We start from the raw sequence: 230,686 nt of genomic DNA, 5'->3' as shown, positions 1-230,686 counted from the left end.
AGTTTTGGGTAGAGCTGCCTTTATCAAACGAATACTGTGCGGATGCTTTTTCGCGGATCAGCGCCTTATTCTCACGGTTTGCCGCCAGTGTAACCAGCGCGCCGGTGCCGCGGGCGATCCCATCCTGCTGATGGGTAAGCACCGCGCCAAAACCTGCCTGCCGTAAGGCTTTAGCTTTGGGCTCATCCGCATTAAATACGGAGGCTGCCTGTACTTCGCTCTTAATGGCCTGGTTCCAGCCAAAAGCGCCTTTGGTATTGGATAGGAACTGGGGTGGGGCGCGGAAACCCTGGACGGTCTTTTTCACCGGCTGGGTGCCATAGTCGCTGTACAGATCCACAAAGGACGGGTAGATGTATTTGCCTTTACAATCTATTACCACAGCGTCCTTTGGAATAGCGGCGCCAGCGCCGGCGCTGATAATGCGCCCGTCACGGATCACCAGGGTAGCGTCCTCCAGGGTAGCGCCTGCGTCTTTTACCAGGGTGGCATGGGTAAAGGCAAAACAGCCTTCGCGCGGGTCTGCCACCCCGTTAACCGGGAAAGTTTCCTGGGCTTTGGCATAGCCGGCGGTTAACAGGCCGCCCAATAATAAGTAAATGAATGTTTTACGCCGACTACGTACCCGGGTAGGCACGCATACCGGACGACTTAATTTTCCGGTATCGGAAATAATAGTTGAGGGATGCTCCATACGATAGATTTTATTTGCGGTTTAGATGATGGTTCGGGTTTCAGGATCCGGCTGGCACAAGGGAAAAAGAAAAACTTAAATTTAATATAGCTATATTTATTTTATAGGATTTTTTATGAATGGTAGTTTCTGTACCTTAGTCCGGAACCGAATTCCATCGAAGACACAATTCTTTTTTACTATGAATAAGATCATGATGCTCACCGGTGCTTTCCTACTTTGCCTGCTGGCTTTTAATGCCCACAGTACGGCACAGGTAAAGGACACCAGCGCACTTAAGCAGGGCCGGTGGAGCGCAGCAGGAAGGGCCGATAAGATGAGTGATAAGCTCTATCGTGAATTGGGTCTTTCCCATGCCCAGGAAAAACAGATCTACACCATCAACGAAGATATCATCCGCCGCCGCGACGCTATTAAAGCCAATAAAAGCCTTGCTGCCAAGGACCGCATGCAACAGCTGAAATCCCTGAATGAAGAACGCAGCCAACGCTTCAAAACGGTATTAACCCCCAACCAGTTCAAGAAGTGGAATGACTGGGAGATGAAGAAACGGGAGCAGCTGGAAGCAAAAATGGATAAGAAGCAGGAACGAAAACTAGCCCGTAAAACAACATGAGCAGCCCGGAAATAGCCATCGCTATTTTCAGGGAGGCCGTAGCTGCAGTACAGCCCCAATATTTAATTCCCAACCAGGTACAGGTACAGCCTAATGGCTTGCTGATAGCAGGCCGGCATTTCCCGTTACAGCCAGATAGCCGCATATTTGTTGCAGGCGCCGGTAAAGCTGCCGCCGCTATGGCACAGGCAGTGGAAGCCATCGGTATCCCTCACCCGCTGCGGGGAATGGTGATCACTAAATACGAACATGCCCTTCCTCTTCAACAGATAAAACTAGCCGAAGCGGGCCATCCCGTGCCGGATGACAATGGCGTACGCGCCACCAGGGAGATGATGGACCTGCTGGCAGACGTACGGCCACAGGATCTGGTATTATTCCTGCTGTCCGGCGGCGCCTCTGCCCTTATGGCGGACATGCCCCCCGGCGCCAGCCTGGCGGATGTACAAGCCGTGTTTGACCTGCTTTTAAAAAGCGGCGCCACTATCCATGAAATGAATACGGTGCGTAAACATATCTCCGCTATCAAAGGCGGGCAACTGGCCCTTACAGTATACCCGGCCACGTTATGTACCCTGATCCTCAGTGATGTGGTAGGCGATGACCTGGATGTAATAGGCTCCGGCCCCACTGTACCGGACCGCTCCAGCTTTGCGGACACGCAGGCCATACTGGAGAAATATCAGCTGCAGACACGTATTCCGGCGGTTATCCGTCAACATATACAAGCGGGACTGGAGGGGAAGATAGCAGAGACGCCCAAACCCGGCCATACCGGCTTCAGTACTACCTATAATTGCCTGGCAGGCACTAACCGTATTGCGTTGGAAGCAGCCGCCAAAGCAGCGGAAGCACAAGGTTACCAAACCACATTGTTAAGCAGCAGCGTTACCGGTAATGCGCATACACTGGCCCAGGCATTGGCGCAACAGGCCATCCGCTGGGCGGGGCCACGCCCGGCCTGCCTGCTCATGGGCGGGGAAAGCACCGTGGTAGTAACCGGTAACGGACTGGGAGGCCGTAACCAGCAACTGGCGCTCGCGGCCGGGATCCCGCTGCAATCGCACCCGCATATCACTATCCTGAGCGCAGGTACAGATGGCACAGACGGCCCCACAGACGCCGCCGGCGCTGTAGTAAATGCCGCTATTATGCAGCATGCGGCAGACCTGGCATTAAACCCCACTGACTACCTGGAGAACAATGACGCGTATCACTTCTTTGAAAAAGCCGGCGGTCTGATAAAGACCGGGCCTACCCAAACCAATGTAATGGATGTAATGCTGGCGCTGATCGACTAACAGCGACTTTATGTTAACACGGCTTTATTATAATGAAACCTCCGCATAACGTGTATCATTAATTATTAATTATTCATTATTAATTATCAATTATCTTCTATTTTTGAGCCTTGTACATAAAACCTATATGTAGTTATGCTGAGAATGGAACAGACATGGCGATGGTTTGGCCCCAATGATCCCGTTAGCCTGCAGGATATTAAACAAGCTGGTGCAACCGGGATCGTTACCGCCTTACACCATATTCCCAACGGAGCAGTTTGGACAAAGGAAGACATATTACAACGTAAAGCTATTATAGAGGCAGCCGGTCTTACCTGGTCTGTAGTTGAAAGCGTGCCGGTGCACGAGGATATTAAAACCCAGAGCGGGCGTTTTAAGGAATATATCCGCAACTACCAGCAAAGCCTGCGGAACCTGGCGGCATGCGGCATTTATATAGTTACCTATAATTTTATGCCGGTGCTGGACTGGACCCGTACCGACCTGGCCTATACCGTAGCGGACGGCTCCAAAGCGCTGCGCTTTGAGAAGGCCGCTTTTATGGCTTTTGACCTGTTTATGCTGCAAAGGCCGGGCGCGGAGAATGATTATGATGAGGCAGATATATCCCGCGCAAAAGAACATTTTGACAGCATGACGGCGGCAGAGCGGACCTCCCTGCAACGTAATATCATTGCCGGCCTGCCAGGCTCTGAAGAAAGCTTTACCCTGCAACAGTTCCAGGAAGCGCTGGATAAATACCATGGTATTGATGCTACCCAGCTAAAGCTGCATCTTTTCTATTTCCTGCAGCAGATTGCCCCGGTGGCAGAAGAGGCAGGCGTTAAGCTGGCCATCCACCCGGATGATCCCCCCTTTCCCATACTGGGCCTGCCCCGCGTAGTAAGTACGGAGCAGGATGCCCGCGAACTGCTGGCCGCGGCGCCCTACGCTTCCAATGGCCTGTGTTTCTGCACCGGCTCCTATGGCGTGCGGGCGGACAATGACCTGCCCGGCATGGTAGAGCGCCTGGGCGATCATATCCACTTCATACATCTGCGCAGCACACAGCGTGACAGCCAGGGTAATTTCCATGAGGCTAACCACCTGGAAGGCGATGTAGATATGTATGGCGTAGTGAAAAGTATCCTGACGGTGATGAACAAACGCAATGTTTCCATCCCCATGCGCCCGGATCATGGGCACCAGATGCTGGACGATCTTCATAAAAAGACCAATCCCGGTTATAGCGCCATTGGCCGTTTGCGCGGCCTGGCTGAGCTTCGCGGTTTGGAGCTGGGTATAGCAAAGTCAATGAAATAATGTGCTAATATGCTAATGTGCTGATGAAAAGGATCATGTTTCCTGATTCATCAGCACATTGCTATTTTGGAACATCCAGCTTGCATTTAATTATGTAATGCCCCAAACATTAGCACATTAGCATATTAGCACATCTGCACATTAAATCCCCGCTCCCCCGTCCACCGTTATCACCTGCCCGGAAACAAAGGTATTTGCTATCAGCATCCCTATGGCCTTTGCAATATCTTCCGGCGCGCCAATCCTGCCCACGGGCGTAGTTTGTGCAAACTGAGCGAAGGCTGCCTTCCTGGTATCTTCCGGCATAAAGCTCCACCAGGGGGTATCCACTACCCCGGGCGATACCGCATTCACCCGTAATGGCTGCAGTTCCTTAGCCAGTATAGGCACCATTATCTCCAGCCCACCGTTGATGGCGCCCAACCCCGCCGTACCCGGCATGTTGGCCTGCGCGCTTACCGCTGTGATAAATGTAACGCTGCCGCCGGCAGTGAGATAAGGCAGGGCCGACTGCAAGGTTTGCAGTTGGGGGAAGAATTTTTCCGCAAACCCTTCCCGTAGCTGGGTAAGGTCCAGATCTTTGAACAGGCCTGCGCCTTTGGCGCCGCTCAGGGCCAATACCAGGTGATCAATAGGGCCGGTGGCCGCCATGAATGTCTTTAGCTGGTTCACATCCGCAGCATCTACACATGCTCCCTGCGCGGTATCCGGCAGCGTGGCCAGCGCTTGTTCCAGTTTCTGCGGGTTACGGCCGGTGATGGTCACAGCAGCCCCTTCTTTTGCCAGTAACGCGGCGGTAGCCAATCCTATACCAGACGTGCCGCCTGCAATAACTACTTTCATTTTGTGATCGTTTTGATTTGATGCACCGAAGGTAGTACGGCGCCTGGCGGGGCTTTTTCCAGTTCTTGCTATCCGTTTTGCATTTCTTGCTATTTGGGCTGTATACCTACGCAGATGGTGCGGTAGTGCTGTTGATAGGGGATACTGAAATCTATACCGGAAAAATGTTCGTAACCGGGCACACCCTGCACCAGGGCATACCCGCTGTCCAGCATCCAGCGTTGTTTAACAAACAGGGCATAATCCATTATTACATCAAACCCGCCCATTACCGGTATACGGGCTATCGTCATACCCTTGATGGTATAAGATTCCCTGCCGGTAAAACTGCCTTGTATGCGGATGCCTGCCAGATAGCGGCATTGGGCCGGCGCGGTGGTATGCGGGGTATCGAGGAAAACCCCGTAATATTCCGGGGTACCGGATAACAAACCATGGGCGGCCGCCCATTGGTGCAATTGATGGAATGTTTGCATAATGGCCCCTTCATCCATTCCGGTTATTTCGCAGGCCAGCGTTGCTTTCTCTGTACGGGCAACGGAAATGGGGAATTGCTGCACATCCACGGTCATCCCCTCCGTATGTTCCCGGATGGCTTGCAAGGCCTGCAGGCGGTATTGCTCCGCCGTAAGCCTGTATTTACCCTTAAATGCCCTGGCAAATACGGATTGGGAACTAAAACCACAGTCTATGGCTATAGCGTAAATTGTTTTCTGCGGATAAAAGAGCAGTTCTTTGCGGGCTTTTTCCAAGCGCAGGCGCTGCAGGTATTGTTTAGGGGCCTCCCCTACCTGCTGCCGGAAAAGGCGGTGGAAGTGATAGGGGGAGTAATGCGCCTGCTCTGCCAGGGTGTGTAAGGACAAATCCTCATTAAAATGCTGCTGTATGTAATGCAATATATTGTCAATCACTTCCATGCCATAACAAGATAATAAATATATATTTGACGAAAATACGGCGTTATGAACAGTTTGCTGGACGATAAATTGCAGCATTGCCTGGCACAAAGGCCCCGCCTGCTCATCCGGATGGTCAATTTTATGAAGAAGGATATGGACGGCCGCCTGATGGAAAAATTGCAGCAAAAGGGCTATACCGATTTTAAGATGGGGGATATGGTGCTTATTGCCAATATTGCCCCGGAAGGTATTATCAATAATGAGCTGGCCAAGAAAGCCCTTATTACCAAACAGGCCATGAGCAAGGTGGTAAAGAACCTGGAGGCTGCCGGTTACATTGTTACCCGTAAGCATGAAACGGACAACCGCGCTATGGTGATCTTTTTAAGTGATAAGGGGAAAGAGCTGGTAATAGCCGCCACAGAAAGCGTGCTGGAAATTGAAGAGCATTATGCCAGCCTCATTGGCGGAACGGACGCCGCTACCCTCAAAGACCTATTAAAAAAATTAGTGGGTAATATCTACCCTGCCCTCTAAGATCCTGCATATCTGGCACGTAAACTGTATACAACTACGGGTTGTTGAGAATTTTGTGCATTGAGGAAGGTTTAATACTTTTATAGGAGAGCAGCCCAAAATTATGAAACAACCGGCGAACGTATGACCTCTACCCGGCTTCTATATAACGACGACGAATACATTGACGGCTTGCTGGATAGTTCCCCAGCCATTATTGATGCCATATACCGGCATTTTGCCAAAAAAGTCAGTTCCTTCATCCTCCAACGCGGTGGTAACAAGAAAGATGCAGCACATATCTTCGAGGTAGCGCTGAATGATATCTATGACTATGCCCGCAGGCATAACATAGAGCTTACGACCCGTTTTGAGCCTTTTTTTATGCTGATCTGCAAAATTGAGTGGCGCAAGGAGCTACAGAAAAGAGGGATGGACGTAGCAGCAGAATCAGAGCCTGAACGGGCGGCGCTGGACAATACCCATCTGCGCTATGTACAGGAGCTCGTCAATAACGGCGAAAGGAAGCGGCACTGGCTGCATCTTTTCCTGCAGCTTACCACTACTTGTCAAACTACCATCCAGAACGCCGTTATCACACCTCCGGCAGACGGCGCCGGCACCAATCCACAACCCACCGCCGGATTGTTACCGGACACATTTAGCTCCTGCATGAGCACCCTGTTAAAGCATAACGGGCTGCCAGGCGGCAGGGAAGTGTTTCCGGGCGATTATGAGCAGGTGGCGCTGTATGTAATGCAGGGGTTACCGGAAACGCAGAAACAATCCTTCGAAACACGGCTGCAGGAAAACTATAATTTGCGGGAAGCTGTTCAGACAGGCAGGGACGCCGTGGAATGGCTACGCAGGGCCTTAACGGCAGATAATACCCGCCGGGAGCTGACACAGGTGCTGGTAGATATGCGGCAACGCTGGTTCTACAGTCAAAATAAGGATATGAACCGCATGGGATTGTATGTAAGCGGTATTACTGTTTTGGCTGTTATCATGGCCGGGCTTCTGTTCATCAGCCCCTTCCGCAAGGATGTATACCGCCAGTTTGCGCCTACAGAGATGGCACATCATCACCTGCCGGACAATGATACCTCCAAGCTGCTGCACGAAGCTGCGCAGCATTTTAACAAACGTCGCTTTACCAGCGCGGTGGAGGTGCTGAACCGGGTATTGCAGATGGACCCCTCCAATACCTACGCCCGTTATTACCGCGGCGTATGCCTGGTGGATATTAACCAAATGGTCCCCGCCCGTACTGATCTGAAGCAGGTATACGAAAGCAATTCCCCCTACCGCTATGATGCGGCATTTTACCTGGCGCTGAGTTATTTACGGGAAAGGGATAAACAGCAAAGCCTGGAGTGGCTGCTGAAAATACCACAAGACGCGCCCAATTACTGGAAAGCAAAAAAACTGATAGAAGAGATCCGGTAATCAGTTCAAGCGGCTGTATTGGATAATATTCTCCACTTCGCCTTTGATCACTTCATAGATCTGTACCTTGTCTTTCTTGATCATTACCAATTGCTGCAATACCAGGTAATATACCTCTCCCCCATTGCACCCAGTCAATTGTGCTTTTACTATTTCTTTTTTAACCTCTTCAAAGCCGGTAGCACCCAGCTTCTGATAAATGGCGTATAAATCGTTCATCCACTTCATAGGAATAGTTGTTTTTCATAGACATATAAAAATATTCATAATGTTTATGAAAAGCAACTATTCGTGCGTAAATTTTTTGTTAACAGATTGGATATCACCCCTTAGTTGTATAACCATATTACCGGGTTACGTACCGGCAGGTTCCGTAAAACTTCTTCTACCTGGGGATCATGTTCCAGCTTTAACCACAGGCGATAATAATCCTGGTTATTATAGGCCACTGCCCCAAATAACAGGAAGGGCTGGGCTACGGGCCAATTATCCCAGTACATTACATCCTTTGCAAACGGCCAGCGGCCTTTATTCTGTACAAAGGGATACATATAGGCCATGCCTTTCCCCATGTTTTTCCCGTCTGCCGTGGTAAACTGCCACAGATGCTGTTTGCCGTCACTTAAGATCTGGCAAACCATGGTCATGGCATCCAGGTTAAACAGTGAGTAGCCATATGGCTTGGTACGTTTTAATTCCAGCGGGAAACTGCCGTCTGCGGCCATTTGTTTGGGCAGTAGCACCTCCTGGTAGCGTTGGGTACAAAAGTCCATCCAGTGTTTATTACCCACCCATTTTGCAAAAGCAGCCACCTGCATTACCCAGCAGGTACCGTGATTATTGGCGGCCTTCATTTCATCCAGCCCATAGGGGTGAGTGGTCATCCATTGCAGATAATCGGAGAACCATGCTTTAATGGCCTGCAGGTCCTGCGGCGGCAATGCACCTGCTTTTTCCATGATGTGTAATGCCTGTACTACTTCCAGGAAATGGATGGTGTCAATAATTCCAATGCCCCTGCCGGTGGCGCGGCCTTTAATGGCTTGCGCATACTGCAGGTTGGGATTCATGCGTGTAGCTTCGTCTACAAACCAGGCGCGGGCATGTAACAGCGCTTTATCGAGATAGGTCTTGTCTTTACTTACTACATAAGCAGCTGCCAGGGCGCCCATTATGCGGCTAAAACGCACCATAGCCCGGCGGTGCTCCACAAAATTATCCGGGTTGGTTTGCCCATCCTTCTGGATATAGGGGCTATCTGCACTGGCAGGATTGGGCCACCAGTAATCCCCTTCTGAATAAAAATCATGTTTGCCCCCGGCACTGCGGGCACAGGTAGCTGCTGTTACGGTAACAGGGGTTTGCTGCATAGCCCATGCGCCGTGGGTTAAGATCTCTTTCCGTTGACCCTTTATCACCCGTTGCAACCAAGCTTGCTCATTGGCCGGGCCCTGTGCAAACACAGCGGCGCTAAATAAGAGGTAGTAAAGGCTCAATAATGGTATACGCATATTCATACTACTGATTCATGAATGAATGTTATTGCAATTGTATCACTGTCCCATCATGCCCCTGCAACTCCAGGGTATATGTGCCGCTAAATTTCCCTAATCGTTTTCCTGTCCAGTGATCCACTAGCTCGTATGGCTTATCCAGTTTTACGGTTAACTTTTTAGGTTGGTCTTCCCAGTTCAGGAGTACCAGGTAGTTGCTATTGCCGGTATGCAGTTTTCCTGTTTCAAATTTTGTATCCGGGAAAGCAGCAGCCTGCCCGGCTGGCGGGATGGATCTTTTCAGCATATTCAGGCGTTCCGGCGAGATAGTGGTCAAATCATCCCCGCTTAACAGCATGCCACCGGTAGCATACAGTAAAGCGGCGTGAAAACGGAATTCATTATCCGGCATATTGCCGGTCAGCAAAAGGCAGTCGGGATCATTCCACCACAGGCGGCCATTCTGCCAGGAGCGGTACAGGTTTTCCCGGCCGGAACGCTCAAAAGTGCTCCACTGTCTTTTAATATCCATAGAGCTGCGCGAGCCGTGTATCAGGCCGAGCGAAGGCCATAACGGATGATTACACCCCAGGATGAATGCATTGCCGGTACCTTTTAATATGGCTTCCATACCACGGCGGTATGCCTCAATACGGGTAGCCTGTTTATCATAAAAATAGCCGCTGTGTATAGCACCCCAAAAGTTAGCATCCAGCTTAAAATAGGTGCAGCCCCACTGGTTGCGCATGGTACGGAACATCTCTTCCAGGTGTTTTTGTACGGCAGGATGGGTACCATCCAATACATACCATGGTTTTAAACGCCAGCCGCCAAAAGAAACGAGATCGCTGCGCAGCGGTTTGCCAGTGGCGTCCTTTACCAGCCAATCCGGGTGTTCTTTAAACACAGTGGAATTACTATCGCAGATAAACGGCGCTACCCAGATAGCCGGCTCAAAACCTTTATCGCGGATAGCCTGCAATACGGGCTGCACGTTGCCGCCAAATGATTTGCCCACGGAGAGCCAGTCGCCCATATGGGGTTGATAACCGTCGTCTATCTGTATGTATCGCAATGCGGGCACATTAGCCTTTATATAGTCCAGGTTATCATAGATATTCTGTGCGGTTACCCGGGGACCAAAACAATACCAGCTGCACCAGCCTGTAGGCGGTTGTTTAAAGGTCAACGGCGGGTGCTGGTAGTTGATACGTTTTGCAAAGCCGTCCAGTAATGCGTTGCCATCATTCCCATCTTTCAGCATCCATTCTTCCAATGTAAAGGAAGCTCCGGGCGCCAGGGAAAGGTTTTCCAGGTCCTGCACCACTTTGATGGTATCTGCGTTCAGGTAAAACTTTCCGGCAAAACGGCGGCAGCTGGTAAAGCCCAGTAACAGCTGGGGTCCGGCTTCGGGGTACAGGCGCAGCAGGTTATATACAGCCAGGTAGCCATCTGGCTTGGGGATTTTATAATGTCCTTCGTCTGTGTAGTTCCCCAAGGTTTGCGGCTTTTCCAGGGTACCGGCTGTTTGTGTCAGCATCTGGAAACCTTCTGCATAAAAGGGGGTAGCCGGCGCTAAGATCTTTCCTGCCTGCGCCAGGATCACTTCTTTGATGTGTACCGGAGTGCTGCCGGTGTTGGCAATGCGTGTATTACAATAGTCCCCATTCCAGCTGCGGGTGATCTGTACGCTGGGTGGAGCAGCTGTTCCTTTGTCTGTTATCACAACTGCCTTGCTCTGTTTCAATGCCTGCAGGAACTGGTCTGCCGGCCCAGCCTGTACGGCAAGCGCAGGTAATAGCGCTGCCGTTAAACAGCTTAATTTCCTGATCGGTGTTATACTCATATTGCTAGTTTCTTTGGGTGATCATAATTTCCTTTCCCGCTGTGGTCATCACATCATAGTCATACAGTTTTGACAGCGGCAGGTCTGGCAGCTTCGTTTTATCCTTTACCACTACCTGTGGCGGCAAAGGCCGGTAATAGAACGGATTAGGATTGTTCCCGGCGGCTGGTTTTGCAACTGCTCCCCCTACCTGTACCGCCACTTTGGTACGGATACGGCAATTGCCTCCCAGGGCGCTGCGTATTACTGCTTTGGTCAATTTCCCCGCTTTCCATTCCAAATCTACCGTAAAACCGCCCCGTGCCTGCAGACCAGTAACGTGGCCATTTGGCCAGGCGGCGGGCAAGGCCGGCAGCAGGTATATTACGCCATCCTGGCTTTGCAACAGCATTTCAGTGATGCCGGAGGTAACGCCAAAATTGCCATCTATCTGGAAAGGCGGGTGCGCATCAAACAGGTTGGGATAAGAGCCACCGGCGTTATCCCCGGTGCTGATACTGTCTGCGCTGGCCAGGAAGAGCTGTTTATTCAGCATGGTATAGGCATGGTCGCCATCTTCTAGCCTGGCCCACCAGTTTATCTTCCAGGCTTTGGACCAGCCAGTGCCGCCATCGCCACGCAAGAGCAGGCTGCGTTTAGCAGCGGCCGCCAGTACAGGGTTGGTACGCGGACCTATAAAATAACCGGGAAACAGCCCATACAGGTGTGAGAGATGGCGGTGATGATCTTCCGGATCGTCCCAATCCTTATACCATTCCTGCAGCTGTCCATATTGCCCCACATGAAAGGGATAGATCTGCTGCAAAACAGTTGTCAGCTGGCCGGAAAAACCATCCTCCTGCTGTAAGACTTTTGCGGCCTGTATGGTATTGTTAAACAGATCACGGATTATGGAGAGGTCCATGGTGGTGGCGATGCTTACTGAGCCTTCCCGTTTACCATTCACCAGGAAGTTATTTTCCGGCGAGGTGGCCGGACTGGTAATCCATTGCCCGCTTTTATTCCTGATGAGCCAATCCAGCATAAACATGGCGGCAGACCGCATGATAGGGTAAGCCGTATCCGCCAGGAAACGCCGGTTGCCGGTAAACAGGTAATGCTCCCACAGGTGGCGGGTAAGCCAGGCGCCACCCATAGGCCAGATAGCCCAGCGTGCATTGCCTTTGGGATCATTAAAATCAATACCGCCGGCTGGGTTGGTCATGGCCCAGATATCCGCATTATGGTGTGCTGTCCAACCCCTGGCGCCGTAATTAACGGCGGCAGTAGTGCTTCCTTTTTTTGCCAGCTGGCTAATGAAGTTAAATAAGGGTAAACCGCATTCGGAAAGGTTAGTTGTTTCCGAAGGCCAGTAGTTCATTTCCGTATTGATGTTGATGGTATAGTTGGATCCCCAGGGCGGCTGCATGGCATCATTCCATAAACCTTGCAGGGTCATAGCGGGGCCGCCCTTGCGGGAGCCGGCTATCATCAGGTAACGCCCATATTGATACAGGAGTGTAGTGAGCTGCGGGTCGCAATGACCACCGGCACGTGTGTAGGATTGCAAACGCTCGTCGGTGGGGTGGTTGGCTAAGGCATCATGCCCCAGTTCCAGCGTTACCTTATTGAACAGGCGTTGATAATCCGCGGTATGCTCCTGTAACAGCTGGTCTGCTGTTTTCTGCCGGGCATTCTCCAGGTATAGCCGCGCAGCCGCTGCCGGGTCTCTCCCCTCGCGAGCGGGCGATTTATCAGGTCCGTTATAGCTGGTGCCAACAGATAATAACAGCGTTACGGAGGAAGCCCCTTGTACCTGCAGCCCGCTGGTATCTGCTTTTACTGTACCGCCCTGTGTCCGTGCCTGCAGGTGCGCTTCGTAACGCATACCCTCATCCTCCCTGTAAACGATCTGCTGCGGCTCTGCGGGGCGGTTGGCTACATAAGCCGGCGCCTTTCCCTTCAATACTACATACTGGTCATTCACCGCCTGCACCTGATAAGGCATAGAATTCCGGAACTTTGTATGGAAGCTGATGCTACCTGGTTTGCTGGCGCTGAAGCGTACTACCAGTAACTGGGCCGGGTAACTGCAGAATACCTCCCGGGTATAGGTAATCCCGTTTGCTGTAAAGGTGGTAACGGCTACTGCATTATTCAAATTAAGCGTTCTGCGGTAGGCAGTAACGGCGCCCTTAATCTCGTTGTTGATGAGCAAACTGCCCAATGTGAGATAGCGGGCGCTGTAAAGGCCAAACATCTTACGGGCCTCCTGGTCCGCCTCCATATATTGCTCCTGCCCTAACAGCCGGCGTATATGCGGCAGTACTGCTTTTGCGTTTGGATTATTACCATCCCGGGGGCCGCCGGACCAAACATAGCCTTCGTTGAACTGCAGCTGCTCCTGCTCTACACCGCCAAATACCATGGCCCCTATGCGACCATTGCCTACCGGCAGCGCTTCTACCCAAAGTTTGGCCGGCTGCCGGTACCAAAGCTGCAGCAAAGAGTCTTGGGGCGATGCGGCTTGTGTCGTATTGGCTGTTAGTAATAATCCCAGTATAATGGCGTAATATTTCATGCAAGCATTTTTATAACGTAATAAACCCATCCGGCACGCCCTGTACGGTAGCGCCTACTACACTTTGCCCTTTATTAAGCCGTATGCTTATGCGGGCCTGTCCGTTCATTAGCTGTACCCTGCGCGATCCGTTTGATGTGCCCAGGTCATCTATCAATGTGCCGCTGCCGGCTGCGGAAAAGCTCACATAATCCTTTGCATCCAGGCATAATACGTTCTGGGCATCGGCCAGTTTTATGTTTACGACTACGGTATCATTACCGGCCGCTGTTTTCTCCAGTATCAGTTTGGCGGGTTTACCCCAGCTGGCGGTTTGATAGGTGAAAGAAACGGCGTCTGTTGCGGTTTCCTTTCCTTTGCGCGCCACCACTTTTACATCATAGTTACCCTTATGCATTGGCAGGTTCCAGCGTAGGCCTGCTGCGGGAAAATCCTGGCTGTTACGTTTTTTAACGCCATAACTTTTGCCGTTTACAAACAACTCCACTTCAGGGCAGTTGGAATATACCCATATCATTTTCTCTTCTCCATCTTTACCCCAGCGTATTGGCCAGGTATGGCCATAGATATGCGCCATAGGTTTGGCCGCCCAGTAAGACTGGAATACATAATACGCCTCCTTGGGTGTAAGATCCCGCCCTACTACGCCTTTCTGGTTTACATAAGGCACCGGGTTTTCCGGGCGTAGCGGGGTGGAGAAGTCTTTGAAGATCCAATACGCGCTGCCGGTCAGTTGTGGGATGGTTTCCTGCTCTTTGAGATGCCAGTCTATCAGGTTGCAGGCATAGGTCTCTGACCAGTCGCCGTCTTTAGAGGCGCGGGCCATACCGCCCGTGAGGGCAAAATCGCCGGTACGTTCGTCGGCCCCTTTGCCGGTGGCTATCTGTTTCACAAATTGCTCCGGTAACTCAGCATGACGGCCCTGGTGACTATCTGCGCCCCATTCCGCATGAAAGAAATGGGGTACGTCTGCAATAGCTTTCAGCGTTTCTTCCTTGTACTCTGTATAGCGGCCCCGGTACCAACCGGCCCAAATGGACGGGGAATATACGTCCACTATATCCTTACAGAAATCGCAACGGCGGATGGTGGTTTTACGGGTACTATCCAGCTGATGCGCCAGGGCGTTCAGCTCGCTCATAAAAGCGTGGATCTTTTGTTTATCAAACTCCGGGAAATCGCCGGGCCAGTCGTTCTCATTGCCTAAGCCCCATAATATCACGGCGGGATGATTGTAGTGCTGGCCTATCATATTGCGCAGCATGCGGCGGGCTTGGTCCTTGTATACATCGCCTCCCAGGCCGCCCCGGCACCAGGGGATCTCTTCCCATACCAGGATACCCAGGCTATCACACAGGTGCAGCACTGTACGTGATTGCTGGTAATGGCCCAGCCGGATAAAGTTGGCGCCCATATTCTTTATAAGCAGCATCTCCTGCCGTATCATATCTTCCGTAAGGGCAGCGGCCACGCCGGCGCCGTCTTCGTGACGGTGGGTACCCTGTAATAACAGGCGCTGGCCATTTAGTTTAAAAGGCCCATGGTCTACAAACTCAAAATGCCGGAAACCAAATTCTCCGCTCCAGGTGGCTGTACCGGTGGCTGTTTTAAGCCGGGCCTGCACGCTATAGAGCTGTGGCCGGGCAGGCGACCATAAGGCAGGTTTCTTGACCATAAAACGGTGGAAGATTTGTTCAGCATCCGTAATATTGATCTGTTGCGACCATTGCTGTATGGTTTGTTGTTGCGGATCCTGTACAAGTATCTCGAGTGTGGCCTGTGTGGTATGTAAGGGATTACGGAATACGGCGCTGAACGCTACTGACCCCTGCTTACCCTGTTCATCCACCTGGGCCTGTATATGTAATTGATCTATAGATAAGGCCGGCGTGTATACCAGGTTCACATACCGATACAAGCCGCCGTACACATTAAAATCTGACATATCAGAGGGGATCTTTTCCACATCGCGGGCGTTGCTGCAACGGATCTCTACCGGTACTTTGCCTTTGTAACGTTTGGCATCCGGGCTTTGGAGGAATTGTTGCACCGCCTCTGTGAGATCTGCGGTCCATTCATCATAACCGCCTGTATGGCTGGCCACTTTAGTGGTGTATACATATACATCGGTCTTTTGACCGGCGCCTTCAAAGTGCAGTAATGTACGGCCCTGTTCATAAGGGTTGCTGATGTCCAGCGTTGTGCGGTACCAGCCGGGGCCTTCATAATAGTTGATATCCGGGTCTACGGCATCGCGGGCGTTGAAGCAATGTGGCAGGGTCACGTTCTCCCATAAGGGTACGGATTCCGGACTACCTTCTGTAGCCGGGCGTACGGCTTCCCATACGCTGCCCAGGTCTTCCCGCAGGAACTGCCAGGATTGTGTTAGTCTGGTGTGTTGCTGTGCCTGTGCTGATGGTATTAAACAAGCGATGAATCCAAATAATAGCAGGTTCCGGATCATTTTCAATTACGAATTACTAATTACAAATTACAGATTGTAGCGGCGGTAAAGTATATAATTACTCACTCATGCGGCCCTCTCCTTTCCATGCTTCGATCAGTTGCCATATATGGCCTTTTCGTTGGGCGGTTGTGGTAACATTTGCTACCGCTGTTGCGCCCAGCCGCTCCTGCAGCTGCTGCAAATACAGGCTGCGGGGTATTTCATGGATACCCCAGCTTTCCCAATAGCCGCTGCCATTCTGCTGTTTGCCTACGCAGCCAATACCCCAGTTACGGGCGCCGCGCGGGCTTTCTACTTTCATATCACTCTGGTAAGAAAAACAGTTCCAGAACAGGGTTTGCGCCCCGGCCCATCCATGACCGGTGCCCATGGCCTTGCGGTTCTGTACGCGTATTTGTCCGCCGTAGATGTTATCAAATAATAACCCGGTTGCCCAACGGTGGTGCGGGCCAATATCTGCGTGGGTATCTGTGGCATAACAGTCCAGGAATACGTTAGGGCCCGGCACTTTGGAAGCGGTGACATAATCATGCCGGCCGCCCCGGGTGTAACAGCGCTGCACCAGGTTAAAGGCCGCGCCGCCAGCCAGGTTGAATGAGTATTTGCGACCACCGGTGGTAATGGATTTAGGATCCAGCATAGCGCATTCTTCCACCGTGTTGTATACGGATGCATCTTCGAGTGACACGCAGGCATATCCAAAAAATCGGGCCGTTACCCGCCTTACCCAGCAGTATTGCGCGCGTTGTAATACAATGCCTTTCCAGCCATGGTCCTCTGCCGTATCGTTACGATAGGCAGATTCCAGGCGCAGGTCTTCCACGCCGCATTGCTGTATACGGCCGTTTATCTTTGAGGGGCTAAGGTAGCCTCCTCCATATCGATCCTGTAAAACATCCACTATGGGCTCATTGAGCGTGACGGTATTACCCTGCAGGGTTTTAATGGTACGTTCAAATTCTACCTGGTAGGCTTCTGCTTTCCAGCCATATTGCGCCATCGCCAGGTCGTCTATCCAAGTTTGATTGGGCGTGCGGGTCACTACTACCGCCTGTCCAGGCTTAAGACCTGCCGCATCTGCTATGGTAAACGAGGTAGCGCCTACCGGTACATAGGCACTGGTAATCTTTTTACGGTTGCTATCATCCACCCCATATCCTTTACCACTACCCTTTATCTCAATTAATGTATGCTGGATCATAGCGGTTGCTTTCAATATGGCACCGCGGGCTCCCTGGCCTTCTCCACGCAGTACTACCCCGCTTTGTTTTATATACAGGGTACCATTCACCTCATAAAGGCCGGCCTTTAACAGCAAGGCGCCGCGGAAGCCATGGCTATCCGGCGGTAGCCGCTCCACGGAGTCAATAGCCTGCTGAATGCGTGCGCGGTTATCCCCCGGTACTGGGTATAAACTGCTTTTTACCGGCGCCTGGGGCAGGCTTACGCCCCCACCCCGGTACCCGGCAAATGAAAAATCAGGAATGGTATTTACGCTGTTATCCTCGCCTTCATTAGCATAGGTATTATAGACCAGCCGCCCTTTATCACCGGTATGCACCAATGGCTGGTGCTGGCCATATACGGCGCCGGCACCAGCCATTAAAAAAATTAAGGTGTTTATATATCGCATAATATCATGGTTTCACGCCAAATTCCACCACCCGGTCCACTACATGCGCGGGGCCATTGGTATTTAGCAGGCCGCCCGTACGCACGGTGGTGACCCTTACGGAGTTTAAAAAATCATTGAGCTTCATTTTGGAATCCCGGTCATTCACTACTTTCATTACCATAATGCTTTCCGGGTTTGCCGTATCCGCGCCCAGCGGCAGCAGCGTTTTTACGGTGTCGTTCTCTACGCTGATAGAGCCAAAATTGTGCTCACCCTCTATAATCAGGTATAACAGAAAGTTCTTCACAGTGGCTTTGGGGTATTCCTCCCAGCTTCTGGCGGGACGCATCACACCTGGGATGGGGTTACCCTGCGCATCGCGATCCGGCACCAGGTAACGGCCAAAATAGCAGTCGTTGGTTACAACACCGCTGTTATCCAAACGTAATATGGCATCCCGGTGCAACAGGATAAAGGTCCTGCTGGTTTTGGTGTACTCTGACTGGTCTATACCGGCATAGGCGATGCCTTTCAGCATCAGGTCAAAGATAGAGTCCTGACCGGGCTGGTTACGGTCCAGCATAAAATCCCAGCATGTTTTATTGGTATGCGGATCTGCCGTATGGGGCTTAAAATCCCAGTTTTCCTGCATATCCAGCCCTGCCAGGGTACAGGATGTAAAGGCAGTCAGCAGCAGCAACCATAAACCGTTTTTATATAGAAAAGATTGTATTGTTTGCATATACGGGTTTTTAATTATTCAGAATATGGCGGGTTCTGTTTCAGTAGCGGGTTACTGTTCAGGTTATTCCTGTTAACAGGGAACAGGATGAGGCGGGGATCGCCAAAACCCGGACCGCCGGGTACCCGTTTCTTTAATATGGGATCCATGGTGGAGATCACCTTACCGGTACGCACCAGGTCAAACCAGCGCCGGCCTTCCAGGAAAAGCTCCAGTTGCCTTTCCCGCAGGATGGCGTTTTCCAGGGCATCCGGGCTGGCAAAATCGGTATCTAAGAAGCCAGTCAGCCCAGCCCGTGTATGGATCTGGTTGAGGGCTGCTAAGGCGCTGGTTTTGTTGCCTGTTTTATTAAAGGCCTCTGCCCGCAGCAGTATAATGTCTGCCAGACGGTACAGCGTAAAACGGATATTGGCCTCAGAGTTCTTGGGGAAGATCTGGTGCCCGTCCTTATCTTTCTGTAATGCATAATACTTGTGCATTTTATCACGATTGGTTACCGTAAGGTCTACGGATAAGGGGCCCCTTACATCTGCCGGGGTCCGTACCCAGTAATTCCATAAAGTATCCTCTACCCGGAACTGGCCGTTTGTATTGTTGGAACCTATCTGCCCGGAAATATCCGCGCCGCCATCTACCAGGTAATCCCAGTTCAGGCTCCAGATATTTTCCGCGGTAGTGGTAGGGTCGATAAACATCTTTTTCCAGTCTGCCGTAGCTGTGAGGGAGTACCATTTTAAGGCCAGCAGCTTGTCTGACCAGGCCAGCGCATTTGGGTAATCTTTCCGCCACATATATACTTCCGTAAGCATGGCCGCTACGGCGCCCTTGTTTACGTTGTATACGGAAGAGTGATCTGTGTTCAGCATTTCAAATGCCTTCTGCAGATCGGGGATGATTATGCCGGTGAAGATGCTATCCACGGCTGTACGCGGCTTGTAGGGGCTTTTGGTAAGATCAGCGTAAGCCTCCAGCCATACCGGCGCATCGCCCCATACGCGGGCCAGCCAGAAGTAGCAATAAGCCCTGATGGCCAAACATTGCCCCATGTACTGGTCCAGGCTGGCAGCAGTTACATTCTTTACGGTGGGCGCGTATTGCATTAATGTATTTATACGCAGTATGGTCACATAAAAAGGCGACCAGTCCGTGCCGTTGGTAGTAGCGCTTAAGCCATTCTGGGCATATTGTTTATTACCGTACTGGGTTACGTTAAAGTTATCTGTACGGGCATCTCCCCAGTAAATGAAGTTGGCGTCGAAACAGCTTTGCACGCCATCATATACGCCGGCCATGGCCGTTTTTATATCATCCTCCGTTTGCCAGAATTGATCCGGCGTTAGCTCGCTTTTAGGCTTTTCGTCCAGGAAGCCGTTACATCCCTGGGCCAGCAGGCCTGCCGCTATTATTATAATGAGCAATATCTTTTGCATGGTGGTCGTAATTAAAGGTTAATGTTGATACCTAAGCCCAGCTCCCGGCGGCGGGGATAGCGGCCATTGTCCTGCCCCAGCTGCAATGCGTTGGAAGAGGAGAACTCCGGATCAAACCAGCTGTAGTTGGTCCAGGTGATCAGGTTACTGCCATATACATATAAACCCGCGCCCTTTATCCTGATCTTGCTCAGCCAGGCAGGGTTAAAGCCATACATCAGCTTCACATAGCTCAGGCGGATAAACGATGCGTCTTCTACATAGCGGGTACTGATACGGTGGTTCCAGGCGCTGTTGGCCTGCACACGGGGCACATCGGTTTCATCACCCTGCGCTTTCCAGGCATTGTAGATCACGTAAGGTTGCGGAATAATGTGGGTAGTGTTATAGTTATTCAATGTAGCGGCCGCATTGTTATAGACATCCCCACCCCAGGTTACGTTGAATGTAAAGGAAAGGGTGAGGTTCTTATAAGTAAGGTTATTGATCCAGCCAGCATAGAATTTAGGCTGGGCATTGCCGATAACGGTACGGTCCGCATCATCAATTACGCTATCCCGGCTGATGTTCTCATATTCCACGTCGCCGCCTTTCAGCAGCTGACCGTTGCCATACATATGGTGCACGGCGCCGTTATATTTTTCCCCGTTATGATTATAGCCCACAAATGCGTTGTTTTCGTCAAATACAGGCGTGAGGCGCTCCCAGTTATCTGTATAGGCATTGGATTGGTCATAGGCATATACGCCTACGTATTTGTGGCCATAGAAGTCGCCCAGGCGGCCACCTTCCCGTACCAGCCATTTATCGCCCGCTATGAATTCTTCCCCGCCATAGAGCTGCAGGATGGTGCTGCGCTCAAAGGAGATATTGAAGATGGTATTCCAGGTGAAATTACGGGAGCGGTAAGGCGTTCCATTCACCGCGAATTCCAGGCCTTTGTTGCGGATAGCGCCCAGGTTGATCCTCACATCCTCATAGCCTGTTTCTGACGGCAGCGGGCGCTGATACAACAGGTTACGGGTGGTTTTCACGTAATAGTCCGCGGTAAATAACAGGCGGTCATTGAAGAAGCTGAGGTCAAGACCAGCATCGAACTGCCGGGTGCTTTCCCAGCTAAGGTTGGGGTTACCAATACTGGATGTAGGCACGGCTCCTGTTACGCCATTATAGTATGAGCTGCCAAAGGTAATACGCTGCATGGCGTCATAATCGCCTACCCGTTCGTTACCGGTTTGGCCATAACTTACCCTTAGCTTAGCGTCTGACAGGTATCTCCTCGTCCACCGCATAAAGCTTTCATCGCTTACACGCCAGGCGGCGGATACGGAGGGGAAATCGCCCCAGAGGTTTGATTTACCAAAACGGGAGGAACCATCATGGCGCAGCGTGGCGTTTAACAGGTAGCGGCTCTTATAGCTATAACCCACCCGGCCAAAGAACGAGGCCATGCTATGAGCAGAAGCGCCCGTACGGGTGCCGCTGTTTACCAGCGTGCCGGCTGCATTGGAGGTGTAGATATTTTCGCTTACATAGTCTGTACCCGCAATATCGAAGGAATTATTCCTGGCCCTTTCCGCACTGAAACCCACCATTGCGTTGAAATTATGATCCTTGTTAACGGTTTTTGTATAGTTAAGGTAGGCCTGGTACTGCCAGCCTATATTCAGATCAAAGGCTTCGCTACCATCATTGCGGGTAGGATTGGCAGAGCTGATGATCTTGGGATTGAAGGATACGTTATGCGGCACGGAAAGATCTACGTTAAAGTTGGTCGTGAACTTCAGATCCTTTAGCAGGCTTACTTCTATATAATTAAAGATGCTGCCGCCATAGGTTTCCGTTTCGTCCATCTCATACAGGGCATTGGCAAGCGGATTACGGCGACCGCCTACATAACCGGCCAGCGAGCCATCCGGATAATACACCGTGAAATTCGTAGGCCGCTGGAACAGCTGGTTAAAAGTATTGCCTTCGTTGATGTTATTCCTTTTCTGATAGGAGAACTGCATACGGTTGCCATACTTAAAGCGCGTGGAAGGGCTGTAATCTATATTGATCCTGGCCCTGGCCATTTTATTCCAGCTGTTTACAATAAGCCCCTTATCATCCAGGTATTGCAGGCTGGTGTAGTAGTTCATGTTCTTACTGGCGCCGCTCACGCTCAGGTCTACCTGGTGGCGGATGGCCTGCTGCGATACCATATCCTGGTAGTCATTATCCGCATTAAAGCCGGGATTCAGCGAGTCTGCGCTGGTGCCGCTGCTGCCCTGCAGCTTACGGTATGCGCGTACATCATCCGCGTTGGCCTGGCGCAGCTTATGCGCCAGCTGGCCTAATATGCTGGAGTACCTTACATCTACACGCGGTTTGCCTTCCTGGCCTTTTTTGGTGGTGATGATGATCACCCCGTTTGCGGAGCGGGAGCCATAAATAGCCGCGGATGCCGCATCCTTGAGCACTTCTATGGATTCTATGTCATTGGGGTTGATGTTGCCGGCGCTTTCGCTCAGCACCCCATCTATCACATAGAGCGGATTGTTGCCGGCGCTGGAGAAGGTAGAGAATCCGCGGATGCGGATAGAACCTTCTGCCCCCGGCTCGCCGGCATCATTCATTACCAGCACACCTGCGGCCTGACTTTGCAGGGCGTCTATCAGGTTTACCGGCTGCCGTTTTTCGATGGCATCGCGGCTAATGGAAGTAATAGCCCCTGTAACATCCCGTTTAGCCACATTACCATAACCAATAGCCACTACTTCATCCAGCTGGCGCTGATCTGGCTGCATAGTTATGGTAAGTGTTTTACCACGTTCTGCAGGTACCGGTATCTCCTGGGGTACCTGGCCGATGGCAGAAAATACCAGCACTCCGTTGGCCGGGACATTTCCCATGCTGAATTCCCCACTCCCACTGGAAGTAGCGCCAACGGAAGTGCCTTTTACCCGCACTGTTACGCCCGGGAAAGGCTGGTTATCCGGCGTACGCACGAAACCGCGGATCTTAACGTTCTGGCCGTAAGCGGTGGTGACAACCAATAAAAGCAATGGAAGTAATAGAAAAAGGGATAACCTCTTAAGGCATCGTAAAGAATAAACCATAAGAAAAAATTGATGACGTGAAATAATAAATGCGGGCCCCGGAGCCCATTGTTTGTAAAAGCAAGCGTTTGGCTTACCGGGCTTAAGGATGCATGTTTGGTTGATTTATGTCCCTTTTTTGCATATTCCCTTGATTGTGACGTGGCATAATTTACATAGGGTAATAGTTTATTCCGTATGCTCTTAAGTTACGCAAACGATTGCATTAATAGTGCTGATTAGTTACATGGTCGCATATGATTTTTGGTAGTAAAGAAAAATGTAAACTTTCTCCAATCCTTAGGCTGGGTATGGGCAATAACCCGCTATTAGATGCTCTTTTTTCATAACCGGAATCTGGATCGAAAATAAGCAATCGATTGCAAATACATACACTTTATTTTCACAAATTCAGATAGGATTTTACCGAAAAGGGGAATTTGACAAGTTTATATGGTTGAGGGGCAATGGTTAGGGGATTGGGGAAAAGGAAGGCTGACCATTGTTTTGGTCAGCCTTGCGGAGTCTATAGTTATCTACTGCCTGGAAATAGCCGGGCTGGTGAACTCCAGCTTGCGTAATGCCTCCTGGATCTCCGGGCATGACATGAACAGCTTCCAGAGTAAACCACTGCGGTAATTCTCTATCATTACTACAATGGGGCCCTGGTCAATGGCCAGGTATTGGTTATCGAACCAGTTCCGGCTTTCGCCAAAAGCGTCATAAAAGCCATATTCTCCCCAGAGCCGGTCGCCTAGTTTATAATAGAAGTGCTTTAGCGCCTGCATGGAGTATTCCGGCGTATAAGGGAAAGATGACAGGGCCGCCGTAGGGGTGATCACGCCATGATCATTGGTGGGCGAGTGTGCATCGTAGGCGTCATAGCTGTCGCTGGCGGTAAGGCCCCAGCAATCCGCCCCATACCCTTTGAACTTTTTAGGGTTCTCTATGCAATACTGCCGGTTAATGAGGGTATGGTTGCGGTTCAGTTCCCAGTAATCCGCATAGCGGTCCTTCAGGCCGCGAGGATCCAGCCCCAGGAAGGAGTAATGGGTAAAGAACAGCGGACCGCCGTATTCGAAGCCTAAAGGCAGTTTAATGCCATAGTACTCCCGCCCGTTGAGGAAATGGTTACTCTCTGTCCAGCCCTGATTATATACTTTCGGGGATACACCATAATTGGGGGATGCCACCGCGAGTATATAAGTGATCAGGCATTCGTTCCAGCCACGGATCTGGTGGTTCATGGCCCAGCCATTGTTGGGCGACCAGTGCCAGTACAGGACATTTTGCCCGCCCTGGGTATACCAGTTCCATTCTGCCTCGTTCCATAACCAGCCTATTTTATTGCGCAGCTCCGTTTCTTTGGGGCTATTGCCGGTAAAATACTGGCGCACGCATAAAAGTCCCTGGAACATAAAGGAGGATTCCACCAGGTCGCCGCCATCGTCTTTGCGGCTAAAGGGGATGGTTTGGCCGGTGGCCCCATTCATCCAGTGCGGCCAGATGCCATGGTAATTATTGGCCCTTACAAGGAAGTTCACGATCTTCAGCAGGCGGTCGAGCCCTTGCTCGCGGGTAATGAAATGCCGTTCAATACCTACCAAGATGCTCATCACGCCAAATCCGGAGCCGCCTATGGTAACGGTGTCCGGCGTAACGGTACGCTCTGGCGCCAGGCCGGATACCGGGTGTGCAAACTTCCAGAAATAATCAAATGTTCGCTGTTGCACCAGCGTAAGCAATGCCGAATCGCTTATTTCTTTAGGCGCTTTGGCCCGCTGCTGCGCCATTACCGGTAGGAAACCGGCAAGCAGCAGCCATCCTGTCACAATTAATCGCATGTTCTCTTATTTAGTCTAAAAATAATAAAGAGTGAAAAGGGCGGCGTGTCATGTAAGTATAACAAGTTACTTATTTCACGCCGCCCCTTTCACTCTGCTGTCCGTTTATCCTTTAATAAATCAGTATCCGGTATTCTGTGTCAGTTTTCCCTGACTAAACTGTATTTGTGTAGCGGGTATGGGGAATACCTGGTTCCTGGCGGCAAATGTTTTGCCGTGTGCAGCAAATGCAGCTGCAGCTGTGCCGGGTACCAGGGCGTCCTGCCTGATGAGGTCAAAGAAGCGGTCGTGCTCCATGGCCATTTCTACCCTTCTTTCGTGCCATACATCCGCACGGGTGACCGTGCCTTTAGGGGTGAGGCCAGCACGCGCACGCAGCTGGTTGATGTCTGATACGGCGGGGCCGCTATTACCCAGGGCCAGGGCGGCTTCTGCATGGATCAGCAGCATTTCGCCCAGGCGCAAAATGCGCAGGTTCTTGGGCAGACGGTCATTATTGCCGCAATTCTGTTCCCGGGTGCGGCTGTGATAGGCCTTATAGTTGTACCGGTCGTTCTGTACGCTATCGCGGCCGGGTACACGGAAACCATCCCATAGTACGGTACCGCCCGGATTTATGAATATTACCGTGGCATCCCGGCGTTTATCGCCTTGCTCATAGGCATCCAGCAGGGTTTGGGAAGGGTTATTGAAACCGAAGCCCAGATCTGCCCAACCGCCTTTACCGCCGGCGCGGGGCCCCTGGCAAACGGTGTAGATATCAATAGCGGCATCACAGGAGGCGTTGATACCAGTCTGTACTTCGAAGATGGATTCCGGACCATTTTCACCGGTTTCGCGCCAGATATCCGCATAGTTGGGCAACAGTGAATAGGCGCCCACTTTACCGGTGATGATCGAATCTGTAAGGCTGAATGCGCGCTGCCAGTTCTGCTGGTAGAGGCTCACTTTTGCCAGTAAGGCTGCGGCGGCCCCTTTGTTCGCTTTGCCTGTTTTAGTATTGGAATCTCCCTTAATGGGCAGATTGGCCAGGGCAAACTCCAGGTCGGCCAGGATGAATTGATAAATGGCCTCTTTACTGGCTTTTACCTGGTATTTATCGGTGGCCGCTTCCTGCGGCGTAAGGATCTTATCTATCAAAGGCACTCCGCCAAACATACGCACCAGGTTAAAGTAAAAGTAGGCACGCAGGAAACGGCTTTCTCCCTGTAAACGGCTTTTCAGGCCTGCATCAATAGTAGCGGGCTCCAGCACCTGCAGGGCTTTATTGGCCCTGGCAATGGCCTGGTAATAGCCAGACCATACATCATTGAGCAGCGTAAGATCAGCCGTCATGGTCAGGTTATCCAGCAAGCCATAGGTTTGTGCACCATCATCAGCGTAACTGCCCTTATCTGCATCATCAGAGGTAATGCTGCTGATGCCTACATAGGGGAAGCCATGGATATTTCCCAGCCACATATCGTTGTAGATACCGGTTACCAGGTTCTGCGCCGCTTCCGGATCGCTGGTGGCAGCGTCTTCGTCTATCTGGCCCTGCGGTTTTACATCCAGGTAATTATTACAGGCGATCAGCACGGCAGACAGGATAAGTCCCGTGCAAACAGCCTTTATCAACATGCTTTTATGTATATTCTTCATGACGATTTTTTTAGAATGAAACATTTACGCCAAAGGCAAACGTACGGGTGGTAGGATAGGCATTCAGCTCAATACCCGCATCCAGAATACCGCTGGTATTATTGGTATTGTTTGCGGCGGTACCACTGGAAGGGTGGGTAGTCCTGTTATTGATGCTGTTGTCAAAATCGATAGTGCCACCCGGCAGCTCAGGCGTAAAGCCGCTGAACTTTTTGAGGGTAAACAGGTTCTGCGAAGTAAGGTATACGCGGAAGCGAGTGATGCCAATGGCTTTCATCTTTTCCGGAGAGAAGGAATACCCCAGCGTAAGGTTATTACAACGCAGGAACGCGCCGGATTCCAGGAAATAGGTGGATGCCGGCAAAGCGGAAGTCAGCAACCGGGGATCTGTTGTAGAAGGCCTGTCTGCTTTCCAGCGATGATCCGCAAAATCTGCTTCTATATTATCTGTGGTCTCAAAGCGGAATGCCTTTTTACCATTATAAATTTTATTACCGCCATTGCCATAAAAGTCCGCCGTGAGGTCAAAGCCTTTGTAGTTCAAGCCCAGGTTAAAGCCATAAAAGTATTTAGGCTGATAGGATCCGAAGTATTGTTTGTCGTTTGCATCGATCACGCCATCCGGCTTACCGGTAGGCCCGCTGACATCTCTATACTTTAGGTCGCCGGGTTTGATCTTGCGGTTGGGATCATTGGTAGTCCTGTTCGGGTCGTTGGTTATGTTAGGATCGCTATCTATTTCCGCCTGGCTCTGGAAAACGCCCAGCGATTCCAGCACATAGAAGCTGGCTACGGGCTGACCATTATCCGTGCGCGTTACAAAACTTTGCTGGCCCACGCCACCACCTAACAGGGCCTGGCCACCGGCCAGGTTGGTGATCTCGTTCTTATTAAAGGTAATGTTGCCGCCTATGCTGTAACTCAGGTCTTTGGTGATGTTATCCTTCCAGTTCAGGGAGATCTCGTAACCTGTGTTCTTGAAGGAGGCTGCGTTGGTGATGTAGGTGTTATTAGGATCACCCAGGATACTGGGTATATTCACTACTACCAGCGCATCTTTGGTTTTCTTGTTGTAGTAATCCACTTCGCCGCTTAAGCGGTTATCGAGCAGTGTGAATTCCACGCCAAAATCAAACTGGTTGGTGGACTCCCATTTCAGGTTAGCATCTTTGGTATCCTGCAGGGCACTACCCAGGGTAATAACGTTATCATAAAAATAGGGCAGATTGGGCGTAGCGGTGTTGATATAGGCATTGGTGGGAATATTATCGTTCCCCAGGATGCCCCAGCTGCCCCTGAGTTTCAGGAAATTGAACACCTTGGAGTCTTTCAGGAAATCTTCCTGTGAGATCACCCAGCCCAGGCCTACGGTGGGGAAGTAACCCCAGCGCTGGCGGAACTTGGAGCTACCATCTGCACGGATGGAGGCGCTTAACAGGTAACGGCTGTCATATCCATAGTTCAAACGGCCTACAAAGGATTGGCGGGCATATTTATCGCCGCCGTTATTCAGGCGGGACTGTACATCCGGATTACCCAGGTCCAGGTACCAGAGGTCTTCGCTTTCCGGCACATTAATACGGGTACCGGTGAGGTAAGTGCTATAGAAACCTTCTGTTACGGAACCTGCCAGTAAGGTAAAGGAGTGTTTGCCAAAGGTTTGATCGTATGTTGCCGTGTTATCCCATACCCATCCCTGCTGGCGGGAGTTGTCCTGTACCAGGGTAGCGTTATCCACGCGCTGGTTACCGCCAGCCGTCAGGAAGGTCTTATCATCGTTCACGTACTTATAGCTGTAGATGCGGTCATTGCCCCAGCGCAGGTCTGCATTAAAGGCGGAACGGAACTTCAGGGCTTTGATGGGTGTAAACTCCAGGGCCAGGTTGCCTTGCAGGCGGCTATCCTGCTGGCGGTAGTTCCTTTTATCGAGTGATAATAAAGGGTTGGCTACGTTGCCCCATGCGGAGGTGTTGCCGTAGCGGCCATTCTCTTCCGGGTCGATAATGGGCGCTGCACGGTAGATATTACCATACACGCCATTGAGGTCTACGTTACGGCCATCCCCACGGGAATAGGACAGCTGGGTGCTGAACTTCCATTGATCAGAGATGTTTACGTCATTATTGGCGCGCAGCGTAAAGCGGCGGAAAGTATTGGTCTTGATGATACCATCATCCTGTATAAAACCTCCGCTAAAGAAGTAGGTATGTTTATCTGAACCGCCGGATACGGACAGGTTGTGATTCATCTGGAAGGCTTTCCTTAACGTGGCATCATACCAGTTAGTAGAGCCGGGATATACATTGGGATCATTGATGGGGTCCTTGGTGGGCGCCGCATCCTTAATGTAGTCTATATACTGGTTCCTGTCTGCCATCTTTACGAGGCTGGCGGCCTCGCGGAAACCGGCATTGGCGTCATAGCGTACTTCTGTTTTGCCTGCGCGGCCTTTGCGGGTGGTGATGATCACCACGCCGTTGGCGGCACGTACGCCGTAAATAGCGGCAGACGCATCTTTCAGCACGTCCATATTTACGATATCTGCGCTGTTGATGTTGCGGATATCATCTGTCAACACCCCATCCACTACATACAGCGGGTTGGCGCCGGCCATTACGGAACCGGTACCGCGTACCCTGATCTGCGGCTGGCTGTTAGGCTGTCCGGAGGTAATGATCTGCACCCCGGCAATCTTACCCTGTGCGGCCTGGGTAGCGGTGAGCACCGGTTGTTTGGCCAGCTCCTCCCCTTTTACGCTGGCAATGGAGCCGGTAAGGTCCCGCTTACGCTGGGTGCCATATCCTATTACTACTACTTGTTCCAGCTGGCTTTCTCCTGACTGCAGCACGATATTCACCGTAGCCCTGCCAGCCACTGCTATTTCCTGGGATTGATAGCCCAGATAGGAGATTTGGAGGGTATCTTTCCCTTCCGGGAGATTAACGGTAAAGCTGCCGTCCGGTCCGGTGGTAGCCCCCGTATTTGTGCCTTTTACCCGTACGGTAACGCCAATGAGCGGCGTACCTGCCTTATCGGTCACCGTACCTTTTACCGGCGCGGCCTGTATGTCTGTGATGGTTTCTGCCGGGGTAGCCAACTGGGTGTTTTCCTGGCTGCCGCGGGCTTTTATAACATATACGGTAGGATCGATCTGTGTGTATTGCAGTTCCAGCGGCGATAGTAATGCCTGTAACACATCCGGCAGGGGGGTATTGCGGCCATCATTCACCGCGGTGGCCGGCACTTGTTTGTCTGCCACGAGGCGGGCATTATAAGCAAAATTGATGCGGTATGTTTTTTCGAGCTTGTGCAGGGCCGACCGCAGCGGGATGGTACCTGTTCTGGATGAGGGAAGCGGCGTATCCGAATTGGCGGATTGAGGGCGCCTGAAGGCCAGATCCTGAGCCTGCATATTAAATGAGGCGAGCAGGGCCAGCACCAGGAAGGTATTACCCTTGTGAGTACCTTTTACTTTCATAACGATCTTTTTTTGTTTACGAGTAGATTTCTTGAAGCTGTTAACTATTAGCGCTGCCTTGTATACAGCGGTGGCTAATGGTTAGCCGTTGGTTTTAACGGCTGAGTAAAAATGTGTGATCATCCTGCTGGGTAAGCTGTATGCCGAAAGCTTCTTTTATGGCTTTCAGCACTACTGTATGATCTGCCTGCTCTAAGGTGGCGCTGAATTGTTCCCGGGGCAGGGTGCTGTCTGCAAACAACACCTGGATACCATATTTATTCTGCAGTTGCGCAGCTACCTCTTCCAGGCTGGCGTTATCAAATACCAATGTGTGATTTACCCAGGCCAGATATTTTTCTGTTGTAACTTTTTTGCGTGTGTAGTGGTTTCCTGTACTGTATTCTATCAGTTCTCCCGGCTCCATGACAATACGTTCCTTTTTCCTGGATGAATTGTCCCGTAGCGCTACCCGTCCGCTGTGCAGTACCACCTGCGGGCGTCCGTTGTAATTATTCACATTAAATTCCGTGCCCAGTACTTCGATATCCAGTTTTCCTGCATGCACCATGAAAGGTTGGGCATTATGCGGGTCTGGTTTTATCATAAAGTAGGCTTCACCATCCAGCCATACTTCCCGGGCGCCGGCCTTGCGTGAGAAGGCCGTTGCTTTGAGGGCGGAATGGGGGCCCAGTATCACGATAGAGCTATCCGGCAGCAACAGGCGGCGGTTCTCGCCAAACTGGCTGGTGTATACCGCCCGTTTATCCTGTTGTTTGAAGAGCCAGAAGGCGCCCAGGGCCAGCATACCACACACGCCGGAAAAGATGGCGGCTTTACGCCATCTCCGGCGGTGGTGGCTCCGATCATAATGCATGGTTTCCGGCATGGCATTACCCATCTTATCATGAAGGGCATGCCATATACGATCGTAACTTTCTGCAGGCATGTTATGCCTGTTATATTCCAGCGATAACAGCATGGCCTTTGCCTCTGTTATTATCGCCTGTTTTTCCGGGTAATGTTGTTGCCAGTCCTGCCAGAAAACCTGGTTTTCATCATTAGGACGCAGTACCCATTCCATGAAGAAATCATCTGCCAGGAAATCGGCTACTGTAAAGTCTGCATAATCCTTCCATTCCATAGCAACAGCGCAGGTTGGGTTTAGGTTTATTATATAGAGGAGCGTCTGCCGGGTTTTATCCCTTCCGGGAGCAATTTTTTTTTCTGTTGCGGGGCAAGGCTTCCATCCACTACAACAAAAAAGTGTACGCAAAGTTTATAAGCGGAGCAGGGAGCGTTAACCGGGTAACCTGACCAGCAGGGCCAGTAATGTCCACAGGGGGAAATCTGCCAGCTGCTGACGCAGCTTATCAAAGGCTTTATAGATCATTTTGTAGACTGATCTCTGATCAATATCCATAATGGCCGCGATATCGTCAAAGGAAAGATTTTCATAAAAGCGGAGAAACAGGGCTTCTTTCATACGGGGAGGCAGTTCCCTGAGGGCATGCTTTACTTTTTCCCGGCGGTGCAGGTTAGATTGCCGGGCTATTAAAGCGCTTTCGGGGGAAATGACAGCCTCGAAGCAGGCATCGTCCGGTAAGGCGGCGGGTATATTTTTGCGCACATTGCTTATTTTCCGCAACAGCGCGCGCCGGTATGCCTTTAATAAGTAAGCTCTTACATTATCAACAGGAGAAAGCCGGGTACGATGATCCAGCAGGTATTCGAATACATCCTGTATACAGTCCTCGACCAGACGCGGATCTGCACACTGCTTACAGCCGTAATTATATAATAACGGCGCAAAGCTGGCATATAAGGTTGCAAAGGCGTCCCTGTTACCTTCCAGAAAAAGCTGCCATGTTGCGGAGTCCCCTTCCCAAGATCGTAAGGCCATGATGCGGCAAGTTAAGGAAAAAAGAGTTATCCCCTCATTGCCTTCACGATAGCAGCGCTGCGGGAGTTGACCTCCAGCTTGCGATAGATGTTCATGATATGGGAACGTACAGTGCCTACGCTGATATGACAAAGCTCCGCTATCTTTTTGTAAGTGTGTCCATCTACCAGACGGTCCAGTACTTCCTGCTCACGGGGAGAAAGACCGTACTGTGTAATATCGTGCTGTGCCCGGCGGTTGATAAAGGCGAGCACTTTTTGCACAGCGGCAATGTTATGCTCCACTGCTGCATCATAGACCTGACTGATGAATGCTGATAGCGATGCGGGCGAGGGCCCTTGTTCTTCATAGACGATGGAACGCGGCGATACGCTGGTAACGGAATGGCTATCCTTATTTACGGCCAATAGCAATACATTCATTTCCGGGTAGGCGGCCTTTACAATGCTGGCCGCTTCAACTGCTGTTACACCAGGAATATCAACATCCATAAAAAAAATGTTGCATATGTCCTTTGCAAGCTGTTGAACAAATAATTGGGTATCGCTATGCGTGCCGGCAACTTCCAGGATATTAGTTCCATTCAAGTGGCCTGCGGTATCACGCCGCACTTTTTTCATAATGTTTCTTTTGGGTTTAATATTTTGTGAAATCTTCTCACAGTACTGCAAGTTCTCAATGACGTAAGGCCCTTAAATCTTAAATTAATGAGGACACAATCTCTACAACGAAACAAATTTGAAACAAATACCCTCAGCAGTCAATCGGATAGTCATATGGTTTTTAAAAAAATATTAATAAGCAATTTAATCTATATTAATTATAATAACAATACGTGGATAGTGGGAAGGCCAAATAGCTAAAAGGGACAACTAATTTACATTCAATCGCTTATTTTGGGTCAATTACACATCCTACTCCGGAAATCCATAGTACTAAAATAAGCATCTTAAACTATTGTTGCAACTCATATTATTTAGAAGATTTATGATCAAAGCAGGCATGTGCATGCATGTTTGTCGTTGATGCGTTGAGGCATTAACAATGCTGTGTTGTTAGTTTTGTGAGGTAAGGCTGTGAGACTTTTGGACGCGTGTTGCATTGGACCTGTTGGTGTTTATTGCAGCATTATGATGATTGCTGATCGTACTATACTAAATAGGGCTGGCCCGGACATTCTGCAATAAAAGAATGTTCCGGGCCAGCGTTGTTATTAACTATATTTTAGTTCAATATCAGTTCAATTACGGGTATTTCCGCATCGGGCTTTTTAACCGGTAAGCTTAAGTTCACATCCCCTTCGCCTATACTTTTACCTACTGCATGATGTTGCGACGGCGCGCTCATTTTTATTTCAGAGGCATCGTGCAGGAATTGCGCATATTTTATCTTTCCCTGGTAACCGGGCAACGTGAAATTCTGCAGCGGATAGTCCAGCAGATGCACATAAAGGCGTTTGGTAGTGGGGTTATAGGTAAGCAGGCAGTTATCGGGTTTTTTAAACTCCGGCGGGGCCTGGGTACAACCATAAATGGAACGGCTGTTTACCTGCATCCACTCACCCATAGCCTTCAGGGCATCCTGGGCGCGATGATCGAATGTACCGCGGGCGGTGGGGCCTACATTCAGTAAGAGGTTGCCACCTTTACTTACAGATTCTATCAGCAGCACGAGCAGTTGTTTGGTATCCTTCCAGGAGGTTTCATCGCGGTAATACCCCCAGGAGCCGGAGAATGTCTGGCAGGTTTCCCAAGGCACCTGTTTGCCGTTCCGGGTGGGCCATTCTGATACTTTATACTGCTCTGGCGTTACAAAGTCGCCCCCGTCTTCATACTCTCCCAGATCCAGGCGGTCGTTGATAATAATGCCGGGTTGCAGCTGACGGATCATTTTGATGAGCTCCAGGGAGTTCCAGTCGTTATGATCTTTGCCATAGGCGCCGGGGAAGGAAAAGTCTGCCCAAAGGATATCTATCTTACCATAGTTGGTGAGTATTTCGCGTAACTGGTTACGCAGGTATTCGCGATACTTGGCCATATCGCGGCCCTGGTTCAGTTTTTTATAGTCAGCGGTATCGGCGGGCCGTTGCGGATGTACGCGGTCGATAGTGTAATCCGGATGGTGCCAGTCAATGAGCGAGTAATAAAATCCTACTTTCAGTCCTTCTGCCCGGAAAGCGTCTATCCATTCCCGGATGAGGTCTTTACCATAGGGCGTTTTTGTGGCTTTATAGTCTGTGTATTTGGAGTCAAAAAGGCAAAAGCCTTCATGATGTTTGCTGGTGATGACAGCATACTTCATACCTGCCGCTTTGGCCATACGCGCCCACTCGCGGGGATTGTACAGGTCAGGGTTAAACTGGTCAAAGTATTTCTGGTAATCGGCATCGCTGATCTGTTCGCGGCTCTTTACCCATTCGTGACGGGCGGGCATTGCGTACAGTCCCCAATGGATGAACATACCGAAGCGGTCATGTTGCCACCAGGCGAGGCGTTTTTCTTTTTGTTCGGGTGTTTCGTTAAAGATCTTTTTTTCCTGTGCGTGGAGATAGGAGAACAAGCAGATGCACAGTAAGACGAAAGTACATTTCTTCATAAGTGGCTATTTATTGAATGGTAACAAGTTCGCGGAATTAATCATCTTTTTATGATAGTGATTTACCGAATGCTGGTACTGGAATATCCAGCACTGGTGTTGAGAGGGAACGCTATTAACTGTTAACATGCTGATTTTCAACATAGGATATTCCTGTCATTAACGAGAGATTAACAAAAAAGCGGTTAAATAGTCCTAACGTTGTGAACTGTTATGGCGCACTTATATCCCGTTATGAGCTATTTATCTGTCAATGATTTAGTCCCTGTGCATCGGCGTGCGTTATAGGTCTTTTTCCCTGATCATTAAATGAAGTAATTATAAAAATGTTCGCGTCCTGGATGTAAAAAATTACACCGGGGTTTAACCCTGAAAATTTCCATTATGGTTGGTTTTAATCTTACGTAAGTTTTAGGTGGATGCTGGTGCTGTCCCATATCGCGCAGTGGGGTAACAGTATTGGGCAAACTAACAAGACTTCGCTCCTCCGCAGTGTGTACTGTGGAGGATTTTTTTTGGCGCCGGCTTAGTGGATATTAACTGCGGATTAACGAGTGATGGTAAATACTGTTGTAACATTGCGGTGTCAGCTAGTGTAACGTATTCTTTTTCCTATCGTTATATAATGAACATCGCCTGAGTGTCTACTCCGGCGGTTTATATGGTGCTGGTGGGCGAGTTGATTTCGTGGGGTTGTGTATGATGGGTGTTGGTTGGATTACGGAGTACGCTTTTAGTGTTTGGTTGATGTAATGATTTGAATTGTTTGCTACGCTTTTACTACCCTGAATGTTAGTTAGGGGTACGCTTTTACTGTCCGGAGTTTGTAATGGTTTTGATGCTTTTGTACTTTTGGTTGCATATTGTTAGCTGATGTCCTATCTCTCTGTTTTCTCCTTTCTTCATTTTGATTTGTACGCTTTTACCCCGACGTTCTACGCTTTTACCCCGGGGGGTGAACGCTTTTACTACGAGTTGCATATGGATGTACATAGAGTTGCGAGTGAGCTGGCTACGTATTAATGGTCATTGCGGGGCGGCATGCATCGAAGTTTGTTGAAGTCTTAGTTAATAGTCCATGCCGGTAGATGTTAAAAATCGGCTGCGCCTGCCGCGGGGTGTTCGCATTGGAGGTTGGCTGGAGGAGCCGCGCCAGCCAAGGCCGATTTTTAACATCTACCGGCAAGGCCGAGTGGCTGTACTATAGGTGAAGGGATGCTGTGATTTAAGGGTACGATAAATGTGGTAGTCTTAGTTAGTGCTATTACTGTTGGTGCTATTATGGCGCTACTATTAATGCTATTGTTACTGTTGCTTGCAGGAAGGCGGCAGTTGTATAGGAACAGTCACAGGGAAGGTATTGATTGTGCGGATTGTTGTAGTTATGATCACAATGGCCGCAATTACTTTTGGTAGCGAGGCCTTTAGGAGGCCTTTGGCAGACAATATTTTCAACCATAAAACTCCAGTGAAATTTGAAGGGGCCTAAAAAACCAGCAGGTAACTAGACAGAGACCTGCGTTGCTAGTTTGTAATCTAAACCGTCTTTTATATTCAGTGTGAGAATTGAATATCCGTTAAATATTCATGGCGTGAAATTCTGCTATTAAACGCTTTTAATAGTTAATATGCCGTTAAAGAGAATGTTAATGCAGCATTAACTATCCTTGCAATGGAATGCAAAAGCTACAGCAGTACGGATATGGGGAAGGAAGAAGAAAGAGATAGCGCGTATGGTTATACGATGCTGAACGATGCTAGACGATATTGAACGGTACTGGACGGAACCTAACGGAACTGAACAATGTTGAACGATGCTGGTTCTGTTGTTCCGTTTTAGCTGTTACCAGAAATCCAGGAAAATGGAGAACAATAGAGCGCTGGTAGCGGCCAGGTTCTTTACAAAGCGGATATTGAAGCCGCCTTTTTCCGAGTAGTAATAACTCTCCTTATACCGGTCATATTCGATGGGAGCGCCCAGATCCTTCATCATTTTCAGGAACTCATAAAGGGTACGCTCGGATATACGAAGCCTTTTGGCTAACTGGGCGGGTTTGCCGGTACCTTTGATGCGGATGAGATAATCGATCGTTTGTAACCTTTCAAAATAACGCTTCGGCATGTGGCATAGGGGGTTTAACGAGTAATGGAATTTACTGTATACGCAGCATTATACCAAAATAAATTGTATATATTTTTTTTGCTACGTATTAGACTCTTTAATACCAGTTGAATCATTTTTTTCACCTTAACTACTTACGATTGAACTGGTTATTAAAAAAGTTTGTAAATGCTACTCCCGCAATAACCCCTAATGTTGGCATTTGCAACTGGTTGATAGTAAACGGATTTACTTGATACATATACATGGGTTTTTCTGAGGGTAATAATAAAGTTTCCTTTACCGGTCAGGCATTACATAACTGCAAGATAGCAAGGGCCACTGCAATAGGACCGCAGTTAATACAGTCGATAGAGAATTAGTATTAAGGCCCCGAAATGGCGCTTAATACCTGGCGTGGAGGTGATTAGTAAGCGATTATGGGGTTGTTCCTAACATTGAAGCCCCCGGTAAAGACCGGGCGCGCAGAGATCAATTACAGTTTCCCGCTGCTATGGAGCTGCGGCGACTGATGTACGTGACCTCCCTTCGTGTAACAAATAGTAATTTTTAACACTCATTAAATCAGCTAACAATGTTAAGGCAATATTTAGTTATAACGGTTAATAGTACGTTAATGCATAAACAAAAAAACCTTGCCGGCCATAAAAGACCAGCAAGGTTCAGAACCATCAGAGGTTTGGTATGATACTGATAGTATAAAAGCAGGAAAGAACTACCACATCACCTTGCCTCTGCGCGGACTCCGGTCCTGGACGGGACCTCGTCCCTGACCGGTACACGCAGTACAATGATACGCTGGTTTAAATTGCGAGCGGTTAATTGCAAGTTAATCCGCTGAAATCTATTGTGGTTGCGCAGCTTGAGCAGCCGGCGCCGCCGGATGTGACAATATGGTTTGCACGACATTACCGGCATTATCATCATAATGATGGCCACCGGGTAATACTAGTTTTTGGTAGTTGGTGATCTTCAGTTTTTTCAGGTCAAAATCGTCCTCCCCTTCTCCGAACATCAGCAATAAGGGAGTGGTAGTGATCTTGTTAAGAGCGCCGGGAACACTAAGGCCCGTTTTTGTATTTTTGCCCAGCATTTCTGATACATGTACTTCGAGGTCCGTAAAGTTTGAGGGCGATATGAGCACCATTTGCTGTACCTGGGCCTGTACATCGGCCGGCATGTTCTTAAACATGAAGGGCAGCACATCTGCACCCAGGGAATAACCCACCAGCATAAACGTATTGTGGCCCCAGCGCCTGCCGTAATAACGGAGTACCAGGGTAAGATCCCAGCCAGCTTCTTTGGGCGTTTTCTTTTTCCAGAAATACTTTTGACTGTTTACTGCCACAACGGGGTATCCAGCGTTGGTGAAGGCGTCTACCATGTCCTGGTTAAATTTCTTTAATCCGCCATCCCCACTGAGGAATACCAGCAAAGGATATTTTTCACTACCCGGAGGGGCCAGGGTGGTTACCGGCATTTGCGGAACGGTGGTAGTATTTGTCTGGGCTATGGCCAGACCTACGATTAACTGGAGAGCAACTGCCAATAATAGTTTACGCGACATCATTATCAATTATGGATTATGAAGTACAAATTACGAATTTCAATGATTGTTCAAGGCGCTGTTTTGGAGGCGGGCGAAGGGCGTGGGAGATGGGCTATGCCGGCAGTGTTCTTCTGTGAGCTGCGCCTGCCGCGGGGTGTTCGCAGGGAAAGGTGGCTGCGGGAACCCGCGCCAGCCAAGGCTCACATCCGAACCTGCCGGCAACGCAGTATGCACGTCAGGCTGGAGCGGGAGGCTGAGCTGCAGGAAGCGAGGTGGGGAAGGAGCGACAGGAAGCGAGGTGGAGGATGGCGTGGCGCTGAGAAACGTGGCGCTGGGAAGCGTGGCTGGGTTAAGGCTGCATGACCTTAGTTAAGGCGGCGGGCAGCTGTATCAGGTCAAAATCATGTTCATAGACCAGATATTTATTGGTCCAGGTGGTGGCATATTTTTCCTTGAACTCGCGCAGACCGTGGTAGTGACGGAAAGCGCGGATCTTTTCATAGGCGAATTTTACTACCTGCTCTGCCGTATTCTGTGGCTGGGCAATGCCGGACATAGGCACCAGTCCCAGGTTCAGGAAGGAGGCGTTGCGCTGCTGGGCATCCTGGATGAGGGCAATAATAAGAGCGTCCATACAGCCACCGGGGGCATCTGCCCGTTTGCGGATCATATCGTAGGTGCATTCGCCGGGAGCGTAGTCCGGTATTACGTTCAGGAAGGCGGCTACCTGGCCGGCGCTGTCGCTGACGGTGATAACGTCCTGCTGTTGTATGGCGGCGGCGTCGAACAGGCCCTGGGAAAAGGTCATTTCCTTTACTTCGTATTGCGCCAGCCATTCGTCGGACACGGCTTTTAGCTGCGGTATGAGTGCGGAGGGCAACGGCGCATGGTGTACCGTGGTTGTATATCCTTTGGCGTTAAGGCTGTTGAGGGCGTTACGTAGGGACTTTTTATCCTTTCCGCTGAGGGTAAAATTGCGGATATCCATGATGGCCTCCTGCCCTATCAACAGCTTCTTCTTCTTGAGGCGGTTAAAGTAGTAGACGCTTTCTTCATCTACTCTGTAAAACGCCGGGCGCAGGCCCATTATACGGCATTGGTGGTCGAACTCCTCCAGCAGGGATAGTTTGAGGTCTTCCCGGCAAACCGGTTCTTCGAGCACGATAGCGAAACCGTTGGCTACCCGGTAGGCGATAAATCCTTCGTAGGTATCGGAGATATACAACAGCTTATCCTCCCCTATCTTGAAATAATCCATAGCGGAGCTGCCATACTGATTAAGGTAAAACCTGGCTTTTTCCGATGCCGAGGTGCTTTGCTGGATGGATAAGTAGGGACGGATGACGGTATAGAACAGAAAGGCCCAGGCCCCTACTGCCAGCACCCGGATAGCGCTCAGGAACTCACGGCCAAAACGGGTTACGGCGTGCAGGTTATCCTCTTCCAGCAGCATAAAGCCATGAAAAGCCGCGCGCATAGATTGGCTCCAGGTAAAATCGATGCCGAAGTGCCGCGCTTTCAGAAAGTAGAAGCCCACAGCGCCAAAGATCATCACCACCCCAAAAGTGGCCAATGCGGTCAATACGCCTATGTTCATGAGCTGGCGGTTGCTGCGGGCGCGGTACTGGCCGGCAGTAACCAGGAGTATCACGGCGGTAATGACAGCCAGGGACGCTTCTTCATAATCCAGGGCCTTGGTCATGTGGCCTATGGCGCTTAACATGGATACTACCAGCGCCACTATCCAGGCACTGCGGAGACCCCGGAATAAAAAGGTGGCGGTTACCAGCAGCACCAGCCCCAGGAAAACTACCGCCAGATTAGAGGCATGTATAGAATCACCCGGGATATAATCCCGCAGCAGGCGTAAACGGCCAGCCAATGGCGGCGTAAGTACGGAAAAGATGTTCACCATTCCCAGCAGGAAGATGAGCACCGGCGGCAAGAGCCGCAGCACCAGGTCGCGGCCACGGAGGGCAAAAGCCATGAGGCCACCCGCCAGGGGCAACCAGAATTCAAACAGCCGGTATAAGAGCGTTATTTCCAGGGCCTGCAGGGAGGTATAGCCATAACTGCTGAGTAACCAGGCCAGGGACAGTTCTATGGCGCCCAGCCCACGTAAAAATGGCGATATTATGAGGAAGATGGTGGCTACAATGTATCCCACACAGGCGGCCTCCAGGGATGGCGTGGCGCCGGTGGCCAGCATGGCCAGATAGAGATGGGCAATGCCGGCCAGCTCTATCGCTACAGAAGCCAGTACGGTCTGTACAAATGCGGGGCGCTGCAGCTGGAACTGGAACATCTCGTCCAGCTGATGCATGGCGCCGGGGAAGGACTTTAGCAATAAAGCATATACTGCTCCTTTCTGTTGTATGGAGCGTACCACCCATACGGCAGCTATCAGCAGCAGACAGATAGCTGCCAAACCGGGGACCGCTTTTTTCATATCCGGATTGCGCAATATGGCAATGGCCACCACGGGTATGCCTACCAGGAATACGGATAATATGCCTACATAACCATAGATGGCTGAAGCCTGATGCACCTGTTGTTTACGCATAGCCGCCTCCCGCAGGCGGCGGGGCATATAGGCCAGGGAGCTTACGCCGCCGGCCGGCAGGAATACGGATAACAGGTTACGTTTCAGGAACAGTTCTGCGCCCATGCCTACAGACAGCTTTCCATCCACCGACTTAAAACTATAATAATACATGAGCGCCTGAATTAAGACGTACAGTATGGTCACCAATATACCCATAGCTACCCATATGCGATTAGCCCCTTCGATGGCAGGTACTAACGCCCGCAGCTCATGCCGCTCCTGCCGGAAGAAATAGATAGCCAATAAAAGGAATAAAACCGCCAGCAGTTCCCTGACATGCAGTTTTCTTAATAAGGGCGCTATGCGTAGTGTAAATTTTACAGGCATAATGGATCATTACAGGGGACAAAGGATGTAACTGTTAACACACAAAACTACATTTAAGTTGCACCTGCACATTGCAGCCGGGGTAAGTTTAAGGGTATTTTAAGGCGGTATGCGGCTGTGCAAGTTTTTCCGCAGTGTGAAGATGCACCTACTCATTAAACAGCAGAAAAACAGCCAATTATGAGATATTCAAAAACGGCATAATTATTTGGCCCTTTGTTCCCGGAACAAACACCGGGATATGCAGTATACACAATGGGGCAGGCTTATATATGACAAGATCCATGGATGGCTGGAAATAGCTGTTAAGATGCTGCCAAATGCGGTGGTGGCTGCGGTAGTGTTGTTCCTTTTTGTAATGCTGGCCCGCCTGTTTAAGAAATTGGTGTATAAGCTGGTCTTCAAACTATCTGATACGCCGGCCATCAGCGGGCTGAGCGCCAGTGTGGCCTATCTGTTCATGTGTTTTGTAGGGCTATTTATAGCCCTGGATGTATTGCAACTGGACAAAACCGTATCTTCACTGCTAGCCGGGGCCGGTATTATTGGACTGGCCCTTGGCTTTGCATTCCAGGATCTTACCGCTAATTTTATTTCCGGCATCTTTATCACTTTCCGCAAACCTTTTGAGGTAGGGCATCAGATAGAAACCAACGGTTTTACCGGCGATGTGGAGAACATACAATTGCGCTCCACTACCCTGCGTACGCTGGATGGGCTGCATGTTATCATCCCCAATAAAGATATTTTCCAGAAACCTATCATCAACCATTCCCTGACCCCGGAACGCCGTGTTACCCTAACTTTTAACGCTCCTATTACTAATGAACAAACCGGCCAGCTGCAGGATAACCTGCAAGGTTCTCTGAAAAACCTGGAACATATTGCCGGCCACCGGCCAATAGAAGTGTTGTACTCCGGTATAGACGGCGCCAATATCAAAATAACCGTTACCTGCTGGGTGAACAATGATGATGTAAATAATTATGATCTGGCCCTGCATGGGATTATTACCCAGGTAACCAATACCTTAAAGGAGCGCAAATTGATCTGATCCCTAAAAAAAACCGTCCTTCCTGAAATATTTTCTGGATTTTTGTCCTGCACGTAATTTCCCATCCGTCATTACCCTGTTATTCGTTTTTATAACCTACAAAACAAGTATCATGAAAGACTTCATGTTCATTTTCAGCAACGGCAGCAGCGCCGGTAATTTATCCCCAGACGAAATGCAGGACAACATGCAGCAATGGTTTGCCTGGATAGAAAAGTTAAAAGCGAAAAACATCTATGTAGCCGGCGAGGCGTTGATCCCCGGCGGTAAAACCGTGAGCGGCCCCAAGGCATTAGTGACTGACGGTCCTTTTGCAGAAAGCAAAGAGGTAGTAGGCGGTTTCTTTATCATTAAAGCGGACTCTATGGAGGAAGCTACTGAAATTGCCAAGGATTGTCCGGACCTGCCTATTAACGGCACGGTAGAAGTAAGGGAAGTAATGAAATTTGATGGGATGTAACCCAACCGTTATGGCATCGGCCCCCTCCTCTCCGCAGCAGATCGTTGATCATCTTTTCCGGCATGAGTCGGGAAAGATGATCGCTGTATTAACCCGCATTTTTGGGATGCATAATCTTAGCCTGGCGGAGGATGTGGTACAGGAAGCATTTTTGAAGGCGGTACAGAGCTGGAGCTTCCACAAGATACCAGATAACCCGGCGGCCTGGTTAATGACGGTAGCCCGGAACAAGGCGCTGGACATCATCCGCCGGCAACAGCATTTTCAGGATCTTTCCGGCGAGCTGGCCTATCATCTGCAGCATACCACGGAAAGCACGGTGCGGCAGCTGTTCCTGGATACGGAGATCACGGACAGTCAGCTGCGGATGATCTTTGCCTGTTGCCATCCTTCCCTGAAGGAAGAAGACCAGGTAGCCCTGACCCTTAAGACGGTTTCCGGTTTTGGCCCCGCAGAAATTGCCCGGGCGCTGGTTACCAATGAGGCCGTGATACAGAAACGCCTGTACCGCGCCAAACAGTTCCTGAAAGACCATACCATTCAGCTGGAGATACCCAGCGGACAGGAATTGATCCCCCGCCTGGAAACGGTGTATACCGTGTTATACCTGTTGTTTAATGAAGGGTATAATTCCCTGAAAACGGATGAGCTGATACGCCGCGACCTTTGTATGGAGGCCATGCGGCTTTGTTTACTACTGTCAGAGCATAAGGTAGGTAAACAGCCGGCTACGTATGCATTGCTGTCTTTAATGTGTTTACAGGCCTCCCGGTTTGACAGCCGTATTGATAATAACAATGCTATTGTGCTGTTGCAGCACCAGGACCGCAGCGCCTGGAATAAGGACCTGATCAACATGGGGTATCATTACCTGAGCCAATCCTCCAACGGGGAACAGATCACCGTATATCATATAGAGTCCGCCATAGCTGCGGAACATTGCCTGGCCCCGGCTTTTGCGGATACCAACTGGGAGCGTATGCTGCTGTTGTATAACCTGCTGCTGGAGCGGAAACCGATGCCTGTGGTATGGCTAAACCGGGCCATTGTGCGCGCCCAACTGGGAGAAACCACTGCCGCCATCCGGGACATTCTGCAGCTACCGGATATCGAAAAGCTGTTAGCCACCCATTATATCTACAGCGCCGTATTAGGCGATCTATACCTGCAGGCCAGCGATAGCCTGCATGCCCGGAAATACCTTATGCAGGCCCATACCCTCACCCCCTCACAGGCAGAAAGACAACTGATCCAGGACAAGCTACGCAGCCTGGATAACTGAGGTTGATACATTATTATTAATTATTCTCTAACTTTCCTCCTGTTTAAATAAGGAAGTAATTATGGCTAAACGATTTCTGATCCTGTCTGCAGTAAGCCTGCTGCTGATAGGCGTAGCGGGGTATTTTTTAAACTGGGTATTGTGGCTGTTAGTACTGGCGGTCCCCCTAATTGTTATGGGTATTGTGGATATGCTACAAACCAAACACGCCATTATGCGCAATTACCCGGTAGTAGGCCGTATGCGTTACTGGATGGAGGACCTGCGCCCCAAGGTGTACCAATACTTTGTGGAAAGCGATACAGACGGTGCGCCCATCAACAGGATAGACCGCTCCACTATCTACCAGCGCGCCAAACGCGAGCTGGATACGCAGCCTTTTGGCACCCAGTTTAACGTATATGCGGAGGGATATGAATGGATGGCGCATTCCATTCAACCTAAAGATTTTAAAACAATGGATCATGATCCACGTGTGATGATAGGCAGTACAGAATGCGGTCAGCCGTATGCTGCCAGCATCCTTAATGTATCTGCCATGAGTTATGGCTCCCTTAGCGCCAATGCTGTGGAGGCGCTGAATGGCGGGGCTTTCCTGGGCAAGTTTGCCCATAATACGGGCGAAGGCGGTATCAGCGAACATCACCTGAACCAGGGCGGCGATATCATCTGGCAGATAGGCACCGGTTATTTTGGCTGCCGGAATGATGAGGGCAATTTTGATGATGCGTTGTTTGCAGAAAAGAGCGCGCTGCCACAGATCAAGATGATAGAGCTGAAACTATCTCAGGGTGCAAAACCGGGCCATGGCGGTATATTACCGGCGGCCAAGAACACGCCGGAGATAGCGGCCATCCGCCATGTGAAACCTTACACTACGGTATTTTCCCCACCTTATCATACTGCTTTTAATACGCCTAAGGAAATGATGCAGTTCGTGGCGCGTTTACGCAGCCTGAGCAAGGGGAAGCCGGTGGGCTTTAAATTATGTATTGGTCAGCCCAGGGAGTTCTATGCCATCTGTAAGGCAATGATCGCCACAAACTGCTATCCTGATTTTATTACTATTGATGGCGGCGAAGGCGGTACTGGCGCGGCGCCCCCGGAATTCTCCAATTCTGTAGGCATGCCTTTGATGGACGCCCTGGCCTTTGTGCAGGATACCCTTACTGGTTTTAATATACGGCATAAGGTAAAACTTATTGCTTCCGGCAAGATACTTACCGGCTATCATGTACTGCGTGCAATGGCCCTGGGGGCGGATGCCTGCAACAGCGCCCGTGCCATGATGATGGCCATTGGCTGTATACAGGCATTGCAGTGTAATACCAATAAATGCCCCACCGGTGTAGCTACACAGGATAAATGGCTGATGGGCGGCCTGGATATCAATGATAAAAAACACCGTGTAGCCAACTATCACCGCGATACGATAGAAAGCGCTATGGAACTGACCGCGGCCGCAGGTTTAAGCAGTCCGCACGAGATCACCCGGGCGCATATTTTCCGGCGGGTATTCATGAACCAGGTACGTACTTTTGAAGAGATCTATCCCAGTGTACCGGCGGGTTTATACCTGGATGGGCAATTGATGGAGCAGATGCGGAAGGAGCTGGATAATGTGCATGAAGACAGGTGGAATTAGTTATTGATAGAAGGATTTAGCATTCTTATACAGGATGCGGTTGGCGATATCCGGGTGAAAATGGTCTTTGATCAGCTGTACATCTTCATCCTCAAAAGGCCGTGGGGCACGGGTGGAGGGCAGATCGCTGCCAAACATCAATGCGCTGGCATCAATATCTACGATCTGCTGCATGACTTCTTTTACATCAAAATTACAGCGGCTAAAACCTGAGGCCTTCACCTTAGCGCCATAAGCTACGAGCTCCAGCAGGTAAGGCACGCCTTCTTTTTCAAGGCCCAGGTGATCTATACTTACGCGGGGCAGGCGTTTTAATACGGCCATCCTATCCTTGAGCTCTACTGAGTTAATGTATAGTTCCGTATGCCAGCCGCACAGGTCATACACCCGCATGGATAGCGGTTCCAGGTGCTCTATACCAGCAGAACCGCCCCGCTGCACATTAAAGCGCACTGCCCTTACACCGGCATGGTGTAAATGACGTATATCTTTATCCGTTACATAGTCCGGCACCTGTGTAACCCCTACAAAACCTGCGCCCAGCTCCTTTAGAGCGGCCGTGAGGCATTGCTGGTCAAAGGCCTGGAAAGAACCAGACACCACGGCGCCGGCTGTTATGTGCAGGTCCTTTACCCGCTGCAGGTAATCCGCTACCGTAAAATAAGGCGGCAGGTAACCCTGATTACGTTCTAACGGGAAATGGGGATCGATAATATGGAAGTGCGCGTCAAAGATCATGATGCGGTGATTTTTATAACAAATAGCGGATGGCTGATATCGCCGGGATGCAGGGCGGAGAGATCGAGCAGGCAATCTTTTCCCTGCTGTTTGAGGCGAATATTGGCTTTACTGCCCAGCAGCACCACCTTTGCCCCTGCGGGGGCCGTATAATCCTTTATGATCAGTTGTGAATGATAAGCTGGCACTATACAATACAGATTGTTATCCTTTTTGGTAAAGAACATCTCGATATTGGCATGCTCTTTTGAAGGCTGTACCATTTTAACAACGTCATAATCTGCCATAAATGCGGCCTGTTTAACTGTAGGCTGCTTACCGGTGCTCCACTGGCGGGTGCGCTGCCAGGCGCTCGTTTCGTAGATGGCCTCTCCGTTCACTTTAAGCCAATCTCCCATATCTACCAGGCGTTGCTGCATGATAACGGGAATGCGCCCATCTGCTGTGGGGCCTATATCCAGCAGGAGGTTACCGCCGCGGGATACTATATCCACCAATGCCAGCAGCAGGTCATGACTGCTTTTATAGTCGTTTACATTCTCCATACGGTTGTAGCCATATGATTGGCCAATGCCCCTGCTCTCTTCCCATACTACATCCGGGGCCATGCCGCTGCCGTATTCTGAGGTAAGATAGGTGCTGGCGGCGTTATGGCCGCGGGTATTGCTGCCCCAGCGGTCGTTCACCACTACATCTCCCTTTACGGGTGATTGGTTATAGAGCCAGGCCAGTAAAGCCGGGGAGTTCCAGGCGGTATCTGATAGCTCCCATTCGCCATCAGAGAAGATAACAGCAGGTTTATAGCGGGTCACCAGGTCTTTGAACTCCGGCTCCATCACTTCTTTGATATATTGTTGTTTATTGGACAACCATAAGGGATTAAACCATTCGTACAAGGAATAATAGTAGCCCATACGCAGGCCGGCATTCCGCACGGCATTGGTAAGGTCGCCCAGCAGGTCGCGTTTGGGTGTGCCTGTTACCGCATTCCAGGGACGGCCCCAGGCCTTATCTGCCCAGGGACTGTTCCACAGGCAATAACCTTCATGGTGTTTGGAAGTGAGGACCACATATTTTGCGCCGGAACGGCGGAAGATATCTGCCCATTGTGCCGGATCAAACAGGGCGGCCGTGAACTGCGGCTCAAATTTCGCATAGGGGAAATCCTTGCCAAAGTTCTTATCGTGGAAGGCCTGTACCTGCGGGTGCGTTTGTGCGCCGGGCGTCATGAGGTTATACCAGTACCATTCTGAGTAACCACCCGGGCTTACGACTGCATAGGAGGGCACGGCGTATACGCCCCAATGTATGAAGATGCCGAATTTAGACTGATGGAACCAGGCCGGTATCTCACGGGTGTTCAGCGAGGCCCAGTTGGGCTCGTATTGCTGGGCAAATAATGATGGCAGTGTAAATAATACCAGGAAACATACAAGCGTGATTCTTTTCATGACAAGCGTAGTTGAAGCCAACAGTAAAATAGTAAATATTCCCGCTACTGCCAAAGGAAAGCGGCAGCCGTTTGGAGGGGGATGCTATCCATTGTTTAAGGGAAGGCTGTTTGGAGCGGCGGAAGTATTACCATAAAAAATCCCGGCAGCGGGCAGCTACCGGGACCTTTATTATACGTTCTTTAAAAAGTGCTTATTCCAGCGCGCCGGCGGCAGCTTCGTCCACAAACCAATGCAGTTCGCCATCCTGCGGACGTATCAGCTGGGAAGGGAATTGCTCTGCATTGAAGGTACCTTCGATCACATTCTTAAGCGTAATAGCCTTTCCAGCGCCTGTAGCCATAAATACCACGCAGGCCGCACGGTTCACTACCGGGGCGGTGAGGGTAATACGGTACATATGCTGTGCACTAAGGAAAAAGGCTTTAGCCCAGGCTTTCTGCTCCAGTACAATTGGCAGGCCGGGGAACAGTGACAGGGTATGCCCATCATCCCCCATACCCAGCAGCACCAGGTCAAAAGTTACCTCGCTGTTGTTGAAATATTCTTTCAGCAACGCCTCATATTCAGCAGCCGCATCTTCCGGTAAAATATCAGTACGCATTACATGGATATTCTCTTCCGGTATACCCAGGGGCGTGAGCAGGGTCTCGTACGCCATTTTTGCATTATTGCGGTCATCCTCAAAAGGCACGGCCCTTTCATCACCCCAGAAGAAATGGATCTTTTCCCAGGGGATCATTTGCCGGTAAGGTTCCTTAGCCAGCAACTGATACAGCTGTTTAGGCGTATTGCCGCCGGAGAGCACAAAGGTAAAGCGCTCCTGATCCTGCAATACTTCCTGTATATAATTGCTGATCCAGGCGGCCAGGTTCTCACTGAGTTGTTGCGGATCTTTGGCGATATGAAGCTCCATAGTTAATTATTTGATGTGCGAATACGCTGATGTGCGTGTTACACATCAGCGTATTCGCACATTATCATATTATTTAGATAAGTTGATCCAGCTGTGGCCATCCTGTGCTATCAGCGCATCCGCATCATTTGGTCCCCAGGAGTCCGGCGCATAGTTGGGGAAGTCCTGCGGTACGCGGTTCTCCCATGCTTCCAGTATGGGCATGATCACTTTCCAGGCAGCTTCTACCTGGTCTGCGCGCATGAAGAGGGTAGCATCTCCTTCCATTACATCCAGCAGCAGGGTCTCGTATGCTTCCGGCGCGTGCTCGCCATAAGCGGTATCGTAGTTGAACACCATCTCTACCGGATCCAGCGTCATTGTCTGGCCAGGGCGTTTGGCCTGGAAGCGGATGCGGATATCCATTTCCGGCTGTATGCTGATGGTCATACGGTTAGGCCTCCAGGTTTCTGCAGACTCAGAGGGGAATGCATAGTGCGGGGCCTGGCGGAACTGCAGGTTGATCTGCGTGGTCTTCTGGTTCAGGAACTTGCCGGTGCGCACATAGATGGGCACACCCTGCCAGCGCCAGTTATCGATATAGAATTTTACGGCAGCATAGGTTTCCGTGTTGGAGCCGGGCGTAACGCCTTTTTCTTCACGGTAGCCCAGTACGCGCTCTCCTTTTTTCCAACCGCCGGCGTACTGACCACGCACTGCGTAATCGTGTACTTTATCACGGCTGATGGGACGGATGGCGTTGAGTACATCCACCTTTTTATTACGGATCTCGTTAGCGTCGAAAGATACAGGCGCTTCCATGGCCACCATACATAATAACTGCAGGATGTGGTTCTGCACCATATCCCTGAGGGCGCCGGAGCGCTCATAGTAGCCACCGCGGCCTTCCAGGCCTACGCTTTCCGCAGCGGTGATCTGTATATATTCAATGAAGTTGCGGTTCCATACCGGTTCAAACAGGGCATTGGCAAAACGCAATGCCAGCAGGTTCTGTACGGTTTCTTTACCCAGGTAGTGATCAATACGGAAGATCTGCTCTTCGGAGAACATGCGGCCCAGCAGCGCATTGAGCTCATGCGCGCTTTGCAGGTCATGACCAAAGGGTTTTTCTATCACAATGCGGGTGCTGTGCGTATCGCTGCACAGGTTCAGTTTTCCCAGTTTGGTGGCAATAGCGGGCACCAGCTGCGGCGCTACGGCCAGGTAGAAGATCACGTTGGGGTGCTTGCCCCACTCCTGCTCCCTGCCTTTCACGATATCCGCGATGGCCTCGTAGGAGTCCACATTCTCTGCATCCATCTGCAGGAAGCTTACGTGCTGGGAAAAGTCTGTCCAGTGGCCATTCTGCTCCCCTTTACGGCGGGAGAACTTCTTGATACCGTCCAGCAGGTGTTCACTGTATGCCTCGTTGGTATATGGGCTGCGCCCGATGCCTACGATCGCAAATTGCTCCGGCATCCAATCGTCCAGGAAAAGATTATATAATGCGGGTGATAGTTTCCGGTAATTCAGGTCTCCGCTGCCACCAAAGATAAACAGCACGGAGGCTGGCGGACGTTTATGGTCTTGCATAAAATTGTGTTTATAATTGCTTTTAGCACTTGACCATTAGCTTTTAGAGGCAGGCATTGCGCCAGCTGCTAAAAGCTAATGGCCAATGGCTTTATCTTAGTGTTGTTCCCAAACCGTATGGAAAGTACCAGCGATATCTGTACGCTGGTAGGTATGGGCGCCAAAATAATCGCGCTGTGCCTGTACCAGGTTGGTAGGCATCCTTTCTGTGCGGTACGCATCAAAATAAGAAAGCGCGGACATGATAGCGGCTACCGGTATACCTGCCTGTGCCGCCTGGGCGATCACGGTGCGGGCATTGGTGGCGATACCCTGTACCAGGCCAGCCACCTCTTTATCCAGGAGGATGTTGGTCAGGTCAGGAGACTGCTGGTAAGCGTTGAAGAATGTTTCCAGCAGTACGGAGCGGATGATACAACCACCTCTCCATACTTTCACTACCTGCGGCAGTGGTATTTCCATCTTCAGCTCTTCAGAAGCCTTGTATAACATAGCCAGACCCTGTGCATAGCTGATCAGTACGCCAAAATACAGGGCGTCATGCACCTGCTGGATCCAGGTATCTATGGGTGTGTTGATGGTGGTTGCCGGCTTTTCATATAAAGCGGCGGCCTGTACCCTTTCTTCTTTATAACCGCTGAGCGTACGCAGGGCCACGGCGGTATCGATCACTGGTATAGCAACCGGCAGGTCCATAGCATCCTGAGAGGTCCATTTACCGGTACCTTTGGAGCCAGCCTTATCGGAGATCATATCTACCAGGCGGTTATCTGTTTTATCGTCTTTCTGGAGGAAGATATCCGCGGTGATCTCTACGAGGAAAGATTGCAGCTGGTCTTTATTCCAGTCCGCAAACACTTTATGCAGCTGATCGTTGTCCAGCCCTACTGCTTTGAGCAGGCTGTATGCTTCGCTAATAAGCTGCATAATGCCATATTCGATGCCGTTATGCACCATTTTTACATAGTGGCCGGCGCCTTCTTTACCTAAATAGGCTACACAGGGCTCACCTTTTACTTTGGCGGCAATAGCTTCCAGCATGGGGCGTACCTTTTCATAGGCGTCTACATCGCCGCCCGGCATGATGGCCGGCCCGGTGCGGGCGCCCATTTCACCACCGGAAACACCGATGCCCATAAAATGGAGTTGTTTTTCGCGGAGGTACTTTACCCTTCTGAGGGTATCTGTGTAGTGGGAGTTACCGCCGTCTATCACCACATCACCCGGCTCCAGGAGGGGCAACAGGGATTCTATCACATCGTCTACCGGTTTGCCGGCGGGCACCAGCATCATTACACGGCGGGGCTTTTGCAACAGTTGCACCATAGTGGCCAGCTCGGGCACGCCTTTTACCGTAGTACCAGGGGTAGCGCTTGCTTCGAGCGCATTGTTCTTGGTAGTATCCTTATCAAATCCGATAACGGAGAAGCCATGGTCGGCCATATTCAGCAACAGGTTCCTGCCCATTACGCCGAGGCCGATCATTCCAAAGTCATATAAACTGTTTGACATAAGCAAAAGTAAAGGTGAAAGTAGACGTAAAATTAGAACAAATAGTATTACGATTTACCAAATTTATGATGTATAAAACACGGAATCATGTGTCATTATTGCGCCCTTATGGACAATATGCCGACCATTCATTGCTCACAAAAAGATTCCCGTATCATTCAAAAATGAACAAAAAATAATAAATACAGTTGTAAATGCAGGCATGAAGTTATTGAACGACGTTCAAGAACTCAACTGAAAAGGTATTATGAAGTTATTAAATAATTCTGACAACTGCAATCAGGCTGAATTTCTGCCGGCGTTAATGATCCCAAAAGAACAGCGTACTACCAGCTTTTCAAACACCGCTTTATGACCATTAGCGTTTTCCTCCTGTTCCAGCTCGCGGATACGGCCAAGCGCATACTGTTGTATGGTAGCCAGGGGCAGTACTATACGTTCCCGCATCTGGATGGACAGCTGGTCTACCGGGCTATCCGCCATCAGGGAGGTAGCCCCGGAGAGGCGCAGCAGGTATTTCTTAGTCAGCTCAAACTCTTCGTAGATCATCTTCCATACCGGCCCATATACCGGGTCTTTAGCCAGGTGGGCCGTTAAGGGGAAGTAGCTTTTGATCATGGCCATTTCACAGTTATCGAGCAGCGTCTTAAAGAAGAGGGAATTGCCATAAAGGCGTTCCAGGGCTTCCCATTTACCGGCTTTGTCCAGCTGCTGCAAGGCGGCCCCTACCCCATAAAAACCAGGCACGTTCTGCTTAAGCTGGCTCCATGCCCCTACATAGGGCACGGCCCGCAGGTCGTTCAGGTTGAGCCTGGCCGCCGCGTTGCGTTTAGAGGGGCGGCTGCCTATGTTAGCCTCTGCGTAGTAGCGCAGGGGGCTGGTATGTTCCAGGTAGTCCAGGAAATTGGGATGTTGCTTTAGCTGGTTAAAGGAGCGATAGCCCTCATCTGCCAGGGCCTGGAGCAGGGCTTCGTCTTCCGCGCTCAGGGTCACCTCACGGGAGGAGAACAGTTCATTGGAGATACCGGCGTGTACCAGCTGCTCCAGGTTAAACTGCGCAGAATCCACTGTACCGAAGTTGGAGCTTACGGTTTGGCCCTGTATGGTGAGCTGAATCTCTTTATTGGCAATATTACGCCCCATGGAGGCGTAGAACTGGTGGGTTTTTCCGCCACCACGGCCGGGAGGGCCGCCACGACCGTCAAAGAAGACCACATTGATGCCCGCCTCGCGGGACAATGTTGTGAGCTCTTCCTTGGCCTTGTAGATGCTCCAGTTAGCCATGAGGTAACCGCCATCCTTGGTGCCGTCGGAGAAGCCCAGCATGATGGTCTGTTTATTATTACGGCGTTGCAGGTGCTGACGGTAGCCTTCATTCTCATAAAGGCTCCGCATTACGTTACCGGCTGCACGCAGGTCATCGATGGTTTCAAACAAGGGTACAATATCCACCGTTAATGCCTCTTTTTTCCAGCCGCCCAGCAGTAACAGGGCATATACCTCTATTACATTCAGTGCGCTGGTGCTGTGGCTGATGATGTAACGGTTACAGCCTTCTTCTCCATTGGCCTGCTGGATAGTTTGCACGGCCTTGATGGTTTCCAGCGTATCCTTATGCAGAGGGTCTTTTAATACATTGGTGTTGGCCGGTTTGCTGATCTGCATGAGGGCCTTTATCTTTTCCTCTTCAGAAAGGGAAGTGTAGTTCTTTGGCAATACTTCGCCTGCTTCTGCCAGGGCATCCAGCAGCGGGCTATGCACAGAACTGTCCTGCCTCACATCCAGGGAGGCGAAGAATAACCCAAACAGCTCTACGCGGCTGATGAGGGTTTCTACCAGGTTTATAAAAAGACCGTTGTGTTGTTGTTGTATCGTATCGCGTATGCGCAGCAGTGTATCCAGGATCTCGCTACGGCTAAGGTCTGTACGGTGGCCGGGAATAAAGAGGTTGCTGTACAGTTTCTGCTCCAGGGAGGCCAGCTCGTTCTCGATGCCTTTGAAAGTAAGGCGGCGGCGCAGTTTGCGCACATCCTGGTAATAACATTTGATGATGGCGCCGCGTAATGCCTCTGCCACCTGAAGGGTGGTAGGCGCTTTTACGAAGGGATTGCCATCGCGGTCGCCGCCGGGCCAAAAGCCCATACGGATCAGGGAATTCTCTGTGCTTACGGCTTCCGGGAAATGTGATCTGAGATAGGTGACCGTACGGCCTGCTGCCTGGTAAAAGATGTTTTCCAGGAACCAGACCAGGCTGATGGCCTCGTCATAGGGCGTGGGCTTTTCCTTTTTAAAGAAGGGCGTTCTGCCCAGCTGCTGCAGGTAACTATTTACGTGAGCGGTATTATCATTGATGAGGGCCCTGGACAGGTCATTGATGATGCCCAGCACCTCACCGGGGTAGAATTGTGTTGGGTGGGCGGTAAGCACCAGCCGTACGGAGAAATCCTTTAGCTTTTCTGCCAGCTGGTCTTCCTTGCGGCTTTGCGTTACTTCTGACTGCAGGTGGCGTAAGGTGCCGGCGCCCTGCATATCGTGGATCTCGCGGAAGGCCGCGTCTTCCAGCGCATCAAACAGCACCACCTGTCGTTCTGAATACTGAACGAACCGGAATAAGAGGTCCAGCTGCTGCTGTTCATCCCTATAGGTGGTGTATTGTTCAAAGAAGGAGTTGAGTATTTCCTGGGGACTTTGTTCCTTTTGATAACCCTCCTCACAATGCAGCAGGAACAGGGACAGGAAGATGCCTGTTTTCTCCACCCGGTGGAAGGGTAACGAAGTAAAGAGGCTGTTATAGAGCTGAAACTTAGTTCCTACCAGGTTCCTGAATAACTGCAGTGTATTGTTAACCGGTGCTTCCATGCTGAATGATTTGCTGATTCCCGGTCGAAAAGTACGAATAAAAGCAGAAAGGTTATAGCAAAAAAAGAAAGTCTGGTAAAGGGGGAGTAAGATGAACGTGAAAGGCCCATGCACACCATGGGCCATAAGAACACTGCCTTTCACGTTTTTGTCCCCGCAAATAAGAAGATAAGATTAGTTGTCGAGATGGAAGACGATGGGGAGGTTGAATTGTACAGATACGTAGCGGCCGTTCTGCTTGCCAGGTTTCCATTTGGGCATTGCCTTTACCACCCGCATAGCTTCTTCTTCGAGCCCGGCGCCCACATGATTACCTACTGTCTTTACATCTTTTATATTTCCCTCATAATCGATCACGAATTGTACAAATATCCTCCCAGATACGCCGTTTTCAGCCGCCAGATTAGGGTAGCGGACAGTCTTGCGGAGGTATTGGGCCAAGGCTTCATTCCCACCAGGAAAAGTGGGCGGGATTTCTACGAAAATAAACACTTCTTCCGGTCTGGGTTCTTTTGCGGGCTCTGTAAGGGTTACCACGCCAGAGCCACCGGCCTTGCCAAAATCAGGCACTTCATCTGCATCTACACCGGCGGAAGTCGTGACGCCAATCGCAGCATGCTGCAATTCATCCATAGGCGGCGGCACATCCTCATCAGCTACATTCCTTGCTATAACGGGCACCACAAACCGCTCTGTATGTACCTGCGGCGCAGGAGCGGCCGGAGGAGGGGGCGGAGGAGGAGGCGTTACCGGCTGTTCAATGTTGGGATCCATCAGCTTCACTGTTTCGATTGGCGGCGGGGCCGGCCTGTTTAAATTATTGGAAGCCATCAAACGGTTATTAAGCGCATACCCGCCAACGATCACCAAAGCTACTGAGGCGGTGCCTATAATTGCATTGCGTACCCGCTGATCATATTTCCGGCGTAATATGTAAGCGCCGTACTCTTTGTTGCGCTCATTAAAGAGGATATCAAGAAAATCGTTCCCGGAGTTTGTGGTTGAGGTCATCATGGTATAAGCGTTTTATAATTAGATGCTGCATAAAAAACTTTCCATACGATGATGAAAGAAAATTACAAACAACAAGGCCACTTCTCTATGAAAGCAGCCTTGTATCGGGGTTTTGCGGGCATACAATAATTACTACGGGTAACAATAAAGATTGGTTACGGTCCTATATAAACTGATATTTATAAAACGGATATTTTTTTATGGAAAAGCAACAACAATTGCATCTAAGGTCTAAAATACCATCCCGGATTGAGATCCGGATCGGGCTCACCTATCTTGCTAAAGGAAGTATTTGTAATGTTAAATATTTAAGATCATGCAGGGAAAGATAATGCCACGGGGCGCGGGAGGCACATTACACAAAATTTACCACCAATAAATTTGCAACATGCCATTCCCGCAAGCCTTACCGGGCATATATTTACAGCAAACAACGCTTAGCTACAACAACGGCCATTGCTGGCACTATCTTTATAAGAAGAACAATGATTGGTTACCACCTCACCCATTACATGCAGATACCGTTGCATAAAACAATAATTTATTGTTAGTCATTTACCGGCGGACAGTGTTTTGCTGGTGGGACAACACTGCCGGAGCACTAAGCCGGACAAGTACTCCAGGGTGGTGGTAATTTTGTTATTCCAATACTCTACTGAATTGGTAGACAAATATACGTAGCTAAATTATATTTCCAAAGAAGTGAAATAGAATTTTTTAAAATGTTGATAGCGGAGATGGTAAAGGGCCGTGTATGGCTGCACCAGCCGCTGCTTACATAAGCTGCAAAATATTTTCTACATTAGCCAGGTAATAACAAATTACCGCTGGTCTTATTTGATCTGTTGTAGTTAATTATCTATCCATTATGAAACTAAGTATACTATTGCTTACGGCATTGTTACCCGTAACCGGCCTTACCGCACAGACCATTGACACAACACATCAGCTCCACGAAATCGTGGTAGAAGCCTATTTGCATAAACAGAACCTGCTGCAGGTGCCTACTTCTACCAGTGTGATCAGCAACAAACAATTTCAACTACAGCCTGGCGCTACCCTTGTGCCTGCCATGAATACGGTACCAGGCGTACGGATGGAAGAACGTTCCCCTGGCAGCTACCGCCTTTCTGTACGCGGCAGCCTGCTGCGCTCTCCTTTTGGCATCCGTAATGTAAAGATCTATATGGATGAAATGCCGCTCACAGACGCCGGCGGCAACACTTACCTGAACCTGGCCGATCCTGGCGCCATACAAAGCGCAGAGATCCTGAAGGGACCTGATGGCAGCCTGTTTGGGGCTAACTCCGGCGGTGTCATATTATTACATCCCTTAGGCACAGCAGCGGATACTACCCATCTGAGGGCCGGTGTGCAGGGCGGCTCCTATGGCCTGTTCCATGAAAAGGCCGGCTATCAGCAGCAATGGGGACCTTACCAGTTAAGCCTTTACCAGGCCTACCAACAGTCTGACGGATACCGCGCTAACAGCGCACTGAAAAGATATTATGTACAAACTGCGCAGCAGTGGCAGTATAATGCCCATAACCAGTTAAAACTGCTGGCTTTTTACAGTGATCTCCGTTACCGCACGCCCGGTGGTCTTACCCTGGCCCAATCCCTGGCTAACCCGCGGGCCGCAAGACCGGCGACTGCCACTTTACCAGGCGCGGAAACACAGCAGGCAGCCATCTATAACCGTACCTTCCAGGGAGGACTGGTGCATGAAGCCAATATCAGCTCTGCCTGGAAACATGTGATCACTGTGTTTGGCGCTACTACGCATTTTGAGAACCCTTTCATCACCAATTATGAAGCAAGGGATGAGAACACCGCCGGCGTGCGTACCTATATCTCTTTACATGACCAGCGTATTGGCCAGAGCGATCTGCATCTTACCTGGAATACTGGACTGGAATGGCAGGTCACCAGCTCTGATATTGTCAACTATGGCAACCGGGCAGGTAAACGGGATACCGTACAGGCAGCCGATAAGCTGAGGGCACAGCAACATTTTTATTTTACCAGCGTAAGCCTGCGACTGCATGAGCGCTGGATATGGGAGGCCGCTGTTAGTCTGAACTACTTCCGTTATAATTTTAATGAGGTCGCCACTAAAGGTGACAGCACCCGCAACTTCAGCGCGCAGCTGATGCCGCGTTTGTCCCTCTCCTACCTCATCACGCCGGAACTGGCCGCCCGTGTAACAGTTAGCCGCGGCTACTCTACCCCCGCTATTGCAGAAGTAAGGGCTTCTGATAACATCATTAACAACACCCTGCAGGCAGAGAACGGCTGGAACCATGAAGCAGGCCTGCGGATGAGCGGGCGCCACAATCGTTTCTGGATAGACGCCTCTGTATATTATTACCGTCTGCAGCACGCGATCGTAAGAAAATTGCATGACGATGGCACGGAATTTTTCACCAATGCTGGGGGTACTCGTCAAACGGGCGTAGAGGCGCAGGGTATGCTGTGGATAGTGACGCCGCGGCATCAAGGCCTGCTGCGGGGATTACAATGGCAAAGCAGCTATACCTATAGTCATTTCCGGTTCAGCGATTACAATAGCGCAGGCCAGGATTTTTCCGGCAACCAGCTGACCGGGGTTCCCAAACAGGTGATCGTGAACAGCCTGTTGATACAGCTACCAGCGAATGTATACCTGTTTGGACAGCATAACTATACGGACCGTCTTCCACTGGACGACGCTAATACCGCTTTTGCCCGTTCCTATCACCTGGTGCAATGTAAAGTGGGATGGCAGCTGCCGATGCATGGCAAATGCAAAGTGGCTGTGTTTGCGGGATCTGATAATATGCTGAATCAATCCTACAGCCTAGGGAATGATCTGAATGCGGTAGGCGCACGTTACTACAATCCGGCGCCGGAGCGGAGTTATTTTGGCGGCGTGGATGTGTTGTTTTGAGTTATATCGTTCTACATCCATCTTCAATATTGGTAACATATGCGTTTAATGGCACATTGAATTGTTGCTGATATCCGTAGCTGGCCCGTGCAATAAATTCCGGCACCGCATCTTTATTTACGATGTTGATGGTACAACCGCCAAAACCGCCGCCCATCATACGGGCGCCCAGTAAGCCCTCCTGTGATGCTGCCATTTCTACCAGCCAGTTCAGCTCTTCACAACTAACATTATATAATTTATCCAGGCCCTCATGCGTGGCGAACATACGGCGGCCAAATGCGGCCAGGTCGTTTTTCAGCAGATCGTTACAGGCATCGTGCAGCCGCTGGATCTCTTCCACTACATAACGGCAGCGGTTATAAGTAAGGGCATGGCCCGGTTTTACATATTCATCCAGCATGGCCAGACTTACATCCCTTAAACTGTTTACTTCCGGGTGATGGGCCTTCACCAACGCAACACCCTGCTCACACTCTGCACGGCGGGTATTATATTCAGAAGAAGCCAGTGAATGTTTTACCTGGGTGTCCAGCAGCACCAGGCGTACATCATCAAAGCGGAAGGGGATATATTCATACTGCATTAAGCCGCAGTCCAGCTTAATAAGGTGCTGGCGTTTGCCAAAGATACTCGCAAACTGATCCATGATGCCACAGCGTACGCCTACAAAGTTATTCTCTGCCGCCTGTGCCAGGAGGGCCTTATCCAGGTCAGAGATCTTCAGATCGAACAGCTCGTTAAGGGCAAACACCACGGCGCATTCCAGTGCCGCGGATGATGAAAGGCCGGCGCCCTGAGGAATGTTGCCGCCAAAAGCACATTCGAAGCCGGCTATGGGGTAGCCGCGCTGCTGCAGCTGTTGTACTACGCCCAGCAGGTAGTCTGGCCAGTGGCGGGGGGACGGCTGCAGGTCATCCAGGCTACCGCTGTAATGATCGTCCATATCCAGCGCATGGAAACGTAGCTGACGGTCGTTACGTTTGATAATGCCGAGGTAAATGGCTTTATCGATGGCTGCAGGGAGTACAAAACCGTTATTATAGTCCGTGTGCTCGCCAATGAGGTTAATACGGCCGGCGGCGCGTACGATCAGGGGAGCGGCGTCAAAATTCGCTTCACAAAATGCCTGGAGGGCCGCTGCCGGGCTGGAAGACTCGTGGATGGCAGGCTGTATGTCTGGTGATTGCATGTGGAACTGATTAGTTTACGGTAATCGATTACGTTAATAGTACCAATAGTTTTAAAGTAAACGGAATGGGAATAAAAGTAATCGATTACTTTGGTATTGCAAAGGGAATTTTTGGGCGGAGGCGGCGGCAGCGGAAGAAGGGCGCGGGGGGAAGCGGGAGCAGCAGCGGCGCATGGCGGCTGGCCGGAGGCGATGCCGGGCTGTAGATGGGCCACAGTGGAAGAAGGCGGTGGCGAGCATGTTGGAAGGAAGCGCCGGAAACCGGTATGGTAGATGACGTGAGGGCGGTCTGACAGCAGCCCCTACCCCCTGCGCTGGCTGGATTGCCGGAATACCGGTACCGGTTCCAGGATGATCTTAGACTTGGTATTATATTTCACAGCTCCTTTTCCCTCCTCTATCAGCTCCAGCAGGAGCTTAAAAGCTTCTTTTCCCATCTGTACCGTTTGCTGGTCAATACTGCTGAGGCTGGGGGTAATATGCTCGCCAAAGGCTTCATTAGCAAAACCCACCACGCCAAAGTCGGCGGGAATGATGATCTGCCGGTCCTTCAGCTCCTTAATGGCCCCCAGGGCGGAGAAATCCTCTACGGCAAATACCGCATCAGGCGGGTTGGATAATTCCAGGAAATGGCGGATGGCCTGGCGGCCGGCCTCAATAGATACATTTCCATTATAGATAAGGTCATCCTCTATGGACATATTGTTGGCGCTGAGCGCGGCCTTGTACCCTTCCAGGCGGTCGCGGAATATTTTGAGGTGCTGTTGTCCGGCAATGTGGGCTATCCGCTGGTAGCCCTGGTGTATCAGGTGCTCCGTGGCGTAATAAGCGCCTTTATAGTCATCTACCACCACGGAGGGTATATTGAGGCTGTCGTTAGCGCGGTCAAAGAAAACGAGGGGCAGACCGCGCTCCTTTATCTCCAGGTAGTGCCGGAAATTGGTGGTTTCCTTGGCTACGGAGGCCAGTATGCCATCTACCCTGGAACCCAGGAAAGTGGAAATGCCTTTTTGTTCAAACTCCGGCAGCTCATTGGATTGATAGATGAGCACATTATAGCCATGGTTATTGGCCATGTTCTCGATGCCGTGTATCACAGAGCCAAAGAAGTTGATCTCTGCGCTGGGGATGATCACGCCTATGATATTGGTACGGCCGGCGCGTAGTGAATAAGCGATACGGTCACGGTGATAATTCATTCGCTCCGCGGCCGCCTGCACGAGCTTACGCGTATCCTCGCTGGTACCTTTACGGTTGTTCAGCGCCCTGGATACGGTAGCCCCTGTAAGGTTTAACTCCCTGGCAATATCAGCTATGGTTACTTTATGACTCACCCCTTTTTTCAACTAAAGTAGGAAAAAGTGGCGGTTAGTAATTTTTTTGCGTAATATTCGGAATTAATTCCATCTCCTATGTCGTCAGCACCACAACGTTTCCTACCACTGGATGTATTCCGGGGCATGACTGTTTGCTTTATGATCATTGTAAATACACCGGGCACGGAAGATATCTTTGCGCCGTTACGGCATGCCCACTGGCATGGCTGTACGCCTACTGACCTGGTGTTCCCCTCCTTCCTGTTTGCGGTAGGTAATGCCATGAGCTTTAGCATGCGTAAGTATGAAGCGCTGGGTACGGCTGCGGTATTGAGCAAAATACTCCGCCGGACCTTTCTCATTTTCCTATTGGGTTTTCTGATGTACTGGCTGCCCTTTGTGCGGCATAGCGCAGATGGTGGCTGGGAGTTTATTCCTGCCGGTGATACCCGTATCCTGGGCGTATTACAACGTATTGCGCTTTGTTATGGACTGGCCTCCCTGATGATCTATTTTCTGCCTAAAAAGGGCGTATGGGCACTGTCCATTATCCTGCTCTTAGGCTATTGGTTTATCCTTTGGCAGTTTGGTCAACCCGGCGATCCTTACAGCCTGCATGGCAACGCCGTGCTTCGTTTTGACCGCTGGATCATGGGCGACCGCCACCTGTATAAAGGCGAAGGCTTCCCGTTTGACCCCGAGGGTTTTCTGAGTACGCTGCCCGCTATTGTGAATGTGGTAGCCGGTTATTACACCGGCCTGTTTGTGCAGCAGCAGGGTAAGACCATGGATGGTTTAAAAAAGCTGATCTTAGCCGGCGTGGCGCTGATCATAGTGGCCCAGTTGTGGAACCTGGCCCTGCCTATCAACAAAAAGATCTGGACCAGCTCTTATGTGCTGTATACTGTCGGTATAGACCTGTTATTATTGTCTTTACTCATTTTCATAATAGATTTCAAACAACAAACGGGCTGGACCGGCTTTTTCACTGTGTTTGGCAAAAACCCGCTGTTCCTGTACCTGTTGTCAGAAGTGCTGGTCATCTTCCTGTACTTTATACAGGCTGGCAGCAACGGCTCCCTGTATGCCTGGATCAATAACCACGTGTTCCAGCCCATTGCGCCCGGTAAAGTAGGCTCCCTGCTGTTTGCTTTGGCGTATATGTTATTGTGCTGGAGCGTAGGTAAAATACTGGACAGCAAGCGCATCTATGTGCGTGTATAAATATTGTTACCCAATAATCAGCAGCGCTAACAACTAATTAACGAATATCAATTTGAAAACACTGATATTCAATAGTTAGGAGGACTTTCGATCTCTGATTATTCACTAAATTGCGGATCCATGGAAATCTCATTAAAAGGAAAAACAGCCCTTGTGTGCGGGAGCTCACAGGGTTTAGGATTAGCTGCAGCCAGAGAGCTGGCAGCATCCGGCGCAGAATGTATCCTGATGGCCAAGACAGAAGCCAAGTTACAGAAGGCGGTAGCCTCACTGGATACCAGCGCACAGCAGCAACATCATTATGTAATAGCCGATTTCCGTGACCCCTCCTGGGTGGAGCAGATGGTGAACTCCCTTACGGAGAGCCGGACCATCCACATCCTGGTGAACAACACCGGCGGACCAACGCCGGGACCTATCCTGGAAGCCAAGGTACATGCGTTTACGGACGCCTATAACCAGCACCTGATATGCAATCATATCCTGTCGCAGGCTGTGATCCCAGGTATGACGGCAGCAGGTTATGGCCGGATCATCAACATCATTTCCACCTCCGTAAAAACCCCGTTAAAGAACCTGGGGGTATCCAATACCACCCGCTGGGCCGTGGCAGCCTGGGCCAAAACAATGGCCAATGAGCTGGCGCCATATGGTATTACGGTCAATAACGTACTGCCGGGCGCAATGGCCACGGGCCGCCTGCGCGCCGTGCTAAAGTCACAGGCGGAAACCAAGAGTATGAGCGAGGAAGACGTAGAACGGGAATGGCTGGCGGAAATTCCTATGAAACGCTTTGGACAACCGCAGGAGCTGGGTAACCTGGTCGCCTTCCTGGCCTCTCCCGCCGCCAGTTACATTACAGGCACCAATATTGCAGTAGATGGGGGCAGAACGCCGGCGCCGTGATCCGGTGGAGGAATTCATCTACAGAACAGATTTTGCTTATGAACACTATCACTTTAAGACGGATGGTCTTATTAGCCGGCGTGGTATTAGCCGCCGCCTGTGGCCAGCCATCCTCCAACAAAACAAACAATGATGCTTCCGCAACGGATACAGATACCACTGCGAAGCCTATTACCGCGGTGCCGGACCTGGGCACTCCCCCAGCCGTGCCGGACACCCAGTTCGTTATCGTGGACTCTATGGTGAACATCCAGGTAAATAATGTTGCAGTAGCCCGGCGGCCTGGCGCGTTTGACAGCACTTTGGCTGATTATTGGCTGCAGTGTTATAACGGCACGCAAAAGCTGCCTAAGTTCCTGCGATTTAAATACCAGGGCACGGTCATGATGGGCGCGCGTGGTAATTTAATGGATGCGGTGGTGCATGTACAGGATTCTGTGAAGGACTATATATCTAAAGAAAAATTCCAGCAGGAGTTTCACCGGATCGATCCCAGTCATCAGAAAGAGCTGGAGGAGATGTACCCGGTGTTGTTTCAGAAAAGGTTGTAGTCAAACGGATAGCTTATAAAGCACAAAGCTGAAAGTCGCGATGCTTTCAGCTTTGTGCTTTTTTATTGATGTACATATGTGCTTAGTACCTGTCAAACCATACTTTGGTCGTCAGCAGGTCCGGGCCTTGCACGTTCACTGCGTCCCTGTAGTTAATACGGTTTACCGCCTGCTCTGTGGAGGGGTATGTTAACCGTACGGGCATAGCGCCATTCAACACGCCAGCATAGGCGGGCGTAAGTTGCGGGTAATCCAGGCGGCGCCATTCTGCAAAGGCTTCCAGGCCATCGCCAAATAAGGCTAGCCATTTCTGGTCACCTATGGATTGTTTGAAATTAGCGGCATTATACGCCAGGGCGGGCTGCTGGAGATAGGCATTGACGTCGTTGTCTGTAACGCCGTACTGCTTCAACGAAGCCGTTATCGCCTGGCCATAATAGGTGGCAGCGCTGCCGGTGAGCCAGCCTCTTTGTGCTGCCTCCGCTTTTATAAAGAGCAGTTCTGCATAGCTGAACAGCACTGCCGGCGCCGCGGTAGCGGTGAAAACAGCTCCGGCATCGGAGGTGCGGTCAAAGCCCAGGTGTGCGGCAGAATCTGTGGACAAGCCATTGGTCACGCCAATGATCAGGTGCACGCTGGTATCCTTGGGAAATGCGGCGTAGATGGTGAGGCGCGGATCATTGAGCGCTTTCAGCTTGTCTACGATGGCTTTACTGATACGGTAGTCATTCCGGGTTTCGCGGTTGCGGCCTACCGGGTTCTGGTTAGGAGATGCGCCGTATATCAGCTGTACGTTCTCCAGGTTACTGGAGATCAGCTGGCTATCATCCGCCCCTATCTCTGTAAATACAGCCTTGGCCGCGTCTGGCAGGCGGTCTGCGATGCGGATGGCGATGCGCAGGCGTAAGGAATTGGCGAACTTCTTCCATCCCAACATGCTGCCATCCAGCAGCACATCGCCCTGTATGGGATTACCGGTAACATCTATCAGCGATACGGCAGTCTTTAACTCTGCCAGCAGGCCGGTATAGATATCTTCCTGTTTATCATACACAGGCGTAAGGTATTTTTCAATACTGGCGGCCTGTTTGTAAGGTACATTGCCATACAGGTCTGTTACCACCTGGAACAGCCAGGAGCGCATGATGAGGCCCACCGCTTTATAATTGGGATTGGGCAGGCTATCCCCTAACTGTATGAGGGTGGTGAAGTCCTGGATCCCTTGTGCGTAAAAGTTACTCCATATGGTTTGGATGCCGGCGGCGGCAGGTATGTAACGGTCAGGATCTGTATACTGGATCTTGGACCAATACTGCACGTAGAGCAGAGAGGCTTCCATGGCGGCATCATTGCCCCAGTAGGTATCTACATTGGCTTTGATGCCATTGCTCAGCAGGTAGTCCGGCTGTACGATGTTGGATTCATTCGGGTTCTGGTTGATGCGCTCCAGCTGTTTCTGGCAACTACCCAGCAGCACGATCAATGCCAATGCTAACCCTGAGGTATATATTAGATGTAGTTTTTTCATGTTTTATCAGTTTCGCGTTCACAATTAGAAGGAGGCCCTCAGGTTAATACCAAAGCTACGGGCAGTAGGGATCTGCAATGTTTCCAGACCCTGGCCGTTGCCGGTGTTGAAAGCTGTTTCCGGATCAATGTTGGGCACTTTCTTATCAATATACCAGAGGTTGCGGCCAGTGAGCGTTATGGTCAGGTCCTGCATTTTCAGATGGCTGATAAGGGCGTTAGGGAAGGTATAACCGACCCTAACCTCCCGCAGTTTGATAAAGGAAGCGTCGTATACGCTGCTTTCATTGAGAGAGCTATTGTATACTGCCTTGTAGTAAGACTGCGCGGGCAGTATGGTAGTATTCTTTTTGCCGTCTTTTGTAACGCCATCAAAAATGATCCCGTCATCGTATACGATGGCGCCACCAGGTGCAGCTGCATCATAGCTGGCCAGCTGTACGGGTATGGCCTTCTTGTCATTGCCAGGGTAATAGTAAGGTAGGCCGCCATGATCCCTGTCGCGGCCGGGCAGGCTTTGTTTCAGCACACCGGTGTAGATACCGGTGTAGTTAGTACCGGACCAGATGGAACCACCTTGTTTGGTATCGATCAGGAAGCTAACGCTTACGCCTTTGAAAGAGAAGGCGTTGTTTATGCTGCCTATCCATTTGGGGGTATAATAGCCCAGGATCTTTTTATTGGGATCGATGGAAGGAGCGCCGGACGCGTCTACCAGGATCTGCCCCTGTTCATTACGCAGGTATGCTTTGCCAAACAGGGCGCCATAACGCTGGCCCTTGCTGGCCAGTACCTGTATGTTGCCGCTGCTGCCCAGTACATAATCATTCAGGAAACCTTCTTTATCCAGTTCAACTACTTTGCTGATATTTTTAGAGTAGTTCACATTCACATCCCAGCGGAAACCGGAGGCAGTGCTTACAGGCGTGAGGCCTAAGGTTACTTCCACACCGTGGTTGTTGATCTCGCCGGCATTGAGCAGCTTTTTCAGGTAGCCGGTGGTAGGGCTTACATCTGCCAGCAGGATCTGGTTACGGCTGCTGGAGTTGTAATAGGTTACATCCAGGCGAACGATATCTTTGAACAGGGCTATCTCCGCGCCCAGTTCCGTAGCGGTGGTGATCTCCGGTTTCAGGTCTTCTTTCAGGAATTTATCAGACACCGTTAATAACGGGTTGTTATCAAAGGGCTGATTGAAGGGATAAGTATTGATCAGCTGATAAGGATCGGTATCCTTACCTACCTGCGCCCAACCGCCGCGGATCTTTAACATGGAGATCACGTTGCTCTGCAGGTGCAGCGCTTCGCTCAACACCAGGCTGGCGTTCACGGACGGATAGAAATAGGAGTTATTACCCCTGGGCAGTGTGGATGACCAGTCATTACGCGCTGTCAGGTTCAGGAACGCATACTCCTTATAACCCAGTTGTGCAGAGGAGAAAAGGCTGTATACCCGCAGTTTGGAGAAATAGTTGGTGGAGATCACCGGGTCGCGGGAGTTATTGAGCGTATACAGGTCTTTTACGGCCAATCTGGGCGCCTGCTGGTAGTTGTTCTCGATCTGGTTAGTGCGTATGTTACCACCAGCGAGTACATCCAGGTTCAGGTCTTTAGTAAGCCTGCGGGTGGCATTCAATGTAAATTCACCATTGGTCTCATTTACATTATAAGCGTCTTCTGTGTAGGAACCATAAGGGGTGCCATTGGTGCCATAAGCCACTTTGTATTTACGACGATCGTTGTAAGTATCTGTACCAATACGCAGGTTAGCTGTTAACCAATTTAATACCTGGTATGAGAGGCGGGCGTTACCAAAGAAGCGGTTACGCTGCTGGGCCACGGTATTTTCGTACTGCAGCCAGTAAGGATTGCTGTAGTAGCTATGGTTCCAGTTATAGTCATTACCCTTGGCGTCTTTATAGTTGCGCAGCAGGCGGGTATCTACCTGGCGGCCAAACCATATAAACTGGAGCGGCACGCTGTTGGCCCTTTTACCATCTACGCCCGGCAGGTTATCTGCTCCGCCGCGGATATAGCTGCCGTAAGTGCTTAAGGTAAGCTGAGGCGCAATGCGGTAAGTGCTGTTTACGGTAAAAGTGTTGCGGGTGATGCCGGTATTGGGTAGCAGGCCGGTTTGTTTGGTGTTGTTATAGGAAAAGCGGTAGTCCAGCTTTTCGTTGCTGCCGGACAGCGCCAGGCCGTTATTCAATGAATAGCCGGTCTCGTAAAAATCGCGCACATTATTAGGATGGGATTCCCAGGGGGCAGGCTCGCCGTTGGAAAAGAACTGGGGTATTTCCAGCCCCTGGTCCAGCTTAGGACCCCAGCTTTCGTCCACGCCATCATTAATACCGCCACCTTTACCATCTACATACTCAAACTCTCCGCCGGAGCCCTGGCCGTAGGAATTCTGGTATTCCGGCAGTACCAGCAATTTAGACATAGTAGCGCTGGAGTTAACGGTGATACCCAGGCCTTTGGTACCGCGGCCGGTCTTTGTTTTAAGCACCAGTACGCCATTGGCTGCGCGGGAACCGTACAGCGCCGCGGCGTTGGGCCCTTTTAACACGCTCAGGGACTCAATATCATCTGGGTTCAGATCAGAAATAGCATTGGGGAAGTCGCGGGCAGTGGCAATGCCTACGCCCAGCTGGCTGTTATCCACCGGGATACCGTCCAGCACAAATAAGGGCTGGTTGTTGCCGGCAATAGAGGTCTCGCCCCTTATAACAATACGGGAGGAGCCCAGATCACCCTGGCTACTGGTGATATTCACGCCGGCTATTTTACCGGACAGGGCATTTACCAGGTTGGTTTCCCTGGCCTCTGTAATGTCCCTTGATTTGAGTTCCTGTACGGAATAACCCAGGGATCTTTTCTCGCGGGAGATACCCAGGGCCGTTACCACTACTTCCTGCAGTTTACTTTCTGCGCTTTCGAGCGCTACGTTAATAACTTTTGAATTGTTCACTGGTACATCTACGCCGGTATAGCCGATGTAGGAAAAATGCAGGGTGTCTGTGGCGCCGGCAGCGATGGAGAATTTTCCATCTGCATCCGTAGAGGCGCCTTTGCTGGTGCCCTTTACTGTGACAATAGCGCCTGGCACGCGCTGGGCGTCTGCCTTAAAGGTGACCACGCCCGAGATTTTTGTATCCTGGGCATAGCCTGCCTGTAGCCAAAGCAGCAGCGCCAGCAGAGATACCATTGTTCGTAAAAATTTCATGATAGAACTGGTTTTAGTTTTTGGACAAAAGAAGGACAGCTTGCGGCATAGTACGCAAGTGAGGGCGGCTGCGCCCTTTATAATAAATGCTCAATTAAATAATAAGAATGCTGTTAACATGCGCCCCAACAGGGCATACAATGAGTGAAAGATGTTCCGGTAGACTGTTTGCTACAGTGATGTACAGCCGATATTACCCAGGTGATATGATCTGTATCAGTTATCATTCTTTTACAGCATGGATTTATGTTACAGGGGCAAAAGTATAACATAATCTATAAATCTACAAACTTTATGGACTAACTGGATATAATTATCCACAAAAAAGGCCGGCGGCCCATTACTGACTCTGCTCCATCACGCTAAACAGGATCTTTTTCTCTCCATCACTAAGCAGGGTACCTGTGGTAGAATCCGCCGGTACAAAATGCCTTTTAAAGGCAGCTATAGCGGCGCTGCTGTCTGCTTTTACATTATAGCCCACAATACGTAATGCCTGCAGGGCATTAAAGGGCTCTGGCACCATCACGGTAGTAGTATCAGCATACCAGAGGCCAAAACCTTTTTCTGCCAGCTGTTGCCAGGGGAAGTACGCATTGGGGTCTACTTTGCGGCCGGGGGCAATATCGCCGTGCCCTATGAAATTGGCTGCGGGGATGGCATAACGGTGTTTGAGGGTATCCAGCAGCACCAGCAGGCTGCGGATCTGGGGCGGGGAAAACGGCTCATAGCCATTGTTGTCCAGCTCAATGCCAATAGATGAGGAGTTAACATCGGTAAGGTTGCCCCATTTGGCTATGCCGCCATGCCAGGCGCGCAGGTAATCATTAAGCATCTGGTGCACTACGCCGTCTTTACAGATCACGTAGTGCGCGCTTACCTGTGTACGGGGCATGGTAAAGGTTTGCAGGGTTTGATCGCAACTGTTCTGCGCCGTATGGTGGATAATGACATAATTAGGCTTACGCATGCTAAAATTAGTAGTGCCGGCCCACCAGGTAACTGCCGGCACAGAGTCCATATATACCGGGGCAGGTTGCTGGCGCAGGGTTTTGGCAAACGCCTTTGTCTGCTGTTTATATAGCTTATTGGTAGTAGCGTAGGGGGATTGCGCGCAGCTATACAGCAATACGCTCCATACTATATAGTGTATCCGGTTGAAAGCACGGTTTATCATTGGTTGCATTTATGAGTGATAGTTGTTATTTGAGTGGTTTTCCGGGCTGATAACTATATCAAAACCAACAGTTATGCCAAAAAGTTCGGTTATTGGTAATGTTTGCCCAGGGTATCCCTCTGGTGCTTCCAAAGTTCCTGAAAAACAGGGCTGTTATCCCGCAGGTGCTCAAAAGTCCCTTCGTCTATGATATGCCCCTGCTGCATAATATATACGTAATCAAACTGTCCCAGCAGGTGCAGGCGGTGCATGGAGGAAATGATGGCTTTATCTGCAAATGCCTTGAATAATTTATCATAGATCATGGCCTCTGTCTTTGGGTCTACGCTGCTGGTGGGCTCGTCCAGCAGTACTACCTCGCTTTCCCGGGCGGCCAGTATGCCGCGGGACAGGGCCAGGCGCTGTTTTTGTCCGCCGGAGAGGTTAACGCCTTTTTCCCGGATATCAGATTCCAGGCCTTGCGGCAAATGTTTGATCACATCTGTAAAATGGGCGCTTTCGCAAACCTCCAGGATATCTGCCTCCGTAAAGGGCAGGCCCAGGGTCACATTGTAGGCGATGGTGTTCTCAAATATTTCCGGCTCCTGCGGGAACAGGGTAACGGTCTCGTTCAGGGTGGCCAGCTCATAGGGCAAACCATCCACCGTGAGCGCCATACCCGGCTGGGGGTTGTATAGTCCCCTTAATAGGGATAGCAGGGTACTTTTACCACTGCCGCTCTCCCCTATCAGGGCAATACGTTTGCCACGCGGAATGGTGATATTGAGCCTGTGCAGGCTTTGCGGGGCATGTGCCGCGTCGTACAACTCGCGGTGGGAGAAGCTGAGATCCTTTATATGGATGGCCTGCCATTGGGCCGGCAGGTCTGTGGGCGCATCGGGACGATGTTGTTTTTTGAAGGCTTCGTCTATATTGGCGGCGGTTTGCACGTAGGTGTTATACTGGGTAATGTCTGTATACTGCCAGGCAAAATCGTAGAAGACGGTGGTAAACTGGTTTACATATCCCAACAGCGTTACCAGGCCTGCCACATAAAACACCTGGCCCGGCTTCCAGTACTGTGAAACATATCCTACTGCCACCACGCAATAGATCACCGCTACCATTATATCCGCTACAAACCATTTCCATTCGTTGATGCGCACATTCTTTTTAAAGGGAGGCAGGATCTGCTGTACTTTAGCCAGCAGGCCGATTTCCATGCTTTTCTCCAGCCGCAGGGTGATCACCGTCATGATATTGGAAAGACTGTCAAACAATGTAGAAGATACTACGTGCTCCTTTTCGTTCACATCTTCCAGCGTTTTGATGAAGGGTTTATCAAACTTAAAGATCAGCCAGATGTTCAGCGCGCCCAGCACCACGCCGATAGTGCCGAACAAGGGAGAGAAATATACCATGGCCACCACTGAAAATATAAGCTTGGCCAGGGCCCGCAGGTACATAAACCCATGATCAAAAAAGTTCTTCAGGGCTTCGTATGCTTTGCGGATACGGTTGATGGTAGCCCCGCTATGGTGATCCTGGTGCCATTTTACCGGCAGGTGCAATACCTGGTGATAACGTTCCTGCAGGAAATTGCGGCTAAGGTTAAAAGCCAACTCCCGTTCCATTACGCGGGCGGGACCATGAAAGCACCATTCCAGCACTTTTAACCCAAAATAGCTGGCCGCGTACAGGAATGCATAATGCAGTACCTGCTGCGTATCCCGCTGAATCTTGTTAATGAACCAGCCCAACAGCACCGGGTACAAAGCGTAAATAACGCTGGAGCAAATGAACATGGCGTATACCAGCACATATTTTTTACGTTCCTGCCGCGCATAACGCCAGGCGGTACGCAACAGGGATATATATGGGTTTGCCATAACGGTGTTAGATTAGATAAGCTACAAAGATACAAGAAGCGGGGAAAGAAGGTAGCGGAGGGGAGGGATAAAGTATGAGGCAAGCAATGCTTACCTCATACTTTGTTATAAAGCTTATTTTGACTTTTCATCGCGGGAGAAAGAGTACGGCGCAGCGGCGGGAGCTGTGCCACGGCTCTTATTGGGGGTAGCGCTCATGGTAAAGTTGAGCGTGCCGCCCTGTTGGAGCAGGCTATGATCCAGCCAGTTCTTTGTATAGGCCTGGCCATTCACTTTCAGGTCCTGTACGTAGCGGTTGTCCGCATTATTTTCCGGCGCGGAGATCACCAGCTTTTTACCGCTTTCCATAGTAACGGTGGCCTTCTTAAAGAGGGGCGCGCCTATTACGTATTGCTGGGTGCCGGGACAAACCGGGTAAAAGCCCAGCGCGGTGAATACATACCAGGCGGAGGTTTGACCGTTATCTTCATCGCCGCAGTAGCCATCCGGCGTGGGCAGGTAAAGGCGGTTCATTACTTCGCGCAACCAGTACTGGCTCTTCCAGGGCTGACCAGCGTAGTTATACAGGTAGATCATGTGCTGGATGGGCTGGTTACCATGTGCATACTGGCCCATGTTCATGATCTGCATTTCGCGGATCTCGTGGATCACGGCGTTATAATAGCTTTCGTCGAACACAGGGCGCATCTTGAATACGGAATCCAGCATGGAGGCGTATACATCGCGGCCGCCCATCAGGTCCATATGACCCTGAACATCATGGAATACGGACCAGCTGTAATGCCAGGCGTTACCTTCTGTATAAGCATCACCCCATTTGAAAGGATTGAAAGGCGTTATGAATTTGCCGTCCTTCGTCTTGCCGCGCATCAGCTTTGTTTCCGGGTCAAATACATTGCGGTAGTTCTGACAGCGTTTGGCAAAACGGGCAATTTCGTCTGCCGGGCGTTTCAGCGCTTTAGCCAGCTGGTAGATGGTGAAATCGTCATATCCATACTCCAGGGTACGGGCTATATTCTCATTCACTTTTACATCATAAGGTACATATCCCAGCTCGTTATAATATTTAACACCCAGGCGGCCTACGGAAGACAGCGGGCCTTCGTTCTCGGTATTTTTCAGGATGGCTTCGTAAGCAGTATTGATATCAAAGCCTTTGATGCCTTTCAGGTAGGCGTCTGCAATGATGGAGGCAGAGTTGGAGCCGATCATACAGTCACGGTGACCGGGGCTGGCCCATTCCGGCAACCAGCCGCTCTCTTTATAAGCGTTCACCAGTCCTTCCATGATGTGCCCGTCCATAGTGGGGTACAGCAGGGTAAAGAAGGGGAACTCAGAGCGGAAGGTATCCCAGAAACCGTTGTCCGTGAACATATAACCCGGCAGCACCTGGCCATTATAGGGGCTGTAGTGCACTACCTGGCCCTTGCTGTCCATTTCATAGAACTTGCGGGGGAAGAGCATGGCCCTGTAGAGGCAGGAGTAGAAAGTGCGGGTCTGGTCAACCGTACCGCCTTCTACCGCAATGCGGCCCAGCTCCTTATTCCAGGCAGCTTTGGCTTTCTGCTCTATAGCAGCAAAATCGCTGTTGCCTATCTCCTGCTGGAGGTTCAGCTCTGCCTGTTCCGGGCTGATAAAGGAGGATGCTACTTTTACATTCACCTTTTCCCCTTGTTTAGTAGCAAAGCCTACTACGGCGCCTACATGGTTATCTTTTGCCTCCAGCTGGCCGTTTGACAGCGTTTTGTTGGCAAAAGTACCCTGATAGGTGAAGGGTTTATCAAAATAAAGCACAAAATAGTTCTTGAAATTGGCCGGTACGCCGCCGCTGTTTTTGGTGGTGTAGCCAATGATCTTACCCTCGCCGGGGATCACCTTGATGTAGGAGCCTTTATCCAAGGCGTCTATCACCACAAAAGCGCTATCTGTAGCCGGGAAGGTAAAACGCAGGCGGGCCGCCCTTTCTGTAGGCGTAATTTCCGTGGTTACGTCATGGTCTGCCAGGTATACACTGTAATAGTAAGGTTTGGATATTTCCGCTTTATGGGAGAACCAGCTGGCCCTTTCATCTTCGTTAAAGCGGATCTTACCCGTAATAGGCATGATGGCAAACTGGCCATAGTCATTGATCCAGGGGCTGGGCTGGTGCGTTTGTTTAAAACCGCGCAGCTTTTCTGCATCATAGGTGTAAGCCCAGCCATCCCCCATTTTGCCGGTCTGGGGCATCCAGAAGTTCATTCCCCACGGGCAGGCAATAGCCGGGTAGGTATTACCATTGGATAAGCGGTGGCTGGAGGCGGTGCCCATCAGCGGGTTTACCCAGTCCGCCGGATCTGTGATCCTGTCCACTGTTTGTGCCTGTGCCCAGCAGGAAGCCAGCATCAGCGCAGATACGATCAATTTCCTCATAGTACGATAAACGTGTTTATTAGCGATAAAGGTTGTAAAAATAATCGTTCAGGGGAATGTTGGGCGTAATTTTTATAAATACGGGCCAGGCCCTGCTTTGAATTATTTACGTTATATTTGTTATAAGCATTATATAACCCCAATAATCACTTTTATCATGAACACGAATACCCCAAAGACCCTCGCCTTTGTTATCATTGGTATACTGGTCGTTAATCTTGGAATGAACCTATTTGGCTCCAACAAAGGGCTGAAAGAAGCGGTGCGTAACCTGGAAACGGCGCGTAAACGACTGGATACCGCACTGGTGCAGCTACAGACCACCGGCAGCATGCTGGACTCCATACAGGCCAACCTGGAACAGCAACGCACCCTGATCAATGACATCCGTTTCAGGACAGAGCTGATGGACCTGGAAAAAAGAGTTAGGGACGAACGCAGTAAAGTCAAAATAGACAGCATCAAGGACCGGATAAAGGTATTAAGCACCTATCAGCCCACAGATGATATCATTACTGAAGAACTGAAATAAATACACCCCATGAGAACGAATATCAAATGCTGCCTGCTGTTGCTGGCGGGCTTGTTGCCCATGCTGCCTGTATGCGGGCAGGGCAAGCTGAAATTCTTCAATACCTGTGCCGGCAGCAGCAATTACCGGCTTACCCGCGGAGATACCGTTATTATACAATGTGACAGCAGCCTGCTGATGAACAGCCGTAATTTCCGGATCTATGAAGCCGCCTACAAGCAGAGTAAAAAGGGCAACAGCGGGGAGCTGCTGCGCTCTTACGAGGCGTTGGTACAGCAGCAGGATACCATGATCAATAACGGCACGCGGGATTATGCCGCCCTGCGGCTCAGGTTCGATTCCCTGGCCAATAGCTCCATTGCCGCCCTGGACCGCACCAGCAAGGATATTGGCGTGGTAAAGGACAGCATCAACAATGTATCCATGCAGCTGAACCAAACGCAGGTGATCATTGGCGACGCTATTAAAACGGTGAATGATGAGCGCAGGAAAAGTTTCCTTAACAAATTGTACTGGGGTATAGGCGGCCTGGGCATAGGCGTGGCAGTGGCCGGCATCATTGGGCTGGCAAACTGAGACTACCCATCCGCCTATATCAAATTTTGTTTAATTAACCCGGGCAACGCTTTGCCACGGGACCCCGTATTAAAAGAAATTCGTATTATTATAAACGGATAGCGGAGGGCTTTACCGACTATTTTGAGCTTTTCGTCGACCCATTTGCACAAATACACTTTTTTAGCGTTTATATATAAAACTGATCACTACCATTGTGCCAGTGGTATGTGGAAAGCCAACGTCTCAATTTTAAAGCAAAAATGCAAGAGCAATGAGAAAACGTTTTACTCCGGCCGGTATACCTATGCTATTAGTGGGGCTGGTTCTCAGCAGTGTATTCTTTTCCTGCAAGAAAGACAACCCAGGGCCAGGCGATAATGGCGGCAACGGCACAGCCCGTTCTGATGAGGATTCTCTTAAGTACCTGATGTACAATATCATGCAGGTGACTTATGCCGACGGCGGCCGCAACAGCAAACAGGGCCTGCCTACCTATTACTGGTATACACAGGTGCCAACGCTGGACCCCTTCAGCAGTAATTACCCCAAGGCGGAGGACCTGCTGACCACCATGATCAGCTATCCTAAACAGGATGGGAAGAACCTGGACCGCTACAGTTTCCTGGACCGTACGGGCGATCTGGCCAACAAGCTGCAGAATGGTATTATAGAAAAAGTGGCTGGGGATGGAACGGGTGATCTGGGAATGGAAGTGACCTATGCCCTGGACAACGCTAACAGAACCCACCTGGTGGTATTGTATGCGGATAAGAACAGTCCCGCCGGACAAGCCGGCGTACAAAGAGGCTGGGAGATCACCGCCATTAACGGTAATACGAATATATCTTATGACGGCGCAAACGGGCCTAATACCCAACGGGTAAATGCTGCGCTGACTGCCTCTTCCGCTTCTTTTACCTTCAGCACCCCAGGCGGCGCTACGTCTAAAGATCTGAGTGCCGGGTCCTACAATGTAAACCCGGTGTTGTTTGATACGGTGTATAATGTGGGCGGCAAACAGGTCGGCTACTTTGTGCTCTACACTTTTTCCAGTGTTACCAATACCAGCGGCGCGGCCACGCCTACCAAAACAGTATTGGACCAGGTGTTCAATAATTTCCGCTCCCGGGGTATTACGGAGCTGATCGCAGATTTCCGGTATAATACCGGCGGCGCGGTAACAACGGCACAATACCTGGATAATATCATTGCCCCGGCCACAGCAAGGGGTAAGGTCATGTATAACTACATCTACAACGATAAAATAAGCCAGAACCTGGCCGCTACCGGCCTGCCTGCTTCCATTAAGTTTGACAATACGCCAGGCGGTCTGGGGCTGAATCATGTATTTTTTGTTACCGGCGGCGAAACAGCTTCCGCCAGCGAGCTAACTTTAAATAACCTGAAGCCTTACATGAACGTAAAACTGGTAGGCGATACCACTTACGGCAAACCGGTGGGCTTCTTTAACTACACGATCTCTGATTATCCCAATGGTAAGGAGAATTACCTGGGCGACCTGTACGCTATAAACTTTGAAACCAAGAACGCGAACCAGCAGGGAGGTTATTACAATGGTATAGCGCCTGACGCCACTGCGCGGGATGTTGTAAGCTATCCCTGGGGCGACCAGCGGGATGAGCACCTTAGCAAGATATTCGCCTATATTAACGGCGGTAGCTTCCGCGAGGCGGGTACAGAGTTGCGGACAAGCACTAATCCCAGCCTGCGTGTGAATATACCGGGTTCTATCCCCAGCCGTCAGTTCAATGGAATGATAGACTTTAGATGATGCCAGTGTGCAGTATATTTACTGCATGAAGCGTATTATCCTAATGATATTAATTTGCTGCGCATGTGTAACGATCACACATGCGCAGTCTGTTTTTAAGGTGGTTCCACTAGGCGTAAAGGGTGGTATCGATGAAAGTGATCTTTCTGCCTACCTGGCCGCTCCAGCGGGATCTGATGATTACATCTGCCTGGATGCAGGTACCCTGCATGCGGGTATACAAAAGGCAATTGACCGCGGCACTTTTCATCAGCCAGCAGGTGCATTCTTAAAACAGCATGTAAAGGCTTATTTTATCTCCCATCCTCATCTGGATCATGTGGCAGGGCTGATCATCAACTCACCGGAGGATACCGCTAAAAACATTTACGGGCTGCCTTTTTGCCTGGATGTTATCCTTGATAAATACTTCAGCTGGCAAAGCTGGGCCAATTTTGGGGACGAGGGCGAAACACCTCAGCTAAAGAAATACCATTATGCTCCTATGACCGCCGGAGCGGTTACGCCGATAGACCATACGCAAATGCAGGTGACCGCTTATCCGCTAAGCCACTCCTCCCCTTACCAAAGCACGGCTTTCCTGGTGAATTATAAGGATAATTATCTCCTGTACCTGGGTGATACCGGCGCGGATGCCGTAGAAAAGTCTGACAAACTGCAACAGCTTTGGCAAACGGTAGCCCCCTTGGTAAAGGCCAAACGGCTAAAAGCCATCTTTATAGAAGTTTCCTTTCCGGAGGAACAGCCCCGCCAACAGCTGTTTGGGCACCTGACACCCAGCCTGCTGATGCAGGAGATGCAGGTATTATCTGGGCTGAGCGGGGCAGATGCTATGGACGGCCTGCCCGTGGTGATCACACATATTAAACCCTCCGGGAATAATGAGGCGCTCATCCGGCAGCAGGTTACCCGGTTGAATAATTTGCATTTGCGGGTGATCTTCCCGGAGCAGGGGAAGCCATTACAGTTTTAACCGGCAAGGCTGCCACTACCTGTGTTGCTCATAACAGTTAGCCGGTACCGCTGCCCGCAGCGTATTTATCTCCTGGGAGGTAAGCATGGGCGCCGCGGAAGCTTTTTCCGCATCTTCCAGCTGGGCAGGCGTACGGATGCCTATTACGGCGGCGCTGATGGCGGGGTGCTGTAATACAAACCGCACCGCAGTCTGGGAAGCGCCACGCTGTGGGTTGGAGACTGCCGCTACGGCATTGGCCGCGCGTTTTACTTCATCCGCCGTATAGTTCAGGAAAGGAGCGGCAGGTTTATCTACCAGCAAGCCTTTGGCTACGCAGCCACGGGCCAGTACCCCGATATTATGTTGTAATAGCAGCTCCAGGCAGCTTTCTTCCGGCCGCCTGTCCAACAGGCAATACTGCATCATTACGCTCACTATATTGGACCGTTTTACATATTCCCGGATCACATTAGGACGTATAGAGGATATGCCATAATACCGGATCTTTCCCTGCTGCTGCAGTAATTCGAAGGCTTCAATGGTCTCATCGATGGGGTCTTCGAGGGTGCCGCCATGCAGCTGGTACAGGTCTATATAGTCCGTTTGCAGGCGTTGCAGGCTATCTTCCACCGTTTTGAGGATATAGTCCTTCCGGGGGTTCCAATCCCAGCCGCTGCCATCCGGCCGCCATTGGTTACCCACTTTGGAGGCAATGATCACCTCCTGGCGTTTGCCCTGTAAGGCTTTGCCCAGCGTGCGCTCATTCTCTCCCCGGTCATAGAGGTCTGCGGTATCAAAATAGTTAATACCGGCGCCTATAGCCTGATGGATGAGGGCAGCGTTCTCTTCGTCTGATCCCTGTAATGACATTCCTCCAAAAGCAATTTCGCTGATGCGCAACGCGGAGTGTCCTAACAAATGGTAGTTCATGGCGCAAATCTAGGAAATAACCGATGCTTGCAGGTGTAAATTCCACATCGTATATTGTTAGGATAAACGACCAAGCTGGCCGACACTAAGAAAAACAAATATTAAACGGATGAAAAAACTGATTGTCACCGGCCTGCTCATCAGCGCTGGTATTGCAGGTCTGTCATTGAACGCCCATGCGCAGCATAAACCCACGGCATTAAACCATATAGCCGTTTCCGTATATGACCTGCAAAAAAGTACGGCCTTTTACAGGGATGTATTACAGATCGATACCATGCCGGAACCTTTCCACGACGGCAAACATACCTGGCTAAAAGTGGGGCCGCATGCCCAGCTGCACCTGATCAAAGGCGCTCCGGAAATCACCCAGCATGATATTGCTTCGCACCTGTGCTTTACCGTACCTTCTGTGGATGATTTTATCACTAAACTCAATAAGCTCAAGATCCCCTATCGTAACTGGCAGGGCCAGCAACAGCAGATCACCCTGCGGGTAGATGGCGTAAAACAGCTGTACCTGCAGGATCCTGACAATTATTGGATAGAGATCAATGATGATAAATACTAGGCCTATTTGGCGCCTTCCAGTTCCGCCCGTGTGGAGCGATCATTATACGGGCGGTACTGCACCTTCTCTATTTTCAGCACTACAGGGTTAGGCCATTGGTTATTGGTATAAAAACGCTGGCCGTTCACAGCACTGATCACCAGCCCAATGGGTGTGCTCTTTACATAGATGTGCGCATCAAAACCCTTTTTGTACTCCACCAGTTCGCTGCCATAACCCAATACGGATACTTTTGTCTGATGGCTGCCCTGCAGTGTTTTCAGCACCAGGTCCTTCCGCTCTCCATATTTCCAGGCTTTGCCGGCAGGCACAAAGGCATATACCGTAGTGCTATCATCCTTAGCGCGGGTAAACCAGATATCTCCTTCGCGGATAATATGCCAGGGCCGTATACCGGCCACCGCTTCTTCATTGGCCATATTCCACAGCGCCAGTTCACGCAGCAGCGCATCCTGCTCCACCTGTATCTCGCCATTGGGTTTGGGGCCTACGTTCATTAACAGGTTGCCGCCTTTAGCGCGTGTCTCGATCAACATATTAATGATCTCTGTGCCGGATTTCTGCGGGTCGTTGGTGGGTTTATACTGCCAGTCTGTGCCCATGGTAAAACAGGCCTCCCAGGGGCCAGGTACCGGCTGGTCCGGCAGTTCCTGTTCCGGGGTACGCATTTGTCCCCTGGTAACAACAATATCCGGCTGCAGCTGCCAGGCGTATTCCTTTAAGCCTTCTGCCGGGCCATCAAAGAAAATGAGGTCTATTTTGCCGTATTGTGTAAGCAATTCCTTTATCTGCGCTTTATCATAGGCCATCAGCTCCGGGTTATTGGCCGGGAAATGCTGCGGTACCTGCATTCTGCCCAGGGGGATCTTATGCTGGTAGAAATAGTAAAAATCTTCCGGGGAGAAGTACAGCCCAATGGCGATGCCCTGCTTACGGAAGGCGGTTATGATCTCGCGTAGCGCATCCCGTTTAAAAGGCGTGTGCATTACGTTGAAGTCTGTGGTCTTTGTATCCCACATACAAAAGCCTGCATGGTGTTTGGTGGTGAAGACCACGTATTTCATACCGGCCAGCCTGGCGAGCACGGCCCATTCTTCCGGATCAAATTGCTTAGGATTGAAGGTCTGCGGCAGCTGTGTAGTGAATTTTTTAAGATAGTCTTCAGAGGCGCCGGCCATAGAGTGGCTGATCACCGCGCCAATCTGCACATCCACGCTCCAGTGAATGAACATACCCAGCCCCATGTCCATGAACCACTGCTCCCTTTGGGGCTTGTTCTGCGAAAAACCGGTGATGCTGGCCAGCAGCAAACCTACAAACAGGCAATACCTACGCATAGTTGTTAAACTTGTTGTGTGTACAAAATACAATCAAAATCAATTGGCTGTAATGCCTGCCTGTGTGCGCCCGTTTCTTGCGCTTATTTGTGGTCACGAATTAAAAGTTCGCTCATTATGATAAAATTTTTATTTTCGTGTATATGGAACAGGTACAAAACGGACATTCAGTGTACGTTATTAAAACCGGGAAGAACCTCTATAAGATCGGCAAAACGCAGGATCTCCAGGCGAGGTTATCTTCTTACCGTACCCATATGCCCTTCCTGTTCCGCCTGGTAAGACAGTATATCACCCCTGATATGGGCGAACTGGAAGAAAGCCTGCACATGGCCTTTCAGCACAAGCGTGTAAAAGGCGAATGGTTTGAGCTGGCAGCAGACGACCTGGTGATCTGTGATAATATTGCCCGCAGCTTTGAGCGCCTGCGCCGCAAAACCTCCCGCAAACAAATAGCCGCCATCCGGTACAGCAGCGATCCCTTGCTGCAGGTGATGGAAGCCAACGAAAAATACCTGCAGGATTATTCCCACGTAGCCAGGGACCTGGAACTAGGCCTGAGCATAGATGAAGTATTTGCCCTGCATGACGGCGACGTTAGCATGGCGGTGATCACTACTGTAGACAGGCTGCTGCAATACCGCACCCCTAATTCCGCATTGCTGGGGCAGTGGTGGTATATTGTAAATGACCTGGGCACCGGTATGAGCGAAACTAAGGTGTTGCAGAAATACAAAGGACAAACCAGCCGCACTACGGTACGCATGATCAAACGGATCCTGGAAAACCAGTTGTATTGAAGCCCTTTCCGCCATCCTGATACTTATTCAAATAGATCTCAGCGTACCAGGTTACATTCATCGCCCCTATCCTCATCTGTATTCCCGTAGTTATTCAAACAAATCCCGGAACACCGTCCAATCGTTGTGTGGATATGTTTTTCTCATGTGGATAAAAAGCTGGATAGCAGTTTCACCACAATGTCATAGCAGTTTCACTGCAATATCACCACCATATCCACTTATCTAAATTTTTTTTTGCATCCATCCGTATTAAAAACTTTCATCATTTTTTGTACTTTATACGAATGAAACGTATTCTTCTGATCACGCTGTTGATTGGCAGCACATTCCTCACCTTTGCCCAATCCAAACAGGCTAAGACCGCGGCATACTTCCCTCCGCGGGGCGCCTGGGAGCACCGCTCCGCCGCCATGCTGGGATTGGATTCCGTTAAGTTGCAGGCCGCCATTCAATTTGCCAGGGAGAACGAATCCAGGTACCCCCGCAACCAGGAGCTTACCCAGGCCATGCAGTTTGGCAAAGAACCTTACAGCGCCGGCATTGGCCCTTTCTCTGACCGGGGAGAACCAACCGGCGTGATCGTATACAAAGGATATATAGTAGCAGAGTGGGGAGAGCCGTTACGGGTAGATATTACAAACAGCGTTACAAAAAGTTTTCTTTCCAGCGTAGTGGGTATAGCGGTAGATCGTGGTCTTATACACAGCGTATACGATACCGTGGCGCCTTATATACCGCCCATCGAGGTATTTAACCCGCTGGCAGCAGCGGGCGGCGCACCAGCGCCGGGGCAGACTTCCCTGTTATATCCTTTTGCCAGTGAGCATAACCGCACCCTTACCTGGGATGTGATGCTGCGGCAAACCAGTGATTGGGAAGGTACGCTCTGGGGTAAACCAGATTGGGCAGACCGGCCTGTGGGCAATGACCCTGAGCAGTGGCAACACCGCAAACGGAATGCGCCCGGCACGGTATATAAATATAATGATGTACGGGTAAACGCGCTGGCCCTGGCAGCCACTTGTGTATGGCGGCAGCCCTTACCACAGGTACTGAAAAATACCATTATGGATCCCATTGGGGCTTCCAATACCTGGCGCTGGTATGGTTACCGTAATGCGTGGATCGTGCTGGATGGCTCGCCGGTGCAGTCTGTAAGCGGCGGCGGCCACTGGGGCGGCGGTATGTTCATCAGCGCATATGATATGGCGCGATTTGGATTGCTGACTTTACACCGGGGCAATTGGGCAGGCCAGCAATTGCTGTCAGAACAGTGGGTAAAACAGGCGTTAACGCCCACGCAGGCACAGCCTACCTACGGTTATATGAACTGGTTCCTGAATACGGACCGTAAGCTGGCGCCCAGCGCGCCTGCAACAGCGTTCATCCATATAGGCAACGGCACCAACATGATCTATGTAGATCCGGAACATGAGCTGGTGGCGGTGGTGAGATGGCTTGACAATAAAGCGATGGATGGCGTGATCAATAAAATACTGTCCGCAGTAAAATAGTTTGCAATGCCATAATAATATTACTAAATTGTTATAACATGCGGATGTAGCGAAGGATGCAGCCGACGCGCCGTAATTTTACGAAACCTACAACTGTTACTATGAAAAGGCAAACTTTCATTGTTACCACCTCGTGCCTGGTGGCAATGGTATCTTTGTTTGGCTGTAAAAGTGAGCTTCAAATAACCAGGGGGGCCACTACCGAAACACCTGCGCCAACAACACTTGCGGCAGCCAGCTCCGTATCTCTTGATAACTGGATGGCTGCCATTCCCAACAACTACCGGCTTACTCAGCTTTCATTGCCGGGTACCCACAATGCCTGTGCGCGTTACGAGCCGTTACGCGGCACGGCTAAATGCCAGCGGCTAACGGTGGATGAACAGCTGAATGCCGGTATCCGTTTCCTGGACATTCGTTGCCGGCACATTGACAACACCTTCTCCATCTATCACGGCGCTATTTACCAGAAGCAGGACCTGGACGCGGTACTGGCCGCCTGCTCTACCTTCCTGGACAAACATCCCAGCGAGTGTATTATCGTGAGCATCAAGGAGGAATACCATCCGGCCAACAACACGCGCAGTTTTGAAGCCACTTTTGGCGATTATGCGCAACGTTATGCCGGCAAATGGTACCTGGGCACTACGGTGCCGCCGCTAGAACAGGTAAGAGGCAAGATCGTACTGCTACGCCGTTTTGAAGCGCGCCGCCCTATTGGTATTGACGCTTCCGGCTGGAGCCGTAACAGTACCTTTACCATTAACAATGGCGACACGCCACTACGTGTGCAGGACGAATTTGTGGTGCCCAGCAACCGGGCCAAGTGGCATACCAGCACTGCATTACTTACAGAGGCCCGTTCGCAGGCCGACGAGGCGTCACTATATATCAACTTCACCAGCGGTTACCGCCCCCGGCCCGCCCTGTTCCATATTCCTAACATTAAAAAGGTGGCTTACGCCATGGGGAACCGCATTACCCGTTTCTTCAGCGATAACCCGCAGGGCCGGTTTGGCATTATTGTAATGGATTTTGTGGACGAGCAAAAGGCAGCGCTGGTGATCACCACTAATTTCCATCCCGCATCGCCCGCTCAGAAGGAGACCAAGTCCACTTTTGTGCTAAATCAGGCAAAATAATATCGGTTAAACCATATGGTAAATTCATATTTTTGACCGTGGGTGACTAATACGTTATCAGAACACGACATGTAGATTACCCTTTGGGCCGCGATGCGACCAACATAACGGTCCTGGAGGCTGTATCCAACGATGCAGCCTCTTTTTATTGGGGCAGGCATATAAAAATATAGCCCCCCGTGAGACGGGGGGCCACTTGCTTATGGGGGAAGCCCTTTGCCTGGCTTCCGGTCTTTGCCTAAGTGCAGTTCGAAAACTGTTTACCTATTATCTTGGACGCTTGTACGTTAGCTTTTCTTTAAATGTGGTCCTTAAAACGCCGTTCTGCGTCATGGTATAAGACACCTCTATCGATACCACCTTACCTTCCTGGTCAAACGTTACTTTATTTACCCCGGTAGGATCCAGTTCCGCGGAACGTTTAAGACTGCCCGCCAGCTGCCCGAAATAGTTGGTAACGCTTGTTACGGTACCATTATCATCCATGACAAACAGGGGGCTGTAAGTGCCGTAATAAGAGCCGGAGGCGCCGCTTTTGATGGGATGCCCGTAGCCGCTCGCCACGTTGTGGTCATACATGGCCACGCCGTTACGGGATTGCGTGATCAGGTCCACCTCGCCCGGGTAGAAGACAATGCTGGCAGTGGTATTATCCACCAGGGAGCCTGTCATCTCATACACGCCATCATAGATATTACGCGCGGCAAATGAATAAAGGGCTATACCAAAATTGCCGCTTACTATGCCGGATGACACGGCAGAGATCTTTAGCGGTAATGCATAACTAACATCAAAGCTAAAATCGGCCGTGCGGATGATCGTGACCTTTAGCTGTACGCGGCGTTCCCCTGCTTTGATCACGCCTGTAGCTGGGAGGCGGAAGATGCTGGCCGGCGGGGTGGTGTAGTGCCCGTCCTGGTCTGCGTTGAAAGCAGCCAGTGCGTCTTCATCTATCGCCAATGATACCGTTATATCCTGTGGCGCTACGTCTGCGCCGGCATAGTTGAGGTTTACATTAAAGGTAGTAGAATCATTGAGCCCCAGGTTGCCCAGGTCAATGGCAAAACGCGGGTGAATGGCCCCTGCGGCGGATGCGATAGTGCCGGTATTGGCAAATTCCACTACGTTATTGGACTGTGCAGGATCTACCGACAGGTGGTCCTTTATGCAGGAGGTGAATGCCAGCGCCATGATGGCGGGCATTACCCTATATATGATCTGTTTTACGAGCATATGCGTGCTATTTATACTTTATTGTAAAGCCCAGAAAATAAGGGAAGAAAATGCGCTGATCCCTTTAGGCATATTGACAGAATTATTGGATGCTTCCGTATTGGGATACAGTATCCTGGTAGGCAATCTATCCGGCCGGGGGCTAATGGATTGCGTGGATGCAAACGTAAGCGTTGCATTACTGGAGCCATTCACAATAGCGGGGTAATGCGTTCTGCGGTATTCATTCCATGCCTCGTGGCCATGGATAAAGTTGAGCGCTATGTACTTCTGCGTAATGATGGCTTCTATCTGCTGGTTAAGACCCGCAGCCTTGTCAAAATGCACCAGGTAGCTATCGGGGTTATCTGCCATATAGCTGGAGTAGTCCAGTTCCGGGTTCCAGTCATCGTCATAGGTACCATCCGGTTTCTGGTACAGGTAATTAAAGGATGCCTGTACGCCGGCGTCAAACAGGGTGTTGGCGTTTTGGCCGGTCAGGATACCCCGCACCGCGGCTTCTGCCTGCAGCAGATAACTTTCTGCGGCCAGCAGGATAGGCTCGCCCCAGGATGGCGCTTTAAAAATGCCAATGCTGTTGCCTGCGGAACCGCTGCTCCTGTCTGCCTCCGCATTAGCGCCGGACAACCAGGCCCCGCCAGTGGGCGCCGCCGGTACGCTGTTGCTTTCAAAACCCAACTGGTTCACCGTGGTGCCGGGAAAGCCGTAGTAAATGGCATAACCGCGGTAATCACTGAGTTTTTGCCCGTTGTAGAAAGAAAGTATAAAGCGGCTGGGGATCCAGGCCCGGTTGGCATTGGCGCCGGTGTAAGTGTATACCCATCCGTTCCAGGCGGGGTTCTGTTTGCCGTTATCCCTTGTATAACCGGGGTTTACAATCGCGTCTGTTTCCAGGAATCCGGCTTCATCAAACGTAGTATTGGCAAAGGTCACCTTACCGCTGCCGCGTACTATCAGGCGTAATTTGATGGTATTGGCCAGTTGTTTCCAGCGGGTCATATTGCCCTTGAACATAGGATCGGCAGCGCCCAGGTCTTTTACGTTGCTGGTGGAGCTGCCCTCCTGGCGGGCCTCTGTGGCTTTGATGATCCCGATGGCAGAATCCAGCTGTACGGCCAGGGCTGCATAGACATCGGTTGCCTTGTCATAAGCCGGCGTTAACTCCCCTACCCCATTCAGTGCCTCTTTATAAGGCACATCGTTATAGGCATCCACCAATAGCTGAAAATTCATTGCTTTCATTACCCTGGCTGCGCCGTTGAAGTAGCCATAATCCGGCAGGGTAGCCGTTTGGTTGATCACATACTGGAAATCATTTAACACGTCATAAGTAGTGCTCCACAGACCCGCCGCGGTGGCGTTACTGAAATCATACGTAACGGCGGAGCCAAAGCCGCCATAACCGCCCGCATTGGCCATATACCCTACCAGCTGGGAACCGTAGTTGTTATAACTGCTGATGTTGGAAGCGGTAAATACAAGCGCCTGGGGCAATACCACTTCCGGCGTTCCGGAAGTAGCGGTGTTTGGATTCTGATTAATATCCAGGTACTTTTTGCAGGAGCTGCTTAATGCAAGCATCCCTATGGATATATAAAGTGCTAATTTCTTCATTGTGCTGAGTTTTAAGATGCAGTTAGAATGTCAGGGACACAGTAGCGCCATAAAAGCGGGAAGGAGGCGTTTGCCCCAGGCCCGTAAGCCCAATACCGTTGCTATCATTACCTGCATCGCTATATTCAGGATCCGTATAATAATTTGATTTGGCCAGCCATATAAACAGGTTCCTGGCCTGCAGGCTGATGGTAGCCGCCTTGATGATCTTTAAACGCCGCAGCGCTGCCGCCGGCACGTCGTAAGAAACGGCAATCTCACGCAGCTTCCAGAAGTCGCCGGAGGTGATATAGTTAGAGGCCACCGTACGGTTTTCATCATTACTCCAGAAACCGGAATTACCATTGGCTTCTGTGAGGGTGATATTGGTGTTCTTAATGTAAGTACCCGGACGGTTAGGATCTTCGTATACGGAGTTGGGGAATACAAAGCGGTCGCGGTTAAAGGTGGTGGTACGGATACCGGTGCCAGCCCAATCCAGCTCAGAGCCCATGTTGTTGTACACCATATAGCCGGCGCGGTATTCAAACAGCGCAGAGAAACGGAACTGCCGGAAGCGGATGTTCAGGTCCAGGCTCAGGCGGTTCCTGGGAACGGCATTGCCCAGGATCTTAATGGTATCATCTACATAAGGAGCGCCGGTTACGCGGTCTACCACTACATGGCCTTCCGGATCGCGGCGGTAATCCTTACCCATGATCACAGGAAAGAACTGGCCTGTTACCGCATAGGAACCGGTGCCGGTTGTATAGGACGACAAGGACAAACGGGGCAGATCGGCGCTGATGTTATTTACCTTATTATCCAGGTAAGTATAATTGCCGCCTACCACCAGTTCAAAATCACCGGTTTTAATGGGGGTGAAATGCGCGGTCAGCTCCAGGCCTTTGCTGGTGGTTTGCCCGCTGTTTACGCGATAGGATGAAAAGCCGGTGGCATTGGAAACGGCGGTATTCACCGTTTGATTATCTGTTTTGGTATTGTACCAGGTAACGGAGGTAACGATACGGTCGTTCAGCAGGTTCATATCAAAACCTACTTCATAACCTTTAGTGATCTCCGGTTTAAGGCTGGCGGATACCAGCGTGTTGTTCAAGGTATAACCAGCTACACCGTTATAGGGATAACCGTTTGACTGGCTAAAGGTCTGCTGCAGATAGTAAGCGCCAAAATCGTCCCGGGTGCCCAGGTTCACCTGACCTACTTTAGACCAGCCGCCCCTGATCTTCAGGAAGGTGATGGCCCTGCTTTCCTTTAACGCGCGGAAGGCATCGCTGGCCACAAAGGACAGGTCTACTGATGGATAGAAGAATGAGCGGTTTTCCGGAGCAAGGTTAGAAACCCAGTCGTTACGGCCCGTACCGTGCAGGAACAGCATGTTCTTATAGCCGATGCGGAAATCGCCATAGAGCCCCATCTGACGGCTTTTATAGTTGGCTTCCGTGGCCGTGGGATTGGAGGTACTGTTGCTTACGTTATACAGATCAGGGATGGTTAAGCCGCTTGCGCCCACTGTTACCAGTTTTGACTCATCCTGGCGCCACTGTCCGCCGGTGATCAGCTTGAAGCTGAAATCACCATATTCTTTTTGGAACTGCGCAAAGGCATCTGTCAGCAGTTCTGTGGTATAACCGCTTTCATCTGCCACCGTGGCGGGAATATCCGATTTGGAACCGCTGGTAGTTTCTGCATAGCTGGTATAATCAAACGCGCCCACGCTGGATTTGTAGGAGCGGTTCTTTGTGGAGATACCCTGGCGGGCAATCAGGTCTACCCAGCCGGCGGGTGAGTATTTCAACTCTACGTTACCGGTGAGGTAGTCATTCCTTTCCTTGCTGCGGTAGTTATCCACAGAAAAATATGGGTTCAGGTACCAGGGGTTATAGAATCCGTTAGGATTCGCAAACTTATCCGTACGCCAGTATTTATACTTGGTAATATCCACGTTCTGCGGCATGTTCAGCAGGTTGCCATACATGGTGGATGTTTGCGTGGTAAGGTCATTACGGGTCTGGGTGTAGGAAATGCTGTACGTAGCATTTACATAATTGCCGATCTTACGTGTACCATTAGCCCTTAAGTTAGTACGGTTATATTTATCCTTTGGCGTGGTGCCCTTTATAGTGGCATACTGGCCGGATAAATAAAAAGTTGATTTGTCATCCCCATTGGTTACGGAAAAATCTGTTTGGTTCGTAAGCCCACGTTCCCAGAAATTGTTATGCTCTTTATTACCCAGGTACAAAGCGGAATCCTGGCTGCCATCTTCCAGCGGTTGTCCTAACTCCCGTATAGAGCCATCAAAGGCAGGGCCATAAGACTGGTTCTCCAGGTTGGAGAAGATGGGATTGCCGTTTGCATCAAATCCATAGGCGCTGCCGCCGGCGCCATATTTATACTGCAGTTTAGGAAAATAGGCAACAGATTCTACGGTAGTAGTATTGGATACCCTTACCTGTGAAATGCCTTGTTTACCTTTTTTAGTAGTAACGATGATAGCGCCGTTGGAGGCCTGGGAGCCATACAGGGCCGCAGCGCCTGCGCCGTTCAATACCACCAGCTCTTCCACATCTTCCGGGTTCAGGTTACCCAGGATGGTATTGGGCACTATAACGTTATCCAGCACGATCAATGCCTGGTTATTACCGGTAAGGGAACGTTGCCCGCGCAGTATAAGGCGGTAGTTAGGATTTACGCCGCCATTGGTGGCATTGATCTGTAAACCTGCCACCTTACCCTGCAGGCCGCCGGCTATGTTCACGGCCTTGCCTGTTACCAGGGCCTCCGTTTTTATAAAGGTATTGGCGGTGCCTACTTCCCGGCGTTTAGAGCGGATACCGCCGGCTGTAACTATCACCTCTTCCAGCACCGCCGTGCTGGTCTTTAATACAATGCGCAATGGCCCGGCAGACTCCACTTTTATTTCCTGTGACTCAAATCCAACGGACCTGAAAACAAGGGTGCTGCCCAGCGGCACGTTGATCTCAAACTGGCCTGCGCCATCGGTAACGGTGCCTGTGTTCTTTCCTTTCAGCTGTACCACGGTACCTGGTATGGGGCCACCGTCAGAGCTGATCACCACCCCTTTAACGGGTGGCAACGCATCCGGCCCCGCACTAAAATCAGTATGCGGGGCAGCCATGGGTTTTCTTTTGATGATCACCACCTTGTCTACAATTGTGTAGGTAAGCGGTTGTTCCTGGAAGCACAGCTTTAATACGGCCTCCAGGTTTTCGCTTTTAACAGTAAGGTTTACATGTTGCGTTTGCTCGAGGTCTTCCCGGGAGTATACGAACGAGTAGCCTGTTTGCTTCTGGATCTCCTTAAAGGCGGTAGCCAGCGGAGTGTTCTTTAAGGAGAGGGTGATGGTTTGCGTATTACCGGCATTCGCGGCGCCCGCAGGCAGAAAAGTGGCAAAGAGTAGTACGGGTAATACGAATAGCGTAGCTAGCCTGTTTTTACACCAGACGAGGATCATAGATTCGATTTTGGTTGATTAATAAATATTCAGAAACACGACGGTTTAGATTACCCTCAGGGCAGGCAATGCGACCAACATTCCTATTCCCTTACTACGGGTATGGCGCTTTGGTTTTTTCTACATTAACAGCTCGTATTTAAAGGTGAATAATCATTTGTGTCTTTTATCTCATCAATTTAATGGCTGCGTAACGGTTATTTTACGACCTTCTATCTTAAAGCGCAGGCGCCCCGTGAGCTCCAGCATGGTCAATAATTTAGATACAGGCACATCCCGGGGGATAGTGCCTACAAAATGCTGCGGCGCCCTGTTCTCATAAACCACCTCCGCATCATACCAGCGCTGCACCTGGCGCATAATGGCGCTTATATCATCATCGTTGAAGGAGAATTGGCCATCTTTCCAGGCGATAACAGCAGCGGTGTCTATATCCATGGCCAGCTGAAAATCGTTATCCTGCCTCAGCTGCATCTGCTGGCCAGGCTGCAGCACCCAGCTATCTGTACCGCGCCGCACCCGTATTCTGCCATCCAGCAAGGTGGTGCGCATTATATCCTCATCCTGGTAGGCATTGATATTAAAACGCGTACCCAGCACCGTGATCTCTATACCATTTACGGTTACTTTAAAGGGCCGTGCCGCATCTTTTGCTATCTCCATGTATACCTCTCCGCTAACAGCCACCTTACGCTCACTGCCGGTAAAAGCAAGAGGATAGGTGATGGATGACGCCGCATTGAGCCAGATCCGGCTGCCATCCGGCAATACCAGGCGAAATTGCCCGCCGCGTGGCGTAGACAGGGTATGGTAGCCTGCTGCCCGGGTTTTAGCGCTATATGCCAGCTCACCACTATCCAACTTAAACATATGTATGTACTCCGTCTGCGCCTGTGAATAGTTGCTATTGTACAGCGGCAGCGCTGCGCCGTTCGCCAGGGTAAGCACGGCTTTGCTGCCACCGGGCGGTATATCATTCTTATACCTGCTGTTATTGCCGGTTATTTTATCGTTTGGTTGACGGTAGAACACCAGCAATACGGTACTGCTAATGACCACCAGGATGGCGGCAGCGGCAGCGATCCTATACCAGCGGGAGAACAGCCGTTTTACTACGCCTGGGTTTTGAGCGGGCGCCGGCTGCACGATCCTGTTGTACATATAATCCCAGTCGATAGCTGACTGGAGGGTTCCGGGCCGGATGTTTTCCAGGTGTTTATCGGCCAGCTCCTGCAGCGTTTCCTGCATACCAGGCTCGCTTACCAGCTCGAAAAACTCCTGTAATTCAGTTTCAGTACATAATCCATTGATATATTGCGTATACAAATAGGTTAAGCGGTCGGCTTTTCCACTCCTCATCCGGCGGTGATTTAGGTCTTATAATAAAGTACAGACTGTTTTCAGGGGAAGAAGTACCGGAAAAAAATAAAAAAAATTTTCAGCCATTCATTAACAGGCAGATAGCTACGGTCAGCAACTCCGAATGCCCGGAGAGGTAGATCCTCACATATTTTAATATATCCGTCAGGTTATTCTTCACGGTTTGAACGGAAATACCCAGCTGCTGGGCTATCTCCTGGTGGCTTAACCCATCCCGCCGGCTTAGCCAGAAAATGGCCTGTTTCTTTTCCGGCAGCTGCGCAATGGCCTTATAGATGAGCTGCTGGCTTTCCTGGGCCTGCAAGAGCTCCTCTGTGAGGTTATTGGAGGCGGATATATTGGCCCAGATCATCTGTACGGCTTTTTTATTGCGGGCAATGCTGGTCAGCAGGTCAAGGGCGCGGTTACGCGCCATGGTATAGATGTATTTTTTAGGATAGCTGATTTCCGACAGGTGGGCCCTGTTCTCCCATAATTTCAGGAAGATGTCCTGCACTACTTCTTCTGCTTCTACGGTAGAATGCGACAGCTGACGGGCAAAAATAAAGAGCCGTTCCCGGTACATTTCAAACAATTCGCGGAAAGCAGACTCATTTCCTGCCGCAATACTGTTGAAAAGCTGGGTTTCTTTATAGGCATTTTCCTGTATTTCATCCGTTAACATCTGATCGTTTTTGGCCGGACGGATCCTCTCATTAACGTTATCAACAAACATGTGCTTCTTTTCAATGGGCTTTCATTCCAGGGCGCCAACAGGGGACAGCCCCCATGTGCGGAAGGTTTTGATGCCGGGTTTTCAATAACCAGTCTGTGTCTCTGAAGTTGTTGTTTAAATTTACTCGAAAAATTATTTCTATTTTGTCAAATTCTGATCTTTAATAAATTTTCTATTCGTATGTGCATGGTTTATTTGCAGGTTAAGTTATTTGCTAAATAAGCTAAAATAACATCGATTTCTTTTAGCAGGAGGCATTATCTTAGGAATCTTCTAATACGAACCACGATATGAAAAAGCAAACCCTTTTTTATCTGCTGGCATCAGCTTGTCTGTTTACAGCACCTGTTCATGTAACCCATGCACAATCCAAAAAAGCATCGGCAGACCTGAGCCATTTTCCCAAAGGCAGCACCCCGGAAGAGATTGGCAACCGGGTAGCTAACCGCTTTATCAGCAGCCCGCATGCCCGTAAGAATATTATTATTTACCCGGAAACCTGCGCCTGGTATGGCGCACTGGCATTTGCCAAAGAAACCGGCAACAAGGCAATGGTGGAGCAGCTGGCGCAGCGCTTTACCCCCCTGTTTGGCGCAGAGGCTTCCCTGGTCCCCAAACCGGACCATGTGGATTATACCGTGTTTGGCGCAGTACCGCTGGAATTATATATGCAGACCAAAGACCAGCAATACCTGACCTTAGGGCAACAGATGGCGGATAAACAATGGGGGCCACCGGAAGGACCCCGCGCTAATGCAGAATCCCAGGTGTGGTACGATAAGGGGTATACCTGGCAAACCCGTTTGTGGATAGACGATATGTTCATGATCACCGCCGTACAGGCACAGGCCTACCGCGCTACCGGCGATCGTAAGTATATAGACCGCGCCGCCAAAGAGATGGTGATGTACCTGGACTCCCTGCAGCAGCCTAACGGCCTTTTTTACCATGCGCCGGATGTACCTTATTTCTGGGGCCGTGGCGATGGCTGGATGGCAGCCGGTATGAGCGAACTGCTGCGCTCCTTACCTAAAGACCATCCTGACCGCGCGCGTATTATGAAGGGTTACCAGACCATGATGGCCTCCCTGCTTAAATACCAGGCGCCGGACGGCATGTGGCGGCAGCTGATAGACGATCCTACTGCCTGGCCGGAAACTTCCTGCACCGGTATGTTCACTTTTGCCATGATCACCGGGGTAAAAAATGGCTGGCTGAATGCCGCCACCTACGGCCCCGCCGCCCGTAAGGGATGGCTGGCGCTGATCACTTACCTGAATGACAACAATGATATCCGCGAAGTGTGTGAGGGTACCAATAAAAAGAACGACCATCAATACTACCTGGACCGTGGCCGTATTACCGGCGACCTGCACGGACAAGCGCCTGTGCTGTGGTGCGCTGCGGCATTATTGCGGAAATAGATAATATCTTCATCAAAATAAAAAAGTCCATAGNNCTATGGACTTTTTTATTTTGATCTGAGTACTCAGTTATAACAATTTTCCATCTTTATGATCAAAGGCTGCTTTCATCTTCTGCAGCTGCGGAATAATATATTCCGCGGCCCGCTGGTAATCCTGCTGCATATCGCCGCTTAGCTGCGAAGGCGACAGGGATTGATAGTAGGCTATCTGCTGCTCACAATCTTTGATGATCTTTTGTGAGATCTCATTGCCTTTTTCCGGGTTGCCGGCCAGGTAATAGGCGTAAGCTACCTGCATAGCGTTCATGTTATGGATATTACCCTGGGAGGTCATGCCGTAAGGGATATTATCTTCCCGTATGTTACGGTTCATCGTATCCAGCACATGCAGCGCACGGGTCTTATCTCCTTTGGCAGCCAGGTCAATGGCCAGGCTGGCATATGCGTTGCGCAGCTGTATGAGCATGCTGCGGTTAGGTTCGTCAAAGTATACGCCTTTCACATCTGCGCTGCAGAAAGCGAACTTATTCATCATGTTATCATAAGCCTTATCCGTCCTTACCGGTATACCGTCTGTTACTGCCACATTAGAGTCCTTATCTGAAATGGGTACCAGGCGATAGGTAAGCCCTTCGCGCTGCAGGTAGTCACCCATACCCAAACCGGCGGGAATAGCGGGGTTGGCAAAATAAACCGGGCGATCCCAATGGTTGGCGGCGATGATATCCAGCAGGGCTATATCGTTCTTAAACAGGGAATTTTTGTTCAGGCGGAAAGTAAGCTGTGACATAATACGCGCACTGTCTGCCGCGGCTACCGTACCATTGGCCAATACCTTTGACTTATTCACCGGCAGGAACAGCTGCTGGGAGGGCAGATAGTTCATATATTCTCCGCTGGTCATCAGTAGTTGCGCACGCTGATCATCGCTACCCATAAACCGCAATACTTCTTCCAGGTTATAGAATTTATCCTGCGGGAAGATACCGGCATCGTGGTACATCACATAATTATGCTTATCCCCGGTATACTGGTCCATAGACCAGGTCATACTGATAGGCAGCCCTTTGTTCAGTTGCCGCCGTTGCTGCTGGATATACCATTCAGCGCCCAGCAGGCTGGTATGCACCAGGCGTACATCCGTGCGTATACCTTCCACTTCCTGCGCATACCATAGCGGATAGGTCTCATTATCCCCGGCGGTGAACAGGATGGCGTTAGGCGCGCAGGACTCCAGGTAATCGCGGGCAATATCCCGGGCCAGCACTTTATGTGAACGGTCATGATCATCCCATTCCTGGAAAGCCATTAATGCCGGTACGGCCAGCAGGCAGGTAATAATAGAGAGCTGCGATACATAGGCAAAACGTGTACGGCTTTTTAACCAGGTATGTACGGCCAGCACGCCTAGCCCTATCCAGATAGCAAAGGCATAAAAAGAGCCTACATAGGCATAATCCCGTTCCCTTGGCTGACTACCAGGCTGGTTAATGTACAAGACGATCGCCAGCCCTGTAAAGAAGAAGAGCAGGCCAACCACGAGGCTGTCCTTCCGCCGTTTTTTATAATGGAAAAGGAATCCCATAATACCCAGGATCAGCGGCAGGAAGAACAGGGTGTTATGTGCTTTGCTTTCGCGGATGCTATCCGGCAGCTTGCTCTGATCGCCATACAGCAGGTTATCTATGATGGGGATACCGGATACCCAGTTACTATCCCGTACATTGCCAAAGCCCTGTATATCATTCTGCTTGCCTACAAAATTCCACATGAAATAACGCAGGTACATAAAGTTCACCTGGTAGCCCATAAAGAATTTAATGTTATCCTTAAAAGTAGGCGGCTCGCCCTGGGCTAATCCCAGCCACTGGCGGTAGGCGTCTACATGTCCCTGGTCGTTGCTGTTATCCCATACACGGGGGAACAGCATCATATCTTTACTATCGTATACCGGCTCATAACGCTTACCACTGATCTCATAACGTTTTTCGCCTTTGGAGTAAATATTACCGATCTCTTTATAGTCCGTAGGTTTTGCGGTGAACACCTGTCCGTACAGCAGCGGAAAATCGCCATACTGCTCACGGCCCAGGTAACCTTTTAGCGTAACAGGGTTATCTACATTGAACATATCAATGCCCGGGTTAGCATTGGAACGGATAAGGGTCGTGATATAAGTAGCGTATCCGATGAACAGGAAGGTAGTGCACAGCAATGCCAGTCTTATAAAATAACGGCCTTTGCGCTGCGCCCAGCGGATCCCCCAGATCAGGGCGGCCGCCATCAAGGCTATAAAGAACAGCGCGCCGGAATTAAAGGGCATACCCAGAGAGTTTACAAACCATACATCCATACTGCCGGCAGCTTTGGCCGGGTAGATGATAAACCCTATCTGCACTACCCCGGTAATGGCGCAACCTGTTATAAAGGCCAGCAGCGACCCTTTAACTGTAGGTTTGTAACGGCGGAAATAATATACCATTACAATGGCCGGTATGGTGAGCAGGTTTAGCAGGTGGATACCGATGGACAGGCCGATAATGTAAGCAATAAGGATAAGCCAGCGATCCGCATGCGGCTGATCTGCCTCCCGCTCCCACCGGAGAATGGCCCAGAAAGCCATGGCGGTAAACAGGGATGACATGGCGTACACCTCTCCCTCTACAGCGGAGAACCAGAAGGAGTCTGAGAATGTATAAGCCAGCGCGCCAACGGCGCCTGCGCCCATTATGAGCCATACCTGTTCGCGGGTCATGGCCTCATCCTTTACCAGCAGTTTGCGGGCAAAATAGGTGATGGTCCAGAAAAGGAACAGGATGGTAAAACCGCTGGCCAGGGCGCTCATGACGTTAATGCCCAGGGCAGCCTGCGCGGGCGGCAGCCACATGGAGAACAGGCGGCCTAATAGTACAAATAGCGGCGCGCCGGGCGGATGAGGAATCTGGAGCTTGTAAGAGGCGGCTACAAATTCACCGCAATCCCATAGGCTACCGGTAGCTTCCATGGTAAGCAGGTAAACCGCACACGCCATCAAACACACGATCCAGCCAGAGATGTTGTTGATCTTGTTGAAGTTCATTTTATAAGGGTTTAATTTGAGCAAGGGGGTGCTCCAAAAGGTAGAAAATCTATTCTTAAGGCTATGTTAAAGTGGGATGGAAAAAGGGGAGCCGGCCGGCAGATACCGGCCAGCCCCCCGGGCTGACTGATAGGGGTTTTTCATTATTCTGTATAGATCATCTTAATCGTTTGACCGCCATCATCCGTATCCAGCCGTAGCAGGTACATGCCAGCTGGCAGATGGCCTGGCCGCCATGGAACAAGATGCCTGCCGGCGGTGAGCCGGGTGTTCAGCAATTGCGTTACGATCCGGCCATGCTGGTCAAATACCGTTAAGCGTACTTTCGTATCCTCCGGCAGTTCAAAGATGATATTGGTGTACTGACGGAAGGGGTTCGGGTAGTTCCCGAACTGCCGCACACCGTTCCCAGTACCCTCCAGTACCAGCTCCGGCTTTCTGCCATTATCCATCACCGGTGATGCCGGCGGTATGGCAGCCCGTATGGCGGCAATGATCTTTTCCGCACTGCGGGTCAGTTCCCTGCCTTTTGCCCTTGACAAGCGGTGGAAGTTGGGGAAATTGCGGATACGCGTAAATACGTTCACCACGCCAATAAACACCTGCAGGGTACCAATGGCTGCCCGTGGATTGCCATCCCTGTAAAACCTCAGCGCAGCGCCCAGTAATGCATTCAGGATATCGCCCTGCTGGCGGGTAAGATCTCCGCTGGCTACCAGCGCGTTCACCTGTACGCCCAATTGTACTATCTGTGCTTCTATGCTGTTTTGCTGTTGTACGGTGACGGTGGCGCTATCCTGGTCGTCTTCCGTAATAATGCCATTGTCCGGTTTTGAGTCCGGATCCGGCAGGCCGCTGGCTGTTACTTCCGCTGTATTAGTGATCGTACCTATTTGTGTGACCGTGCCCGTAATTGTTAAGGCAGCCTGTGCACCATTGTTAACAGTGCCTACCAGCCATTGACCGGTAGCATTATTATAAGTGCCGGTGGAAGGGCTAGCCTGAGTAAAGCTGATACCCGCCGGCAACAGGTCCCTTACCACTACGCCGCTGGCATTGGACGGTCCTTTATTAACCAGCTGCAAGGTAAAGCTAACCGGCGCTCCCAAGTTTAGCGTGGTGTTATTAGCGGCCTTTGTCAGTTCCAAATCTGCCAGTTGCACATTACCACCTGATAAGCAGGCGCTGAATTCGCTGGTATTATTAGCAGGGTCAGTGGCCGTTGCGGTCACCACCGCCCCGGGGGACAGCGCTACGCCTGTAAGCACCACCGAAAAAGGGGCATCGCCACTGGCATTGGTTGTTACGGTCTCACTGCCCAGGAAGGTCTGTCCTTCACCAAAACCTGCGGGGTTACAGGCAGCATTAGAGAAGAACTCCAGCTTATAAGCGGTATTGGGCATGCTGTTAAGTGTGCCCTGGATAGTGGTGTTCCCTCCGCTTGTATTAACAGCTGTCAGCACCGGGAAATTCTGCAGGTTATTAGGCCCGGTATCAGCATCACCCGCATCGTTTGGGGTAACGCCATCATTACCCAGGTCAATACCCAACCCCGTATTACTAAAGATGCTATTGGCGCTTATGGGAGAACCGGTACCTGTGCCTGCCAGCATAATGCCCTTAGCGTTGCCGGAAATGGTGTTCCGGCCCATAGTAGCGGTGGCCAAGTCCCTTAGCTGTATAGCGCCGCCGTTATTGGTAATGGTGTTGCTGTCTATCCTGGCCTCACTGCTGCCGTCCAGCACAATGGCGGTACCAACATTATCCGTGATGGTATTGCGGACAAAACTGTTGCCCAGCTTGATGTCAAATAAGTAGAATACCACATCCCGGTCCTTATTGCCGTGTGCATCCAGGTCTTCTATAGATACCTTAAACAGGTCAATGCTTGATTTTTCTCCCTGCAGGCGAAGGGCTGCGCCCAGGTTAAAGGAAAGATCCGTGCCGCCCCCCAGCAACACATCCCCCCTGGCGCCGCCGGTAGCTGCCAGGCCCAGGGTCATACCATCCTTGCCATTTTCACTGCCACTCAGTTTTAACAGCCTGAAAGTAAGCGTGGCCTGTGTTTGCAATTGTACTTTACCAGAGAACCCTTCTGCCCCGTTCTTTGCGTATACATCCCCATTGATAGTAATGGCGGCGGTTACGCCCTGCGCAAAATCGCAGAGGTATTTAAATCCTATGCTGGCATTGGCTTCCCAGTGGTTATTGCTCAACTGTTTGGTACCTGCCGCGCGGAACACCAGGTTAGCTCCGGTTTGCCCGTTCATAGCGGTATCCCCTACCAGCTGCCAGTTAATGGTACCGTTCAGCGATTCATTGATGTCTAATCCCACATCATTACCAAAGCTCAGGTTATTTGAATAGTTCACCTGTATCACCCGGCCCGGCCCAAATGTAAATTTGGCGCCTACTTTAGCTTTGCCGGTGATCTTGTTTTTCAGGATATTGTAATTACCATTGGCATCCAGGAAAATATCTATGCCTACGGAATCAATGTTTGTGAGGATATTTCCCTGAACGCTTAGCTGTTCACCTGCCCGGGTACGGATACCCGCGGTGAATTTGGCCACCGTTCCGTCTTTCCCTACAAAATTGCCCAGTACCAGCACCCCCTTCGACAAACTGCCCTCTACCCATATGCCGGTCTTAGTACCCATTACGGTGTTGCCTTGTCCGGGTGTGGCGCCACCTATCGTATTAACAGGCGCATTCTGGTTCAGTATGCCGCCTTGCTCATTGGCGAGCTCTGTATTACCGGTAAAGTCCTGCCCGATCTTGTTACCAAAGATCCTGTTATCATGGGCGCCATTGGGTTGCCCCGTCTCTGACTGATCCCTGCCCAGGATACGGATCCCATATCCTTTATTGGCGGCAATCACATTGCCCAGCACCCCTACCCCGCCAATGGTATTGCCGGGGGTATTGTCTATAAATATACCATCGCCGCCATTGCCTTTATCGTTAGCGCCCGCCTGGTCTGTACCAATGTATAGGGATTGCAGCAGATGCCCGCCTTCGCCAGGCGGCGGGGTACCGGCGATAAAGACGCCATGGGAAGAAAACTTTGTGATCACCAGGAAGGTAATCTCATCTTTGCCGCCCAGTAATTGTAGCCCAATGGCCGTAGCGCCGGCCATGGAACCGTCTATCTCTATCCGGGATGAATTGGGGGATGCATGGTTGATACCATCTATGGTCACGGACCCTAATACGGAAGGCAAAGCGCCCAATCCCGTGGCGCCTATCGTGATGATGTTATTACCCGTTCCGGGGGCTTCCGGCGCATTGGGGATCTCAAAGAAGATGAAATTGTGATCAAGGTTGCGGTTGCCATTGTGGTTCTGGATGGCAGCGCGGAAAGTGCACTGATCACCGGGCGTGTTTGGATCTACATCACAATGGCCGTCATCGCCGATCTCGCCGGCATCCGGGTCTTCTTCATCACCTAACGTATTTACGGTGAAGGAGACGCCGGTTTGCGCCCTGGCAGCGGCGTAAGGGATCAGCATTAGTAGCAGCAATAATAACAGCAGTTTTAGAAAGTTGTTTTGGGAATGAACAACTGCGCGTATAGCATGTTTCATGGGATGTGTTTTTGGGGTGGGTAATAGAGGCGTTTACTTGTGAGCCATGCTAAATGGTTACAGGTATTTGTTGTTGTAACAGCACCATGATATGAAGGGCCTTTTTACAGGCGATATGTGTTCATTGGAGTAGTAGTTGGTATGTAATGAAAGGATTACATGCGCTTGGGAGATGCTCAATTATTGGTGAAACCAGTGGTGGTCAAAAGAAGTGAAGGGAAGTTACGAAAAATGGGGGAGATGGGCAAATGAAGGTTAGAGTACAACCTCTTTCATCCCCTGATTAGCCTCCTCCAGCCAGCTGATGTAGTCGATTTCTTTTCTGGGTAAGAAAAAGCCTTTAATGCAGTTCAGGTTGCGGATGCATATCTGGATATGTGTTTTTTCAAAGATGCCCGCACCTTCAAATGCAGGGCCTCCTTCTATAAAAGCACCTCTGGTGGAGTCGAAGATCTTGTTCTCTGAGAACCCTCTTTTGTTAACCTCTTTTTTTACCTCATTTAATATTTCCGCGTGCATAAACTCTATAGTTGCACAATCCAGCAATCTTAGAATTCTATCATTATGCCGGTCATGAGGTAAATCTCTATTCTCTGGCATTCTCACATCTAAAGCTTGATACTGCGATGCCATCATTTTATGATAGCTGGTAAGCACCTCAATAAATTTAGTTTCCAAAAAATCACAGCAATAACCAGGCTGTAAAACAGCGCCAATCACATCAGGCTGTTTAATTGCACCTCGCTTCTTTTTTTCCATAGCCCATTGTAAGGCTCTGTCATAATTATTTTCCCAGAAATACATTCCGTAGCCGAGCTAATCATAAGGCTTTCTACTGATTTTAATACTATTCGGATTATTCAGGAGGGCGTTACAAACATCTGCATCACAGCCGTGGAAACCGATGATGAGATTGGGCTTAACATCATACATTCAATGACAATATTTTTTGGAATCAAATATTAACGATGGAACTTAAACACTTTTGCCAACTCCTTATATGGCTCCGTGAAGTTTCCATTTTTATCAAGGATGCCGGCTCTCATAAACGAACTCAATGCTTCCTCTTTTGTCACTTTTTTCTTTAACGCGTTCTGTGCTGATTCCAGTGCTCGCTTATAGGCAATATCATTCTCATTCATTATCAATACATTTATACAAATATACCCCAATTCCAATATCTCACCCAATTCTTCAAACAGCAATTTTGTTATCTCCAACGCTAACCTCTGCCGCAACCGGTACCACCTTCCTCTTCAACACCTTATCCCGCCACCGCAAGAACGGTTTTTCCACTATCCAATGCAGCACTGCACCTGCCAATACCACCGTGATCATACAAATAACAAACATCACCACCCCATCAGGCGCAATATCCATCCCCCACTGTGCTACCCATTGCTGCGTTAAATTAACCACCGCTTTATGACTTAAATAAATGGGGTAAGATAATGTAGCAATCACACCCGTTACCCTTGCGTTGATCTTATACAATATACAGGAAGGGCTCACCGCTGCTACCACCATCACCCCATAGGCAATAGACAGCAATGGAAAACCAATAATGGAAGTTTCTATAGAGATCATATTGCCATTGCACATAAAATAACACACGGTGATAAGCGCCAGGCCGGCCAGCAATACCGCATTACCATGCCGGGTCATACGCTCCTTCACGACCGGCCGGAACTGGAAGATACCAGCGATGATAATACCTGTTAACAATCCATCCAGGCGGCCATAGGTGGGATAATACACCCATTTAAACCATAACTGGCCCACACCATCCTGCCCCTGCATAGGCGCTACAAAATGGAACCAGCTGTAGGTGCGGATAGCCAGGCCGCCTAAAATAAGCGCCAGCACCAAATAAAAGCCCCACTTGGGTTGTTTTAAGCGGGTAAAGAACAAAATGATCAGGGGAAAGAAGAGGTAAAACTGCTCTTCTATACAAAGCGACCAGGCATGCGTAAACGCATGTATCTGGCGCAGATCCAGCCCAAAGTTCTGGGTAAACGTGAGGTATTTCCATAAGGCGGAAAGCCCCTCCCTTTCCTTAAACGCAGGAATCGAAAAATACAATGTAAGCACCACCAGATACGCCGGAAGAATACGGAAGAAACGTTTCAGGTAAAACTCCTTCAACGATACACCTTTACCCTGACGGATACCGTTAAACAGTTGCCCTGCTATGAGATAACCGCTTAGCACAAAGAACAGGTCCACGCCGGTCCATCCGAAACCGCCAATGTCATTGATCCAGTTTGGATGCCCAAACATGCGGTAATGGCACAGGAAGACAAGTATAATGGCCAGGGCCCGTAAATGATCCAGTCCGGCGAGTTTCTTATGCGTGGTTTCCGGCAGCGTGCCGTTGGATAGGTGCATATGTAATTTTGAATAGCGGTCAGCGAAGACGTTAAAGATAATATTATTTTTTTCGCCTTCCTTCCAATATCCGGTAAAAAGAACGGCTCCGTATTTCCTCTAATGTTAAGCCTGTTGCCAGCGCCTCTTCTTCCGCAATGGCGCCGCAGTTCATAGCTTTCAGGAAAAAATTCAGCAGGCCCTGACCGGTAGCGGCGTCATCAAAAATATCTTTTGTGAGGGTAGAAATAGCGGCCCGTTCTACAAAGGTCTTCAGGCGGAATACGGCATCGTCATAACTGCCCAGGAAAAAATTATAGGTAGCGGCATAGCGCATGGGCAGCTGGGCGGGGTTCAGGTCCCAGCCCTGGTAAAAGCCGTTGATGAGGGAGTGCATGGTATGGTGGAAACCCATACGCCAGGCATGGTGTACGGCTGCCCGGTTCTCTGCCTGCTGTTCAAAGCTAAGGTCTTCGCCCCGGTGCGGGCCTATGGGCATTACATTGGTAGCGCCGTCTGACAGGAAAATGCCCGTACCGGCCAGCGCCACTTTGGTCATATGATGGGCAAAATCGCAAACCGGGTGGTCCATGGTCTGGTACCTGGCGGTAATACCACAGGAGGCGGTATAATCATAGGTGCCAAAATGCGCGGCTATACAACGGCCTTCGCTGGCTTTGATGATACGGAGCAGCGGGTTGCGGCCTTCTTCATCCATAATGATCTGTGTGGCCTCTACCATGGTTTCCATTTGCAACGTACCGGCCGGCAGCTGGTGGGCCTTTTCCAGCAGCTCAAATAATCGTACCAGCGTAGTTACCTGTTCCGGTATAGTGACTTTTGGCAGCATCACTACAAAATTGGCCGGCAGTACGCCATTGGTAGCTTCCAGCAGGGCGGTGAGGAACAGGTCCAGGGTACGGACGCCACGATGTTTCAGGTCTTCTGTAAAGGGTTTGATACGTATCCCAATAAAAGGCGATACGGTTCCCTGCTGCATTCCCTTAGCCAGTTCCTGCGCGGCGGTAATGGCGGTGACGTCTTCCTCCACATTGGGACGGTTGCCAAAACCGTCTTCAAAATCTATACGGAAATCCTCTACCGGTTCTGTCTGCAGCTTGCGCACAATTTTGTTATACACGGTATAGGCCAGCCAGGCAGGCTCCTGTTTGCGGGCTGCTGCCGGCATATTATCCAGTTTGTGCGTGAGGGTAAAGATCTCATTTTCCAGGTGGGGCAAATGTTCATGCCCCGCCAGCTCCAGCACTTTTGCCAGTACTACAAAATTGGGGGAATAGGTTTGCAGGTTCCTGAGGGCGATCTCCCCCATTTTCAGGCAGGTATCTGCCTTAAACAGGTTGGCGCCGCCATATACGGTATGCACCGGCTGACGGTCTGTCCTGTCGCCGGGATAGGTTTGCTGGAACCGGCGGTTAGCTTCGCCCAGGGTAGTTAACAGGCGGGCCTGTTCGTTTTCGTTGATGGATAGTTGCATGGGATTGTTTTCCGGATGACCGATCAGGAGCCCCTGTAGGTAGAATACCCGTATGGGCTTAACAGTAAGGGTATATGATAATTTTCGCCGGGCATGAGGTAAAACACTACCTCCACGAAGGGGAAGAAGGTATTGATGCCCAGGCCTTCGTAATACTCTTCGGTGGCAAATTTCAGCTTATAGGTACCTTCCTGCAGGGATACATCGTCGCCCACCATATCCGGCAACCGGCCATCTTCGTTAGTGGCGCCCCCGCCAATGGCTTCCCATTCATTATTCTGATACTGGTACAGGAAGATAGTGACGTCCACCGCGGGCTCTCCCCGGCTGGTGTCTAAAATGTGCGTAGTTATCTGGCTCATATGCTCAATAATTTTTCTAAACGTATACGGGTGATCTTCGCCTGCTCCTGCATGGCGATGAAAATCTCTTCTTCGGGGTTATGCGGCAGTCTGGCTGTTAATAACTGCAGCATTTCTTCTGCGGATCTGCCGCTGGCACAAACAATGAATATATACCCGAACTTTTGCAGGTATGCCTGGTTGCCTGCTGCCAGGGCCTGCAATATACCGGTATGCGCCTGGCTTACCCCTGCCTGTTCCCCTGCGGCCCATTGGGCGGTATCTGCAAACCGCTGTTGCAGGGCGGCCAGATCGCCTATCTGCGGGTGATGGGTAAATGCCTCTTTCCAGTCTGCTTCCGTACAATTGCGCCAAATGATGTCTGCAACATCTAACAGCTCATCTGTATCCTTTAGCGGAAAACGGGCGCACATTTTTTCTACCCAGGCGGTAGCGCCACAGCAACGGCGCAGCGTTTCCTGTAGTTCCGGTAATGGCAGCTGGTTAAGTACAGTTAAGGTCATATGCCCATTATTATACCGTGGTAGGGAACCGGTTAATGTTCTTGTAATAGATGTACACGGCCGGCTCCTTACCCATGGCTGTAAACCATTGCTGACAATAAGGCGCCATCCAGATGGCATCTCCTTTTTTGATGGGGTACCATTCCTGGTCCAGCATATATACCCCTTGCCCCTGCAGGTACAGCAGGCCATGCTCCATGATATGCGTTTCCACAAAAGGCAGATGGCCGCCGGGATCGTAGGTGAAAATATTCACTGCCATATCAAAAGTGAGATTGTCTGGCAATAGCACCTGTAACCTGAGTGCGGGATCGCCCAGAAAAGGATCACCGCTTATCTCTGCGGCATCGCCAAATATGACGGATGGTATCCCATAACCTTCCAGTTTCTCATACACTTTATGGAACGTAAGCACCTGTGTACCGGCGGTGCGGCATTCCAGCCGGTAGGTCTTACCCACCGGTATGTATACAAAACGGCCGGCTGTCAGCTCCTCCCCTTCCCCGCTTACCGTTACTTTACAACCACCGCTGATGATATACAGGAAAAGCTGCGACTCCCGCGTGCTACCGGTTAAACGGCCGCCGGATTGCAGGGTCACCAGGTTTTGGCAAAGCCGGGCGCCCATCTGTTCATTGATAAGCACATTCACGGTGCAATTGGTCCAGCCGGGCACTACGCTGTTTACATAACCATCCGGAGAAATAACGGCATGGCTTCTTTTTACGACCGATCTTGTTAATGCGGAGATTTCCATAAAACGTGCTGATTAATATGGGTGATGACTTGCTGCATAAAATTACCTGCTACTTCCACGGCAGCCGTGATATCCGCTAACTCCACATTCTCTTGCGGGTGATGGCTGATGCCATCAAAACACCTTACGAATAACATACATACCGGCGCTACCGCGGCAATAGCCACTGCATCATGACCGGCGCCGCTTACCAGCTGCAGGGCCTCATAGCCGGCGGTGGTGATGGACTGCTCCAACAATGTATTCAGGAAGCCATCCGTAAGCACCGGCCGGGTTTCCTGCACGGGCGTCCATTCATAATCGATATGCCGTTGCTGGCAGATCTCAGCGAGGGAGCGTTGCAAACTGGCCGCCAGGGCAGTCAGCTCGTTTTCGTCTGCGCTGCGGAGGTCCAGGGTACAGGATACCTCTCCCGGTATTACATTGCTGGCGGCGTTAACTACATCCAGCTTGCCTACCGTGGCCATGATCCTATCCTTATTGGCCAGGGCTATCTTTTCTACGGCTAGTGTAAACTCCGCCGCACAGCCCAGGGCATCCCGGCGCATATCCATTGGTACGGTGCCGGCATGGCCCGCCATACCCCGGAAGGTAATGGCTATTCTTTGCTGTCCGGCAATAGCTTTTACCACGGCTACGGGTATATTCCTTTTATACAGTACGGGGCCTTGTTCAATATGTATTTCAAAATAGCCTAACCAGTCTTCTGGCAGTATGGCATCTGCCGGCAATCCCGTTTCATTGCCGCCATTGGTATGTATGGCCTGCATGAGGGTAATGCCTGCGGCGTCTTTTTGCAAGAGTAAGCCGGGTTCAAAGCCACCTGCCACTACTTTACTGCCCAGGAAAGTAGTATGGAAGCGGCAGCCTTCTTCATCACTAAAGGCAATAAGCTCTATATGAAAAGGCAGTGGTGTATGCGTGTGAGTGAATTGGGCTACCAGGTCCAGGCCCATAATAATACCCAGTGGGCCATCAAAACGGCCGGCATTTACCACGGTATCCATATGGGAGGCAATCACAAAGGTCCTGGCGCCGGGCGCGGGGCTATTTAACCGGGCACGTACATTACCGATATTGTCTATCCAGGTATGCAGCCCGGCCTCCTGCATCCAGCCTTGTATGGTAAGCGCGGCTTCCCGCCAGGCCGGCGAGCCAAAGGTGCGGGTAAGCCCCTGCTCCGTTTGGCTAATGGCCGCCAGCTCCTGTATGCGGTCCATGATCTTTTGCGCGCGTTGTAAATAGGTTTGCATCTGCTAGCGTGTTATGATCTTTCCAAGATGCGGCGCGGTAAAAGCGCCGTTGTCATATACCTTTTCTCCGCCCAGGTAGGTTTGCTGCACCACCCCGTATAATGTTTCCAGTAAATAAGGGGTGGTCTTATGCTTATGATACAGGTCTGCTGCCGTAACCGGGAAGAAGGCTTCCGGGTCCCAGACCACCAGGTCCGCATCATACCCTTTGGCTATTTTACCTTTCTGCTGCGCCAGTCCCGGCAAGCGGGCGGGGGCTTCACACAGCCAACGGGCTATTTGCGTTAACGGTATGCTTCTTGCACGGGCGGCCGTCCACAGCACGGGCAATGCCAATTGCAGGGAACTGATACCGCCCCAGGCTTTGCTAAGATCACCGCTTTCTATTTGTTTTAACGCCGGCGTGGCAGGCGAATGATCGGTGGCTACAAAATCTATCAGCCCTTCCTGTAAGGCGCTCCATAGTTGGTCATTATTGTGGCCATTGCGGATAGGCGGCGCGCATTTAAACAGCGTTTGCCCATCCGGGATGGTATCGGCCTGAAAATACAGGTAATGCTGTGCCGTTTCCACAGTGAGGGGCAGGCCTTTTTCTTTTGCCTGCCTGATCTGCGCAAGGGCGCAGGCAGATGACAGGTGCACAATATGTACCCGGCAATTGAATTGTCCGCATAAACGGATCATAAGCGCAATGGCCTCGTTTTCCCAACGTTCCGGGCGGGAGGCCAGGTATTGCTGATAAGAGCGGGCATCTGTTACAGCCGGCACATCGCTATCTGTGAGCTCACAATGCACCAATAAAGGCAAGCCCTGCGCGGCTATCAGCGGCATTACCTTTTCCAGGTCTGCTGCGCTTACATTGGGAAAATCATCAATACCGGAATGTGTAAGAAAGGCTTTAAAGCCTAAGACCCCGGCGGCCATCAAACCAGGCGCCTCTTTTTCATTACCGGGCACTATACCACCCCAAAAGCCGCAGTGGGTATGCAGCTGAGGCGCTGCTGCCGCCAACTTTTTTTTGAAGGCGGATACCGTAGTAGTTACCGGGCTTGCATTAAGCGGCATATCCACCAATGTGGTAATACCGCCCGCGATAGCAGCTTTTGTGGCCGTCTCAAAACCCTCCCATTCCGTTCTGCCCGGCTCATTGATATGCACATGCGGGTCTGTGATACCCGGCATTACTATACTGTCGCCTGTTTCTATGGTACTGGTGGCAGACCAGCTGTCATTCCGCATTGTTAGCACATCTGCTATCCGGCCATCTTTGATCAATACCACCGCCTGCTGTAAACCTGCAGGCGTTATGATATTTTTACCACGGATGGCCAGATCAAACATATACTGGAATTAATTGATTAAATTAGGTTACTCTAAAGTTAAGTAAAACAAGGGCTATGAAGATCAAACTGGGTGAGAACTCATATGGGAAGCATGCCATACAGCTGTCAAAGATCATCCGGCATGCAGACTATCACGAATTCCGGCAGATAGCTGTAAATACCACACTGGAAGGCGCGTTTGAAACAGCCTATACCATGGGCGATAATACCCGGATCCTGCCTACAGATACCCAGAAAAATACGGTATATGCCCTGGCTAAAGAGCATTTTAAGACCTCCATTGAAGCATTTGGGCTATACCTGGCTAACTATCTTACGGAGCATAACCCGCAGATAAACCGCGTACAGGTAGATATTACGGAACATTTATGGAGCCGCATACCGGTTGATGGGCAACCGCACCCACACGCCTATACCGGCAACGGTCCGGAAAAACGTACCACACAGATCATACAGGCAGGGGATCATATTGCAGTAAGCGCCGGTATCCAGGACCTGCTGATCCTGAAAACGACCGACTCCGCCTTTGAACATTATATCAGGGATACCTACACTACCCTTAAAGAAACCAGCGACCGCATACTGGCCACGCAATGTACGGCCACCTGGTCATATAATAACCCCCAACAGGACTTCAATGCGCTGTTTAATGAGATCCGTACCACCCTGCTGCGCAGCTTTGCACAACATAAAAGCCTTTCTGTACAGCAAACCCTGTACGATATGGGTAAAGCCGTGCTGGAGGCTTTTGAGCGGGTACAGGAGATCAGCCTGGTGATGCCTAACATCCACCATATCCCCTTCAACCTGGAGCAGTTTGGCATGCAGAACAATAACGAGATATTTATGGCTACCAGCGCGCCATACGGGTATATTACCGGCACCATCACACGGGATTGAGGTTTTACATCATGGGAACGGGGCGCCTGTAGTAATAGATCTTTGGCGCTACCTGGATAAACAGATAATTGCCAATGTCTGAAAAATCATCCGGGTAGGTTCGTGGTTGTTTTGAAAAATCAAGGATCAGCATTCTATCGCCCAATAATACGCCCGTCTGTTCAAAAGTAACAATGCTATCCACCGGTTGCCTGGCAATGCTATCTCCAGAACCAAACTGGCTTGTATATTCCACGTGTACACTGTAGCCCAGCCTGGAAAGATCCTTTTTCAGTTTGCCATCGGCAAGGGTGTCGAAATCTATCTGCTTTCCTTTGGGGCCTGCCAGGGCAATAGCGCTATCTGACAGCGAACGGATAAAAGCCTGGTGCCTGGTGATCCATTTAATATCCTGTTTGTCTTTCCGGAACTTAAGTGAATAACAGGAGGTAAGGCTGCAGGCCAGCAAGAGTACATAAGGTATAGGATGTTTCATCTCAATGAGGGGATATTCCCCCGCAAAATATGCATATTTCCCTATTCATCCTGATTCTTTACCTGGATGATCTCTGCCGCTATGCTGATGGCTATCTCCTCCGGCGTATGGCTGTTGATAGCCAGACCCACCGGTGCATAGATGTTATATAGTTGCGCAGCGGGAATGCCTTCTTCCATATAGGCATTGAACATTTGCTCAATCTTGCTTTTGCTGCCTAATACGCCAAAGTATTTAAACTTCCTGTCCAGCAATGCCCGGATGGCAATATCATCTGTACGGTAACCAAAGGTCATGACCACTACATAGTGCTGGTTGCCGGCTGGGATGGCCTCTCTAAGCCCACTGTAATCCGGCAGGGTATGTTTCTCATGCGCATACTCATTCTGCAGCACGGTATGCAGCTCTGGCCGGTCATCAAATACATGTATGTAAAAGCCCATGCTGTTCATGAGGCGGGAAAGGGCCAGGGCGCAATGCCCGCCGCCAACGATGAAGAGATGCACGGTATAGCCTATATTTTCCTGGTAAACCCAATCCTCTTCCGATACCATATCAAAATAAGGCAGTTTGCCCGCGGCAAAACTATCGCCAAAATGCAGTCCTTCCGGCGAAAGCTGCAGGCCACCCTGGCGGAGCTGTTGGAGGCAGGCGATTATGTTTTGTATGGCGGGCGCATCTTCCGGCAATACCCGGTGCAGGAGAATGGTTTGCTCGCCGGAGCAGATCATACCGCTCTGGTCCTTTACGGCGTTTTTGTTATGCACCTGTTTACGGATCGTGTCTTCTTCCGCGGCATGTTGCAGGCGCTCTTTGGCCATCTCTACAAACTTATGCTCCATCATGCCGCCGCCAATAGAGCCTTCCATGCCGCCCGCAGCATTTACAGCCATAAAAAAGCCCGGCCGGCCGGGACTGCTGCCATGGCTTTGCAGCACATACAGGAGCATTACAGGCAGATCCCGTTCTAATGCCTCATTTATCAACTGCCAGGTGCGTAACTGTTTGTTCATGTGGTGAGGGGGTTCCAGTCATCGTTTTGGAATATAAAGCCATCAGCACTTTTTCCGGGGTCATGGGCGCCGTAAAGGGTATAGACGCATGGGGATTAAAGGCATAGATGGCATTACGCAAAGCAAACCAGGCGCCTATACCGTACATAAGTGGCGGCTCCCCTACCGCTTTGGAGCGGAAGATGGCCAGGTTATCCTGCTGTGTTTCCAGGAAAGCGATCTCTATATCTTTAGGTACCGCATAGATATCCGGTACTTTATAGGTGGAGAGCGCATTGGAGCGCAGCCGGCCATCGGCATCGTAGATCACCTCTTCCATGGTCATCCAGCCAATGCCCTGCACAATGCCGCCTTCTATCTGGCCTATATCAATAGCAGGGTTCATACTGGCGCCAAAATCGTGCACTACTTTTACCGCGTCTATCACATAGGTACCGCGCAAACAATCTACCGTTACTTCTACAATGGCGGTACCATACACATGGTAGGCAAAAGGATGTCCTTTTTCTTTAGCCGCATCAAAATGGATCTCCGGCGTGGCATAGTGCGCATGTTCCGACAGGCTCACGCGTTTTGTGTACGCCTCCATCAGCAGCTTTTTCCAGTCCCAGTTTGTACGGTCGCCTTGTACATATACATAGCCATCCCGCAGGGTAATATCCGCTGCGTTTACCTGCAGGCCGGCGGCTGCTACTTCTTTTAAACGCTCCGCGATGGCGGTACAGGCCATCAGCGTGGCCTTCCCATTCAGATCTGTCGTGGCGCTGGCGGCGGAGGGCGATGTATTGGCAATACGCCAGGTACTGGTAGGCTGGATCCTTACCTGCTCCGGCGGAATGGAGAATACCTGCGCCGCCACCTGCAGTATTTTGGTATTTACGCCCTGCCCCATCTCTACCGCGCCGGTGGTAACGCTCACGCTGCCATCCGTATATACATGCACCAAAGCGCGGGCCTGGTTCATGAGTGTTTTGGTAAAGGAAATACCAAAACACACCGGCATAAAAGCCATGCCTTTTTTATACAGTTGGTTGGTTTTATTAAATGCGTTGATGGACCGCCGGATAGCGGGGGCGTCATACAGATCATCCGCCCTTTCCCAGCAGGCATGGGCTTCGCTCTGCGCCCGCTGTCCATACGGGAATTCATCACCGGTATGGTGCAGGTTCTTTTGCTGTATCACCGCGGCAGGTACCCCCATCACACCTGCTGCTTTTGCAATGGCGGCTTCTATGACAAACATACCCTGCGGCCCGCCAAAACCACGGAAGGCGGTATTGGGCGGCAAATGCGTACGGCAGCTATAGGCAGTTGCCATTACGTTGGGAATGAAATAACTATTGGTGCAATGGAACAGGGTACGTTCCAGTACAGCTGGTGACAGGTCTGCCGCAGCGCCGGCATTCTGATAGAATGTTACTTCGTAAGCCAGTATCCTCCCTTCCGCATCCAGCCCTATTTTAAAGTCTGATGAGTAGGGATGCCGTTTGCCCGTCATGGCCATATCTTCCATGCGGTGCAGGGCATATTTTACAGGTTTCTTTAAATGGTGGGCAGCCAGCGCGCAAAGGGCAGCCCAGGTATTGGCCTGGTCTTCTTTACCGCCAAAGCCGCCGCCCAGGCGGGTCACTTCTACCTCCAGCATATGCATGGGCAGGCCCAGCGCTTTGGATACCGCCCGCTGTACAGCGGTAGGGCCCTGTGTAGAGGAATAGATCCTGAGCGCGTTATTTTCCTGCGGGATCACATACGCGCCCTGGGTCTCTATGTACAGGTGCTCTTGTCCGTTGGTATCTGCGGTACCGGTTACTATATGGGTACATTGATTCCAGGCGGCATTCGTATCTCCCAGGCGAAAGCTGCGGGGCGGTATGATCAGCTGGCCCTGGGCCTGCGCTTCCCGGGGGTCTGTGATCACCGGCAAGGGGCTGATATCCAGCTTTATCTTTTTCACCGCCGCCCTGGCGGCTTCTGTGCTGGTAGCCACGACAAAAGCCACTGGCATACCGCAGAAATGCGTTTCCTGCTCTGCAAACAGCGGCTCATCCGGTATAATGCCGCCTATCTGATTTTCGCCGGTAATATCTTTGCTGGTAAAGATGCGCACTACGCCAGGCATTTGCGCCGCATCGGTTAGATCCAGGCTATTGATATGCCCGTGCGCTACCGGCGAGCCAAATGCCGCGCCAAACAGGGTTCCGTTCAGCAACGGCATATCGTCCAGGTAAACGGACTCTCCTCTTAGGTGCGTGCGGGCATCTACGTTCTTCATGCGTAATTGTTTAACACAGCCGCTACCTGCAGTTGCGGGAACAGGGTGATAAAATGCGCTTTGACCAACTGGCCTAGCAATAATCTTTTATATTCCGCCGCGCCCCTGGCATCGCTGATGGGCGTTATCTCTGTTTGCGCCATGGCGATAGTTTCGTGCACCAGTTTCTCCGTTACCGGTTTACCGGTTATATAGGCCGCTGTTTTCTGCAGCAGCATGGGCACCGGGGCTACGCCGCCGGCAGCCAGCAACGCGGCAGTTATGACATTACCTGCCAGCTGCAGATGAATGGCGGTATTTACACTGGCAATATCCAGGTTGGTACGTTTACTTACTTTTTCGAAATTGAACCGGCTTTGTGCAGTGGGCAGCCTGAACCAGATTTTTGTCAGGTACTCGCCGGGCGCCCGGTTAAGCTGTTTGTAGCCTTTGTAGAGTTGCCGTAAAGGCAGTTCCCGGCCGCTATTGAACACCAGCATGGCGTCCAGCGCCAGGAAAAAGATGGTAAAATCGCCAATGGGCGATGCATTAATGAAGTTACCGCCAATGGTGGCCATATTACGGATAGGCGTGGAGGATACCAGGCGTATGTATTTATCCAGCCGTGGGAAATATGACCGCATCACCGGCGACTCCTGCAGGTCTGTGACCGTAACCGCCGGCCCTAATACACAGCGGCCATCTTCCTCGACAATACCATTCAGCAGGGACTGGTCAAAAAGAAAACGGATGGCTTTCTGTTTCATCTCCTCCGGCTTTTGCACGTATACATCCGTACCCCCGCCCATATAATGGGCCGTTACATCATCCGCCGGCTCAAACTCCCCGTTCATGGATAACTGTAATGCCAATAACCGTTCCTGTATGCCGGCAAAATAGGCCGGCAGCAGCTGTTGTTCCGCGGCAAATACTGCCGGCGGCTCCCCATCCCGTTGTTGCAAGAGCCGGGCTACCCTGGCGGCCGCCCGTTCTATGGATTTATAACCGGTGCAACGGCAAATATTGCCATCTACCGCTGTAATGGCGTTTTGTACGGTGGGCGGCTGCTGCCCCAGGCAAAACCCGGCCAGGGACATCACAAAACCCGGCGTACAGAACCCGCATTGGGTGGCGGACTCGTCGTACATGGCCTGCTGAATAGGATTCAGCCCCTCCCCGTTTATCCCTTCGATGGTAACCACATGTTTACCGTGGGCATTACCCAGGGGCGTAAGACAGGAGGTAAAGGAGCGGTACCGCAGCCGGCCTTCCTGCAGGGAGCCTATCAGTACCGTGCAGGCCCCGCAATCGCCTTCGTTACAGCCGATCTTGGTACCGGTCAGGTGCTGATGATAACGGATAAAATCCAGCAGTAACATGCCGGGCGGCATATCCGTATGAATGGAGTTACTATTGAGGATAAAGCTGATCACTATACATGGCTACTGGTCTATCTAAATTTACCACAATTCGCGGAATTGCAGCGCAGCACAAATACATGGTAAAATATATTAACATTTACCCGTTAATATTATGAATATTAATAATTAATATATAGATTTACCGCTTAACAATTGACATTACACCGTGTCCCTGTTCCTATACTACCTGGCGCTACCCTGGATTTACCTGGTATCGTTACTACCCTTCCCTGTCCTGTACCTGTTATCAGACGGTGTATACCTGCTGTTGTACCGGATCATCGGTTACCGGAAAAAGGTAGTATTGGAAAACCTGCGGCGTTCCTTTCCTGAAAAAAGCGAAGCGGAGATCCGGAAAACAGCCAGGGAATTTTATCATTACCTCTGCGACCTGTTCCTCGAAACATTTAAAACGCTTACTATCAGCCGGAGCTCTATGGTAAAACACTGCAGTTTTCACCCGGATACGGTGGCGCTGTTCCAACAGCTGGCGGCGGAAGAAAAAAGCGTGGTGCTGGTAATGGGGCATAAAGGCAACTGGGAATGGGCGGGCAATACCTTCAGCATCCTTTGTCCGCAGCAACTGTATGTGATCTATCACCCCCTGGCCAACCCGCATTTTAATGGGCTGATCTACCGGATGCGTACCCGTTTTGGCACCAAATTGATTGCCATGCAGGATACCTTCCGCGATATGGTAGCCAACCGTAAAGAGATAAATGCCACCGCTTTTATAGCCGACCAAACGCCGCCGCCGCAAAATGCCCACTGGATGAATTTCCTGCAGCAGGATACGCCTGTATTCAAAGGCACGGAGAAAATAGCCCAGAAACTGAACTACCCGGTGGTATATGTTTCTGTACAACGCACCAAACGAGGTTACTATACTGTACTGGCAGACCTCCTGGTACCCACGCCCGCCGCTACCGGCGATGGAGAGATCACCGGATTGCACACACAAAAACTGGAAGCAGATATCATTTCACAGCCGGCCACGTGGTTATGGTCCCACCGCCGCTGGAAACATACACGTACTCAAAGCACCGTATTAATACCATGATGTTAGAAGGTAAAGAACTGATCCTGGCCACCAAGCCCTATGCCCATGAGATAAGGTCTAAAAGCTGGATATTCACTTTATCCACTTTGTTGCTGTTGTTATTATCATTATCCGGCACCCTGCTGGCGCCTTACCTGTTGTTAAAACTGGCCTGCAGCATACTATCCGGGTTACTGATCGTGCGGATGTTTGTGATCTACCATGATCACCAGCACCACACTATCCTGCACCGCTCCGTTGCCGCTAATGCCATCATGACGTTGTTTGGCATTTACGTGCTGGCGCCTACCAGCATCTGGAAGCGCTCGCATGATTATCATCACCAGAACAATTCAAAATTATTCAGTGCCGCCATCGGCTCCTATCCTATCTACACCCGTAAAAAATTCATGTCGTTACCTGCGGCCCAGCAACGGGCTTACCTGGCTACACGGCATCCGTTAACCATTAGTTTTGGCTATATCTCTATATTCCTGGTAGGCATGTGCTGCGGTTCGTTCCTGTCCTGCCCGCGCAGGCATATGGATTCCCTGGTGGCTATCCTGCTGCATATAGCCATGGCGGTGGTAACGGTGTTACTGGCGGGCTGGCAGGGTTGGCTGTTCTTTATATTTATTCCTTTCTTTATTGCCTGCGGCATGGGGTCTTACCTGTTTTATGCACAGCATAATTTTCCCGGCGTTAGCTTTAATGCCAATGAAGACTGGTGTTATCATGAGGCGGCATTGCTGTCATCCAGCTATATACAAATGCACCCCGTAATGGCGTGGTTTACGGGGAATATTGGCTACCATCATATCCATCACCTGAATGCGCGGATCCCTTTTTACCGGCTTCCGGAAGTGATGCGGGATATTCCGGAACTGCAGCATCCTAAGACTACGTCGCTGCGGTTCAGGGATGTACGGGCCTGTTTCCGGTTAAAGATTTGGGATGCGGAAAAGCGGCAGATGATGGGGGTGGCTTAGGCCAGCAAATGCTGATCTATCGCACATTTCACCAGCATTGCAGAATTCCTGGCCTTCAATTTCGCCAGTAAATTCTTCCGGTGACTATCCACGGTAGTAGCACTGATAAACAGCTTCTCCGCTATCTCCGGATTCGTATATCCATCTGCTATCAATAACAAGATCTCTTTTTCCCTTTTGGTAAGGCGGGTATGCCGCCTGCCATTGCTATTACCATAATCTGGCTTCACTGCCTGTGCGGCATCAAAGGAGAGATAGGTCTTGCCGGCATGCACCATATGAATAGCGTGCACCAGTTCTTCTTTCTCAGCGTTCTTGAGCACATAGCCGCTGGCGCCGCTTTCCAGCATACCGGTCACGGATTTACGCTCTTTACAGGCGCTGAGGCCCAGCACGCATACGCCGGGGTATTTTGCCTTGATGGCGGCGCAGAGGTCTGTACCGCTAATGTCTGGCAGCGCGCTATCCATCAGCACAACATCTGCGGGATGGTCAGAAAGGAAATGGAGGCAGGCGTGCCCGTTGCGGGTATGTCCTACCAGTTCGAGGTCTGTTTCATAACGTAGCAGGGAGTGCAATCCCTCCAATACTAATGGGTGGTCATCTACGAAATACACGCGGATCATGGTCTTTCCAATTTAGGTAAAGCTAACTGGCACTATTTACCGGGTTAAATGCAAGAATACAGGTTTAGATTACTATAGTAATATAGTCAATTTCCGGCATCGTATTACAGAAAAGATATCAGTGCATCAGGATAGCAGTAAACAGCGGTCCCAGGCGGGCGGGGTGTCCTCGTCCAGGGCTGCGATCAGGGCCAGGCCAATACCGGTAATACCTTCCAGCAGGTTATGGCTGTTCTCAAAGTTGGGATGCGTATAGAATTTGAAGCCTGCATAACCATCTTCCCAGGTTTTCATTTCCAGGGTTTGTTGCAGCCAGTGGTTGGCGCCTTCCAGTAAGCGGGCATCCTTACTGTCACGGTAGGCACGGCGGTACATATGCGAAATACCCGCGGCCCCATGGCACAGGCAGGCGTCGTATACGCTGCCGTTCTTATTATCACGGTGTTGCAGCGAGTAATCAAAGATATCGTACCCGGCCTGTTGCCACGCAGGGTTACCGGTGCGTATACCCGTGCCCCAGAGGGTAGCGGCAATACCCAGATCGCCATAACACCAGCCCAGGCGGCTATGCCGGCTGCTTACGGTGGTGTTGTGGTTGCCTACCGCAGAAGGATAGAGGGAAATATGCCCCTCGCCGGGGTCATTGCGCATGGTTAACAGGAACTGCATGCTGCCGTCCAGCAGGCGGGAGGTAGCCTCCATGGCAATGCCTTTTTCCTTGATCATGCCCAGGATAGTGACGATGGCGGGCATTCCATGCGCCAGGCCCAGGTTAAAGCAGTCCTGGTCCATTTCTGTGGCGGTCTTTGAAAAATGGTCTTTCCAGCGCACGCCATCCGCGTCTATAACGGCGGAGCGTTCCAGCTCCTGTACCAGGTTGGTCAGATAGGCAGCGGCGGAGGGTTGGGGTAGTCTGTCCAGGAAATAGAGGGCGGGGCCCAATCCCTGGTGCAGGAAATCATATTTATCCGTACGCAGCTCTTCTGTCATAAACTTACCCAGTATGTCGTCCACTTCTCCAAACACCTCTTCCATATCTTCTGCTTCTGCAAAACCACCCTGTATCAGGTGGTGTATGCCCCAGGCAATGCCGGATACGCCGGAGCAGTGGGATAACAGCAGCTCTTGTTCTGACAGCGCCTGTACGCTTTTCAGCAAGATCTTATGTACCTGCTCCAGGTGTTTCTTTTTACCGGTAAGGTGGTAATAATATGCGTAGAATAATGCGCAACCACTGTACCCACCCAGTAAGCCGGGCATGCTTTCCTGTTCGATGAATTTATCCAATATAGGGCTGATCTCCTGTAAAACCTTATTGATCTTTTTCTTATGATCCATATATATATTTAAACGGTCCGCAGCGGTTGCCTGCTGCCGGCGCCAATCGTACCTGTTAAACGGCCGCCTGCTGCCGGGTTTGCGCTACGGACCTTTTTAAGTTTAATTAGAAACGGCAGGAGTCTTCACTGCATACTTCAGCACCCTGGCTGATGTTGTCAGTGCATATACGGCGGGTGCAAAGCACGCTGCAGGTACCTGCGGTGAGCGCCATGCCGCCGTGCAGCATTTCCTGTTTTGATCTGCTTAAGCTGGCCACTCTGATCTTGCCCAGGCTCAGCTTTTTCTCTGCTCGCTTTTTCATGTGGATACAGTTTTGAGGTGAAAAATAAACCGGGTTAATACCTGCATACATCTTCGCTGCACAGGGTATTACCCTGGCTAAGGCAGGTAATGGGTCTGGAGATGCAGGCAGCGCTCCGTTGTGCGCCACCTTTAATATCTGCCTGTATCGTATTGCTTAGGCTGGCGATCCTGATCTTTCCTAGCGTGAGTTTCTTAGCGTTTGCTTTTTTCATGGAATGCAGGGTTTAAATGAAGTGATACTTAAAAGTGAAAGCCCACCACTGGCTGGGCGGACTTTCTATTCAATACATAGAGAACCGTTTACTGTTGTCCGGCCGGGGGCGGAGGACATTTGTAAAAGCTGCAACCAGTATAAGTAGGTCTGGCTGCGCCGCCTTGCAATGCTGCCTGGGATTCATGGCTTAATTTGGCGATCTTAAGCTTGCCCAGGGTCAGTTTTTTTTCCATTCTTTTTTTCATGATGGCTTACAGTTTAGATTTAAGAAATAAAAAGTATCTACAGGTACGTTTTGTTGCGTGTTAACTTATTGAGGGCGCGTTTTTCTCATGGTTCCTTAATGGCATTACAGGATCATTAAAAGTAAGTAAGAATCTGCACAAAAAATATCCCTGTTTAAGGGGATATCCGTCTTTCCGTAAATGCGGTAATTTTCGTATTTTATCTTTCCAATTTTGTACGCCTCATGATAGCTGCTAAAGATTTTTACCTGATCAGAACACCCCTGTTACCCCTGCAGTTCCTCCAGCAATTCAATGGTATTTCCTGGCCGCAGTTAAGGGAGCGGTTGCAAACGTTATTTAAGGACCCTTACCTGCTGGAAGCCATTTATATTGCCTCCCCGGAATTATTCCAGGAGCTGCGCAAATGGCAGGATGGCGAGTTAAAGGCAGAAAAGGAAGTGAACAAACTCACCGCTTCCCTGTACCGTTACCTGCTGCGGATGTGCACCCGCTGCACCCCGTACGGGCTGTTTGCAGGCTGCGCCACCGGACAGTTAGGACCAACAACCCAGGTAACGCTTGGGCCCATGGAACAGCATAAAAAACATTGCCGGCTGGATATGAACTATGTAGCGGAGCTGGCCGCTATGATCACCCGCATACCGGCCATACAGGAACAGCTGGTCTATTATCCCAATAATTCACTATACCGTATAGGCGATAGCTATCGCTACGCCGCCTATTCTATTCAGAATAAATTCCGGTATTATGATCTTACCTCCGTAGACTGTACGGAGTACCTCCAAAAGATCATCCATACCGCCACACCTGGCGCTACCCTGCAGCAGTTATGTGATTGTATCACGGATGATGATATATCAATGGAGGAAGCCCGTGAATTTATACAGGAATTAAGCGATAGCCAGCTACTGGTAAGCGAGCTGGAACCTACCGTTACGGGAGATGAGTTCTTTGACCGGCTTATAAACCGGCTGCAAGGGCTGCAGCATACAGCAGCGCTGACAACCAGTCTGCAACGGATCCGGACCCTGTTGCAGGACCCAACCGCCACTACGGAAAAATACCTGCAAACCCATGCGCTGGTAAAGGAATTACTGCCGGATACCAACAGTAAGGACCTGGTGCAAGCGGACCTGTTCCTGGCCACCACACAGAACACCCTTAGCCATACATTGGTAGATACATTGCAGGCGGAGCTTACGCCTTTATGGAAACTGTCCAAACGGATGAATAATCCGGACATCCAGCAATTCTGCCAGGCTTTCCGGGAGCGCTACGAGGAACAGGAAGTACCCCTTACCATTGTCCTGGACGCCGAAGCCGGTATTGGCTATGCCGGCCATAGCGGCGGGCAGGCAGACCATACGCCCCTGGTAGACGATATCTACATAGCACCGGAAAGCAGCAACAATACCATTTCCTGGAGCAAACTGCATGATTTCCGGTTGAAACAACTGCGGGAATGCCTGCAGCATAATAAAACAGAGATCGTATTAACGGATAAGGACCTGGAAGAGCTCAAAGAAACAGATACGCCAGACCTGCCGGACAGTATGTACCTGATGGGCAGCCTGCTGGGCAAAAGCGCGGCGGATGTAGACGCCGGCGATTTCCTGTTTGACCTGAGCACCTGTAACGGCCCTTCCGCCGCCAACCTGCTGGGCAGGTTCTGCCATGGCGATGCCGGCCTGACAGAGAAGGTAAGGGCCTGTTTAGATGAAGAAGCGCAACAGCACCCGGATTACCTCTACGCGGAGATCATACACCTGCCGGAGGCCCGCGTAGGCAATATACTGCTGCGGCCACAGCTACGCGACTACGAAATTGTGTACCTGGGTAATGGCAGTGTGCCTGCCAGCCATCAGTTACCTTTAACAGACCTGATGGTGAGCGTGCAAAATAACACCGTTATACTGCGCTCCCGGCGTTTTAATAAGCGGGTGATACCCCGCCTAAGCACAGCGCATAATTACCGGGGTGGATTACCGGCGTATAAATTCCTGTGCGATCTGCAGTATCATCAGTTACATACGGGTATGTACTGGAGCTGGGACCATTTATCCAAAGAGCCGTTTTTACCCCGCGTGCGTTACGGGCGGATCGTTCTGAGCAAATGCTCCTGGGTACTGCATAAAAATGATTGTCCGGGCCTGGAAACGCCCGATAAAAAAGGCGGCGCCCTGCCGGATTACATGGCTTTATTTACCGGCATCCGCGCGCAACGGCAGCTGCCCCGTTACCTGGTGATCGCGGAAGGTGATAATGAGCTGTTCATTGATATGGAGAATATAGCCTGCCTGCATATCCTGGCCCAGACCCTCATCAAAAAAGAAGCAGTCATGCTGCATGAATTCCTGGGCGCGGATAACTGCTGGGTAACCGGCGACCAGGGGAGTTATACCAATGAAGTGATCCTGCCGCTGCACCGTACGGCTGATAAAGACAGGCCCTCCGTTCCCATAGCACAGGACAAGGAAAAGCCGTTACCCGCCCGCCGTTTTGTTACCGGCAGCGAGTGGCTGTACGTAAAAATATACTGCGGCACCAGCAGCGCGGAAAAGATCCTGAAAACTGCCCTGCGGCCGCTGATCGCGGAGCTTACCGAAGAAGGTGTGATTGACAAATGGTTCTTTTTGCGTTATACGGACCCGGGCCATCATATCCGCCTGCGGTTCCACCATGCCACCCATACAGATTTCTGGAAAACGGTACTGGAAAAGCTCTATAACGCCCTGCAGCCCTTCCTTGACAGCGGGCTGGCCTATAAGCTGCAAACAGATACCTATGAGCGGGAGATAGAACGTTATGGCGCTGCCACTATGGAGCTGAGCGAGGATATTTTCCACTACGACAGTCAGGCGGTGCTGGATTGTATAGACCTGCTGGAAGGGGAAGAAGGCGAAACTTACCGCTGGTTGCTGGGCGCGCGGGGCATTGATATGCTGCTGCAGGATCTGGGGTATGATCTGGCTGGTAAAGCGGCGATGTTGAAAAATATGCAGCAGGCCTTTTTCCGGGAGTTTGGCGGCAACAAAGCGCTGCAAACCAAGCTGAATGATAAACACCGGGGCCATATGCGGCGCCTGGGCAGCATACTGGACCCGGAGCAGGATGCGGAGAACGGGCTGGAAGAAGCCATCGCCATCTTTACCCTGCGCTCCATGAGGATCAGTGAGCGGGTAGCGCAAAGCGGCCTTGCTGTGCATGACCAGCTGACCAGCTATATCCATATGTTCCTGAACCGGCTGCTGCTCTCCAACCACCGTAAACATGAGCTGGTGATCTATCATTTCCTGAGCCGGCATTATGACTCGCAGCTGGCCATCCGGAAGAAACAATTACAGCAAGTACCAAAGTAAACTATGGCCTTTACTATCTATAAACAGTCGGAACCAATGGATTGCGGGCCTACCTGCCTGCGGATGGTAGCCAAACATTACGGCAAGCGCTATACGCCCAAAGCGCTAAAGGAGCTTACCCGGCTCACGGATTATGGCACCTCGGTACTGCACCTGCGGGAAGCGGCGGAAAAGATAGGATTTAATACCCTGGCCGCCTCTGTGACCTTTGAGGAGCTGGACAATGAAACGCCCCTGCCCTGTATTGTGCTTTGGAATAAGAACCATTTTGTAGTGATCCCGCCCCAGGATTACTCCCCCGACAAACCGGGCAGCAAGATCCAGATCGCCGATCCGGAGCGCGGGCTGATGCGGGTAGATAAGGCCACTTTCCTGAGAAGCTGGACGGAAGACGGGGAAAAAGGGGTGGTGCTGATGCTGGAGCCAATTTCTGAGGAATGATCTACATCGGGAAATATTACATAATTTAGTAAGCACGGAAACGTTTATAGAAATTAGACAGCAGCGGGCTGTTGCTGATCAGGCCGGGTAAATGCCCATATGCTGTCAGTAATGGCCGTTAACTGAGGACAAACAACAGACAACTAACGATTCAATCCATCTCACATGAAAAGGATTTTAGTATTGGCCGCGCTTTTTTTCCCGTTGATAGTAAGTGCCCAGACCAAGCTGGCCGACGCCATTGCAGACGATTTTTCCACCAGGGCCGCGGAGCGGTTCAACCAGAAGAATGATCCGATAATGGTGTTTGTAACAGATCAGATGTCGCGCAGCGGCGCCGGCGGCCTGGAGATAGACAAGACGATGGTGGAGCTGAAAAAAGACCCTGCCGCACTGGACGCCGCACTCAAATACCTGTACCAATACAGTGATTGCAACCGTCAAACGTTGATTGCCAACCTGCGCAGCATGAACCTGCAAAGCAACAACGTTTTCCCGATAGCTACCTACACGGTAAATAAGTTCAAGGGAGAAGCCAAAGAACTGCAGGAAGAAAAGGCTACCCTGATCAAGAGCGGACAAATGGCCACCGTACCGGCTAACCCGGCCCCCACACCAGCGCCGGCAACTGCTACAGCGCCTGCCGCCACCGCCAGCACACCCGCTACGACCGGAAATACCGCCACGGCTACCACACCCGCTGCCAGCACGCCAACAACCGCTGCTGCCACGCCTGCCCCCGCAGCGCCGGTAGAAGATCCGTATGACTGGGATGTGCGCAATATCTTCCCTTTAGCCACCCCAGATCAACTGGTGGAGAAATACGGTAAAGACCATGTAACTACCCATAACGCGCAGGATTTTGAGGGCAACGATCTTGGCCCGGCCTGGTACGTGTTCCCTGATACTGATAACCAGATGGAAGTGATCTTTAACAACGATAAAAGCAAGACCGTATCGTTTGTAGGGGAAAACGCCAAATGGAAATCTCCTTTTGGCATTAAAGTAGGCGACCCGCTGGAGAAGATTGTAAAGATCAACGGCCGCAATTTCCGCATCAATGCTTTTGAGTGGGCTAACGGCGGGCTGGTAGACAGTTGGGAAGGCGGCCAGATGGATGGCAAGGGCGTTACCCTGCAATTTAAAGCGGTAAACACCGGCGATCCCAAACTGTACGACCAGGTAACCGGCGACAAAAAGGTAAAGACCGATCATTCCGCCTTAAAAAAGCTGGGGGTAGTAGTAGAAAAAGTATCCTTTAAAACCGCCCCCCAGCAATAAGTTTATTCTGTTCTCAAACTCTTTATAGGATTGGCCATGGCCGCCTTAATTGCCTGAAAGCTGACCGTAAGCAGCGTAATAAACAGACAAAGGAAGGCCGTGGCCACAAATACCCAGCCGCTGATATTGATCCGGTAGGCATATTGCTGTAGCCAGCTATGCATGCCCCACCAGGCCAGCGGAAAAGCAATAAGGGCAGCTACGCCCACCAGCTGCAGGAAATCTTTTGACAGCAGACCGGTTATACCGGCGGCACTGGCGCCCAGCACCTTGCGGATGCCTATCTCCTTCACCCTTCGTTCTGCCGTATAGGCGGCCAATCCAAACAGGCCCAGGCAGGAAATGATAATGGCCAGCACGGCAAATACCCGTGACAGTTTACCGATCAGTATTTCACTGGTATAGAACGCATTTACCTGCTCATCCACAAAGCTGCTTACAAAGGGGTAAGCCGGGTTATCCGCCTTCATAACGGCGGTGATCTTTTCCATGGCCACTTCCGGCCGTACCTGCGGCTTAATGCGGATAAAGAGCTGGTCGGCGTCTGCGGGCCGGCAATAAAAGATCACCGGATCGCTGCGTTTGCCATACATATCCCCGTACACATAATCCTTTACCACGCCGGTTACATAATAGGTATCATCCCCGTTCCGGATGGTTTTGCCAATAGGGTTGCCATTACCCATCAGCTTTGCCATTGCCTCTGTGATGATCACATTATTGCTGTCTGCCACGGAGTTGGTATAAAAATCCCGCCCGGCAGAGAGGTGCAGACCCCAGGTAGCCATGAAGCCAGGTGATACTTCCCTGCGGGAGATAAGTATATCCTGGTTTTCATCTTTACCCTGCCAGGAATAGTTGGAGGAGTTATTGCTGATGTACAGCATGGCGCCGCTACCCAGCCCCGCCTCTTCCACAACGCCGGTATTGAGCAGGTCTTGTTTAATGCCGGCAAAATGCGGCGCTACCTCCGGCGGCATATCCGTTTGTATAAGATGGCTTTGATCGTATCCCAGATCGCGCTGGCGCATATGCTGGATCTGCTGGTAGATGATGATGGTGCTCACGATCAGCACAATAGAGGTGGTAAACTGGAAAACCACCAGGCCTTTGCGGATCCAGGCGGCGCTGCCCTGTTTTGCCTTAAAGCCTTTTAATACGGCCACCGGGTTAAAGGATGACAGGTATAAAGACGGGTAGCTGCCTGCCACCAGGCCGCATAACAGGGCAATGCCCACGAGATACAGGATGTGGCGGGGCTGGTTGAGACCCAGTGACAATGGGCTTTCCACCAAAGTATTAAACAGCGGCAACAATGTCCACATAATAAGCAGGCCAAGGACCACCGCCAGCACGGCCATGGTAATGGCTTCCCCTATGAACTGGAGGGTAAGCATTTCGCGGGCTACGCCCATCACTTTACGCACACCCACTTCCCTGGCCCGTTTCTCACTGCGGGCAGTAGCCAGGTTCATAAAATTTATACAGGCAATCAACAAAATGATCCAGGCAATGACTCCAAACATGCGTACGTATACAATACGCCCACCCACCTGTTTACCATCTTCAAACTCGCCGCGTAAATGCCAGTCGTTCATGCTGAATAAAAATGGCCGGGCCGTAGCGCCTTCCTGCCTTTTTTCTATAAAACCATAGAGCTGCCGGTTGATCCTTGCCGTATCTGCGGAGGGTTGCAGCGTAACATAGGTAGACACGCTGTAAGAGCCCCAGTATTGCCACCAATCATGCGTTTGCATAAAGATCTCAAACGGCGAAAGCCAGCTAAACTGCAGGGTGGCATTTTTCGGTACGTCTTTTATCACGCCGGTTACCAGCAGGGATGTTTTATTATCCACCTTCAGTATTTTGCCCCTTACATTGCTGGCCGTTCCAAAAAAGCGCTGTGCCATCTCTTCCGTTAACACCACGGAATTTACCTGCCGGAAAGCATCGTTGACATTCCCCTCTGTAAACTGTATATCAAACATGCGAAAGAAGGAGGTGTCTGTATAACCGCCCCATTCAAAGATCGATTTGTCTCCCTGGCTAAAAAGGGCCTTGTGACCACTCATACGGCAGGACGCTGTAATGCCAGGTATCTCTTCTTTTATAGCCTGGGCCAGCTTGCCCGGAGTAGAATTAAAAGCACGGGTCTTGCCGTCATAGGTTTGGTTGGTCATGATCCGGTACAGCTGATCCTTCTGGGGATAGCTTTGGTCAACACTCATCTCCCCCTCTATCCAAAGGAAAATGAACCCGGCACAGGTGATGCCGATGGCCAGGCCAAAGATGTTCAGAAAACTATAGCTCTTGTTCTTCCACAAGTGGCGCAAGGTAATGCGGAGGAAATTTTTAAACATGGCAGGCTAGTTTAAGTATTGTCAGTGGTTTTCAAAACCGGTGCCTGCAATTTATATAACTGGGAATACCAACCTTAAAAATACGTGTATTTTATAATGTGTTCAGTTTCGTTACAGGGATCGTCCGTTTTTGAACGCAGGTAGCTGCGTTAAGGGGATATAGTATAGATAAAGTACTCCTACATAGGAGTACTTTATCTATACTATATCTATACTACATCAGTACTTTATCTACCTGTTTCGCACGGTTACACCCCCAGCTTTACCGCCGGCACGTAATTCAGCTTAGCCTCTCCCGCATCTATCAATGCGCCTACCCGGAAATAGTATTGGCTACCGGGTTTTAATGTGCCGGTATTGGCTGCCAGGTCTATTTCCAGCGTGTATACATGATTAGGGTCTGTTACGGCATTGAGCTCCTGCTCTGCCGCCACCAGGCGCATAGGTTCCCCTACACGGGCATCCGGGTGTGCATAGAGCCCTATTTTCTTTACATTATTGGTGACGGTTTGCTGTAGCTTAAAGGTGGCGGTGATCTTAGTGCCATTCTTTACGATGTTTACATCCTTTACGCGGATATAAGGCGTTACCCGGAAATCGAGCTTTGTTTGCCCGTTAATGCTTACCTCCTGGGCGGCTACGGCTGCAAAATTGCCTCTTACCGGCGTTATGGTATAGGTGTTGGCAAAAAGCAGGCTGTTATCATAGGTGCCGTTGTTCTTTACGATGAGATATTGCGGAGCCGTGTAACCGTGCTCAATGATCTCTATGGTGGTGCCGCGGATGATATCCTGCTCCACCAACCCACCGGTTTCAGCGTCCAGGAAGCTGCCGGACAGGCCCGCGGTGGGCGCATCATAGTTATCTTTTTTGCAGGATGCGAAGATAAAGGAGGCGGCAATAAGCGCCATGTATGTTAGCTTTTTCATGGTCAATACGTTTTAAAATCAATACTGCGGGTTCTGCACCAGGCCATTAGCGCCTATACCCGGGATAGAGCGATAATAGGCCTTTGTTTCAAAGGTCTTTGGATTGGTGTTAGGCACATTCACCCGTACAAAAATGTATTGGATGGCCGGCAGGGCGCGCAGGTCCTGCAGGGGCATAAGGGAGTGCATGTAGCGGTTGTTGAAGGCGGTATGGAACTCCCGTCTGCGGATCAGGTCCCAGAAACGTTTGTTCTCAAAAGCCAGCTCCACGCGGCGCTCCCGCTGCACATTGGCGGCCGTTAAGGGAATAGTGGTGGTAAACCCGGCGCGGCGGCGGATGTCGTTCAGGGCTTTGGCAGCCAGCGCGGCATCGCCTTCGCCGCTTTCTGCCACGGCTTCTGCATAGTTGAGCAGGATCTCCGCATAGCGGAAGTCCATAAAGTCCGTGGTGCTCTGGTTCCAGCCGGGTACAACAGGGGATAACTGGTTCATAAACTTCTTGAATGAAAAGCCGGTGCGGGTATTGCTACCGCCATAGGTATCAAACCCGGAATATAGACTGGTAGCGGCGGCGCCATAGCTATAATAGGTAGCGCCGTTGATGGTGATCTCGTCCTTTACGCGGATAGCGGCCTGGCCATCCGGTTTTACATAACCTGCCTGTATGATGATGGGCGTATTTTTCCAGGTGGTGCCAGGCAGTATGGCGGTGGCCCACAGGCGCGCGTCCTTGCCTTTGAAGATATCGTTTGGCGAGTCAAAACGCAGATAGTTCTTCGTGGGGCTGTAGCCGGTATAATCATCCACTACTCCTTCTGTGGTGGTGGCAATGGGCGCGCTTTCGCCGGGATGGTCATAACGCTCATACAGGTCCACCAGGTCGAGGGTGGGGTTCATGCGGCCGGGGTGCGGCCAGCCATTGGCCACCTGGGCTGGCTGGTACCAGATATCGTAATTATGGCCCTGGTTGTTGCCCGGCAGTACAAAACCCTTGATAAAAATGGCCTCTTCCGGCGCATTGTTGGGGTTCTGGAACAGGAGGCGGTAATTCTCCGCCGCTTCTTCCGGCGTAGCCGGGGTGGGTTTATACAGCGAATAGGTGTTGGATGACATGATAGCCTGGCTGGCCTCAATACACGCCTTATAGTACCCCTCTGCCAGCGAGGCTTCCAGCCCTACCAGCTTTTGGGTGACGGCCGTACCGGACATGGGCGCACGGCTGCCAAATTTAGCGAGGGAGGCCGCATGCAGCGCAGCGCGGGATTTAAGGGCATAAGCCGCCCATTTGGTGGCCCGCCTGCCGGTGCCGGGCGCCAGGTTGTTAATAGCGGTATCGCAGAGGGCCAGCACATAGTCCCAGGTTTCCTGCTCGGTGCTGCGGGGCACTTTAAGCGCCTCCGGATCACCGTTAAACACCTGGGTAGCTTTGATCAGGGATACACCGCCGTAACGTTTGGCCAGGCCAAAATAGGTGTAGGCTTTGATAAAGGCGCTTTCGCCTACCAGGGCTTTCCGTTCCTCTTCTGTTACATCCAGTTTAGGGATCACGTCTATCAGCTGGTTTACATCGCGTACCAGCTTATAGCCTGGTTCCCACCATTGAAAATCGCCATCGCCTATAAAATCGCCAAACTCTGAGTGGGTGGCCTCGTCTGTGGACATAGCCGGGCTAAAACCGCCATTATTGGGATCGCCCCCGTTTATGTTAAAACCGTTCCTGAAATAGGCAAAATCTTCTACGGGCAACTGGTAATACAGGTTGGCCATATATAATTTGGTGCCTTCCGGGTCTGCAAACAGGTCCTCCCCTCTTATCTTATCATTGGGTTGCAGATCCAGGATCTTGTTGCAGCTGAACAGCAGGCTGCCTGTCAGCAACAATACCAGGCTTTTTTTATAGTGTTTCATACAGTGTCTTTTTAGAAATTAAGGTTCACGCCAAAGTTGTAGTTCTTCATGAGCGGGTAATTGAACCCTGCGTTAAACAAACCTTCCAGCCTTTCCGGGTCAAATGCTTTTACAAACGGATCTGCAATGGTGAACAGGTTAAACGCGTTCACAAATACCCGCAGGCGTTTAATGCCTACGGCGCTGTACAGCTTTGTGTTAAAGGTGTAACCCAGCTCCACGCTTTTGAGCCTTACATAAGAGGCGTCTTTACGCCATACGGAACTTTCTGCGTACATCTTACCTACATCGTTATTAAAGCGGGAGGCGGGCCATTTACCCGGTATCCAGGCGCTATTGGGATCATAAGGGTCTGCCTTATGCCAGCGGTCGTAGAAATAGGCGGGGGTATTGCCGCGGAAAGCCATCACCTCCGCATATACCTCGCTAAAACGCACCGTGTACATAGCGGAGCCCTGGAGCAGCATGTTCAGGTCAAAACCTTTCCAGCCGGCTGTCAGGGTAAGGCCGTAGTACATTTTAGGATTCTTGCCGGAAGGATTGATGTTATCATTCGTGCCATTGGCGCCGGTGAACAGGGGCAGCATATCCTTATCGTCTACCATGCCGTCGTTGTTGATGTCTGCGTATTTAAAGTCGCCGGGCAGCTCGCGGATATTGGCCTGGTCGCCATTCTGCAGGGGGTAGTTGGCTATTTCCTCCGGGTTCTGGAACTGGCCCAGGTAGGTATAGGCCCATACCACATCATTATAGCGGTTGGCGGTACCATTACGCCAGCGATCGTAGCTATTCAGGAACGGTCCTCTTTCCACATACCGGTTCATGATACGGGAATAGTTAAAGTTGGCGGATACGCCAAACTGGAAATCATTGAACCGGTTGTTATAGGAAATGGTGAAGTCAAAACCCTGTACCCGGTCGCTGTTCAGGTTTTCCTGGGGCAGTGTAGCGCCAAAGGTGTTGGGCAGGGATACATTACGTACCGCCAGCAGCCCATCCCGGTCGCGGCGATATACATCAAACTCCAGGTTGAACTTGTTATTCCAGAGGCCTATGTCAATGCCCAGATCCGTTACTTTGGATTTGAACCAGGTCAATTTCTCATTGGCAATGAGTGGTGAAGAAGCGCCATTGGTAATGGTACCATCTGCAAACTCATAACTACCGCCGCCCGTGGTGGCGTAATAACCGGCTATATACTGGAAAGGATTACCCGCATCTTCCCCTACCAGGCCGTAAGAGGCGCGCAGTTTCAGGTTGGAGATGAGCCGGACATTGTTTTTGAGGAAACGCTCTTCAGAGATACGCCAGCCGGCAGATACTACCGGGAAAAATCCCCAGCGGCGATCCGGGTGGTACCGGTAGGAACCATCCTGGCGGAAAGCAAACTCCACCAGGTATTTGCTGCGGAAATCGTAGTTAAGGCGGCCTACATAAGAGAGGTTAGCCGTTTGTGTTTCTATACCGGAGTTCACCTGGTTCTTTACGCCGGCGGAGTTGATCTGATCATTGGTATAAAAATCGTAGAGCCGGCGCAGATAAGCATCCCGGTTCCAATATTGCTGCCGCTCGTATACCACCAGGGCGCTTACATTATGCTGACCCGCAAACTGACGGCTATAGCTGGCCTGCGCCTGTATGGTAACCCGGTTATTATTGCCATAGTTATTGGAAATGCCGGAGGTGCCCACCCGCTGGGGCGATACTTCGAATTTATCATTTACGTACGTGTACAGCTTATAGGTTTTGGATACATCCTTGGCTTCATAACTGTTCATATCATAAGAACCCAGGGCCTTTAAGGAAAGTCCTTCTACAAACGGCGCCGTATAGATCAATGCTACGGAGGATTGTACATTCCTGTTCACGCTTTCGTTATACCCGGTAATATCCCGGTTGGAAAGGGTAACCGGGTTCTGGTTACCAGGCGCCACCACGGCCGGATGCTCCGGATCGTTGTTGGCATAAGGCTTTTCCGTTGGCAGTGTTACGCGGGTACCTTTAAAGATGTTAAAAAAGTTCTCTCCCGGCACGGACCTTTTATCATAGCGGCCTGCCAGGAACACCTCTGCCCGCAGGTTGCGGCTTAGCTCCGTGGTGAGGTTGGAGCGCAGGGTGTATTTGTAAAAGTTCATATCGTTGGTCTTTAGCAGCCCTTCTTCTGTGGCATACCCAAAGCTTACGAAGTACTGGGTTTTATCCGTACCGCCGGAGGCAGACAGGTTGTGCTGTTGCTGCATGGCAGACTTTTTCATGGTCTCGTTGTACCAGTCCGTGCTGCCGTAACCAGGGGCGCCATCCAGGTATTTCTGCAGCTCGTCTTTGGTGAGAAAGGGGGAACCGGTACCCAATATGGCGGCATCGTTACGCATCTGGATCCATTCCGCCGCATTGGCCATGCGCGGCACATCCGTAGGTTTCATATAACCCACTACGCCGTTGTAGTTAAAGGAGGTTTTCCCTTTTGCGCCTTTTTTGGTGGTAACGATAATTACCCCGTTGGCCGCACGCAGACCATAGATAGCGGCAGAGGCGTCTTTAAGGAAGGATACGCTTTCAATATCCTCCGGGTTCAGGCGCTGAAACTCAGAGCCGCCGTCACGGGCAATACCGTCTATTACAAACAGGGGCGTACCAAAGCCGCGGATGTTGATCATGTTATCAAAAGTACCCGGCTCGCCGCCCAGCTGGCGGATCTGCAGGCCGGCCACTTTACCTTGTAGCTTCTGGGCCAGGCTGATGTTGGTGGAGGTCTGGATCTCCTTGGCGGTGATATTGCTTACCGCGCCGGTAAGGGTCTCTTTCCGTTTTACGCCGTACCCTACTACCACCACATCGCCCAGCTGGGCTTCGTTGGGCGATAGCTGCACATTAATGGCGCTTCTGCCATTGATATGTTCTATGACCTCCTTCATGCCGATAAAGGAAAAAACAATTTCTGTAGCGGAAGCGGGGATATTGAAGCTGTAGAGCCCCTGTGCATTGGTGGTAACGCCGGCCCGCTTGCCGGCAGCGTCCTGTACAAATACGCTGACGCCAGCCAGGGCAGATCCGTCCCTGGCATCGGTGACCTTTCCGCTAATGGCCCTTTGCTGAGCCACTGACAGGCATGGGAAAAGTGCTACCACCAGTAATAGGTAATAGATCCGTTTCATAAACGAGTAGAATTGATTTTGGTTAGGAATTGAAATAAGAAGCCGTTAGCCGATAGCTGTCAGGAATTAGCTATTGGCTGCAGCTTTAACTACAGTCTTTGTTACGTGTGATGAATTGTGCTAGCGTGAATATGTATTAGTTCCCAGCTATAGGTACGCCCCAGGATTTATTGGGCTTAGGGCCCATTTCCAGTTCAAGTTTTCCCCCGTTATTCAATTGTTCATGCGTGAAAAAGGGCGTGTTTAATTCCTTTCCGTTCAATTTAGCGCGCTGAATATATTTATTGGTTGTAGAACAGTCTTTTGCTATTAAGGTGAATTGTTTGCCATTAGGCAGGTCTATCGTCACTTTGCTGAACACAGGGCTGCCAATGGTATAGATGGGCAGGCCGGGCGTTATTGGATAAAAGCCCATGGAAGAAAAGACCACAAAAGCCGTCATACCGCCGCCGTCCTCATCCCCGGGGATGCCGAAGATGTTATCCTTAAACCATACATCCAACAACATGCGGATATGTTTCTGCGTTTTCCAGGGCGCATCTGTAAAATTGTAGAGATAAGGGATGTGGAAACTGGGCTCATTACCCATGGAATATTGGCCTACCAGGCCGGTGGCATCCGGGAACTTGCTCCAGAAGGCGTATTTGGAGCGGTCCAGCCCTTCGCGGAACAGCTGGTCCAGGCGGGCCTCAAAAGGCTTTTTGCCGCCCATGAGGGTTATCAGGCCCGGTATGTCCTGCTGCACCTGCCACATATAGGTCCAGCCGTTGTTTTCATCATAATAGTCCCTGCCACCCATACCGCCGTCGAATTTGGGATCAATGCTGATCCAGTTGCCTTTATCATCCTTTGGCAAAAAGAATTGCTTTTCCTTATTCCAGAGGTGCTGGTAGTTCATGCCTCTTTTAGAGAATTGCGTGTAATCCTCCTGTTTACCCAGGTCTTTGGCCAGCTGGCCCAGCGCCCAGTCGTCATAGGCATTGCCCAGGGTAATGGCCACGGCCTGCCTTTTCTCGAATTTATGTACGCGGGGCTCTGTTTCCTGCGCATCCGGCGGCAGGGCCGGGAAGTATCCATTGGTATGGTAATAATCGTCCAGTTTAGTTTTCTCCCCGTTTTCCCAGGGCAGCATGGTGGCGCTGGTAGCGTTCTTGCGCATGCCCTCATAGGCTTTCTGCACGTCAAAATTGCGCAGGCCTTTGCGGTAGGCATCCAGGAAAACGATGGAGGAATGGAAGCCGTTCATACAGGCATGGTCGCCAAACAGCACGGGGAAGGTAGGCATCCAGCCGCTTTGCTCGTACATGCGTACGTAGGATTGCAGCATATCTTCTTCCACCGCAGGGTTCAGGATCATACGCAGGGGGTGCAGGGCCAGGTAAGTATCCCAGGACCAGTCATCCACATAAAAAGGGCGGGTATCCTTATTGACCTGTTTGTTATAACCGCTGTAATACTGTCCATCTTCTGTAATATCCACCATCCTTTCGTAACAACGGTACAGGGCGGTATAGAAGGAGCGCCGTTGTGCGGGCGTACCGCCTGCTACCTGGATCTGGGAAATGACCTTATCCCAGGCATTCATGCCATTATCCGCTACTGACTGGAAGCTTTGTTTACTGATCTCCTCAAAATTCTTACGGGCCTGGGCGGCGCTTACAAAGCTGATAGCATAACGCAGCTCCACCTCTTTTACGGCGGCAGGGAAAGTAATAGCGGCCTTTATACGTTTACCGGAAGCATGGGGGATGGACATTTCCTGCCCATCCTGCTGCCAGGCGGCTGGTACGCCGGCGCTGCTAAAAACGCCGTACATGTATACTTTTATATCGTCGTGCCAGGTTTCCATACCGGTTAGCTCCGTGCCGGACAGGAAATGCCAGTCTGCCGGGCCACCGTTATAGTTACCTAATAAAATGGTCTTTTTGGGCGCATCCGGGAACTGGAAGCGGTAAATGCCCGTTCTTTTACCGGGCGCAAACTCCACATTTATCTCCTCATCCACCAGGTAGGCGCTGTAGTACCATGGCCGGGTGATCTCCTGGTCATAGGTCATACGTGCGCGCCAGCTTTCCGGCGTAACGGGTTTTACTGTGGGTTTCAGGGAAAAAACCTGGCCCAAACGGTGTGAAACGATGGTTAAGGGAAAGTCTGAGATCTGATCATCCAGGTAGTCTTTGCGCTGGGGCGCCATCCGTATCAGCTGGTTAGGCAGCTGTACCGTAGGGCGGGTAGGCTCCAGCAGCTGGCCTACGTTGCCGATCGTAGGATCAATATCATTAAGGTTGGAGGCCGCCTCTTTTACGGGAGCTGCCAATTGGGCGCAGGCTATGTGGCCGCCCATTAATGCCAGTAACAGGAATACCAGTCTTTTCATACTCGATGGAATCATTTCATTTGCTGAAATGTACTGCAAGAAACTACAGTTACACTAACAGATGCCCTAATAAATGCACTAACGGGGAAATTAATTTTTGCTTAGTGGATAAAATAACTGATTATCAGTTGCTAATAATTTTAAAAAAACTGGAGATCTAACGTTTATCCTTTAAATTTAAGCGCGGGGATTACGGGGGGCTAAGTAGAAAATTAAGTATTTTGTGTTCAGATTCCAGGTTGTTATGGGGAAACATATTTATTGCTTACTGGGGGTCTTTTTTTTCTGTAACGTAGTATTTGGCCAGTCTTATGGTTTACGGTTCTCCAGCCATGAAGTGGTACCTGAAAAAAGAACATCCCTCGACCTGACTCCAACTGCACCTATTTGCCTGCATGATGGTACGGACATTTCTTTTGACCTGGTATTCACGCCTAACCTGGAGACTTACTTTGGTTATATTATACGGCTGATCACGGACCAGCATCAGAATATAGACCTGGTGTATAACCAGCGGCTGCAGAATTTCACATTCGTGATAGGGGAATCCTTTTCCGGTACGGTGCAATTAGACTCTGTGCAACTGTTCCGGAAATGGAACCATTTCCGCATCCGTTTTGATGAAAAGAAACAGGCCGCCCTTTTTTATGTGAATGACCGGCTTATATGCCAGGGCGCGCTGGCATTTAGTGGCAGCACCTGTTGCCATATCTATTTTGGCACCAACCGTTTTGAGAAGTTCCAGACGCTGGATATCCCTCCTATGAGCATTAAGGATATCCGGATCACGGAAAAAGGTCAGCTGAAATATTATTATCCTTTATCAGAAAGCAGCGGCCTTACCTGTAAGGATGCCGCCGGCCACCATAATGCCCAGGTAAAGAACCCGGTATGGCTGAAGCCACGGCACCAGCACTGGGAAAGCGTACGGACCTTCTCTGTTACCGGCACGCCCAGCGTAGCGTTTGACGGCAAACGTGAACTGTTGTATATAGTAGCCCGGGACAGCCTGTACCGGTTCTCTTTCAAGAATTACCAGCTGACCGCTACGGCCGTAGACGCCGGCCCGCTGCCGGCGGGTAACCAGAGCGTATATGATACGGTAACGGGCCGGCTGTATAATTTTTATATTGATGAGCACAAGGTGCGCCGTTATGATACGGTGAGCCATAAATGGGACGCCGGCTTTAGCGGCCAAGGCCTTACGGAGTACTGGCAGGCCAATAAGTTCCTGTCGCCCACGGATAGCGCCCTGTATGTCTTAGGCGGTTACGGACAGCTGCAATACAAAAACCTGGTGCAACGGTATTCTTTCAGCCGCGGGCAGTGGGAGACCGTGCCCGCCCAGGGGGATGCTTTTATGCCGCGGTACCAGGCGGCGCTGGGCAGCAATGCCACCCGGGACACGGCTTATATCATAGGCGGCTATGGCAGTAATACCGGCAACCAGTCCATTAACCCCAAACATACCTATGATCTGCTGGCCTACAGCATAAAAACACAGCGTTTTACCCGTATGTACCAGCTGCCGGAGCCGGCCAGCCAGTTCTGTTTTGCCAACAGCCTGGTAATAGACCCGGCCACCCGCGATTTTTATGCACTGATCTACCCAACGGATAAATTCAACTCCAACCTCCAACTGATACGCGGCTCCCTGCAATCCCCCTCCTACCAGCGCACGGGGGATGCGATCCCGTATGCGTTCCATGATATCAAGTCCTTTGCGGACCTTTATTACTGTGCAGCCAGTAAAAAACTGGCGGCCATTACGCTGTACAATACCCAGAATGGCGCTACGGATGTGAAAGTATATACGCTGGACTTTCCGCCCAATGCCATGCCTGACAGCCCTGCAGCACCGGAGAAACAAGCCGGCTACTGGCCCTATGCAGCCGGCGCCCTGGCCCTGATGGCAGCGGGCCTGTACTTTTTCTACTACCGGCGCCGGGACCGTAAAAAAAGGCCCGTTACGCCTGCTGTAACTACCCCCCCCGTAAGGGATACCCATCATAAACCCGTTGATGTGCCCCATCCCGTGGTACCGGCTACAGAACCAGTATCACCGCCGGAGGAGAACGACACATCCGCCATTTTCCTGTTTGGGCAATTTGAGGTATTTGACAAACAAGGCCAGGATATCACCAAGCTGTTTACGCCCCTGTTAAAAGAGCTGTTCCTGCTGATCCTTATCTACTCCCTGAAAGATGGGAAAGGCATTTCCTCTGAACGGCTGTACGAGATACTTTGGAGCGATAAGCCCCTGAAAGACGCCAAGAATAACTATTCCGTAAACATCGTTAAGCTAAAAGCCATCCTGGAAAAGATAGGCGATTGCCATATTGGGAAAGAGTCCGGTAAATGGAAGCTGGAGATCCTGAACGATAGTATCCGGATCGATTACCAGCAATACATTAACCTGGCGGCTGGTAAACCGGCTATTGATCATATCTATGTGCAGGCACTGCTGCATATTATACAAAGGGGCGCGTTTTTACGGAATGTACATTATGAATGGCTGGACGATGTAAAGGCGGGTATTTCCAGCCAGGTGATCGACAGCCTGCTGCAATATATTGCCGGGGCGGATATGGCGGCGGAGGCGGAATTTATTGTAAAGCTCACCAACTGTATCTTCTTTTTTGACAACCTCAATGAGGAGGCGCTAGCCTATAAAAGCAAATGCCTGGTACTACTGGGCCGGCATGGCATGGCAAAAGACGCCTACCTGCGGTTTGCAAAAGAATACAAGGAAAGTTATGGACAGGAATTTGAGCGCTCGTTCCGGGAATTGACCTAACGGGATGCATTGTGCTACTCCACCTGGCTTAGTTGGTTACACAGGTTATAGAAATGCCGTACTACCTCTACGGTTTGCGTATACGATATAGGTTTTATTACATAGGAGTGCGCGCCCAGGGTCAGGCACTCATCCCGCTCAATAGGATTAAGCGAGGTGGAGAAAATGATAACGGGAATGGCCGCAAACGCCGGTTCTGCTTTCAGGAAACGCAGGGTTTGGGTGCCGTTCATCTTTGGCATGTTCAGATCCAGGATGATCAGGGACGGGATAGCGCCGGGCGGCGTGCATTGCTGCAGGTATTTGATGGCCTCTTCGCCGTTCTCCTCGAAATGTATAACGGCTCCGTAATCCAGATCGTCGAAAGTATCTTTTATGATCTGGCGGTCTTCGGCATCGTCATCCACCAGCATTATTTTCGGGTACATATGTTCCATGTACGGTACTATTGATTAAGTGGTAAGGTAATCTTAAACGTGGCGCCTTCATTCTCTTTCCCCGAGGCGGTAATAGCTCCATTGTGCAGGGATACGATCTTGCGGCAGATGGCCAGTCCCAGGCCGGTGCCTTTGTATTTATCACCGCTATGCAGGCGTTGAAACAGCGTGAACATCTTAGGCAGGTATTTTTCATCAAACCCGATCCCGTTGTCCTTGATGGCAATTTCCAGGTATTGGTCATTACGCCAGTTGGAGACCTGTATCAGCGGCGCCTGGTCTTTTTTGGCATACTTGAGCGAGTTGCTGATGATGTTGGCAAACAGCTGGCGCAGCATACTTTCATCCGCGTCTATAGAAGGCAGGGGCGCTATATCTATAGCAGCGCCTTTTTCGCGGATCATCATCTCCAGATCCTGCAGCGTATCGCTGATCACCCTGTTCAGGTCTATACGCCGGTATTCCAGCTCCTTTTTCTCCACTTGGGAAAAGGCCAGCAGGTCATGGATCAGGTTGCGCATGCGGTGAGAGGCGGATAGCATGCCTTTCAAATAGTCCTTACCTTTTTCATCTATCCTGTCTACATACTTATTGAGGAAGTAATCGCTATAAAAGCTGATCTTACGTATAGGCTCCTGCAGGTCATGGGAGGCGATAAAGGCAAACTGCTGCAGCTCCTGGTTACTGCGGTTAAGGGCGGATATATTATCTTCCAGTACGGTTTGGTTCTCTTTTAACTGTTGCTGGGCCTGTTGTAGCTCTTTATTATTCTGCAGGGTTTCTTCTATCGCTTTCTGGGCATTAATATCCACCAGGTATCCTATCCAATATAATAAAGTCCCTTTTTCATCCCGCAGTGGAGAGATAGCTGCCAAGTGCCAGCAGTAATCATCATCATGCTTATGCCGCAACCGGCACTGTGTTTTTACCACGGCCGCTCCTGCCGCTATGCTATGCGTGAACAGCAGGTTAAACGCATCGTAGTCCACAGGGTGCACCACATCGCGCCAGCGGGTCTCATTCAACTGCTCTATGGTATGCCCGGTAAACTGGTATAACCAATCGTTGGCATAGATGAGCTGTCCCTGGAGGTTCAATGAAAAAATGATGATAGGCAGTGCGTTGGTAAGGGTCTTATACTGCCCTTCGCTTTCCTGTAGCTTCTGGGCCAGTTCCTGCAGCTGTTCGTTCTTGCGTTTGATCTCTTCGTAGGGGGAGATGGGCGGCTCGTTGCGGAACATGTTCCGCCATTCGTCTATTTTCTTTATATCCAGTTTTTCAGAGGAAGGGATGGAATAATAAAGCTCTACGGAAGTCTGGTCGCCGGCGGTAGTGATATTATATTTATTCACCAGGCGCTTGGCATATTCCAAACCCTGGTTGCCTTTCTGGGTAACATGGGCCTCATCTGTGATACGGGCAACGATGTATTTTTCCCTTTTATCTGTGGATATGCTTAAAACCAGGTAACCGTTCTTCCCGTGATCAATGGCATTCCTGGATACTTCGGACACTGCGGTGGCAAAAGTAGTTTGTGCAGAAAGGGAAAGGGCCGCCAACTCCGCCAGCTTCATGGACCGCTTATGCGCCAGGATAAGATCCATTTCGTTATTTAACGTAACTTTTACCAGTTCCTGCATGGGCTATACATTTATTTTACAAGCAGCAATTGCCATGTCATCTGTATTACGTGCAAAGTCCTTGAATAAAGCGGCGCCTACAAAAGCAAGATCACAACGAAAAATACCGGGATACCGGAGCAGGTCCCAACGTGTTTTTATACCATCACTGCACATGATCACCGTTTGTCCTCTTTCATAAGCCACTTCTTCATCCCGCATGGTATTGGGAATATTTAGCCCGATGATGCCGTTGTGCGCTACATAATTCTTTGATACGGATGCGCCCTGCAGCCGGCTAAAGATATTGCCAACACCGCAGATAGACCATTTGCGCTCCTGTAGATCAAAGATCACCACGGTGCCTACCAATCCCCTGGTTTTCTTTACCGCGGCGTGCATAAACCGCAGGGTTTCCCGGGGGCTGTTTTCCGGGCAGCTTCTGAAGGCTTCTATGGCTGCCTGTACGGCAACCTGTGCGTCTTTGCCATGCCCCAGGCCATCTCCCAGAAATAGCTTGATATGATCTTTGGATACTTTTGCATAAAACCCGTCGCCACAGTCTGTTTCTCCGGTCTTAGGCACGATCAGGGACCTGATCTCTATTTTCTTTGGCTTTGTAAAAGACGGCAATGCCTCATTATAAACAGTACAATACAATACCGTGCCCCAGTCTTTACGGGAATACACCTGGAACTTATCTGACAGGCGGCGGATCGCCCCCAGGCCATGGCCAAGCGTATTGGTGGTAGACATTCCATCGGCCATCATGCGTGGTACATCGTTGATGCCCGGCCCGTTATCGATGGAAATGATCTCCATTCCCTGAATACCTTCCTCTTCTACCGGTTTTACAAATAGCTCTCCGTCCACTGCATGTTTAGAAAGATTGGAGACCATTTCAGATATGATAATATCTATCTCCCCTATCCTTTTTGCGGTAAACCCTGCTTTTACGGCCAGGGCGTGGATCTCTTTTTTGATGATGGCGAAGTAGCTACGGTCGGATGCATTAAAGCGCAGATGTACAGCACTAACCATTTTTCCATTTTGTGATCGTTACGGTGGTGCCTTTCTCTGAGCTCCTGATATCAAATTCACTTACCAGCCGTTTTGCTCCCGGCAATCCTAATCCCAGGCTTTTGGCGGTAGAATAGCCATCTTTCATGGCCAGCTGAATGTCTTTAATACCCGGGCCCTTATCCACGAATGAAAGCCGTATACCATTTTCCCTGCCTTTGCTTACAATTTCAATGAGGGTATAACCCCCGTTCGCATATTTAAGCATATTACGCACCAGCTCTGAGGCGGCGGTGATCAGTTTGGTCTGGTTCACCAGGCTCATACCTATCTTTACTGCGTATTCCTTTACGCGGTTGCGGAAGGGGACTACATCCTGTTCTTTCTGTATGGCCATCGTATCTTTACTCAACACTATTATCATCGTGTTCTTCCTCCTGTGTGTCCTCGAAAGAACCGATTTTTCTCCTTAACAAAGCCATTCCCTTCTCCACATTCAGGGCAGTACTTACGCCTTTCAGCTCCAGACCTAACTCCACCAGCGTGATAGCCACGGCTGGCTGTATGCCTACTACTACTGTTTCAGCATCCATGATCTTACTCATACTGCCGATATTACCAATGATACGTCCCATAAATGAGTCCACTATGGACAGTGCGGAAATATCAATTAATACGCCTCTTGCACCGGTCTTATTCACCATTTGCACAAGATCACTTTCCAAATTTAGCGCCAAACGGTCATACAAATCCACCTGAATAGTTACCAGCAGGAATTTGCCCATTTGTAAAACAGGTATTCTATCCATAACGGGTTATAAGCTGGTTTTTTCCTTCACTGATTTTCTCACCTCTAACTGCAGCATACCAAAGGCATGTTTCAAAGCGCTGGCAAGTGTGGCTTTTGTAATAATATTGGAGAGATCAATACCCAGGTGCACCACGGTTTGTGCAATTTCAGGACGGATACCGCTAATGATACACTCCGCGCCCATTAGGCGGGTGGCGCTGATGGTCTTTATAAGGTGTTGGGCTACCAGGGAATCTACGGCCGGTACGCCGGAGATATCCAGGATGGCGATGCTGCTACCCGTCTCCACTATTTCCTGCAGCAGGTTTTCCATTACTACCTGTGTGCGGGCGCTATCGAGGGTGCCGATGATAGGCAAGGCCAGGATGCCATCCCATAAGCGGGTAACGGGCGTAGATATTTCTGTTATCTCATCTGTCTGGCGCAGGATCACTTCTTCCCTCCCTTTAATAAAGGTCTCAAAAGTGTTTACGCCAAAGCTATCTATGAGCTTGTTTACTTTCATGGTCAGCGCTAACAGGGTAACAGCATCATTCTTGAGCTCATCCTGCAGTGTCTGTAACAGCGCTTCCCTGAGGCTGAATATATATACTCCGGTCTCGCGGGGAGAGTATCCCTGGCGGGCGCGGGAGATAGAAATGCCTGACAGTATTTCTATAACGGTGTCAAAATCGCCGGATTGGGCATCCGCTAAGTTCCGGTCATTCACCGCATTTACCAATGCATCCAGTAATTCCTCCGACTGGATCCGCAGCTCGTCATTGCTCATGAGGTCTTCGCGGAGCGTTTCATTCGCCAGCTGGTTCTTCATCCACAATTCTAAGATCTGTTTCTTTCTTTTCTGGAGTACTTTGGAAATATCTACTTTCATATATATGTAGTTAAGATTACCTAAATATAGAACAAAAGGCGTGATGGCAAATCTTTTTTTAGTAGCTGCGAAATGGGGCTGGCAAAGCGATCCAGCCACATGAAAATATTTTTCCATACATTTCTCACCGGCGTTTAATCGATGATGTTAGATTTACGCATACCCCTGTAGCCCCCATTGGCGGGCGGATATTACAGGCTCTGCAATAATATAACAAACAAAACAGGCGGGCTTATATGGCCCGCCTGTTCTCTATCTGCATCTGCTGTAGCTTATTTACCTGCAGTTACACTATTAATGAACTCCTCTATATTAGTATACCCATCCTTATCCCGGTCCGCTACCGCATCTGCGGCATCGTTAGGGTTTAAGTGATGTTGTTTTTCCCAGCTATCGGGCATGCCGTCATTATCTGCATCCTTATAGGGCGTGCCTTTATAATCCGGATAACCGCCTACCTGGTTGGGATCAGTGATGATACCCAGCTTGTAGGAATCCGGCGGCAGGCGGCGTTTAATGTATTTGCTGGGAGCGCTGGGCTGTGCATTATCCTTATACAGGATCTTGCCGGTACGTACCTGCTCTGCCACCCTTTTATCTACCGCATCCCTTTTAGGCAAGGTAGCGCCTGCATGCTCCAGCACATAGCTAAATGATTCCTTAGCCGTCATGATGGGGAATTTGGCAATAGGGAAAGGTTCGTTCACCCGGATACTTTTGGTGAACTCACCAGCATCGGGCATTTCGCGTACCTGTACGCCACCGGCCCAGTTATCCTTTGTTACCGCATCATTACCTTCCATGATATTACCGGCTACGTAGGCCTGGCCAAAATGGTCCGCATCATTCTTATCCCGGTTGGATTCCGGCTTCAGGATACGGTGGCCAATGGGTTTATCCAGCGGCGTAATAGGGCCCGGTTTGAAATAGTTGTTGATGAAATTGAATTTAGAACGATGGTCGCCGCCATCTGCACTGCGGTTCCACCAGTTGAACACCACGTTGTTCACAAAGCCAAAATCGCCATACATACCAATAGAAGGGTTACGGCTGATGTTGCTGCACCACATGTTACGCATAAAAGTGCTGTTAAGGCCGCCGATGGTGCTGCCAAAGGCGTGGTTGTACACATCCAGGGCCTCAGAGAAGATAGAGTTCTGGATGGTCACGTTCACCGTAGGCAGCTTTTGTGGTTTGGCCCCGTTGCGCTCATATACGTGCCTGTACATGGACATATTCTCATCCAGCCCCCAGCTGGCGGATACGTGGTCTATGATGATATTACCAACGCCATTGCCACCCAGCGCATCATCACGGCGGGTAACATCGCTGGCGCCACGGCGGAAGCGCATATAGCGGATCACTACATCATGCGTGTCTATCCATACGGATTCGCCGGCGATACAAACACCATCACCCGGAGCGGTTTGCCCTGCTATGGTGATATAAGGCGCCCTGATGCTTACCGGGCTTTTAAGGTGGATGATACCGGCCACGTTAAATATCACGATACGGGCGCCGCCTTTTTCACAGGCTTCGCGGAAGGTGCCGGGACCGCTATCTGCCAGGCTGGTCACCACATATACTTTACCGCCACGGCCGCCAAAAGTGTAGGCGCCGCCTCCTTCCGCACCGGGGAAGGCCAGGATCTTAGCCTGCGGCAGATCCTCCGGCTTTTCAGCCCAGGGGATATAAGGTTTACCTAGTTTGGCCTCTGCCTCAATGATGGGCAGGGCCTTGGCCCAGGCCTCATCTGAAGCCTTGGCAAACTGCGCCATATTGGCGTTGGCAGAGTCCTCCAGCGAATGCGGGATAACGGGGTATTGCGCCCGCGCGGACATTGTAAAACCGGTCAAACACGTAACGGTCACCGCCTGCAATAAGATCCTTTTCATATAAAATGCTATTAAGTATTAATCTGTCTGTTAGTAACCATCGTTCTGGGTAAATTCCCCTTTATTGGTAACGGCATCCAATTGTGCCTGCGGTATGGGCCGCAGCACGTGGAATGGTTTTATATAGGCGCCAGCATCCGGGTTATGGAGTTTTACCCGCTCTACCAGCTTGCCGGTACGTTTCAGGTCAAACCAGCGGAGCTCTTCGCCGGCCAGCTCACGGGCGCGCTCATCCAGGATAAAATCCAGGGTAATGGCGGCAGGCAGTACGTTCATATCTGTCTCGTGGCCGGGGAGCGCAGCCCTTTTACGGATATCGTTCAGGTACATGGCAGAAGAATCCAGCTTGCCCAGTTTAAACTGCGCCTCTGCTACAATGAGGTACATCTCTGCCAGGCGGAAGATGTTTACATTGCGGGAGCTTTGCTGATCTGAGGCGGAAGTGCGGTTTGGATTTTCGAACTTACGCAGGGAGAAGTAGTGGAAGCGGTCTTTAGGCGTACCGTCCGCGCCATATACATCATCCCGGTCATAGGTCTTGTAGCGGTAACGGAGGCTGTATTTCTGCAGCTGGTCATCAATCGGGTATTTGGACACAAATACGGCAGTATCCCCCACGGTAAATTTCAGCGCATCAGTTGTCAGCTCCGGGTTCTGGGCATGATCTGCGGCCGTCCATTTAGGCAGCGTTTTCTCATTATTAGCGATCCAGGTGCTCTTAAAGCTAGCCGCAAAACGGCCGTCATAACGCTCATCATACAGGTTCAACAAGAACAGGGTAGGCATCCAGCGTTCATAGTTGAGCCCATTGGCCAGATCCAGCGTCATACCGGGCAGGCTTGCATAGTCCATGATGAACACACTATGCCCCGCGTTGTTACCGGTTCCGTTTAAAGCATAGTTATTAGAGTAGGTTACCGCCCATATCACTTCGTTGTTCTTTTCGTTCTCTATTTTCCACAGGTCTGAATAATTGGGCAATAAGCTGTAGCTGTAGTTTTTGATCACACTGAGGGCGTAATTGCTGGCAGCCTGGTTGTTGCCGCGGGTAAGGTGTAACCTGGCGAGAAAGGCTTCTGCAACAGGTTTAGTTACGCGGCCATAGTCCGGCGTGGTGGTGGGCAGGTTGGCTGCAGCAAACTCCACATCCTTAAAGATCTGCTCGTATACAGTAGCGGCGGGCGTGCGGTTGGCGGTGGTCACCATGCCTTCTGTAGCCTCCAGGGTAAAGTTCACATCCCCAAAAGTTTCTACCAGCATCCAGTAGTACCAGCCGCGCATAAAACGCAGCTCCGCTTCCAGGATGGGTTTCCTGGCGGGGTTCAGACCGGCTTCGTCTATATGCTTCAGTGCCGTGTTACACAGGTTGATAGCGGCGTAACAGGGTACCCACATGTTGTTGTTTATCCAGATATTGTCTGAGATCAATGCCTGATAAGTGGTAAGCGGCGTATTGGGGAAGATACCGTTTACGCCGGTGTTGCCATTTAACGCGGCATTGGTCCATATATCTGTGCCGGCCTCCAGCATGGCAAAGCCCTCTTCCTTGCCATACATGCTGCGGTTATAGGTGTATGTGGCGTTCACGGCAGATTCAAATCCCTCCGGCGTTTTAAACAAACTCTCCACAGTGGCCCCGCCGGGGTTAAATTCATTTTCGATCTGCTTCTTACAGGAGGCAGCGGTTACCACCAGTATCAAAAGCACTATTTTATTGATATGCTGTTGCATGGTACTTGATTTAATAGTTAGAAAGTAACGTTCAAACCGGCTACGTATAATTTGCTCAAAGGCTGGTCTATGATGCCTTCGCTTTCCGGGTCAAAATCCTTGTTCTTGGCAATAAAGGCAAGGTTCTTACCGGATACGTAGATCCTTACGCGCTCGATCTTTGCCCGGTTGGTAAATGTTTTGGGCAGCGTATATCCCAATGTTACGTTCCTAAGCTTTGCATAGGAGTTCTGATACTCCGTGAGCGTGGTGATGTAGGAAGAACTACCGGTGGCGCTAGGACGGGGATACGCGTTGGTTGGGTTTTCCGGCGTCCAGTAATCCATAGCAGACCCGTTCTGGGAACCGTTACGGTAGTATTTGGCGTAATAGTCAGAGCTCATCCACTGGCCTATACGCGCAATGATCTGAATATCCAGGTCAAAGTTCTTATAGCTGAAGCTGTTGCTGATGCCACCGGTCCATTTAGGTACCCGGGTGCCGATGATGGTACGGTCCGCAGCGGTGATCTTACCATCCGGTTTACCATCAGGCCCTGAAATATCCGCGATCTTGATATCTCCGGGTTTGGCCTGGTATTTCTCCGCCTCTGCTTCTTCGCCCAGCTGCCAGATGCCCAGCTTTTTATAATCATAATAGATAGTAGGCGACTGGCCTAAGATCAATGACTGCCGGTAGTCGCTGCTGATCACGTTCCCGTTTGGCAGCTCTGTGATCTCCTCCTTATTCCTGGCCCAGGAGATATTGGTGCTCCAGCGGAAAGCGGAGGTAACGATATTATTAGTGGTAAGGCTTACTTCCACGCCCTTGTTCCTGGTTTTGCCCACATTCCGGTTAATGGTGCCCACGCCGGTGGAGCTGGGTAAGGTATAGGGAAAAATAAGATCGTAAGTGCGGGCATCATAATAATCCACAGAGCCGTTGATCCTGTCTTTCAGTATGCTGAAATCCAGGCCGATATCTGTAGTAGCGGTAAGCTCCCAGCTCAGGTTAGGATTGGCGATCTGCGCATTGATGCCGTAGGCAGCCACCTGGTTGGCCTCATCATAGGTGAACGGTATCACAGAAAGGGAGTTTTGCGTAGCATAAGGCGCTATCACATCGTTACCGGAGATACCCCAGCTGGCCCTTAATTTAAGATCGCTGAAAATGCCCTGCTGTTTCATGAAGGATTCATCGCTGATGCGCCAACCGGCTGCCACAGAGGGGAAGAAAGCCCATTTGTGACCAGGCGCCAGTTTGGAAGAACCATCACTACGGCCGGTAAGGGTAAGCAGGTACCTGCCCAGGTAACTATAGTTGATACGGCCGGTGAATGATAACAAAGCAAATTTGTTATACCCGCTACCGTATTGCGGAGACTGGGTAGCGCCCGCCAGGTTGTACCAGGACTGGGAAGGGAAGGTCTGGTTCTTGCCAAGGGCGTAGTTGCTCGTATTTACCGTTTGGTTATAGGAAACCACACCGGTAACATCCAGGCTGTGATCCTTTACCTCTTTGTGGTAGTTAGCCTGTGTTTCCCAGCTGATGAAGCTGAATGAGCTATTGTTGATCATAGCCTGGGAAGTGGCATTGTTACCGATAATGGTAGACTTGCCATAAAACTGGCCGGCGGTAGTACCGCTCTGGGTGGTGGTAAAAGTAGAGCGGATATTAAGATCTTTCAGCGGCGTTAGCTCCACATAAGCAGCGCCTGAAAAACGTTGTGTTTTAGTATTGGCGTCCCATTGGCCCGGCTGCTCATCAGACAGGGGGCTCATTTGGGTGCCCCCCACCGGGTACACCACTATATTGCCCGCGGAATCGAATGGCAGGCCTAAAGGCAGGGCTTTAGTCGCCTGGTTGAAGGGATCACGGCGGGTATCATTATCTATATAAGCAAACTGGGAGCTGATGCCCACTTTTAACCAGTTATTGATGGTCTGGTCTATATTAAAGCGGGTGCTGTAACGTTTATAACCATCCATTTTCAGGATGCCTTTTTCGTGATAGTAACCGGCGGAGAAATAGATCTTGGTCCTTTCTGTGCCACCGGATACGCCTACCTGGTAGTTCTGCTGTGCGCCATGGTGCAGCAGGAGGTCCGGCCAGTTGATGTATTGTTGATTTTGTATAGCGTTCAGCTCCTGCGGATTAAAGATCTTATCATCATCTGCCGGGCTGGCCCAGGTGCCCACCGCACGATAGGCTTCCCGTTTAAAAGCAATGTATTCCGGACCGGTTTTCATACGGCCGTATTTGGATACGTCTGATACGCCGGCATAAGAGCTGAAAGTAAGTTTAGGCTTACCGGTAGCGCCTCTTTTGGTGGTGATGATCACCACGCCGTTAGCGCCGCGGGAACCATAAATGGCGGTGGAGGATGCATCTTTGAGCACATCCACAGACTGGATATCGTTAGGGTCAATGTCTGACATAGTAAAACCCTGTACCCCATCTACGATATAGAGCACGTTATTGGAAGCGCCCGGGTTGGCAATAGAGCGGGTACCCCGTATGCGGAAGTTGGAGCCGCCGCCGGCGTAACCGTTATCCCGGTAGATATCCGCCCCGGGGATCTTGCCCTGCAAGGCTTCTATGGCATTGCCGGCCGGCACTTTTACGGCCTCATCTCCCTTAATGGATACCACGGAGCCGGTAAGGTCCCGTTTCTTTACCTGGCCATAGCCCACCACCACGATCTCGTTCACATTGGAGATGGAATTGCTCAGCGCAATGTTAATACTGGACTGGTTGCCCACGGTGATCTCCTGGGTGCCGTAGCCCATATAGCTTACAACCAGTATGGCAGATGGCCCTGCCTGAATAGAAAAAACGCCGTTAACATCTGCCGCTACCCCCTGGGAGGTACCTTTTACATTAACAGTGGCGCCCGGTAAGGGCTGTTTAGAGATCTGGTCAGTAATTTTTCCCGTAACAGTTTTTTGCTGTGCCATCAGACCAGTATAACAGCATAGCAGCGATAATGTAATTAAGTACAGCAGGGCTGATCTGTTTTTCATAACGCAGTATTTTTTTAAATGAAAAAAGATTGGATACTTCTGTGAAAACTTTCTTTATGAATACTGCTTAGAAAAATTGCCAATAAAGCAAATAAACAGTGTGCATAGTGTTATGATTAAGATGGTGAATATGGTCCGTTCTTACACCGGTTGCGGCTCTTTGATATGCCGCGTTTCTTTCCAGCCGCTGTATAACAGGCTTTTATCTATGTCCGGTTTTGGAAAAAACAGGCTGGCCACATATCCTACGCCAATGACAATCAGGTGGCTGTATACGCCCAGCATGAGCTTATTATGTGTAAAATTGTATTTACCCAGGTCCAGTAATAATGTTTTATGTTCCCCTATGCCAATAGCGGTAGAGGTAAGGAAAGCGTAGGCAGTGAACAGGATACAGACAATAATGGCAATGGTAATACCCTGGTTATTGGCCCGGGCGCTTAACAGGCCTAACAGGAAGATACCCACGATACCGCCGGAGAAGATGGCATAGAGCGTGAATACAATACCCAGCACGCCTTCATTACCCGCATTGATGTAGAACATGGCAATGAGGATAGAAAGGAGGCCGGATACCACTACCAGCATTTTGCCGGCCTTCAGGTATTCTTTGTCCTCTCGGCCGGGTCTTATCTTCTTATAATAATCCTCTACCCCTACGGCTGCCAGTGAGTTAAGGTCTGCGCTAAGGCTGCAGATAGCAGCGGAGATCATGGCGGCTATGATAATGCCTACCACGCCGGCCGGCAGGCGGGTCATGATAAAATAAGGGAACACACCATCCGCGCGCATATCTGCCGGCAGCGGGTTCTGCGTATAAAACACAAACAGGGCGGTGCCTATGAACATAAACAGGGTCCATACTGGCACGGTAAGCAGTATGCCCATTAAAGAGGCCCTGATGGCCGCTTTATCCGTACGCGCTGTTAAATAACGTTGCACCACTGTTTGATCTGTGCCGTATTTCTGTATGGCATAGAAGGCGCCGTTAATAGCCATTACCCAAAAAGTAAGTTTAGTAAGGCTGGCATCATAGGGTCCAAAGCCGGTGCGGCCATTGGCGGAGGCGATCTTCCATACTTCCGGCAACCCGCCTTTAACGGAAAACAACAGCACGGATATGCAGATAATGCCACTGATGAATAACATAAAGCCCTGAAAAACATCCAGCCAGATCACCGCCTCTATCCCGCCCAGCAGGTTTACGGCGATAATGATACCGCCCACCACCAGGATAATGACCATGGTATTGCCGCCCATGATGCTGTGCAGCGCCACGGCCAGTAAGAAGAACACGGTGCCCATGCCGGAGAACTGCCGCAGCACAAAGGCCAGGGAGCTGTAATACCGGGCAAAGGAACCAAAGCGCCTTTCAAAATACTCGTAGGTGCTGAGGCGGATCACTTTCCGGTAAAGCGGCACTATGAACCAGATCACACAGATAAGCACGATGGGTACCATGAGCCCCTGTACCAGCAGGATCCAGTTAGCCGAATACCCCGTACCCGGATAAGCCAGGAAGGTAACACTGCTGATCAGCGTGGCCAGCAGGGACATACCCAGGGCCCAGGCAGGTACCTTGCCTTTGGCCAGGAAATAGTTCTGGCTGGTCTTTTGTTTTTTGGCAAACAGGAACCCAAAAGAGATCGTGGTTGCCAGTAACAGGACGATAATAACGTGGTCAATGAAATGCAATGACGAATTCATGTTGATTGCATTAATACAATTCAGTAATCAGTTTTCTGTTCAGCGCCGTTTTTCCTTCCGGGCAGCAGGTAAGCCTGTGGCCATTCATAGCTACCGGGTTTTAACGTGAGATACAGGTCATAGCTGCCTTTAACACGCATACGGGTTACCCCGGGCGCCAGGGACGCCACCGGGTACAGCGTTTTAATATTCAGCAGCCGTATTACTGCGGCTGCCGTGGAACCGCCTTCGAGCAGGAACTCCTCAATATGCATATGCTTATTGATGCAGGCCGCTGCTTCTGCCATAAGGGTACGGATCACAAGGGCATCCTGCCTGTTTTCCTGTACATCCGGATGTACGGCCAGACCGGCCTTACCAAATGTTTCCAGGTTCTGTATGGCATCCTCTACCCATTCTATAAATAGAGGATCATTTGTTTTGCCGCTGCGGATAAGCGCCGGCGGCATATAATTTACCGGGAACCCTTCCTGTTTCATTTGCGCTATGAAAGCGCGGCTTTTATGAAAAGCGCTGCCGCAGATCATCAATGCCGGCAGTTGTAATTTGCCAATACCATTTGCGGGTATGGAAGGTTTTATATGCAAAGATTCCAGCAGGGCGGTAAAAAACTCCGCGGCGCCGGCCACCAATGTGCCTTCATCTACCTTACTGCACCAGGCTGCCAGGTCTGCCGCATCCTTTACCTCCCCTACCACGATACCTTTGGCAGGCATGGGCTCATGTACTTTCAGCACCTGCACATCCCCATCCGCCGCGTACAACATATGCGGCACCAGGGAGGATCTGATAGGAAATTCCGGATCCTGTGAAAAGCTGCTTAAATGCAGGGGGCTGCCATGCAGCAGGTAGGTGCCATCCACCACGGTGCGCCCGAGGCCCGGATTAGCAGGCACGATCAGCGCTTTGGGCAGGTTCAGCTTCTCCTTCTGTATATTGATCTCCGCCAGCACATGGCCACGCAGCACAGAATCTACTTTCTTAAACACAAGCCGGGGCTTAAGGCTGGCCAGTTCGCTGCTCACCTGCTCCGTAACCGCTTCTGCCTGTTCCCTGGGCAGGGAGCGGGTATCTGTGGCAATGATGAGCAGGTCTGCTTTAGACGCCGGGTTCACTTTTGTGGTGATCTCCGCCGTAAGCCCATACCTGAGGGCAAAACCGCCCAGTTCCGCCGCTCCGGTCAGGTCATCTGCAATTACTACGATCATGACTTAGCGCGGGTTTTAGATAATTGTACGGCGGATTCGATGGCCAACACCATGGCATCTGCGCTGGCAATGCCCTTGCCGGCAATTTCAAATGCGGTGCCATGATCCACAGAGGTGCGGATAATGGGCAGGCCCATGGTGATGTTTACGCCTTTTACGCTGTCCATTTGCTGTTTTTCCGCATTCCACTTAAACCCGGAGAGTTTAAAGGGGATATGTCCCTGGTCATGATACATGGCTACAATACCGCCATAATAACCGGTGGCTGCTTTTGCAAACAGGGTATCCGGCGGCACGGGGCCATCTACCTCATACCCCAGGCGGCGGGCCTCTTCTACAGCGGGCAGGATCTCCATATCGTCCTCGGTACCAAACAAGCCGGCATCGCCCGCATGCGGGTTCAGGCCGGCTATGCCTATCTTCAGATTTGTTTCATTGAGTTGTATAAGGCCATTACGCAGCAGCTCTGTCACTTCAAGGATACGGTCCTTTTTTACCAGGTCGCAGGCCTGGCGTAAGGATACGTGGGTAGATACGTGGATCACTTTTAAATGATCCTCTACCAGCAGCATGGCGTATTTTTTAGTACCGGTAAAATGGGCGTAGATCTCCGTATGCCCCGCAAAATGGTGGCCGGCCTCATTGATGGATTTTTTATTGATAGGGCCTGTTACGGTGGCGTCTATCTCGCCCGCCATGGCCAGGTCTATTACTTTTTTAACGGATGCAAAAGCGGCATCGCCAGCCATGGCGGAGATCTGACCAAATTGCAGCTCCTGCATGTTCACGTTTTCCAGGTCCAGCACATCAATAACGCCGAAGGTAAAATTGGCGTCTTTTACCTGTTTGATGGCATTCACCGTTGCCGGTTGGCTGGTGCGGGCAATGATATCGCGGAACACGCCTGCATCGCCTACCAACAGTGGCCGGCATATGGCGTGGATCTTTTCGTTCAATAAAGCCTTTACGGCAATCTCCGGTCCAATGCTGGCCGGGTCGCCCATGGTAATACCTATTAATGGTCTTTGCTCATTCATTGCCAACGCTGTTTATTTGATTCAAATCACCGAACACGGTACGTACTGCTGTTTTCAGTTGCTGCTCCTCTCCTTCCGGCATACGGTACAGGGGTGGCAGCATATCCGGCCCGCAAAGGCCATAGGCCGCCAGCATCACTTTAAATGCAGCCAGGGACTGGCTCAGGATCCTGTTCTTTTGATACATTTCAGAAATAGCATCCGCTTTTTGCTGGGCTTTTGCCGCTGTGGCGGTATCGCCTGCCAGTACCGCATCATAGATAGCGCGGTATACTGCCGGCGCCAGGTTGCCGGTGCTGGGCACCATGCCATCTGCGCCCTGCTCCAGGGCAGACTGGGACATCAGGGCCCATCCCAGCAGGTAGGAGAAATCCTGCCGCTCTTTCCATAACGCGGTAGCGGCGGTGATCCTTTCCACGCCTTTTTCAGAGTCCTTAAAGCCCACGATGTTGGGGTGGGCGCTTAGCTGGTCTACTATTTCAATAGGTATGGAAAGATGGGTGGTAGCAGGTATGTTATAGATGATAAGCGGGCAGGGTAGCTGGCTGGCCAGCTCTTCGAAATACCTTCGCATCTGCGCCGGCTCTACCGGGTAGTAGGATGGCATGGTAGCCACCAGCACATCCGCGCCCAGATCATGCCAGGCCTTACCTTCTTCTATAGAATCCTGCTGGCTGTTGCTGGAAATACCCGCATATACCAGTGAGCGGCCGGCTGCAGCTTTTACGGTTGCCTGTACCAGCTTTTTCTTTTCAGTACGGGTAATGGAGGCGGCTTCGCCGGTAGTACCCAGGATAAAAGGATGCGCTTTGCCGGCGATCATATGATCTACCAGGCGCTGCACCGCTGCTTCGTCTATCGTGGACTGTGCGGTGAAGGGCGTCATCATAGGCACCACTACCCCACTATATTTCTTCTGAGCTTTCATATACTTTATTAAAGGCCGCGCGGTAAATATCCGCCGCGTCCTGTTGTGTGAGCACTCTTACATTATTCTTTAACAGGCGTTGGATCTTGAGCGCATCCTCCGCCATTTTATCAATGCTATCGTATGGGATGTTCAGCTCTTCCAGGGAGGCCGGTAACTGGCAATCCCGTATAAGCCGGCGGATCTGCATAATACCACGGCGGGCGGTTTCCTCCTCTGACTGGCCAGGTTCTGCGCCCAGGGCCAGCGCCAGTTGCGCATACCGTGCGGGCGCCGCGCTGAGGTTGAACTCCATTACATAAGGCAGCAGTAATGCGATGGATAGCCCATGCGGTATATGGTAAGAAACACCCAGCGGATAAGATAGCGCGTGCACTGCCGCCGTATTCACAGGGCCCAGGCACATACCGCCGTACATGCTGCCCAATGCCACCTGTGATCTTGCTTCCATATCATTGCCATTTTCACAGGCACGGCGCAGATATTTGGCTACCAGCCGTACGCCTTCCAGCGCTATGAGGTCAATGACCGGGTGCGCGAAGTTATTGGCGTAGGCCTCCAGGCAATGGGTAAGGGCGTCTATACCGGTGGAAGCGGTCACTGAAGCCGGCAGGCTCACGGTTAAGGCAGGGTCTATGTAAGCAGCATCCGGCACCAGGAAGGGACTGATAACGCCTACCTTGGCTCCCGTATCATCCACAAAAAGGGCATTGGGTGATACTTCGCTGCCTGTGCCGGAAGTGGTGGGGATACAGGCCATGTAAGTAGTGCGCTGTTTCAGGTTACGGATGCCTATTACCTCCGCAGTGGTTTGGGTATTCTTTAACTGTGCGGCCACCAGCTTGGCGGCGTCCATTACGCTACCGCCACCTATGCCGACAACGCTGTCCGCCTCAAAATCCCTGGCTTCCTGTAAGAGTTTTTCGAAGTCGTTAAAGGAAGGCTCTCCTGCGATGCTGCCATTTATAGCGATGGTAACCCCGTTTTGCTGCAATGTTTTCAATGCATCGCTGATCTGTGCTATCACCGGTGGTATAGAAACGATGTAGAGGCGTTGTAAACCCAGCGCTATATAATCCGTTACAAACTGTTCAAAGCTCTTTTCTCCAAAGACCAGTTTAGCAGGATTTATGATGGTGACACTATTCATAACTAATTGACATTCTATTTGAAAACGTTTACATTATACCAGCAAAAACAATCAGGTCTTTGATGGTAACTTAAAACCGCAGGACTTGCGGATCATCAGATCTGTTTTTACGATCACATTGGCCGGCAAGCGATCAGGATGCTCTATACGCTGGTACAGGAGCTCTATGGCCCGCTGGCCTATTTCAAAACCATGTTGCCGCACAGCGGTGAGCGGCGGGTTAAGGGAGGTAGCCCAGTATACATCGTCAAAACCAAGTACCGCTATATCTTCCGGTATCTTTAGCTCCCGGTGCAGGATGGTCTCGAAGGCGCCCAGGGTAAGCAGGTTATTGGCAGTGAAAATGGCGGTAGGCCGGTTGGGCAATTCCAGCAGCTCGCGGGTGATCTCTACGCCGCTTACGAAGTTGGAGGCCCTGCCGCGCACAATTTCCTCATCTACCGGTAAACCGTATTGCTGATGGGCGGCCATGTATCCTGCGATACGCTCCTGTGTAGTGGGAATGGAAGGGTCGCCGGTGATATGGGCAATGCGCCGGTGACCTATTTTGATCAGGTGCTCTACGGCGTTGAAAGCGCCTTTTTCGTTATCTGACTTTACTACGTCCACATTCAGGTTAGTGAGGCCGCGGTCTATACATACCACCGCATAACCATCTTCGATCAGGGATTCCACGTACTGGTCCTTTCCATGGGAAGGGGCCACGATAAAACCGTCTACAGACTCTGAACGGAGGATATCTATATATAGTCTCTCTTTTTTCTGATCCTGGGAAAAATTGCCGATCACTACCGCCGACCCGTTTTCATAGGCATATTCTTCTATACCCCTGATCACATCCACATAAAAGGGATTCTGTATATCCGGGATAAGGAGGCCGATGAGTTTTTTAGAGCGGACGGTTGACCGCAGGCGCTGGGCTACGCGGTTGGGATGGTAGCCGGAGGTTTTGATCGCTTTTTGCACGGCCAGGCGGGTCTCGTCCTTTACCACGGGATCACCGTTCAACACCCTGGATACAGTGGCGATGGACACCCCGGCAAGACTGGCAACGGTTTTTAAGCTGGCTACGTTTTTAGCTGATTTCAAAGCGATCAGTTTTTCGTGGAACGGATTGTGAAAACGTTTACATGATATTGTCAAATCTACAATTATTTTTTAAAAATCAACAGGGATGGGAAAATATTACAGGAGCGGTAGGGAGAGGGAGATGTTGGGGTATCTGGGAGGATAGGAAGATATTACGGTAGCGGGGCGGGGGGCATGGCATCCCCTGGTATATTGGTATTTAACCTGTAAGTAACCCGTATATAACCCGTATCTATAAAGAGACGGCTTATATACGGGTTACATACGGGTCATATACCGGTTATATACGGGTTATCTATAGCTAAAGGTCTAGTGGTCTAGTCCTGGGTCTAGTCCTGATATAGGTTTACACATTGAAGCTGCTGAAGAATGTGGCGGCTGGGTTTATCCCATATTTGGGGTGAGCTCTCCGTGTGGCAGGTTAGGGGGAGGTTGGCCAAAAGGTATGTTATTTACAATTTCACCCGATTGCATTACCATTTATATATAACACGTTCGTATAGTACAAATATATTATTTGCTAAATCGTTTTATGATTTTTATATTGAGCGGGAATTCATCAGCCTTGTTAAACGCAAACTGTTCAACTAAAATCTAAACATTCGTAGCATGATAAGATAGAAGAGAAATTACAACAAAACAAAAAAGACACCACGTACAAATAGGAAAAGCAAAAAGGGACAATTATTATTATCATCAACCAGGGAAACTGTGTATTTACTATAATATACGGACATGCCTGTTTATGCCATTAAAATGTAGATAAATATTCTGTTTACAGAGCTCCAATTAATAATTATCAATCTATTAAACACGTACTATGAAGAGGTTACTCATCTTTTTATCGCTATTCGTATGCGCCTACCTCAGCGTGGTAGCGCAGAATAAGCAATCAGTTTCCGGCACCGTGCGGGATGCCGAGAACAATCCCTTACCCGGTATCACCATTCTGGAAAAAGGCACTAACAATGGCGCTGTAAGCAACGGCGCCGGCACATTTACACTGCAGGTAGCTCCCAATGCAGTACTGGTCCTTTCGGGGATCGGGTTCACCACACAAGAGATAGCAGTAGCTGGTCAAACTGCAATAGACGCCCGTATGGCAGTTGACAACAAGAACCTGGGCGAAGTAGTAGTAACCGCGCTGGGTATCAAGCGCGAAAAGAAATCACTGGGTTATGCCCTGCAGGAAGTAGGCGGCGATGCGCTTGTGAACTCCAGAGAAACCAACGTTACCAATGCCTTAACCGGTAAGGTAGCCGGTCTGCAGATCGTTCGTTCCAGCAATGGCCCTGCGGGTTCTTCCAAAATCGTACTGCGCGGTTTTAATTCCCTTACGGGCTCTAACCAACCGCTGATCGTAGTGGATGGTATGCCTTTGGATAACTTCATTGGCGACCCGGGCAAAAATGCCGATTACTATAACCCTGGCAGGGATATGGGTAACGGTCTGTCTGACATCAACCCTGACGATATTGAAAGCATGAGCGTACTGAAAGGCGCCGCTGCTGCGGCCCTGTATGGATCCCGTGCTGGTAACGGCGCTATCCTGATCACGACTAAAAGCGGTAAAAAACAGAAAGGCCTGGGCCTTACCTATTCTACACAGTTAGGTTTTTCTGAGATCTTTACTCACCCGGAAGTACAGCAGTCTTTTGCACAAGGCGACCGCGGTGTATTCAACGCGCAGAATGAAAACAGCTGGGGCCCTGAGATGACCGGGCAGACAGAAACTGATTGGGAAGGAAAACAAGTGCAGCTGGCCGGTTACGATAACCTGGGCAGCTATATGCGTAAAGGCGGCAATATCAAAAACACGCTGTCCTTTAGCCAGCAGGTAACTGATGCTACCGCTGTTTATTCTTCCATTACCCGTATGACAGATAAGGGTATTATCCCTGGCAGTGACCTGACCAGGACCAACCTTACTGCCCGTGCGGTTTCCCATTTTGGTACCGGTAACAGGTGGACGATCGACACCAAAGTACAGTACATCAATTCAGATGCGCAGAACCGTCCGCAGAATGGTTATAACGACAGCAACCCTTTCAATACCATGTACATGATGCCTGTGAACCTGAATATCAAGGATTTCAGCGCAGCCAGAAGGCCCGATGGCAAAATGTTATGGTGGGGCAGCGGCACTAAGCTGAACCCATACTGGGCAGCCTTGTATGATCTGAATAACGACGTACGTAACCGTTTCCTGATGAGTGGCGCTATTAAATATGACTTCACTTCCTGGCTGAATGCAGAGATCAGGGGCGGCGCTGATATCTACAGCACTGATTTTGAGGCTAAACGTTATGCGGGCAGCCCCTCCCCTGCCAATGGCAGCTACAGCAGGAGCAAGGAAACTTTTACAGAGGCTAACTACAGCGCTTTGATCAGCGCGCATAAAGACAACCTGTTCGGCAAACTGGGTGGTAGCGCCTCTATTGGCGGCAACCTGATGAAACAATCCAGGAACAGGCTGGAAAACGGTGTTGGCGAACTGCAGATACCGGATTTCTTCTCCGTGAACAACGGTAAATCTGCAGCCACTATCCGCGAAGTAGCCATAGAAAAAAGGATCAACTCCGTATACGGTACCCTTGGCGTAAACTGGGATGCTTATTGGTTTGTGGACGCAACCTTCCGTAATGACTGGTCTTCCGCCCTGAGCCCGGATAACCGCTCCTTCTTCTACCCTTCTGTAAGTACCTCTTTGGTAGTAACGGAAATGCTCCAGCGCCTGGGCAACGATCTGCCTTCCTGGCTAACCTACGGTAAAGTACGTGCGTCTTATGCACAGGTGGGTAACGATATGGACCCATTCCAGCTGTATAATACGTATGACGTAACCAAGGATCCCAATGGTCACCTGGTTATCAAGAACAAGAATACCCTGTATGATCCTAATGTAAGAAGTGAATTGATCAAATCCACTGAGCTGGGCGCTGAAGTACGCCTGTTCAACAACCGCCTGGGTGCTGACGTAGCCGTATATAAGACCAACGCCACTAACCAGATCATTGACCTGCCGATGGACCCGCTGAGCGGTTATGTTTACCGGAAAGTGAACGCCGGCGATATTGAGAACAAAGGTATTGAGGTAATGCTGAATGGCCGGATCCTGGATAATGTAGCCGGTGGCCTGAACTGGGACATGACCGTGAATTACTCCTCTAACAGGAATAAGGTTAATTATATAACTGACGATGTGAAAGTGTATCCGCTGGGTGGATATGACGCCGTACAGATCCGCGCCAATGCCGGTGAAACCTATGGCGAAATATGGGGTACCGGCTACCAACGCGTAGAAGATCCGGCCAGCCCGTACTATGGCAAGATCGTTGTAAATGGCAATGGCCAGCCGCTGGCCAGCAGCCAAAGCGTAAGACTGGGTAACCAGCAGGCCAGCAGCTTATTGGGCATAGGCAATACCTTCAGCTATAAAGGCGTTAGCCTGGGCTTCCAGGTAGACGGACGTTTTGGCGGTAAGATCTTTGCAGGCACCCTGAACAGCATGCAAAAAAGTGGTACCGGCGCACAAACCGTAGTGAATGGCAAACGTGATAATATCCTGGTGGACGGCGTATATTTTGATGCAGACAAAGGCAGCTATCAACCCAACACGACCAGCGTTACGCCCCAGGATTACTGGGCTGCTATCAGCACCGGCAACGTAGGTATAGTAGAAGCTAACCTGTATGACGCTTCCAACATCCGTTTAAGGAATGTGCAGCTGTCTTATGCGCTGCCTTCCAAATTGCTGTCCCGCACGCCGGTACAGCGCGCTACCATTGGTTTCTCCTGCAGCAATGTATGGATGATCTCCAGCCATGTACACGGCATTGATCCGGAGTCTGTATTTGCAGCCGGCACTAATGCAGTAGGCTTTGAAAATGGCAGCGTACCTACTACCCGCACCTTCCTGTTTAACTTATCCATTGGTTTCTAATTGCTTAAAAAGGAATTTATATGAAAACGATTATAAAACATACCAGCATATTGCTCATGGGAGGTCTTATGATGCAGTCATGCTCCAAGTTTAACGACTTCGCTACTGATCCAAAGTCTGTAAGCAAAGACCAGGTAGTGGCAGAATATGCACTGAACGGCTCCATTATGGGCGCCCAAATGAACCCAGACATTGCAGAACGTTCTTTTGTACTGTATTGGAAAACCGGCGGCCACCAGCAACAGGAATGGGGCCTGTCTGACGGCGACTATGACGATGGCTGGACGACTGCTTATTATAATGGCGTTGCCGGCTGGCTGAATGGCGTGAACCTGGCGATAGAAGTAGCGCAAAAAAATATAGACGCTGGCACGGTTGAAGTATATACCAAGAACCTGCTGCAGGTATCCCGCATCTGGCGCGCGTACCTGCTCACTGAAATGTCTGATAACTTTGGCCCCGTCGCCATTAAGACCAGCCAGGGTACTAACCCTGAGTTTGTGAGCGTAAAAGATGTATACTACTTTGCGCTGCAGGAACTGACGGAAGCAGTGGCAGCCATTGATAAAAGCGTGGTGAATCCACCTGAATTCAAGGATTATGATCCGGCCTTTGCGTTTGATTATGACAAATGGACCCGTTATGCCAATTCCCTGCGCCTGCGTTTAGCGATCCGCCTGTCTGAAGTAGATGCGGTGAAAGCAAAAACGGAATATGAAGCAGCCGCTAAACTGGATCTGCTGACCACACCGGACCAGATCTTTAAAGTTCAGGAAAAACAGGGATGGGATGACCTGAGCGGCGTAATGAGCCGCGAATGGAATGCGCAGATGCTGTCTGCCACCCTCAATAACCTGTATATTGGTTTAGGTGGTATTACCTCCGCAGCGCAGCTGCCAGACTCCCTGGACGCTTATATTAAACCCGCCAACTGGGCTGGCCGCAGGTTCGTGAATCACTTCAGCACCATGACCAATGACCCTACCGCTGGTTTCTTCTTTGACGGCTTACATAATACGATCGATCCGCGTGCATATAAGGCCTTCATTATTCCCGGCCAGTATAATAACCCGGATTTCTGTGCATATCCCAGCTGGACCACCAGCGCTAAAACCACTACGCGTGAGCTGACCGGCTTTGGCAACCTGGATGCCAAATACACCTGGAACGCCTATTCTACCGGCGACTGGGGTGATAAGGGCGCCAAGAACCTGTTATGGGGCTTTGAGGGCACTACTCCCCGTTTGGCGCTGCGTTTCCGTAACAGCTTATCACAGCGCATTTTCTTTGGCCCCTGGGAAACTTATTTCCTGCTGGCTGAAGGCGCTGAAAAAGGCTGGACCAGCCCAATGACTGCACAGGCAGCCTATGAGGCGGGCATAGCCGCCAGCTTCAATTACTGGGGCGTAGACCAGTACCTGGGCGCCTACCTGGCATCAAATGATTACAACAACGCAGGTACTTCCGTAAGCTGGAACCATACCACTGAGCCAGGCAATACGCATGCCGTGAACTATGTAGATGGTTATAACGGCGCGGCCGGCACTGCACAAATGGCTTACCCTGTAAATACGCTGTATAAAAACGGCGCTATCAGGAATGACCATCTGACCAAGATCATCACACAGAAATTTATTGCGCAAGTGCCCTGGCTGCCGCTGGAAGCATGGAGCGATCAACGCCGCCTGGGCTTACCGTTCTACGAGAACCCCGGTGTTGATAAACCGATCCTGACGCTGCCTGCGCTTACCAGCAGCACGTACATGACCAGCAGCATCAAGTTCTTCCCGCAACGTTTGAAATATCCGAGCAGCCTGCAAAATGGCAACCCTACCGGTTATAAACAAGCGCTGGAAAACCTGGGCGCAGGTGGCGACGCCATCCTGACGCCGATCTGGTGGGCTAAGCAACACTAAGCTGCATTCACTACTTTTCATAAAAAAACCGGCTGTACAAACAGCCGGTTTTTTTTCGCTATGTTCCAGTGCGGCAACCGCCCGCTGGAGTATATCAATGCCGTTAAACAAGTGGCAGCGCTTAACTACGCCGCCACTTGTCGTTTTTTATTTAGCGGGGGTAATTTTGATATTACGGTATTCTATCGGACCATGATCTCCCTGGAGATAGATAGGGCCCGGTTCTCCTTCTTTGCTATCCAGCGCGCCGCCGGTAATACCGGGGATCACCTGGCTGCAGATCACTGTTTTGCCGTTCAATGCTACGGTCACTGTTCTACCCACCAGCGTTACATCATATGACTGCCATTCGCCGGCGTCTTTTGCCACCATTTCGTTAGGGGTAATGAAACCGTATACAGCGCCCAGCAGGCCAGGTTGCGGCTCCATGCCTTTGCTGTCCTCTATCTGCAGCTCATAACGGCCTCTCAGGTAAACGCCGCTGTTGCTGCCCTTGGGATAACGGAACTCTATATGCAGTTTGAAATCAGTGAATACCCTATCTGTAATGATATTGGAACCGGAGTGCGGGCTGCGCAGGATACCGGATTCCGCCATCCATTGGTTCTTGCCTTTGGTGTGCCAGCCGTTCAGGTCTTTACCGTTGAACAGGTCAATGGTCTCCCCCCATTGCGGCTCACCATCGCGGCGCAGAATGGGCGCGCGATGGCCTACCCATTTATACTGTTTGCCGTTGCTGGCGGTTAAGGTACCGCTAAGGCTATCGCCCTGCAGGGTGCCTTCAACGGTAAGGTCCCTATCTTCCGGCTCCCACTGGGGCGGAATAGAAAAGCTCATGACCCCATCTTTAAAATTGATCCTGGAAATAGGACGGGCACTGCCGCCGGTAGCTACAAAACGGCCTACCAGGGTACGCAATCCTGAATGACTCACCTCGAGCCAGGAGGGCGCCTCTTTGCCCCCGTCATAAACGGTCAGATCCCAGCGCCCTAATAAGGCGGCGCTATCAGAAGGCGCGGCAGCCCGGGTGGCAGGCGTTAAAAACAGGCATACAGCAGATGCGATGATGGCACAACGGGAAAAAAATGGCGCAAGCCCTACAGTGGTCCTTTTCATATGATCCATTTTAAATTTAGAAGGAGGCTGAATATACAAAAATTTCCCTTACCTGTGTGAATCCACGGCAAAGCCTTGCGGGGAATTATTATCTTAGTCAGTATGAAAAAACTCCTGTTCTGTTTACTGCTGCCCGCCTGTTGCACCTACAGCTATGCCCAGCTTAGCAAGCCAGAAAAAAAGGCCATTGCCTATGTGAATGAGCATATGGATGCGGCCCTGCAGCTGCTTACCGAATCCGTGAACATAAACAGTGGTACGCTGAACATACCCGGCGTAAAGAAAGTAGGCGAACTGTATGCCCGTGAGCTGGAGAAACTGGGCTTTACCACCGAGTGGGTGAATGAGCCGGACTCCCTGCACCGCGCGGGGCACCTGGTGGCCACCCATACCGGCAAAAAGGGGAAACGCCTTTTCCTGATAGGCCATTTGGATACGGTTTTTGAGCCGGATATGCCGGCCGGCCCGTTCACCATGCTGAATGACTCCACAGCCACCGGCCAGGGCGTGAATGATATGAAAGGAGGTAATGTGGTGATCATTACCGCGTTACAGGCTTTAGAGGCAGCAGGACAGCTGAAGGATATGAATATTGTCGCCTACTTTACCGGCGACGAAGAGCGGTCCGGCACCCCGCATGCCGTGGCCCGGCAGGATTTTATAGCCAGGGCCAAAACCTGCGATATTGCCCTGGCCTTTGAATCTGCCAAGGACCTGAACACCGTAGCCGCCGCCCGCCGGGGCTCCAGTGGCTGGGTGCTGCATGTTACCGCTAAGACGGGGCACTCTTCCGGTATTTTTACAGAAGGCGCTGGCAATGGCGCTATTTATGAAGCCGCCCGGATATTGAACACTTTCCGGGAACAGCTGCAGCATGAGCAGTATCTTAGCTTTAACCCCGGCCTGATCGTAGGCGGCTCCGAGATAAAAGTGGATGCCCAGGGCGCCAGGGGCGAAGCGCTGGGCAAAACGAACATCATCTCCCCCACTACCCGGGTAACCGGCGATCTGCGGTTCCTCTCGGAAGGGCAGAAAAATGCCGCACGGGAGAAAATGAGGACCATCGTAGCCCAGAGCCTGTCTGGTACCCAGGCCTCCATTGAGTTCTCTGACGGGCTGCCGGCTATGGAGCCTACACCCGGTAATATGCGGCTGGTAGCTGTAGCGGATAAGGTAACAAAGGATATGGGGCTGGGTGGTACGGTGGCGGGTGATCCCGGCGCCAGGGGCGCAGGGGATATTTCCGATATTGCGGCCTATGTGGATTGTCTGGATGGACTGGGCGCATCCGGGACGGGTGCGCATAAGGCGGGAGAGACGATCAATTTGCGGGAGTACCCGGTGCTGATACAAAGGGCGGCGGTGTTGATGTATAGATTAGGGAAGTAGGTATGGCCAACAGATCAATATTTATAGCATTGTTATTGGTGACGTCCTTCGCATATGGGCAAAGATTGCCATCTCCATCCTCTCATAAGTGGAAGAGCAATTGCGCAAAGAATAAACATCATAGTGTTGATGCACGGATGAAAATGTATCCTTTCAACCAGGCCAGCCAGGTACAGTTTGTTTCATTTGATGGTAAGGTGGATATTTTCCAAAAGGAGTTTGTATTCCCCAAAGACGGACATAACATAGACCCGGCATTAATAACTGATGGGGTTCCGCCGCCAAAGGATACCGTGAGATATAATGATTTAAAGGAGGTCAAATCCCTCACGCCGGCGCAGACTGGTACGCTGACGGATATTTTATACAACTACGGTTATCCCGGTCGTTGGCATAGCACGAGAACGGTTGCGTGTTATGAGCCCAGGAATGCAATATTGTTCCTGGACGGCAAAGGACAAGCACTGGCGTTTATAGAGATCTGTTTTGCATGCAGAAATACGGAGACCAGTAGTGCGCAAATTTCCTTAGGGGAAATGTGCGAAGGAAAGATCGATATGATCCGGAAGCTGTTTGAGCAGGTAGGGATAAAGTATGGGGTGCACTAAGACAATTCCCCGTTACTATCCGCCACCAGCACGCTGCTCATGTAATCAAAAAAACCGCTCATCTGCTGAAAAGTACGCGCGGCAGCTATTACAAATCCCTTGTCAAGCACTTCTTCATCTGTAAATTTCCTGATCAGCAGGAATTGTTTATACTTTAGCAGATCGCCGGCCGGGTGGTCCCGTTCGTATCCCCTGGGGACTACTTTCAGCTGCTCTCCCTGTAAAGCGCCGAATGTGGCCACAAACTTACGGTCTTTCAATATGGCCTGCAGCGGGCCAGGATCAAATGCGATATCATCCCGGATCTTTTTCAGATCGTCTGCATTTGGGTTGCGGAAGCCACCTGCCAATATGGTATTGCCGGGTTCCAGCTCGAAGTAATAACCACCCCGGCGAAATTTGGTAGCCCGTTTAAAGCGGCCTGCCCAGTGGATTTTATAGGGGGATTTATCTTTGGAAAATCGTACATCCCGGTAGATGCGAAACAGGCTTGCTTTGCCTGAAGGCGTTTCTATCACGTCGAATGTGTTCATTTGCGCCAGCAGCTCGTCTGCGAATGTTTCTACCATAGAGAGGATGCCCTGGTAGGTAAGCCTGTTTGATTCGAACCACTCCCTGTTATTGTTCTCCTTTAATGCCTCCAGGTAATCGAATACCTGTTTGGGTAATCCAGTCTGTTTTTTTGCCGCCATAACCTTGCAATTTTCGCAGCAAAGGTCTTCAGAAATTTGCGTATCGTGAAACAAATGTTTGTGCCGGGGCGCCACATTGTATATAAACTGTACTTTTAAACCCTAATCCGGCGTTTGATGAAAGGCATTTTGCAATTACTTATATCTTTTGTATTGTTCCCCGCTGCTGTTAATGCTCAGGCAAGGATTGATTCCTTTGATATCCGTACACTACAGCATATTGCCGATACCCGTAGCCCCGGACAGACCAAATTCTTCCTGTTTATTTCCAATACTAATGATTATGTAAATGTTGCCATACCGGCGGGATTGCTGATAGGCGGCATAGCGGATCATAACCCGGATATGCGGCAGAATGCACTGTATATCGCCAGCAGCTGCGCAGTGACCACCTTGCTCAATACGGCCATGAAACTTATTTTTAAAAGGCCACGCCCATTTAAGCTGCATGTAAACTTTACCCCGGTGTATACGCCGGGCGGATATTCGTTCCCCTCCGGCCATACATCCTCTGCTTTTAGCAGCGCTACGGCGCTTGCCAGGGCCTATCCTAAATGGTATATTATTGCGCCCGCGCTGTTATGGTCAGGTACTGTGGGATATTCCAGGCTATACCTGGGCGTGCATAACCCTTCTGATGTGGCGGCCGGCGCAGTGCTGGGCGCAGGTACAGCGTTTGGGCTGGGGTTTATAAGGCCATAAAAACTACGCGATTTTTATAAACTATAAAGGGGCTGGCCAGACGACCAGCCCCTTGTTGTTTGTAGCAATCACTCTACTTCCAACCTCCGCCCAATGCCTGGTAAATGTTTACCACCGCATTCAGCCGCTGTTTCTGTGTCTCCACTAATTCAAACTTCGACTCCAGCGCGTCCCTTTGTGTCATCAAAACTTCCATATAATCAGCCCGCGCTGATTTGAAAAGATCATTTGAAATAGTAATTGATTCTGTAAGCGCCGCTACCTGCTTTGTTTTGAGATCATAACTTTTTTCCAGGTTACCGATCTTAGCCAGCTGGTTGGCTACTTCCACATAAGCGTTCAGGATAGTACGCTCATAGTTGTAAACCGCCTGTACCTGTTTTGCATTGGCACTGATATAGGATGCTTTTATTGCGTTCCTGTTCACCAACGGCGCTACCAGATCCCCTGCCAATGAATACAGCAGGGATTTGGGTGTTTTTACCAGGTAGGTAGGATTAAATGCCTCGTAACCGATAGCGGCAGAAATACCTAAAGAGGGGTAGAACTGCTTTTTGGCCACCTGTACATCCAGTTTTGCAGCTGTTAGCTCCAGCTCTGCCTGTTTAATATCAGGGCGGTTCGCTAATAACTGCGATGGCATACCTGCATGTACGGCATCGGGAATACCACTGTTAAAGGTGTCGTCGTTCCTGGGCACCGGCGTTGGATACCGGCCTGTCAGGAAATTGATCCTGTTCTCCGTTTCTGTGATCTGTTGCTGAATATCAAACTGCAGGCTTTTGGTGTTGAGCACTTCTGCCTCAAATTTGCGCACGGCCAGTTCGGTTACCCGGGCGGCGTCTTTCTGCAGCCTTACTATTTCGAGGGCATTGGTTTGAATATCGATGTTCTGTTTTACAATATCCAGTTGCCTGTCCAGCGCCAGCAGTTCGTAATAGGAATTGGCTATTTCAGCGATCAGATTGGTGACCAGGAAATTCCGGCCCTCGATGGTAGAGAGGTACCTGCTTACGGCCGCCTTTTTAGCGTCGTGTAATTTGTGCCAGATATCCGCCTCCCAGGTAGCAAAAGCTGCGATCTGATAGTTGGCCAGCGGGTCCGGCATTTCTTTACCCGGTTTGATCTCAGTGGTGGCATCCCCTGCGCCCTGGCTGGTGTAACGCCCCACTTTTTCCACGTCTGCCGCGGCTCTCAGACCTACAAACGGCAGGTACTCCCCTTTCCGGGCCCTAACTTCGTTCCGGGCGATCTCAATTTCCTGCATGGTGATATTCAGCTCCTGGTTGTTCTGCAAAGCTGTATCGATCAGCGCCACCAGGTTGGGGTCACGGAAATAATCCTTCCACTGTATGCCTGCTACGCTGACGGTATCCTGCGCGTTGCTGAACTGCGCAGGCACCGTTTTGTTTTCCGTTTTCCCTGTCAGCTCCGGCATTTTACAGGCGGCATAGGTCAGGCAGGCGCCTCCTATAACCAGGTATCTATATATACTGTGTCTAAACATTATGATCAATTTCCTCGGTTAATGGATTCTCGTCTTCCCCTTTAATCATCTTCCTTTTACCTGCAATTTTGCCGAAAAAGTAATACAAGCCGGGGATGACGATCACTCCGAATACGGTTCCTATAAGCATACCCCCTGCGGATGCAGAGCCAATGGTGCGGTTACCGATGGCGCCCGGACCGGTAGCAAATACCAGCGGGACCAGACCAGCGATAAAAGCGAGGGAGGTCATTAATATGGGCCGGAAACGCACCCTGGCGCCTTCTATCGCCGCTTCGTAGATGGGTACGCCGGACCGGTGTTTCTGCACCGCAAACTCCACGATCAGTACAGCGTTCTTACCCAACAGACCAACCAGCATTACCAGCCCCACCTGGGCATAGATATCATTTGCCAATCCCATTAGCTTCACTAACAGGAATGCGCCAAACACGCCAGCCGGCAGCGAGAAGATCACCGCCAATGGCAGTATAAAACTTTCATACTGGGCAGCCAGGATCAGATACACAAACGCCAGTACGATCAGGAAGATATAGAGCGCTTCGTTACCGCGTTCCACCTCATCTTTTGACAAGCCTTCCCAATCAATATCATATCCACGCGGTAGTGTTTGCGCGGCTACTTCCTGGATCACTTTGGTGGCCTCGCCGCTGCTGTAGCCCGGTGCTGGCTCGCCCCTGATGGCTGATGAGGTATACATGTTATACCTGGTGATCTCGTTTAACCCATGCGATTTCTTTATTGACATAAAGGCTGAATAGGGCACCATCTCATCACGGTCGTTCTTCACGTACAGTTTCATCAGATCGTCCGGCAGCCTTCTGTATTCCGGAGAAGCCTGTACATATACTTTCAGGGAAGTACCGAACCGTATGAAGCCCAGCTCATAGGTACTGCCTATCAGGATGGACAGGTTATCCATGGCTTTGCCGATGGAAACGCCTTTCTGCATAGCGGCCTTGTTATCGATCTGCAGTTCATACTGCGGATAGTTGGCGCTGAAGAAGGTGAACAGACCTTTTAGCTCTTTTCTCTTTCCCAATGCCGCCATAAATTGATCGTTCACCTTTTCCAGCTCTTTGTAATCATCGCTATTGGTTTTATCCAACAGGCGTAAGGCAAAACCGCCGGCTGCTCCATAACCGGGCACTGCCGGCGGGCCAAAGAATTCTATCGTAGCCCCGGGGATCTCCCGGGATTTCTCTTCCAGCTCCTGGATGATCTCGTTCACAGAATGTTTGCGCTCATTCCAGTCCTTCAGGTTGATCAGGCAGGTACCGGCATTGGAGCCGCGGCCTTCTGTCAACACCTCATAACCTGCCAGTGCAGAAACGGATTGGATACCTTCCACATGTTCAGCGATCTGCTGCAGTTTCCTGGCCAGGTCGTTGGTCCGTTCCAGTGTAGAGCCCGGGGGCGTTTGGATAATGGCATAGATCATCCCCTGGTCTTCATTCGGGATAAAACCGGACGGCAGCACCGTGGATATACCGAATATGCCCAACCCAAAAGCTATCAATATGGCAAAGGTGACCACCCGTCTGTTCACCACTGCTTTTAACAGGCTTTCGTACCTGCCCGTCAGTTTATCAAACCGCTTGTTGAAGGCATCGATAAACTTATCTACCGGCGTTTTCTTCTTAGGCTTTCCATGGTTATTCTTCAGGATCATGGCACAGAGCACAGGCGTAAGCGTAAGCGCTACCACGCCTGACAGCACGATGGAGGTAGCCATGGTGATGGCAAACTGCCTATAGAAGATCCCCACCGGACCTGACATAAACGCCACCGGAATAAATACCGCGGTCATTACGAACGTGATGGCCACGATAGCCCCGCTGATCTCGTGTATCACCTTCATGGTGGCCTGGTATGGCGATAGATGCTCCTCTTCCATCTTGGCGTGTACGGCCTCAATTACCACAATCGCATTATCCACCACTATACCAATGGCCAGTACCAGTGCGAACAGCGTAATGAGGTTGATGGTAAGGCCGAAAAGCTGCATGAAGAAGAAGGCGCCCACCAGCGATACAGGCACCGCCAGTGTTGGGATAAGGGTAGAACGCCAGTCGCCCAGGAAGATGAATACCACTATTGCCACCAGCACAAATGCCTCTGCCAGCGTATGCACCACTTTTTCTATAGAGGCATTCAGGAAGTTGGATACGTCATAACTGATCTCATAGTCCATTCCCGGAGGGAAAGAAGTTTTCTTGATCTCATCCAGCTTTAACTTGATCCTTTTGATCACATCACTGGCGTTACTTCCGTAGGTTTGTTTTAACACAATGGCCGCTGAAGGGTGGTTATTGAGGTTAGAGTAGATATCATAAAACTCACTTCCGAACTCGATATCCGCCACATCTTTCAGGTAAAGGATCTCTCCATTCGGCTTGGCCCGTATGATCACGTCTTTATACTGTTCCGGTTTGTTAAACCGCCCCTGGTAGGTCAATACGTATTCCAGGGCCTCTGAACGCTTACCGTCACTACGGCCCAGCCTGCCCGGCGAACCGATGATGCTCTGATCGCCCAGCGCTTCCATCACTTCATCTGTTGACACATTATAGGCCCGCATCCTGTCCGGCTTTAGCCAAATACGCATGGCGTACTGCCGGCTACCCAGGATCTTGGCATTACCTATCCCTTTTACCCTTCTTAGTTCCTGTAATATGTTAATGTTGGCATAGTTATACAAGAAATTCTCGTCTGCCTTAGGGTCTGTGCTGTATACGTTCACGTACATCAGCATGTTGGGTTGTAAAACGTTCACCACGATACCTTCCCGCTGTACCAGTGGCGGGAGCCTGCTGGTTACCTGCTCCACGCGGTTCTTAACATTTACCACCGCCTGGCTGGGGTCAGTACCCAATTCGAACACCACCTGTATATTCGCCTCACCGGCGCTGGTGGCATCTGAGGTCATGTACTTCATACCGGGTACGCCGTTCACGGCTTTTTCCATCGGGATGAGCACGGATTTTACCAGTACATCCGCACTGGCGCCGGGGTAAGCAACACTCACCATTACCCTGGGCGGCGCAATAGAGGGGAATTGTGAGGTAGGTAAAGTATAAATAGCCAGTACGCCCATGAACACAATAACTATTGATATCACTATCGCAAAGACCGGCCTCTTCATGAATATATTAAACATTCTCTTGCAGTTTTAGGTACTTACATTATTCCGACGGTAACATTAAACGGGCGATCAAAGGCTTTGGCTCTTCGTACTTAAACGAGATCTTATCATTATTCTTCACCTTCCGCAGGCCTTCCAGCAGGATCTTCTCACCGCCGTTCAATCCGTCCTGCACTACATACAGGTCTGGCATTTCTGCCCCGATGGTAATATTCCTTAACTGCACCACATTATCCTTATTCACCACAAAAACGTATTTCTTATCAAGTATCTCCATGGTTGCTTTCTGAGGGATGATCAGCGCGTCTTTAATAGGTTCTTTCAGCAGTATGGTGCCGGTTTCGCCGTGTCTTAAAAGCCCTTCCTGGTTGGGAAAGTTTGCCCTGAAGGCGATATTGCCGGTCTCATTATTGAACTCACCTTCGATGGTCTCTACCAGGCCGGGGTGTTTAAATAGTTGTTTGTTGGCCATCAAGAGGTTCACTTCCATCTTTTCCTTTGGCTTTACGGTGGCCTCGTAATTCAGGTATTCCGGCTCTGACACGTTGAAGTAAACCCACATATGGCTGTTATCTGAGAGGCTGGTAAGCAGGTCGCCCTCTTCTACCAGGCTTCCCTGTTTGAGATGCAGGTGGTCAATGATACCGTCAAAAGGCGCCCTGATCTCTGTAAACGCCAGGTGTACCTGGGCCAGCGCCTGTTCTGCCTTTGCTTTCTTTAAGCGCACGTTTGCGAGGGCCAGCTCATTTTTAGATACTACGTTTTTATCAGCCAGCGCCTGGGTATTCTGTACTTCGATCTCTGCGGCCTGTGTTTCCGCTTCTGCTTTCAGCAGCTCTGCCTCATAAATTTTAGGCATGATCTTAAATAACAACTGTCCTGCTTTTACGAACTGGCCTTCATCTACCAGCACCTGCTGCAGGTAGCCTTTTTCCTGGGCCCGCAGTTCGATGTTACGGATAGAACGTATCTGACATACGTATTCTTTGGTAAGGGTGGTGTCCATTTTCAAGGGGCTGGTAACTACCAGTTTGGCAGTTTCTTCCTTGGTTTCTTCCTTCGGTTTACAGCTTGTATAGCACAGCAAGGCGCACAAGCCCATGGGCATGAGAATTCGCTTCATAATATATATGTGTTCTTAATTCAGATTTCTTTATGATCCGATCAGATAGGTGCAAAACGCACCCGGCCCCTATAGCGGAAGGCTATGCGGGCAGCGTAATAAATAATGATTGAGAAGGGATCAGGCAAGGTTTGATTGCCTGCTGTGGCGGGTTAACGATCAAATCCTGATCACGCGGTGTACGATAAACTTATCGGAGGAGTAATAAGAGAAGTGCTCGCAGGAAGGTAAATGGGTCTCAACATGGCTATAGCTGCTGCCAATTTCCTGCGCGAAGTAAAAGCCGATGCAATAACTGCCGCATTCCAGGTATCTCCTGAAGGGCGCTGTTTCATCGTCTTCCTCTACTTCTGTAGCCTTGGGCTTGTTGCTTAGTTTTCCGGCATTTGAGGGGACGGTTTTGCCGATCCGGGTTTTCCTCCGCTCATGTGCGCAAGCATAATTGCTATGCATATGCGCCGCAATTTCAAACACCGTTCTTGCGGCATGGCAATCGTGTGTCTGCAAAGCGGCTGCCTCGCATCCTGCCCTGAAAACGAAAAATGTTAGAATAAAATTAAATAACCACCTCATTGTCCGATTTCAAAATAACATGAAGTTTATTAAATAGGTATAGTTGCAGTGAACTGCAATTGATAGTAAGATTTCGCAAAATTAATGGGAAACAGAAGAAGATGCAAGATATTTTTTTTGAACGGAGGCAGTGTGTGGAGTTCCATATTTAATATGACATTAATCATGATCCCGGAATTAATTTCCCGGCATAAGTTGATTTTACCCGGCTGTTAATCCTCTTGTTAAGGGTCTGTTAATCCCCCCACTTTTATATTTAGGTTTTATGCAATCATCTAACACCTAAATCTTCCGTTATGAAAAAACCCTTTATTAAAAGCATCCCTAAGTACTGTACACTGTATGTTATCCCGTTCCTCCTTATTGGACCGGCCGTATTAGCCCAGGGGCCCGGCGCAAGTACGCCATTTAAATCCATAGAGGCGGAATCTGGCTCGCTTAGCGGGGGCGCATCCGTACGCACCATGGCCTCCCTTCCTTCCCAGCCCACACCCGAGCTGGAGGCATCAGGCAGATCGTTTGCAGCACTGGAAGCTACCAACGCAGCTGTTTCCTGGACCAACAACACGGGTATTAATGCCAATACCATTGTAGTACGGGCCTCTATTCCTGATGCGCCCCAGGGAGGAGGCATCACCGCCACGCTGGACCTGTATGTGGACGGCGTATTCCGGCAGGCCATCACGTTCACCTCTAAATACAGCTGGCAATACGGCGTAGCCCAGGATTGGGCAGACAATGATCCATCCCATGGCATACCGCACCGCTACTGGGATGAATCGCGCGCCTGGATACAAGGCGCCCCTATTGCGCCCGGCAGCACCATCATGTTTAAAAAGAGCGCAAGCAATACCGCTGCTTTTTATTACCTGGATATGTTTGACCTGGAAAATGTAGGAGCGGCCAAAACACAGCCAGCCAATTCTTTATCCATCACCTCCTTTGGGGCCATCTCCGGGGATGATATAGATGATTCTGACGAGATAATTGCCTGTATCAATGCCTGCCAGCAGCAAAAAAAGGAGATGTGGATCCCTGCCGGTACGTTCCATACCAGCAAGATCATTAATGCATCCGGTATAACGATCAGCGGGGCTGGCATGTGGTACTCCAACCTCTATCGCATTATTGGCGCGCGGCATAAATGGTCCCTTACAAATTGTACGTTGCGGGATATTTATGTTTTTGGAAATGAAACAGCCAGGGATCTGGCGCATGGCCATGACTACGGGTTTACGATCCAGGGCGCCAATGGCTGGCTGGTAGAGCGCGTGTGGCTGCATAATGTAGGCGCCGGCTTCTGGTGCAGCGGCACTGATGGCACTATCAAGGATAGCCGCTGCTCGAATGACTGGGCAGATGGCATCAACCTTAACAATGGCTCATCTGTTCAAACGGATAATGCCGGCTTGCGGCTAACCGCGCAGAATAACTATGTGCGCGGGTCTGCTGATGATGGCATTGCCATTAACGCGCAGAACGGCGGCGGTACGGCGGCCAATATGGTGGATACCAAAGTGCTCAACAACTCTTCTGTTGCTACTATTTATGCCAATGGCATACGTGTAGCCGGCGGCCGGAACTCGCTGATACAGTATAATTATGTATCGGACAATGCGGATCTGTCAGGTATTGTACTTGGAACATTTGGTACGGCGGGCAATCCTTGTGAATCCGTACAGGTGAAAAATAACACGCTGGTACGTTGTGGCGGATTCCGCAGCACTATACAAGGAGCTATATTTATCAACAACGGCACCACAGGCACCGTGCAGCAGAACCTGATAGTGGACGCCTCCAACAAGGCGGTCGCTATCGCCAAGTTCAATGTTAATGTGGTAGCCAATGTGGTGGTACATCCGCGGCTGACAGCCTTTTATATTAATCCGGGAGCCGTTGGCACTGCCAGCATCAACTATAATACGGCGGTTGATCTTAATGCCGGACAATTGCCCTTTAAAAACGATGCTACCACTACGTTCACGCCTCCTACCCTGGTTGGCAACAGCTGGCAACAAACTAATACAGATGTGACATTCTATCAGAATCCGATCTATGAGGGCGTAGCCAGCCAGATCATCCCCGTGGGCAATTATACCGCCGCGCAACTGGCTACGCTGGGCGTACCTAATGACTGGGCATCTTCCGTGCGGGTACCGGATGGCAGACAGCTGATCATGTATTCCGGAGATAATTTTACCGGCACTTCCTGGACGATCGATTACGATACGCCATCGTTTAAAGACCTAGCCCCGAATGCCAATGATCAAATGTCTTCCTGCAAAATTATGGCGGTGACGCCGGCCGCAATGTTTTCCAGGCAAACTGCCCCAGCGCTTAAGCAGGAGAAAGTCACGCAAGCAGCCCATTTTAACATATATCCCAACCCTGTAGGCGCTCTCTTACATGTGAATGGCGTGGCGCAGGCCAGTCATGCACGTATAACAGACCTGCAAGGAAAACAGCTCGTTAGCTGCTCTACCAATGGAACAATAGATGTGAGTATGCTGCAGCCGGGGATCTATTTTTTGAGTATCGATCATAATACCCCGGTCAAGTTTATTAAAAGCAGCAACTGATGGGTTATTGGGATAACAGGTAAGATCACTGGGCCACCCTTTATTTTAAATGTGGTCTGTAATGCGCCCACACCAATCCGCTAATTTTGTGGCATAGGAGTTTTGCCTATTATCTAAATAATTCAAGCAATGACGAAAAGAATTAAACTTGACGAAGTAGCCCCGGATGGATACAAAGCCGTTCTTGGCCTGGAGAAATTCATTGAAAGCACCTCACTGACAAGGAAACATAAAGACCTGATCAAGATCAGGGCATCTCAAATAAACGGTTGTGCTTTCTGTATTGATATGCATACAAGAGAGGCGCGTAAAGCGGGTGAAACGGAGCAGCGGATCTATGCGCTTAATGCATGGCGTGATACTGCTTTCTTCTCTGAAGAAGAACGGGCGATACTGGCCCTGACGGAGGAAGTAACGTTAATTAGCGAACATGTATCAGATGAGACTTATCAGCAGGCAGCCAAGGTGCTTGAGGAAAGTTATCTGGCACAAGTGATCCTGGCGGCCATTACGATCAATGTGTGGAACCGGATTGGCATCACTACTGCAATGATGCCAGCGTAGTTTTTTTTGATTGATTGATTAAAATAGCAGTAAGGCCCTCCAATTCTTTGGAAGGCCTTACTTATTATACGGTTATTTTAATTTCGCGATATCCAAGCTAATACCAATCATCAATCTTGATTGATCTGCTTCAAAGTCGTAAGCAGGCATACCCCAAATAGTTGTCTGCAATTTGGGAATAGTATATCTGAAGTTAGGTCCTATACCGTGGAGCCTCCAGGCAGTAGCGCCGAAAGTAAAGTGCGGCGTACATTTATGAAACAGGTTGGCCTTATATAAATAATTGTCTTTCCCACTGCCTAACTCGAATAAAGCCGCCAGTGTTGTTTTTCCCCTTCCCGTCCATGTACTGACGCTGTACCGCGGACTATGTGTTCCATGTTCAATACCGATACTGCCACCAATACTAAATGATGTTGAGGGAAAATATGAAGCACCTACAAGCGCCTCACTCCATTCTTGTTCAACGAGGCCAAAGAAGGTCAGCGCGATCTTATTGGTAATTTTCTTTGAGGTAAAATAATTGATGTTGGGCTCCACTACACCGTGGCCATTATACCTGCTATATGTTTCCAATTGGGCACGTGCGGCAAATGGCAGCGCGAGCAGCAAAAGAGCCAGGATCTTTTTAGTGTAATAATTGGTCATGACATTGAATTATTAGCGTTGAAACATGCCGCTCCCCCTCCTATTACCGGAAGACGAACTGTCGTCCGGTAATAGCATCTTGTTGCTACGTTGTTAAAACAAAAAGGGAAGGCGGTATTTATGCGGCGGTACGTGTCAGGAACTCGTCCGTGCTCCATTTATAGGATGGCATTTTCGCGAGTATGAGGCTACCAAAACAGGTGGTAAATACGGCGAAGTTGAGCGGCGCTTTTATTCCAAGGAATATGGTCATTGCCAAAGCGAAAATGGATGTAAGTATACAGCTGCTAATAGCTGCTATTCTTGTTTTGAACCCGGTAATGAGCAGGAGCCCAATGATGGTTTCCGTTATGGTTGCAAGGGCTCCCATTACGTTCACCGCCGGTCTTTCCAGGAATGGCATTAACAGTCCTGTATAGTCAATGAACTTATCCCAGTTCCCCCATTCAATATTGGGGCTTTGCGGACCCATTGGCCCCAGGATGCCCAACCTGTCAGATACGGTTGACAGAAAGCCTATCCCTAATGACATGCGCAAGAGCAGCTGCGGGATCTTAAATGAATTTGTCATAAACACTATTTTTATTGTTGATTATTGATACTGCAAAATTAGGTAGTTACTGGGCTGTATTTATGATCCAGATATGAGAATTATACCAGCCCAGATCTATTCTAATTCCTTCTCAATAAAGGCTTTCAGTTGTTGGCGAGCAGCACTGGTTGACTGTTCCAGTACGCGGGGGCCAAGGGAAACGCCGTTGATTGCGATCACATGAATATTGTTGATGCCCATGATGTTAAAGACTGTTTTCAGATAGGTGTTTTGGAAGTTCAGCTGCTCGCTGGGCTCTCCGGGCTCATATCCTTTTGAGCCTCTTGACAGCAAGAGTAATAGGGTCTTGTTCTCCAGCAACCCGATATATGATTGCGGATCGTTAGGGTTAAGCCGCCAGGTTTCATTCACCCTGAAAATATGGTCGATATAGGCTTTCAGGGTACTAGGAATGGACCAGTTGTACATAGGCGCGGCCAACACAATAAGATCCGCGGCCCGCAGCTCTGCTATAAAAACATCGCTTGTCCTTAATACGGCTATTTCTTCTTCAGACCTTATTGCCTGCGGCTTAGCAGCCGCTGTGATCCAGGCTTCATTGATATGCGGCACAGGCGCATTTCCCAGCTCGCGCAGACTGATAACCGGATTGCTGTGGATACTTTTCCAGTGATCAATAAACACAGCAGCCAGCTGCCTGCTTTGTGAATTAAGCAACCTTGCGCTTGAATTAATGACCAGTACTTTTTTCATGGTGATACCTTTCGGGCAAAAGTATACCGGGCTTGGACTATATTTGTATACCAATTCCAATAAAAGCTATGGCCCAGATGTTACCCTACAAAACATTGATCCAGGTTGATCGTAATGCGCATACAGCGCTGCATATCCAGGTATGCAACAGCTTTATTACATTGATCACGAATGGTACTTTGCAGCCATCCGATATATTGCCAAGCTCGCGTATATTGGCAACCCTGATTGGCATTAACAGGAACACGGTAAAGCTGGCATATGAAGAACTGATCAACCAGGGTTGGGCAGAATCCAGCGAGCGGAAAGGGGTGTTTGTGCTCTCCCGGTTGCCGATACTTTCCAAAACATCGGTACCTTCATCCGGCAAGAAAAATAGCCGCCAGGAGGCGTTTATATGGACCAATAACTTTAAAGATGCTGTGCCAGGCGATGACCTGCAACATACCCGGCTGGCTATTGACGACGGCTTTCCGGACGTGCGCCTGGCCCCGGTGGATCCGTTAATGCGTGAGTACCGCAGCCTTTCCCGGAAGTTTTATGGGAAAAACTTTTTGAAATATGGGAGCGCCAAAGGCTCCGAACATCTACGCCGCTCCCTTGCCAACTATCTTTCCCATACCAGAGGCCTCCATTGTTCGCCGGAGAACATACTTATTACCAAAGGCAGTCAGATGGGCATTTACCTGGCTGCACAATTGCTGCTGCAGGCATCTGATAATATTGCTGTGGGCGTTTCGAATTATGTTTTTGCGGACGATACATTCAAACATGCCGGCGGGCGTCTTTTGCGGATCCCGGTTGATCAGCAAGGGATGGATGTAGATCAGCTGGAGAAGGTACTGCGGAACAAAACAATCAGGGCGGTATACACGATACCGCACCATCATTTCCCAACAACGGTGACCATGGCCATGGAGCGGCGGGCTAAACTGCTGAAGCTTGCCAAAGAGCATCGGTTTGCGATCATTGAGGACGATTATGATTTTGACTTTCACTATGACAATAAACCCTATCTGCCACTGGCCAGCATTGACCACCATCATAATGTAATTTATATTGGCTCTATTTCCAAAACCTTTGCCCCTGCATTGCGCATTGGCTTTATGGTGGGGTCTCCGGCGTTTATTGATGCAGCGGCCGCCTTACGGCAACTGATAGATAAACAGGGAGACACCTTGCTGGAAGAGGCATTTGCCGTGATGTTTGATAATGGAGAAATGGACCGGCATTTCCGGAAGTCGCTGAAAATATACCGGCAACGGAGAAATGCGTTCTGTGAGTTACTCAAAGCCGATCTAAGTGATAAGATAAGCTTTAATACACCGGAGGGAGGACTGGGGGTATGGGCCCAGTTTGATAAAAAAACCAACTTGGTAAAGATGTCTGAAGCCGCCTTAAAGAAAGGGCTTTATATAGGTAACGGAAGCTTTTACAAGAATGAATCCTTTGATACCAATGCCTTGCGAATGGGCTTTGCATCCCTTAATGAAAATGAAATGACGGAAGCCCTTGGTATCCTGAAGCAGGTGTTGCATTAACTATGCTGGGCCAGCTTTTATTTTGTAATTGGTATATATGGCGTACCAGGCCTTGCTCTAGTTTTGCGGTAAATAAATATTTATGCAAGACACATACCAGGTTACAAACATCTGCACTACATTAGAAATTGAACAATGTTGGGAGGTAGCTTCATTATTACGGCCGCATCTGGATAAGAATAAATGGCCTGCTATGGTTGCTGAGATGATGAAAAATGAAAAATACAGCATCGCTGCCATTATGGATAATGAAAGATTTGTTGCATTTGCAGGCTATCGTATTATGACATCGCTGCATAGTGGTTATATTATTTATATTGATGATCTCTGCACGCTGGAAGCATACAGGGGCAAGGGCATGGCGTCCCAGCTGCTGGACTATGTAAGAAATATTGCCAGCGATAATGATATGGATGCGGTGGTGCTGGATACGGATTTTACTAATAATACAGCACAGAAGGTGTATTTGAAGAGTGGGTATAAATTGGCGGCGTTACATTTGACTTGTCATTTGAAGGGGTAGTGAAGTTTATATTAATAAAAGGGCTGCCTGCTGATAACAGCAGGCAGCCTTTTAGCTTATTTCCATTAATTATTCCTTTCTTTTGGGACTCAATGTCAATATTACGGGCCTGGCCAGGTTATTTTTTGTAATTGGGCCGTCACCGTTACTTACACTTACTTTTAACATTTCCGCATTCTTCTCTACCAGGTCTATCTTATATCTCCGTTCCTGGTAGTCTATAGAGGAACGCGATTGCCTAAATGGCCCGAAATTATTGACAAACAAGGGCAAATTCCGGTTCTCCACCTTATAGTAAGCTAATAAGGTAGTGTCCTGCATGACATAGATCGTAGACCGCAGCGCGGTGTACTCAAGCGCCAGCGAAGAATCCACCAGATCCTCAGATCCCTTCCACATAAAACAGAGTTTCTTCACATCTTCGCTTAATCCGTCTATATGACGTATATTATATACTGTGTCTTTATCGGGGAAAGGCATTCTGTTGCTATTTTGACTGCCTGACAAGCATAAGATCAGTGCCAGTGTGAATAAGTTCATATAGATTGCGTTATTTGCAAAGTGATGACCATCGTTTATTTTCTTACTTCTTTTCCCTGAAATATTTCAACGCAGCCTCCAGCACCACATCTTTATTTTGCAGGTAATCATTGACCTTAGGTACCACCGTTATATCTGGCTGAATACCATATCCAACAAATTCGCGCCCATCCGGATAAGCGTCCTTTTTAATACAGATCCGGGCGGCGCCGCCGCCGGGCATATCAAAGCTATAGGGCATTCCCGTGCTGCCATTGGTAAGTTCGCCTATTTTAACAATGTGTTTTTGATTGTCTGCCGCAATTACAAAGTCCTCGGCCGCCGATTCTGTGTAAATGCCGGTTAATATAACAACAGGGGCAGCTATCCTTTTGATATCTTTCCCGATCTCTGATTGCACTACGCCCGGCTCATCGTAAACGGCATAGCCATGAAAGAGCCGCCATGCTTCTCTTTTATCGGGGTGCCCGGCGGTGTCTGCCACCTCCACAAATTTTCCGGCCGCCTGCCGGTAGGGATTAAATGTCCTCACGGTAAAGGACGATCCTACCAGTATGGTATCTTTTATGAAATGCTGTAAGATCCTGAAGGCTACGCCATCGTCTCCACCGCCATTATAACGGAGATCAATTATAATACCTTTTGCTCTTTCCAGTTCCGGAAGCAGGTTCTCAAAAAGCGTGTCAATTTTAGGGTTTCCAAAAGAATTTAAGGCTATATAGGCGATTCCATTGTCAAAAGACCTATGCTCCAGCAGCTCCCTTTTTTGCTCATCCAGGTATGCGCCGGCTTCAGGGGTGAAAATGCTATCCTTAACCCTGGCATGGGTCAATGAATAGGTAGCCTGTTCTCCATTGGGTTTCTTTATTTTGATAGTAAAAGTTGATCCGGGAAAACCTCTTAATAACATACCGGCGGCAATATCGTCCCTGACATAGTCGGTTGAACTTGATATATAAGGAGCAATGCTATCCCTGATATACTGCTCAGTAGGCAAGCCATTCACCGCTATGATCTGGCTGCCCAGCGGGTACTTATTCAGATCCTTTTTCCATGTTCTTTTGATGATCACTTTATTATCTACCCGCTTTAATACAAGGAGGTGATCTCCAAACGTATTGTACATATAGTTAACGCCTTCGATGGGTGGCATGGTGATCTCCGTATGGCCATCTTTTAATAAGGCACAGAATTTCTGGAGCAACCGGTAGTATTCATAGTCGTTCTTAGTAGCTTCTACTTGTGGGATCAATGCTTTATAGGCGCTGTCCCAGGCAGGGCGTCCCAGCTTATCCAGGTAAACAAAATTATAGTTGACTTCCTGCCAAAATTTTGACAGCCCAAATACTTTATCGGCCGGAGACAGGGTATTGGCAATTTGCGCATGGCTTTTGTTGCCTGTAAAAGAAAGTAGAAATATGATAATGAACCGGGTTAATAAATTCCTTCTTTCCATTATGGGATTTTAGCGTTTTCTAACGGAATTCTTAAGGTAATATAGTTTGGTGAGAATATCTATTGTAACATATATTTTTTCCTGTATTCCAGAGGTGAAAGGTCTGTTATCTTTCGAAATGTCTTTCTAAAGGCGTCAATGTCATTATACCCTGCCTCATAAATGATCTCATTAATTGTTTTCTTACCTGCTTCTAAATGCTTCTTGGCATACTCCACTTTTACTCTTTGTATGTATTCCAATATCGAGTTGTCCGTACATTTTTTAAACCGCCTTTCAAATGTCCTTCTTCCCACACTAAATTTGTCGCAAACAGCATCAACAGTAAATGTTTCGGTGGGGTTATTCTCTATATATTCCTGTGCCTGCAGCACTATCTCATCGCCGTGCTTTTTCTGCCCGATGAAGATCATAAATGGATTTTGGCTTTTCCGTTCTATGTCAATCTCAAACATTTTCGAGGCAAGGATGGAGATATCCCGGCCCAAATGTTTTTCAATGACATACAATAGCAGGTTTAAATATGAAAAGCCACCGCCGCAGGTATAAATTCCATTCTCGTCCGTTATAATGGTATCATCAATAATTTTTATGCCGGGGAACATTTCCTTGAACTCATTTTTGGCAGCCCAGTGAACTGCGCATTTTTTGTTATCCAGCAGCCCTGTTGAGGCCAGGTAGAATGAGCCCACGCAAAGGCAGACTATTTCAGCGTTGTTACGGTGTTGACCGGTTATCCAGTTATTATATGCTTTGTTTTCGTGGATAGCTTTCTTAAAATCGCCGCACAATAGGGGTAGAACGACTATGTCTGTTTTCTTTACCTGTTCAATTGTCTTGTCTACGTTGATAGTATACAGCCCGTTTGAAAGCATTGTGTTTTTAGCCAGCCCCACAATTTCCACATCGTAAAATGGTGGTTTGTGCTGGTATTTCATGAAGTCATTTACACGGCTGAATAGCTGGCGGCAACTATCGATGCTTGACATAGTGGCATCGTAAAGCGGTATGATAGATATATGCTTCATTGCAGGATTTTATATGTCCAAAATAGAGAATAGCCTTGTCGCAATCAACGGGTAAGATTGTCGTTTTCACCCTGTATACGGCTTCCATCATGCCGTTAGCTTTGTATCAACATAAAATTAATAAAAATGAGAACAGTTGAAATTATTATGCTTCCTACCAGGGACAGGCAAAAGGCAAAGGAATTTTATCTGAAACTGGGTTTCCAGGTAATTGTTGAAGCGCCTGGCGCACACGGTGAAACGTGGATACAGATGGGGTTGCCAGGCGGCAACACTACGATCTCGCTGGCAAGCTTTCAGGGTATTATCTGTGAAACGGATAATATTGAAAATGAAATTAAGGAGCTGCATGCAAAGGGGATTGAAGTGGGCAAGATAGATAATACGCCCTGGGGCCGTTTTGCGTGGCTAAAAGATCTGGATGGGAACAGCTTGTGTCTTCACCAAAAATGATCTGTAAGGCTGTTGGGTATTCCTGAATATTCGTTATTTTGCTTTATAGGTATGAAACAGGTTACCCTCACTAAATCGCAAGCCAGAAAGATCATCCTTCATGCAGCAGGGTTATCTAAGCGGGGTCAGTTTGGCAAAGGCCCGGAGGCGGTGTACAAACTTATTGACCACCTTGGTTTTATCCAGATCGATACCAATTACGTTATCGAGCGCGCCCATCATCATACCATCGCATCGCGTGTACCAGATTATAAACTGGAATGGCTCGAAGAATTGCAGGCTGATGGAAGGATCTTTGAATACTTCACATCCGACGCGGGATATATTCCCATGCATAATTTCCGCTATTCGTTGCCGGTGAAACAAGGCTTCTCATCCAGCAGAAAACCAATACCACAGCCGGAGATCAATCTCATGAATAAGGTGCTGGACAGGATCACCCGGGAAGGGCCGCTGATGGTAAAGGATTTTGATAATGACCGGCAGACGCCAAGCGCAGGCTGGTGGGATTGGCGGCCATCTAAAGTGGCCCTGGAACGGTTGTACCTGGATGGGAAACTGATGGTGACCCGCACCAGGGAGTTCCTGAAAGTATATGATGTGCCCATGAATTTAATTCCGGATGATATAGACACCAGCCTGCCTACACCAGAGGAATTTGCGCGACATGTTATCCGGCGTGAGTTAACCGCGCTCGGGATCGCCTACCCCAAAGAGATAGCGTGGAGGGCCCGTTACGCGAAGAATAACCTGGTAAAAAAAGAGCTGGAAAAGCTCGCAGCAGCCGGCGAGATCTGCAAGGTTGTGATAGACGGTCTTAAGGCCAGCCCACTGTATATGTTACCCGGGTATAACAATAAAAAGATACAATTAAGTGATGAGGCATTTATTCTTTCGCCTTTTGATGTGCTTAATGTATTCCGGCATCGTTTAAGGGATTTTTTTGATTTTGACTACCAGATAGAATGTTTTGTTCCCGAGGCCAAACGGAAGTATGGATATTTCTCTTTGCCTGTACTGGTTGGCGATACTTTTGTGGCCAGAATGGATTCAAAGGCAGACCGGAAACAAAGGGAACTGGTGATACATAACCTTCATTTTGAACCTGTGCAACTGGAAAAACCGGAGCTAGCTAAAATCACGGATGCGATCAATAGATTTGCCAAATTTAACCAGTGCCAGACGGTTGTTATTAAAAAATCAAATAATAAAGGGTATCTCAAAGCCATCAAGGAAGGTATCTGATAAGAACATAACCAATCTGTACTCATCTAAAATGCGAACAACATGCCTACCCAAAAGAAGCTGTCACTGGCAGAACGCACCACATTATTCACCACATTGAAGACCCGGTTTGAAAAGAATATGGCCCGCCATAAGGGGCTTGAATGGGCTACCATACAGGCAAGGCTGGAGGCTGCCCCAGAAAAACTGTGGCCGCTCCAGGAAATGGAAAGAACGGGAGGTGAACCGGATGTAGTTGGTCATGATAAAAAGACGGGGGAATATATTTTTTATGATTGTTCCGCGGAAACCCCTAAGGAACGCAGGAATGTTTGTTTCGACCGCGAAGCGCTGGACGCCAGGAAAGAACACAAGCCCGCAAATAGCGCTATTGATATGGCGGCTGCCATGAGCATTGAACTTTTAACGGAGCAGCAATACCGGGAGCTGCAACAGCTTGGGAAGTTCGATGAGAAAACATCGAGCTGGGTGCAAACACCCGCTACTATCAGGGAGCTGGGGGGCGCCCTTTTTTGTGATCGCCGTTATAATACCGTTTTTTTGTATCACAATGGCGCCTCTTCTTATTATGCCGCCAGAGGGTTCCGTGGCTCGTTAAGGGTGTAAGTATCCTCCAGTTCCCGGTTATGATTTTAATTGGTCTTCACTACCTCAAAATCACTCGCCTTTACTTTACCCAGCTGTTGCAACTCATCATTATTCCAACGGTTATCCGGCGCGCCACTGACATACATATTGGAACCAACATCTGCCAGTATCAACCCATATTTCTTCATAGCGGTGAGGATAACCTGGATCCGTGCAGGATAGGCACTGATGTTAAAGCCGGCTTTGAGCCTTATCCTGCCGCCCATAGGCAGGGAATTGGCGCCCCCGGTGCTATTTACCTTATGACGGGCCGGGAGGATATATGCAGGCTTAATATTAGGTTTGCTAAGGGTAAAGCGGATCGCGTGGTCAATAGTCCCTTTCAGCACTTCCTCATACCTTACCAGGCCTGTGAGGATAGGAAGACCTGCCGCGTCAGCAGAAGTCCAGCCTTCCTGCCTCAGCTGGTTTGATTTTAGATTGAAAACCGCTCCGCTGGAAGCCTCCCAATGATTTCCGTTTACGCTTGCGTTATAAAGCTCATAGAGCATCCCGTTCTCTTTATCTACGGCTATTACGTGGCTATCGCCTTCTCCGTTCCCTTCAATAGGGGTGTTTAAAGGTATAGGGTAAGGGCCGGGATCACTTTCATCTCCATAATTATCATCATAATCATTGCCGCGGAATGTTACAGGGATCTTTGGCTGACTGCCACAGACAACCGTAAATGGGATGCCTATTGGGGCGCCTTCCCATAAGCCGCTACCGAAATCAGCTTTTAAACCGGTACCAGCGTAGGCGGATAATATGGCGGTGCTGTTAGGATCTACGGGCAGGGCGGATATATCCTTGTTCAGCGGATTGTCTGCGGGAAAGAGCATTATGCTTTCAATATCTGCCAGGGAAGCGGCACAAGCGGTATTGTTGTCGTTATTATTGTTATCATCCTTTGGTGAATCGTTGGTTCCTTTTTTGGAACAGGCACTGCATACTAAAAAGAAGGCGGATAGGTAAATGAGGCGTTTCATAAAGCAGGTTTTAGCTTACGGATAGCATTTCAATGTTTTTGATCACTAACCGTAGTATGAAGATATACAAATTAACAAATATTATTATGTCAAGGCCAATTTCCAGAATATGCTGAACACTGGAGGCGCTGTTGTTGTCTGCATTGAGAGTTGTACCTTTAATACCTGATGGCCCAACCGCATCAAACCCCAGAATGCCAGCGCTGATCTCGGAGCTTCGACTTCATGTACTCATCCCCCAAAAATCCATTTTATGCGCATGCTTTCCAAAGTAATATCCGCCGTTATCCTGTGTTATGTGCATTTATCTACTATCGTAGCACAACCTGTTAACAAGCAGGATTCCCTGATCCTGGTGGCCATTTATCATGCCACAGACGGCCGCCTATGGCGGCAGAACACCAACTGGCTATCCGGCCCCGTGCCCACCTGGCATGGTGTTGAGCTAACAAATGGAAGGGTTACCACCCTTGCGCTCACCAATAATAATTTAAGCGGCCAGGTACCTCCTGTTCTTGGTAAGCTGGATGCATTGATACGCCTGTATCTATCCAATAACCGGCTCACTGGCAAAATCCCTTTTGAGCTGAGCCGTCTTTCCAATCTGGAAGCGCTGGACCTGTCCGGCAACCAGCTTACCGGCCATATTCCTTCTGCTCTTGCCAGGCTATCAAATTTGCGGGAGCTCTACCTGCCTCGTAACCAGTTAACCGGGCGTATTCCCTCCGCGCTAGGCAACATGAAAAACCTGGAAACGATATTCCTTTCCTTTAACCCTATTTATGGCCGTATTCCTGCCAGGCTACGCCGGTTGTCCACCCTTGGGCGCCTGATCATTACAGATACCCGGATAAGTGGCAGAATCCCCGCCTTTATTGGATATTATCCCAAGCTGAACACCTTATCCCTGAGCAATAACCGCCTGAGAGGGCGGATCCCATCTTCCTTGTCAAGGTTGATCCATGTAAGCGCTATCGAGCTGCAGCATAATGCGCTGACCGGGAAGATCCCTTCCCATCTTGACCAGATGGATAATTTATTTGACCTGGATCTGAGCTTTAATAAATTGAGTGGTCATATTCCTTCTAACCTGGGCCATGCACCTAACCTGCAACGGCTGTTCCTTAGCTACAACCGTTTAACAGGGCGGATCCCGCCATCATTAGGCGCCGCTGCAAATCTTTATGAAATACGTGTAGATAATAATCAATTGAGCGGCCCCCTGCCCGCCTCCCTGGCAGATCCGTTTATTAAAGACCTATGGCTGAACGGCAACCGGCTCAACTTTGCGGGTATGGAAAAAATAGCAGATTCCGTACAGCGCTATATCTTTTATCCGCAAGCCAATGTGCCTATAAAAAAGCGCGGCAACATGCTTTCTGTTGATGTGGGCGGTACTCCGGCCAATAATTCCTATACATGGTATCGAAACATGGAGGTAGTGGCCACCACCAACGAACCGTTTTATAACGCAATTATATCCGGCTCCTATTTTGTATGGGCAACCAATGCCAGGATCAACGGACTGCTGGTAAGCGATCCCGTTTATGTAACTGTTCCCGCTGATACTATACCGGGCCTGAAGCCCATACCTACTTTGCCCAAAGAGCAGCCCTTCTTTATACTATCTCCTAACCCTGCTGTGAAGGATATTTACATCCGGCTGCTGCTGGATAAGCACAGCCCCTGGCTGGATATCACCATTACAGATATGAACCGGCGGGTGGTATTACACAAAAGGCAGGCGGCCATGAAAGGCCAGTCATTCATGATGGTGGATATACAGGGACTTGATAACGGTATGTATGTGTTAACGGTAAGGAGTGGCGAGCAACTCGGAAGCAAGCAATTTTTAATCCTGCACTAGTTTAGGAAGTGCATCCCACCACTTGCTTAATTTATCTTTCAGCTCCCTGACGATCTTTGGATACTCATTTACAAGATCATTTGATTCATTGGGGTCTTTATTGATGTTATACAACTGGGCATTACTGCCACCATGATCCATCAATAATTTCCACTGGCCGGACCGTATAGCAAGATTAGGGCTTTTATCACGTCCCTTGGGATAGGCGAAGGCAATGTTGTTCCTGCCATACTCCCAATACATATCCATGTTCCTGGCGGATGGTTTGCCCAGCAACACCTGGCTGCGGTCCTGACCGTCCCCATGATATTCCGGTGGCAGCTTGCCGCCTGCTATCTTAACTAAAGAAGGCAACAGATCCAGCGCGCTTAATGCGGAAGTCTCATCAGTTGTACCGGGTTTGATATGACCGGGCCAGCTGATAATAAAAGGCATCCGGGTACCTCCCTCAAATAAAGACAGCTTGGAGCCCCTTAGGCCGCCGGCCCTGCTGCCCCTGAAACCCGGCAGCGGCCCGTTATCGCTTGTAAAGATCACAATCGTGTTCTTGTCAAGCCCCATAGCTTTTAATCCGTCCAGTAAGCGGCCTATCTGTACATCGTATTCTTTTAAGACCAATTTGAAAGCGGCTTCCTCTTCGGGATTCATGGGGAACTTGCCGGTATATTCTGTTTCTGTTCTGGGTACCCAGGGGGTATGTACATCATCCGGCCATAGGTTAATGAAGCAGGGCTGCCCTTTATGTTTCTGCAAAAACGCCAGCGTTTTGTCTACAAAGTATTTGGTACGGTCCCAACGTTTTATACTGTCTTTGTTTGACCAGATCCAGTTTGTGGCAGTGATCAATGGATCCGGATCAGGGCTTTCATAGGTGCTTACGTGCTCATCAAACCCATATTTTTCAAATCCGGGGGCATTGGTGACGTCGCGGCCGCCACCCATATGCCATTTTCCAAAATGGCCGGTGGCGTATCCGGCGTTCTTAAAAAACTTAGCTATTGTGGGGGCAGCAGGATCCAGGAAATCTGCCTGCTGCGCATTGCGGTTATGTTTGCGGTTGTCTAAATAGGTACTGAAGTTCCATCTTCCGGGATAGTTACCGGTTATAAAACCGGCCCTTGATGGCGAACATATAGGCGCCGCACTGTAAAAGTGGGTAAACTTGCGGCCATTGGCAGCTAAGCGGTCAATATTAGGCGTTGGGACGAAATTACCGCCAAAGCAGCCGATATCTGCATAGCCCATATCATCGGTAAGTATGTAGATTATGTTGGGTCTCGTGTCAGGTTGGGACTGAGCTGTGGCATGTCCCGCTCCAAATGCAATTGCTGTAAGTACTAATGCTAACAGGATTCCTGGTTTGTTTTTCTGTGGATCTATCATGTTTATCACGGGACGGTTATAAAACGGATATATATTGTATATCACAAGGTTACGTATCCCAAGATACAAAGCAGGGATCATAAATCCTACAGGAAAAAGCCTGCAACGGAACCAGGTACCACATTCTATATATCAGGCCCGCGTATGTACGATCAATTAATTTGCCGGATGAAATAAAAGGCCATCTCCGGAGAAAAGAGATGGCCCTTTTTATGGTATTAAACACAACAAGCATGCACAGTGTCTGATATACAATTGGTCTCGCAGCTTCCATGGGTGCATTCTAAAAGCGTTTGACTCATGGCCACTGCGCCATTGATACCATTTAATTTTCTAGCGCTTAAGTCGGAGATAATGATCTTGTTTAACAGCAACTTCCTTTTTTGATTTGAGGTTTTCTTTTTCATAACGATAGATAGTATTCAAATAAACCTCCCCTGTCTTTAGCCTTCGCAATGCCATGGGGCGGTTGTTCAGCATTAAACAGGAAGTTATTGATTGTATACTGTCAAACAATGCCGAAATAGTTGTATTTGACAGGAAACTGCAATGCAGTGATAGGTGTTATAAAAGAATCCGGTATTTAGTAAGACTAAATACCGGACCCTCACATTATAGCCTGCCGGCTTGTTTAATAATATGTATCATAGTCGCCCCTCAGAAAGAGCCATTGTAAAACAGGCATGCCTTCTTTATTGGTGGTAGCAGCCCAGGGATTATTAGGCCCTAATTTCCAATTCAGGATAAAACTATAATTATTGATATCCTTTAGAAAATCTGCTGATTTGGTTTCTCCGTCATAGGCTGTTTCCTTCACGGTCACTTCTCCTGTTACATAACTGCTGGCAGGAACAGGCGTTCCGTTTTTGAGCACCACTACTTTATCAGCAGCCCAGCAGTTCTCACCTTGTGCAATAATACCATTTACCAATCCCATTGCGGACGAAATGCGCCCTGCCGTTCCTGCGCCTACATTGCTTACCGATTCATTAAAGGCAACCAGGTTTTTAAATTTACTGTCTGACCAACCAATGACCCCGCCGGCGCCTTTTCCGGATGTGGTATTTGATATGATCTTACCGCTGGCGAAACAATTTTCGATCTTGCCGCCATCGTAATTGATGCCAACGATCCCCCCTGCCCTGGCACTGCTTGCGCCGGTATTGGTGGCTGTCACGGTAGCGGTAGAAAAACAGTTGGTGATACTGCTGATGCTCGTGCCATTAGGTTTCCCCACATTACCCACCAATCCGCCTACGGCATCCGTTCCGGACACTTTACCGGTGGAGAAACAATTTTCCAGTATGCCGGTCTTCACCGCTTTATCAGGAGCCTTCAGCCCCAGGTAACCGGCAAAGGCGCCGCCGCCACTGGAAGATTCGATGTTCACATTCACCAGGCCCAGGTTCTTGCAGGAACCAAACAGTACTCCAAAGAGACTTCCGTAGGCTGATTTTGCAACTGTCAGGTTCTTGATGATGTGACCATCCCCATCAAAGTGTAAATATCTGGCGTAAGGATCCACATTATTAAGCGGGCCCCAGTTCTGACCGGTCATATCGATATCAGCGGTCATTTTAAAATAATACCGGTTTGTCTCTGTCTGGCTCCAGTTGAGCGTTTTCATATTTTGCAGGTGCTGCGCGGATGCTATGAGGTATGGATTGTTCTGGGTACCATCCCCACCTGCAAATTGCTGGCCGCCGCCTTTTTTCTTCACTAAGATGAACGTGCGGAGTAAGCGTTGGCCGTAGTGGTCATGCGTACCGTTATCGGAAGGATAGTTAACAATACCATTTGTTCCCTGTCCTTTTATAAACATGGTAGTGGAGCCCCCTCCATCTAAATTCAGGGCGCTTTGCGGCGCAAAATAGGTTGACATGAACAGGGTCATTTCCTTAGCCGTCATGCCGGCAGATTCCGGGAAACGGCCATCAATGGTAATCATCAACAATTTTTTATCTGCTGTTAATGCTACCACCGTCCGCGGGTTCCGTAAGCCCTGGTGACGCCTGTAATCTTCAGCGTCCAGGCCATTAAGGTTAATCCCCGTAACATCGCCCACGAAGTTCTCTCCCACTGTTTTATAATTGTCTATCAACATGGGCGCTCCTGAAAACAGGTTAGCGTAAGGCGATTGCAGATAGCTCGCTTTGGTGCCATATTCAATTTTTGCATCCTGTCCTCCATTATAAAAAATAGCCCCTTCATGTTTCCAGAACCGTAAATTTCCCGAGTCCAAAGTAACCGGGGAAACAATATTACTGTTGGTTTTAATAAAGCTGGCTTCTATTTCGTAGGTACCATTAATACCGATCACCGCATCGTAATTCTTTGCTACTGATGAAAGGGTATCCCGGGCGGTCAGGGAAACAAACTGGAGCTCATAGTCCGGGTTGGTTAAATCCAGCTCTACCACATTCACCAGCTGATTGGCCGTTTGCGTCTGGAGATAATTTGCGAACTGATAATGGATCAGGCCTTTTTCCAGGGTATCAATCGTCCATCCGTTCTTATCCTTTAACGTTTCGGGATTTAGCGGGGGATGCGGTTGCTGCACCGGCGGCAGCAGGTTATCAAATTTCGAGTTATCCAGGCCTGCTTTGCGGCAACCTGCACCCGATAACAGTATAAGAAATAGTATATAGTGCAACATTTTATACTTGTTCATGATGATTACCAATTAGGATTTTGTTTTAAAACGCCGTTTGACAAATTGATCTCTTCTGAAGGGATGGGGTACAGGTAGTCCCTGTCTTCCCGGAACGTTCTTTTGATATTGTCATGGGCTATAATGTTGCCTTTGGTCCCTTCTGTGAGGATAATGTCTTTTCCTACTTCCAGGAACAGGCTGGCAGCCGAACCGGGTTTAGTGCCCTGATACAAACAAAGATCGATGGCGCCATTATTGTCCAGGTCATAGTTGCCCAGGCCCTTGAAATACATTCCCAGGAAAGGTTTCTCAAAACGTTTTCCGGCCATCCACCGCATGATATCGTAATAGCGGTGTCCTTCCATTACCAGTTCAATGCCCCGCTCCCTTCTGATCTCCAGGATAACGCCTTTATTGGCGCCGGAGACGTTGGGATATCCTGTTTCCACACTGCTTAAGTAGGGGTCAGGGGTGGCATTGGCAACGGCCATATCCAGTTTAGGCATGCTTACCCGGGCACGTAACAAGTTCAATGATTTATCGAGGTCTGCCTGTGTTAATGTGCCCAGCTCAGCTTTTGCTTCGGCAAAATTCAGGTAGGTTTCCGCGATCCGGAAAAGCGGAATATCTGCCAGGCTTTTCCCGTTGGCATCATAGCTTTGCTCCATTGAGTACTTGATCAGGTGATATCCTGTCATGGTGTAAGACACGTTAGGCGCTACGGTCACTGTACTATTGAGGCGCGTATAACCGGGCGTACGGATGGTTTGCGCCAGCCGGGGATCACGGTTCTGCATTTCTTCCACAAACTCTTTCTGGTCATAACCCGGCAGGTCAGTGAACCGGCCCCCTGAGGTAGTGAGATAGGTGTTTACAAAAGACTTGGCGAGGCTGGGGCGGCCCAGGGTACTTGAGTTTTCATAAAACTGGAGGTTATGGAACAACCCAAGCGCCTCATCATAATCCCTGGCGAGGATGACTTCCTGGCCTATGGCCTTGGTATTGGCAAACAGATCCCGGTAGGGCGCCGTTCCTCCCTGGTACAGGGAATAGCCACCTTCGTTGATCAGCTGTTCTGAAGCCTGGACACAACTTGTCAGGTATTTCTCCGCGTTGGTCAGGCCATGGTATTTCCGGAAGGTGCCTTCAAATAACCCCACCCGTGACTTCAACGCCAGGGCCGTCCATTTGTTTACGCGGTACACCTCTTTTGTTTCCGGCAAATGTGCAAAAGCAAAATCCAGGTCCTGTATGATCGAATCGGCGATCAGGTCCCTTGAATCCCTGGGCTTATAAAGCTCCGGATCATCAGATCCCAGCACTTTATTGAACCAGGGCACCTCGCCAAAACGCCTGAGCTTTTCGAAATAGAAATAAGCCCTGAAAAACCTAGCCAGTGCATTGTATTGGTTCCGGATAGTGAGATCCGGGGTATGGTCAGAATTAGCCAGCAAATAGTTGATCCTCCGGAGGGGCTCCCAGGTCCATCCTTCTCCGGTGGATGGTACGGTCCGTTGCCCGGATACCGCGGCATTCAGCGGGGTAATGATGATCATATCCGCATTTTCGCTATAGATAGCCGGACCATCAGGTAATATGTCCAGGTAAAATTTATTGCTGTACAACTTTAACTCCTCTTCATTGGAGAAATAAGTATCGGGCGCCAGAGCGGCCAGCGGTTCTTTATCCAGATCGCATGCTGCCAGCAGGCATAAACAACCTGCAAGACATAACATTATTGCGCGTATATTATGTTTCATTGTGTCAAATTATTAGAGACTGATGTCCAAACCGAACGTAAATGTTTTTGCCCAGGGATACACTTTAGCGGTGCTGGTTGATACCTTGTAGGTGTTTTCTGTAGAGGCCTGCTCCGGGTCGATGTATTTACTTTTCAGCGTGGTAAACGTCAGCAGGTTCTCTCCGCTGAAGTATACCCGGAAGCGGGTCAACCCAATCCTGGACAGCATGGCTGCCGGCAATGAATACCCCAGGGTTACATTTTTCAGGCGGGCATACATCAGGTTCTGCAGGTATTTTGTATTGGCTACTCCCAGGGAGCGGTTCGTACTACTCAGCGCGATGTACCCACGTGGCCGCGGAAAATATGCATCCGGGTTATCCACACTCCATACTTTGCTCAGGAAATCTTTTGGAATAAAGGTGGCATAAGGCCGTGCATAAGGTCCCCAGAAGTTGATGGCCTCTGCGCCCGGATACCAATCCTGTTTGCCAACGCCCTGTACAAATACGGATAAGTCGATATTGTTCCAGTTACCGCCGGTAGTAAAACTGAAGTTGTAGCGAGGCAGTGAATTCCCGATCACTTTACGATCGCCCGGGTTGCTCCGTGTGTTGTTACCCATAGAGATAACGTTATCCCCGTTCAGGTCTTCAAATTTCAGGTCGCCTGCATGCAGGCCCTTGTCCAAGGCGGAAGTGTTGATAATGGTATTAACGGAGCTCTGGTCCACCTTATAATGGGCGGCCTCGTCATCGGTCTTAAAGTAACCGTTTACCTGGTAGCCCCATATTTCTCCGAGCTGCTGGCCTTTGTAGAAATTAGCCAGGTTCTGATTGGGATTGTCGAACCGTGTGATCTTAGAGGTATTATCTCCAATGCCTACGCCTACATAATAGTTTAAGCCTTTACCTGCCAGATCAAACCGATGTTTCCAGTTTATGCTCAGTTCCCAGCCCTTTGTCAGCAGGTCGGAAGCATTTTCTTTTGGGGTGGCGGCGCCGTAATAAGCCGGCAGCGTTTTACCAGCTGTTAGCATGTTAAGCGTTGCCCGGCGGTAAATATCTCCTGTGATGGTCAGTTTTGACTGAAACAGATCCAGGTCCAATCCCAGATTCGTTGTCTTTACGGTTTCCCAGGTCAGTGTGGAGGAGTTGGGCGCGCTTTCCGTGGCAGATGGCGCTACGGCTCCCTCTCCAAATGAATATTTGAGCGTTCCGCCTGCATTGATGGTTTGCAGGTAATCATAATAACCTACCTGCTGGTTACCGAGTGAACCGTAGGAAGCCCTTATTTTAAGGCCGCTCACGGTACGTTGGTCCCAATGCTGGAAAAAGTTCTCTTTATCCAGGCGCCAGCCAGCGGAGAAGGATGGAAAAAATCCAAAACGCCTGCCTTTGGCGAACCGGGAGGTACCGTCATACCTGCCGGCTGCTTCGAACAGGTATTTATCCTTATAGGCATAATTGAGCCGGTAGAAGGTACCGAACAGCGCGTAGTCATTCTGTCCGCCGTTGATCTCGAGCACATCGCCCGTGGCCAGTTCAAAATCGTTTAATTGGTTACTTAACAGGCCATTCCTTGCTACTTTAATATCCTTTAAATATTTGGTCTCGTAGTTATACCCCGCCATCAGTTTAAGGTCGTGATCCCTATTGATCGTTTTGCTATAGGTAGCATAGGTATTTACAGCGTGGTATTCATGGTTTGTCTGGATCTCGTATAATCTGTTATTGCCGATGCCTGAGGTAAGGGTTAACACTTCGCCCGGATACTTGGAATAAGGAATATTTACTGAGCGGTTCATTGTTTGCAGGTTATAATGGGTGAAGCGGTAGCTGGAGCGGATCTCCAGGCCTTTCACCGGTTTGAGCACTGCTTCAATAGTAGGGGAGAATTCTCCTACCTGATCTTCGTTATTGTGCTGCCCCTGGCTAAGCATAGCCGCGTAGCCATCCATTACATTGTAGGTGCTGATGGTGGTCTGATAAACATAGGTGCCATCAGGATTTACCGGCACAATACTGGCCAGGCCGTGGATCAGCGAAGAGCTAAAAGTATTTTCCACGCCAGACACGCCGGGGTAAGCATAGGCGGATTTGAAATAAGAGATATTCGTATTAACATCCAGCCATGGCTTCACCTTAAAATTGACCTTTGAGCGCAGGTTATATTGTTTGATGTTATCCGGGTCCTGACGGAAGATCCCGTTCTGATCAAAATAACTGCCGGAAAGGCTATAATTGATCTTATCACTGCTGCCGTTAATGTTGATATTATGGCTTTGCATGGGCCGGCTTGAGTTAAACAGGTAGTTATACCAATCCGTATTGCCGTAATACACATAACTATCCCTGCCATCCCTGTTCTGTACCGTTACCCATGGCCTTTCCGGGTTTTCTGTTTTATCATCCCTCCTTATCCACAACTGGTAGTAATCATCCTCCGTATATTTTGTGTAGGGCGTTCCTGCATAGTTTTTAAAAAACATATCATTAATGGAAGCTGAATAATAACCCCGCGTTTCGAAATCGGTGGAAGTAGTGGGTGCGCTCCAGGAGGTTTGGCCGGAATAGGAGATCGACGCACGGTTCTTATTACCGGTTTTGGTGGTCACCAGAATAACCCCATACGATGCACGGGCGCCATATACAGCTGCTGCGGAAGCATCCTTCAGCACGGTGATTGACTCCACATCGGCAGGGTTGATACGGTTAATATCGCCCTCAAAGCCATCAATGATCACCAGGGGAACAGCATCATTTGATATAGAGTTTACCCCGCGTATATTAAAGCTCCCCGTAGCGCCTGGCCGGCCTGTTGAGAACTTGACCTGCAAGTTAGGTACGGTACCCTGTAACAGGGAAGACAGGTTAGCCGCCGGTCTGCTTTGCAACATTTTTGAGTCAACTACCGTGGTAGCGCCTGTAAGGCTTTCCTTTTTTTGCGTACCATAGCCTACTACCACCACTTCGTTGATCTTGCTGACAGAAGGTTCCAGCTGTACAATGAAGTTGGTCTCATCACCTAGTTTCACTTGTTTGGAGGTGTATCCCACCATAGAGAACAGCAAACCGGTTGCATTGTCGCCGAGCTGGAGGGTGAATGTGCCGTTTTCCTGCGTCATAGTTTGTTTTCCATCCCCAATCACGGTAACGATAACGCCCTCGAGCGGGTTGCCCTGTTGGTCCAATACCCTGCCGGTGACCGTTCTTTGCTGCACAATTACTTGTGTTGCCGGCTGAGCGGCTGGTTTCTTCTGCTTGCTTAATATGATATTCTTATCTACAATTTTATAGTCCAGCTGATAGCGGTCCAACACTTCTTTTAATGCGGACTCCAGGGCCACTTTTTTGTAGGCCACATTCAAATCCTGCTGACCGGGTATCAGCGACTCACTGTAGAAGATGTTGTAGCCACTTTGTTTTTGTATTTCCCGTAAGAATTGCGCCAGGCTGATGTTCGTTTTTTTCAGGGTAAGCGTTTGTCCGAAAGCAAGTGCCTGTACTTGTAACGTCCCTGCCAACAGCAGGGGAATAGCTAAAGACAATTTCATGGCAATTGGAATTTTATTCGGAGCGGAGCCTCTACCCAGGGCTCGCTTCCGCTGCATTTTTTTGTACATTTGTGATGATTGATTGTTAATTAATAGTTACGTTACGGTCAATCCAATGTATTCAGGGGCGTTGCACCGCTCCTGAATTTTTTTATGGCAATGCTATTTTATTCCATGACGATGACCCTCCTTCCATCCCGTTTAAAGTGAATGTCTCCGGTTAAAGCTAATGTTGCGAGTAATTTATCTATCTGTTCAAATTTGGAGATCTTACCCGAAAAATAATTGTTGGTAAAATTGCCGGTGTATTCCACCTCTACATCATACCAGCGGGCAATGCTGCCCATTACTTCTTTTATGTTGGCATTGTTGAAGGAAAAATTGCCATTTCTCCAGGCGGTAGCGTAGAGCGGGTCTACAGGGGTAACGGTAAAATTGTCCTGTTGCTCCTGAAAGACGGATTGCTCGTTAGGTTTCAGGATCCTTGCCTGGTTGTTTTCTTTGAGTGATTGTAGTTTAACTTTGCCTTCCACCAGGGTAGTGGTAATGTTATTATTGAAGCTATTGATGTTAAAGACGGTTCCCAGTACTTCTAATTGCTGGTTACGGGTTTTTACGATGAAAGGCTGGTTGTTCTTAGCTACATCAAAGTAGGCTTCTCCGTTCAGCTCCACCTGTCTGGTTTTATCCTGGAAACTTACAGGGTAGCGTAAAGAAGTTTGTGCGTTGAGCCAGACGTGGGAGCCATCGGGCAGCTCTACCTGGTATTCGCCACCTTTGGGGGTGACAATAGTATTATATATAGGCTCGCTCTGCTGGCTGGTTGTTGCATAGCGGATAGCTCCGTTTTCGCCTTTGAGGATGAGGAGTGAGCCCTTTTTAATGACGGTATCGCTGGTAGTATTTTCGAGGTCTATGGCCATCCCGTCGTCAAACATGATCCTGGCCCGGTTGGTTCCCGGCAGCACGGTCTGGGAGGCAAGGGTAGCCGGTGTGGGCTGCTTTGCCGGCAGCCATGGTTGTTTCATTACTGCCCAGCTGATGCCAGCGGCCAGGATCACTGCGGCGGCTACGCGTGCCCATATTGCCCAGGTTTTAGCTGGGGCTTTCTTTCCTAAACGACTATCTTCCAGAATGTTGTGGTAAACTCTTTCGCGATCAGCGGGATCTATGGGATGAGGGGTATTTTCCTGCTGCTGGAGGTCTTCCCATACATCGCCCAGTAAATTGTCTGCATCCCCCGTTTCCAGGAAGGAACGCAGTCTTTCCAATTCAGCAGGCGTGCATTGGCGCAGCTGGTATCTTTTAAACAGGTGTTTTAGTTCATCCTTATCCATGAAGGGGCTTTTGCGTATACACGCGCGAGATGGAAAGATGTACTAATGGAAAGGAAGATTTTTTTTGTGGGGCTGGTCAGGGGGATTGCTACTGTTGACTAAAAGAAGATTGTAGCGATGATAATGATCAGGAAAAGTATTTTTTCGAGCCTGAGGCGGATGAATTTGGAAGCGAGGCTGAGGTGATTTCTGACGGTGTTCCTGGAAAGGCCGGCTCTTTCGGCAATGTCCTGGTAGGAGTAGCCTTCCAGTTTATTCATGCGGTAGACCATTTGTTGTTGGGGAGGCAGTTCTTCCAGTACTTCGGTCAGGATGCCGTTCAGGTATTTGCCTTCCAAAGCGGCTTCGATGGGTTGGTCGTGCTCCTGGTAAGTGTTTTTCAACTCAGCCTGGTATTCCTGGCGGACAATTTTTTTGCGGTAGAAGGAAATGGCTAATCTTTTGGCGGTTACGTAGAGGTATGGGAAAAAGCCTTCGCAGTCTTGTATGTTATGCCGGTGGATAAAGAGTTGGATAAAGGCTTCCTGGGTAATTTCTTCTGCTTCTTCTTTGGATTGGCAGAATTTGAAGACTTTCTGGAAGATCAGGTCGTAGTAGCCGTCAAAAATCTTACTAAAAGCAAGGTGGTCGCCGGCCTGGAACCGGACTAGGTCGTCCTGCGTTAAAGTAATGTTAGTCCCCATTGTGTGAATCCCCTTTTAGCGATTAGGGTGGCAAAATAACGTGGTTTATTTAAGCGGAGGGTTAAATCAGGATGAAGTTTATGTTATAAAATGGATGTAAAGGTTTGTTTACAGCCAGTTAGTTAAGCTCCCCAATATAGTATTAAAAAGATACAATACAATAAAAGGATGCCTATTACTCTCTAATCAAAATAGATTAAAAAACATCTCTCTATAAAAAAAATACTACTTTTGAATAGTTTGTTATTGCATAAGTTAGAAACTTTTAGACGCCTAAGAATTAAATGGGAAACTTTATTAAAAATAACTTTGGTATCTGCAATCTTTGCAATGGGATCATCGTCAAGCTCAACAATTTAGACTATGGCTATAGATGCATTAATTGTAGATCCTCTTATGTTCATCGTGCCATTGGCCTGACAATAAATAAATATTTTGAACAAAAACAAAATATTCAAAATGTTACGGTTTATGAACTTTCATCAAGAGGAGCGTTATTTAAGTTTCTTCAAAAGAAGTTTAAGAACTTAGTCTTCTCAGAGTTTTATGATGACGTTACCCCTGGAGAATATAAAAATGGCATCCAGTGTCAGGATGTTCAAAATTTGACTTTTGAAGACGGATCTTTTGAACTGGTAACAAGTACTGAAGTGTTCGAACATGTACCCGATGATCTTAAAGGCTTTCGTGAGGTTGTAAGGGTACTTAAACCAAATGGCAAATTTATTTTCACAGTCCCTTTATTTGAAGTCCCCACGACAATAGAACGTGCCCATTTCGATAAAGATGGCAACCTGGTTCATGTATTGCCACCAGAGTATCATGGCGATAGGATCAGAGGTAAAGAACATGTACTGGCGTTCAGAAATTATGGACTTGATATTGTAGACAGGCTGAAACAGGCGGGATTCTCAAGTGTTGAAATAGCAAGGCCCTCTTCGTTAAAACATCAAATTGCCCGTAAGCAGGTTATCGTCGCTGAAAAATAGCAGTACCCTTAAAATCATTGCTGCCTGCTGCGACTATCAACAATTTAGTTAACACAAAGGACAGAATAGGAACAAAAACAACACATAGTTGAGCCAGTAAGGAGGCTGCTTTTGTTAGCAAATCGTTAGGGCGCTAAAGCTAACGCTGAGGATTGCGGGGCAATTCTTCCTTAAGAGCTAATTTCAAGCTTATAGCCTTTGCCACGTATAACAACAATTTTGATATTGGGATCAGGTTCCAGTTTTTTTCTAAGCTTTGAAATGAACATATCAAGGCTGCGCCCCACAATAACACCTTCGTCTTCCCATATCTCTTTTTGTAACCGGCTTCTCTCTATGGTCTGGTTGGGAGACAACGCGAAAATGAGCAGCAGACGCGCTTCCGTGCCAGTCAGGTCTATGGTGTTTTTATCTATTACCAGCTGCCGTTCCTGCGCATTAAACAAGACCGATCCAAAAGTTAAAATGCCGGTATTTTGATTGCCAGGCTCGGCTTTTCGAGGTTTAACCGATCTAAAAAAAACGAAGCCAACCAATGCTAAAAATGACAAGCTGCCCAAAACATATCCACTCTTTGCTGTATTTATTGCTGCCGGTTTAAATTTAATGTTGATCATGTAACACCCCCTGGGCTGCACTCGTCCTCTACAAGCTATAATATCATTTCTTTTCTTGTTGGATATAGCGTATCCATAGGCTACACTGGAGTTGCTACAGTTCAGCACATTAACAATATAATCACTTGCGAGGGGGTCTTTGGCCAACAAACGCCGGGTAGTATTCACCAACGAGTCCGGCTGAAAAGTAAGCTCATTCTCAAAGTTGATCTGGTATTCATTTCCGGCGATCTTTTTTACCGGAAGCACCCTTGATTTACTGTCGCCCGACTGTGTGAGTAGTTCGTCTCCTATCTTCCGAAGCAAAACTTCCCTCCTGGCAATATCAAAGTCGTCACTGCCCGTCATACTGAAAGTCACGCATGTTATAGAGATAAACAGGAGTAATATCAATCCCCACAGGTATTTGCGTCTCCCGGAAAGTAAATTTCGGCTGTAAAACATACCATTTTACGATTTATTTACAAAGGTTACATTTTTATTTACAATCCAACTTCCTCAGGGTGAAACATATCAAAGTATTTTTGTTGCACCAACTTTGAAAGGATATGAAAACTAAAAAAAATGTCTTTTACGAATCTATACCATTTAAACCAACAAATATTATGAAAAAAATCATTTATGCCCTGATCTTACTGCTGGTTGTGGTAAGCGGACTAGTATTTGCTAATCGTGCAGTCAACAATGAAACTTCTAAGAAGCCCGCTCCAAAGCTGCTTACTGCTGCCGAAAAGGATGCCGAAATGAAAAAATGGAAGGCTACCCCGGAAGGTATAAAGTACACAAAATGGGTAGCTTCCCCCGCAGGCGAAAAAGTGTTTGCCTGTATTGCCAAAATAAGGAAGAACGTTGATGATTATACCAATATGGAGGCTGTTGTAACCTCTCTTTCTCTTCCGCCAGGATCAAGATTAGGTTTCGGTGTGATGGCCAGGATCAATGATGAGGATTACATTGTAAGATTTGAGCCGGAAAAGTCTCAACTTGAGCAATTGCATAGCCTGAAAGTTAACGACAAAATAATCATACGAAGCCATTACATATCGCACGCGCCCAAGTATTCATACCCAATAGTATCGGGCGAATATGTAGAACGGGATGGTAAGGTAATTTTTCAACGTGTCCCCCGCAAAGGCGGTTGCTGAGTTTCCTGCATCGACAACCAGACTTACTTTTTTATAGGAAACTTACTCCGTAGCTAAGAAATTATGAAATACACGCACGTATATACTTTGTTCCTGGCGTTTGTTTTTTGCGCTTCCTGTGGAGGACAAAACAAAACAGATCGCCCAAAAGAAAAAACCAAGTCTGAAACCAAAGGCGTATCCACTTCTGGATGGATTAACACCAAATATAAGTATACTGATGCTGCCGGTGCAAGCCTGATCATACAAAACAGCTTCCCAAGAGGTGGAACAAAATACACTGACCCTGATGGCGAGGTATATAATTATGTTGTATTCTTCACTCGAATAATCAATGAAACAGATAATCCTCTGGAATTGAAGATTGAGTTTCCTGTAGATTCATATGAGGTTCCGTCTTTACCTGGCAAATACTTTAAAATATTGATCCCTCCCGACACCATGACACTTGATAAAGAGTCCGTGTTTAATTATGGCCTGGCAGATTTAGACCCTTTTTTAAATAAGGGTATTCATAGATCCTCTTCATTGAAAAGAACTATTAATTCAAAAGAATCTAGTAGTTTTTATGTTGTAATACTCTGTTTAATTGAAGGAGCACATGGTACCATGCGAACAGGACTTAGCCTGAAAGGGCAAGATCTTTTTTATAGAATAAAAATTGATGGATCAAAAAGTAACACTAAATCAATCGATAAAGAAATTCATTGTGGCAGTATTAATTTAAAGAATTTGATGTTACAGCAATAAACATACAGGCAGCGGGCAATCAATGTGTATAAGAAAAGTAGAAGAAAGGGGCTATTCGCCAATGCAGCAGTAATAATTATTAAAACCCACCGAATTCAGCATCCCGGGCAGCTAATAATTTATCAAGAATTTTTAAATAAAGCTCAGTGGAAACTTGTCGCTCATATTCATACTTTGTCTTATGAGCTATCACAAGGTCAAGTTTTGGCAGAACGGTGATAAATTGTCCAAAGGCGCCTGTGGCGGAATAAGCACCTTCATAGGCGCCTTTATTATATGGTGCATCCCAGATCCACCATAAGTATCCATAACCAAAATGAAAGTAAGCGGTCTTGTTTTGCCCGGCCTCCTTGTTTGTGGTAACAATTGAAGTAGTGGTTTTTATCCAGCTGGCAGGAAGCACTTGTTGATCCTTCCACTTTCCGTTCCTTAACATAAGGTAGCCTAACCGTGCCATATCACGCGTTGAAAACCATATATGATACGCCTTGTATTTTGACTTTGTGGTATCACCGGTCTTTCTTTGCGCTTCAATCCTCCAGTCCTGCATCTGTAGCGGATTAGCCAGTATAGAGTCAATGAGCTCGTATATGCTTTTACCTGTCTGCTGCTCCAGAATATACCCCGCTATATTAAAGTCCCAGTTATTGTATAGCCAAAAGCTGCCTGGTGTAACACTGCCTCTTTTAGGCGCCATAGCAGAAGCGTCACCTTCATTACTGGCTGCATGGTAAACCCCGGAGCGGGCCGTGAGTAAATCATTAATAGTCGCTTTCTTTTCAATCGGCAGTAATCCACCCACATCGTCAAGTCCCAGTTGCTCAATGGTAGTATTCAACTTTATCTTATCATTGGCAACAAAAGGGCCGTATAGCATCGAAAGAATGCTCTTCCTACATGAAGCCAGATAACTAAGTTCTTGTACATCCCCATATTCAAACAAAACTTTACCACTTTGTATCACCACCATTCCCGTAGTGTGAGTGCTATCAATAATAAAACCGCGAAGTTGCTTAAACTTCGTGTTATTCCAGCCATAGTCGCCCGGATTGATCATCCTTTCCCAGGTGCTATCAGGATATACTTCAAGGGAGCTCTGTAAAGGCTTTGGCGTTTGAGCAACTGTGAAAAGTGGAAGTAGTAGCCCTAAAATTATAAGTTTCTGCATGGTTAGATTTCTTTAGTTGTTAAATAGAAGAAAGAACCTACTTCCCGATACAGAATTTACATTTCTTTGAATTTCAAATATTTTCCTATCAAGAGGTACAATCCACGGCCATACTTATCTCATATTTTTCGTTACTACTGTGGGCTCAAAATCGATTTGATATCTTCTTTTAATTCCGACAAGATTCTTAGTCCCTAAATCGTGCCGTCTGATAAATCCTAATTGCGCATATCTCCGCAACGTAGGTGCCGATATAATAGCCTTGTTCCGCAAATAGTTCAATAATATCCAACGGACAAAACCCTTCTTTTTTAGTCGACTTTACTTTCCAGACGGCCCATCTTGTGTTAACAAACAGATGGCTTTCCAGGAATCTTATTTGCCGTAAGTAATTGTCAGGAATTCCTTTAGCTCCATTAGTTTTCTTCCCAACAATTTTGAAAGATCGCTTCGACGCGTATCGAATTCACCATTGGCAATAGCGGTTCCGAACCCTCCTAAAAATGATGCGATTTCTTTAGGAACCCCAGCCTTTACAAGACCGTCGATATAAGTATTGAGATCAGGATTAAGATATTTAACCTCATAACCGGTAATAGCTGAGACCATGCCAGCTATTTCGCCTAATGAATAAGCGGTATCTGCGGTGATGGCATAATTCTATCCTCATGTCCTGGAGTAGTTAATACAACTGCAGCTGCTTCTCCCATTTCAGCTCTTGGCGCCCAGGGCAATTTTCCATTGCCAGCAGGAAAGAAAATACCGGTTTCCAAAAACGTCTCTCCGGAAAAAAATCCTATTGAATCAGCGTAAAGGGTATTATCCAATACGGTATAAGGGATACCTACCTCCTGAAGATAATCAGTTGTATCCTTGTGGATCTGACTAACGTAGGGTATAGCCGTTGTCTCATAATTCTTAATATCTATACCGGTATAAACGATGTGTTTGACACCATTTTCCTTAGCGGCATTAATAACGTTTTTGTGCTGAACAAGCCTGTCAACCATTTCGCTTGAAGAAATTAATAAAAGCTTGTCGACACTCTGAAGCCCCTCTTTAAGAGAATTATAATTATTATAATGCCCCATTTTTATCTGAACACCTTTATCTTTTAAATCGGCTGCTTTGTTTTCATCTCTTACCAAAGCAGTAATCTCATCGGCTGGAACACCTTTTTTTTGTAGCGATTCGATAGTCGCTTTTCCCAAATGTCCTTTAGCACCTGTAACTAAAATCATAATTTGTATTTTAAAAATACTAAAATTTACTTTTGTTACGTAAAGATATTAATGAGGATTTCAAAAAGTAACTGTTACCTTTTAGTAATAATGGAAATAGTGGTAACCTAAATGTGACTAATGGAAAATAAAGTAGAAAATAATTCTTGTCCTTTTACAACAACGATAGCTTTAATAGGCGGAAGATGGAAATCAATAATTCTATTTCTGCTGTCGGATCATACCAGGTGCTTTGGCGAGATAGCCGCCCGGATGCCCTCTATATCGAGGAAAGTATTAAGCGAACAACTGAAGGAACTGGAAGCTGACGGTTTAATTCACCGGGAAAAGTTCAAAGAAATTCCGCCACGGGTAGAGTATTCGTTAACTGACCTTGGGCAAAGTCTTAGGCCAATATTAAAGGATTTGGCAATCTGGGGCCAAAAAATGGTTTTGGATACAGTAAAATAATTATCTGTCAGCTATAAACTAAAGAGACCGTATCATGGATCATGATACGGTCTCTTTAGTTTTTAATTTCATGTAATAATTGAACCTGGTTTCATAATTAAATGAAACAACTTTTCCCGGAACTCATTTATAAGGTGGTGTTTTAAAATTAACTGTAGGCATAATCGGACAAAAGACTTTATTCCTTTAAATATGACACAAGGTGTTCTTTAACATATCCCAAAATGTCTTATTTGGTTACTTTATACTTTTTATCCCATTCTACTAATAGCTGCATCACATCGTTGAGCGACATCCCTTTTTCAGTGAGTGTATACTCCACCCTTGGCGGGACTTCAGCATATACCTTCCGATTGATGATACCGTCAGCTTCCAGTTCTTTTAAATGCCTGGATAATACCTTTAGTGCTATACCTTGAATTCCTTTATGAAGCTCACCAAATCGCCTGGGGCCTGACAATAACATCCAGATAATAACAGGCTTCCACTTGCCGCTTATGATATTGATTGATCCTATTATTGAGCAATCACAATCCATCTCCACTTTTTTTTCAATTATTTTTCCTTTTAACATGTTGATGATGAGTATTACTGTCTTAAATGTCAATACTTGACAAATGTGCTATTACTTGACAAAGGTGAAGTTATGGAATAATTTTGTTGAAATAAGTGAATATGAAGATATTAATTATAGGTGCCACAGGTACCATCGGGAAACACATAACTGCCGCCGTACAAAAAGATCACGATGTAATTAAGGTAGGTTCAAAAACTGCTGATATACACGTAGATATCTCCTCACCCGAGTCAATAGAAAACTTTTACAAACGGGTCGGAAAATTCGACGCCTAATTTGCGCTGCCGGGGACGCGCAGTTCGGGCCTTGGGTATTTATGAGCGATGCTGATTCAGGATTGGCGTTAATAGTAAATTGATGGGTCAGGTTAACCTCGTATTGATCGGCCTGCATTACATTAATCCGAAAGGGTCGCGTTCCGGTTACCATGAGCCGGGTAACGCACGCTTATATCAAAAGCGTTTTGGGCGGACAAACCGGTTAGATCTATAAAGTGTTGTAACAAGCACTCAAAAATTATAAAATAAAAAGACAAAATGGCTTTTGTCCAATAGAAAATTACCAAACAAGTAAAATAAAGTTATGAAAATACTCATTTTAGGAGCCACTGGTAGAACCGGTCGTCTAATTGTTGAAGAGGCATTAAAACAAGGCTATGATTTAAATATTTTAGTGCGAGATAAAAACAAAATAGCCTTTAGCTCAAAATCAATTAAAGTATATCAAGGAACACCTACCCGAAGAGCAGATTTAGCAGCTGCAATGCAGGGGTGTGATCTGATCATAAGTGCTTTGGGTATCGTAAGAGCCTCAGATGCTCCCTGGTCTAAATTAATAACCGCCAAAAATTTCATATCTGAAAGCATAAAAAATGCGATAGCTGAAGCGGATCAACAAAATCTAAAACGCTTAATTACAGTCTCTGCGTGGGGTGTTGGGGAAACCAAAAAGGAAATTCCTTTTTGGCTCAGATGGTTAATTAACTATACCAACCTCGGCCCCGTCTACGCGGAACACGAAGCAGAGGAAAAATTATTAGCAAATTCAAACTTAATTTGGACGGCTGTACGGCCTGTTGCCTTAAATGATTCCAAAAAGATAAAAACCTTAAAGGTGAGTTTTAATAACTTCCCTAAACCAAGTTTACAAATCAGCAGGCAAAGCGTGGCTAAATTCATCGTTGATATAGTAAAATCAGATAAGTACGATATGAAAAGCCCAACTATTTCTGAAAACTAATAAGGCTGGGAGGTGTAAAACCCGTATGGTCTCAGTAGAGGAGCCCTTGGTCGGTATTATAACCATAGTCGTTAACATAGATGAATGAACTTGAGCGAAAATAGTTATCCCATTACGGGATAACTATCAAAGCTTTCTAGAGCAAAAAAATTAGCATAATATGAATGCAGTAAAGGTAATTGGATTTATTCTACTCGGATTGTTGATACTGGTTGCTGCCACCGGCACTTATGTAACGGTGGCATTACCAGACACAGGCGCAGCGCCTCAACTTAAAATAGAACGCACAGCAGAACGGATAAAACGCGGCAACTATTTAGCCAACCATGTTGCTGTTTGTATGGACTGCCACAGCACTAAGGACGAGAGTTTGTACGCAGGCCCGGTGGTGGGCGGCTTTGCAGCTGGAGGTGAAAAGTTTGATCAACAGATGGGCTTGCCCGGTAAGTTTTACGCATCTAATATAACCCCTTATAAATTATCCAATTGGACAGATGGCGAAATATTCAGGGCGCTGACTACCGGAGAGAACAAATTTGGCAAAGCCATCTTTCCACTAATGCCCTGGGATCATATAGGGCAAATGGATAAAGAGGACGTATATAGCATTATTGCTTATTTGCGTTCAATTCCTGCAATTAAAAAAGACATACCGCCGTCAGAAATTGACTTCCCGGTCAATTTTATCATTAATACCATGCCGCATAAGGCACATTTGGGTAAGCTACCCTCGGAAAATGATACCATCAAGTATGGCGCTTACCTTGTTAACGCAGCGGCTTGTGTAGATTGTCATAGTAAAAGATATCATGGGGATATTATCCCTGGGACAGAGTTTGGCGGTGGAATGGAATTTAATCAGCAGGGAGGCGTTGTACACTCTGCAAATATTACACCTGATAAATTAACCGGCATTGGATCATGGAGTAAAGAGATATTCATCCAACGATTTAAAAGCTTTGAAGGTAAAGAAAAGCAAGCTGCTAAACTTAACCCCGGCGATCTACAAACACCAATGCCGTGGTATTTGTATGCAGGAATGAAGGCCAACGATTTGGCGGCAATCTATGCTTATTTAAGAACTGTTAAACCGGTCAACAATCGGGTTATTGTGTTTCACAAATTGTAATTTATTAAGTATGTAGCAGGTATATCTCCCAAAGTATTATCCGGTGAACTAAGACACCTTGAAATGAACGGTCTGATCGAAAGGACCGTTTATACCGGAAGACCAGTTGTTGTCGAATACTCTATAACGAAATATGGACGTAGCCTTGATCGTCTGATAAACGCTTTTGTATCCATCACCCCTCAATCTTAGTTGTCAGTGACATCTCAACAAAGAAGTATTAAAGCCAGACAAACATGGATCAAGTGTTATGAGCAATTGGCTTCTGTAAGCAAAGCAGTAAAGGGCCCGGGGAATAACAGGTCTAAAATTCATCTCCAAATCGCATGAGGGAAGGGATATTCCATTTTTGCTGATTATGGCTCTATAACACAACCCTTCCAGTTTTGAGGTAGCAGCTCTTTGTTTTTGACGATTTAACAAACACAGTATTTGATAGCAACGGGCTTTAAATTTATATACAATATTTACGTGAAATTAAAAATGTTTTTCCCATAATCTCGGAAAAGGATACTTCACATTAGCATACTCACTGTGAGAGAATTGTCTGAAAAAACTTACCAAATGTAATTGAATACCTTGAGAAAACTGGGCTATAAATACTACCAATAATGCCAGAAAGTAACACAATAGTGAACATCCAACAAAAAAATAAAACGCAGGAAAATTAAAGGAATCTGTTAAAATACAGTCCTGATAAGCATTACGTTAGGAAAGCTGATGAAAACAAGGAAAAGTAAAAGAAAGCCCCCTACTTCCCAATACAAAACTTACTGAATATAAAATCCAGCTGATCCTCATTGGTAATCTCTCCAGTGATCTCTCCCAGGTAATGTAAACACCTCCGTATATCTAACGATAACAAATCCCCCGGCAGCCCGGTATCCATCCCCTGCTTTACATCCATTAAGGACTGCAATACTGACTGCAGCGCAGCATAATGCCGGGCGTTGGTAACAATAGTAGCCTCTGTATTAATATCGCCGCTCATTACTTTTTGTACAAGCTGGTTCTTTAAGTCGTCGATATGGTTGTGATTGCGGGCGGAGATGAAGAGTATACCAGGTATATCGCGGAATTTTTCCTGTATGGCAGATTCGCCAAGGAGATCCGTTTTGTTGCCGACGAGCAGGTGGTTGATACCATCCTGTTCAAACGCAACTATTTGCTGACGGATGTCTTCCACAGAAAGCTCATTTACATCAAAGAGATAAATAACTACACCTGCCTCTTTGATCTTTTCCAGGGTCTTCTGTACGCCTATGCTTTCGATGGTATCTACGCTATCGCGGATGCCAGCGGTGTCTATGAGGCGGAAGAGGATGCCCTGAATATTCAGCACCTCTTCAATCGTATCCCGGGTAGTGCCGGCGATATCGCTAACAATAGCCCGGTTCTCATTGAGCAGGGTATTGAGCAAAGTAGATTTCCCGGCGTTGGGTTTGCCTACAATGGCGGTGTTAACGCCGTTCTTAATAACGTTGCCCATCTTAAAGGAATCCGCCAGGTGTTTTACTACCTCCATGGCCGTTTTGATGAGGGCATAGAGCTGCGTACGGTCCGCAAACTCAACATCTTCCTGGCTAAAATCCAGCTCCAGCTCTATAAGCGCGGAGAAGCGGATCAGCTGCTCGCGCAGGTCCTGCAGCTCACGGGAAAACCCGCCGCGCATTTGCTGCATAGCCGTTTGGTGGCTGGCGGCGGAATGGCTGGCAATAAGGTCTGCCACGGACTCTGCCTGGGCCAGGTCCAGCTTGCCGTTGAGGAAGGCGCGGAGGGTGAATTCGCCTGGTTTGGCCATACGGGCGCCGGCATGGATACAGGCGTCTATGAGCTGCTGTTGTATGTAGGGGGATCCGTGGCAGGAGAGCTCCACGACGTTCTCGCCGGTATAGGAACGGGGGCCTTTAAAAAGGCTGACTACCACCTCGTCTATGACCTTCCCATCCGCCACTATGCTGCCTACATGGAGGGTGTGGCTGGCCTGCTGCTCCAGGTCTCTGGAGGGAAAGAGGCGGTTACTGATCGTAATGGCCTCCGGGCCGCTTAGGCGTATCACTGCAATGGCGCCTACCCCTGGAGCGGTAGCCAGCGCCACAATCGTTTCATCGTATCCTGATAGTTTACCTGACATAACAAGGCGGCAATATAGCACAAATAAAAAATTCCTCACCGGGTTGGCCCGGTGAGGAATGTAAGAATATCATCTGAACAGTACTACTCTTGTAAAGTAAAGCGGATGGGGAGGTTAAACTGTACGGATACCTGACGGCCGTTCTGCTTACCAGGTTTCCATTTGGGCATGGTTTTCACCACGCGCACAGCTTCTTCTTCCAGGCCGCCACCTTTAGCAGCGCCTACTGTTTTAACATCTTTGATGGTACCTTCTGAGTCTACCACGAATTGCACAAACACAGTACCGGAAATACCGTTTTCCTGCGCTACACGCGGGTAACGGATGTTCTTGCTCAGGTATTTGGCCAGGGCTTCCTCACCACCGGGGAAGGTGGGCGGTTGTTCCACGAAAGTGAAGATCTCTTCTTTAGGAGGCGGCGGGGGGGCTTCTACCACACCTGTACCTTTGCTATCTTCCAGCAATCCCGGGTCGATACCGTTGGGATCACCTTCCATAGTTTTAGTACTAACCGCTTTATCCTTGATCTCTTCTACTTTTGGTGGTTCTTCTTCCGGTGGCACCTCGTTATCCTTTTTAATAACGGGCGGCGTAAACTGTACGGACGGTTTCACCGGCGGGGGGGGCGCAGGAGGCGGAGGGGGCGGCGGCGGAGTCTTGGGATCGTCCGGCAGCTTGATATCCTCCATCTTTATCTGCTCAATCACGGGTTTTTTAGGGTTTCTAGCCTCTATACCGCGTATGATATTGCTAACAGCGTAACCACCCACCCCTAAGAGACAAACGGCAGCAGTGCCGATGAGGGCATTGCGTACGCGTTTCTCGTACTTTCTTCTCAGTTCGTATGCCCCATATTCTTTATTCCTGCCTTCGAACAGGATGTCAAGAAAATCGGCATTTAGTATTTTAGCTGAATCCATTGTCTTTATTTTATAGATGGATGCAAAAAATTGAATTTTTCACAAATTACTGAGCTCCACCAACGTTAGCCGTTTCGGTTTGCTTGATCCATGTTTTATCCTGGTCGCTGATATCAACGGCTGCATAACGCTGGATGCGGTTAATGGCCATTTCGTCCAGGATATCCACGAAGTTCTTGTAGGTGGACTGGTCATCGGCTTTGATGATCACCACTACATCTTCAGGCTCGCCTTTTGCGTTTCTCAGTTGTGCTACTTCATCTCTTTTTTTGGTAATCACATCCCGTATACCGTTCTTATTGGCAAAGGAAGTTGCCTTAAAGAATTCAGGGTTGGCGGAAGCGTTAGGGTCCTGCGCCAGACCTGCGTAGTAATATACACGGTTATTTTTTCCAAGCAGTATAGTCAGGGCAGTGCTCTCTTTCACCTTATTCTGCTCCTTCTCATCTTTTGTATCCTTTGGCATGATCAAGTCCATTGTTTTGGGCTTGGACATGGTAGTGGTGAGCATGAAGAAGGTGATCAGGAGAAAGCCTAAGTCCACCATGGGTGTCATATCCACGCGGGTAGAAAGCTTTTTGGATTTCGTACCCCCATGTTTTTTGCCAGCTCCACCCTTACTACTGGTATCCATTTCTGCCATAGTAGTAGCTTTTTTGGTTTAGAATTGGCAGCGTAGCTTCCGCGGAAATCACCTGCCGTTTACTAAATAAATTGATTAATCTTTCTTTCCGCCGGTTTGCTGAGCCAGAGCGGCAGCTGTACCCGGGGGTATAGCTTCCAGGTTGGTTACCAGGTTCAGTTTCTGTATTTTAAGATCTTTGAAGGTCTGCATGATCTCTTTGATCTTAGGATAAGGCGTTTCGTTATCCGCCTTGATACAGTACTGCAGTCTGGGATTGCCACCCTGTGCGGTTCTGGCGTAGTTGATCCAGGTAGACAGCTCATTGTTGGCTGAGTCAGCAGGAATGCCTGATTCCAGACCTGAGGTTTTGCGGGCTTCCGCCTTCATTCCCAGGTAGCTATTCAGGTTCTTCAGTTCAGCACCTACTACGGCGCCTACGATGAAGTTGTTCATTGCCTTCTGATCCAAATTCAGTTTGAACTGTGAATTCAGGTCCTCGATCAGTTTCTTACGCTTCGGTTGTCCGTCCATGCTAAAGAAAATCCTACCGGTTTTGTCCACAGTGAATAAAATCACGTCAGAATCAGGCAGGAGTTTCGTATTAATGGAGGACGGAGTAACCACCGTTACAGGCTCTTCCGGTTTGAATTTAGTGGCCAGCATGAAGAACGTGAGCAACAGGAACGCAACGTCACACATTGCGGTCATGTCAATCATCGTACTTTTCCGGGCCATTTTAATTTTAGGCATCTTTACTCCTTTTTAGTTTCAACTTTAATTAAGATTCAAAACCGCTGAAATTCCATACAAATAATTAAAAATTATTTGTGGTTAGCAGCAAAGCTCTGAGTTAAAGTAAAGCCAGACTCGTCAATAGCGTAAGTGATGCTATCGATATTGGTAGTAAAGTAGTTGTACATGATGATAGCTACGGCAGAAGTACCGATACCCAGAGCAGTATTGATCAGGGCCTCAGAGATACCACCAGCCAGCTGAGCGGAGTCAGGAGCACCACCGGTTGCCATTGCGGAGAACGCGCGGATCATACCTAATACTGTACCGAACAGGCCGATCAGGGTAGCGATAGAAGCGATAGTGGACAGGAACACCAGGTTCTTTTCCATCATAGGCAGTTCCAGCGCAGTAGTTTCTTCGATCTCTTGTTTGATAGTCAGGATCTTCTGTTCGGTATCCAGTTCAGTGTTACCGATCATTTCTTTATATTTTTTCAGACCTGCTTTCAGTACGTTACCTACAGAACCTTTCTGCTTGTCGCATTCAGCCAGTGCTGCATCTACGTTTTTGTTAGCCAGGTGATATTGTACTTTGCGTACCAGCTCGCTGCCGCTAAATTTACCTTTAGCTTTAGTCAGATACAGGAAACGCTCAATTACGAAAGTTAAGCAAACCAGCAGTACAGTGATAAGAACGGGTACTACGGGTCCACCCATGTAAACTGTTCCAAACCATTTACCAATGCCTTCCTCAACTGGATGGCCGCCTACAACGCCTCCCTGAAAGTTAGACGGGCTACCCAATACAAAGATGTAAAAGAGTATGCCGATGGCCAAACAGATAGGAATGGCCAGTGCCGCAAACAGGTTGTTCGATTTTTTAGGTTGATTGGAAGTCGTTGTCGATTTGGCAGCAGCTGCAGTCACAGTTGTTTTAGTCTCAGCCATGTTGATTGAATTTTAGTGTTAAAAATTAAACTATGGTTTTTTAGTATTTCCGTTTGTTGTGAATAACTGTAACAATTACAATTACGCGAATCGCAAATATTAGACGGTTGCCTTAAAAAAACAAGTGCTGCTCAAAAAATCTCACAAAATTTAACCTGCACACAAAGTCCTTGCGAAAGGACTTTCAATTCCAGTTTTATTGAGCATACACTTTAAGCACTAACGAGTAGCAACAACATCTAATGGTTATTTAACCTTTATTGTTACTGTCCTTGAAAATCGAAATTTATTGATTTTTTTTCAAAGTTGGACGCACAATTTAAGGAAATTTTTAAATGTTCCAACAAATTTTACCCCTTTATTCACTTTAAACGCCTTCCGCTACAGTAGCAGCTTTTGACTTATTAGTCCGGCAGAACGTGCTATCCTGCTGCCCTTTGGTCCCATAACTCATTATAACTAAGGAAAAAGCGTGCGTTATATATCAACAACTATATCAATATAAACAACGCCCTACCCCTATTCCCGAACATCCCCCTGGTTATAAACCGCCGTTAATATACTGCTATTCTTTCCATTCTTAAGAGAAATAAAGCGCTTATGGAATTTCCTGATAAGTTACTGCTTTATATATTTATTTGCAAACAGCAGTTAAAACAAAACTGCGGCAGATCAAGGATCAACCATCCAATAAAACTATGACCATGTATGTAAAAAGCAGGACTGTTGCGGTTGCAGCAGCAATACTCTGTCTAATCGTAGCACTCAGTACACCCTCAACAGCCCAAAGGAAAAAGAAAAAACACAGCACAACAGCCAGCCTTCAGGCCAAAGATAGTACCGGCAAACAGCCCATGATCCCCCCGCCGGGCACTCCCAAAGCCAATCCAAAACAGTTTAGCGAGGTGATAACTGCCAGGGCCAAAGCGGATTCCGGCCTGTTCAACATCTATAAACTGGATGATAAGGTATATTTTGAGATCGCGGACTCCCTGCTGGGCAGGGATATACTGGTGGTGAACCGGATCTCCAAATCGGCCGCCGGCCTGCGGGCCATGTTCTTTGGCTACAGCGGCGACCAGATAGGCGAGAATGTGATCCGTTTTGAAAAGGGGCCCAATAACCGCATCTTCCTGAAGAACATTTCCTACAGCGAGATCTCCAAAGACAGTACCCAGCCTATGTTCAACGCGGTGATGAACTCTAATATCCAGCCTATTGCAGCGGCTTTTGATATCAAGGCGTTTTCCAAAGACAGCAGCGGCTGCGTGGTGGATATGACAGACTATATTAATGGTGATAACGATATCCTGTTCTTTGACCAGCGCATGAAAACAGGATTGCGGCTGGGCGGCGTACAGCCGGATAAGTCCTATGTGGTGGATGTGCGCTCCTATCCTATTAATACTGAGATCAAAACGGTAAAAACCTATTCAAAAAGCGGCGGCGGTTTGCCTATACCCGGTATGCCCGGCGGCGCGGCCGGGGGCAATGCCACCCTGGAGCTGAACAGCTCCCTGGTACTGTTGCCTAAGGTGCCCATGCAATCCCGTTATTTTGATCCCCGTATCGGTTATTTTACCACCAGCGTTACGGATTTTGATGCTGACCCACAAGGGGTAAAACGGCTGCAGATGATCACCCGCTGGCGCCTGGAGCCTAAGGATGAGGACCTGGAGAAATACAAACGCGGCGAACTGGTAGAACCTAAGAAACCTATCATATTCTATATAGATCCTGCTACCCCTGCTAAATGGCGTAAGTACCTGATACAGGGCGTAAATGACTGGCAGGTGGCCTTTGAACAGGCCGGCTTTAAAAATGCCATTGTGGCCAAGATGGCGCCTACCCTGCAGGAAGACTCTACCTGGAGCCTGGAAGACGCCCGTTTCTCTGCTATCGTATACAAACCTTCCGATATTGCCAACGCCAGCGGCCCGCATGTGCATGATCCCCGCTCCGGCGAGATCCTGGAGAGCCATATCAACTGGTACCATAATGTAATGCGCCTGCTGCGCAACTGGTACTTTATCCAATGTTCGCCCAATGATCCCCGGGCCAGGACCATGGAGTTTGATGATGAGCTGATGGGAGAGCTGATCCGTTTTGTATCCTCTCACGAGGTGGGGCATACCCTGGGTCTGCGGCATAATTTTGGTTCCAGCTCCGCTTACCCGGTGGATAAGCTGCGTGATAAAGCCTGGGTGGAGAAAAACGGCTTTGCCCCTTCTATTATGGACTATGCCCGTTTTAACTATGTGGCGCAACCGGAGGATGGTATTACCGGCGCGGACCTGTATCCCCGCATCAACTACTATGATAAATGGGCTATTGAATGGGGTTACCACCTGATACCGGATGCCGCTACCGCAGAAGCGGAAAAGGCCACCCTGAACAAATGGGCCATTAACCGCCTGAAAGACAAACGTTACTGGTTTGGTACAGAAAGCAACCCGGACGATCCCCGTTCCCAGAACGAGGACCTGGGCGATGATGCCATGAAAGCCAGCCTTTACGGCATCAAGAACCTGCAGCGTATTATGCCTAACCTGATGGCATGGACCCGCGAGGCCAATGAGGGTTATAGCAACCTGAGCGAGTTATACCGGGAAGTAGCCGGGCAATACGGCCGCTACATGGGCCATGTGGCCAAGAACGTAGGCGGGATCTATGAAACGCCTAAAACGGTAGAACAGGACGGGGCGGTATATGAGGCCGTATCCAAAGCCACCCAGCGCGATGCGGTAAAGTTCCTGAACGAGCAACTATTCACCACGCCTAAGTGGCTGCTGGACAAAGACATCCTGAGCCGTACGGGCAATGATGCCACCAGTGTGGTAATGGCACGTCAGGACCCGGTACTGGACCGCCTGTTAAGCGCCAATACCCTGAATAAACTGCTGAACGCATCTGCCATGGAAAGCAGCGAGGCCTACCAGGCTACCGATATGCTGAATGACCTGAAGAAAGGCATCTTTAGCGAGGTGTATACCCATAAATCCATCGATATCTTCCGCAGGAACCTGCAGAAGGCATATGTAAAACAGCTGACGGAGCTCTTATCTCCCAACTCCCCTACCCCCAGCGGCGGGATCTCTATTTTCTTTGGCAGCCCGGCTGCTGATCCCACCCGTACGGATGTGAGCAGTATTGCCCGCGCCCAGCTGACAGCGCTGCGGAATGAGATCCGTACAGCTGCTGCCGGCATGCCGGATAATATGAGCCGCTATCATTTGACGGACCTGGTACAGCGGATCAATACGGCACTGGAACCGAAGTAAAGCTGTTAGCTTTTAGCGATATAAGCGGCCGGCTCATCTCTTTGAGCCGGCCGCTTTATTTAGTGAGGTTTTACGGCGTTTGGAACCTGATCTGCGATAGGTTCCTCTGCCGGCCGCCCTTTCCACCAGTTTGCCAAAGCAGAGCCGGTAATATTCATTAACGGGCCAAATACGGCGGGCGCCAGTCCCACGGTAGCCAGCTTGCCCATTTTTAAGGCCAGACCGGATGCCAGGCCGCCATTCTGCATGCCCACTTCCAGGGCTACGGTGCGGCAGTCCTTTTCCGGCATACGGAACAGGCGGGCGCCCCAATATCCTAAAATATAGCCACTGATATTATGCAGCAAGGTAGCCACTACCAGCAGGGGGCCTACGGTTAACAGGCTATCCCGTCCGCTGGCAGTAATGACCACGATGATAAGGCCGATACTTACCATTGATACCACGGGCATGGCAGCATCCAGCCATTTAAAACGGCCGTGCAGGAAATGATTAAAGACCAGCCCCAGCACAATGGGCAGGATCACGATCTGGATGATATGCCACATCATTTCCCAGAACACGATCTCTACAAACTGGCCGGCCAACAGTTTCATCCACAAAGGGGTGATCACCGGCGCCAGCAGCGTTACAGTAGCGGTAATGGATACGGATAAGGCCAGGTTAGCGCCGGCCAGGTAAGACATCACATTAGACGCAAGGCCACTTGGGCAGGCGCCTATCAGTATGATCCCGGCGGCTATCTCCGGTGGAAAGTGAAAGATACGGGTGATGGTATACCCTACCAGGGGCATGATGGTGTAATGCCCGATAATGCCTACGCCAATACCCATCGGCATTTTGGCTACCTGTCCAAAATCTGCCCAACTGAGGCTGGTGCCCATACCAAACATGATGATCTGCAACAGCGGCACTATCAACGCGGACAGTTTAAACTCCCCTACTTTGATAAAATGCTGCGGGTAGTACATGGCCAGGCTTACAGCGGCAAAGATCATCACCGTATAAGAAAAGCCCTTTAATACAGGATTGCCACGGAAGGCAAAAGCAAGGGCAGCGAAGCATAACATCAATAACCAGCCGGCAGCGGAATGGATGCCCAAAATGGAAACAACAATGTAGGCGATAAGGGCCAGCAACGACAGGTACCCTGATAGTTTATAGCGGTTCATACGGACGGTTTATGTGGCGGGCAGTCCGGGACTGCCCTTAAATTTAACTCCATAAGCGATCCCAGGAGCGGTTCTCATTCCATTCCGGGGTGGGCGCAAAATAGGTTTTGTCTTCCGGCGCCAGGTGCTGTTTGATCTCATCGTCATTGAGCTCAATGCCTAAACCGGGTTTGTCCGGCACAATGGCAAAACCTTTTTCGATGAGTGGCTTATCAGATTTTACCAGGTTATTCCAGTAAGGCACATCCAGCGAGTGATGTTCCAGCGCTACAAAATTCTGGGTAGCGGCGGCGCAGTGCACGTTGGCCATAAATGAAATGGGATAACCTGCAAAATGCATCGCCATGGCTACGCCCCTTTCCTCTGCATAATCGCCTATCCGTTTGGTTTCCAGGATGCCACCGGCTGTTGCCAGGTCTGGATGGATAAGATCTACCGCATGGGCATCTATCAATTTAATAAATTCTTCTTTAAGGTAGATATCTTCTCCGGTGAGGGTAGGCGTTTCTATGGCATTGGTGATCTGTTTCCATTGCTCTGTGAACTTCCAGGGGATAAGATCTTCCAGCCAGGCCAGCCGATAGGGCTCTACCGCCTTACCCAGGCGGATGGCGTTATTTTGATCAAAATGCCCATAGTGGTCAGAAGCCAGGGGGATGTTATAACCTACCGCTTCCCGTACCCTGGAGATACGTTCTGCCAGTATATCCAATCCTTTTGGAGTGATCTGTACCTGGGTAAAAGGATGTTCTGTAGCGCCATAGGTCATAGGCTCGTTGGACCATTGGCGGCCTACGTCCCAGAAATTATTATTCACCAAAGCGCCGGGCGTATTACGCAGCAGCTCAATACCGAAGTCCATTTTGAGGAAGGTATATCCTTTGCCTTCCAGGCGGTCTTTTAGCTTGGCGGCGAATTCTGTTGGGTCTTCCACCTCCGGGGTATCTGCGTAGAGGCGTACCCGGTCCCGGTATTTGCCGCCTAACAGCTGATACACCGGCACACCGTAGGCTTTACCAGCCAGGTCCCAGAGGGCCATTTCCACACCGGATACACCGCCACCCTGGCGGCCGTGGAAGCCAAACTGTTTAATACGTTTAAAGACCATTTCCACGCTGCAGGGGTTCATACCCATGATACGGCTTTTAAGGAAAAGGGCATAACGCCAGCTGGCGCCGTCCCTTACTTCGCCCAGGCCATAGATACCCTGGTTGGTATCGATACGGATGATAGGACAACGGCCGGTAGAGTTCATACCGATCGCATAACGCATATCTGTGATCTTAAGGTCTGAGGGGGCGGAGTAACGGTTTACTTTTGACGTGGAATGCGCCAGCGTATCATGGATATTGGAGAACATAAAGCCGCCCAGGGCCAGGCCGCCAATGGCTGTTTTCTTCAGGAAGGAACGGCGGTCGTTCTCATTTTCATTGGAAGCTGCTTGCTGGCTTACGGGCTCTGTTACGCCTAATTTTGAGAGGAATTGCTGAGATGGTGTCTGCATAGTTTAATGATTTGAAGATTACCATGTTCTGTTTTTCATGAATTTATCCAGGTCCTGGCGGCTCATGGGCAGTTTATCGCCTTGGGCATCCAGCCATTGCAGGAAGTCTTTTTTGATGGCGTCCGTCCATTGGCTGTCTATTTCGCCGGGCGTGTATTTGCCCTCTTTGAGGCGCTGATGGCCAAACTGATCGCGCAGGGCAATGAACTCTGCGTTCAGCACTACCTCTTCCAGGAGATGGGCGGGGATGAAAATGACGCCGCCTTTTTTTGCCAGCACCACATCACCCGGTAATACGGTAGCCCTGCCAATGCGGATGGGCACATTGATACCGGCCAGCATCATCTGCTGTATGTAAGACGGATCGTAGCCTTTTACCCAGGCGGTAAACCCTGCTATCTCTTCCAGGCCTTCCATATCGCGTACGGAGCCGTAGAAGATGACGCCGTTCTTTGATTTGGCGTAAATGGAGTTACCCAGGTTATCGCCAATAAGGGTACCATCCACCACTTTGCCATAACTATCCGCCACATACACATCCCCGTTGGACAGTACATCTATGGGCCAGGAATTGGTACCGCCAATACGGCCTTCTGCCTTGCCTTTGTCCTTTACAAGCTGGTCCCAGTCCGGGCGTAAGGGCATGTATTGGGCAGTGACCACGCGGCCGGTCATTACCTGGTCCGGGCGCAGCAGCATCCAATCGCCCTCGAACTGGTTCTGGTAGCCTTTGTTGCGGAGGATGCCCCAGGCTTCTTCAATGGAGATGTTTTTGAGGCGTTGCAGCAGGGCGTCCGGTACTTTGGGCCTGCCATCCGGGGTGCGGTCCCCTTTCCACGCGGGCGTAAGGGCTTTTATCTGATCCGCCGTGGGCGTGACCTGTTGCGCCTGCACAGCGCCTGCATACAGGCAAACTGCCAACAACCAATAAGTGAAACGTAGCTTCATATATACTTGCTTTTAAATTGCTTTATTGCACATCCCACCACATGCGGATATTCAGCTCATCAGCGCCCTGGCGCGACAAAGCGTCGTTATAGTGCTGTGTGTTCAGGGATATTTCCGTATCCGGGTAGCGGAGCCGGCGTATGCTGGCGCCGCGCGGGATATCCTGCGTGGCATATGTATTGGCCGGGATAACGGGGTAGCCCGTACGCCGCCAGTTGGCATAGGCTTCTATACCGTTCATGAGCGAGGCGATCCAATACTGGGTATTGATCTGCTCCACCGCAGCCGCCGGGTTATAGGCATGGGTAGCCCAATAAGCGGTGATGGTATTATCCGGGATCACGGCGGTACCGCCATAGATGGCCAACTGCTGCATGTGGGCTGTTACCCCCTGCTGGTATAACATCGCCGCATCGGCGGTTATCCATCCCTTTTGCGCGGCCTCTGCCAGCAGCAGGGAGGTTTGCGCATAGGTGATATGGAAACAAGGCGCGGTGATGTTGCCTAAGGTTAGCCTGTCGATCTGGGAATATTTATACAATGAGCCGGGGTAACCGGGGGCGGTAGGAATGGTAGTGTTATCGTAGCCCGTGGGCATGCCTATCTGATGCGCCGGGTCTTTATCCTGCGTGGTTTGCGCGGGGTCTTTGGTAGCATCTCCATAGATAACGGCAATTACCTGCAGGCGGGGATCGTTGCCGCTTTTCAGGTTGTTTACCAGCATGTCATTCAGGTAGTAGTTGGCTTTTTCTGAGCCATTGAGCTGGTTGCCAAAAGCATTGGTGTAAGTAGCAGAGTGCTGCATCAAACAGTTATCCGCGTTGGATGTCATAACGCCGCCCTGGAATGCTTTGGCCGCATAGGTGCGGGCTTTGGCAGCATCTACCCGGGAGAGGCGCATGGCGATGCGTAAGAGTAAGGAATTGCCGAAACGTTTCCATTTACCGATATCGCCGTTGTAAAAGAGCTCATTCTTTTCTGTGGCCCTGGATGGATCGAGCGCGTTTACGGCTTCGTCCACTTCCCTGAGCAGATCGTTATAGATATCCTGCTGTTTATCGTATTCGGGGAAGTATTGCGATTCGAGGAAGGCGTTGCCTGCCTGTGCGTAAGGAATATCGCCGTAGGTATCTGTCAAGACCTGGAAAACATAGGCCTTCCAGATGCGGGCCATCTGGTACAGGTTAAACCGGGCGGTATCATCATGGGTCTTGTCAACGATATCTACCAGGTTGCGCACCAGGGGGTAATACTGGTCCCAGAGCATCCTTTCCACGGCGGGATTCTTCTGGTTTACATTACCGCCGGCCAGCACGCCCAGAAAGGGATGCATGGTATGCCGGACAATGGCGCTCTGGTAGGTAATGGTGCCGCTGTTCCAGGAAGCGTTGAGCTCCGCCTGGGCCAGCAGGTAGGCCGGATCCAGGGAGGAAGGCAGCACCGGGTTGGTGTTGATCTTTTCGAAGTTCTTATCACATCCTGCAGATAAACACAGGATGCCTATGATAACGATATATAGTTTCATACCCTTCAGAATTTAACGTGAACATTAATGCCCATGCTGCGGGTCATAGGTAATCCCCCGGACTCCAGCCCCTGCAGGTTATCGCTGGCAGCGGTGACCATTTCAGGATCTATATTGGGCGTATGTTTGCTTAGTACGGCTACGTTGTTGGCCACCAGGGAAACCGCCAGTCCCTTAAAGGGAGATCTGCTGCCCAATAGTTTGGCCAGATCGTAACCGATGGTGATCTGTCTTAGCTTTATGAAGCTGGCGTCGTATACAAACTCCTCTGCTATGTTATTGTTGCTCCTTACGGATTCGTAATAGGTTTGTACAGGTACGGGCACATTGTTGGGGATGTATTTACCGGGGGCATTGGGATCCTCCATCACGCCCTTGCCTACTACAAAACCCTGTTCCCGGCCTTCGAGCGTAGCCTTGTGCAGGCCATGCCGCCAGAGGTTGAAGTTCGTGTTGGAGATCAGCTTGTTGCCAAACTTACCATCCACCAATACAGATACCCTTACCCCTTTGATGGTGAAGGTGTTGATGACGCCGCCGGTCCAGGTGGGGATGGCGCTGCCAAAGGTCTTAACAGCATCCGCATTGGCGGGGCGGCCGTTCTTAAAGATGATCTGTCCGTCCGGGGCGCGGAGATAAGCGGTGCCCTGCAGGGAGGCCATGGGTTTGCCTACTTCGTGCGCCAGGCGGCCGGTATATTCGCCGGTGCCCACTATAATACTGGGCTGACCGGCAGCCAGCTCCAATACCTTACTGGTATTATGCGCGCCGTTTATATTCACTTCCCAGCGGAAGGCGCTTGTATTTACCGGTACGCCGGTGAGCAGCCATTCTATCCCCTGGTTGCGCAGGCGGCCCACGTTTACCAGCGTGGCTGCATAACCGGTAGCACCGGAGATCTGTACAGACAGTATCTCGTCGATCGTGTTTTTACGGTACCAGGCTACGTCAAAACCAATGCGGTCATCGAATAAGCGGCCTTCCATACCTGTTTCAAACTCCTTCACCTTTAGCGGGCGCAGGTCAGGATTAGGGCTAAGGGTGCCGGAGATGCCGCCCAGGGCTAATCCGAGATGCGGATTGGGATTCAGTACGTAATAAAGATTATTCTGGTAAGGGTCTGTATCGCCACCCACCTGGGCATAGGCTATACGGAACTTGCCAAAATTGAACCAGGATGGGAGTTTAAAAGCATCTGTAAATACAAAGCTGGTGCTGATGGAAGGATACAGATAGTTATTGGAATTTGGATTGAGCGTAGAGAACCAATCATTACGGGCCGTGAGGTTCAGGAAGAGGTAATTTTTCCAGGACAGCTCAGCAGCGCCGTAAAGGGAGTTGACGCGTTTTTCGCTGTACAGATACTGCGGATCTTTGATCTGTCCGTTCTGTACGGTATATAGATCACGGATGAAAAAATTATTGACCACTACATTGTTGTTCTCATTGATCTGCACCATTTGGTTACCGCCCAATGTGAGGTCTATATCTATATTGCCAAACTTGCGGTTAGCCCCAATGAGGAAGTCGTAGTTACGCTCCCTGAACTTTACCACCTCCTGGTAATATTGCCCGTTAAAACCGGTGGTCACCGGACCTAAGAAGCGGGTACCTGTGGGCACATTATAATCCTGGGAGCGGGTAAAATAGTCTTGCCCTGCGCGGCCTTGTATATACAGCCAGGGCAGCAGATCGTAGCGTAGTGAGATGTTGCCCATTAAACGGTCCCGCACAATGTTCTCAAAGCGTTCGTAGGCGATCCAGTACGGGTTGGTACGGGGCGTAAAACGGGAGATGTTGCGCTCGTTCCCGTTCTCATCCCTGCGGTGCTCCTTCAGGTCTGTTAAGTCCATGGTGTTGGCCAGCGAGTATACTGTAGTATTAGCGTTGTATTGCTGTACAAATACATTGGGCGGGTTCTGGCTTTTTTCGTGAGAGTAGTTGGCGAATACATTCACCTGCAGCTTACTCGTAACGGCGTAATTAAGTCCCAGGTTAACGGCCTGGCGGCGATAGCCGGAATTGGGCATAATGGATTCGTTGTTCATATCTGACATAGACAGGTTAAAACTGCCTTTGTCGTTGCCCCCGGAGAAAGACACGGTATTGCTCCAGGTGTAGCCGGTACGATAGAATTTATTAATACGGTTTTTCACGGCGGAATAGGGTTTTACCTGTCCATCGAACTGGATGGTGGGTTTGCCGTCTATTTTTTCTCCAAAGCTCCAGGTACCGGTATTACCTGCGTCTGCAATGTTTTGCGGACGTAAGCCCTGTTCGCCCTGGCCATATTCATATTGGAAATCTGTTTGGTCAATGGCGCGGTCTACTACAAAATTGCTGTTCACCTCTACCCCTATGCCCTGGTTGCGTTTGCCGGAGCGGGTGGTGATGACGATAGCGCCGTCTTTTGCACGGAAGCCATATAAAGCCGCGGCGGTAGCGCCTTTGAGGATGTTGATAGATTCGATATCATCCGGGTTGATGCTGAGCAGACCATCGCCGCCATCTGTATAAGATTCTGCGCGGGAGGTATTGCCTTCTGCATCATTCTTGCGGGCGCCGTAACTGTTGTTGTTCATAGGCACCCCATTCAGTATAATAAGGGGTGAGTTATTGCCTTTAAAGGAAGAGGCGCCACGGATGCGGATCTTACTGGAACCGCCGGCGCCAGTGTTTACGGAGCTTACATTGAGCCCTGCTACTTTACCCTGAAGGCTGTTGCCGATGTTGGGCGTTCTGTTCACCGCTACATCTGCCCCTTTAACGGTGGTGGCAGCGTAACCCAGCTGACGGGCTTCTTTCTGGATACCCAGGGCGGTAACCACTACTTCGCCCAGTTTGGTGAGGTCTTCCTGCAGCTGTACATTGAGTGTGGCGCGGCCGTTTACGGCCAGCTCCTGCGAGATATAGCCCACAAAACTAAAGACCAGTGCGGCATTATCCGGTACATTGATGCGGTAATGGCCCGCGCCGTCTGAGACAGCACCGGTCTGCTGTCCTTTTACCACGATGCTTACACCTGGCAGGGGCGCGCCTTTCGCGTCCGTCACCGTACCTGTTACGGTGAGCGGTGGCGGGGTGGTTAACCTGGCAGGCAGGGAATTGTTGTGGGCAATAATGATGGTCTTGTCCACGATGTTATACCGCAGCTGCCGGCCTTTGAGGCAAAGGGCCAGTATCTCCGGTACGGTGGCCTTTTTTACATCCACGGAAACCAAGCTATCCCGGATGTCATCATCATTGTAGAGGAACTTGTAATCGCTGTTCTGCTGGATAATGTCAAACAGCTTATCCAGCCGTACCCCGTTGAGCTTAAGGGTCAGTTTCACTTCCTGTGAATAGCCGGTGGCATGTAGTTCCACGAGGCAAACCAACATTAAGAAACCAGTGATACGCATAGCCAACAGCATAACAGGGGGCCATAACTTTTTTTTCATACCTTAGTATGGTTATTGGTTAGACAATAGGCAAGCCTGTCCGCTTCCAATGGCGGCTTACCTTTATGTTTGCTGATCGAGGCCGGAAATGTTCGCGCATTGCCGGTCTTTTTTTTTAGCGGAACTGTAAGCGGGTATATGCAAAGTGATGGGACGTGGTTCCCATAACGCGGAATGAGCACATAGTCTCTACAGCTATTGTATTTAGATCTTCTTTACGGCAACGTTCTTTCCATCTATGCTGAATTGCACTTTCTGTGTAAGCGCCAGCATGTCCAATACTTTCTGAATAGATTCATATTTGCGGATGGTACCTGTAAAACGCAATTCAGTTAAGGCTGCACCGGAGAAGCTAACATCTATATCGTACCAGCGGCTTAGCTTGCGCATAATGCTGCCCAGCGGCTCGCTGCGGAATACAAAGCGGCCATTCTTCCAGGCCAGGGCCTCTTCCATATAAGCTTCCTGTACGATGATATGTTGCTGTTCCCAGACGCCCTCTTCTCCGGGATGTAACAGGACATTGTTAGTCCCTGCCGTGAGCCTTACGCCGCCCTCCACCAGGGTGGTACGGGTGTATACTTCGTCCGTATAGGCTTTTACATTGAATTTGGTGCCGGTAACGGTAACGGCTAGTTTGTCTGTATGAACGATAAACGGTTTGCTTTTGTCTTTTGCTATTTCAAAATAGGCTTCGCCGGTGAGGTATACGTTACGGGTATCACCGTTAAACCGGGTGGGGAAACGCAGCGAGGTGGAGGCATTGAGCCATACTACGGAACTATCCGGCAGCACTACCCGGTACTCGCCTCCGCGCGGGATCTGCAGGGTGTTGAATACCGGCGTTTCAGCGGCGGCGGTATTGTGATAAGAAAGCACGGCGGCATGGCTTTTTAGCTGGGTCCCGTCTTGTTCTGTCAAGTCCTGTTCATGATCCTCCTTTAGCTCTACAATGCTGCCATTGCCCAGGATAAGGCGGGCTTTAGCGGTACCGGGCATACCGGGGGCCGGTAGTACCCGCTGGTTGTTTGCCAAAGCGGGCGGTGTAGCCGGGCGGTTGAGGAAGAACAAGGTAGCGGCGCCCACCAGGACCAGGATAGCCGCAGCGGCGGCATAGCGGCGCAGGCCGATGCGTGGCCGGGTGGATGGCAGCTGTGTTTGCAGGCGTTGCCAGGCCGCTGCTGTAGTGGTAGCATCAGGCAGGGTATCCAGCTGCTTACGGATATAGGATTCATCGTTCAGCTGCTCCCACAGGCGGCGGTTGGCAGGCGATGCGGTGATCCATGCGTTTAATTGCGCTTTTTCCGGCTCCGTGAGCTGGCCGGTGTGGTGTTTGGTTACGAGGTCTGCTATTTCCAGGGGAAGGTGCATACGTTATTAAAACAACTGAGTATTAAAACCGGGTGAAAGGGTTGGGAAATTTTTTTTGGAGATGGGTCATTTCAGGAGAAATAAAAGGATACGGGAGAGTTTAAGCCAGCCTTTGAGCAGATATAAACCCCGGGCTTTCTGTGTTTTGATGGTATTAACGGATACCTGCAATAGGTTGGCGATCTCGTTATTACGGAGGCCCTGCAGATAACCTAACTCCATGACCTGTTTGCAGCCAGGCGGCAGTTTGGCGAGGGCTTGTTGTAATTGCCCCGATACTTCCGCGGCTATGAGGTGGTGCTCCGCATTGATCTCCTCCGCTTCGCTGGCATTTTCTGCGCCGGCATGTTCCCGTACGACACGCTGGTGCTTTAATATATTAAGAGCGGCGTTGCGGATGCTGGTGTATAAAAAGGATCTGACGGCTGCATAGGAACTGAACTGCTGCCGCTGGCGCCATAACTTCATGAAGGCTTCCTGCACGAGGTCTTCTGCTTCTATATCATTTTGAAGAATGCCACGGGCGAAATGGCATAAACGCGGATAGAGCTGCTCGAATAATTGGCGAAGGACAGCCTCTTCCCCCTTTTTGAGCCCATCGATCAGTACTGTTTCGTTCATACAGCAGGGACTTAAAGGAGCATGTGATCAGGTTTTCGTAACGGAATCTGGTTTAAAAATTAAGCATAATAACTGATTTTGTCAAGTGAGGGGGGATTGGGCAGCCGGTCTTCCGTTTAGCGGCTCTGTTTACCGTTTGCAACAAACTGTTGATTGCAACGTGAAAGGGCATTTCAATTGTAATTTAATTTGCTTAATATAGCCTATTATTTCACCAGAAGCTCCCAAAAAGTGAAAGAACGCAATAAGATAACCATATACGATATTGCCCAGGCATTGAACCTGTCCGCCTCTACCGTGTCGCGGGCACTGCAGAACAACCCGCTCATTAATGATGAGACCCGGGAGAAGGTACAGAAGATGGCGGCGGAAATGGGTTATGTGCCTAACTGGATCGCCTCCAGCCTGCGTAAGAAGCGTTCCAATATCCTGGGGCTTATCGTGCCGCGTACCTCCATGTATTTCCAGAGCACGGCTATCAGCGGTATACAGCATGAGGCGCATAAGTATGGGTTCAGCATTATGATCGGCCAGTCTGATGAAACAGTGGCCATGGAGAAGGAACTGGTGCACACTTTCTTTTCCCTGCGTGTGGATGGGCTGCTGGCAGTGGCTTCCATGTTCACCACTAACTACGAACATTTCAGTCCTTTTATAAAGAATAATATCCCCCTGGTATTCTATGACCGGGTGCCGAATGAGTTCCCTGGCTATAGCATTACCGGCGATGATTTTACCGGCGGTTTCCTGGCTACGGAACATCTTATCAAACAGGGATGCAAACGTATTGCGCATTTTTCCGGCGTGCTTACCTGTAACCTGTACCAGCAACGGCTGGCGGGCTACAAGGCGGCCCTGACGAAATATAATATACCGTTTGACGACAGCCTGCTGTACATACACAACCTTACTACGGACGCCGCCACTGCGGCCGCACAGCAGCTGCTTACCAGCACGCCATTGCCGGACGGCCTGTTTTCCGCGAATGATACTTCTGCCGTGGCGTTTATACAGGAATCCCGGCGGCGTCAGATCAATATACCGGGGCAGATAAAGGTGGTTGGTTATTCCAATGACCTATCGTCCCGCATTATCACTCCTTCCCTCACCACCATTGAGCAATCCGGTTACAAAATGGGCCAGAAGGCCGTAGAAACTGTTATACAACTTATCAACCAGGACGAGACGGTTAAAGTGACGAAGAATTTTGTGTTCCCAGTAGAACTGATCAACAGGGAGTCTACACAGGTATCAGTTAAGTAGCATGATAACATTGCCTGTTAAAGTCACATTTAAATATTTGTTAGCCTATTGTAAGGCTGGGCCACCCCTATCTATTATGATCATTCATAAAATGTAAATATATTAGCTTAGTATCAAAGGCTACCGTTGATCTTTAACGGGTGAAAGCCGATTAAAACCTACAACATGAAGCGACCAGTCCTTATTTTCTTGTTGCTGGCAGGAGGCCTCTCCTTTAGCGCCTGCAACAAGCACATTTATGTACCCAATACAGTAAATGCTCCTTTATTAAAAGAGCGCTATGAGTTTAAGGGCAGCGTATCCCCTACTAATTACCAGGCCGCTTTTGCGGTGACTAATCACGTGGCTATTATGGCCAATGGCCAGTATGTGTTCCGCCCTGATTTTAATAGTGGTGATGAAAGTGAGGATGGTCTATTCGTAGACCAGTATGTACGGGGCGGGCTTTTTGAAGGCGCCGTGGGGTTCTTTCAGCCATTGGATAGCAGGAAACGGATGGTGTTTGACACATATGCCGGCTTTGGAGCTGGCAGTTTTAAGACCCTGGACGTGGCCTTTAACGATGAAAGCGCCACGGGGAATAACAATGATTACCTGTTACGCGCGCATTTCAGCAAGGTATTCATACAGCCCAGTATTGGTTTTGTGCACCCGGCAATTGAGGCAGCATTCAGCAGCCGGATCTCTATGCTGAATTTCTATGACCAGTATTTAGGGAATAAGGTATTTGAGACGAATCCAGACCGGCGGGATAATTTTATGCGGGTCGGTAGTAAGTCGCGGTTTTTCTTTGAACCGGCGTTTACTTTCCGGGCAGGGTATAAATATGTGAAGTTCCAGATGCAGCTGTCGTTTGCTGTGCCTATGGAGGACGAAACGTATAGCGGGTATGAGGTAAGCCAGTATTTTCAGCCGGTGGCGTTTGGCATGGGCGCTTCTGTGAATATAGCGCAGTGGTATAATGAGTTCAGGAAGAAGTAAGGATATTTATTAGAAAGGATCTATAAAGTACAGCGTGCCTCCGGGTGCGCTGTTTTATTATGGGGTATAAAAACAAAAAGGTCCCGACAATGAAGT

General features: G+C 49.6%; 174 protein-coding genes (1 of these 174 cut by a window edge). 54 read left to right on the top strand and 120 right to left on the bottom strand.

From position 1 onward, the window contains the following. Window positions 1-694, bottom strand: the start of a protein-coding gene (locus F0L74_RS16175; protein ID WP_149838949.1) for an amidohydrolase family protein. 2,387 nt of this gene lie to the left of the window's left edge; the window shows 694 of its 3,081 coding nt (coding positions 1-694); the start codon lies at window positions 692-694; its stop codon lies beyond the left edge, outside the window. Between the two features lie 181 nt (window positions 695-875). On the opposite strand from F0L74_RS16175, the gene F0L74_RS16170 reads away from it, so the two are divergent. The 3 genes from F0L74_RS16170 to uxuA all read left to right on the top strand — a co-directional run bounded on the left by F0L74_RS16170 (window position 876) and on the right by uxuA (window position 3,916). Beyond that, window positions 876-1,310, top strand: coding sequence for a DUF4890 domain-containing protein (locus F0L74_RS16170; RefSeq protein ID WP_149838948.1), 435 nt, complete (start codon window positions 876-878; stop codon window positions 1,308-1,310). Next, window positions 1,307-2,611 (top strand): glycerate kinase type-2 family protein, encoded by a 1,305-nt coding sequence (locus F0L74_RS16165; protein WP_149838947.1) that lies wholly within the window; start codon window positions 1,307-1,309, stop codon window positions 2,609-2,611. Before F0L74_RS16170 ends, F0L74_RS16165 begins: the two co-directional genes overlap by 4 nt. Before the next feature lie 135 nt (window positions 2,612-2,746). Then, on the top strand, window positions 2,747-3,916 hold the full coding sequence (gene uxuA / locus F0L74_RS16160; RefSeq protein ID WP_149838946.1) for a mannonate dehydratase: 1,170 nt from the start codon (window positions 2,747-2,749) through the stop codon (window positions 3,914-3,916). A gap of 141 nt (window positions 3,917-4,057) precedes the next feature. Here the strand turns inward: uxuA and F0L74_RS16155 are convergent, their stop codons facing one another. After that, complete coding sequence (locus F0L74_RS16155) at window positions 4,058-4,759, bottom strand: SDR family oxidoreductase (RefSeq protein ID WP_149838945.1); 702 nt, start codon at window positions 4,757-4,759, stop codon at window positions 4,058-4,060. An 89-nt stretch (window positions 4,760-4,848) separates the two neighbouring features. Next, a complete protein-coding gene (locus F0L74_RS33310; RefSeq protein WP_188316037.1) occupies window positions 4,849-5,676 on the bottom strand; it encodes an AraC family transcriptional regulator in 828 nt (275 codons plus the stop codon). 45 nt (window positions 5,677-5,721) lie between these two features. Here F0L74_RS33310 and F0L74_RS16140 point away from each other — a divergent pair, with 45 nt between their 5' ends. Together F0L74_RS16140 and F0L74_RS16135 are read left to right on the top strand one after the other, a co-directional pair. Continuing rightward, window positions 5,722-6,195 (top strand): MarR family winged helix-turn-helix transcriptional regulator, encoded by a 474-nt coding sequence (locus F0L74_RS16140; protein WP_149838944.1) that lies wholly within the window; start codon window positions 5,722-5,724, stop codon window positions 6,193-6,195. Between the two features lie 123 nt (window positions 6,196-6,318). Further along, window positions 6,319-7,623, top strand: a complete 1,305-nt coding sequence (locus tag F0L74_RS16135; RefSeq protein WP_149838943.1) for a tetratricopeptide repeat protein — start codon at window positions 6,319-6,321, stop codon at window positions 7,621-7,623. Here the strand turns inward: F0L74_RS16135 and F0L74_RS16130 are convergent, their stop codons facing one another. The 19 genes from F0L74_RS16130 to F0L74_RS16040 all read right to left on the bottom strand — a co-directional run bounded on the left by F0L74_RS16130 (window position 7,624) and on the right by F0L74_RS16040 (window position 40,899). Next, window positions 7,624-7,851: a hypothetical protein gene (locus tag F0L74_RS16130; protein WP_149838942.1), complete on the bottom strand. Its 228-nt coding sequence runs from the start codon at window positions 7,849-7,851 to the stop codon at window positions 7,624-7,626. It lies immediately after the preceding gene. A 101-nt stretch (window positions 7,852-7,952) separates the two neighbouring features. Further along, on the bottom strand, window positions 7,953-9,140 hold the full coding sequence (locus F0L74_RS16125) for an alginate lyase family protein (RefSeq protein WP_246197735.1): 1,188 nt from the start codon (window positions 9,138-9,140) through the stop codon (window positions 7,953-7,955). 22 nt (window positions 9,141-9,162) lie between these two features. After that, window positions 9,163-10,962 carry a glycoside hydrolase family 36 protein gene (locus F0L74_RS16120; protein WP_149838941.1) on the bottom strand — a complete coding sequence of 600 codons (1,800 nt, stop codon included), beginning with the start codon at window positions 10,960-10,962 and terminating at the stop codon, window positions 9,163-9,165. A gap of 4 nt (window positions 10,963-10,966) precedes the next feature. Continuing rightward, complete coding sequence (locus F0L74_RS16115) at window positions 10,967-13,522, bottom strand: glycoside hydrolase family 95 protein (protein ID WP_149838940.1); 2,556 nt, start codon at window positions 13,520-13,522, stop codon at window positions 10,967-10,969. A 10-nt stretch (window positions 13,523-13,532) separates the two neighbouring features. Continuing rightward, window positions 13,533-15,986 carry a glycoside hydrolase family 2 protein gene (locus F0L74_RS16110; protein WP_149838939.1) on the bottom strand — a complete coding sequence of 818 codons (2,454 nt, stop codon included), beginning with the start codon at window positions 15,984-15,986 and terminating at the stop codon, window positions 13,533-13,535. Window positions 15,987-16,044: 58 nt separating this feature from the next. Continuing rightward, entirely contained in the window at window positions 16,045-17,592 is a 1,548-nt protein-coding gene (locus F0L74_RS16105) for a hypothetical protein (protein ID WP_149838938.1), read from the bottom strand. A gap of 34 nt (window positions 17,593-17,626) precedes the next feature. Beyond that, on the bottom strand, window positions 17,627-18,346 hold the full coding sequence (locus F0L74_RS16100; RefSeq protein WP_149838937.1) for a hypothetical protein: 720 nt from the start codon (window positions 18,344-18,346) through the stop codon (window positions 17,627-17,629). Between the two features lie 14 nt (window positions 18,347-18,360). Continuing rightward, entirely contained in the window at window positions 18,361-19,776 is a 1,416-nt protein-coding gene (locus F0L74_RS16095) for a RagB/SusD family nutrient uptake outer membrane protein (RefSeq protein ID WP_149838936.1), read from the bottom strand. 11 nt (window positions 19,777-19,787) lie between these two features. After that, on the bottom strand, window positions 19,788-22,823 hold the full coding sequence (locus tag F0L74_RS16090; protein WP_188316036.1) for a SusC/RagA family TonB-linked outer membrane protein: 3,036 nt from the start codon (window positions 22,821-22,823) through the stop codon (window positions 19,788-19,790). 569 nt (window positions 22,824-23,392) lie between these two features. After that, complete coding sequence (locus F0L74_RS16085) at window positions 23,393-24,700, bottom strand: glucoamylase family protein (RefSeq protein ID WP_149838934.1); 1,308 nt, start codon at window positions 24,698-24,700, stop codon at window positions 23,393-23,395. 120 nt (window positions 24,701-24,820) lie between these two features. Continuing rightward, complete coding sequence (locus tag F0L74_RS16080) at window positions 24,821-26,341, bottom strand: RagB/SusD family nutrient uptake outer membrane protein (RefSeq protein ID WP_149838933.1); 1,521 nt, start codon at window positions 26,339-26,341, stop codon at window positions 24,821-24,823. Between the two features lie 10 nt (window positions 26,342-26,351). Next, window positions 26,352-29,819 (bottom strand): SusC/RagA family TonB-linked outer membrane protein, encoded by a 3,468-nt coding sequence (locus tag F0L74_RS16075; RefSeq protein WP_246197734.1) that lies wholly within the window; start codon window positions 29,817-29,819, stop codon window positions 26,352-26,354. A gap of 94 nt (window positions 29,820-29,913) precedes the next feature. Then, window positions 29,914-30,942, bottom strand: a complete 1,029-nt coding sequence (locus F0L74_RS16070; protein WP_149838932.1) for a FecR family protein — start codon at window positions 30,940-30,942, stop codon at window positions 29,914-29,916. Between the two features lie 156 nt (window positions 30,943-31,098). Then, on the bottom strand, window positions 31,099-31,701 hold the full coding sequence (locus tag F0L74_RS16065) for an RNA polymerase sigma factor (RefSeq protein ID WP_149838931.1): 603 nt from the start codon (window positions 31,699-31,701) through the stop codon (window positions 31,099-31,101). Between the two features lie 26 nt (window positions 31,702-31,727). Further along, window positions 31,728-32,321 (bottom strand): response regulator transcription factor, encoded by a 594-nt coding sequence (locus F0L74_RS16060; protein WP_149838930.1) that lies wholly within the window; start codon window positions 32,319-32,321, stop codon window positions 31,728-31,730. A gap of 604 nt (window positions 32,322-32,925) precedes the next feature. Beyond that, complete coding sequence (locus tag F0L74_RS16055) at window positions 32,926-34,296, bottom strand: alpha-L-fucosidase (RefSeq protein WP_149838929.1); 1,371 nt, start codon at window positions 34,294-34,296, stop codon at window positions 32,926-32,928. Between the two features lie 1,843 nt (window positions 34,297-36,139). Further along, window positions 36,140-36,418: an HTH domain-containing protein gene (locus F0L74_RS16050; protein ID WP_149838928.1), complete on the bottom strand. Its 279-nt coding sequence runs from the start codon at window positions 36,416-36,418 to the stop codon at window positions 36,140-36,142. 844 nt (window positions 36,419-37,262) lie between these two features. Then, window positions 37,263-37,988, bottom strand: coding sequence for an AcvB/VirJ family lysyl-phosphatidylglycerol hydrolase (locus tag F0L74_RS16045; RefSeq protein WP_149838927.1), 726 nt, complete (start codon window positions 37,986-37,988; stop codon window positions 37,263-37,265). Between the two features lie 328 nt (window positions 37,989-38,316). Further along, entirely contained in the window at window positions 38,317-40,899 is a 2,583-nt protein-coding gene (locus tag F0L74_RS16040; protein WP_149838926.1) for a phosphatidylglycerol lysyltransferase domain-containing protein, read from the bottom strand. A 241-nt stretch (window positions 40,900-41,140) separates the two neighbouring features. Between F0L74_RS16040 and F0L74_RS16035 the strand changes: the two genes are divergently transcribed. The 4 genes from F0L74_RS16035 to F0L74_RS16020 all read left to right on the top strand — a co-directional run bounded on the left by F0L74_RS16035 (window position 41,141) and on the right by F0L74_RS16020 (window position 45,340). Continuing rightward, complete coding sequence (locus F0L74_RS16035; RefSeq protein WP_149838925.1) at window positions 41,141-41,953, top strand: mechanosensitive ion channel family protein; 813 nt, start codon at window positions 41,141-41,143, stop codon at window positions 41,951-41,953. A 112-nt stretch (window positions 41,954-42,065) separates the two neighbouring features. After that, complete coding sequence (locus F0L74_RS16030) at window positions 42,066-42,413, top strand: YciI family protein (protein WP_149838924.1); 348 nt, start codon at window positions 42,066-42,068, stop codon at window positions 42,411-42,413. 10 nt (window positions 42,414-42,423) lie between these two features. Next, complete coding sequence (locus F0L74_RS16025; protein ID WP_149838923.1) at window positions 42,424-43,695, top strand: RNA polymerase sigma factor; 1,272 nt, start codon at window positions 42,424-42,426, stop codon at window positions 43,693-43,695. 61 nt (window positions 43,696-43,756) lie between these two features. Continuing rightward, entirely contained in the window at window positions 43,757-45,340 is a 1,584-nt protein-coding gene (locus F0L74_RS16020; protein ID WP_149838922.1) for an FMN-binding glutamate synthase family protein, read from the top strand. Here F0L74_RS16020 and F0L74_RS16015 read toward each other — a convergent pair whose 3' ends face one another. The 7 genes from F0L74_RS16015 to F0L74_RS15985 all read right to left on the bottom strand — a co-directional run bounded on the left by F0L74_RS16015 (window position 45,341) and on the right by F0L74_RS15985 (window position 55,402). Then, window positions 45,341-46,078, bottom strand: a complete 738-nt coding sequence (locus F0L74_RS16015) for an amidohydrolase family protein (protein ID WP_149838921.1) — start codon at window positions 46,076-46,078, stop codon at window positions 45,341-45,343. It lies immediately after the preceding gene. Then, on the bottom strand, window positions 46,075-47,529 hold the full coding sequence (locus tag F0L74_RS16010; RefSeq protein ID WP_149838920.1) for an alpha-L-fucosidase: 1,455 nt from the start codon (window positions 47,527-47,529) through the stop codon (window positions 46,075-46,077). The genes F0L74_RS16015 and F0L74_RS16010 overlap by 4 nt, the downstream gene beginning before the upstream one ends. A gap of 193 nt (window positions 47,530-47,722) precedes the next feature. Further along, a complete protein-coding gene (gene pgl / locus F0L74_RS16005) occupies window positions 47,723-48,445 on the bottom strand; it encodes a 6-phosphogluconolactonase (RefSeq protein ID WP_149838919.1) in 723 nt (240 codons plus the stop codon). Window positions 48,446-48,514: 69 nt separating this feature from the next. Next, window positions 48,515-50,017 carry a glucose-6-phosphate dehydrogenase gene (zwf, locus tag F0L74_RS16000; protein WP_149838918.1) on the bottom strand — a complete coding sequence of 501 codons (1,503 nt, stop codon included), beginning with the start codon at window positions 50,015-50,017 and terminating at the stop codon, window positions 48,515-48,517. Window positions 50,018-50,113: 96 nt separating this feature from the next. Next, complete coding sequence (gene gnd / locus F0L74_RS15995; protein WP_149838917.1) at window positions 50,114-51,529, bottom strand: NADP-dependent phosphogluconate dehydrogenase; 1,416 nt, start codon at window positions 51,527-51,529, stop codon at window positions 50,114-50,116. A gap of 279 nt (window positions 51,530-51,808) precedes the next feature. After that, window positions 51,809-54,388 (bottom strand): phosphoenolpyruvate carboxylase, encoded by a 2,580-nt coding sequence (locus F0L74_RS15990; protein WP_149838916.1) that lies wholly within the window; start codon window positions 54,386-54,388, stop codon window positions 51,809-51,811. A 174-nt stretch (window positions 54,389-54,562) separates the two neighbouring features. Next, window positions 54,563-55,402, bottom strand: a complete 840-nt coding sequence (locus F0L74_RS15985; RefSeq protein ID WP_149838915.1) for an energy transducer TonB — start codon at window positions 55,400-55,402, stop codon at window positions 54,563-54,565. 868 nt (window positions 55,403-56,270) lie between these two features. On the opposite strand from F0L74_RS15985, the gene F0L74_RS15980 reads away from it, so the two are divergent. Then, the gene (locus F0L74_RS15980) at window positions 56,271-58,331 is read left to right on the top strand and encodes a TonB-dependent receptor (RefSeq protein ID WP_149838914.1); all 2,061 of its coding nucleotides are present in this window, start codon (window positions 56,271-56,273) and stop codon (window positions 58,329-58,331) included. 1 nt (window position 58,332) lies between these two features. Here the strand turns inward: F0L74_RS15980 and galK are convergent, their stop codons facing one another. Continuing rightward, window positions 58,333-59,523: a galactokinase gene (gene galK / locus F0L74_RS15975; RefSeq protein ID WP_149838913.1), complete on the bottom strand. Its 1,191-nt coding sequence runs from the start codon at window positions 59,521-59,523 to the stop codon at window positions 58,333-58,335. Window positions 59,524-59,588: 65 nt separating this feature from the next. Here galK and F0L74_RS33305 point away from each other — a divergent pair, with 65 nt between their 5' ends. After that, window positions 59,589-59,729, top strand: a complete 141-nt coding sequence (locus F0L74_RS33305) for a hypothetical protein (RefSeq protein ID WP_188316035.1) — start codon at window positions 59,589-59,591, stop codon at window positions 59,727-59,729. Window positions 59,730-59,825: 96 nt separating this feature from the next. On the opposite strand, the gene F0L74_RS15970 is transcribed toward F0L74_RS33305, so the two are convergent. Beyond that, the gene (locus F0L74_RS15970; protein WP_149838912.1) at window positions 59,826-60,857 is read right to left on the bottom strand and encodes a LacI family DNA-binding transcriptional regulator; all 1,032 of its coding nucleotides are present in this window, start codon (window positions 60,855-60,857) and stop codon (window positions 59,826-59,828) included. 78 nt (window positions 60,858-60,935) lie between these two features. On the opposite strand from F0L74_RS15970, the gene F0L74_RS15965 reads away from it, so the two are divergent. From F0L74_RS15965 to F0L74_RS15955, 3 genes are all read left to right on the top strand, one after another. Next, window positions 60,936-62,063 carry an acyltransferase family protein gene (locus F0L74_RS15965; RefSeq protein ID WP_149838911.1) on the top strand — a complete coding sequence of 376 codons (1,128 nt, stop codon included), beginning with the start codon at window positions 60,936-60,938 and terminating at the stop codon, window positions 62,061-62,063. Window positions 62,064-62,183: 120 nt separating this feature from the next. Continuing rightward, window positions 62,184-62,969: an SDR family oxidoreductase gene (locus F0L74_RS15960; protein WP_149838910.1), complete on the top strand. Its 786-nt coding sequence runs from the start codon at window positions 62,184-62,186 to the stop codon at window positions 62,967-62,969. Window positions 62,970-63,007: 38 nt separating this feature from the next. Then, entirely contained in the window at window positions 63,008-63,520 is a 513-nt protein-coding gene (locus F0L74_RS15955) for a hypothetical protein (RefSeq protein ID WP_149838909.1), read from the top strand. 82 nt (window positions 63,521-63,602) lie between these two features. Here F0L74_RS15955 and F0L74_RS15950 read toward each other — a convergent pair whose 3' ends face one another. The 5 genes from F0L74_RS15950 to F0L74_RS15930 form a co-directional block, all read right to left on the bottom strand. Then, complete coding sequence (locus F0L74_RS15950) at window positions 63,603-65,048, bottom strand: SusD/RagB family nutrient-binding outer membrane lipoprotein (protein WP_149838908.1); 1,446 nt, start codon at window positions 65,046-65,048, stop codon at window positions 63,603-63,605. Window positions 65,049-65,072: 24 nt separating this feature from the next. After that, a complete protein-coding gene (locus tag F0L74_RS15945; protein ID WP_149838907.1) occupies window positions 65,073-68,273 on the bottom strand; it encodes a SusC/RagA family TonB-linked outer membrane protein in 3,201 nt (1,066 codons plus the stop codon). A 340-nt stretch (window positions 68,274-68,613) separates the two neighbouring features. Continuing rightward, the gene (locus F0L74_RS15940) at window positions 68,614-69,450 is read right to left on the bottom strand and encodes an N-acetylmuramoyl-L-alanine amidase (RefSeq protein WP_149838906.1); all 837 of its coding nucleotides are present in this window, start codon (window positions 69,448-69,450) and stop codon (window positions 68,614-68,616) included. A gap of 89 nt (window positions 69,451-69,539) precedes the next feature. Further along, window positions 69,540-71,318 carry an ABC transporter ATP-binding protein gene (locus F0L74_RS15935; protein ID WP_149838905.1) on the bottom strand — a complete coding sequence of 593 codons (1,779 nt, stop codon included), beginning with the start codon at window positions 71,316-71,318 and terminating at the stop codon, window positions 69,540-69,542. Window positions 71,319-71,432: 114 nt separating this feature from the next. Beyond that, window positions 71,433-73,727, bottom strand: coding sequence for a GH92 family glycosyl hydrolase (locus tag F0L74_RS15930; protein ID WP_149838904.1), 2,295 nt, complete (start codon window positions 73,725-73,727; stop codon window positions 71,433-71,435). Between the two features lie 157 nt (window positions 73,728-73,884). Here F0L74_RS15930 and F0L74_RS15925 point away from each other — a divergent pair, with 157 nt between their 5' ends. The 4 genes from F0L74_RS15925 to F0L74_RS15910 all read left to right on the top strand — a co-directional run bounded on the left by F0L74_RS15925 (window position 73,885) and on the right by F0L74_RS15910 (window position 77,582). Continuing rightward, window positions 73,885-74,259 (top strand): hypothetical protein, encoded by a 375-nt coding sequence (locus F0L74_RS15925; RefSeq protein ID WP_149838903.1) that lies wholly within the window; start codon window positions 73,885-73,887, stop codon window positions 74,257-74,259. A gap of 9 nt (window positions 74,260-74,268) precedes the next feature. After that, a complete protein-coding gene (locus F0L74_RS15920) occupies window positions 74,269-74,835 on the top strand; it encodes a hypothetical protein (protein ID WP_149838902.1) in 567 nt (188 codons plus the stop codon). A gap of 253 nt (window positions 74,836-75,088) precedes the next feature. Continuing rightward, complete coding sequence (locus tag F0L74_RS15915; protein ID WP_149838901.1) at window positions 75,089-76,609, top strand: S41 family peptidase; 1,521 nt, start codon at window positions 75,089-75,091, stop codon at window positions 76,607-76,609. 25 nt (window positions 76,610-76,634) lie between these two features. Then, a complete protein-coding gene (locus F0L74_RS15910; RefSeq protein ID WP_149838900.1) occupies window positions 76,635-77,582 on the top strand; it encodes an MBL fold metallo-hydrolase in 948 nt (315 codons plus the stop codon). A gap of 15 nt (window positions 77,583-77,597) precedes the next feature. Here the strand turns inward: F0L74_RS15910 and F0L74_RS15905 are convergent, their stop codons facing one another. Then, window positions 77,598-78,494 carry an aldo/keto reductase gene (locus F0L74_RS15905; protein ID WP_149838899.1) on the bottom strand — a complete coding sequence of 299 codons (897 nt, stop codon included), beginning with the start codon at window positions 78,492-78,494 and terminating at the stop codon, window positions 77,598-77,600. Between the two features lie 109 nt (window positions 78,495-78,603). On the opposite strand from F0L74_RS15905, the gene F0L74_RS15900 reads away from it, so the two are divergent. Further along, window positions 78,604-79,065, top strand: a complete 462-nt coding sequence (locus tag F0L74_RS15900; protein WP_149838898.1) for a VOC family protein — start codon at window positions 78,604-78,606, stop codon at window positions 79,063-79,065. Window positions 79,066-79,067: 2 nt separating this feature from the next. On the opposite strand, the gene F0L74_RS15895 is transcribed toward F0L74_RS15900, so the two are convergent. After that, window positions 79,068-80,402 (bottom strand): alpha-L-fucosidase, encoded by a 1,335-nt coding sequence (locus F0L74_RS15895; RefSeq protein ID WP_149838897.1) that lies wholly within the window; start codon window positions 80,400-80,402, stop codon window positions 79,068-79,070. 170 nt (window positions 80,403-80,572) lie between these two features. On the opposite strand from F0L74_RS15895, the gene F0L74_RS15890 reads away from it, so the two are divergent. From F0L74_RS15890 to F0L74_RS15880, 3 genes are all read left to right on the top strand, one after another. Then, window positions 80,573-81,202, top strand: a complete 630-nt coding sequence (locus F0L74_RS15890) for a GIY-YIG nuclease family protein (protein WP_246197733.1) — start codon at window positions 80,573-80,575, stop codon at window positions 81,200-81,202. Between the two features lie 287 nt (window positions 81,203-81,489). Continuing rightward, window positions 81,490-82,719, top strand: a complete 1,230-nt coding sequence (locus F0L74_RS15885; protein ID WP_149838895.1) for a serine hydrolase domain-containing protein — start codon at window positions 81,490-81,492, stop codon at window positions 82,717-82,719. Window positions 82,720-82,820: 101 nt separating this feature from the next. Continuing rightward, window positions 82,821-83,861 (top strand): phosphatidylinositol-specific phospholipase C, encoded by a 1,041-nt coding sequence (locus F0L74_RS15880; RefSeq protein WP_188316034.1) that lies wholly within the window; start codon window positions 82,821-82,823, stop codon window positions 83,859-83,861. 267 nt (window positions 83,862-84,128) lie between these two features. On the opposite strand, the gene F0L74_RS15875 is transcribed toward F0L74_RS15880, so the two are convergent. The 5 genes from F0L74_RS15875 to F0L74_RS15855 form a co-directional block, all read right to left on the bottom strand. Continuing rightward, window positions 84,129-85,094 carry a DUF1735 domain-containing protein gene (locus F0L74_RS15875; protein ID WP_149838893.1) on the bottom strand — a complete coding sequence of 322 codons (966 nt, stop codon included), beginning with the start codon at window positions 85,092-85,094 and terminating at the stop codon, window positions 84,129-84,131. A gap of 18 nt (window positions 85,095-85,112) precedes the next feature. Beyond that, window positions 85,113-86,708 (bottom strand): SusD/RagB family nutrient-binding outer membrane lipoprotein, encoded by a 1,596-nt coding sequence (locus F0L74_RS15870; RefSeq protein ID WP_149838892.1) that lies wholly within the window; start codon window positions 86,706-86,708, stop codon window positions 85,113-85,115. Between the two features lie 22 nt (window positions 86,709-86,730). Next, window positions 86,731-90,186, bottom strand: coding sequence for a SusC/RagA family TonB-linked outer membrane protein (locus F0L74_RS15865; protein ID WP_149838891.1), 3,456 nt, complete (start codon window positions 90,184-90,186; stop codon window positions 86,731-86,733). 174 nt (window positions 90,187-90,360) lie between these two features. Then, the gene (locus F0L74_RS15860) at window positions 90,361-91,545 is read right to left on the bottom strand and encodes a FecR family protein (RefSeq protein ID WP_149838890.1); all 1,185 of its coding nucleotides are present in this window, start codon (window positions 91,543-91,545) and stop codon (window positions 90,361-90,363) included. 79 nt (window positions 91,546-91,624) lie between these two features. After that, window positions 91,625-92,281, bottom strand: a complete 657-nt coding sequence (locus F0L74_RS15855) for an RNA polymerase sigma factor (protein WP_149838889.1) — start codon at window positions 92,279-92,281, stop codon at window positions 91,625-91,627. A 290-nt stretch (window positions 92,282-92,571) separates the two neighbouring features. Between F0L74_RS15855 and F0L74_RS15850 the strand changes: the two genes are divergently transcribed. Next, entirely contained in the window at window positions 92,572-93,705 is a 1,134-nt protein-coding gene (locus tag F0L74_RS15850; protein WP_149838888.1) for a glycoside hydrolase family 88/105 protein, read from the top strand. Between the two features lie 69 nt (window positions 93,706-93,774). Here F0L74_RS15850 and F0L74_RS15845 read toward each other — a convergent pair whose 3' ends face one another. The 11 genes from F0L74_RS15845 to allB all read right to left on the bottom strand — a co-directional run bounded on the left by F0L74_RS15845 (window position 93,775) and on the right by allB (window position 108,451). Continuing rightward, window positions 93,775-96,786 carry a glycosyltransferase family 117 protein gene (locus F0L74_RS15845; RefSeq protein WP_149838887.1) on the bottom strand — a complete coding sequence of 1,004 codons (3,012 nt, stop codon included), beginning with the start codon at window positions 96,784-96,786 and terminating at the stop codon, window positions 93,775-93,777. Window positions 96,787-96,929: 143 nt separating this feature from the next. Then, window positions 96,930-100,373, bottom strand: a complete 3,444-nt coding sequence (locus F0L74_RS15840; protein WP_149838886.1) for a right-handed parallel beta-helix repeat-containing protein — start codon at window positions 100,371-100,373, stop codon at window positions 96,930-96,932. 255 nt (window positions 100,374-100,628) lie between these two features. Beyond that, window positions 100,629-101,132, bottom strand: a complete 504-nt coding sequence (locus F0L74_RS15835) for a hypothetical protein (RefSeq protein WP_213086997.1) — start codon at window positions 101,130-101,132, stop codon at window positions 100,629-100,631. A gap of 203 nt (window positions 101,133-101,335) precedes the next feature. After that, window positions 101,336-101,515, bottom strand: coding sequence for a hypothetical protein (locus F0L74_RS15830; protein ID WP_149838885.1), 180 nt, complete (start codon window positions 101,513-101,515; stop codon window positions 101,336-101,338). Window positions 101,516-101,567: 52 nt separating this feature from the next. After that, window positions 101,568-102,761, bottom strand: a complete 1,194-nt coding sequence (locus tag F0L74_RS15825) for an acyltransferase family protein (RefSeq protein WP_149838884.1) — start codon at window positions 102,759-102,761, stop codon at window positions 101,568-101,570. Between the two features lie 43 nt (window positions 102,762-102,804). Beyond that, entirely contained in the window at window positions 102,805-104,235 is a 1,431-nt protein-coding gene (locus F0L74_RS15820; RefSeq protein ID WP_149838883.1) for a DUF6986 family protein, read from the bottom strand. A gap of 23 nt (window positions 104,236-104,258) precedes the next feature. Beyond that, a complete protein-coding gene (gene uraH, locus F0L74_RS15815) occupies window positions 104,259-104,597 on the bottom strand; it encodes a hydroxyisourate hydrolase (protein ID WP_149838882.1) in 339 nt (112 codons plus the stop codon). Next, window positions 104,594-105,100 carry a 2-oxo-4-hydroxy-4-carboxy-5-ureidoimidazoline decarboxylase gene (uraD, locus tag F0L74_RS15810; RefSeq protein WP_149838881.1) on the bottom strand — a complete coding sequence of 169 codons (507 nt, stop codon included), beginning with the start codon at window positions 105,098-105,100 and terminating at the stop codon, window positions 104,594-104,596. The genes uraH and uraD overlap by 4 nt, the downstream gene beginning before the upstream one ends. Before the next feature lie 10 nt (window positions 105,101-105,110). Beyond that, window positions 105,111-105,857: a (S)-ureidoglycine aminohydrolase gene (gene allE / locus F0L74_RS15805; protein WP_149838880.1), complete on the bottom strand. Its 747-nt coding sequence runs from the start codon at window positions 105,855-105,857 to the stop codon at window positions 105,111-105,113. Then, window positions 105,839-107,110: an allantoate amidohydrolase gene (locus F0L74_RS15800; protein ID WP_149838879.1), complete on the bottom strand. Its 1,272-nt coding sequence runs from the start codon at window positions 107,108-107,110 to the stop codon at window positions 105,839-105,841. The genes allE and F0L74_RS15800 overlap by 19 nt, the downstream gene beginning before the upstream one ends. A 3-nt stretch (window positions 107,111-107,113) precedes the next feature. After that, the gene (gene allB / locus F0L74_RS15795) at window positions 107,114-108,451 is read right to left on the bottom strand and encodes an allantoinase AllB (protein WP_149838878.1); all 1,338 of its coding nucleotides are present in this window, start codon (window positions 108,449-108,451) and stop codon (window positions 107,114-107,116) included. Between the two features lie 56 nt (window positions 108,452-108,507). Between allB and pucL the strand changes: the two genes are divergently transcribed. Beyond that, window positions 108,508-109,353, top strand: coding sequence for a factor-independent urate hydroxylase (gene pucL, locus F0L74_RS15790; protein WP_149838877.1), 846 nt, complete (start codon window positions 108,508-108,510; stop codon window positions 109,351-109,353). Window positions 109,354-109,357: 4 nt separating this feature from the next. On the opposite strand, the gene F0L74_RS15785 is transcribed toward pucL, so the two are convergent. Genes F0L74_RS15785 through F0L74_RS15770 form a run of 4 tightly spaced genes read right to left on the bottom strand, consistent with a single transcriptional unit; the run spans window position 109,358 to window position 114,525 of the window. Beyond that, window positions 109,358-109,828: a hypothetical protein gene (locus F0L74_RS15785; RefSeq protein WP_149838876.1), complete on the bottom strand. Its 471-nt coding sequence runs from the start codon at window positions 109,826-109,828 to the stop codon at window positions 109,358-109,360. Between the two features lie 41 nt (window positions 109,829-109,869). Further along, window positions 109,870-110,841, bottom strand: a complete 972-nt coding sequence (locus tag F0L74_RS15780) for an XdhC family protein (protein WP_149838875.1) — start codon at window positions 110,839-110,841, stop codon at window positions 109,870-109,872. Continuing rightward, window positions 110,804-113,113: a xanthine dehydrogenase molybdopterin binding subunit gene (locus F0L74_RS15775; RefSeq protein ID WP_149838874.1), complete on the bottom strand. Its 2,310-nt coding sequence runs from the start codon at window positions 113,111-113,113 to the stop codon at window positions 110,804-110,806. The genes F0L74_RS15780 and F0L74_RS15775 overlap by 38 nt, the downstream gene beginning before the upstream one ends. Continuing rightward, window positions 113,110-114,525: an FAD binding domain-containing protein gene (locus F0L74_RS15770; protein ID WP_188316033.1), complete on the bottom strand. Its 1,416-nt coding sequence runs from the start codon at window positions 114,523-114,525 to the stop codon at window positions 113,110-113,112. The genes F0L74_RS15775 and F0L74_RS15770 overlap by 4 nt, the downstream gene beginning before the upstream one ends. Window positions 114,526-114,679: 154 nt before the next feature. Between F0L74_RS15770 and F0L74_RS15765 the strand changes: the two genes are divergently transcribed. Both F0L74_RS15765 and F0L74_RS15760 read left to right on the top strand, forming a co-directional pair. Beyond that, on the top strand, window positions 114,680-115,573 hold the full coding sequence (locus F0L74_RS15765) for a lysophospholipid acyltransferase family protein (protein ID WP_246197732.1): 894 nt from the start codon (window positions 114,680-114,682) through the stop codon (window positions 115,571-115,573). Further along, the gene (locus F0L74_RS15760; protein WP_246197731.1) at window positions 115,570-116,541 is read left to right on the top strand and encodes a fatty acid desaturase family protein; all 972 of its coding nucleotides are present in this window, start codon (window positions 115,570-115,572) and stop codon (window positions 116,539-116,541) included. Before F0L74_RS15765 ends, F0L74_RS15760 begins: the two co-directional genes overlap by 4 nt. Here F0L74_RS15760 and F0L74_RS15755 read toward each other — a convergent pair. The 5 genes from F0L74_RS15755 to F0L74_RS33300 all read right to left on the bottom strand — a co-directional run bounded on the left by F0L74_RS15755 (window position 116,538) and on the right by F0L74_RS33300 (window position 119,270). Then, complete coding sequence (locus F0L74_RS15755) at window positions 116,538-117,167, bottom strand: response regulator (protein ID WP_149838873.1); 630 nt, start codon at window positions 117,165-117,167, stop codon at window positions 116,538-116,540. The genes F0L74_RS15760 and F0L74_RS15755 overlap by 4 nt on opposite strands. Window positions 117,168-117,293: 126 nt before the next feature. Beyond that, window positions 117,294-118,505 (bottom strand): lanthionine synthetase C family protein, encoded by a 1,212-nt coding sequence (locus F0L74_RS15750; RefSeq protein ID WP_149838872.1) that lies wholly within the window; start codon window positions 118,503-118,505, stop codon window positions 117,294-117,296. Window positions 118,506-118,611: 106 nt separating this feature from the next. Beyond that, window positions 118,612-118,809, bottom strand: a complete 198-nt coding sequence (locus F0L74_RS15745; RefSeq protein ID WP_149838871.1) for a class I lanthipeptide — start codon at window positions 118,807-118,809, stop codon at window positions 118,612-118,614. Window positions 118,810-118,843: 34 nt separating this feature from the next. Continuing rightward, window positions 118,844-119,023: a class I lanthipeptide gene (locus tag F0L74_RS15740; protein WP_149838870.1), complete on the bottom strand. Its 180-nt coding sequence runs from the start codon at window positions 119,021-119,023 to the stop codon at window positions 118,844-118,846. A gap of 88 nt (window positions 119,024-119,111) precedes the next feature. Further along, window positions 119,112-119,270, bottom strand: coding sequence for a class I lanthipeptide (locus tag F0L74_RS33300; RefSeq protein WP_188316032.1), 159 nt, complete (start codon window positions 119,268-119,270; stop codon window positions 119,112-119,114). Window positions 119,271-119,494: 224 nt separating this feature from the next. Between F0L74_RS33300 and F0L74_RS15735 the strand changes: the two genes are divergently transcribed. The 3 genes from F0L74_RS15735 to F0L74_RS33295 all read left to right on the top strand — a co-directional run bounded on the left by F0L74_RS15735 (window position 119,495) and on the right by F0L74_RS33295 (window position 124,354). Next, entirely contained in the window at window positions 119,495-122,632 is a 3,138-nt protein-coding gene (locus F0L74_RS15735; protein WP_149838869.1) for a lantibiotic dehydratase, read from the top strand. 3 nt (window positions 122,633-122,635) lie between these two features. Continuing rightward, complete coding sequence (locus F0L74_RS15730) at window positions 122,636-123,073, top strand: cysteine peptidase family C39 domain-containing protein (protein WP_149838868.1); 438 nt, start codon at window positions 122,636-122,638, stop codon at window positions 123,071-123,073. 165 nt (window positions 123,074-123,238) lie between these two features. Next, window positions 123,239-124,354 (top strand): hypothetical protein, encoded by a 1,116-nt coding sequence (locus F0L74_RS33295; protein ID WP_188316031.1) that lies wholly within the window; start codon window positions 123,239-123,241, stop codon window positions 124,352-124,354. Window positions 124,355-124,356: 2 nt separating this feature from the next. On the opposite strand, the gene F0L74_RS15710 is transcribed toward F0L74_RS33295, so the two are convergent. The 5 genes from F0L74_RS15710 to F0L74_RS15690 all read right to left on the bottom strand — a co-directional run bounded on the left by F0L74_RS15710 (window position 124,357) and on the right by F0L74_RS15690 (window position 135,083). After that, the gene (locus F0L74_RS15710; protein WP_149838864.1) at window positions 124,357-126,714 is read right to left on the bottom strand and encodes an ABC transporter permease; all 2,358 of its coding nucleotides are present in this window, start codon (window positions 126,712-126,714) and stop codon (window positions 124,357-124,359) included. Between the two features lie 248 nt (window positions 126,715-126,962). Further along, complete coding sequence (locus F0L74_RS15705; protein ID WP_149838863.1) at window positions 126,963-127,643, bottom strand: DUF3823 domain-containing protein; 681 nt, start codon at window positions 127,641-127,643, stop codon at window positions 126,963-126,965. Window positions 127,644-127,661: 18 nt separating this feature from the next. Next, window positions 127,662-129,551, bottom strand: a complete 1,890-nt coding sequence (locus F0L74_RS15700; RefSeq protein ID WP_149838862.1) for a RagB/SusD family nutrient uptake outer membrane protein — start codon at window positions 129,549-129,551, stop codon at window positions 127,662-127,664. Window positions 129,552-129,562: 11 nt separating this feature from the next. Continuing rightward, window positions 129,563-132,706, bottom strand: a complete 3,144-nt coding sequence (locus tag F0L74_RS15695) for a SusC/RagA family TonB-linked outer membrane protein (RefSeq protein ID WP_149838861.1) — start codon at window positions 132,704-132,706, stop codon at window positions 129,563-129,565. A gap of 136 nt (window positions 132,707-132,842) precedes the next feature. Then, window positions 132,843-135,083: a GH92 family glycosyl hydrolase gene (locus tag F0L74_RS15690; RefSeq protein ID WP_149838860.1), complete on the bottom strand. Its 2,241-nt coding sequence runs from the start codon at window positions 135,081-135,083 to the stop codon at window positions 132,843-132,845. A 244-nt stretch (window positions 135,084-135,327) separates the two neighbouring features. Here F0L74_RS15690 and F0L74_RS15685 point away from each other — a divergent pair, with 244 nt between their 5' ends. Further along, window positions 135,328-137,880: a galactose oxidase gene (locus tag F0L74_RS15685; RefSeq protein ID WP_149838859.1), complete on the top strand. Its 2,553-nt coding sequence runs from the start codon at window positions 135,328-135,330 to the stop codon at window positions 137,878-137,880. A gap of 14 nt (window positions 137,881-137,894) precedes the next feature. Here F0L74_RS15685 and F0L74_RS15680 read toward each other — a convergent pair whose 3' ends face one another. The 15 genes from F0L74_RS15680 to F0L74_RS15610 all read right to left on the bottom strand — a co-directional run bounded on the left by F0L74_RS15680 (window position 137,895) and on the right by F0L74_RS15610 (window position 156,385). Further along, on the bottom strand, window positions 137,895-138,317 hold the full coding sequence (locus F0L74_RS15680; RefSeq protein ID WP_149838858.1) for a response regulator: 423 nt from the start codon (window positions 138,315-138,317) through the stop codon (window positions 137,895-137,897). Window positions 138,318-138,325: 8 nt separating this feature from the next. Beyond that, window positions 138,326-139,957 carry an ATP-binding protein gene (locus F0L74_RS15675; protein ID WP_149838857.1) on the bottom strand — a complete coding sequence of 544 codons (1,632 nt, stop codon included), beginning with the start codon at window positions 139,955-139,957 and terminating at the stop codon, window positions 138,326-138,328. A 3-nt stretch (window positions 139,958-139,960) separates the two neighbouring features. After that, window positions 139,961-140,977 (bottom strand): SpoIIE family protein phosphatase, encoded by a 1,017-nt coding sequence (locus F0L74_RS15670; protein WP_149838856.1) that lies wholly within the window; start codon window positions 140,975-140,977, stop codon window positions 139,961-139,963. Further along, window positions 140,970-141,380, bottom strand: coding sequence for an anti-sigma regulatory factor (locus F0L74_RS15665; protein WP_149838855.1), 411 nt, complete (start codon window positions 141,378-141,380; stop codon window positions 140,970-140,972). Before F0L74_RS15665 ends, F0L74_RS15670 begins: the two co-directional genes overlap by 8 nt. Next, a complete protein-coding gene (locus F0L74_RS15660) occupies window positions 141,361-141,765 on the bottom strand; it encodes an STAS domain-containing protein (protein WP_149838854.1) in 405 nt (134 codons plus the stop codon). Before F0L74_RS15660 ends, F0L74_RS15665 begins: the two co-directional genes overlap by 20 nt. Before the next feature lie 6 nt (window positions 141,766-141,771). Continuing rightward, window positions 141,772-142,638: an STAS domain-containing protein gene (locus F0L74_RS15655; RefSeq protein ID WP_149838853.1), complete on the bottom strand. Its 867-nt coding sequence runs from the start codon at window positions 142,636-142,638 to the stop codon at window positions 141,772-141,774. 272 nt (window positions 142,639-142,910) lie between these two features. Then, a complete protein-coding gene (locus tag F0L74_RS15650; protein WP_149838852.1) occupies window positions 142,911-144,533 on the bottom strand; it encodes a pectate lyase family protein in 1,623 nt (540 codons plus the stop codon). 30 nt (window positions 144,534-144,563) lie between these two features. After that, window positions 144,564-146,264: a RagB/SusD family nutrient uptake outer membrane protein gene (locus F0L74_RS15645; RefSeq protein ID WP_149838851.1), complete on the bottom strand. Its 1,701-nt coding sequence runs from the start codon at window positions 146,262-146,264 to the stop codon at window positions 144,564-144,566. Between the two features lie 17 nt (window positions 146,265-146,281). Next, window positions 146,282-149,266, bottom strand: coding sequence for a SusC/RagA family TonB-linked outer membrane protein (locus F0L74_RS15640; RefSeq protein ID WP_149838850.1), 2,985 nt, complete (start codon window positions 149,264-149,266; stop codon window positions 146,282-146,284). 141 nt (window positions 149,267-149,407) lie between these two features. Next, window positions 149,408-150,973 (bottom strand): sodium:solute symporter family protein, encoded by a 1,566-nt coding sequence (locus F0L74_RS15635; protein WP_149838849.1) that lies wholly within the window; start codon window positions 150,971-150,973, stop codon window positions 149,408-149,410. Window positions 150,974-150,993: 20 nt separating this feature from the next. Further along, window positions 150,994-152,181: a four-carbon acid sugar kinase family protein gene (locus F0L74_RS15630; protein ID WP_149838848.1), complete on the bottom strand. Its 1,188-nt coding sequence runs from the start codon at window positions 152,179-152,181 to the stop codon at window positions 150,994-150,996. Continuing rightward, window positions 152,178-153,218, bottom strand: coding sequence for a 4-hydroxythreonine-4-phosphate dehydrogenase PdxA (gene pdxA, locus F0L74_RS15625; RefSeq protein ID WP_149838847.1), 1,041 nt, complete (start codon window positions 153,216-153,218; stop codon window positions 152,178-152,180). Before pdxA ends, F0L74_RS15630 begins: the two co-directional genes overlap by 4 nt. After that, window positions 153,211-154,146 carry a dihydrodipicolinate synthase family protein gene (locus tag F0L74_RS15620; RefSeq protein ID WP_149838846.1) on the bottom strand — a complete coding sequence of 312 codons (936 nt, stop codon included), beginning with the start codon at window positions 154,144-154,146 and terminating at the stop codon, window positions 153,211-153,213. The genes pdxA and F0L74_RS15620 overlap by 8 nt, the downstream gene beginning before the upstream one ends. Beyond that, window positions 154,124-155,296: an iron-containing alcohol dehydrogenase gene (locus F0L74_RS15615; RefSeq protein WP_149838845.1), complete on the bottom strand. Its 1,173-nt coding sequence runs from the start codon at window positions 155,294-155,296 to the stop codon at window positions 154,124-154,126. Before F0L74_RS15615 ends, F0L74_RS15620 begins: the two co-directional genes overlap by 23 nt. Before the next feature lie 51 nt (window positions 155,297-155,347). Next, window positions 155,348-156,385: a LacI family DNA-binding transcriptional regulator gene (locus tag F0L74_RS15610; RefSeq protein WP_149838844.1), complete on the bottom strand. Its 1,038-nt coding sequence runs from the start codon at window positions 156,383-156,385 to the stop codon at window positions 155,348-155,350. Between the two features lie 820 nt (window positions 156,386-157,205). On the opposite strand from F0L74_RS15610, the gene F0L74_RS15605 reads away from it, so the two are divergent. Both F0L74_RS15605 and F0L74_RS15600 read left to right on the top strand, forming a co-directional pair. Then, on the top strand, window positions 157,206-160,328 hold the full coding sequence (locus F0L74_RS15605) for a SusC/RagA family TonB-linked outer membrane protein (protein ID WP_149838843.1): 3,123 nt from the start codon (window positions 157,206-157,208) through the stop codon (window positions 160,326-160,328). Window positions 160,329-160,348: 20 nt separating this feature from the next. After that, entirely contained in the window at window positions 160,349-162,244 is a 1,896-nt protein-coding gene (locus F0L74_RS15600; RefSeq protein ID WP_149838842.1) for a SusD/RagB family nutrient-binding outer membrane lipoprotein, read from the top strand. A 147-nt stretch (window positions 162,245-162,391) separates the two neighbouring features. Here F0L74_RS15600 and F0L74_RS15595 read toward each other — a convergent pair whose 3' ends face one another. Next, complete coding sequence (locus F0L74_RS15595) at window positions 162,392-163,360, bottom strand: 3-keto-disaccharide hydrolase (RefSeq protein WP_149838841.1); 969 nt, start codon at window positions 163,358-163,360, stop codon at window positions 162,392-162,394. A gap of 102 nt (window positions 163,361-163,462) precedes the next feature. Between F0L74_RS15595 and F0L74_RS15590 the strand changes: the two genes are divergently transcribed. Next, window positions 163,463-164,749: a M20/M25/M40 family metallo-hydrolase gene (locus F0L74_RS15590; RefSeq protein WP_149838840.1), complete on the top strand. Its 1,287-nt coding sequence runs from the start codon at window positions 163,463-163,465 to the stop codon at window positions 164,747-164,749. Between the two features lie 137 nt (window positions 164,750-164,886). Further along, window positions 164,887-165,357 (top strand): hypothetical protein, encoded by a 471-nt coding sequence (locus F0L74_RS15585; RefSeq protein ID WP_149838839.1) that lies wholly within the window; start codon window positions 164,887-164,889, stop codon window positions 165,355-165,357. On the opposite strand, the gene F0L74_RS15580 is transcribed toward F0L74_RS15585, so the two are convergent. Continuing rightward, the gene (locus tag F0L74_RS15580) at window positions 165,354-166,049 is read right to left on the bottom strand and encodes a DUF2461 domain-containing protein (protein ID WP_149838838.1); all 696 of its coding nucleotides are present in this window, start codon (window positions 166,047-166,049) and stop codon (window positions 165,354-165,356) included. The genes F0L74_RS15585 and F0L74_RS15580 overlap by 4 nt on opposite strands. 117 nt (window positions 166,050-166,166) lie before the next feature. On the opposite strand from F0L74_RS15580, the gene F0L74_RS15575 reads away from it, so the two are divergent. Further along, window positions 166,167-166,751 (top strand): phosphatase PAP2 family protein, encoded by a 585-nt coding sequence (locus F0L74_RS15575; RefSeq protein WP_149838837.1) that lies wholly within the window; start codon window positions 166,167-166,169, stop codon window positions 166,749-166,751. Between the two features lie 73 nt (window positions 166,752-166,824). Here F0L74_RS15575 and F0L74_RS15570 read toward each other — a convergent pair whose 3' ends face one another. From F0L74_RS15570 to F0L74_RS15555, 4 genes are all read right to left on the bottom strand, one after another. After that, window positions 166,825-168,258 carry a TolC family protein gene (locus tag F0L74_RS15570; protein ID WP_149838836.1) on the bottom strand — a complete coding sequence of 478 codons (1,434 nt, stop codon included), beginning with the start codon at window positions 168,256-168,258 and terminating at the stop codon, window positions 166,825-166,827. Then, window positions 168,251-171,418: an efflux RND transporter permease subunit gene (locus F0L74_RS15565; RefSeq protein ID WP_149838835.1), complete on the bottom strand. Its 3,168-nt coding sequence runs from the start codon at window positions 171,416-171,418 to the stop codon at window positions 168,251-168,253. Before F0L74_RS15565 ends, F0L74_RS15570 begins: the two co-directional genes overlap by 8 nt. Before the next feature lie 25 nt (window positions 171,419-171,443). After that, entirely contained in the window at window positions 171,444-172,526 is a 1,083-nt protein-coding gene (locus F0L74_RS15560; protein ID WP_149838834.1) for an efflux RND transporter periplasmic adaptor subunit, read from the bottom strand. A 159-nt stretch (window positions 172,527-172,685) separates the two neighbouring features. Further along, window positions 172,686-172,979 carry a hypothetical protein gene (locus F0L74_RS15555; RefSeq protein WP_149838833.1) on the bottom strand — a complete coding sequence of 98 codons (294 nt, stop codon included), beginning with the start codon at window positions 172,977-172,979 and terminating at the stop codon, window positions 172,686-172,688. 416 nt (window positions 172,980-173,395) lie between these two features. On the opposite strand from F0L74_RS15555, the gene F0L74_RS15550 reads away from it, so the two are divergent. Both F0L74_RS15550 and F0L74_RS15545 read left to right on the top strand, forming a co-directional pair. Beyond that, window positions 173,396-175,678 (top strand): right-handed parallel beta-helix repeat-containing protein, encoded by a 2,283-nt coding sequence (locus tag F0L74_RS15550; RefSeq protein ID WP_149838832.1) that lies wholly within the window; start codon window positions 173,396-173,398, stop codon window positions 175,676-175,678. A gap of 129 nt (window positions 175,679-175,807) precedes the next feature. Beyond that, the gene (locus tag F0L74_RS15545; RefSeq protein ID WP_149838831.1) at window positions 175,808-176,242 is read left to right on the top strand and encodes a carboxymuconolactone decarboxylase family protein; all 435 of its coding nucleotides are present in this window, start codon (window positions 175,808-175,810) and stop codon (window positions 176,240-176,242) included. Window positions 176,243-176,314: 72 nt separating this feature from the next. Here F0L74_RS15545 and F0L74_RS15540 read toward each other — a convergent pair whose 3' ends face one another. The 3 genes from F0L74_RS15540 to F0L74_RS15530 form a co-directional block, all read right to left on the bottom strand. After that, window positions 176,315-176,890, bottom strand: a complete 576-nt coding sequence (locus tag F0L74_RS15540) for a hypothetical protein (protein WP_149838830.1) — start codon at window positions 176,888-176,890, stop codon at window positions 176,315-176,317. A gap of 118 nt (window positions 176,891-177,008) precedes the next feature. Next, the gene (locus F0L74_RS15535; RefSeq protein ID WP_149838829.1) at window positions 177,009-177,461 is read right to left on the bottom strand and encodes a DoxX family protein; all 453 of its coding nucleotides are present in this window, start codon (window positions 177,459-177,461) and stop codon (window positions 177,009-177,011) included. Between the two features lie 96 nt (window positions 177,462-177,557). Further along, window positions 177,558-178,196: an FMN-dependent NADH-azoreductase gene (locus F0L74_RS15530; RefSeq protein ID WP_149838828.1), complete on the bottom strand. Its 639-nt coding sequence runs from the start codon at window positions 178,194-178,196 to the stop codon at window positions 177,558-177,560. A gap of 68 nt (window positions 178,197-178,264) precedes the next feature. Here F0L74_RS15530 and pdxR point away from each other — a divergent pair, with 68 nt between their 5' ends. Together pdxR and F0L74_RS15520 are read left to right on the top strand one after the other, a co-directional pair. Beyond that, window positions 178,265-179,737, top strand: a complete 1,473-nt coding sequence (pdxR, locus tag F0L74_RS15525; protein ID WP_149838827.1) for a MocR-like pyridoxine biosynthesis transcription factor PdxR — start codon at window positions 178,265-178,267, stop codon at window positions 179,735-179,737. 82 nt (window positions 179,738-179,819) lie between these two features. Further along, window positions 179,820-180,260 (top strand): GNAT family N-acetyltransferase, encoded by a 441-nt coding sequence (locus F0L74_RS15520; RefSeq protein WP_149838826.1) that lies wholly within the window; start codon window positions 179,820-179,822, stop codon window positions 180,258-180,260. A 69-nt stretch (window positions 180,261-180,329) separates the two neighbouring features. Here the strand turns inward: F0L74_RS15520 and F0L74_RS15515 are convergent, their stop codons facing one another. The 3 genes from F0L74_RS15515 to F0L74_RS15505 all read right to left on the bottom strand — a co-directional run bounded on the left by F0L74_RS15515 (window position 180,330) and on the right by F0L74_RS15505 (window position 183,284). Beyond that, a complete protein-coding gene (locus F0L74_RS15515; protein ID WP_149838825.1) occupies window positions 180,330-180,740 on the bottom strand; it encodes a hypothetical protein in 411 nt (136 codons plus the stop codon). A 103-nt stretch (window positions 180,741-180,843) separates the two neighbouring features. Beyond that, complete coding sequence (locus tag F0L74_RS15510) at window positions 180,844-182,256, bottom strand: S41 family peptidase (RefSeq protein ID WP_149838824.1); 1,413 nt, start codon at window positions 182,254-182,256, stop codon at window positions 180,844-180,846. Window positions 182,257-182,315: 59 nt separating this feature from the next. Then, on the bottom strand, window positions 182,316-183,284 hold the full coding sequence (locus F0L74_RS15505; RefSeq protein WP_149838823.1) for a GlxA family transcriptional regulator: 969 nt from the start codon (window positions 183,282-183,284) through the stop codon (window positions 182,316-182,318). Between the two features lie 126 nt (window positions 183,285-183,410). On the opposite strand from F0L74_RS15505, the gene F0L74_RS15500 reads away from it, so the two are divergent. From F0L74_RS15500 to F0L74_RS15490, 3 genes are read left to right on the top strand one after another with little or no spacing between them, the layout of a single operon-like run. Beyond that, a complete protein-coding gene (locus F0L74_RS15500; RefSeq protein ID WP_149838822.1) occupies window positions 183,411-183,737 on the top strand; it encodes a VOC family protein in 327 nt (108 codons plus the stop codon). A 51-nt stretch (window positions 183,738-183,788) separates the two neighbouring features. Further along, window positions 183,789-184,982 (top strand): winged helix-turn-helix domain-containing protein, encoded by a 1,194-nt coding sequence (locus F0L74_RS15495; RefSeq protein ID WP_149838821.1) that lies wholly within the window; start codon window positions 183,789-183,791, stop codon window positions 184,980-184,982. A 42-nt stretch (window positions 184,983-185,024) separates the two neighbouring features. Further along, window positions 185,025-185,588, top strand: coding sequence for a DUF4256 domain-containing protein (locus F0L74_RS15490; protein ID WP_149838820.1), 564 nt, complete (start codon window positions 185,025-185,027; stop codon window positions 185,586-185,588). A gap of 26 nt (window positions 185,589-185,614) precedes the next feature. Here F0L74_RS15490 and F0L74_RS15485 read toward each other — a convergent pair whose 3' ends face one another. After that, window positions 185,615-186,598 carry a hypothetical protein gene (locus tag F0L74_RS15485; RefSeq protein WP_213086996.1) on the bottom strand — a complete coding sequence of 328 codons (984 nt, stop codon included), beginning with the start codon at window positions 186,596-186,598 and terminating at the stop codon, window positions 185,615-185,617. Between the two features lie 253 nt (window positions 186,599-186,851). Between F0L74_RS15485 and F0L74_RS15480 the strand changes: the two genes are divergently transcribed. Continuing rightward, entirely contained in the window at window positions 186,852-188,465 is a 1,614-nt protein-coding gene (locus F0L74_RS15480; protein ID WP_149838819.1) for a leucine-rich repeat domain-containing protein, read from the top strand. On the opposite strand, the gene F0L74_RS15475 is transcribed toward F0L74_RS15480, so the two are convergent. From F0L74_RS15475 to F0L74_RS15450, 7 genes are all read right to left on the bottom strand, one after another. Beyond that, window positions 188,451-189,848, bottom strand: a complete 1,398-nt coding sequence (locus F0L74_RS15475; protein WP_149838818.1) for a sulfatase-like hydrolase/transferase — start codon at window positions 189,846-189,848, stop codon at window positions 188,451-188,453. The genes F0L74_RS15480 and F0L74_RS15475 overlap by 15 nt on opposite strands. 218 nt (window positions 189,849-190,066) lie before the next feature. Next, window positions 190,067-190,255, bottom strand: a complete 189-nt coding sequence (locus tag F0L74_RS34120; protein ID WP_188316030.1) for a class I lanthipeptide — start codon at window positions 190,253-190,255, stop codon at window positions 190,067-190,069. Between the two features lie 224 nt (window positions 190,256-190,479). Then, window positions 190,480-192,519 carry a phosphodiester glycosidase family protein gene (locus tag F0L74_RS15470; protein ID WP_213086995.1) on the bottom strand — a complete coding sequence of 680 codons (2,040 nt, stop codon included), beginning with the start codon at window positions 192,517-192,519 and terminating at the stop codon, window positions 190,480-190,482. A 5-nt stretch (window positions 192,520-192,524) separates the two neighbouring features. Then, a complete protein-coding gene (locus tag F0L74_RS15465) occupies window positions 192,525-194,261 on the bottom strand; it encodes a RagB/SusD family nutrient uptake outer membrane protein (protein ID WP_149838817.1) in 1,737 nt (578 codons plus the stop codon). A gap of 12 nt (window positions 194,262-194,273) precedes the next feature. After that, window positions 194,274-197,798, bottom strand: a complete 3,525-nt coding sequence (locus F0L74_RS15460) for a TonB-dependent receptor (RefSeq protein ID WP_149838816.1) — start codon at window positions 197,796-197,798, stop codon at window positions 194,274-194,276. Between the two features lie 167 nt (window positions 197,799-197,965). Further along, complete coding sequence (locus F0L74_RS15455) at window positions 197,966-199,135, bottom strand: FecR family protein (protein WP_149838815.1); 1,170 nt, start codon at window positions 199,133-199,135, stop codon at window positions 197,966-197,968. A gap of 98 nt (window positions 199,136-199,233) precedes the next feature. Continuing rightward, window positions 199,234-199,818, bottom strand: coding sequence for an RNA polymerase sigma factor (locus F0L74_RS15450; protein ID WP_149838814.1), 585 nt, complete (start codon window positions 199,816-199,818; stop codon window positions 199,234-199,236). Window positions 199,819-200,102: 284 nt separating this feature from the next. Between F0L74_RS15450 and F0L74_RS15445 the strand changes: the two genes are divergently transcribed. Next, window positions 200,103-200,807, top strand: coding sequence for a class I SAM-dependent methyltransferase (locus tag F0L74_RS15445; protein ID WP_149838813.1), 705 nt, complete (start codon window positions 200,103-200,105; stop codon window positions 200,805-200,807). Window positions 200,808-200,977: 170 nt separating this feature from the next. Here the strand turns inward: F0L74_RS15445 and F0L74_RS15440 are convergent, their stop codons facing one another. Next, window positions 200,978-201,772 (bottom strand): winged helix-turn-helix domain-containing protein, encoded by a 795-nt coding sequence (locus F0L74_RS15440; RefSeq protein ID WP_246197729.1) that lies wholly within the window; start codon window positions 201,770-201,772, stop codon window positions 200,978-200,980. A 200-nt stretch (window positions 201,773-201,972) separates the two neighbouring features. Here F0L74_RS15440 and F0L74_RS15435 point away from each other — a divergent pair, with 200 nt between their 5' ends. After that, the gene (locus F0L74_RS15435; protein ID WP_246197728.1) at window positions 201,973-202,569 is read left to right on the top strand and encodes a hypothetical protein; all 597 of its coding nucleotides are present in this window, start codon (window positions 201,973-201,975) and stop codon (window positions 202,567-202,569) included. A gap of 63 nt (window positions 202,570-202,632) precedes the next feature. Next, window positions 202,633-203,319: a hypothetical protein gene (locus F0L74_RS15430; protein WP_149838811.1), complete on the top strand. Its 687-nt coding sequence runs from the start codon at window positions 202,633-202,635 to the stop codon at window positions 203,317-203,319. 79 nt (window positions 203,320-203,398) lie between these two features. On the opposite strand, the gene F0L74_RS15425 is transcribed toward F0L74_RS15430, so the two are convergent. The 3 genes from F0L74_RS15425 to F0L74_RS15420 all read right to left on the bottom strand — a co-directional run bounded on the left by F0L74_RS15425 (window position 203,399) and on the right by F0L74_RS15420 (window position 205,728). Continuing rightward, a complete protein-coding gene (locus F0L74_RS15425) occupies window positions 203,399-204,487 on the bottom strand; it encodes a serine hydrolase domain-containing protein (RefSeq protein ID WP_149838810.1) in 1,089 nt (362 codons plus the stop codon). A gap of 375 nt (window positions 204,488-204,862) precedes the next feature. Continuing rightward, window positions 204,863-205,096 (bottom strand): Rossmann-fold NAD(P)-binding domain-containing protein, encoded by a 234-nt coding sequence (locus F0L74_RS33645; protein ID WP_213086994.1) that lies wholly within the window; start codon window positions 205,094-205,096, stop codon window positions 204,863-204,865. A gap of 14 nt (window positions 205,097-205,110) precedes the next feature. Continuing rightward, window positions 205,111-205,728 (bottom strand): NmrA family NAD(P)-binding protein, encoded by a 618-nt coding sequence (locus F0L74_RS15420; protein WP_213086993.1) that lies wholly within the window; start codon window positions 205,726-205,728, stop codon window positions 205,111-205,113. Window positions 205,729-205,848: 120 nt separating this feature from the next. On the opposite strand from F0L74_RS15420, the gene F0L74_RS15415 reads away from it, so the two are divergent. Then, on the top strand, window positions 205,849-206,178 hold the full coding sequence (locus F0L74_RS15415) for a winged helix-turn-helix transcriptional regulator (RefSeq protein ID WP_149838809.1): 330 nt from the start codon (window positions 205,849-205,851) through the stop codon (window positions 206,176-206,178). A gap of 229 nt (window positions 206,179-206,407) precedes the next feature. Here the strand turns inward: F0L74_RS15415 and F0L74_RS15410 are convergent, their stop codons facing one another. After that, window positions 206,408-206,752, bottom strand: coding sequence for a winged helix-turn-helix transcriptional regulator (locus tag F0L74_RS15410; RefSeq protein ID WP_246197727.1), 345 nt, complete (start codon window positions 206,750-206,752; stop codon window positions 206,408-206,410). Window positions 206,753-206,853: 101 nt separating this feature from the next. On the opposite strand from F0L74_RS15410, the gene F0L74_RS33910 reads away from it, so the two are divergent. The 4 genes from F0L74_RS33910 (at window position 206,854) to F0L74_RS15390 (ending at window position 209,315) form a co-directional block, all read left to right on the top strand. Next, the gene (locus tag F0L74_RS33910) at window positions 206,854-207,030 is read left to right on the top strand and encodes an NAD-dependent epimerase/dehydratase family protein (protein WP_246197726.1); all 177 of its coding nucleotides are present in this window, start codon (window positions 206,854-206,856) and stop codon (window positions 207,028-207,030) included. A gap of 307 nt (window positions 207,031-207,337) precedes the next feature. Then, complete coding sequence (locus tag F0L74_RS15400; protein WP_149838808.1) at window positions 207,338-207,994, top strand: NAD(P)-dependent oxidoreductase; 657 nt, start codon at window positions 207,338-207,340, stop codon at window positions 207,992-207,994. A gap of 160 nt (window positions 207,995-208,154) precedes the next feature. After that, window positions 208,155-209,123, top strand: coding sequence for a c-type cytochrome (locus tag F0L74_RS15395; RefSeq protein WP_149838807.1), 969 nt, complete (start codon window positions 208,155-208,157; stop codon window positions 209,121-209,123). A gap of 3 nt (window positions 209,124-209,126) precedes the next feature. After that, window positions 209,127-209,315: a winged helix-turn-helix transcriptional regulator gene (locus tag F0L74_RS15390; RefSeq protein WP_149839496.1), complete on the top strand. Its 189-nt coding sequence runs from the start codon at window positions 209,127-209,129 to the stop codon at window positions 209,313-209,315. Window positions 209,316-209,874: 559 nt separating this feature from the next. On the opposite strand, the gene mnmE is transcribed toward F0L74_RS15390, so the two are convergent. The 5 genes from mnmE to F0L74_RS15365 form a co-directional block, all read right to left on the bottom strand. Next, window positions 209,875-211,257: a tRNA uridine-5-carboxymethylaminomethyl(34) synthesis GTPase MnmE gene (gene mnmE / locus F0L74_RS15385; protein ID WP_149838806.1), complete on the bottom strand. Its 1,383-nt coding sequence runs from the start codon at window positions 211,255-211,257 to the stop codon at window positions 209,875-209,877. An 83-nt stretch (window positions 211,258-211,340) separates the two neighbouring features. Next, window positions 211,341-212,177 carry an energy transducer TonB gene (locus F0L74_RS15380; RefSeq protein ID WP_149838805.1) on the bottom strand — a complete coding sequence of 279 codons (837 nt, stop codon included), beginning with the start codon at window positions 212,175-212,177 and terminating at the stop codon, window positions 211,341-211,343. 46 nt (window positions 212,178-212,223) lie between these two features. Further along, entirely contained in the window at window positions 212,224-212,820 is a 597-nt protein-coding gene (locus F0L74_RS15375; protein WP_149838804.1) for an ExbD/TolR family protein, read from the bottom strand. Window positions 212,821-212,895: 75 nt separating this feature from the next. Continuing rightward, window positions 212,896-213,552 (bottom strand): ExbD/TolR family protein, encoded by a 657-nt coding sequence (locus F0L74_RS15370; RefSeq protein WP_149838803.1) that lies wholly within the window; start codon window positions 213,550-213,552, stop codon window positions 212,896-212,898. A 71-nt stretch (window positions 213,553-213,623) separates the two neighbouring features. Beyond that, window positions 213,624-214,484 carry a MotA/TolQ/ExbB proton channel family protein gene (locus tag F0L74_RS15365; protein WP_149838802.1) on the bottom strand — a complete coding sequence of 287 codons (861 nt, stop codon included), beginning with the start codon at window positions 214,482-214,484 and terminating at the stop codon, window positions 213,624-213,626. An 854-nt stretch (window positions 214,485-215,338) separates the two neighbouring features. Between F0L74_RS15365 and F0L74_RS15360 the strand changes: the two genes are divergently transcribed. Then, the gene (locus F0L74_RS15360; protein WP_246197724.1) at window positions 215,339-217,765 is read left to right on the top strand and encodes a zinc-dependent metalloprotease; all 2,427 of its coding nucleotides are present in this window, start codon (window positions 215,339-215,341) and stop codon (window positions 217,763-217,765) included. A gap of 59 nt (window positions 217,766-217,824) precedes the next feature. On the opposite strand, the gene F0L74_RS15355 is transcribed toward F0L74_RS15360, so the two are convergent. From F0L74_RS15355 to F0L74_RS15325, 7 genes are all read right to left on the bottom strand, one after another. Continuing rightward, window positions 217,825-218,937, bottom strand: a complete 1,113-nt coding sequence (locus tag F0L74_RS15355; RefSeq protein WP_149838801.1) for a bile acid:sodium symporter family protein — start codon at window positions 218,935-218,937, stop codon at window positions 217,825-217,827. A 43-nt stretch (window positions 218,938-218,980) separates the two neighbouring features. After that, window positions 218,981-220,441, bottom strand: coding sequence for a mandelate racemase/muconate lactonizing enzyme family protein (locus tag F0L74_RS15350; RefSeq protein ID WP_149838800.1), 1,461 nt, complete (start codon window positions 220,439-220,441; stop codon window positions 218,981-218,983). Window positions 220,442-220,459: 18 nt separating this feature from the next. Beyond that, window positions 220,460-221,389: an RraA family protein gene (locus tag F0L74_RS15345; protein ID WP_149838799.1), complete on the bottom strand. Its 930-nt coding sequence runs from the start codon at window positions 221,387-221,389 to the stop codon at window positions 220,460-220,462. A 22-nt stretch (window positions 221,390-221,411) separates the two neighbouring features. After that, on the bottom strand, window positions 221,412-222,914 hold the full coding sequence (locus F0L74_RS15340; RefSeq protein ID WP_213086992.1) for a SusD/RagB family nutrient-binding outer membrane lipoprotein: 1,503 nt from the start codon (window positions 222,912-222,914) through the stop codon (window positions 221,412-221,414). A 5-nt stretch (window positions 222,915-222,919) separates the two neighbouring features. After that, complete coding sequence (locus tag F0L74_RS15335; RefSeq protein WP_149838797.1) at window positions 222,920-226,354, bottom strand: SusC/RagA family TonB-linked outer membrane protein; 3,435 nt, start codon at window positions 226,352-226,354, stop codon at window positions 222,920-222,922. Between the two features lie 204 nt (window positions 226,355-226,558). Next, window positions 226,559-227,725: a FecR family protein gene (locus tag F0L74_RS15330; protein ID WP_149838796.1), complete on the bottom strand. Its 1,167-nt coding sequence runs from the start codon at window positions 227,723-227,725 to the stop codon at window positions 226,559-226,561. Between the two features lie 66 nt (window positions 227,726-227,791). After that, window positions 227,792-228,346 carry an RNA polymerase sigma factor gene (locus tag F0L74_RS15325; protein WP_149838795.1) on the bottom strand — a complete coding sequence of 185 codons (555 nt, stop codon included), beginning with the start codon at window positions 228,344-228,346 and terminating at the stop codon, window positions 227,792-227,794. Between the two features lie 231 nt (window positions 228,347-228,577). Between F0L74_RS15325 and F0L74_RS15320 the strand changes: the two genes are divergently transcribed. Together F0L74_RS15320 and F0L74_RS15315 are read left to right on the top strand one after the other, a co-directional pair. Next, the gene (locus F0L74_RS15320; protein WP_188316029.1) at window positions 228,578-229,609 is read left to right on the top strand and encodes a LacI family DNA-binding transcriptional regulator; all 1,032 of its coding nucleotides are present in this window, start codon (window positions 228,578-228,580) and stop codon (window positions 229,607-229,609) included. Window positions 229,610-229,774: 165 nt separating this feature from the next. Next, complete coding sequence (locus F0L74_RS15315) at window positions 229,775-230,590, top strand: hypothetical protein (protein WP_149838793.1); 816 nt, start codon at window positions 229,775-229,777, stop codon at window positions 230,588-230,590. Window positions 230,591-230,686 lie beyond the last annotated feature (96 nt).

Origin of the sequence: Chitinophaga agrisoli (assembly GCF_008386695.1) — a bacterium.
Taxonomy (GTDB): Bacteria; Bacteroidota; Bacteroidia; order Chitinophagales; family Chitinophagaceae; genus Chitinophaga; species Chitinophaga agrisoli.
The sequence above is the reverse complement of the archived record's forward strand: the minus strand, read 5'-3'. Positions and strand labels throughout refer to the sequence as shown.

Excerpts from the sequence above, each read along its gene's own strand:
- F0L74_RS15450 (WP_149838814.1), bottom strand. The coding sequence starts at position 199,818 with ATGGGGACTAACATTACTTTAACGCAGGACGACCTAGTCCGGTTCCAG.
- F0L74_RS15555 (WP_149838833.1), bottom strand. The coding sequence starts at position 172,979 with ATGCATAGCAATTATGCTTGCGCACATGAGCGGAGGAAAACCCGGATC.
- F0L74_RS16040 (WP_149838926.1), bottom strand. The coding sequence starts at position 40,899 with ATGCCTGTAAAATTTACACTACGCATAGCGCCCTTATTAAGAAAACTG.
- F0L74_RS15915 (WP_149838901.1), top strand. The coding sequence starts at position 75,089 with ATGAGAAAACGTTTTACTCCGGCCGGTATACCTATGCTATTAGTGGGG.
- F0L74_RS15905 (WP_149838899.1), bottom strand. The coding sequence starts at position 78,494 with ATGAACTACCATTTGTTAGGACACTCCGCGTTGCGCATCAGCGAAATT.
- F0L74_RS15475 (WP_149838818.1), bottom strand. The coding sequence starts at position 189,848 with ATGATAGATCCACAGAAAAACAAACCAGGAATCCTGTTAGCATTAGTA.
- F0L74_RS15470 (WP_213086995.1), bottom strand. The coding sequence starts at position 192,519 with ATGAACAAGTATAAAATGTTGCACTATATACTATTTCTTATACTGTTA.
- F0L74_RS15750 (WP_149838872.1), bottom strand. The coding sequence starts at position 118,505 with ATGGATCATAAGAAAAAGATCAATAAGGTTTTACAGGAGATCAGCCCT.
- F0L74_RS16115 (WP_149838940.1), bottom strand. The coding sequence starts at position 13,522 with ATGAAATATTACGCCATTATACTGGGATTATTACTAACAGCCAATACG.
- F0L74_RS33310 (WP_188316037.1), bottom strand. The coding sequence starts at position 5,676 with ATGGAAGTGATTGACAATATATTGCATTACATACAGCAGCATTTTAAT.
- F0L74_RS15510 (WP_149838824.1), bottom strand. The coding sequence starts at position 182,256 with ATGGAAAGAAGGAATTTATTAACCCGGTTCATTATCATATTTCTACTT.
- F0L74_RS15820 (WP_149838883.1), bottom strand. The coding sequence starts at position 104,235 with ATGCAACTATCCATCAACGAAAACGAACAGGCCCGCCTGTTAACTACC.
- F0L74_RS15500 (WP_149838822.1), top strand. The coding sequence starts at position 183,411 with ATGAGAACAGTTGAAATTATTATGCTTCCTACCAGGGACAGGCAAAAG.
- F0L74_RS16045 (WP_149838927.1), bottom strand. The coding sequence starts at position 37,988 with ATGATGTCGCGTAAACTATTATTGGCAGTTGCTCTCCAGTTAATCGTA.
- allB (WP_149838878.1), bottom strand. The coding sequence starts at position 108,451 with ATGTTTGATCTGGCCATCCGTGGTAAAAATATCATAACGCCTGCAGGT.
- F0L74_RS16065 (WP_149838931.1), bottom strand. The coding sequence starts at position 31,701 with ATGGCCTTACGATCTTGGGAAGGGGACTCCGCAACATGGCAGCTTTTT.
- F0L74_RS15740 (WP_149838870.1), bottom strand. The coding sequence starts at position 119,023 with ATGAAAAAAGCAAACGCTAAGAAACTCACGCTAGGAAAGATCAGGATC.
- F0L74_RS15660 (WP_149838854.1), bottom strand. The coding sequence starts at position 141,765 with ATGGATAGAATACCTGTTTTACAAATGGGCAAATTCCTGCTGGTAACT.
- F0L74_RS15335 (WP_149838797.1), bottom strand. The coding sequence starts at position 226,354 with ATGAAAAAAAAGTTATGGCCCCCTGTTATGCTGTTGGCTATGCGTATC.
- F0L74_RS15860 (WP_149838890.1), bottom strand. The coding sequence starts at position 91,545 with ATGAGGAGTGGAAAAGCCGACCGCTTAACCTATTTGTATACGCAATAT.
- F0L74_RS15680 (WP_149838858.1), bottom strand. The coding sequence starts at position 138,317 with ATGGAACATATGTACCCGAAAATAATGCTGGTGGATGACGATGCCGAA.
- F0L74_RS15360 (WP_246197724.1), top strand. The coding sequence starts at position 215,339 with ATGATCCCCCCGCCGGGCACTCCCAAAGCCAATCCAAAACAGTTTAGC.
- F0L74_RS15950 (WP_149838908.1), bottom strand. The coding sequence starts at position 65,048 with ATGAAAAAACTACATCTAATATATACCTCAGGGTTAGCATTGGCATTG.
- F0L74_RS15830 (WP_149838885.1), bottom strand. The coding sequence starts at position 101,515 with ATGAATGAGAATGATATTGCCTATAAGCGAGCACTGGAATCAGCACAG.
- F0L74_RS33295 (WP_188316031.1), top strand. The coding sequence starts at position 123,239 with ATGAAAAGGATTTTAGTATTGGCCGCGCTTTTTTTCCCGTTGATAGTA.
- F0L74_RS15545 (WP_149838831.1), top strand. The coding sequence starts at position 175,808 with ATGACGAAAAGAATTAAACTTGACGAAGTAGCCCCGGATGGATACAAA.
- F0L74_RS15550 (WP_149838832.1), top strand. The coding sequence starts at position 173,396 with ATGAAAAAACCCTTTATTAAAAGCATCCCTAAGTACTGTACACTGTAT.
- zwf (WP_149838918.1), bottom strand. The coding sequence starts at position 50,017 with ATGCAAGACCATAAACGTCCGCCAGCCTCCGTGCTGTTTATCTTTGGT.
- F0L74_RS15910 (WP_149838900.1), top strand. The coding sequence starts at position 76,635 with ATGAAGCGTATTATCCTAATGATATTAATTTGCTGCGCATGTGTAACG.
- F0L74_RS16155 (WP_149838945.1), bottom strand. The coding sequence starts at position 4,759 with ATGAAAGTAGTTATTGCAGGCGGCACGTCTGGTATAGGATTGGCTACC.
- F0L74_RS33305 (WP_188316035.1), top strand. The coding sequence starts at position 59,589 with ATGGGAATAAAAGTAATCGATTACTTTGGTATTGCAAAGGGAATTTTT.
- F0L74_RS16010 (WP_149838920.1), bottom strand. The coding sequence starts at position 47,529 with ATGAAAAGAATCACGCTTGTATGTTTCCTGGTATTATTTACACTGCCA.
- F0L74_RS16130 (WP_149838942.1), bottom strand. The coding sequence starts at position 7,851 with ATGAAGTGGATGAACGATTTATACGCCATTTATCAGAAGCTGGGTGCT.
- F0L74_RS15410 (WP_246197727.1), bottom strand. The coding sequence starts at position 206,752 with ATGTTAAAAGGAAAAATAATTGAAAAAAAAGTGGAGATGGATTGTGAT.
- F0L74_RS16080 (WP_149838933.1), bottom strand. The coding sequence starts at position 26,341 with ATGAAGAATATACATAAAAGCATGTTGATAAAGGCTGTTTGCACGGGA.
- F0L74_RS15665 (WP_149838855.1), bottom strand. The coding sequence starts at position 141,380 with ATGATAATAGTGTTGAGTAAAGATACGATGGCCATACAGAAAGAACAG.
- F0L74_RS15685 (WP_149838859.1), top strand. The coding sequence starts at position 135,328 with ATGGGGAAACATATTTATTGCTTACTGGGGGTCTTTTTTTTCTGTAAC.
- F0L74_RS15645 (WP_149838851.1), bottom strand. The coding sequence starts at position 146,264 with ATGCAACAGCATATCAATAAAATAGTGCTTTTGATACTGGTGGTAACC.
- F0L74_RS15635 (WP_149838849.1), bottom strand. The coding sequence starts at position 150,973 with ATGAATTCGTCATTGCATTTCATTGACCACGTTATTATCGTCCTGTTA.
- F0L74_RS16025 (WP_149838923.1), top strand. The coding sequence starts at position 42,424 with ATGGCATCGGCCCCCTCCTCTCCGCAGCAGATCGTTGATCATCTTTTC.
- F0L74_RS16075 (WP_246197734.1), bottom strand. The coding sequence starts at position 29,819 with ATGAAAGTAAAAGGTACTCACAAGGGTAATACCTTCCTGGTGCTGGCC.
- F0L74_RS15655 (WP_149838853.1), bottom strand. The coding sequence starts at position 142,638 with ATGAAAGTAGATATTTCCAAAGTACTCCAGAAAAGAAAGAAACAGATC.
- F0L74_RS15730 (WP_149838868.1), top strand. The coding sequence starts at position 122,636 with ATGGCCTTTACTATCTATAAACAGTCGGAACCAATGGATTGCGGGCCT.
- allE (WP_149838880.1), bottom strand. The coding sequence starts at position 105,857 with ATGGAAATCTCCGCATTAACAAGATCGGTCGTAAAAAGAAGCCATGCC.
- F0L74_RS15930 (WP_149838904.1), bottom strand. The coding sequence starts at position 73,727 with ATGAGGAAATTGATCGTATCTGCGCTGATGCTGGCTTCCTGCTGGGCA.
- F0L74_RS15370 (WP_149838803.1), bottom strand. The coding sequence starts at position 213,552 with ATGCCTAAAATTAAAATGGCCCGGAAAAGTACGATGATTGACATGACC.
- F0L74_RS15990 (WP_149838916.1), bottom strand. The coding sequence starts at position 54,388 with ATGGAAGCACCGGTTAACAATACACTGCAGTTATTCAGGAACCTGGTA.
- F0L74_RS15885 (WP_149838895.1), top strand. The coding sequence starts at position 81,490 with ATGAAACGTATTCTTCTGATCACGCTGTTGATTGGCAGCACATTCCTC.
- F0L74_RS33910 (WP_246197726.1), top strand. The coding sequence starts at position 206,854 with ATGAAGATATTAATTATAGGTGCCACAGGTACCATCGGGAAACACATA.
- F0L74_RS15575 (WP_149838837.1), top strand. The coding sequence starts at position 166,167 with ATGAAAGGCATTTTGCAATTACTTATATCTTTTGTATTGTTCCCCGCT.
- F0L74_RS15775 (WP_149838874.1), bottom strand. The coding sequence starts at position 113,113 with ATGAAGAACGTAGATGCCCGCACGCACCTAAGAGGAGAGTCCGTTTAC.
- F0L74_RS15380 (WP_149838805.1), bottom strand. The coding sequence starts at position 212,177 with ATGGATTCAGCTAAAATACTAAATGCCGATTTTCTTGACATCCTGTTC.
- F0L74_RS15855 (WP_149838889.1), bottom strand. The coding sequence starts at position 92,281 with ATGTTTGTTGATAACGTTAATGAGAGGATCCGTCCGGCCAAAAACGAT.
- F0L74_RS15615 (WP_149838845.1), bottom strand. The coding sequence starts at position 155,296 with ATGAATAGTGTCACCATCATAAATCCTGCTAAACTGGTCTTTGGAGAA.
- F0L74_RS15505 (WP_149838823.1), bottom strand. The coding sequence starts at position 183,284 with ATGAAGCATATATCTATCATACCGCTTTACGATGCCACTATGTCAAGC.
- mnmE (WP_149838806.1), bottom strand. The coding sequence starts at position 211,257 with ATGTCAGGTAAACTATCAGGATACGATGAAACGATTGTGGCGCTGGCT.
- F0L74_RS15735 (WP_149838869.1), top strand. The coding sequence starts at position 119,495 with ATGATAGCTGCTAAAGATTTTTACCTGATCAGAACACCCCTGTTACCC.
- F0L74_RS15985 (WP_149838915.1), bottom strand. The coding sequence starts at position 55,402 with ATGATGACCTCAACCACAAACTCCGGGAACGATTTTCTTGATATCCTC.
- F0L74_RS15875 (WP_149838893.1), bottom strand. The coding sequence starts at position 85,094 with ATGCTCGTAAAACAGATCATATATAGGGTAATGCCCGCCATCATGGCG.
- F0L74_RS34120 (WP_188316030.1), bottom strand. The coding sequence starts at position 190,255 with ATGAAAAAGAAAACCTCAAATCAAAAAAGGAAGTTGCTGTTAAACAAG.
- F0L74_RS15340 (WP_213086992.1), bottom strand. The coding sequence starts at position 222,914 with ATGAAACTATATATCGTTATCATAGGCATCCTGTGTTTATCTGCAGGA.
- F0L74_RS15600 (WP_149838842.1), top strand. The coding sequence starts at position 160,349 with ATGAAAACGATTATAAAACATACCAGCATATTGCTCATGGGAGGTCTT.
- F0L74_RS15460 (WP_149838816.1), bottom strand. The coding sequence starts at position 197,798 with ATGAAATTGTCTTTAGCTATTCCCCTGCTGTTGGCAGGGACGTTACAA.
- F0L74_RS15350 (WP_149838800.1), bottom strand. The coding sequence starts at position 220,441 with ATGCAGACACCATCTCAGCAATTCCTCTCAAAATTAGGCGTAACAGAG.
- F0L74_RS15935 (WP_149838905.1), bottom strand. The coding sequence starts at position 71,318 with ATGGCAAACCCATATATATCCCTGTTGCGTACCGCCTGGCGTTATGCG.
- F0L74_RS15330 (WP_149838796.1), bottom strand. The coding sequence starts at position 227,725 with ATGCACCTTCCCCTGGAAATAGCAGACCTCGTAACCAAACACCACACC.
- F0L74_RS15965 (WP_149838911.1), top strand. The coding sequence starts at position 60,936 with ATGTCGTCAGCACCACAACGTTTCCTACCACTGGATGTATTCCGGGGC.
- F0L74_RS16120 (WP_149838941.1), bottom strand. The coding sequence starts at position 10,962 with ATGAGTATAACACCGATCAGGAAATTAAGCTGTTTAACGGCAGCGCTA.
- F0L74_RS15480 (WP_149838819.1), top strand. The coding sequence starts at position 186,852 with ATGCGCATGCTTTCCAAAGTAATATCCGCCGTTATCCTGTGTTATGTG.
- F0L74_RS15945 (WP_149838907.1), bottom strand. The coding sequence starts at position 68,273 with ATGAAATTTTTACGAACAATGGTATCTCTGCTGGCGCTGCTGCTTTGG.
- F0L74_RS15670 (WP_149838856.1), bottom strand. The coding sequence starts at position 140,977 with ATGGTTAGTGCTGTACATCTGCGCTTTAATGCATCCGACCGTAGCTAC.
- F0L74_RS15430 (WP_149838811.1), top strand. The coding sequence starts at position 202,633 with ATGAAATACACGCACGTATATACTTTGTTCCTGGCGTTTGTTTTTTGC.
- F0L74_RS15745 (WP_149838871.1), bottom strand. The coding sequence starts at position 118,809 with ATGAAAAAGCGAGCAGAGAAAAAGCTGAGCCTGGGCAAGATCAGAGTG.
- F0L74_RS15605 (WP_149838843.1), top strand. The coding sequence starts at position 157,206 with ATGAAGAGGTTACTCATCTTTTTATCGCTATTCGTATGCGCCTACCTC.
- F0L74_RS16055 (WP_149838929.1), bottom strand. The coding sequence starts at position 34,296 with ATGAAGAAATGTACTTTCGTCTTACTGTGCATCTGCTTGTTCTCCTAT.
- F0L74_RS15565 (WP_149838835.1), bottom strand. The coding sequence starts at position 171,418 with ATGTTTAATATATTCATGAAGAGGCCGGTCTTTGCGATAGTGATATCA.
- F0L74_RS15785 (WP_149838876.1), bottom strand. The coding sequence starts at position 109,828 with ATGAAACATCCTATACCTTATGTACTCTTGCTGGCCTGCAGCCTTACC.
- F0L74_RS15760 (WP_246197731.1), top strand. The coding sequence starts at position 115,570 with ATGATGTTAGAAGGTAAAGAACTGATCCTGGCCACCAAGCCCTATGCC.
- F0L74_RS15415 (WP_149838809.1), top strand. The coding sequence starts at position 205,849 with ATGGAAAATAAAGTAGAAAATAATTCTTGTCCTTTTACAACAACGATA.
- F0L74_RS15865 (WP_149838891.1), bottom strand. The coding sequence starts at position 90,186 with ATGATCCTCGTCTGGTGTAAAAACAGGCTAGCTACGCTATTCGTATTA.
- F0L74_RS15650 (WP_149838852.1), bottom strand. The coding sequence starts at position 144,533 with ATGAAAAGGATCTTATTGCAGGCGGTGACCGTTACGTGTTTGACCGGT.
- F0L74_RS15710 (WP_149838864.1), bottom strand. The coding sequence starts at position 126,714 with ATGTTTAAAAATTTCCTCCGCATTACCTTGCGCCACTTGTGGAAGAAC.
- F0L74_RS15980 (WP_149838914.1), top strand. The coding sequence starts at position 56,271 with ATGAAACTAAGTATACTATTGCTTACGGCATTGTTACCCGTAACCGGC.
- F0L74_RS16050 (WP_149838928.1), bottom strand. The coding sequence starts at position 36,418 with ATGCCGAAGCGTTATTTTGAAAGGTTACAAACGATCGATTATCTCATC.
- F0L74_RS15590 (WP_149838840.1), top strand. The coding sequence starts at position 163,463 with ATGAAAAAACTCCTGTTCTGTTTACTGCTGCCCGCCTGTTGCACCTAC.
- F0L74_RS16035 (WP_149838925.1), top strand. The coding sequence starts at position 41,141 with ATGCAGTATACACAATGGGGCAGGCTTATATATGACAAGATCCATGGA.
- F0L74_RS16105 (WP_149838938.1), bottom strand. The coding sequence starts at position 17,592 with ATGGCTGGTGCCGGCGCCGTATATGGCCAGCACCAGCCATTGGTGCAT.
- F0L74_RS15425 (WP_149838810.1), bottom strand. The coding sequence starts at position 204,487 with ATGCAGAAACTTATAATTTTAGGGCTACTACTTCCACTTTTCACAGTT.
- F0L74_RS15960 (WP_149838910.1), top strand. The coding sequence starts at position 62,184 with ATGGAAATCTCATTAAAAGGAAAAACAGCCCTTGTGTGCGGGAGCTCA.
- uxuA (WP_149838946.1), top strand. The coding sequence starts at position 2,747 with ATGCTGAGAATGGAACAGACATGGCGATGGTTTGGCCCCAATGATCCC.
- F0L74_RS16165 (WP_149838947.1), top strand. The coding sequence starts at position 1,307 with ATGAGCAGCCCGGAAATAGCCATCGCTATTTTCAGGGAGGCCGTAGCT.
- pgl (WP_149838919.1), bottom strand. The coding sequence starts at position 48,445 with ATGGAGCTTCATATCGCCAAAGATCCGCAACAACTCAGTGAGAACCTG.
- pdxA (WP_149838847.1), bottom strand. The coding sequence starts at position 153,218 with ATGAATGAGCAAAGACCATTAATAGGTATTACCATGGGCGACCCGGCC.
- F0L74_RS16085 (WP_149838934.1), bottom strand. The coding sequence starts at position 24,700 with ATGCGATTAATTGTGACAGGATGGCTGCTGCTTGCCGGTTTCCTACCG.
- F0L74_RS15455 (WP_149838815.1), bottom strand. The coding sequence starts at position 199,135 with ATGGATAAGGATGAACTAAAACACCTGTTTAAAAGATACCAGCTGCGC.
- F0L74_RS15325 (WP_149838795.1), bottom strand. The coding sequence starts at position 228,346 with ATGAACGAAACAGTACTGATCGATGGGCTCAAAAAGGGGGAAGAGGCT.
- F0L74_RS33645 (WP_213086994.1), bottom strand. The coding sequence starts at position 205,096 with ATGGTCTCAGCTATTACCGGTTATGAGGTTAAATATCTTAATCCTGAT.
- F0L74_RS15365 (WP_149838802.1), bottom strand. The coding sequence starts at position 214,484 with ATGGCTGAGACTAAAACAACTGTGACTGCAGCTGCTGCCAAATCGACA.
- F0L74_RS15585 (WP_149838839.1), top strand. The coding sequence starts at position 164,887 with ATGAAAATGTATCCTTTCAACCAGGCCAGCCAGGTACAGTTTGTTTCA.
- F0L74_RS15580 (WP_149838838.1), bottom strand. The coding sequence starts at position 166,049 with ATGGCGGCAAAAAAACAGACTGGATTACCCAAACAGGTATTCGATTAC.
- F0L74_RS15870 (WP_149838892.1), bottom strand. The coding sequence starts at position 86,708 with ATGAAGAAATTAGCACTTTATATATCCATAGGGATGCTTGCATTAAGC.
- F0L74_RS15825 (WP_149838884.1), bottom strand. The coding sequence starts at position 102,761 with ATGCACCTATCCAACGGCACGCTGCCGGAAACCACGCATAAGAAACTC.
- F0L74_RS15690 (WP_149838860.1), bottom strand. The coding sequence starts at position 135,083 with ATGAAAAGACTGGTATTCCTGTTACTGGCATTAATGGGCGGCCACATA.
- F0L74_RS15445 (WP_149838813.1), top strand. The coding sequence starts at position 200,103 with ATGGGAAACTTTATTAAAAATAACTTTGGTATCTGCAATCTTTGCAAT.
- F0L74_RS15755 (WP_149838873.1), bottom strand. The coding sequence starts at position 117,167 with ATGATCCGCGTGTATTTCGTAGATGACCACCCATTAGTATTGGAGGGA.
- F0L74_RS15895 (WP_149838897.1), bottom strand. The coding sequence starts at position 80,402 with ATGCGTAGGTATTGCCTGTTTGTAGGTTTGCTGCTGGCCAGCATCACC.
- F0L74_RS16135 (WP_149838943.1), top strand. The coding sequence starts at position 6,319 with ATGACCTCTACCCGGCTTCTATATAACGACGACGAATACATTGACGGC.
- F0L74_RS15570 (WP_149838836.1), bottom strand. The coding sequence starts at position 168,258 with ATGTTTAGACACAGTATATATAGATACCTGGTTATAGGAGGCGCCTGC.
- F0L74_RS15900 (WP_149838898.1), top strand. The coding sequence starts at position 78,604 with ATGAAAAAACTGATTGTCACCGGCCTGCTCATCAGCGCTGGTATTGCA.
- F0L74_RS15560 (WP_149838834.1), bottom strand. The coding sequence starts at position 172,526 with ATGAAGCGAATTCTCATGCCCATGGGCTTGTGCGCCTTGCTGTGCTAT.
- F0L74_RS15375 (WP_149838804.1), bottom strand. The coding sequence starts at position 212,820 with ATGGCAGAAATGGATACCAGTAGTAAGGGTGGAGCTGGCAAAAAACAT.
- uraD (WP_149838881.1), bottom strand. The coding sequence starts at position 105,100 with ATGACCTTAACTGTACTTAACCAGCTGCCATTACCGGAACTACAGGAA.
- F0L74_RS16100 (WP_149838937.1), bottom strand. The coding sequence starts at position 18,346 with ATGCAAACAATACAATCTTTTCTATATAAAAACGGTTTATGGTTGCTG.
- F0L74_RS15485 (WP_213086996.1), bottom strand. The coding sequence starts at position 186,598 with ATGAAACGCCTCATTTACCTATCCGCCTTCTTTTTAGTATGCAGTGCC.
- F0L74_RS15420 (WP_213086993.1), bottom strand. The coding sequence starts at position 205,728 with ATGATTTTAGTTACAGGTGCTAAAGGACATTTGGGAAAAGCGACTATC.
- F0L74_RS15840 (WP_149838886.1), bottom strand. The coding sequence starts at position 100,373 with ATGAAACATGCTATACGCGCAGTTGTTCATTCCCAAAACAACTTTCTA.
- F0L74_RS15495 (WP_149838821.1), top strand. The coding sequence starts at position 183,789 with ATGAAACAGGTTACCCTCACTAAATCGCAAGCCAGAAAGATCATCCTT.
- F0L74_RS33300 (WP_188316032.1), bottom strand. The coding sequence starts at position 119,270 with ATGAAAAAAAGAATGGAAAAAAAACTGACCCTGGGCAAGCTTAAGATC.
- F0L74_RS16020 (WP_149838922.1), top strand. The coding sequence starts at position 43,757 with ATGGCTAAACGATTTCTGATCCTGTCTGCAGTAAGCCTGCTGCTGATA.
- galK (WP_149838913.1), bottom strand. The coding sequence starts at position 59,523 with ATGCAATCACCAGACATACAGCCTGCCATCCACGAGTCTTCCAGCCCG.
- F0L74_RS15675 (WP_149838857.1), bottom strand. The coding sequence starts at position 139,957 with ATGCAGGAACTGGTAAAAGTTACGTTAAATAACGAAATGGATCTTATC.
- F0L74_RS15920 (WP_149838902.1), top strand. The coding sequence starts at position 74,269 with ATGAGAACGAATATCAAATGCTGCCTGCTGTTGCTGGCGGGCTTGTTG.
- gnd (WP_149838917.1), bottom strand. The coding sequence starts at position 51,529 with ATGTCAAACAGTTTATATGACTTTGGAATGATCGGCCTCGGCGTAATG.
- pucL (WP_149838877.1), top strand. The coding sequence starts at position 108,508 with ATGAAGATCAAACTGGGTGAGAACTCATATGGGAAGCATGCCATACAG.
- F0L74_RS15490 (WP_149838820.1), top strand. The coding sequence starts at position 185,025 with ATGCCTACCCAAAAGAAGCTGTCACTGGCAGAACGCACCACATTATTC.
- F0L74_RS15515 (WP_149838825.1), bottom strand. The coding sequence starts at position 180,740 with ATGCCTTTCCCCGATAAAGACACAGTATATAATATACGTCATATAGAC.
- F0L74_RS15520 (WP_149838826.1), top strand. The coding sequence starts at position 179,820 with ATGCAAGACACATACCAGGTTACAAACATCTGCACTACATTAGAAATT.
- F0L74_RS15620 (WP_149838846.1), bottom strand. The coding sequence starts at position 154,146 with ATGAAAGCTCAGAAGAAATATAGTGGGGTAGTGGTGCCTATGATGACG.
- F0L74_RS15630 (WP_149838848.1), bottom strand. The coding sequence starts at position 152,181 with ATGATCGTAGTAATTGCAGATGACCTGACCGGAGCGGCGGAACTGGGC.
- F0L74_RS16030 (WP_149838924.1), top strand. The coding sequence starts at position 42,066 with ATGAAAGACTTCATGTTCATTTTCAGCAACGGCAGCAGCGCCGGTAAT.
- F0L74_RS15850 (WP_149838888.1), top strand. The coding sequence starts at position 92,572 with ATGAAAAAGCAAACCCTTTTTTATCTGCTGGCATCAGCTTGTCTGTTT.
- F0L74_RS15395 (WP_149838807.1), top strand. The coding sequence starts at position 208,155 with ATGAATGCAGTAAAGGTAATTGGATTTATTCTACTCGGATTGTTGATA.
- F0L74_RS15440 (WP_246197729.1), bottom strand. The coding sequence starts at position 201,772 with ATGACGGGCAGTGACGACTTTGATATTGCCAGGAGGGAAGTTTTGCTT.
- F0L74_RS15530 (WP_149838828.1), bottom strand. The coding sequence starts at position 178,196 with ATGAAAAAAGTACTGGTCATTAATTCAAGCGCAAGGTTGCTTAATTCA.
- F0L74_RS15845 (WP_149838887.1), bottom strand. The coding sequence starts at position 96,786 with ATGAACTTCAACAAGATCAACAACATCTCTGGCTGGATCGTGTGTTTG.
- F0L74_RS16170 (WP_149838948.1), top strand. The coding sequence starts at position 876 with ATGAATAAGATCATGATGCTCACCGGTGCTTTCCTACTTTGCCTGCTG.
- F0L74_RS15780 (WP_149838875.1), bottom strand. The coding sequence starts at position 110,841 with ATGAACAAACAGTTACGCACCTGGCAGTTGATAAATGAGGCATTAGAA.
- F0L74_RS15695 (WP_149838861.1), bottom strand. The coding sequence starts at position 132,706 with ATGAAACGGATCTATTACCTATTACTGGTGGTAGCACTTTTCCCATGC.
- F0L74_RS16070 (WP_149838932.1), bottom strand. The coding sequence starts at position 30,942 with ATGGAATGGAAGGATTATGCAGACTTTACAGTAGCCGATTTCCTGGCA.
- F0L74_RS15640 (WP_149838850.1), bottom strand. The coding sequence starts at position 149,266 with ATGAAAAACAGATCAGCCCTGCTGTACTTAATTACATTATCGCTGCTA.
- F0L74_RS15955 (WP_149838909.1), top strand. The coding sequence starts at position 63,008 with ATGAACACTATCACTTTAAGACGGATGGTCTTATTAGCCGGCGTGGTA.
- F0L74_RS15355 (WP_149838801.1), bottom strand. The coding sequence starts at position 218,937 with ATGAACCGCTATAAACTATCAGGGTACCTGTCGTTGCTGGCCCTTATC.
- pdxR (WP_149838827.1), top strand. The coding sequence starts at position 178,265 with ATGGCCCAGATGTTACCCTACAAAACATTGATCCAGGTTGATCGTAAT.
- F0L74_RS15700 (WP_149838862.1), bottom strand. The coding sequence starts at position 129,551 with ATGAAACACTATAAAAAAAGCCTGGTATTGTTGCTGACAGGCAGCCTG.
- F0L74_RS16095 (WP_149838936.1), bottom strand. The coding sequence starts at position 19,776 with ATGCAAAAGATATTGCTCATTATAATAATAGCGGCAGGCCTGCTGGCC.
- F0L74_RS16015 (WP_149838921.1), bottom strand. The coding sequence starts at position 46,078 with ATGATCTTTGACGCGCACTTCCATATTATCGATCCCCATTTCCCGTTA.
- F0L74_RS15345 (WP_149838799.1), bottom strand. The coding sequence starts at position 221,389 with ATGAAGCTACGTTTCACTTATTGGTTGTTGGCAGTTTGCCTGTATGCA.
- F0L74_RS16140 (WP_149838944.1), top strand. The coding sequence starts at position 5,722 with ATGAACAGTTTGCTGGACGATAAATTGCAGCATTGCCTGGCACAAAGG.
- F0L74_RS15435 (WP_246197728.1), top strand. The coding sequence starts at position 201,973 with ATGAAAACTAAAAAAAATGTCTTTTACGAATCTATACCATTTAAACCA.
- F0L74_RS15925 (WP_149838903.1), top strand. The coding sequence starts at position 73,885 with ATGAACACGAATACCCCAAAGACCCTCGCCTTTGTTATCATTGGTATA.
- F0L74_RS15880 (WP_188316034.1), top strand. The coding sequence starts at position 82,821 with ATGAAAAGGCAAACTTTCATTGTTACCACCTCGTGCCTGGTGGCAATG.
- F0L74_RS15400 (WP_149838808.1), top strand. The coding sequence starts at position 207,338 with ATGAAAATACTCATTTTAGGAGCCACTGGTAGAACCGGTCGTCTAATT.
- F0L74_RS16110 (WP_149838939.1), bottom strand. The coding sequence starts at position 15,986 with ATGATCCGGAACCTGCTATTATTTGGATTCATCGCTTGTTTAATACCA.
- F0L74_RS15800 (WP_149838879.1), bottom strand. The coding sequence starts at position 107,110 with ATGCAAACCTATTTACAACGCGCGCAAAAGATCATGGACCGCATACAG.
- F0L74_RS15940 (WP_149838906.1), bottom strand. The coding sequence starts at position 69,450 with ATGATAAACCGTGCTTTCAACCGGATACACTATATAGTATGGAGCGTA.
- F0L74_RS15465 (WP_149838817.1), bottom strand. The coding sequence starts at position 194,261 with ATGAAACATAATATACGCGCAATAATGTTATGTCTTGCAGGTTGTTTA.
- F0L74_RS16125 (WP_246197735.1), bottom strand. The coding sequence starts at position 9,140 with ATGAATATGCGTATACCATTATTGAGCCTTTACTACCTCTTATTTAGC.
- F0L74_RS15535 (WP_149838829.1), bottom strand. The coding sequence starts at position 177,461 with ATGACAAATTCATTTAAGATCCCGCAGCTGCTCTTGCGCATGTCATTA.
- F0L74_RS16060 (WP_149838930.1), bottom strand. The coding sequence starts at position 32,321 with ATGAAAAAAGTGCGGCGTGATACCGCAGGCCACTTGAATGGAACTAAT.
- F0L74_RS15835 (WP_213086997.1), bottom strand. The coding sequence starts at position 101,132 with ATGGAAAAAAAGAAGCGAGGTGCAATTAAACAGCCTGATGTGATTGGC.
- F0L74_RS15595 (WP_149838841.1), bottom strand. The coding sequence starts at position 163,360 with ATGAAAAGGACCACTGTAGGGCTTGCGCCATTTTTTTCCCGTTGTGCC.
- uraH (WP_149838882.1), bottom strand. The coding sequence starts at position 104,597 with ATGAGCCAGATAACTACGCACATTTTAGACACCAGCCGGGGAGAGCCC.
- F0L74_RS15705 (WP_149838863.1), bottom strand. The coding sequence starts at position 127,643 with ATGAAAAAGCTAACATACATGGCGCTTATTGCCGCCTCCTTTATCTTC.
- F0L74_RS15315 (WP_149838793.1), top strand. The coding sequence starts at position 229,775 with ATGAAGCGACCAGTCCTTATTTTCTTGTTGCTGGCAGGAGGCCTCTCC.
- F0L74_RS15540 (WP_149838830.1), bottom strand. The coding sequence starts at position 176,890 with ATGACCAATTATTACACTAAAAAGATCCTGGCTCTTTTGCTGCTCGCG.